The organism is Streptomyces sp. NPDC107575 (assembly GCF_055657265.1).
This window is the reverse complement of record NZ_JBVKBG010000005.1, coordinates 168,129-395,057: the sequence shown is the minus strand read 5'-3', so window position 1 is coordinate 395,057 and position 226,929 is coordinate 168,129. Positions and strand designations below refer to the sequence as shown.

Here is a 226,929-nt window from a genome sequence, read left to right as displayed (position 1 = left end):
GGCGTGGAAGACATCGACACCCGCCGCGGAGAGCGGGGCGAGGATGGCCTCCAGCTCCTCCGGGGTCTCGGCGAGCCGCGCGTCGTACGCCTCCTGCTTCCACTGCGAATAGCGGAAGATGACCGGGAACTCGGCGGAGACCCGCTCGCGGATCGCGGCCACGATCTCGGCGGCGAACTTCGTACGGGCCACGGCGTCACCGCCGTAGGCGTCGCTGCGGCGGTTCGTGCCCGACCACAGGAACTGGTCGAGGAGATAGCCGTGCGCGCCGTGCACCTCGACGCCGTCCAGACCGATCCGCTCCGCGTCGGCGGCGGCCTGCGCGAAGGCGCCGATGACATCGTCCAGGTCGGACCGCGTCATCGCCCGGCCCTCGCCCTCGGTGCCGTCGACGCGGACACCGGACGGGCCGACGGGCTCGGCGTCGGCGAAGGGCGGCCGCCCCGCCTTGCGCACCATGCCGATGTGCCACAGCTGCGGAACGATGGTGCCGCCCGCCGCGTGCACGTCCTCGGCGACCTTCGCCCACCCGGCCAGCTGCTCCTCGCCGTGGAACCGCGGCACCCGGTCGCTGTCACCGGCCGAGTCGTGGCCCACGTACGTGCCCTCGGTGATGATCAGGCCCACGCCCGCGGCGGCCCGCCGCGCGTAGTACGAGCGCACGTCCTCACCGGGAATGCCGTTCGGCGAGAACATGCGGGTCATCGGCGCCATCGCGATGCGGTTCGGCACGGTCAGGCCGTTCAGCGCGACGGGGCGGGAGAGTATCTCGGCGGCGCGGGACGTGGGGTCGGCCACGGGGGCTCCTCAGAAGTACGGGCATACGGGATATCGGAATCGGTCGCCTGTGCGGCGCTGCACAAACGACGATCTTCGGAGGCAACCGCTCCACCTGCTGCGCGCATTCCGCGGGCCGCCCGCGCCCCTCTGTGATCCCCGACACGGTCGCGCAGGTGTGCACGGCAGCGCTCATGAGCCGACCCCGTCCCGCCGCTCAGAAGCCCACCTTGTCCCGCCCCTTCAGCCGGAGGATCTCGCGGGCCTCGTCGGGCGTGGCGACCTCCAGATTGAGGGCCTCCAGGACGGTGCGGATCCGGGACACCTGCTCGGCGTTGGTCCTCGCCAGTTCGCCCGGGCCGATCCACAGCGAGTCCTCCAGACCCACCCGTACGTGGGAGCCCTGGGCGGCGCCGATGGTGGCCAGCGGGAGCTGGTGGCGGCCCGCGCCCAGGATCGACCACTCGTAGCCGTCGCCGAGGAGCCGGTCCGCGGTGCGCCGCATGTGCGCGAGGTCCTCGGGGTGCGCGCCGATCCCGCCGAGGAGACCGAAGACCGACTGCACGAACAGCGGCCCGTTCGCGAGGCCGCGCGAGCGGAAGTGCGCCAGGTTGTTCAGGTGCGAGATGTCGTAGCACTCGAACTCGAAGCGGGTGCCGTTCTCGGCGCCGATCCCCAGGATCTTCTCGATGTCCGCGAAGGTGTTCTTGAAGACGAGGTCCCGGCTGCGCTCCAGGTGCTCGCGCTCCCAGTCGTGCGCGAACTCCTTGAAGCGGTCGAGCATCGGGTAGAGCCCGAAGTTCATCGATCCCATGTTGAGGGAGGCCAGTTCGGGCCTGAACTCGGTGGCGGGCCGCATCCGCTCCTCGACGCTCATGTGCGGGGAGCCGCCCGTGGTGATGTTGATGACGGCGTCGGAGTGCGCGCTCACCTCGGTGAGGATCGGCGCGAAGTGGTCCGGGTCCTGCGACGGGCGGCCGTCCTTCGGATCGCGGGTGTGCAGATGGACGATCGCCGCTCCGGCCTCGGCGGCCCCCAGGGCGGCCTCGGCGATCTCGCCGGGCGAGGCAGGAAGGTGCTCCGACATCGACGGGGTGTGAATGCCGCCGGTCACCGCGCAGGTGATGATGACCTTGTCGCGGGCGGAGTGCGGGTGTGCGCTGGTCATACGGGGTCCCTCCGGGAGCGCCTAGTAGAGCTTTTCCGTGTTGCCGTCGACCGCCATCGCCTGCCCGTTGACGCTGCGCGCCGCGGGGCCCGCGAGGAAGACCGCCATGTCGGCGATGTCGTCGGCGCTGACCATGCGGCGCATCGACGACTGGTCGTTGTAGAGCGCCGCGATCTCGTCGACGGGGCGGTCCAGCATCCGGGCCTTCGCCTCGATGACGGAGCGGATGCGGGGACCGTCCACCGCGCCCGGGCAGATCGCGTTCGTCCGGATGCCCTCGGGCCCGAGCTCGATCGCGAGCGTCTTGGTGAAGCCCACGACCGCCCACTTGGAGGCCGAGTACGCGCTGCGCCCGGCCATGCCGAGCCGCCCGGCCGCCGACGACAGGTTGACGATCGCGGGGTCGGTGCCCCGGCGCAGCAGCGGCACGGCGTGCTTCACGCAGTAGAACTGGCTGTGGATGTTGACGTCGAACGTCCTGGTCCAGTCGGCCGCGTCCACGCTCTCCACGGGCCCGGTCGGCCCCGCGATGCCCGCGTTGTTCACCAGGACGTCCAGGCCGCCGAGTTCGCGCTCCACGGTCGACATCAGCGACCGCACCTGCGCCTCGTCCGAGGCGTCGGAGACCTGGGCGGCGAGCCCGGCCTCCCGCGCCGCGCGGACGGCCGGCTCGGCGACGTCGGTCACCAGGACCCGGGCGCCGAGTTCCGCGAACCGGTCGGAGATGGCGCGGCCGATGCCCGCGGCGCCCGCCGTGACGAGGACACGCTTGCCGGTCATTTCCACGATCTGTCTCCTCAAGTGTGGTGGTGTGTGCGGCCCGGTCAGGCGGCGGTGGCCTCGTCGCCGCGCCGCAGGAACAGCGACAGGACCGTGCCGACGGCGGCCACCGCCACCACGAACCACAGGCCGGACAGCTTGTCGCCGGTCAGGTCCTCCATGGCCCCCATCACGTACGGGCCGATGAACCCGCCGAACAGGCCGATGGTGTTGACGAACGCGAGCCCGCCGGCCAGCGCCGCCCCGCTCAGCCGGGACGCCGGGAAGGTGAACAGGATCGCCTGCATCGCGAAGCAGGAGAACGCGCCGAGACAAAAGCCGAGGAGCCCGACGACGGGCCCGGACAGGGCGCCGAGCGCGAAGCCGACGGCGATGCCAGCGGCCGTGATGTTCACCAGGCGCCGGGACGTGGTGCCGTTCGTAGCGCGCAGCGGAACCAGATACGCGCCGAGGCCCGCGAACAGCCAGGGGATCGCGGTCAACAGGCCGATCTGCAGAGGCGACAGCGTCCCGTACGTGCCGATGATCGACGGCAGGAAGTACGACATCGCGTACACGGCGATCTGCTCGGCGAGATAGACGCCGACGACCAGCAGGATCTGCGGATTGCGCCAGACCTGGCCCATGCGGTGCGTGCCCGAGGCCGCGGCGCCCGCCTCCTCCTCGGCGGCGATCCGCCGTTGCAGGTCGACGGCCTCGGCGCGGGTCAGGAACGTGGCCTGCTCGGGGCGGTCGGGCAGCAGCTTCCACACCGCAAGCGCGAACACGCAGGCGGGCAGCCCCTCAACGAGGAACATCCACTGCCATCCGTGCAGTCCGCCGAGCCCGTCGAGCCCGAGCAGCAGCCCGCCGATCGGCGGGCCCACGACGCTCGCGGTGCACACACCGAGCAGGAAGATCCCGTTCGCCTTGGCACGGTCGGCCCGGGTGAACCACTGCGTGAGGAAGTACATGACACCGGGGAACAGGCCCGCCTCGGCGGCGCCCAGCAGCAGCCGCATCGCGTAGAAGGACCACTCACCCTGCACGAAGGCCATGCCCGCGGATATGAGCCCCCACGTGACCATGATGCGGGTGATCCAGAAACGCGCGCCGACCCGGTGCAGGACCAGGTTCGAGGGGATCTCCACCAGCGCGTACGTGATGAAGAACAGGCCCGCGCCGATCCCGTACGCCGTGGCCGAGATCCCGAGGTCGATCTCCAGGCGCTCCTTGGCGATCCCGATGTTCGTCCGGTCCAGGAAGCTGATCACGTAGGCGGCGACCAGCAGCGGCATCAGGTGCCGCAGGATGACCCGGTTCAGCTCGGCCGGGGAGCGCAGCGCCGTGGTGGCGGTCGCGTCAGTCGTCATGGGCAGGACCTTCGTCTTCGTCGACAGAGGTGACGCGGCTGCGTCGGTGCGGTGAAGCTAGGCGCGGCCGTGAACGTTAAGCAACGTTCAGCAGGTGGACGGCCGTTGCCGGGCGGCCGGGAGCTGCGTACCTTCACGCGACAGGTCAGGCGACACTCGGCAGCCGGGAGCGATCAGTGGAGACAGTCGAGCCACGGCGGGCCTCGCGGGCCGGGCGGCCCACGCGGGTCTCCGCCGCCGCGGTGGCCCGGGCCGCCGGGGTCTCCACGGCCACCGTCTCGTACGTGATGAACGGCAAGGTGGGTGTGTCCGCCGAGACCAGGACACATGTGCTCGCGGTGGCCCGTGAACTCGGCTTCACACCACGCAGGGGCGAGGCCGTCGACCCCGGCCGCAGCCGGGTCATCGCCCTGGTGCAGCCGAACATCGTCAACCCGACGTATCCGCGCTTCGCCCAGGCGATCATCACCGCGGGCGCCGCGGCGGGCTACCAGGTGTTCATCGCCACCACGCAGGACCAGCGGCCCGCGCTGGAGCACATCACCGCGACCCTGGTGAACCGGGAGGTCGACGGCGTGATCCTGTCGGCCGCCTTCCGCGACGACGCGAGTGCGCTGCGCACCCTGCGGGCGGCGCGCATCCCGTACGTCTATCTGTCGCGGCGCTCGCTGTTCCTGGAGGGGGACTTCGCCGGGGTCGACGACGCGGCGGCGGCCGGGGAACTCATGGACCACGTCCTGGGACACGGACACTCGGAGGTGGCCACGGTCGTCGGCCCGCGTTTCTCCTCCGCGTCCTCGGTCCGGGAGGAGGCCTTCGTCCGCACGGCGGCCCGGCACGGGGTACGGATCAGCGGCGCACGCAAGATCAGCACGGAACTGGACAACAACGGCGGACGCCGCGCCGCCCAACGCCTCTTCGCGCTGGACACGCCACCCCGGGCGGTGGTGTGCGGCAGCGACGAAATGGCCATCGGTGTCATGGAGTTCGCCGTCGAGCACGGCATCCGGATACCCGAGGACGTGGCGGTCACCGGCTGCGACGGCACGCCCCACTACACCGCCGGACTGATCAACCTCACCACCGTCGTCCAGCCCCACGAGGAGATGGCCGCCGCCGCGTTCGGCATGCTGATGCGCCGCATCGAGCGGCCGGCACTGCCCCGCCAGGAACGGATCCTGCCGCACCGGCTGCATCTGGGCCGCACGTGCGGGTGCGCTGCGATGGGGGTGTGACCAGCGGGGACCTGCCGCACACCCGCCTCGACCACTCCCGTAACGTGCGCTGACGACGGGGCCGGCATCCCCCCTCCCGGCCCCGCGGAGGGAGTGAGATCTGGTGCGTACGCTCGACACGAGTGTGGTCGTCGTCGGAGCCGGCCCGGCGGGGCTGACCCTTGGTGTGCTGTTGCGGCGACGTGGCATCGACTGCGTGGTGGTCGACAAGTTCACACGGGAGCAGCTGCTGGCGCGTTCGCGCGCCGGGTTCCTGGAGCGGCGCACGGTCCAGCTGCTCGACCGGCACGGCCTGTCCGCCCGGCTGCGCGCCGAGGGCCTCGCGCACACGCGCTGCGAGATACACGCCGAGGGCGAGCGGGTCACCGTGGACTACGAGGCGTGGTGCGGCGACGCGCCCAGCTATGTGTACCCCCAACAGGACGTCGTGGCCGACCTGTTGGACGCGTACGCCGGTGAGGGCGGCACCCTGCTGCTCGGCAGCCCGATCACCGAGGTCGTACCGGACGAGGCACCCCGGGTGGTGTGCGCTGACGGCACCGTCATCCGCGCGGACCTCGTCGCGGGCGCCGACGGATGGCACGGACCGACGCGCGCGGCACTGCCGGAATCGGCCCTCACCCACTACGACGTCCCGCACGACGCCCGCCTCCTGGGCGCGCTCGTCCAGGCACCGCCGTCCGCCGGGCACACCGTGTACGCGCAGCACCCCGACGGCTTCGCGGGACACATGCTGCGCTCCCGCGACGTAACCCGCATGTACCTCCAGATACCCGCAGGTGACACCCTCGACCAGTGGCCGGACGAACGGATCTGGAAAGAGCTGCACATGCGGCTCGACCTGCCGGACTGGACGCTCAACGAGGGACCGGTCCTCGAGCGGGCCGTCGTCGACATGCACACCAAGGTGGTGGAACCCATGCACCACGGCCGGGTGGCGCTGCTCGGCGACGCCGCACACATCGTGCCGCCCTCGGGCGGCAAGGGCATGAACCTCGCGGTGGCCGACGCAGCCGACCTCGCGGCCTGCCTTCCGGACCACTTCGCGGACTCGCAGCCCCTGGAGGGGGTGCTGGCCGCGTACTCCCGGCGGCGCCTGGCCGACGTGTGGAAGGTGCAGGAGTTCAGCCACGCCATGCTGGAACTCCTGCACGCCGACGAGCCCGGCACCCCGCACGCCACCTACCGCGAACGCCTGCGGCGCGCCCGGTGGCAGCGACTGCGCGACGACCCCGCGTACGTACGGTCCTTCGCGGAGCAGTACATGGGGCCTTCGCTCGTGGAGTAGGCGGGTTCCGCGCCGGTCATCCGGTCAGGGGCCGAGAAGGCCCGATCGGGGCGCGCCCTTGCCCGGGATCGCCGCGATCAGTTCGCGGGTGTACGGGTGTTGCGGGTTGTCGAAGATCTCGGTGGGGGTGCCCTGTTCGACCACGCGGCCCTCGCGCATCACCAGGACGTGGTGCGAGACCAGGCGGACCACGTCCAGGTCGTGGCTGATGAACAGGTAGCCGAGGCCCAGGTCGCGTTGGAGTTCCACCATGAGGTCGAGGATCTGGTCCTGGACCAGGACGTCGAGCGCGGACACCGCCTCGTCCAGCACGATCAGCCGGGGGCCGAGCGCGAGGGCGCGGGCGATGGCCACGCGTTGGCGTTGGCCGCCGGAGAGTTCGTGGGGGTAGCGGTCCATGCAGGCCGAGGGGAGCGCCACCTGGTCGAGGACGTCGGCGGCCCGCGCGCGGTGGTCGGCGCGGCTGGAGCCGATGCCGTGCACCCGAAGTGGCTCGGCGACGATCCGGCCGACGGTGTGACGCGGGTCGAGGGATGCGTACGGGTTCTGGAACACCGGCTGGACCGCGCGGCGGAACGGCAGGAGGCGGCGGCCGTGGCTCCTGGTGACGTCCGTGTCCTCGAAGTGTGTCGTGCCCGCGTCCTGGTCCTCCAGGCGCAGGGCGATGCGCGCTGTGGTGGATTTGCCGGAGCCCGATTCGCCGACCAGGGAGACCGTGCGGCCGGGGCGGACCGTGAGGCTGAGGTCGTCCACCGCGCGCAGGGGCTCGCGGCGACCTCGTAGGCGGTACATCTTGGTGATCCCGCGGAGTTCGAGGAGGGGGAGTGGGGTTTGCCCGATCGGGGGCGGGGTCACCTTGGTGCGTGCGATGCCGGGCGCGGCCGACAACAGGCGGCGTGTGTACGGGTGGTGGGCCCCGGCGACGATCTCGGGCGCGGGGCCCGACTCCACGACGCGGCCCTCGTGCATCACGACCACCCGGTCCGAGCGCTCGGCCGCAAGGGCCAGGTCGTGGGTGATGAGGAGTACCGAGGTGCCCAAGTCGCGGGTGAGTGCCGCCATTTGGTCCAGGACCAGGCGTTGCACCGTGACATCGAGCGCCGACGTCGGTTCGTCCGCGATCAGGACGTCGGGGCGGCAGGCCAACGCCATGGCGATCAGGGCGCGTTGGCGCATGCCGCCGGAGAACTCGTGCGGGTACTGGGAGAAGCGGGCCGCCGCGTCCGCGATGCCCGCGCGTTCGAGCAGCTCCACCGCCTCGTCGCGGGCCCGCTCGCCCCGCGCGATGCCGTGCACCCGGAGCGCCTCGGTGATCTGCGAGCCGATCGTGGCGACCGGGTCGAGGTTCGTCATGGGGTCCTGCGGCACCATCCCGATCCGCGCCCCGCGCACCTGGCGCAGCACCTTGGCGGACGCGGAGGTGAGGTCCAGGTCGTCGAGGTGGACCGAGCCGCGCGTGATCCGCCCGTTGTCGGCGAGGAGCCGGTTGATGCTCGCCGCGAGCGTCGACTTGCCCGAGCCCGAGGCCCCGACCACCGCCACCGTCTCGCCCGCCGCGAGATCGAGGTCGACCCGGTCGACGGCGGTGACATCGCGGCCAGCGGTCGCGTACGCCACCGAGAGGCCGCGGATGCGCAGCGTGGCGCCTCGGCGCGGGGTGGCGCCGTCGCGCGGATCGGCCTCGGCCGGAACGGGGGCGGTCATGGCGACTCCAGGGTGGTGTGTCTGGTGTGTCCGGATCGGCCCACGGGTTCGCCTTGTTCCGTGCGGCCGGGTGAGCGGCGCGGAGGGAAGGCGCCCGCCGCCTCAAGCGCCCGTACGGTTCCGCGGTGTGCTGCGGCGGACAAGCGGGCGACCGGCACCAGGTCCTCGCGGTCCGCGCTCGTGCCGTGCAGGCGCGTGGCCGCGAGGGCCAGGGCGAGCGGACGGTCGGCGGCTACCCCGACATGCGTTCCGGTGAAGCCGTCGTGGCCGACCATCGGGACCGGGCCGTGCGGCGTGTCCAGCGTGAACCGGCGGAATCCCAGGCCCTGTTCGGGGTCGCGCGGGTCCGCCGCCGCGAGGAACCGGGCGCGTACGGCCGCCGGGACGAAGGACGCGTCGTGCACGAGGGCCGAGGCCAGCCGGAGCAGCTCGTCCAGCGGGGCGAACAGTCCCGCGTGCCCGCCGACACCCGCCAGGGCGTGCGCGGCGTTGCAGTCGGCCGCCGCGCCACGGACGGGCCCGGTGCGCCAGCCGGTGAAGTCGGCCGTCGCGCAGGGCACGGGGTAGGGGCGTCCGGTCTCCACCATCCGCGCCTCGATCCCGTCGCCGTCGCTGCTCACGGCGGTGGTGTCCGGCGGCACGGGCCCGTAGCGGGTGCGGGTCAGGGCGAGCGGCTCGGCCACCCACTGGTGGAACGCGGTGGCCAGGCCCGTGCCCGTGACCCGTTCGACGAGACGGCCGAGCAGCATGAAACCCACGTCCGAGTACGTGCGCCGGGCGCCGGGCGGGGTGTCCAGCGGGAGCCGTTCCGCCAGGTCGAGCGCCGTCTCGCGGTCCGTGGTCCGGCAGTACAGGGGCCACCACGGCGGCAGGCCGGAGCGGTGGGCGAGCAGATGGGCGGCTGTGGCCCGGGCCCTGTCGTGCCCGATCCGGAACCCCGCCAAGTACCGCCCCACCGGAGCGTCAAGGTCCAGCCGTCCCGCCGCGACCAGCCGCATGATGACGGCCGTCGTGGCCGCCACTTTCGTCACCGACGCCAGGTCGAAGACCGTCCCGGTGGTCATCGGCTCGCCCGGCACCGGGCCTTCGGGGCGCCGCGCCCAGCCCGCCGCCGCCAGTACGGCGCCCGTGGCAGGGGTGGCCACGCCCAGACACACCCCGGCGGGGCGCCGGCCAGGGCCACCCGTGCCCAGCACCTCCGCCGCGGCCCCGGTCAGGTCGACCTTCATGCCACCCCGCCGGTGACCACCAGCCGTTCGGGCCGCACCGGCGGAGTGCCGGGGGCCGTCAACCCCGATGCCCCCAAGGTGAGTTGACCGAGTACCCGGTCGCCCGAGGCCCCCGTGCACGCCACCACATTGCCCGGCAGTCCGTGCAGGCTGTGCCAGCCGATGAGGGCGAAGGCGAGGGCCTCCTTGGCGTCGGACGGGACGCCCAGCGCGTCGCTCGGCCGCACGGTGAGCCCGTCGAGCCGGTCCGTGATCGCGGCCATCAGCGCGGGATTGCGCAGCCCGCCCCCGGACACGTACAGCACATCGAGACGTGCCTCGCGGACGGTGCGCGCGACGGTCTCCGCGGTGAGCGCGGTCAGGGTGGCGACCAGGTCGTTGAGTTCGGTGACGGGAGGGCGGCCGGAGCGGCCCGCCGCCTTGTCCACGTACCCGGACACGTACAGCGCGTCGAAGAGTTCCTTGCCGCAGCTCTTGGGCGGGGCGAGCGCGTAGTACGGCTCGGTGAGCAGTTCGGCGAGCAGGGCCTCGTCGACCGTGCCCGACGCGGCGAGGCGGCCGTCGCGGTCGAAGCCGTCGGGTGTGTCGGGGGAGTCGGCCACGACGGCGTCGATGAGCGCGTTGGCGGGGCCGATGTCCCATGCCACCGGCTCGGAGCCCGGGGCCGCGACGGTGAGGTTGGCGATGCCGCCGAGGTTGAGCGCACCCGCGCGTGAACCCCGCTCCACGTCGGGCGCGAGCAGCATCCGGTCCAGCAGGGGCACCAACGGGGCGCCCTGGCCGCCCGCGGCGACGTCGGCGGTCCGCAGATCGCCGACCACGGGCAGGCCGGTGGCCTGCGCGATCCAGGCCGGCTGCCCGATCTGGAGCGTGCCGCGGACCGTGGTGCCCTCGACCCAGTGGTACAGGGTCTGGCCGTGGCTGCACACCGCGTCGGCGGGCGCCTCGGCGAGCGCGGCTCGGGCCGCCTCCCCGAAGGCCTGCCCGATGCGGGTGTCCAGGGCGCAGACGTCCTCCGCCGTGATCCGCCGCGGCGGCAGCGCGGCCACGAGATCGGCGCGCAGCCGGGGCGTGTACGGCGTCGAGCCGTGATGAACGAGGTGGCCGCGCAACGTCGTGCCGTCCTGCGCGAAGTCGACGACGGCGACGTCGATGCCGTCGTGCGAGGTACCGGAGATCATGCCGAGCACGCGCATCGGGATCTCCTCCTTTCCATAGTGGCGGCGGCGCGGGTGGTGGTCATCGTCGGCCTCCTGCCCGCGGATCCAGCACATCCCGCAGTCCCGCGCCGAGCAGGTTGAGCCCGAACACGAAGACGATGAGCGCGACGCCCGGCCCGGCGAGCAGCCACGGCGCGACGCTGGACAGGGTGCGCGCGTCGAACACCATCACGCCGAGCGACGCGGCGGGCGGCGGCGTGCCGAAGCCGAGGAAGCTGAGCGAGGCCTCCGTGAGCACCGCCCAGGAGAGGCTGAGCGTGACCTGGACCAGCACGATGCCGCGCATATTGGGCAGTACGTGGGTGAACAGCGTGGCAAGACGCCGCTGGCCGACGGCGGTGGCGGCGATGACGTAGTCCGCGCCGCGCAGCGTCAGCACGGGACCCCGCGCGACCCGCACGAAGATCGGCGCGTACACCACCGCGATGGCGAGGGCGACCGTGACTCGGGTGCGGGAGAGCGTGGCGGCCAGGGCGAGCGCCAGCAGCAGCGAGGGGAACGCGAACAGCACATTGGTCAGCACCCCGACGACCCGGTCGAGCACCCCGCCGAAGTAGCCGGCCAGGACACCGAGGACGACGCCCACGGCCCCGGACACGGCGACGGCCCCGCCCGCCACGAGCAGCGAACTGCCCATCCCCGCAGCGACCCGCGAGAACACGTCCCGGCCGAACTGGTCGGTGCCCAGCCAGTGTTCACCGCTCGGCGCCGTCAGGGCCGCGGACACGTCCTGCGCGGCCGGGTCGTACGGCAGCGTCCCGAGCAGGCCCGCGGCGGCGGTGACCACGACGACGAGGGTGAGCACGGCCCCGATGAGACCGGTCCGGCTGCGGAGGAGCCCCCGCAGGAGGGAGTTCCGGCGGGCCGGCGGCGCGGCCGAGGCGAAGGGGCGGGGACGCTGCGTCGGCAGGACGCTCAACGTGACCACACCCTCGGGTCGACCATCCGGTAGACGAGGTCCGTCGCCAGGTTGACCAGCACGAACAGCACCGCGATCACAAGCACCGTGCTCTGCACCACCGCGTACTCCTTCTGCCCCATGCCGAGCAGCACCTGCCGCCCGATCCCCGGCAGCGAGAAGACCTGCTCGACGACGACGGCCCCGCCCAGCAGGAATCCGAACTGCAGGCCGCTCATGGTGACGACGGGGATCAGCGCGTTGCGCAGCACGTGCCGCACCTGGAGCGCCCGTTCGGGCACACCCTTGGCGCGTGCCGTGTTGATGAAGTCCTCACCGCGGATGTCGAGGATCGCCGTCCGCGTGGTCTGCGCGATCGGCGAGGCGATGCTCACGCCGAGCACCAGCGCGGGCAACACCATCTGCTGGAGGTTGAGGGTCGGGTCCGCGGTCAGCGCCGCGTACGTCCGGCCGTTGGGGTTCCAGCCGAAGGAGTCGGCGAGCACGCGCGCGAGGACGGTGCCGGTGAGGAAGACCGGCGCGGACAGCGCGAGCAGGGACGCCGTCTGCGTCGCGCCGTCCCGCAGCGCGCCGGGCCGGGAAGCCGCGAGCAGCCCGCCGGACACACCGAGGACGAGGGCCAACGCGATGGCGAGCACCGCGAGTTCGAGGGTCACGGGCAGGGCGTGGGCGGTCAGCCGCGCGACGCTCTGGCCCGCGTTCGACGAGAACCCCAGGTTGCCGGTGAGGATGCCGCCGAGCCAGGACAGGTACTGCCCGGCCAGCGGCTGGTCCAGGCCGTAGTACGCCCGGAGCTGGGCGCGCTGGGCGCCCGTGAGATCGCCCGCTTCGGTGCCGTACGCGGCGGTGATCTGGTCGCCGGGCAGCACCCGCAGCACCACGAACGTCAGCACGGACACACCCACCAGGGTGAGCACGGCCTCGGCGACCCGGCGCGCGACCGGGTGCGTGGCGAGCCGGCCGAGCCGCCCCCACGACGACAGCTGCACGGATGCCGTCATGCGAGCTTCGTCTCCCACAGGCTCTGCAGACCCGCGTCGATCACCGGCCGGAACCCGTGCACGCGCGTGTTGGTGGCGATGTAGCTGCGCCCGCTGTAGAGCCAGATCCACGCCGCGTTGTCCTCGAGGTTCCGCGAGATCTTGGCGTAGATCTCCTTGCGGGCGCCCATGTCGTCGGTCGCGATGCCCTCGGCGAACAGCTTGTCCAGGGTGGCCGAGTGGTATCCGGCGACCTTGTTGAAGTTGCCGTCGCTGGTGAAATAGCGGGCGTACGCGGGGGCGGGGTCGGCCACCGCGCCGTTCAGGGCGATCGCGGCGTCGAACTTTCCGGCGAGCCAACGGTCCACGTAGGCGCTGGAGTCCAGCGTCTCGATCTTCATCTTGATGCCGACGTCGCCGAGTTGGGCCTGGATGTTCTGCGCCTCGTCGGTGGCGGTGGAGTACAGGCCCTGCGGGACGAGCGCGGTGAACGCGAAGCCCGTGGGCTGCCCCGCGTCCGCCAGGTGCTTCTTGGCGGCCTTGACGTCGCGCTTCGGGCAGGGGCGGGCGTCGGGATCGGAGGCGAAGGCGGGTGAGGTGAACGGGCCCACGACCTTGCCCTGGCCGAGCGCCGCGGTCTTGACGACCTGTTTGCGGTCGATGGCGCACTGCACGGCGAGCCGCGTGTCCAGCTTGCGGAAGGTGGCGGAGTCGGCGCGCAACTGCAAGGCGTGATAGTCGAGTTGGTCGACCGCGTGGATCGCGACGGACCCGGACTTCGCGGTCTTCGCGGTGACCGAGTCGTCGAAGATCGCCATGTCGACGGTGCCGGAACGCAGCGCCGACGCCAGCGAGTTCTTGTCCTGGATGATGCGGAACTCCAGGGAGCGCAGGCCCGGCCGGCCCCGGAAGTAGTCGGCGTTGCGGACCAGGGTGACGGACTGGTTGGCGGTGCGGTTCTTGAACGCGTACGGGCCGGAGCCGACCGGCTTGCGCTTGAGGCCGGACAGCGGCTTGTCGGACGGCAGGACGACCGTGTTGACGCTGGTCAGCGCGGTGAGGAGGGAGGCGTCCGGTGCCTTGAGCGTGAGGACGACGTGCGTCTTGTCGGGGGCGGTCACCTTCCGCACCGCGGCGAGCGAACTGCGCGCCACGGCCTTGGTGCCGGGATCGAGGATCCGCTCCAGGCTGTACTTGACATCGGCGGAGTCGAGCGCGGACCCGTCGGAGAACGTGACGCCGGACTTCAGCGTGAAGGTGTACGTGCGGCCGTCCTTCGAGATCTCGGGCAGCTTGGCGAGCCCGGCGACCGGGGCGAGATTGTCGTCCTGGTCGAGGAGCGAGCTGTAGACTTGGCCGAGGACCTGCTGGGACTGGACGGCGGTGGCCGTCCACGGCAGGAGCTGCGTCGCGTCCGCGGTGATCCCGAAGACCAGGGGGCCACCCGCGCCCTTCGACGACGCGCTGTCGGATCCGGAACATGCGGCCACGGTGGCGAGGGCGATGGCGGCCGCGCCGGCGGCCGACAGTCGCCGCGTCGTGCGGCGGTTTCGTCTGAGCACGTGCGTTCTCGCTTTCTCCGGTGGACCTGGAGCGGCGCGGTGCGGCCGCCTGCGGGCGCGTACGGATGGTGCCGAGAGAACTCAGGCGCAAGGATTTCCAGAAACCGCCGTTTCCATGTGTGTTCCGGGCCGGGTAAAGGGCCGAGTGGAGGACGGAGCCGCCCTCCGGGGGAGATGCTGCGCTCATGGAATTCCTCTGCTACCACCGCGACCGCAAGAACTCCCTGGCGCTGCGCCACGAACTGGTGGAGAAGCACTGGTCCTACATGGACCGGTTCGCGAAGGAGATGATCGCCCGCGGCCCGACGTTCCTGGACGACGGCGAGACCCTGACCGGGAGCGTGCACATCCTCGACCTGCCCGACGCCGCGGCGGCCCGCGCGTTCGCCTTCGACGAGCCGGGCTACCAGGCAGGTGCCTACCGGGACGTGCTGCTGAGACGGTGGCGCAATGCGCTGGGGCGCACCATGTGGGACTTCCCCGGCGGCCGCACCGGAGGCAACCGGTACCTCGTGCTCGGCCTCGGAGACCACTCTGCCGCCGACCTCGACCGCGACGAACCCTCTGGCGCACACGAACTGATCGCTTACGGGCCGCTGTTGTCCGACGACGGCACCGCCTGGCTGGGCACGGCGGCGCTCCTGCGTGCGCCGGACGCGGACGCGGCCCGCACCGTTCTCGCCCAGGAGCGGTACGCCGACATCGAGGTGCACAACTGGGAGTTCGGCGGGCGACCGTGACGCGGTCTTCCCCCGCGCCCGACTAAAGCGCTAAAGTCGCGGCGCGCCCAGGTCCCGCCCAAGGGCCGCACCCAGGGGGCTGGTTGGGATCCGACCGGACGGGCCCCGCCCTCGTCACCCGGAACGGAGCTCCATGCCCGCACGCCCGCGCCGCCTGACCCTGCGCGACATCGCCAAGCTCGCCGGGGTGTCCGAGACGGCGGCCTCGTTCGCGCTCAACGGCAAGCCCGGTGTGTCGGACGAGACGCGGCGGCGCATTCTTGCCGTGGCCGACGAACACGGCTGGGTTCCGCACCACGCCGCCAAGGTGCTCACCGGCGCCAGGTCGGGGACCGTCGGCCTGGTCATCGCCCGCAGCGCGCGGGACGTCGGCTCCGAGTCGTTCTTCCTGCGGTTCATGACGGGCCTGCAAAGCGTGCTCAGCGAACGGCGGCAGGCGCTGCTGCTGCAGGTCGTCGACTCCGTCGAGGCGGAGATCGAGACGTACCGGATGTGGCAGGTCGCGGGCCGGGTCGACGCCGTCGTCCTCGTCGACCTGCGCGTCGACGACCCGCGGCCCGACGCGCTCGCCGACCTCGGGCTGCCCGCCCTGATCGCCGGCGGCCCCGACCCGCGCCGCAGGCTGCCCGCCGTCGCCATCGACGACCGGGAGCCGATGCGCCGCATCGTCACGCACCTGCACGAGACGGGGCACGACTCCATCGCCTACGTGTGCGGTGAGGGCGAGATGCTGCACATCGCCCGCCGCGTCGACGCCTTCCACAGCGGCGCACGGGCGCTCGGGATGTCCGGGCACATGGTGATGTCCACCGACTTCTCCTCGTCGTCGGCCGCGAAGGCGACCCGCCTGCTCCTGTCCTCCGAGGACCGGCCCACCGCGCTCGTCTACGACAACGAGATCCTCGCCGTCGCCGGGGTCGGCGAGATCCGCCGGCTCGGGCTCGCGACACCCGCCGACGTGTGCGTCGTCGTCTGGGAGGACACCCCCATCGCCAGCGCCATGGAGCCGCCGCTCACCGCCCTGAGCCGCGACGCCTTCGCGTTCGGCTCCGACGTCGCCACCCGCCTCATCGCCATCCTCGACGGCACCGACGACGCCACCGCCGACACCGTGGAGAGCGTCCCCGAACTCATCGAGCGCACCAGCTCCCGCTGCGGCCGCACCCCGGCGGACGGGCGGGCCACCTGAGAACACCGAGCAGGCCGCGTGAGGAGACCGGCCGAGCAGGCCACGTGAGAAGTACGCGAGAAAGGCGACGCCCGTGTCCGCACCGAACATCGTCCTCATCTGCGTCGACCAGTGGCGCGGCGACTGCCTCTCCGCCGCGGGACACCCCCACGTACGCACCCCGCACCTCGACCAGCTCGCCGCCTCCGGCACCCGCTTCACCTCCGCCTACTCCGCCACCCCCACCTGCATCCCCGCCCGCGCCGCCCTGTTCACCGGCCAGTCCCAGGAGCGCCACGGCCGCGTCGGATACGTCGAGGGAGTGCCCTTCGAGACCGCCCACCCGGTCACCCTCGCGGACGAGCTGCGGCGCGGCGGCTACCAGACGCAGGCCATCGGCAAGATGCACGTATGGCCCGAGCGGGCCCGCGCCGGGTTCGACGACGTGATCCTGCACGACGGCTTCCTGCACCACGCCCGCCGCGAGCACCGCCGCGACTTCGCCTTCTTCGACGACTACGTGCCCTGGCTGCGCCGCCAGCCCGGCATGAGCCCCGACGCCGAGTACGGCGATCACGGCGCGGGCTGCAACTCCGTCGTCGCCCGCCCCTGGGACAAGCCGGAACACCTCCACCCGACGAACTGGATCGCCTCCCAGACCACCGAGTGGCTGTACCGGCGCGACCCCTCACGGCCGTTCTTCCTGTACCTGTCCTTCCACCGACCGCACCCGCCGTACGATCCGCCGCAGTGGGCCTTCGACGAGTACCTCCAACTCCCGTCGTACGAACCGGTGGTGGGGGACTGGGCGGACGACTTCGCCGCGCACCGCAAGGACGGCGACCACGAGGCCTTCGCCGGCCGGACGGACGCCAGGACCCTGCACCGCGCGCGGGCCGGCTACTACGGACACATGGCCCACATCGACCTCCAGATCCACCGGATCCGCACGGCCCTGGAGGACTTCGGCCTGCGCGACGACACGGTCATCGCGTTCGCGTCGGACCACGGCGAGATGCTCGGCGAACACCACCTGCTGCGCAAGGGATACGGCTACGAGGGCTCGGCCCGCGTCCCCCTGCTGTTCGGCGCACTGCCCGACGGGTACGCCGCCGGGAACGTCGCCGACGAGGTGGTCGAGCTGCGCGACGTCATGCCGACCCTCCTCGACCTGGCCGGGCTTCCCGTCCCCGACGCCTGCGACGGACGCAGCCTCGCACCGCTGCTGCGCGGCGAAGAGCCGGAGGACTGGCGACCGGTGCTGCACGGCGAGCACGTCCTGCTCGACCAGTCCCTGCAGTGGGTGACCGACGGACGCACCAAGTACCTGTGGATGTCGGGCGAAGGCCACGAGCAGCTCTTCGACCTCGCCACCGACCCGCACGAACAGCACAACCTGGTGGACGACCCGGCGGCGCAGGACCTGCTGCACACCTGGCGCGGACACCTGATCCGGGCGCTGACCGGACGGGAGGAGGGTTTCGTCGAGGACGGCCGACTCGTCACCGGACGCCCGGTGGTGGCCGTCCTGCGCCCCACCCGAGAACGCCTGGAGGCCGCGGACGCCGCCGCACCGCGCACAGCACGGACGACATGATCTGGCTCGGCCGGGTCACCGCGGACTGCTACTGCATCCCGGTCGCCCCCAACGGGCGTGCCACGGTGGCCGATTCGGCGGCCGTGGAGCTGTCCTTCGGGTAGTCGGAGCCCTCGCCCGGATTCGGTCCGCCCGATTCCTTCGCAGCCTGTTGACCCCCTAGCTAAAGCGCCTTAGTTTTCCTTTCGAGCCACCGTTGGCCGAACTGGCCCGGGTCCGGGCGGACTTCACAGCACGTCACGTCAACCGCGTGCCCCATCAACTGCACGTTCCCTCAGCACAGCTGTTCCGGAGATGGAGAGATGACGATGAGATACGTCCGGCGACTGGCCCTGACCACAGGTGTCACGGCGTCCCTGGTGCTCACCGGCTGCGGCGTGGGCGGAGGCGGTGGAGCCGAGGACGGCAAGGCCCAGGGCGCGGCCAAGGGGAAGATCAGCGGCTCCATCAGCTTCCAGACGTGGAACCTCAAGGCCGGCTTCAAGGACTACTTCGAGGATCTCGTCGCCGCCTTCGAGAAGAAGCACCCCGGCACGAAGGTCAAGTGGATCGACCAGCCCGCCGAGGGATACGCCGACAAACTCTCCGCCGACGCCGCAGGTGACACCCTCCCCGACGTCATCAACCTCGACCGCAGCACCGCCGCCCCGCTCGCCAAGGCCAAGCTCCTGCTCAATCTCGACGAGGCCGACCCCGGCGCGAGCAAGGACTACCTGGCCGGCGCGTGGAAGAGCAACGACTGGAAGGACGCGGGCGGGCACTTCGCCTACCCCTGGTACCTCAACACCGGCCCGACGCTCTACAACACCGGCCTGTTCAAGAAGGCCGGGATGGACACCAAGAAGCTCCCGACGACGTACGACGAGTACTTCGACCAGGCCATGGAGATGGCCAAGAAGTCGAAGAAGCAGTACGCCATGATCGGCCAGCTGCCCGGCACCGACATGATGGCCAAGTACGGCATCAAGGTCATGAACGACGCCCAGACCAAGTACGTCTTCAACAGCCCCGAGGGCGTCGCGTTCATCAAGAAGTACGTGGAGCTGTACAAGGCCGGAGCGATCGTCCCGGAGGCCCTCAGCCAGGACTACGTCAACGAGGGCAAGAACTTCCAGGCCGGACGCCTCGCCTCCATCGGAGGAAGCTCGTACACCGTGCAGGACCTCAAGAAGAACGCCCCGAGCGTCTACAAGAACCTTGCCTACCGGCCGCAGATCACCAACGACGCGCCCGGCATGTACATCCAGTCGGTGGGTGTCTCCGCGCACACCAAGAACTCCGCGACGGCCATCGCCTTCGCCCGCTTCGTCACCAACGCCGAGAACCAGATGGCCTTCGCCAAGAAGGCCGATGTGTTCCCCTCCGGCAGCGACGGCGCCGACGCGAAGTACTTCCACACCGACGACGGGAGCGACGCCGCCAAGGTCCGCGTCCTCTCCGCCGACCAGCTCGACAAGGCCGTCGAGTACACCTGGCCCGGCACCTCGGAGGCCCAGAAGACCGACCTGCGCGAGCAGATCGCCCTCGCCGTGAGCGGCAAGAAGCCGGTCAAGAAGGCCCTCGACGACGCCGTCGCCTTCGCCAACAAGTCGGCCCGGGCCGAGAAGTGACCACCCCCACCAAGACGTTGGATGCCGCCCGCCGCGCGCCGCAGGAGCGCACCGCGGACCAGGGCCGGGGCCGGGGCCGGGCGGCGCCGGCCGGGCACGCGGCCCGGCACGGCAGGCTCACCCCCTGGCTGTTCCTCGCCGTCGCACTGCTCAGCGAGGGGATCTTCACGGTCTTCCCGTTCCTCAACACCATCGTGCTGGCCTTCACCGACGCCACCCGCCTCAAGGGCGGCGCGTTCGTCGGGCTCGACAACTTCACCCGCATGATCCACGACGACCGGTTCTGGACGGCGCTGCAGAACTCCGCGCTGTACATGGTGATCGTCGTGCCCTGCATGGTGTTCCTGCCCCTGCTGCTCGCCATGCTGGTGCACACCAGGCTGCCGGGCGCCGGGTTCTTCCGGACCGCGTACTACATCCCGGTGGTGTCCTCGACCGTCGCCGTCGGCATCATGTGGTCCTGGATGCTCGACAGCCAGGGCCTGGTCAACCAGACGCTCAAGGCGCTCGGTGTCATCACCGAACCCGTCCCGTTCCTGACCGAGCGATGGCTGCTGATGGGCAGCGCCATGTTCGTCACCATCTGGACGGGCCTCGGCTGGTACATGGTCATCTACCTCGCCGCCCTGACCAACGTCAGCAAGGACCTGTACGACGCCGCCGCCATGGACGGCGCGGGATGGTGGCGCCGCTTCGTCTCGGTCACCGTCCCCGGGGTGCGCAACACGATGGTGCTGATCGCGGCGCTGTCCTCGGTCGCCGCCTTCCGGGTGTTCACCGAGATCTACGTCCTGTCGGGCAACACCGCGGGACCCGGCGGCTCCGCGATGACGATCATCATGCTGATCCAGCGGGTCGGCACGGGACTCGACGCCGAGGTCGGCTACGCCTCCGCGCTCTCCCTCGTCGTCTTCGTCATCACCATCGGCCTGATGATCGCCGTCCTCAGGATGCAGACCCGGGAGAACGAGAAGTGACCGCCACCCACGCGCCCCTCGCCCCGAGCCCCGCCCACCGCCGCGCCCGCAGGCGCCGCCTGACGGGCCACGCCGCGCGCTACGCGGCACTGACGGCCGTGGCGATCCTCTGCGTCGGCCCGCTGCTGTGGCAGGTGTCCACCTCCCTCAAGGGCAACGGCGTGGACATCTACTCCTCGCCCCCGCAGCTGCTGCCGGAGAAGCCCACCCTCGGCGCGTACTCCAAGGTCGCCGACATCGTCCCGATCTGGCACTACGCGATGAACTCGCTGCTCGTCGCGGTGGCCGTGGTGTGCACCAACGTCATCGGTGCCACGTGTGCGGGCTATGCCCTCGCGAAGATGGACTTCCGGGGCAAGAAGCTGGCCTTCGCCGTCTTCCTGACCGCGATGCTGGTGCCCGGCGAGGTCGTGCTCATCGCGAAGTACATGCTCGCCCTGTCCATGGGCATCAACAACTCGCTGCTCGGCGTGATCCTTCCGTCCGCGGTCGGCGCACTCAACGTCCTCCTCATGCGCAACGCGATGTCCGGCATCCCGAACGAGCTGGAGGAGGCCGGGATCATCGACGGGGCGAACGCGTGGCAGCGCTTCCGGCGCATCGCCGTCCCGTCGGTGCGCGGCACCATCGCCGTCGTCGCGATCTTCGCGTTCGTCGGCTCGTGGGACAACTTCCTGTGGCCGCTGATCGTGCTCTCCGACCAGAGCCAGTACACGCTCACCGTCGGCCTGAACTACCTCCAGGGCACCTTCGTCAAGGACCCCCGCATCATCGCCGCCGGCACGGTCATCGCGATCCTCCCGCTGGTGGTCTTCTTCTTCGCGCTCCAGCGGTACTTCTTCCGGGGCGTGGGCGAGGGAGCGGTCAAGGGATGACATCCGCAGCACGCATCCGTACCACGAACAGGAGTTGACGCAGTGCCGCGCAGGCCCAACATCCTCCTCGTCCTCACCGACGACCACGCCGCACCGGCCATCAGCGCCTACGGCTCCCGGATGAACACCACCCCGAACATCGACAAGATCGCCTTCGCGGGTATGCGCTTCGACCGGGCCCTGGTCCACAACTCGCTGTGCACCCCGGCCCGCGCCGCCGTCCTCACCGGCACGTACAGCCACGTCAACGGCGTCACCACGCTCGCCACCCCCATCGACGCGAGCCAGCCCACCTTCGTCTCCGAACTCAAGGCGGCCGGCTACCGCACCGCCATGTTCGGCAAATGGCACCTCGGCCACGGCGAGGGCCACGACCCGCAGGGCTTCGACCACTGGGAGATCCTCGACGACCAGGGCACCTACCACGACCCGGTGTTCCTGACCGCCGACGGCAAGGTGCAGCGCGAGGGCTACGTCACCGACATCCTCACCGACCGGGCCACGGCCTGGCTCGACGAGCAGCCCGCCGACCAGCCCTGGTGCGCCCTCGTGTGGCACAAGGCCCCGCACCGCCCATGGATCCCGCACGAGCGCCACAAGGACCTGTTCACCGAGCCGATCCCGCTCCCGGAGACCTTCGACGACGACTACCGCGGCCGTGCGACACCGGCCCACCGCGCGACGATGCGCATCGCCGACGACCTCGCCGACGTCGACCTCAAGGAGGACCCGCCCGAGGGCCTGGACTACGAGGCGATGGGCCGCTGGAAGTACCAGCGCTACCTCGCCGACTACCTGCGCTGCGTGGCCGCCATCGACGAGAACGTGGGCCGCCTCACCGACCACGTCGAGGCACGCGGCGAACAGGACGACACCCTCACCGTCTACACCGCCGACCACGGCTTCTTCCTCGGTGAACACGGCTGGTTCGACAAGAGGTTCATGTACGAACCCTCCCTGCGCATCCCGCTGGTGATGAGCTACCCGCGCAAGGTGCCGGCCGGGCAGAGCAGCGACGCCCTCGTCGCCAACGTCGACCTCGCGCAGACCATCCTCGACGCGGCCGGAGTCCCCGCCCACCCGCGTATGCAGGGCATGAGCCTGCTGCCACTGCTGACCGGCGACCCGCGGGCGGAGCGCCGCGAGACGTTCTACTACCGCTTCTACGAGCACGACGACCACATGCACCACGTGTGGGCGCACTACGGCATCCGTACCGAGCGCCACAAGCTCATCCACTACTACGCGGACGGCCTCGGCCTGCCCAACACCAACAACGTCACGTACCCGCCGGAGTGGGAGCTGTTCGACCTGGTGACCGACCCGCACGAGCTGCGCTCCGTCTACCACGACCCCGAACACCGGGAGATCCGCGAGCAGTTGACGCGCGAACTGGCCCGCGTGCAGGAGGAGCTCGGCGACGCCCCGTACGAGCGTCCCGGCCCCGCGGAACGGGCCGCCGCACTCGGCCGCCTCTGAACCGGCACCACCCCCCACTTGACCCGAAGGAACCCCGCACGATGAGCCACCACGCGCGCCGCGGCCTGCGCTTCGGCGCCAACTACACCCCGTCCCAGACGTGGATGTTCTCCTGGATGCAGCTCGACCTCGACGAGGTGCGCCGCGACTTCGAGGGACTGGCCGGACTCGGCCTCGACCATGTGCGCCTGATGCCGCTGTGGCCGCAGCTCCAGCCCAACCGCACCTGGGTGCGCCCGCAGGCCGTCGAGGACGTCCGTGCCGTGGTCGGCGCGGCGGCCGAGTTCGGCCTCGACGCATCCGTCGACGCGCTCCAGGGACACCTGTCCAGCTTCGACTTCGTGCCCGCCTGGCTCGACACCTGGCACCGCCGCAACATGTTCACCGACCCGGACGCCATCGAGGGCCAGGCACTGCTCGTGCGCAGCCTCGCCGAAGCGCTCGCCGACCGGCCGAACTTCCTCGGCCTGACCCTCGGCAACGAACTCAACCAGTTCTCCGGCGACCCGCACCCGAGCCCCATGCGCGCCGACGCCCGCCAGGTCACCTCCTGGCTCGACACCCTCCTCGACGCCGCCAAGGCGGCCGCCCCCGGCAAGGAACACCTGCACAGCGCCTACGACGCCGTCTGGTATCTCGACGGCCACCCCTTCACCCCGGCCCACGCCGCCCGCGCCGGCGCCCTCACCTCGATCCACTCCTGGGTGTTCAACGGCACCGCGCAGCGCTACGGCGGCCGCTCCTTCGAGACCGACCACCACGCCGAGTACCTGATCGAGCTGTCCCGCGCCTTCGCCACCGACCGGGACCGGCCGATCTGGCTCCAGGAAGTGGGAGCGCCCCTCAACTGCATGACCGCCGACGAGGCCCCCGGCTTCCTGGAGGCCACCGTCCGCTCCGCCGCCACGACCGCGAACCTGTGGGGTGTCACCTGGTGGTGCTCGCACGACGTGCCGCGCCGCTTCGGCGACTTCCCCGAACTCGAGTACACGCTCGGCCTGGTCGACTCCCGGCGCCGCCCGAAGCCGACCGGTCGCCGCTTCGCGGAGGTCGTCGCCGACCTGCGGAACTCGCCCCCGGCCGTACCCGAGCGCCCGGCGGCCGTCGTGATCGACGTCGATGACGAGGACACACCGGTGGCACGTGGATCCCTCGGGCCCGGGGGAGCCGTCTTCGACGCGTGGATGCGGCTCGCGAGCACCGGCGCCCGGCCCACGCTCGTCCTGTCGTCCGCCACCGACCCGGCCGCACTGGCGGCGCGCGGCATCACCGAACTGCACCGCGTGCCCGTGGACGGGCCGCGCGCCGTCTACCAGGCCGTGAACACGGTCGTCCCGGAGGCCACCGCATGACCACCTCCCGCACCCCCGACCGGCCCGACATCGTCGTCATCTACGCCGACGACCTCGGCTTCGGCGACGTCGGCTGCTTCGGGTCCGAGGACATCCGCACCCCGCACCTCGACCAACTGGCCGCCGACGGCGCCCGATTGACGCACTGGTACTCCAACTCCCCGGTCTGCTCGCCGTCCCGCGCCGCGCTGCTCACCGGGAAGTATCCGGTGCGCGCCGGGGTCCAGGAGATCCTCGGGGGCAAGCGCGGCACCCTGGGCCTTCCCGAACAGCCCACCCTCGCCTCCCGGTTGCACGACGAGGGCTACCGCACCGGCATCTTCGGCAAGTGGCACCTGGGCACCGCGACCGGCTACGGCCCGCTGGACCGCGGCTTCGACACGCACACCGGATTCCTCGCCGGATGCGTCGACTACTACTCGCACATCTTCTACTGGGGCCCGGGCAACCCGGTCCACGACCTGTGGCAGGACGGCGAGGAGATCTACGACAACGGCCGCTACCTCACCGAGGTCATCGCGGAGCGAGCCGCGGACTTCATCACGGAGACGGCAGGGCAGCGGGACACCCCGTACCTCTGCTACGTGCCGTTCAACGCCCCGCACTATCCGATGCACGCCCCGCGTGAATACGTCGACCGCTTCCCCGATCTCGACCCAGAACGCCGCATCATGGCCGCGATGGTCTCCGCGCTCGACGACGGCGTCGGCCACATCCTGGCCGCCGTCGACGCGGCGGGCCGGCGGGAGAACACCATCGTGTTCTTCTCCTCCGACAACGGCCCGTCCACCGAGACCCGCAACTGGCTGAACGGCGAGGAGATCGACTACCAGGGCGGCTCCACCGGCGGCTTCCGCGGGGCGAAGGGCTCGCTGTTCGAGGGCGGCATCCGCGAGCCCACCATCGTGCGCTGGCCGGGCGTCGCCGACTCCGGCCAGGAGATCGCCGAGCCCGGCCTGATGATGGACCTGCTGCCCGCGCTGCTCGGCGCGGCGGGTGTCACCGTGCCGGACGACATCGACGGGGTGGTCCCGGGGTGGGCGGGCGGACCGGGCGACGGCGAGCGCGAGCTGTTCTGGGAGTACGGTCCCCAACTCGCGGCCCGCCGGGGCCGGTACAAGCTCGTTCGTTCCCCGCGCGAGGCCCTCGGCGGCCCGTTCGTCCTCGACGAGATACTGGTCGACCTGGAGGCCGACCCCGCCGAGACGACCGATCTGCGCGGGAGCGAACCGGGGCTCACCGCCTCGCTCGGCGCGGCGCTCGACACCTGGGCCGAGTCCTTCGGCTGGGACCCGAGTCCCTGGCTGCCGGACGCCGACACCTCGCCCGTATAGGGAGGTTCGACGCGGCGATCACCCCGCTCGGCGCCGCCCCCGCACCTCCCGCGGGGACGCGCCGAGCTCCCTGCGGCACGCCTTGTTGAACGCTTGCAGGTCCGGGATGCCCACCGTGGCCGCGACCGCGGTGATCGCGAGCGTGGAGGACTGCAGCAGGTGTCGGGCGCGCTCCATCCGGCGCCTGCGGATCCAGGCCACCACGGTGTCTCCCGTGTCGGCGCGGAACAGTCGCGTCAGATGACCGGGGGAGACACCCGCCGCCGCGGCGATCCCCGGCACCGTGAGGGGTGTCGCGAGCGACCTCTCGATGTACTCCGTCGCCGCCGCGAGCGCCGGATGGGGGCGCCCTGCCCGTTCCGGCGGGCCCAGTTGGGTGGTGTGCCACAGCACCGTCCACACCTCGGCGGAGGCCCGCGCCCGCGCCGTCGGCATGGCCGCCACGGCGCTCCCGAGCAACGTACCGAGCAGCGCCGCCTGCGCCCCGGCGTCCTGCATCACCGGCACCCGGCGCAGCGCCCGCGGATCCCGGCCCGGCAGCCGGAAGTGCGCGTACAGATGCTCGCTGCGCCGCGACGCGTACCGGAAGTGTGCCTCGGTGTCCGGCCGGATCAGGCTGATGTGTCCCGGCCTGATCGGGTGGCGGTGCCCGTCGACCGTCAGCTCGCCCGCGTAACTGTAGAGGTGCAGCTGCCACAGGTCGGGCAGCCGGAAGGACTCGTGAAGGCCCTGCCCGCCGTGGATGCCGACGCCCGCGCTGACCACGTGGGGCGGCTGGTCCAGCGGCAGGGCGACGCTCTCGGTCATGCCGGGAAATTACCAGTAGAGGCCCGATACAGCCCACGACGCGGGGGCATCGGCTGTCTACGTTTGCCTCATGCCAACCAGTGAGCAGCTGCTGAGCTCCGTACAGATGGCGCGCTTCGTCGCCCACGGTTCGCTCCGCCTCGACGCGGTCGTGCCACCGGAGTTGAACCGACAGGCCGTCGACGTCTTCGAGGCCGGAATCCCCGCCGCGCCGTACGGCACCCCCGTCCCGAAGGCCTACCCGGACGGCTCCTTCGCCCGCCGGCTCCTCGAACTGCCCGTGGTGGCAGGTGCGTTGAAGAGCCTCGTCGGTCCGGACCCGGAGGTCGACCACCACGCCGTGCATGTGCGCGAGGCCCGCGAGGGCACCGCGCAGCCGCTGCACGGCGACGCGATCATCGATGTGCGCCCCGACGCCTTCGACGTCCAGCTCATGTACTACCCGCAGGACGTCACCCTCGACATGGGCGGCACCCTGAGCGTGCCGGGCAGCCATCTGCGGCACACCAACGAGACCGACACAGGGCGCTACCAGAACCTCCGCGGCCAGAACCGGCTGACCTGCCCGGCCGGCACCGTCCTCCTGATGCACCACGGCATCTGGCACGGCGGACGCCGCAACGACAGTGACATCCGGCGCTACATGTTCAAGATCCGGTTCAATCCGACCGTGCCCCAGGTGCGCCTGTGGGACACCACCGACCTCGACGACCCGGCGGTCGGCGACGAACTCCGCCACGTCTTCCCCTGGTACGAGCCCGCCACCGGCCGCCTGGAGATCCACAACCGGATCCGGCTGTGGCGCGCCCTGACCGGCGACGACACCTTCGACCTGGACCACTGGGTGACCCGGGTCTCCAACCGACCCACCCTCGGGAGCCACGCATGAGACAGCAGGTACTCGTCCTCTACCTCGCCAACTCGGCGCTCGACGCGAAGGTGGTCGGCTGGGCCCGCTACGACGGCACCGGGACCACCGACCACACCACCGGCGACAGCGACGAACCGCCGTACGAGACGGGCCTCGAAGCCCTTCTCGACGGCTGGCGGCTCTTCCAGGCCGCGCAACTGCTCCCGCCGTATCCGGGCCACGAGTACGACACGTCGTACCTGAAGCACGAGTTCTTCTTCGAGAAGCTGCAACCGACGCCCTGAGGCGAGGGGTTACGCCTTCGGTGACTCCTGCCCCGGCTCTCGCGGGGGCGGGGTCACCGTCTCGCCCCGGATGACGCGCGGAGGTGCTTGGTGTTCGTCGTCCTGTTCCTTCAGGGCGCGCGCCTCGGCCTTGAGGATGCGGGCCGACTTGCCCGCGCTGCGGGTCAGCTCCGGCAGTTTCTTCACGCCGATCACGACCGCGATCACGATCAGCACGATGGCGATCTCGCTGAGTCCGAACATGGTCAGTCCTCGCCGCCCTCGTCGTCGCCTTGGTCATCGCCCTCGAAGAAGTCCCCGACCTCGTCGACGACTTCGGCGGCCACCATGCCGCCCACCACACCGACCGCGAGCCCGGCCGCGCCGACCGCCACGGCCGTTCCCACACCGGGCCCGGAGCGGTGCCCGCCATCATGCCCGTACGAGGTTCCCGCCCCGTGGCCGGAGTGGTGCTCGACCAGCTCCCGCACCCAGCCGTCGACGACCGCGTTCCAGTCCTGGCGTCCGGCGTCCTCGTGCGCCACGGTGAAGCGGGTGAGCGCGTCGTGGCCGTCGGAGAGGGGGCCGCCGCGCTTGTCGGCTTCGAGGACCACCTCCATGCCGCCAGGCGTGGCGAGGAAGGTCAGTTCGATCTCCTTGACGGCGTGCGCGTACTGCGGCGAGGGCGCCAGCTCGATCTCCTGGTAGAAGGGGAGCCGCTGCCCGGTGCCGCCGATGTGGCCGTACTCCAGGTCCGCGGACGTGAAGCCGAAGCCGAGCTGCCCGAACGCCTCGAGGATCGCCTCCTGTACGGGCAGCGGTCCGACGGCGAGCCGGTCGAGGTCGCCCTTGTCCTTGGCGCCGGCGACCGAGAGTTCGGTGCGTACGCCGAGGGCGATGCCGAGCGCCTGACCGTACAGCTCGGTGATCGGCGTCTCCCACGGCAGCGTCACCGTGAACGGCACGCTGTGCTCGGCGCCCGCGACGAGCCGGAAGCCGCCGCCGACCACGAACCGGTCGAACGCCACGGTGCCGTGGCTCTCGCCCTCGTCGTGCTCCGCCTCGACGTGGGCGACGAGTTCCAGGGTGATGTGCTCGATCTCGAAGTCGCCGCTGCCGCCCTTGAGGTGGACCTGTCCGGAGACGGTGCCGCCGGGGGCGGTGGTCCAGTCGGGCAGGACCGTGTCGACGGTGGGCCCGCCCACGCCGAGCGAGCCGAGCAGTCGTTTGAACACCATCGAGGGGTGAACTCCCTTGTGAGCGCAGGACATGTTCTACAGGCGTGTAGAAGTATAGGGGTGGGGCGGAACTTTCCCGGTGTTTCGCCAGTTTCTACAGTGCTGTAGAAGTATGAGCGCGCGAACAGCGCCGTACGAGTTCACGATCTGAGGAGCACCCGTGGCCCTGTGGGACCGCATCAAGGAATCCGCGTCGACCATGCAGACGCAGTTGGTGGCGAAGAAGAACGACCTGAAGTCCGGGGCCTTCCGGGACGCCTCCATGGCCATGTGCGCGCTGGTCGCGGCCGCCGACGGCACCATCGACGCCTCGGAGCGGCGCCGCGTCGCGCAGCTCATCATGAGTAACGAGGTGCTCCAGAACTTCGACGCCACGGACCTCCAGAAGCGCTTCGAGGCCAACCTCGACAAGCTGACGGCCGACTTCGACTTCGGCAAGGTCAGCGTGTTGCAGGAGGTCGCCAAGGCGAAGAAGAAGGAGGCCGAGGCGCGCGCCGTGATCCAGATCGGCATCGTCATCGGCGGCGCGGACGGCGACTTCGACCAGACCGAGCGGGGTGTTGTGCGCGAGGCGTGCCAGATGCTCGGCCTGGCCCCGACCGAGTTCGACCTCTAGTTCAGCCGGGTCGATGAGCCTGTCAGAGCGGGGTCGCCGCGTGCAGCGTGGCCGCCAGGGTGAGCGCGGAGTTGGCGGACGACATGGCGGAGGCCGCCGTGCCGAATCCCGCCGTCCACGTGGCGAGCCCTACGGACGTGAACGCCGTGGCCCGGCCCTGTCCACCGGGCGGCGGCGCGAGCAGCGCGGCGACGCGGCGGGGAAGCGGGCCGGGAGCGGCGAACGCCGCGAAGAGCGGCTCGCGCGCCCCGCCGGGCGACAGGGCCGCCTTGCCGATGGCGCGCGCGACCACCTTGCGGTTGCCGACCAGCGCGGCCGCCTCTTCGTCGGCCCACCGCTCGGCCGTGTACGCGACGGCCGAACTCAGTGGGCGCAGGAACGGGTTGGCGCGGGCGGCCAGGCGCACGGTGAGCAGCAGGCGGTGGTGGCGGGCCGTCAGATGGGCCCGCTCGTGGGCGAACAGGGCCCGCCGCTCCGCGGGCGCGAGCCGGTCGAGCAGCGCGGTGCTGACGACGACCCGGCCGCGACCACCACCGGGCAGGGCGTAGGCGTACGCCTGCGGGTCCGGCAGCACCGCGACCTGTGTGGCGGGCAGTCCCGTGAGCGCGGCGTGGGCGCGGCGGCGCAGCGTGAAGTGGCGCCAGAGCGTGCGGGCGCAGGCGGCGAGGACGGCGATCAGCGCCGGGATGGCCGCCTTGCCCGCGATCTCGTCCTGCGGCACGGCGGCCCGCACCTCGGGGTCCGACCAGCCGTCCGGCAGTGGATTGCCCGGCAGCTGTGCGGTGCCGACGACCATCAGCAGGGCGAGGCACACCGTGCTGCACACCGCCATCACGGCGGCCACGCAGGTCAGGAGCCGGGTCGCGGTGCGCGGATGCAGCCGGTGCGTGGCTAGCCGGGCCACCGGCCAGGCCGTCAGCGGCAGCACGAGGGGCAGGAAGACGAAGATGCCCACGGCTCAGCCCGTGCCTTCCTCGTCGCCGGCCGCCGCGCCCTCGTCCGCCGCACCGTCCGCCTCCGCGCGCCGCAGCAGGTCCCGCAGCAGTTGCTCGTCGCCCTCGGGCAGCGAGGTGACGAAGCTGGCCAGGACGGCCTCCCGGTCCGCCTCGCCGTCCAGCACCTTGCGCATCTTGAACGCGGCGAGCCCGGCCTCGTCGGCCACGGGAGTCCACACGAACGAGCGTCCCTCGCGGCGCCGGGTGACCGCGTCCTTGGCCTGCAGGCGGGCCAGGATCGTCACCACGGTGGTGTACGCGAGGCCGCCGTCCATCCGGTCGCGCACCCAGCCGGCGCTCACCGGGGCATCGGCCGTGCGCAACGCGGCAAGGACCTGGGCCTCCAGCTCACCCTGGGCGCGTCGTGGGGTGCTGTGGCGGGACGTCGTCACCGGCTCCTCCTGGTGGCTGGGCGTGCGGGCCAGTCCATCATCCCTGCTCGGCCCCGGGGACCCGATGGGAGGTGCGGTGGCGCCGCGTACGGGCCCGACGGAGAGTGGTCGGGAACAACGGCGCCGGGCCGGGCGTTGTCGCAGTGAAGGCAAAGAGAAAGCAAAAAGAGAAAGTACAGTGCGAAGGAGCAGCCGGTTGTCCGCCAGACCGACGGACCCAGCGGGGCACAGTCCCCGACCACCCCGCCCCATGAACGGTGAGCACGGCACGCGGCGAGGTGGTGGCACATGCTGAGTGCCGTGCTCGGCCTCCTCGCGGTCCTTGTGCTGACCGCGGGGACCGGCTACTTCGTGGCCCAGGAATTCGCGTACGTCGCGGCGGACCGGCTCGCGCTGGCCCGCGACGCCGAGGCGGGCGACAGGCGGGCCGCCAAGGCCCTCAAGGTCCTCGAGCGGCTGTCCTTCATGCTGTCCGGCGCCCAGCTCGGCATCACGGTCACCGGCCTGGTCGTCGGCTTCCTCGCCGAACCGTCCGTGTCGACGCTGCTGCGCCCGGCCCTGGAAGGGATCGGCATCCCGGACGCCGCGGTGACCGGCATCTCGGTGGTCCTGGCGTTCGTCCTTGCCACGGTCGTGCAGATGGTCCTCGGCGAGCTGGCGCCGAAGAACCTCGCGCTCGCCGTCCCCGAACGCCTGGCGAAGTCCCTCGCCGGGTCCACGCTCGGCTATCTGAAGGTCGTCGGCCCCGTCGTGCACCTCTTCGACAGTGCCGCGAACAAACTGCTGCGCAAGGTCGGCATCGAACCCGTCGAGGAACTGCACCACGGCGCCACCCTGGAGGAGCTCAGCCACCTCATCGGCGAGTCCCATCAGCAGGGCGAGCTGCCCCGCGAGACCGCCACGCTCCTCGACCACGCCCTGGAGTTCAACGAGCGGACCCTGGACCAGGTGATGGTGCCGCGCGCCGACGCGATCTTCGTCCGCAAGGAGGCCACGGCCGCCGACGCGATCGAGCTGATCGCCAAGCACGGCCACTCGAACTACCCGGTCATGGGCGACCACCCCGACGACGTCACGGGCGTCCTCGGTGTGCGCGACCTGACGCGGCTCCAGCAGTCCGCTTACGAGAGCACCACGGCCGGAGCCCTGGCCCGCCGTCCCCTCCTGCTGCCGGACACGCTCCAGCTCCCCGCCGCCGTCGACCGGATGCGGGAGGCCGACGACGAGTTCGCGGTCGTCCTCGACGAGCACGGCGGCGTCGCGGGCGTCGTCACGTACGAGGACATCGCCGAGGAGCTGGTCGGTGACATCGCGGACGAGACCGACCGCGAGACGCAGCTTGCGGTCCGGGACCCGGACGGCACCGGCTGGGTGGTCGACGCGGGGCGCCGGATCGACGAGATCGCCGAGGCCACGGGCGTCGAGCTGCCCGAGGAGGAGGGCTACGACACGGTGGCGGGCCTGATCGTGGACCGCCTCGGCCGCTTCCCGGCGATCGGCGACCGGATCACGGTCGACCTGGCGGACGACGGCGAGCACGCCGTCATCGACGTCCGCACCCTCGACCGCCATGTCCCCGAACTCGTCCACCTGACCCGCGAGACCGCCGCAGCCGATACCGAGGAGGAGCCGCGCTCATGAGCTTCCCGATGGCCCTCTTCATCACGCTCCTCCTGCTGATCGGCAGCGGATTCTTCGTGGCCGCCGAGTTCGCGCTCGTCGCGGCCAAGCGGCACCGCATGGAACAGGCGGTCGCCTCCGGCGCCCGCGGCGCCAAGGCGGCGCTCGCCGGCATGCGCGAACTGTCGCTGATGCTCGCGGGCGCCCAGCTCGGCATCACCATCTGCACGCTGGGCCTCGGCTCGATCTCCAAGCCCGCGATCTCGCACGAGCTGGACCCGCTGCTGCACAGCTGGGGCCTGCCCAGCGGACTCAGCTACGGCGTCTCCTTCGCCTTCGCGATGATCGTCGTGGTGTTCCTGCACATGGTCGTCGGCGAGATGGCGCCCAAGTCCTGGGCGATCGCCCACCCCGAGCGCTCGGCGATGCTCCTCGCCCCGCCGTTCCGCGGAGTGGTCAAGGTCGTCCGCCCGCTGATCTGGGTCCTCAACAAGGTCAGCAACGCGCTGGTGCGGATGTGCCGGGTCACCCCGCGCGACGAACTCGCCGAGGTGCACAACCGGGAGCAGCTCACGCACCTCGTCGTGGAGTCCGAGCGGCTCGGCCTGATCAGCAAGGACGACTCGGAGCTGATCACCAGCTCGCTGGTCGAACCGCTCACGCCCGTCGGCGACCTCCAGACGCCCGCGGCGCGGATCACCTCCGTCGCGGCGGACGCGGACCTCGACGCGATCCTCGCCACGGCGGCGGAGCGCGACCGCAGCCGCCTTCTCGTCCGGGCGGGGGACCGGATCGTCGGCTCCGTGCACGCCCGCGACGCACTCATCGCCCGCAGCCGGGGGCGCGCCACCACCGCGGGTGAACTGGCACGCCCGGTACCGGAGTTGCTGGCCACCGACACGGTGGGCCAGGCCATCGAACAGCTCCGCCACCGCCGGGCCTCGCTCGCCGTGGTCCACGACGACACCGGTCGCCTGACCGGCCTCGTCGCCCTCGACGACCTCCTGGCCCGGCTCACCCACCCGCAGGCGGCTGCCTGACCCTGCTCTGTCACCCGAGCGACTTCCAGAAGGCGCCGTGGTGCTCCTTGGCGAAATCGACGGGCCGGATGCCGCCCGGCCCCGAGGCGAGAGCTTGGGCGTTGAGCGCGGAGGTGGTGGTGGGCTTCCACGGGGCCCTGCCGGTGCGGGCGAAGTCCGTCCAGATGTCGATCATCGCGTCGGACAGCGCCCGCTGCCGCACGTCGAGCGGCCGATGGGCGGAGAGCTCGAAGAGACAGGGGAGGTCGAAGGTGTGCATGGCGCCGGCGGGGAACGACGGCTCGGTGTAGGCCGGGTCGCTGTACCAGGGCGTGGGCTCGTCGGCGAACTCGTAGGTGTACGTGGGCGCATGACGGGACAGGGCCTGCCCGGTGGTGACCGTGGCACGCCCGTGGTCGGCGTCGGTGAGCGCCGCGCCGAGGGCGAGCGCGGGGGAGCCGCCGTGGGCGGCGACGGGATACTCGGCCGCGACCGCCCGCGCCTTGTCCTCGCCGAAGGTGGCTTCGAGCTGGGCGCGGCAGTCGTTCTCGTCGAGGGTGGCGGCCGGGTCGCCGGTGGCCTGCCGCTTGGCGAGTTCCATGCCGTAGACGGCGCCGAGGTTCTCGTCGCGGGTGCTGCCCTGCAGGACGGGCACCGTGTTGAACCGGCCTTCGGCGAAGGCTTGTCGAGGGGTGCGGGGCAACAGCGTGCCGCCGTACACGGGGCCGTAGTGCGGACCGGTGCCGAAGGGGTGCACCAGTTGTGCGGGGGACGCGGTGTGCCAGTCGTCGAGGTGATGCGTCTCCTCGACGTCCTTCGCGGTCGCCTCGCCCTGCCGCAGCGCGTCGGACCGTGTCGTCGTCGCGTCGTCCCGTGTACAGGCGCCGCTCTGCAGGATCGCCCGGTCGAAGAGTCCGGCCGAGCTGGGCGCGACGAGGTGGGCGCAGGTGCTGGTGGCTCCCGCGGACTGGCCGAAGAGGGTGACGTTGTCGGGGTCGCCGCCGAACGACGCGGCGTTGCGCTGCACCCACCGCAGGGCCGCCTGCTGGTCGAGAAACCCGTAGTTGCCGGACTCGCCGCCCTTCTTCTCCAGCTCGGGGTGAGCGAGATAACCGAGCGCGCCGAGCCGGTAGTTGACCGTCACGACGACGACATCCCCCTGGGCGGCGAGCCGCGCGGCGCCGTTCATCGCGCCCTCTCCGTCGGTGTGGTCGCCGCCGTGCAGATAGACCATGACGGGCCGTGGCCGCTGCGAACTTCCCTTGGGTGTGGTCACGTTGACGGTCAGACAGTCCTCCGTGTCCGAGCGTGGCCCCACGGGCGGCACGAGACCGGTCTGCGGGCAGGCGTGGCCCGGTCGGGTGGCGTCCCGGACGCCGCGCCACCGGGAGGCGGGAGCAGGCGGCGCCCATCTGTGCTCACCCACGGGCGGGGCGGCGTACGGAATCCCCTCGAAGGTGCGCACGGAGGCGTCGGCCGCGCCGCGCACGAGTCCCTTGTCGGTCCGCACGGTCGTGCCGGCGCCGGCGGCGGTGCTGTTCGTCGTCGCCGTGGCCACCATGGCTCCCGAGGCGAGAGCGACGGCGATGGCTGCGTGTGCTGTCCGCTTCAACATGCCGCCGAAGCCACGGAGTTGAGATCGCCCCCGGGAGCCGGGCAGCCCCCGCTCCCGAGCTGGGGCCGGCACCACCCTCGACTCTCAACCCTCGGCGGCGGGACTGCGTCCCCCATGCCGGGGAACACGTACAGCGACATTCGACAGCTGTGTCGAAACGTCGAAGTGTCGGATCGAGGAGAGGCAGACAGGCATGGAGATCTCCGGCATCTTCACCGCGATCGTCATCGGCATCGTGATCGGCGTGCTCGGCCGCCTGGCGATCCCGGGCCGCCAGCGCATCGGCATCCTGTGGAAGCTCCTGGTCGGCATCGTCGCGGCGCTCGTCGGAACCGCCCTCGCCGGCGCCTTCGACGTCGCCGAGACCGACGGAGTCGACTGGATCGAACTCGCCATGCAGATCGGCCTCGCCGCCGTCGGCGTGGCGGGCGTGGAGCGGATCAAGGGGAGGCGCTGAGGGGCCATGTGGTCCACCGGTCAAGCTCTACGAAAGCCGGACGCTCCGCCGTCGTTCCGTAGCGGAACTCGGCTACGCTGGGGCGACACCCAGCGAAGGAGCCCGGATTGTCCAGGCCGACCGGATCGGGGAGCGCGCGCTCCCTTCTGCTCACCGTGCTCGGTGAGTACGTGCTGCCGCGGGACGCCCCCGTGTGGACCTCGGCGCTGTTGCGCGTGCTCGACGGGCTCGGTGTCGAGGAGAAGGCGGCCCGCCAGGCGCTGAACCGGCTGTCGGCGAGCGGCCTCGTCACCGCCGAGCGGTCCGGGCGGCGGGTGCGCTGGGCGCTGACCGAGCACGGCAGCACGCTGCTGAGCGAGGGCGCCGAGCGCATCTACTCCTTCGGGCAGGCGCGGGCGCGCTGGGACGGCCGCTGGCTGGTGCTGCTCGTCAGCGTCCCGGAGTCGCGGCGCGAACTGCGCCACCGGCTGCGCACCCGGCTGACCTGGGTGGGCCTCGGCAGCCCCGCGCCCGGACTGTGGGTGGGCCCGCACACCTCCCGCGAGGCGGAGGCCAAGCAGGTGGTGGAGGAGCTGGGCCTCGGGCCCGAGGTGTCCTCGTTCTGCGGGCCCTTCGCGGGCATCGGCTCCGAGCGGGACATGGTGGAACAGGCGTGGCGGCTCGGCGATCTGGCCACGGAGTACGCGGGGTTCGTCCACGCCTTCGCCGGGATGCGGGTCGAGTCCGGCGAGGACACCCTGCTCGCCCAGGTCCGGCTCGTCGACGCATGGCGGCGCTTCCCGGCCCTCGACCCGCAGTTGCCCCTGGAGCTGCTGCCCCCGCACTGGATCGGGGTGCGGGCCGCGAATCTCTTCACCGAGCTGCACGAGCGGTGGCACGGCGCCGCGCAGGAGGAGTGGGACCGGATCTCGGGCGAGGTCACTCCGGCGGCTTGAGCCGGTACACCTGCGCCGCGTTGCCCGCCAGGACCAGGCCCGTGGTGGTCTCGTCCGGGCACAGGGCCGCCACCGCGCGGGCGTTCCTCGCGATGCCGGGGACGCCCGGCCAGTCCGTGCCGAAGATCATGCGGCGGGTGAGGCGCGCCCAGTCGTGCTTGCCGTAGTACGTGCGAAGGCGGGACGGCGGCAGGCCCGAGAGCTCGATCCACACCCGTTCGTTGGACAGGGCCATGAAGGCCGCCGCGTCGTACCACCAGCCGCGCCCGCCGTGCGCGAGGGCCACGTCCAGGTGCCGGAAGTCGCGCAGCACGTCGTCCAGGAACAGGGGGTCGGCGTACTTGTTGAGGGCGCCCGGAAACGTGCTCGTGCCGCAGTGCACGACGAGCGGGACGCCCGCCGACTGGCACAGCTCGTACGCCGGGTAGAGGCGCCGGTCGTTGGCGGCGACACCCGCGTGCACCGGGTGGAGTTTGCAGGCGATCGCGCCCAGGTCGAGCTGGCGCTGGAGCTCCTCCTCGATGGGGTAGTGCAGATGCGGGTTGATGTTGGCGATCGGCTTCGCCCTCGACGGGTCGTAGGACGTGATCGGCAGCAGGTCCTCGATCGGCTGGATGCCGGTCGTCCGAGGGCTGTACTCCGAGAGCAGGAGCGCGATGTCGACGCCCTCGGAGACGAGATGGCGGTGGAACGCCTCCGGGGACACCGTGTCGCCGTCGTAGACACGAGCCAGGAGATCGTGGTCGGCGACTCCCTGGGTCCACTCCTGGTACGTGGGTTTCAGCGTGGACAGGCGCGCCGGGTGCAGGTGGACGTCGATCAGCGGGTGGCCGTCCAGCATCAGGTCTCCTCGTGCCGTTCCGGGGGAGGGGAAGCGGTCAGGTCGCCGGCCGCGCGGGCCCTCAGCTCCACGCGGCGGATCTTGCCGGTGGCGGTCGTCGGCAGCGCCTCGGTGAACAGGACGCGCCGGGGCCGCTTGAACGAGGGCAGCCCCGTGCGGCAGTACGCGATGAGCTCCGCCGCGGTGGCGTCCTGCCCCGGCGTGGTGACGACGTACGCGACCGGCTTCTCCAGGCCGTCCGTGTCCGTCGCCGCGACGACCGCCGCCTGCGCGACGGCGGGGTGTTCGAGCAGCCGCGCCTCGACCTCGGCGGGGGACACCCAGATGCCACCGGCCTTGAGCATGTCGCCGGTGCGGCCGAGACAGGTGAAGTATCCGTCCTCGTCGCGGACGTAGGTGTCTCCGGTGCGCAGCCACTCGCCGCGGAACACCTGGCGGGACGCGTCGTAGCGGGACCAGTAGCCGGTGGCGACGGAGCGGCCGCGGACGTGCAGGGTGCCCGGTGTGCCGGTCGGTGTCTCGCGGTCCTCCTCGTCGAGGACGCGCAGTTCGTAGCCGGGGACCGGGCGGCCGGTCGTGCCCGGGCGGATCGAACCGGGAGCGTTCGACAGGAAGATGTGCAGCGTCTCGGTCATGCCGATGCCGTCGATGATGTCCACGCCGAAACGCTCGCTCCAGCGGTGCTGCAGCGCGGCGGGCAGCGGCTCGCCCGCGGAGGCCGCGAGCCTGACACCGGCGAGTGCGTCGGCGGGCAGGTCGGCGCGGAGCATGTGGGCGAAGAACGTCGGCCCGGCGAAGAACAGCGTCGCGCCGAACTCCCGGGCCCGGCCGGCCAGCAACTCCGGGCGGGACGGCTCCGGTTCGAGCACGGCCGTCGCCCCCACCGCCAGCGGGAACAGCAGCGAGTTGCCGAGACCGTACGCGAAGAACGCCTTGGCCGCCGACAGGCACCGGTCGTCCGGCCGGATGCCGAGAACCCGGGCCGCGTACGTCTCGCAGACCTCGGCGACCGCGCCGTGCCGGTGCATCGCGGCCTTGGGTGAGCCGGTGGTGCCGGAGGTGTAGAGCCAGAAGCCGGGGGAGTCGGCGTCGGTGGCGTACGCGTCGGTGGCCGGGGCAGCAGCCGCCAACTCCCGCAGGGAGTGGACCGGCAGACCGCTCGTGAAGGTGGCATCCTCCCCGGCGAGCAGCCCCCGCAGCTCCGGCGCGTCCGGCACCGCCTTGTCCGCCACCGCCGCGTACGAGGAGCTCACGGCCAGGAACGCCGCCCGCGCGTCGCGCAGCAGCTCGGCGAGGTCGCCCGCGTGCAGCATCGTCGACACCGGCACCGGGATCGCACCGATCCGCAGCGCGGCGAGGAAGACGGTGACGAAGTCGGGGGAGTCGGCCATGAACAGCATCACGCGCTGCTCGGGCCGCAGGCCGACCGCGCGCAGGCCGTTCGCCGTACGGCACACCCGGTCGTGCAGTTCGGCGTAGCTGAGGTCGCCCGCGGGGCCGGTCAGTGCGAGGCGTGCGCCGTCCCCGTGGTCGAGCCGGCGGTCGAGCAGATAGCGGCACGCGTTGAAGGGTTCGCTCATCGTCGGCTCCCCGGTCGTCGGCTTCGGACGTCTTCAGGTGAGGTGCACGTACTCGTAGTCGAACGGCTTGCCGTTGATGCCCTGGCGCGGCGGGGCGATCCAGGAGGCGATCCGGCCGGGCTCGTGCACGGGCCGCATCAGCGAGCGGATGTACGTCTTGTCGACCTCGGTCGGCAGCCAGGCACCCTTGGCGTCGTCCCAGTCGTCGGCGGTGAGGACCGTGCCGTCGGGCGCCGTCTCGACCGCGGCGAAGGCACCGACCTTCCGGTTGAACGCGATGTGCGGCAGATACAGCCGCCGGTCGATCCCGGCCTCCTCCAGGAGGTGGTTCCAGCGGTTCAGGCCGCTGTGGCAGTCGCGGATGTACTCGCGGCGCAGATCGGTGTTGAGGCCCACGAGCGCCGCGACCTCCCGCTGCCCGATCGCGCCCTCGATCAGCGCGTCGACCAGGAACGAGTCGTCGGTCAGGGTGTGGTCGTCCTTGCGGCGCTCCTCGCCCCAGCGGCCCTTGAGGCCCGAGGTGTAGTAGTTGGCGACGTTCGTCGACGTCTCCGAGCCGAACAGGTCGAGCGAGACCGAGTAGTGGAAGTTGATGTACTTCTGGATGACGTCCAGCGGGATGCCACCGGAGGCCGTCACGTCGTCGGTGTCGTGCTCGCGCATCAGCTCGGCCGTGCGCAGCACCACCCGGTCGATGCCGGTGGTGCCGACGAACATGTGGTGCGCCTCTTCCTTCAGCATGAACTCGCACGTGCGCGACAGCGGGTCGAAGGCCGACTCCTTGAGCGTGCCCAGCTGGTACTTGCCGTCGCGGTCGGTGAAGTACGTGAACATGAAGAACGACAGCCAGTCGGGCGTCTCCTCGTTGAACGCGCCCAGGATGCGCGGCGATTCGTCGCTGCCGGAGTTGCGGTGCAGCAGCTCCTCGGCCTCCTCGCGGCCCTCCCGGCCGAAGTAGGCGTGCAGCAGATACACCATCGCCCACAGATGCCGGCCCTCCTCCACGTTCACCTGGAAGAGATTGCGCAGGTCGTAGAGGCTGGGTGCGGTGGCCCCCAGATTGCGCTGCTGCTCGACGCTGGCAGGTTCGGTGTCGCCCTGGATGACGATGAGGCGCTGCAGATCGGCCCGGTACTCGCCGGGCACCTGCTGCCAGGCGGGCTCGCCGCGGTGCGCGCCGAACGCGATCCGGCGGTCGGGCTTCGGCTCGGCGAGGAACACACCCCAGCGGTAGTCGCGCATCGCGACGTGCCCGAACTGCGCCCAGCCGTCCCGCCCGACGTCGACCGCCGTGCGCAGATACACGTCGTCGGTGGGCAGGGTGGGGCCCATGGAGTCCCACCAGGTGAGGAAGTTGGGCTGCCAGGACTCCAGGGCCCGCTGGAGCCGGCGGTCCTCGTGCAGGTCCACGTTGTTGGGGATCTTGTCGGTGTAGTCGGCGGTGAGCGCCATCGTCACACCCGCTTCCGGTCGAATTCGGCGCGCTGTCCGGTGCCGTACCTGCGCAGGGCTCCTTCGGGGCCCGAGGCGTTGGGACGGTTGAAGATCCAGTTCTGCCAGGCGGTGAGGCGGCCGAAGATCTTGGTCTCGAGGGTCTCGGGGCCCGCGAAGCGCAGGTTCGCCTCCAGGCCGGTGAGGGCGTCAGGACTGAATCCGGCCCGCTCCTCCAGCGAGATCCGCACCTCCTCGTCCCAGTCGATGTCGTCGGGGGCGAAGGTGACAAGTCCGAGCCGCTCGGCCTCCTCGGCGTCGAGCGGCCGGCCCTCGGCGGCCCGCGCCCGCGACAGGGACTCCGCGTCGCCGAGGAACCGGGTCTCCAGGCGGCTCAGCCCATTGCTCATCGGGAGTGGGCCGAGGTTCATCGGGCCGATGACGAGCGCGGCCGGTTCGGCGTCCGGGTCGATCTCCTCGAACACACCGGCCAGTTGGAAGGACCGGTCGGCCGCCAGCACGGTCTCCAGGAGCGTCCCGGCGAAACAACTCCCGGGCTCGATCAGGGCGATGAGGCTGCGGCTGCTCAGGTCCAGGCGCTTCAGCGTGCGCTTCATATAGAGGGTGATCTCGCGGGCGAGCCAGTCGTCGCCGTGGGCGAGCAGCAGGGCGTCGTGGTCGAGAACGCGGGAGGCGTCGCCCCGGCTGCGGACGACCCAAGTGCCCAACTCCGGTTCGTTCGTGCGCAGATCGAGCACGAGGTCGTCCAGCTCGCGGGCCAGGGCGAGCGGCCAGCACGCGTCGCCCTGCCGGTGCAGGGCGGCGAGGTCGGCCGGCGCTTCGGCCTGCGGGCCTTCGAGTGTGATGTCCACGGTGCGTCGGGCGTGGTCGAGGGTCGCGTGCACATACCGGTACGCGATCCGGTCCTCGGTCCGGGTCTTCTCCAGCGAGGTGAGGCGGATGCCCTGGGGTGTGCCCGACGGGCGGTCGGACTGGGCGGCGGCCTCGGCCGCGCGGGCGGCGACGGTGTGCTCCCACTCCCTGCGCGGCACCGTCTCGTCGACCAGGCGCCACTGCGCGGCCCGCCTGCCGCCCACGCCCTCCGGCTTCGTCGCGAAGTAGTCGGCCCGGTCGCGGCGCACGTGCCGCTTGTCGACGAGCCGGGTCAGACCGCCGGTGCCCGGAAGCACACCGAGCAGCGGCAGCTCCGGCAGTGACACCGTCGAGGACCGGTCGTCGACGAGCAGGATCCGCTCGCAGGCGAGCGCCAGCTCGTAACCGCCCCCGGACGCCGTGCCGTTGAGGGCGGCCAGGTAGGTCTGGCCGGAGTGCGCGGAGGCGTCCTCGATCGCGCCGCGGGTCTCGTTCGTGAACTTGCAGAAGTTCACCTTCCAGGCGTGGTCCGACGCCGCCAGCATCCGGATGTTCGCCCCGGCGCAGAACACCTTCTCCTTGCCGCTCGTCACCACCACCGCACGCACCTCGGGGTGCTCGAAGCGCAGCCGCTGCACGGCGTCGTACAGCTCGATGTCGACGCCCAGGTCGTAGGAGTTGAGCTTGAGTTCGTAGCCCGGCACGAGTCCTGCCTGCTCCGCCACGTCCATGGTGAGTGTGGCGACGGCCTCGTCGACCTTCAGCGACCAGTGGCGGTAGTGCGTCGGGGCGGTCCGGAACTCGACGCGCATGGCGGTCCCCTTGTCCTCGGATGACTCAACACTCCACGCTCGACTGCAGGAGCGTCAATATCCCGTAGTACGTTTCCTGAGGGGTGGGCGGGGTCTGGACGGGCGGCGGGAGGCAAAAGGTATGGTCGCGGCCATGACGGCCTACAAAACGGTGAACCCCGCGACCGGCGAGACCCTCAAGGAATTCCCCGAGGCGACCGCGAAGCAGATCGAGACCGCGCTGGCGGACTCCCATGAGGCCTACCAGAGTTGGCGCACCTCGCCCGTCGAGACCCGCTCCGCGGTGCTGCGTCGCGTCGGCGAGATCTACCAGGAGCGCAAGGACGAGCTCGCCCGCATCATCAGCCTGGAGATGGGCAAGCCTCTCGCCCAGGCCAAGGGCGAGGTCGACATCGTCACCAGCATCTACGAGTACTACGCCACGCAGGGCCCCGGCTTCCTCGCCGACGAGGAGCTCTCGGTCAGCGGCGGCGGCACCGCCACCGTGCGCACCGCCCCGCTCGGCTCGCTGCTCGGGATCATGCCGTGGAACTACCCGTACTACCAGGTGGCCCGGTTCGCCGCGCCGAACCTGATGCTCGGCAACACGATCCTGCTCAAGCACGCCCCCAGCTGTCCGCAGGCGGCCCTCGCGATGGAGCAGATCTTCGCGGACGCCGGCCTGCCGACCGGCGCGTACATCAACGTCTTCGCCACCAACGACCAGGTCGCCGACATCATCGCCGACCCGCGCAACCAGGGTGTCTCGCTCACTGGCAGCGAGCGGGCCGGTTCGGCCGTCGCCGAGATCGCGGGCCGCAACCTCAAGAAGTGCGTCCTGGAGCTGGGCGGCTCCGACGCGTTCATCCTCCTGGACACCGAGGACGTCGCGAAGACCGCCCGCAAGGCGGCGGGCGGCCGGCTCGGCAACGCGGGGCAGGCCTGCAATTCGCCGAAGCGCTTCCTCGTCCAGGAGGGCCTGTACGAGGACTTCGTGCGCGAGCTGACCGCGAACGTCGCGCGGGTGGAGGCCGGCGACCCGCTGGAGCCGGACACCAAGTTCGGCCCGCTGTCCTCGCGCGCGGCCGCCGACCAACTGCTCGAGCAGATCAAGGACGCCGTCGACAAGGGCGCCACGCTGCACACCGGCGGCGCCCGCGGCGAGGGTCCGGGCGCGTACGTCCAGCCCACCGTCCTGACCGGCATCACGCCCGAGATGCGCGCCTACACCGAGGAGCTGTTCGGCCCCGTCGCCGTGGTCTACCCGGTGGCCGACGAGGACGCCGCCGTCGAGCTGGCCAACAGTTCGCCGTACGGGCTCGGCGGCGCCGTGTGGAGCGGCGACGTCGAGCGCGCCAAGCGGGTCGCCGACCAGCTCGACACCGGCATGGTGTGGATCAACGGCTTCGCCGGCACCCAGGCCGACCTGCCCTTCGGCGGCGTCAAGCGCTCCGGCATCGGCCGTGAGCTGGGCAAGTACGGCATGGCGGAGTTCGCGAACAAGAAGCTGATCCGCGTCCAGGGCTGATCAGACGACGGCCGGCCCGCCCTTGCGTGTCAGGGGCGGGCGTACGGCCGGGTCATGATCTCCATGTTGTGGCCGTCCGGGTCGTCGAAGTAGGCGCCCCGGCCACCGAACAGGTCGTTGACCCGGCCGGGCTCGGTGTGTGACGGGTCGGCGTAGTACGTCACGCCGACCCGTTCCAGACGGTCGACCATCGCGTCGAACTCCTCCTCGGGCACGAGGAAGGCGTAGTGCTGCGACTGGATCGGCTCGTCCCGCTTCTCGTAGTAGTCGAGGGTGACGCCGTTGCCGAGATCGACGGGCAGGAACGGCCCGAACGGGGCGCCCACCTTCAGGCCGAGGATCGCGGCGAGGAACTCGGCGGACAGGTGCCGGTCGCTCGCGTAGACGGCGGTGTGGTTCAGCTGGACATGCATCAGTGGTGTGTCTCCGGTCTCAAGATCCGCTACGGGAATCCGGCGCCGCGCACGGGCGCCGGGGGAAGAAACGCGGAGAAGAACGGCGGGCCTCTCGCCCGCCCCGTGCTCACGCCGGGGCCGGGAACCTCACTCGTGCATGGCCCAAGGCCGACCCGGTCGTCACATCGGTGACCCTAAGGCCCGGTCACGCGCGGCGGCAACGCTATTTCCGGCGCCGGAGGAACAGCCACACCCGGGCGACCATCAGGCCGAGGATCACCACGCCCGCCGTGATCTGCAGCCAGCGCGGGACCGCGTCCAGTTCCGGCAGGAATACGGCGAGCGTCGTCACCGGCACCATGCCTCCTCGTATGCGGCACATCGGCCCCCATGCGGCGAATGTACCAAGCCCCCGCGGCGGCCGTCAGATCACCTTGCGGCGCACCAGCGCGGCCAGTACCAGGGCGCCGGGCAGCAGCGGCCCCCAGACCGTGAGCAGCCGGAAGCCCACGACCGCACCCGTCGCCTCGACGACCGGCGACCCCGCGCCCACGAGCGCGATGACAAGAGCCGCCTCGACCGACCCGATCCCGCCCGGCGTCGGCACCACCCCGGCCACCGCCGACGCCGCCAGATACGCGAGGGCGATGTCGAGGGACGGCACCGGCACCTGAAGGGAGCGCGCCACCGCGACCATGACGGTGGCCTGCAGCGCGGGAAACCCGACCGCCCCGCACCACAGGGCGAGCGCACGGGCGGGCCTGGCGTGCAGGGCCCGCACATCGGTCAGCGCGGTCGTCAGGAACTCGCGGACGGCCCCGCGCAGCGGCCGCACCCACCACAGCGCCCCCGCCGCGACGGCCACCACGGCGACGAGCAGGAGCACCGCCAGGCCACCCCGCTCGGCCGGCATGAGCCCGCCCAGCGGCAGCGCGTCCGGCGAGGCCGCCATCAGCGCGATCAACAGCGCGTACCGGCCGATGGGCTGCGCCAGCGAGTACAGCGCGAGCGCGGCGCAGGCACGGGTCGCCGGGATCCCGCACGAGCGCATGAAGCGCAGCGTCACCACGTGCGCGCCGAGCCCCGCGGGCAGCAGGTGGTTCGCTGACCCCGCGGCGACCTGCGAGGCGAACAGCCGCCCCGCGGGCAGCGGTTCGAGCACCGCGCCCTGCCGCAGCAGGCACACCGGCACCCAGCACGCGACCGTGACCACGGCGGCGGCCAGCAGCCAGCCGGGGTCCGCGCCGCGCAACTGCGCGAGCCCCGAGACGAACACGGGCCAGTTCCAGGCCACCCAGCCGGCGATCAGGGCGAGCGGAACGAGCGCAATCCATTTCCGTACGGGACGTCGACGTCGCGGGGCGGGCCGCAGGACAGGGGCCGGGGGAACCACAGGGGGAATGGCCACGCTTGAGCCGTCCTTTCGGGGCGCGCACAGCGCAGGGCGAGGGGAGGGAGCGGGATGGGGCCACTACGGTTCTGCCCGCTTTGGCGACGCCGTAGTGACGTGCGCCGGTCAATCCGCGAAACGGCACGCCGCGAGGTAGGATTTTCGCGGCGGTGTTCGCGATCACCGCGCGGCGGTGGGGCCCGCCGTCCTCCAACCGCGGCACGGTCGCCGCCAACGGTCCCTACTTGCGACGACGCACACCCGTAACGTGTGTGCCCGGCGAGTAGGAGACGTACGTGGGAGAGGCCCGCACCCCAATGCTGAACGAACCCGTCGACCCGGACGTGGACCTGCGCGCTCCCGTCCCGCGCGCGTCCGCCCGGCGGGGGCAGGGGCCCGTGATCGCCGCGGTCTCGCTGGGCGGCGCGGTCGGCGCGAGCGCCCGCTACGGCGCCACCCTGCTGTGGCCCACCGCGACCGGCGCCTTCCCCTGGACGACCCTCGTCGTCAACGCCGTCGGCTGCGCCGTCATCGGCGTCTTCATGGTCGTCATCAGCGAGGTCTGGGCTGCCCACCGCCTCGTCCGGCCGTTCTTCGGCACCGGAGTCCTCGGCGGCTTCACGACCTTCTCCACGTACGCCGTGGACATCGGCAACCTGATCGACGCAGGCCACCCGCGCACCGCCCTCGGCTACCTGGCCCTGACGGTGTGCGTGGCGCTCGCGTCGGTGTGGACCGCGGCGCACCTGACCCGCCGCGCCATCGAACGGAGGAAGCGGTGACATCCGACAACCCGGTCCGGCTCACCGGCACCGCCCTGCGCGTCTCGATCTTCATCGGCGAGAACGACACCTGGCACCACAAGCCCGTCTACGCCGAGATCGTGCACCGCGCGCACGCCGCGGGGCTCGCCGGTGCCTCCGTCTTCCGCGGCATCGAGGGCTTCGGCGCCTCCTCGCTCATCCACACCAGCAGGCTGCTCTCGATGAGCGAGGACCTGCCGGTGCTCATCGTGATCGTCGACACCGACGAACGGATCCGCGCCTTCCTGCCGCGGATCGACGAGCTCGTCACCGAGGGCCTGGTGATCCTCGACGACTGCGAGGTCATCCGCTACGTGGGGCGCGAGGCGAAGGACGGGGGCGAGGCGTGAACTGGCTGCTGGTGATCGTGGGCGCGATGGTCGGCGCCCCGCTGCGCTACCTCACCGACCGCACCGTGCAGTCCCGCCACGACACGGTGTTCCCCTGGGGCACGTTCGCCGTCAATGTGACCGGCTCCCTGATCCTCGGCCTGGTCACCGGAGCCGTCGCGGCGGGCGGCGCCTCCTCCCAGGTGCAACTGCTGCTCGGCACCGGCCTGTGCGGGGCGCTGACGACGTACTCCACGTTCTCGTACGAGACCCTGCGCCTCGCCGAGGGCGGGGCGCGCTTCTACGCGGCGGTCAACGTCGTCGGCAGCGTCGCGGCCGGACTCGGCGCGGCGTTCACGGGCGCGGCACTCGCGGCGGCCGTCTGGGCGTGAGGGCGGGGATACGAGCGGTGCGGGGCCACGACGCCACCGTCCGGCCGCAGCTCCCCGGTGTCGTCGAAGACGATCGTGCCGTCGCAGCGCAGGCTCCAGCCCTGCTCGGGGTGGGCGGCGACGACGTGCTCGGGGTTCGGGCACGCGGGGTGGTGGAAACACATGGCGAACCTCCGGTTCGGCCGGTGGGCGGCCCTTGAGGGCTGCCCCCATGTGTCGACGATGCGCCCGACGGGCCCCGCGAACCAGGGCCCGGATCCGAATGTGACAGCTCCCGGACACTCCCGGAACCGTTCCACGACCGCCGCCCGCCACCCCGCGCCGTAAGAGACACGTCAAGGGCGCACGCGGCGCCGTATGGGAGCCGTCAACGGATCGCGAAACCGGCCCTGACCGGGGGTTTCCTCTGAGTGTCAGTTCCAAGCCAAGTACTTCACCTAGGGAGCTCACGATGGCCGACGTGGCCTTCGTCGTCACCACGATCGCGGTCTTCGCGCTGGTGGCACTCGTCGCCAAGGGGGTGACCAAGCTGTGACCGCCGAGAACATCGTCGGCCTCGTCGTGGCCGTCGCCCTCCTGGGCTATCTCGTCCTCGCCCTCATCTATCCGGAGAGGTTCTGAGCACAGATATGAGCCCCGAACTCGCCGGAGTGCTCCAGCTGCTCGCGCTCATAGCGGCGCTGGCACTGGCGTACCGCCCCCTCGGCGACTACATGGCCCGGATGTACTCCTCCACCAAGCACCTGCGGGTGGAGAAGTGGATCTACAAGGGCATCGGCGCCAACCCCGACACCGAGATGCGCTGGACCGCCTACCTGCGCGGCGTTCTCGCCTTCTCGGCCATGAGCGTCCTGTTCCTCTACCTTCTGCAGCGGCTCCAGGGCAGCCTTCCCGGATCGCTCGGCTTCGCCTCGATCGACCCCGACCAGGCGTTCAACACGGCGGCGTCCTTCGTCGCCAACACCAACTGGCAGTCGTACTACGGCGAGCAGGCCATGGGCCACGTCGTACAGACCGCCGGACTCGCCGTGCAGAACTTTGTCTCGGCGGCCGTGGGGATCGCCGTGGCGGTCGCCCTCGTCCGCGGCTTCGCCCGCGCGCGCACCGGTGAGCTGGGCAACTTCTGGGCCGACCTGGTGCGCGGTGTCATCCGGATCCTCGTCCCGATCGCCGTCATCGGCGCGCTCGTCCTCGTCGCCTGCGGTGCCATCCAGAACTTCTCCGGGATCCACTCCGTCGGCCAGTTCATGGGCGGCAGCCAGGAGTGGAACGGCGGCGCCGTCGCCTCCCAGGAGGTCATCAAGGAGCTGGGGACGAATGGTGGCGGCTACTTCAACGCCAACTCCGCGCACCCCTTCGAGAACCCCACCGCGTTCTCGAACCTCTTCGAGGTCTTCCTGATCCTGGTCATCCCGTTCGCGCTGACCCGCACCTTCGGCACCATGGTCGGCTCGGTCAAGCAGGGCTACGCGATCCTCGCCACGATGGCCACCATCTGGGTCGGCTTCATCGCGCTGATGATGTGGACCGAGTTCGCCCACCACGGCCCGGCCTTCCAGGCGGCGGGCGGCGCGATGGAGGGCAAGGAGACCCGCTTCGGCATCGCCGGCTCGGCGATCTTCTCGATCTCCACGACGCTCACCTCGACCGGCGCGGTGAACTCCTTCCACTCGTCCAACACCGGTCTCGGCGGTGGCCTCAACCTGCTCGGCATGCAGCTCGGCGAGATCGCGCCCGGCGGCACCGGATCCGGCCTCTACGGCATGCTGATCATGGCGATCATCGCGGTGTTCATCGCCGGACTGATGGTGGGCCGCACGCCCGAGTACCTCGGCAAGAAGATCGGCACCCGCGAGATCAAGTTCGCGGCCTGCTACATCCTCATCACGCCGGCCCTGGTGCTGATCTTCACCGCCCTCGCGATGGCCCTGCCGACGCCGCCGAACTCCATGCTCAACCCCGGAGCGCACGGCTTCTCCGAGATCCTCTACGCGTACACGTCCGGCGCCAACAACAACGGCTCCGCCTTCGCCGGGCTGTCCGCCGACACCCAGTGGTTCAACACCACCATCGGCCTCGCGATGCTGCTCGGCCGCTTCCTGCCGATGGTGTTCGTGCTCGCGCTCGCCGGCTCGCTCGCCGAGCAGCGGCCGATCCCGGCCACGGCGGGCACGCTGCGCACCAACAAGCCGCTCTTCACCGGCCTGCTGGTCGGCACCCTCCTGATCATCACCGGCCTGACGTACTTCCCGGCGCTCGCGCTCGGCCCGCTCGCGGAAGGGCTCGCGTCATGACCGTACGTACCGAACGTTCCCAGAATTCCGAGGACACGATGTCCACTGCCACACCCACCAGGGCGCCCCACCCGGACGTGCCCACCGGGCACAAGCCCGGCGGCGGCAAGGTCGGCGGGGGCCTGTTCGACCCCGGGCAGCTGCTGAGGTCGCTGCCCGACGCCTGCCGCAAGCTCGACCCGCGCGTCATGGTCAAGTCGCCCGTGATGTTCGTGGTGCTGATCGGGTCCGTCCTGACAACGGTGTTCTCGTGCCTGCACCCCACCGACTGGTTCGGCTGGACGATCAGTGTCTGGCTGTGGCTGACGGTCGTCTTCGCGAACCTGGCGGAGGCCGTCGCCGAGGGACGCGGCAAGGCGCAGGCCGACACCCTGCGCAAGGCGAAGACCGACACCGTCGCGCGGCGCCTGACGGGGGAGCGCGAAGAGCGGGTACCCGGCACGGAGCTGCGGATCGGTGACCTCGTCGTCTGCGAGGCGGGCGACATCATCCCCGGCGACGGTGACGTCGTCGAGGGCGTCGCCTCCGTCGACGAGTCGGCCATCACCGGCGAGTCCGCCCCGGTCATCCGCGAATCCGGCGGCGACCGGTGCGCGGTCACCGGCGGTACGAAGGTGCTGTCCGACCGCATCGTCGTCAAGGTCACGACGAAGCCGGGGGAGACGTTCATCGACCGCATGATCAACCTGGTCGAGGGCGCCGCCCGGCAGAAGACACCCAACGAGATCGCGCTCAACATCCTGCTGGCCTCGCTGACCGTCGTGTTCCTGCTCGCGGTCGCCACACTGCCGCCGTTCGCCGACTACGCGGGCACCCACCTCACCATGGTCGTGCTCGTGGCCCTCCTGGTGTGTCTGATCCCGACCACCATCGGCGCGCTGCTCTCCGCCATCGGCATCGCGGGCATGGACCGGCTGGTCCAGCGCAACGTACTCGCCATGTCGGGGCGGGCCGTGGAAGCCGCCGGGGATGTGTCCACCCTGCTGCTCGACAAGACCGGCACCATCACCCTCGGCAACCGGCAGGCCGCCGAGTTCCTGCCGGTGCGCGGCACCACGGAGGCCGAGGTCGCCGACGCCGCACAGCTCTCCTCGCTGTCCGACGAGACGCCCGAGGGGCGCTCCGTCGTGGTCCTCGCCAAGGAGAAGTACGGGCTGCGCGAGCGGCACCAGGGCGAGCTGACCGGCGCCGAGTGGATCGAGTTCACCGCCCAGACCCGTATGTCGGGTGTGGACGTCGACGGACGCAAGATCCGCAAGGGCGCGACCGGCTCCGTCATCGCCTGGGTCAAGGAGCGTGGGGGTGAGGTCGCCGAGGACGCCCAGGAGCTCAACGACCGCATTTCGCAGGCTGGTGGCACGCCGCTGCTGGTGGCTGTGGAGGACACTGACGGGGTTCGCGTCCTGGGAGTGATCCACCTCAAGGACGTCGTCAAGGACGGCATGCGCGAGCGGTTCGTCGAGCTGCGCCGCATGGGTATCAAGACCGTGATGATCACGGGTGACAACCCGCTGACGGCCAAGGCGATCGCCGAGGAGGCGGGCGTAGACGACTTCCTCGCCGAGGCCACGCCCGAGGACAAGATGGCCCTCATCAAGCGCGAGCAGGCGGGCGGCAAGCTCGTCGCGATGACCGGCGACGGCACCAACGACGCGCCCGCGCTCGCGCAGGCGGACGTGGGGGTCGCGATGAACACCGGCACGTCGGCCGCGAAGGAGGCCGGCAACATGGTCGACCTCGACTCGAACCCGACCAAGCTCATCGAGATCGTCGAGATCGGCAAGCAACTCCTCATCACCCGGGGCGCGTTGACGACCTTCTCGATCGCCAACGACGTCGCGAAGTACTTCGCGATCATCCCCGCGCTGTTCGCGGCCGTCTACCCCGGCCTGGACAAGCTCAACATCATGCGGCTGTCCAGCCCCGACTCCGCGATCCTCTCCGCGGTCGTCTTCAACGCGATCATCATCATCGCCCTTGTGCCGCTCGCCCTGAAGGGTGTCCAGTACCGGCCGGTGAGCGCCGACAAGCTGCTCCGCCGCAACCTCGGGATCTACGGCCTGGGCGGGCTCGTCGCGCCGTTCATCGGCATCAAGCTCATCGACCTCCTCATCTCCCTCATCCCCGGAATCGGTTAAGGCCATGAACAACTCCGTAGGAAACACCGGTCGGTTGCTGTGGGCCGGGCTGCGCGCCCTGATCGTCCTGACGATCGTGTGCGGCGTCGTCTACCCGCTCGCGGTCACCGGCATCGCGCAGGTGGCCTTCCACGACAAGGCCAACGGTTCGGAGATCACGTCCGAGGGCAAGGTCGTCGGCTCCTCCCTCATCGGCCAGACGTACCTCACCAAGGACGGCAAGCCGGACCTGAAGTGGTTCCAGCCCCGGCCGTCCAACGGCCTGGGCGAGAACAGCGTCAACACCCAGTACAAGCTGATCCTCTCCGGCGCCACCAACCTCGCCGGTGACAACAAGGAGCTGGTCGAGCAGGTCGAGTCCGCCAAGGCCGCCGTCGTCGAGGACAACTCCACGGCGACGTACAAGGTGCGGGCCTCGGACGTCCCGGCCGACGCCGTCACCTCCTCGGGATCGGGCCTCGACCCGGCGATATCGCCCGAGTACGCCGACCTCCAGGTGCACCGGATCGCGGAGCGCAACCACCTCTCCGTCGCACGGGTCCAGAAGCTCGTCGACGCGCACAAGGACGGCCGGGACCTCGGGTTCATGGGGGAGCCGCGGGTCAACGTCCTCGAACTCAACGTCGCCCTGCGGCAGTTGACCCGCTGAACGGTCCCGGCCGCCGCGCCGTCACAACTGGCCGGGGATGACGAGGATGACCCAGGTCGCGAGCGGGGCGATCAGGGTCATGCTCAGGCCCCATGCCATCAGCCGTCGGAAGACGGTGTCCCGCATCTCCTCCGGCGCACTGGCCACGGTCAGCGCGCCGCTGGTGGAGAACGGTGAGGAGTCCACCACGGACGACGAGATGGCCAGCGCGCTGATCATGCCGATCGCACCGATCTCGCCCCCGGCGAGGAACGGGACGGCCAGCGGGATCAGGGCGCCGAGGATGCCGGTCGTCGAGGCGAACGCGGACACCACGCCGCCGATCACGCAGATGAGCAGCGCGGACACCAAGGGTGTGCCGAGGTCGCTGACGCTCTCGCCGGCCCACTTGATGGTGCCCATCTTGTCCATCAGGCTGACGTACATCACGATGCCGCAGACCAGCAGGACCGTCGGCCAGGCGCAGCGCTCGACGGCTCCCTTCGCGGAGGCGGGGGAGACGAGGCACAGGACGGCCGAGACGACGAAGGCCATCAGGCCCACGTCGAGGTCGAAGGCGAGCGAGCCGACGGCCAGGCTGATGACTCCGAGCACGGTGAGTGCGCGCACGGGGGTGAGGCGGTGGATCTCCTCGGTGTCGGTGTCGGTGGCGGACGGCCGGGGTTTCGGCGGGGCGGCCGTGGGCGCCGCCACCTGCCCGCCCGCGGGGGCCGACGCCGGTACACGCTCGCCGGTCGGGGTCGGGGTCGGGGCCTGCGCCGGGATCGACGCGGCAGGTGTGCCACCGCCCGCCGATGTCTCCGCCCGCCGGCCGAGCAGCCCCCGGCCACCGAACAGGAAGAAGACGATCACGCTCAGCGCCAGGTTGAAGAGGAACGAGGTCAGGAAGAGCATGCCCTCGCTGCCGGGCAGGTCCTCCCGCTGCACCACGCCGTTGGTGATGGTGCCGAAGATGCTGATCGGCGAGAAGCCGCCCGCACTGGCGCCGTTGATGATGAGCAGGCCCATCAGGACCGGATTGATCTTGTGGCGTACGGCGAATCCCATGCCGATGGGCGCCATGATGCCCACCGCGCCGGGGACGACCGCACCGGAGGCCGTCAGTGCCCCGGTGATCAGGAACATCACCCACGGGATGAGGGCGATTCTGCCGCGCACGGCACGGGTCGAGGCCTGGACGAGCCAGTCCACGGTGCCATTGTTCTTGGCGATCGCGAACAGCAGCGTGACGCCGACGAGCACCACGAACAGATCGCCGGGAAAGCCGGCGAAAATCTCGTCGGCCGACTCACCGGCGACGGCCGTGCCGACGATGAACGCGGCGACGATGGCGATCACGCCCATGTGCACCTTGGAAAAGGTTGCGATGAGGAACACGAGCACAAGGCCGATGATGGAGATGACTTGATCTGACACGAGGCTTCCTCGCCTTCGGTCGGTGGTCACCACACATTCAGGACGTTCCGGAATCCGGAATCTGCGTTTCGGGTTGGGGCGAGAGTATGGAAGGCGTCTGATGGCACGTCAAGACACCTTGCGCATCAGGAGATTCGGGCGCTGATGTGTCGCGCCGCCTCCTGCACCAGGTCACCGAAGGTGGCGGCCGCCTCGTCGGTCATCCGGCTCGTCGGCACATTGACGCTGACGCTGGCCACCGGCAGGCCCTGCGCGCCGAGCACGGCGGAGGCGACGGCCGAGACGTCCGCGCGCCACTCGCCCGAGTTCGTCGCGTAGCCCCGTGCCCTGATCTCCCGTACCTCCGCGAGGAGTTGCTCCCGGTCGGTGACGGTGGTGCCCGTGTAGCGCGGGAGCCCCTCGTCGAGGTAACGCTCGACCGCGTCGTCGGGGTCGGCGGCGAGCACCGCCTTGCCGTTGGCCGAGGCGTGCATCGGCAGGTCCTGGCCGAGCGGCAGGATGATGCGCACCGCCTTGCTGGTCTGCAGCCGCTCGACCAGCAGCACCTTCCCGCCCTCACGGACCGCCAGGTGGACCGTCTCGTCCGTGCGTCGGCGAAGGTCCTCCATCACCGGAAGCGCCGCGTCGCGCAGCCCCAGTTCGTCCGTGGCGTGCCGACCGACGTGCAGCGCCTTGGTGGTCACCACCCAGCGGGTGGGGGTGCCTCCGGCCGGGCGGATCCAGCCCGTGGTGTGCAGCGTGACGAGGGAGCGCTGCACCGAGCTCTTCGGTAGATCGAGGGCCCTGGCCAGGTCGGCGACGCCGACGGGCTGCCGGGCGGCCACTTCCTCCAGGGCCCGCAGGGTGTTGGCCACGTTCTGCATCATCGCGAGTCCTCACGCATCCGTTGATCCCAACCAGTGCCCTGTACGGGGCCGTTGACGCGTCGGCCACGGGAAGCCTACGCTCCACGTGCCGCTCAACGGTACGGCGTGCCGCCTCACGGCACAACACCCTTGAGGAGTCGACCGCATGACGCTCCGCACCGGCCGCCACTTCCTGCAGATCCCCGGCCCCACCAACGTCCCCGACCGGGTCCTGCGCGCCATGGCGGCGCCCACCATCGACCACCGCGGCCCGGAGTTCGCCGAGCTGACGAAGCGTCTGCTCGCCTCCCTTAAACCGGTGTTCGGCACGGACGGGCCCGTCGTCGTCTACCCCGCCTCGGGCACCGGCGCCTGGGAGGCCGCACTGGTCAACACCCTCAGCCCCGGCGACCGGGTGCTGTCCTTCGAGACCGGGCACTTCGCCGTCCTCTGGCGCGAGATGGCCCGCGGCCTCGGCCTCGACGCCGATACCGACGCGATCCCCGGCGACTGGCGGCACGGCGCGGACCCGGAGGCGCTCGCCGAGCGGCTCGCCGCGGACACCGAGCACCGCATCAAGGCGGTCTGCGTCGTCCACAACGAGACCTCGACCGGTGTCACCAGCCGCATCCCCGAACTGCGTGCGGCGATCGACGCCGCGGGACACCCAGCGCTGCTGCTCGTCGACACCATCTCCTCGCTCGGCTCCATCGACTACCGGCACGACGAGTGGGGTGTCGATGTCACCGTCGCCGGCTCGCAGAAGGGGCTGATGCTGCCGCCTGGGCTCAGCTTCAACGCCGTGAGCGAGAAGGCCCTCGCCGCCTCCCGGACCGCCGAGCTCCCCGGCTCCTTCTGGCGCTGGCAGCCGGTCATCGACGCCAACGCCAAGGGCGCCTTCCCGTACACCCCGGCCACCAACCTCCTCTACGGCCTCGACGAGGCGCTGCGCATGCTGGAGGAGGAGGGCCTGGCGAACGTGTTCGCCCGGCACACCCGGCATGCCGCCGCCACCCGCGCCGCGGTGCGGGGCTGGGGCCTTGAGGTGCTGTGCGCCGACGAGCGCGAGCACTCCGGCTCGCTCACCGCCGTCCTGATGCCGGAAGGACACGACGCCGACAAGCTCCGGAAGATCATCCTGGAGCGCTTCGACATGTCACTCGGCTCCGGACTCGGAAAACTCGCCGGCCGTGTCTTCCGCATCGGCCACCTCGGCCACTTCAACGACCTGACCCTCGCGGGCACGCTCGCCGGAGTGCAGATGGGCCTCGAACTGGCGGGTGTCCCGATCCAACGGGGCGGCCTCGAAGCGGCGTTGGACGTGCTGCGATGACGGCCCCCAGCGAGGTCCCCAGCGAAGTACGCGCCGCCGCCCGCGACCTGGAGGCGGCGCTGCGCCGGGACCTCGACGGCGAGGTCGCCTTCGACGACTACACCCGGCACCTGTTCTCCCGCGACGCCAGCATGTACGCGATCGAACCGCAGGGCGTCGTCTTCCCCCGCCATGCCGACGACGTACGGGCCGCGGTCGCGGCCGCCGCCGAGCACGGTGTGCCGGTGGTGCCCAGGGGCGCCGGAACCAGCCTGGCCGGGCAGACCGTCGGCCCCGGCCTCGTCCTCGACCTCTCCCGGCACATGCACCGCATCCTCGAACTCGACCCCGACGCGCGCACCGCACTCGTCGAACCCGGCGTCGTCCAGGACCAGTTGAACCGGGCCGCGGCAGCGCACGGCCTGATGTTCGGCCCGGACACCTCCACCAGCAACCGCGCCACCATCGGCGGCATGACCGGCAACAACTCCGCGGGCAGCGGGTCGATCCGCTACGGCATGACCATCGACCACGTACGGGAGCTGGACGTCGTCCTCTCGGACGGCAGCACGGCACGGCTCGCCCCCGTCGACGAGGCGGAGCGCGCCCGCCGTGCAGGGCTCGACACCCTGGAGGGGCGGCTCTACCGCGAGCTCCCCAGGATCGTGGACGCGCACGCCGCCTCGATCGCCACGGACTTCCCCGACTACTGGCGACGCTCCGGCGGCTACCGCCTGGACCGGCTCGCCGACGCCGGCGGCGACGCCCCCTTCGACCTCGCGAAGTTCGTCGTCGGCTCGGAGGGCACCCTCGTCGTCGCCACCCGCGCCCTGGTCGACCTCGTGCCCAAGCCCGCCCGCACGGTCATCGCCGTCGGCCACTTCACCTCCGTCGCCGGAGCCATCGAGGCCACCGAGGACGCTCTCGGCCTCGATCCGTCCGCCGTCGAGATGATGGACCGGACGATCCTCGACCTCTCCAGGCAGAAGATCGAGTACGCCTCGCTCGGCAACATCCTCGAAGGAGACCCGGAGGCCCTGCTCTTCGTCAGCTTCACCGGCGACGACGAGGCCGAACTCGCCGGCCGCCTCCAGGAGTTGACGGGCCTGTGGAAGCGGCACGGGCACGGCTACCACACCCTCCAGGCCGTCACCCCCGCCCAGCAGTCCGGACTGCTCAAGGTCCGCAAGTCCAGCCTCGGACTGCTGATGGCCGCGAGCGAGGGCACCCGCCGTCCGCTGGCCTTCATCGAGGACACGGCGGTCGACCCGCGACACCTCGGCGCATACACCAGCCGCTTCAAGCAGGTCCTGGACCGGCACGGCCTCGACGCCGGGTTCTACGGCCACTGTTCGGTCGGCTGCCTGCACATCAGGCCCTTCGTCGACGTCGCCGACCCCGCCCAGGTCACGACGATGCGCGCGGTCGCCGAGGAGATCAAGGAACTGGTCCGCGAGTACGGCGGCGTCAACTCCAGCGAGCACGGCGACGGACTGGCCCGCAGCGAGTTCAACCGCGAGCTCTACGGCGACGACCTGTACGAGGCGATGCGCGAGGTCAAGGGCCTCTTCGACCCGGAGAACCGGCTGAACCCCGGGAAGATCGTCGACGCCCCGGCGATGACCGAACACCTCCGCGACGCGGCGCTGCCGCCCGCGCCACCCCTGCGCACCCACCTCGACTTCGAGGTCGTCGGCGGCGCCGACATGCGCGGCGCCGCCGACCGGTGCATGAACATCGGCCTGTGCCGCAAGAGCGACGCGGGCGCCATGTGCCCCTCGTACATGGTCACCAAGCATGAGCACGACTCCACGCGCGGCCGAGCGAACGCACTTGTCAAGGCGCTCTCCGAGCCCGACCCCAAGGCGGCGCTCGGCGACGAGGGGCTGCACGAGGTCCTCGACCTGTGCCTGATGTGCAAGGCGTGCAAGAGCGAGTGCCCCCTCGGCGTCGACATGGCGACCCTCAAGGCCGAGACCCTGGCCCACCACCACGAGCAGCACGGGACGCCGCTGCGTTCCCGGGTGTTCGGAGCCATCCGCCGCCTCAACCGACTGGGCTCGGCGACCGCCCCGATCTCCAATCTGCCGCTCCCCAGACGGCTGTTGGAGCGCGGACTCGGCATCGCCCGCGCCCGGCCGCTGCCCGTGTTCGCCCGCCGCAACCTCGTGACCTGGTTCAGGCGCAGGCCGGGAACCGTGGCGGGCAGCCAGGGCACCGTCACCCTCCTCGCCGACTCCTTCACCACCTACACCGACCCGGACGTCGGCCGCGCCGCCGTCGAACTCCTCGAACGGGCGGGCTGGCACGTGGAGTTGGAGAGCGGTGGCTGCTGCGGCCGCGCCGCCTTCTCCAAGGGCCTGCTCGACCAGGCGAAGGCGCAGGCCGGCGATCTCGTGCACCGCCTCGCGGACTCGGGGGACGGCCCCATCGTCGGCTGCGAGCCCTCCTGCCTGCTGTCCCTGCGCGACGAACACCGTGCCCTGCTCCCCGGTGACCCGGCCGTCGCCGACGTGTCCGGGCGGGTGAAGCAGCTGGAGGAGCTGCTCACCGAGGCCATCGACGACGGCAGGCTCCAGCTCCGGGACGACACAGGACCCGCGGGCCGCCGCATCCTCTTCCACGGCCACTGCCACCAGAAGGCCGAGGTCGGCACCGCCGCCACCGTCGCGCTCCTCCAGCGCATCCCCGGCGCCGAGGTCGTCGAGCTCGACGCCGGATGCTGCGGGATGGCGGGCTCCTTCGGCTTCGAGGCCGAGCACTACGACACCTCGATGGCGGTCGGCGAGGACCGTCTCTTCCCGGCTGTGCGGGCCGAGGCGGACGACACCATCGTCGCCGCCACCGGTGTCTCCTGCCGCCAGCAGATCCACCACGGCACGGAGCGCACGGCGGTGCACCCGCTCCAGCTAATCCGGGAGGCGTTGCGATGACCGGCACCGCAGGTGCGCTGGACGGCGTCCGCATCCTCGATCTCACGCAGGTCATGGCGGGTCCGTACTGCACGATGCTGCTCGCCGACCTCGGCGCCGACGTCATCAAGGTCGAGTCACCCGACGGCGGCGACCAGACCCGCACATCCATGGGCACACCACGCCCCGGCAGCGACACCCCCGCCTTCCACGCCCTCAACCGCAACAAGCGCAGTGTCACCCTCAACCTGCGCACCGACGCCGACCGCGCCGAGTTCCTCCGGCTCGCCGCCGACGCGGACGTCGTCGTGGAGAACTTCAGGCCCGGTGTCACCGACCGCCTCGGTGTCGGCTACGAAGCGGTCCGCGCGGTCCGGCCCGACATCATCTACGCGTCCATCTCCGGCTTCGGCCAGTACGGCCCGTACGCCGACCGGCCCGGTTACGACCTCATCGCGCAGGGCATGGCGGGCGCCGTCAGCGTCACCGGCGACCCGGACGGGCCGCCGGTCAAGTGCGGACTGCCGGTGGGCGACCTCGGCGCGGGCATGCTCTGCGCGCTGAGCATCGCCGCCGCGCACGTGCACCGGCTGCGCACGGGGGAGGGCCAGTACCTCGAAACGTCGCTCTACGAAGCGGTGTTGGCGATGTCGGTGTGGGAGTCGGTCGAGTACTTCGCCGGTGGTGAACCGCCGCAGCGCCTCGGCTCCGCGCATCGCATGTCCGCGCCCTACCAGGTGGTCCGCACCAAGGACGGCCACGCCACCATCGCCGCCAACAACCAGCGGCTGTGGCTGCGGCTGTGCGAGGCCCTCGACCTCCAACACCTCGCGGACGACGAGCGGTTCGCCACCAACACCGACCGGATGGGCCACCGTGCCGAACTCATCGCGCTCCTCGAAGGCCGCCTCGCGGCGACCAGCACCGAGGACTGCGTGGCCCGGCTCCTCGACGCGGGCGTCCCCGCGGGGCCGATCCTCGACTACGGGCAGATCCTCGACCACGACCCGCACGCGCGGGCCCGCGGCATGGTCGAGGAGTACGACCACCCGGTCGACGGCCGCAGCCGCGTCGTCGGCTTCCCGGTGAAACTCGCCCGCACCCCGGCGACGTTGCGCCGTCACCCACCGGTGCTCGGCGAGCACAACGAGGAACTCATCGGAAAGGAGCCGGAGTTGACGCCGGACGACGACGCGGAGGGCGGCTCCGTCACCTGGACCCGCCACGCGGTCCCCGGAACCGACGCGTACGCCGCCCACCTCACCCTGGCCAACCCGGACCGGCGCAACGCCCTGACCCTGCGCATGTACGACCAACTGGAACGCGCCTGCCGGGAGATCGACGCCGACCCCGACATCCGGCTGACCGTGCTCCGCGGAGCGGGCGGGCGCGCCTTCGCGGCCGGCACCGACATCCGCGAGTTCCGCGACTTCACGAGCGGCGAGGACGGCGTGGCGTACGAGCGTCGTGTCGGCCTCGCCGTCGACCGGCTCGCCGGGATGCGGATGCCCCTCGTCGCCGCGGTCGAAGGCCCGGCCGTCGGCGCGGGCAGCGCGCTCGCGAGCTGCTGCGACGTGGTGCTGTGCACCCCGGACGCGGTCTTCGGCGCGCCCATCGGCCGCACTCTCGGCAACTGCCTCTCGCCCGCCATGATGTCCCGCCTGTACGCGGGCCTCGGCCGCGCCCGCGTACTGCGGGCCCTTCTCGCCGGACGTCTGATCACGGCGGCGGAGGCGCACGAATCCGGTTTCGTGGCGGACATCGTCGACCCTGCCGACCTGGACACACACCTCGCGGAGCTCACCGCGGACATCGCGCGCTGCGCCCCGCTCACCCTGGCGGCCCTGAAGGAGGCGGACCGCCGCGTCCTGGCGGTTTCGGCCCCCGGTCACGCCGAGGCCTTGTACGCCCGCGTCTACGGCAGCCGCGACTTCAAGGAGGGCGTCACGGCATTCCTGGAGAAACGGAAACCGGAGTGGGAGGGGCGATAGGCCCCGACTCCGAGGTGCCTGGGGACCGGCCCGCCCCCGCCCGTCGTCACGTCACGGGCGGCATGGTCTCCCGGTCGAAGTCCTGCGTGTTCAGGGGCAGTCGCCATATATTGCGGCGGTGTGCCTGCGCGAGGGCGGCCTCCAGCATGGGCGGCGGGACGGTGAGGACCGGGCAGGCGGCGTGGGCAAGGCAGTAGCGGCTCACGGAAGGGCGGAGCACCCGGTGGAGCCGGCCGCGGTGTCCCGCGCCGAGCACCAGGAGATCGTCCTCCCGGTCGGCGGTCCCGGCCAGGGCCCTGCCTGGTGTGCCGCGGGCCAGGACGGCTCGCAGGGGTACGCCCGGGCCGTCGGGGAACACCTCGCGGACGGCGGTGACGAGCGTTGTACGGGCGAGGTTCTCCCAGTCGGCGCCCGCGATCGGCACGACGGGGGCCCGCCTCGTGTGGAGTTCGCCGCCGGGCGGCTGCCAGGCGAGTACCGCCCAGAGCACGGCCTGCCGGTGGCGGGCCTCGTCCGCGGCCCGGCGCAGGGCGGCGCGGCTGCCAGGGCTCCCGTTCACCCCCACCACGACACGGGCGGCGGGCAGGGCCGGGGTCGCATCGGAACCGGGCATCGCTTCACGCTCCGTCAACTGCCGCCGCGGGGCGCCCCGTCGGCGGACCTCTCCATGACACCAGTTCCATCGGACCCTCACGATGTGCCCCGCGACCAGTCCCTCCGTCGTTTCTTGGCGCACTTCTGACGGCTGCCGGCCGCCATCGGGGCAGCGCACGTCACCAGCGCGTCAGCATCGCGGCGATCGTCGTCAGCGTCGCGTCAGGACAGGTCGGGGGCGGGGGAGAGCGGGCATAGCGTCCTCGTCGAGCCACCATCACCGCACTTTCCAGGAGTGACCCCATGGCACAACCCGTGAGTGACGAAGACCCGGAACCCTCCGAACCCCTCCCGGCCGGTCCCCTCTACGTTCCGGTCCGGCCGGGCCCGCTCGGGTGCGCCGCCCGGCTGTTCCGCACGCCGCTCGGTGACCGCACGGCCGTCGGCTTCACCTCCGAGCGTGCGCTGACCGCCACCCTCGGCGCGGGCCAGCCGTGGATCAGGCTGGCCGAGCCCGTCCTGCGCGACATGACCGCGCCGCTCGGCGCCGCCCGCGTCACGGTGGACCCGCAACTCTTCGCTCCCGCCCCGCGCCCTCGTACGCGAAGCGCGCACACGGCCGGCGCGCTTCGGGGCGCCGGGGTCGCCGCCCTCGTCATGGCGCTGTCGTACTGCATCGGCTGAGGAAGGGCGAGGACACGATGACCACCATTCACGAACCTGTCACCACCACCGGCGCGCCCGAGGACCTGTCGGTGTGGCCGGACTCCACCGCCGAACCGCACCCCGGCGGGGCGACCGTCGCAGGTGTGTCGCTCGCCGAGGTCGCGGGCCGCTACGGCACCCCCGTGTACGTCCTCGACGAGGGCGAGGTCCGCCGCCGCTGCCGTACCTACCGCGACACCTTCCCCGAGGCCGAAGTGCATTACGCGGCCAAGGCGTTCCTGTGCCGGGCCATGGCGCACTGGGTGTCGGACGAGGGCCTCGGGCTCGACGTGTGCTCCGCAGGCGAGCTGGAACTCGCCGTCGCCGCGGGTTTCCCCGCCGACCGGATCGTCCTGCACGGCAACGCCAAGACGCCGCACGACCTGCAGCGCGCCCTGTGGTACGGAGTGGGCCGCATCGTCATCGACAGCCCCTCCGAGATCGCCCGGATCGCCGCCGCGGTCGGCCCCGAAGGACACCAGAGGGTGATGGTCCGCGTCGTCCCCGGCATCAGCGCGGGCGGCCACGACAAGATCCGTACCGGCACCGACGACCAGAAGTTCGGCCTGTCGATCAGCGACGGCTACGCCCAGCACGCCATCGCCCGCATCCTCGATCAGCCGCAACTCGAACTCACCGGCCTGCACTGTCACTTGGGCTCGCAGATCACCGACGTCAAGCCGTACCTGTCCGCGGTGCGCCGCATGGTCGGCCTGATGGCCCGCCTCCACGAACAACACGGCTTGGTCCTGCGGGAGTTGGACCTCGGCGGCGGCCACGGCATCGCCTACCGGCCTGGCGAGCCCGCCATGGACCTCGCCCGTCTCGCGCGCAAGGTCCGCGCCGAGCTGACCGAGGCGTGCGCGGCGGCCGGGCTCACCGTGCCGCGCCTGATCATCGAGCCGGGCCGGGCCGTCGTGGGGCCCGCCGGAGTCGCCCTGTACCGCGTCGTGTCCGTGAAACGCACCGGTGGGCGCACCTTCGTCGCCGTCGACGGCGGCATGAGCGACAACCCGCGGCCCGCGCTGTACGGGGTGCGCTACGCGCCGCGCCTGGTCGGCCGCCGGGGGAGCGCCGGCACGGCCCCGGTCACGGTCGTCGGCCGGCACTGCGAGGCCGGTGACGTGCTGGCGCCGGATGCCCGGCTCCCCGATGACGTACGGGCGGGCGACCTGGTCGCCGTGCCGGTGGCCGGCGCGTACCACCTGTCGATGGCCTCCGGCTACAACGCGGTCGGCCGCCCGCCGGTGGTAGCCGTCCGCGACGGCCGCGCCCGACTCCTCGTACGCCGCGAGTCGTTGGAGGACATCCGCAGCCGCGACGTCGGCCTGTAGCGGCCGGCCCTCACGCCTCCTCGGCGCCCACGTTCGCGGCGAGGTGCCGCAGCAGTCGGCTCAACTCGGTGCGGTCGGCGTCCGAGAGTCCGGCGTTGAGCGCGCGGTCGAAGGCGGTCGCCGCCTTTCGCATGCGCGTGAAGGCCTCCTCGCCGGCCTCCGTCAGTTCCACCACGTGGATGCGGCGGTTCGCGGTGTCGCGCCGCCGGGTGATCAGTCCGCGCTTGTCCATCGCGTTGAGGTGGTGCGTGAGGGTCGCGTCCCGGACACCGACCGCTTCGGCCAGCCGGCGCTGGTTGGCCGGGCGTCCGGTCTTCAGGTTCAGCAGGATCAGCCACACCGGCAGTGAGCCGTCGGCCTCCTCCAGCGCGTCTTCGAAGGCCCGGCCGACGGTGCGCGCGGCTTGGCTGAGCTGGAGACCGAGGGGCGGGGAGGAGGGCTGCTGCATGCCACAACATTAGCAGCGATGTCGAAACGTTTGATGTCTAATCATTCGGTGTCTATCCTTGACGAGGGAGAGGGGGCGTCACAGCACACCCGTCGGAGAAGAAGAGGTCCCACCATGTCCACCAGGAACTATCTGCGCCCGCCCTGGGCGGCGCGCGTCATCGGCGGGCGGATGGCCCGTCTGGTCAAGCCCAAGGTGGTCAGCCTGCTGTCGGTCCCCGGGCGCACCACCGGAGCCTGGCGCTCCACGCCCGTGGCCGTCCTGGACCACGAGGGTGCGGAGTACCTGCTGGCGGCCTACGGCGACACCGAATGGTCCCGCAATCTGCGCGCGAGCAAGTCGGGCCGTCTCACTCGGCGCGGGCGCGTCGAGCAGTTCACGGCGGTCGAGGTGGAACCGTCCGAACTCCCCGCGCTCATGGAGGCGTATCTGCGGGAGTTCGGGAAGCTTCCGAACGTGTCCAAGACCTTCGAGGCGCTGCCCGACCCGGCCGACCACCCCGCCTTCCGCATCACGGTGACCGGCGGCGAGCGCGCGTAGGCCTTGTCCGGGCAGTCCGGCTCAGTCCTCCCAGTGCTTGCGCGGGGCCGCCGCGGGCCCCGTCACCAGTGTGTTCGGCGGTACGTCCTTGGTGACCACGCAGCCGGCGCCGACCACGGCACCGTGGCCGATCGTGACACCGGGCAGCACCGTCACCGCCGCGCCGAGCCACGCGTTGTCCCCGATCGTGATGGGTGCCCGCGTGAAGAACTCGGGGCGCTCGGACGCGCGGATCGGATGGTTGGCGGAGATCAGGTTGGTCTTCGGCCCGATCAACACGCCGTCGCCCAGGGTGATCCCGCCCTGGTCGAGGAATGTGCAGCTCTGGTTCACGAAGACGTGCTCGCCGAACTCGGTGCGAAGTCCGTAGTCCGTGTGGAAGGGCGGATAGAGGGTGGCGGATTCGGGCATCGGCCTCCCGAAGATGTCCGACAGCAGCGCCGCGCGTGCGGCCTTGTCGTCGAAGGGCAGAACGTTCAGCCGTGATGTCAGCGTGGTGACGTACTCGATGCGCTCGGCCACGCGCGCGAACTCGGGTGTGCGGACGTAGAGGCGGTCCTGTTCGGGCATGACCGTCATCCAAGCCGTCGCCAGGCGCGCGGATCAAACAACGAACACGGCGCAGCGGCACAACCATTGGTTGTGCGGTACTGGCGAAGAGTGCGCGTCGTGCCATGCAATTGGGGCACAAAGGTGTGAATCTGTCGATATGACTTCGACGCCCGACGCCTCGCCCGCCACCTCGCCCAACGCCGCGCAGCCGTCCATCACCGAACAGCAGGCGGGGCTGCGCGCCCGCCTCCCCTTCGGTGACACGCAGGACTTCGAGGACGTCGCGCGGGGGCTCGTCGGCAGGCGGGTGCCGAGCGCGGTCACGGCCGCGGACGGCCGGGTCGTCTGGGACAACGACACCTACGACTTCCTCAAGGGCGAGGCTCCCGACACCGTCAACCCGAGCCTGTGGCGGCAGTCCCAACTCGTCGCGGAACAGGGCCTGTTCGAGGTCGTCGAGGGCATCTACCAAGTGCGCGGGCTCGACCTGTCGAACGTCACGTTCATCGAGGGCGCCACGGGTGTGATCGTCATCGATCCGCTGATCTCGACCGAGACCGCCGCGGCGGCCCTCGCCCTGTACCGCGAGCACCGCGGCGAGCGCCCCGTCACCGGCGTCCTCTACACGCACTCGCACGTCGACCACTTCGGTGGTGTCAAGGGTGTCACCACACAGGAGGACGTCGACTCCGGGCGCGTACCCGTGATCGCGCCGGAGGGCTTCACCGAGCACGCGGTCGCCGAGAACGTGTACGCGGGCACCGCCATGGGCCGCCGCGCCGCCTACATGTACGGGGCCGCGCTCGCCCGCGGACCGCAGGGGCAGGTCGGCGCCGGGCTCGGCCAGACGACCTCCACCGGCACCGTGACCCTCATTCCGCCGACCCTGATCGTCACCACGACGGGCCAGGAGGAGACCGTCGACGGCGTGCGCATGGTCTTCCAGATGGCGCCCAACACCGAGGCCCCGGCCGAACTCCTCATCCACTTCCCGGACTTCAGGGCCCTGTGCACGGCGGAGGACGCCACGCACACCCTGCACAACCTGCTGACCCTGCGCGGCGCGGTCGTCCGCGACCCGCACGTCTGGTCGCACGCGATCACCGAGACCATCGACCTGTTCGGCGAGAACACGGACGTCGTGTTCGCCTCCCACCACTGGCCGACCTGGGGCCAGGAACGCGCCATCGCCTTCCTGGAGACCCAGCGCGACCTGTACGGCTACCTCCACGACCAGTCCCTGCGCCTGATCAACAAGGGCTGGACCGGAATCGAGATCGCCGAACACCTCGAACTGCCCCCGGCCCTCGAGAACGCCTGGAACACCCACGGCTACTACGGCTCCGTCAGCCACAACCTCAAGGCCATCTACCAGCGCTACATGGGCTGGTTCGACGGCAACCCGGCCCATCTGTGGCAGCACCCGCCCGTCGAGGCGGGCAAGCGCTACGTCGAGTTCATGGGCGGCGCGGACTCCGTCGTGACCAAGGCGCGCGGCTCCTTCGACGCGGGCGACTACCGCTGGGCGGCCGAGGTGCTCAGCCACGTCGTCTTCGCCGAGCCCGAGCACTCCGGGGCCCGCTCCCTGCTCGCCGACACCCTCGAACAGCTCGGCTACGGCGCGGAGAACGGCACCTGGCGCAACTTCTTCCTCTCCGGCGCCACCGAACTGCGCGACGGCACGTTCGGCACGCCCACGGTCACCGCGGCGCCGGACATCATCGCGAACCTCTCCCCGACGATGCTGTTCGACGCCCTCGCCATCCAGGTCGACGGCCCGAAGGCCTGGGACGAGAAGCTCACCGTCGACGTCCAGCTCACCGATGTCGACGAGCGCTACCGCGTCCGCCTCGCCAACGGAGTGCTCACCTACAGCCCGGCTCCCCAGAAGACCGCCGCCGACGTCACCCTCACCAGCAGCGTCCCGGCCCTGGCGCACCTCGCCGTCACCGGCCTGACCCCGCAGGGCCTGGAGCAGGCGGGTGTCCAGGTGGAGGGCGACACGTCGGCGCTCGGCCGGCTCATCGCGGTGCTCGACCCCGGCGACCGGGACTTCTCGATCGTCACACCGTGATGTTCACCGGGTAAAAAATGTAACTCGGTTACGTTATGATGGCTGCCGTGACGATCGATGACACGTACCAGACGGGCAACGGGCGGGACGGCGGAACGCGCCCCGTCCTCGTGACAGGAGCCACCGGACGCATCGGGCGGGCGGTGGTCGACGAACTGCTGGCCGCGGGCGTGCCCGTGCGGGCGCTCACACGCGATCCCGCGGCCGCGCGGCTCCCGGACGGCGTCGAGGTGGTGCCGGGCGACTTCACCGACCCCGCCTCGCTCGACCCCGCGCTGCGCGGCGTGCGCTCGGTGTTCCTCCTGTGGACCGCACCGCCCGCCACGGTCGAGGCCGTCGTCGAGCGGATCGCGGCCCACACCCGGCGGATCGTCTTCCTCTCCTCGCCGCACCAGACACCGCACCCGTTCTTCCAGCAGCCCAACCCGATGGCCGACCTGCACGCCCGGATCGAGCGCGTGATCGCGGCCTCGGGGCTCGACTCCACGATCCTCAGGCCCGGCATGTTCGCCTCGAACGTCCGCCTGTGGTGGGAGCCCGCGATCAACGCCGGTGAACCGGTCCGATGGCCCTACGCCGACGTCGAGACCGCCCCGATCGACGAGCGCGACCTCGCTGCCGTGGCGGCCCGCACCCTGTACGAGGACGGACACACCGGCGGCGACTACGTCCTCACCGGCCCCGAGGCGATCGGCCACGCCGAGCAGGTGCGACTGATCGGCGACGTCATCGGCCGCCCGATCCCGTTCGAGGAGCTCACCCCGGACGAGTTCCGGCGCGCGACCGAGGGTGTCTGGCCGCGGCCTGTCGTCGACATGCTGCTCGACGCATGGGGTGCGTCCGACGGGCACCCGGCGTACGTGACGTCGACGGTGGCCGATGTCCTCGGGGTGCCTGCGCGGACCTTCCGCGAGTGGGCCACCGATCAGTGGAAGACGCCGCTGTAGGCGTTGAGCGCCGGCTGCCCGCCCAGGTGTGCGTACAGCACGTTCGAGTCCTTGGGGATGTCGCCGTCGCGCACGAGGTCGATGAGCCCGGCCATCGACTTGCCCTCGTACACCGGGTCGAGGAGGACACCCTCCAGCTCGCCGGTCAGCCGGATGGCGTCCACCGTGGACTCGACCGGGATGCCGTAGCGGTCACCGGCCCAGCCCTCCAGGACGGTGATCTCGTCCTCGCGCAACTCCCTGCCGAGGTCGATGAGTTCGGCGGTGGCGCGGGCGATCTTCGCCACCTGGGCGCGGGTCTCCTCGATCTTCGCCGAGGCGTCGATGCCGATCACCCGGCGCGGCCGGTCCTGGCCCGCGAACCCGGCGATCATGCCCGCGTGGGTGCTGCCGGTGACGCTGCACACCACGACCGTGTCGAAGAAGACGCCCAACTCGCGCTCCTGCCGCTCCACTTCGTACGCCCAGTTCGCGAAGCCGAGGCCGCCGAGCCGGTGGTCGGATGCCCCGGCCGGGATCGCGTACGGGGTGCCGCCCGAAGCGCGCACGTCCTCCAGGGCCTGCTGCCAACTGTCCTTGAAGCCGATGCCGAACCCGGCCTCGACCAGGCGCACGTCGGCCCCCATGATCCGGGACAGCAGGATGTTGCCGACCTTGTCGTTGACCGCGTCCGGCCAGTCCACCCAGCTCTCCTGCACGAGCACGGCCTTCAGGCCCAACTTCGCGGCGACCGCGGCCACTTGCCGGGTGTGGTTGGACTGCACGCCGCCGATGCTGACGAGCGTGTCCGCGCCCTGGGCGAGCGCGTCGGGGATGAGGTACTCCAGCTTGCGGGTCTTGTTGCCGCCGAAGGCGAGACCGGAGTTGCAGTCCTCGCGCTTGGCCCAGATCCGCGGTCCGCCGAGGTGTTTGCTGAGCCTGTCGAGGGGGTGCACGGGGCTGGGGCCGAACAGGAGGGGGTGGCGCTCGAAGTCGTTCAGGGGCATGGGGACTCCTTGCGTGGGCGGGCCCGTCGGGCGCGGGTCATCGGGGGTGCAGGGGGCGGCGGCGCAGCACGAACAGGCTGGTCAGACTCGCCACGGCGGCGAACGCCACCCAGTAGGCGGGGGCCGCGGACTGCCCGGTGGTGTCGAGCAGCCAGGCCGCGATCATCGGGGTGAAGCCGCCGAAGACGGTGACACCGATGTTGTAGCCCACCGCCATCCCCGTCGCGCGGGTCTCGGCCGGGAAGATGCCTGCCATGAGTGCGCCCATGGGTCCGTAATAGCAGCCCTTGAAGAGTGCCATCACCATGACGACGCCGATCAGCAGGGCCAGCGACGGCTCGGCCACGAGGAGCGCGAACATCGGGTAGATCAGCAGCAGGACCGCGCCCGCCGCCGGAATCATGATCGCGATCTGGCCCACGCGGTCGGAGAAGTGCCCCGCCACACTCGTCACCGCGAGCAGTACCAGGCCGCCGGCGAGCGCCGCGACGAAACCTGTGGAGTCCGGGAGGCCCAGGGTCTTCGTCGCGTACGTCGGGATGTACGTGATCAGGTAGTTGAGGCACGTCGTGACCGCCAGCAGGCCGATGGTGAGCAGCACGCCGGCCTTGTGCTCGCGCAGCATGGTGCGGACCGGCGCGGGGGAGGCCTCGGGCGCCCGTGCCGTGGCGGGTGGCTCGGGCACGTTGCGGCGGATGTAGAGGCCCACGGGCGCCACGAGCAGCCCGATGAGGAACGGGATCCGGAAGCCCCAGGAGGTGAGCTGGTCCTCGCTGAGCGTCGAGGTGAGCACGGTGCCGAGGAGGGCGGCGAGGAGGGTGCTGGCGGCCTGGCTGGTGAACTGCCAACTGGCCGCGAAACCACGCCGGTTCGGCATGAACTCGACCATCAGGGCCGTCGCGCTGCCGAACTCGCCGCCCGCCGCGAAGCCCTGGATCAGCCGGGCGAGCAGGATCCCGACCGGCGCGACCGCGCCGATCGCCGCGTACGAGGGCATCACGCAGATCAGCAGCGTGCCGAGGGCCATCAGCCCGATCGACCAGGTCAGCGCGGCCTTCCGGCCCGCCCGGTCGGCGTACGAACCGAGCACGAGGGCGCCCACCGGGCGGATCAGGAAGGAGACGCCGAAGGTGCCCAGGGTGAGGAGCAGGGCCAGCGCCGGGTCGTCATCGGCGAAGAAGACCTTCGACAGGTACGTCGCGAAGTAGCTGTAGACCGCGATGTCGTACCACTCCAGGGCGTTGCCGACGCACGCCGCGGTGATGATCTTCCCCGGGCTCGGCGTGGTGGTCGACCGTGCCGTGGTTCTCGCCGGTGGCGCGCTCATGGGGCGTTCCCGTCGGTGGCAGGGGCGGCCGGAGGCCAGGTGCCGTGCTCGGCGAGGTCGGCGAGATCCCAGAAGAGCCCGGCCATCACCTGGAGCGACTCGCGTACGAGCGGGGCGGGCAGATGCTCGTCGGGGGCGTGCTGCGAGCAGCCGGGGTAGGAGTGCGGGACCCACACGGTGGGCAGGCCGAGGCCGCGGGAGAAGGCGGAGTTGGGCAGCGAGCCCGCCAGATTGGGCAGGAGCGCGGGCGTCGTGCCGGTCGTGCGCTCCAGCGAGTCGAGCGTCCAGGCGACCCAGGGGTTGCCCGGGTCGAGCCGGGTCGCCTCCATGCCGTAGTCGGCGGTGACCTCGACCATGTCGAAGCCGTGCTCGTCGAGATGCTTGCGCACCGCCCGCTCCACGTCGGACGACTCCAGGCCGACGACGAAGCGGAGCTGGCAGTGCGCGCGGGCTGAGCCGGGGATGGCGTTGGTCGGGTTGTCCGGCTGACCCGTGGTCATCGCGAGGACCTCGATGGTGTTCCACGCGAAGAGGCGCTCGTTCGGGGTGAGCCCCGGCTCGCCCCAGCCGGGATCGGGTGCGGGCCCGTCCGTGCCCGCGGGGATGTCCGCGAGGGCGCGGCGCACCTCGTCGGGGATTCCGGCGGGGCGCAGGCCCTCGACGCGGATGCTGCCGCGCTCGTCGACGAGGCAGGCGATCGCGTTGGCCAGGACGGTGCCGGGGTTGCGCAGGATCCCGCCCAGGTTGCCCGAGTGGTGGGAGCCCTCGCGCAGGTCGAGGCCGAGTGTGAAGTTCACGGCGCCGCGGGAGCCGAGGAAGACGGTGGGCCGGTCGGTCGCGACGCGCGGCCCGTCGGACCCGATGAGCAGGTCCGCGGCCAGCAGGCCGTTGCGCTGCTGCTCGCAGAACTCGGCGAGGCCGGGGGACCCGAACTCCTCCCCGGTCTCCAGCAGGAACACCACGTTGTGCCCGAGCGCGCCCTGCCGCTGCTCGATGACCTGCTCCAGGGCGACGAGATTGACCAGGTGCTGACCCTTGTTGTCGGCGACGCCGCGCCCGTACCAGCGCTCGCCCTCGACGGTCAGCCGCCAGGGATCGAGCCCGGCGCGCCAGCGGTCGGGGTGGCCCGGCTGCACGTCCGCGTGTCCGTACGTGAGGAGCGTGGGCAGGCCCTCGGCCTCGGTGCGGCGGGCCACCAGGAACGGGTGGCGGGCGGAGACGGGATTGTCCGCGATCTCGACGTCGAACCCCATGCGGTGCAGGCGCGGCGCGATCTCCTCGCTCAAGTAGCGGTGGAGCGCGGGCTCCTGGTCCGGGTCGTGGCTCTCGGTCGGGACCGCGACGAGTCGGGTGAGTTCCTCCAGGAACGTTCCGGAGTCGAAGTGGTGTGCGGCGCTGTCGATCGCGTCCTGTCTGCTCATGGGCCACGACGGTGGCACCGCAGGGGAGACGCCAACAAGGGGCGGTGGGACGTCCGGCGGTGACAATATGGGAACGCGTGCGTTGCCGTAACGGCAACGCACGGCCCATGGCGAAGACGCAGGGGAGGGCACATCGGATGCCACTGGTCGACCCGGCCCTGAAGTACTTCATCGCCGTCTTCGAGACGGGCTCGGTGAACGCGGCGGCGCGCCGCCTCTTCGTCGCGGGCTCCGCCGTGAGCCGCCAACTCGCCCGTCTCGAAAGGGAGGTGGGTGCCCCGCTCTTCGACCGGCAGCCGAGCGGGGTGACTGCGACCCCGGCCGGGCGGGCGTTCGCGGGCTTCGCGCGGCGGGCGATCCAGGACGCCGAGGCGTTCACGGAAGAGGTGCACCAGCGCCGCACGACACGGGCGGTCATCACGGTCGCCGCCACCATCGGCGTCACCCACCACCTGCTGCCCGACGTCGCGGCGGGCTTCCACGCGGCCCACCCGGAGGCCCGTGTCATCCTGCACGTGGCGCGGCCGACGGAGGCGACGCAGATGGTGGCGGAAGGCATCGCCGACCTCGGCGTCACCTTCAACATCGCGCTTCCGGCCGGTGTCTCGATCCGCTACACGCAGGAGGCGCCGCTCTGCGCGATCGTCCGCAGGGGCCACCCGCTCGCCGACAAAGCGGCGGTCTCGGTGCGCGACCTCGTCCAGCACCCGGTGGCCCTGCCCTCGACCGACACCACGAGCCGCCTCCTCCTGGAGGCCTCGGCGGCGGCCCACCAGCTCACGGTGGAGGGCGTCTTCGAGTGCACCACGGTGGACGCGCTCCTGCGCTTCGTCCGCGCCAGCAGCGCGGTCACCCTGGCCAGTCGCGTCACCCTGGGCCCGTCGGACCGCCGCGCCCTGGTGGCCGTCCCCCTGGAGGAGAAGGAGTTCCGGCAGCGCACCCTCCAGGTCCAGTGTCGGGCGGGCCGCGAACTTCCGCCCGCGGCGGCGGGCTTCATGGACAGGGTGATCGATGCGCTGGGGCATCGGGCGGTGTGACTGGTGCCGGTCATCGGTGACCAGTAGGTTCACCGCAACAACGTGCGAGGGGCACGGAGTTCCGGTGGGCGAGGGCGAGGGCGGGGGAGCGGGGATGCGTGTGCCGAGGACGTGGCAGAGGGTCGGGGGCCTGCTGCTGGGGGTGGTGCTGGTCGTCAGTGGGTGCGATGTCGTCAAGGGGACGGGTGACGCGCGCCCGGAGCCCCGGCGGTCCCAGGCCAAGGCGTCGAACCCGCCGGCAGGACTGCCCTCCGAGTTCACCGCGGGGCAGCGGCTTCGGTGGGCGAAGTGTTCAACGCCTGGGGGATACGAGTGCGCCACCATGAAGGCGCCGCTGGACTACCGGCGGCCGGGGCGGGACACCATCGACGTCGCGCTCATACGGAAGCGGGCCACCGGACCGGAGCGCGAGCGGATCGGCTCCCTGCTGCTCAACTTCGGTGGACCCGGGGTGTCCGGTGTCTCGGGGCTGCCCAGGTACGCGAATCAGTACGAGCCCCTGGGCGAGCGCTACGACCTGGTCAGCTTCGATCCGCGCGGGGTGGGCCGGACCATTCTCGTCACCTGCGCGGCGAGGCGATTTGAGGGCGGCGACGCCTGTCCGAAGGGTTCCGGGAAGGTGCTCCCGTACATCGGGACCTCGCAGACCGCGCGGGATCTGGACCTGATGCGATTTCTGCTTGGCGACGAGCGGCTGCACTACTTCGGTGTGTCCTACGGAACCCAACTGGGCGGCGTCTACGCCCACTTGTTCCCGAAGAACGTCGGGCGTCTCGTGCTCGAGGCCCCCGTCGACCCGACGCGGGACCGGGTGGAAGGTGACATCGCTCAGGTCAGGGCCGTGCAGCGGGCCTTCGACCGCTTCGCGCGGCACTGTGCGAGCGCCTACGACGACTGCCCGCTCGGCCGGGACCCCGAGCAGCGTGTCGTCGCGCTCCTGCGCAAGCTGGAGAAGACCCCCGCTCACGCACGGGGCAAGGAGAAGCTCGACGGGGCCGACGCCGCCTACGCCATCTCCGACTACCTGGACCGCGGCGAGGAGGGCTGGCGGCCGCTCGCCACGGCGCTCGACGACGCCCTGACTCGGGGCGACGCCCGCAAACTGATGGACGCGGACGAGCACAAGCCCGGCGCCCGCGACACCGACCCGTCCGAAGACGACGACAACACCTCCGCCCTCGTCGCCATCACCTGCGCCGACTCCGACGTGCGCCCCGAATTCGACCGGGCCGACGCCCTGGCCGCGAGGATCAAGGCCGCCTCACCCGTCTTCGGCGAGGCATGGTCGAGCAGCGTGTACCTCTGCTACGAGTGGCCCTTCGACGGCGAGCGCGCCGACCCCGACGTCGGCGCGAAGGGCGCCCGCCCGATCCTCGTCGTCGCGGGCACCGGCGACCCGACGACCCCGTACGAGGGCGGCGGGCACATGGCCGCCGAGCTGGGCAAGGGCGTCGGTGTGCTGCTGAGCGTGCGGGCCGAGGGCCACGGCACGTACCCGCAGAACGCGTGCGCGACCCGGGCCGTGGACACGTACCTCCTCGACGGCAGGACCCCGAGGAGCGGCACCGTGTGCGGATAGCGGAACGCCGCGGGCGGGGCAGAGGACTGCCCCGCCCGCGGCGGTGTGTTCCGGCGACCGGCAGGGGCCGTCAGTCCCCGTGGCCGAGGGCGACGTCGAGGTCGCCCGGGTTCCCGCTGCCCGCCACCGTGACCGGCTTCGACACCGGCGGGTAGCCGCTGGCGATCACCGTGTACGTGGCGCCGGACAGACCGGCGAAGGCGTACGCGCCGTCGTCACCGGTGGTGTGCACCGCGACCACGTTGCCCGCCTGGTCGAGGAGGGTGACGCGGGCGTCGTTCACCGGGGAGCCGTCGGTGCCGCGGACCGTGCCGGTCAGTGTCGCGGCGGATTGCAGCACGGCGTCCTGCCGGGTGGCGGTGCCGCCCGCGACCTGGGCCTGACCCGCGAACGGCTGGAAGCCCTCCGCGCTGGCCGTGAACGTGTACGCGCCGGGCGGCAGCTGCGGCAGCGAGTAGCCGCCGTCGGTGTCGGTGAGCGCCGAGCCGACGGTCTCGCCGCGCTCGTCGGTGGTGATGACGAGCGCGCCGATCACCGGCGCCGAGTCCGCCTCGGACCGCACGGTGCCGTAGAGGCCGCCGTCGCCGCTGAGGACGAGGTCGAAGCTGACCGGGCCGTCCGCGCGGAGCGCGAGCGTGGCGACCCGCGGGTCACGGCCGGGCGCCGAGCCGACGAGGACGTAGCCGTCACCGTCGCCGGACGGGGCCGACACCGCGTAGCTGCCGTCGGCTGCCGCGGCGCCCCGCCCGATCTGCGCGCCGCCCCGGTCGATGAGGGTGACCACGGCGCCGGACAAGGGAGCGCCCTGCCCGTCGAGGATCCGGCCGTGCACGCCCGGGCCCTCCACCGCGGGGGCGGTGGCGACGGGAGCGGCGGGCGCGGCGGCGGCCACGGCCTCGCCCGCGGCCTCGACGGTCTCGGCCGCCTCGGACGCGGACTCGACCTTCTGCTGCGCGTGCGCGAGCGGACGGCCCGCGCGGTACATCAGGACCGACACGACGAGACCGGCCACGAAGAAGCCGGCGGCCCACCAGTACGCGGTCGCGTAGCTGTGCACGGCGGCCTCGGCCTGGGCGGCCTTCGAGGCACCGTGGTCGGCGATGTAGTTCGAGGCGGCCGTCGCGGCCATGGTGCTGAAGAGGGCGGTACCGATCGAACCGCCGACCTGCTGCATCGTGTTCACGGTCGCGGCGGCGACGCCCTGGTCCTTCGGGGCGACCCCGAGGGTGGCGAGGCTCATCGCGGGCGGCATCACGAGACCGATACCGACACCGATCATGATCAGCGGCGGCAGCACGTGCGAGGCGTAGCTGCTGGTCACGTCGAGCGCGGTGAGCCAGACAAGGCCGCCCGCGGTGAGACCCATGCCGACCGGGACGACCGGCTTCGGGCCGAGCTTCGGGATCAGCGCCATCGTGGCGATCTGAGCCGTCACCATCAGCGACAGGATCATCGGCAGGAACGCGACGCCCGTCTCCATGGGGCTCTTGCCGAGGATGAGCTGCAGGTAGTACGTCAGGAACAGGAAGATCCCGAACATGCCGGCGCCGGTGATGAACACGCTGACGTAGGACGCGGCACGGTTGCGGTCGGCGAGGACGCGCAGCGGCAGCAGCGGGTGCTTGGCCCGGGTCTGCCAGAAGATGAACAGCGCGAGCAGGACGACACCGGCGGCCAGGAAGACCCAGCACATCCAGTTGCCCCAGCTGTGCGTCTCGGCGTTGGAGAAGCCGAAGACGATGCTGAAGAGGCCCGCCGCGACGAGCAGCGTGCCCAGCAGGTCGAGCTTGGGACGCGGGCCGGGCGCGGGCTTGCGGATGAAGAGGAGCGCGCCGACGACGGCGAACGCGGCGATGACCAGGTTGACGTAGAGCGTCCAGCGCCAGTCGAGGTGCTCGGTGAGGAAGCCGCCGAGCAGCATGCCGATGGCACCGCCGGAACCGGCGATCGCACCGAAGATGCCGAACGCGCGGGCGCGCTCCTTCGGCTCGGTGAAGGTCGTCGTGAGCAGCGCCATCGCGGTCGGCGCGAGGATCGCGCCGAACACACCCTGCAGGGCGCGGCCCGCGACGAGCATGGAGAAGCCGGTGGCGGCGCCGGCGAGGGCGGACGAGCCGGCGAACCCTATGAGGCCGATGATCAGCGTGTTCTTGCGTCCGAACAGGTCGGAGAGCTTGCCGCCGAGCAGCAGGAGGCTGCCGAAGGCGAGCGAGTACGCGGTGACGACCCACTGGCGGCCGTCGTCGGAGAAGCCGAGGTCCGCCTGGGCGGACGGCAGGGCGATGTTCACGATGGTGGCGTCGAGCACCACCATCAGCTGGGCGAGGCCGATGACGGCCAGGACCCACCAGCGGTGGGGCACGTGGTGCGCGGCCGGGGCGCCCGGCGGCTGTGCGGACGAGGCCGCGGCCGGACGCTCGCGCGCGTCGAGCGGGGTGGGCATTGCGTGGTCCTTCGAGGTCTGTCGGGAGCCGGAGGCCGGGAGGGGCCGGAGGCGGTCAGGCGTGCAGCAGCAAGGGGAGGACGACGGTGTCCACGTAGCGCTGGAGATATTCGGTGTCGGCCGCCCGCCGCTCGAGGAGCGGCCGGGAGAAGACGGAGCCGACGAACATGTGCGGAAGGAAACCGCAGGCGGGTGCGGAGCGGTCGATCTCGCCGCGCTCCGCGGCCCGCGCCAGCATCGCCTCGAACAGGTCGAGCTCGGGCTGGACGAGCGCCTCGTGCACGGCGTCCGCGAGTTCCGCGTCCTTGCGGATGGCCAGCGAGATGCCGCGTACCAGGTCGAGGTCCTTGCGGGCCTCGCCGATCCGCTGCGCGAGCGCGTGCAGATCGCCCCGCAGGGACCCGGTGTCGAGGTCCTCGAGGGAGAACGGGCGCATCTCGCGCAGCGCCTCGGACACCAGGCGTGGCTTGCTGCCCCACTGCCGGTAGAGCGTGGCCTTGCTGCACCGCGACTGCGCGGCGACGGCGTCGAGCGTCATCGTCTCGTAGCCGACGTCGCGCACGAGGTCGAGAGTGCGTCCGAAGAGCTCGCGCTCCCGCTCGGGGGTGAGCCGGGTGCGCCGCTTTCTGCGCGTGAGGGGTTCGGGCAGCCCCATGGGTTCCTTGCCTGACGGTGGTGCGCGGATCCGCTCGCGGTGTGTCGTGCACGGATCAGCGAACCGAAACGGTTTCGTACCGTTAGAAGGTACGCCCACTCATCATCGAAACGCAAACGTTTCGCTCCCTGTGTGTCCCCGGTGAAGATCTCCTGACGATGCTCAACGGGCATCGCAAGATGCGAAATCGGTGTTGGACGTGCATCAGCGGCAGCTCATAGCGTCACGCCAGACCAGTGACGCGGGCCATACGGGAGTCGGCCCGCCTCCGGTACGTCTGTCGCACACCTCAGTTCGGGAGCACCGCCGCTATGACCGCCTACACCCCTGCCGACCTCGGTCGACGCCTCGGCTCGGGCCTGTTGTCCTTCCCCGTGACCCACTTCCGGGGCGCGGACCACCCCTCCTCCTTCGACTTCGACGAGGAGGCCTACCGCGAACACGTCGGCCGCCTCGGGGCGTACGAGGTCGCCGGGCTCTTCGCGGCCGGCGGCACCGGCGAGTTCTTCTCGCTGACCGTGGCCGAGGTCGAGCGCGTCGTCGCCGCCGCCGTGGCCGCCGCCCCCGAGGGCACCCCGATCCTGGCCCCGGCCGGATACGGCACCGCCACCGCCGTCGAGATGGCCCGGGCGGCCGAGCGCGCGGGCGCCGACGGCATCCTGCTCTTCCCGCCCTACCTCACCGAGGCCCCGCAGGACGGACTCGCCGCACACGTCGAGGCGGTCTGCGCGGCGACGAACCTCGGTGTCATCATCTACAGCCGCGCCAACGCCGTGTACAGCGCCGACACCGTGGCCCGCGTCGCCGAGTCCTGCCCGAACCTGATCGGCTACAAGGACGGCGTCGGTGACATCGACGCCATGACGCGCATCTACACGAAGCTCGGCGACCGGCTCACCTACATCGGCGGCCTGCCCACCGCCGAGATGTTCGCCCTGCCGTACCTCGAACTCGGTGTCACCACCTACTCGTCGGCCATCTTCAACTTCGTCCCCGAGTTCGCGCTCTCCTTCTACGCGGACGTCCGCGCCCGCCGCCACGACGAAGTGCTGCGCAAGCTCGACGAGTTCGTCCTGCCGTACACGGAGATCCGCAACCGCAAGAGCGGCTACGCGGTCAGCATCGTCAAGGCGGGACTCACCGCCACCGGCCACCACGCGGGCCCGGTCCGGCCGCCGCTGACCGACCTGGAACCGGCGGAGCTGGACGCGCTCTCCGCACTGATCAAGGGCATCGACCGCTGAGCACGCTCGGCGCACACCCCATGCACCACCCCCTTCCGTAGGTCCCCTCATCCGCCTGCGAGCCGCACGCGAAAGGTGTCACCGTCCATGAGCACCAAGGCCGTTCCCCCCGCCGCCACCCCCGTGGTCGCCTCGATGCGGGTCGTCCCGGTCGCAGGCCAGGACAGCATGCTGCTGAACCTGAGCGGCGCCCACGCCCCGTACTTCACCCGCAACCTGGTGATCCTCACCGACTCCGACGGCCGCACCGGCGTGGGCGAGGTCCCCGGCGGCGAGCCCATCCGCACCACCCTCGAAGAGGCGAGCGACCTGGTCGTCGGCCGCCCCGTCGGCGACCCGCAGGCCGTCCTGCGCGCGATCCGTGAGCGCTTCGGCGACCGCGACGCGGGCGGGCGCGGCGCGCAGACCTTCGACCTGCGTGTCACGGTGCACGCGGTCACCGCCGTCGAGGCCGCGCTGCTCGACCTGCTCGGCCAGTACCTGAACGTCCCGGTCGCGGCGCTCCTCGGCGAGGGCGTGCAGCGCACCTCGGTCCCCGTCCTCGGCTACCTCTTCTACGTGGGCGACCGCCGCCGCACCGACCTCCCGTACCGCGACGAGTCCGACGCGAAGGACGCCTGGGAGCGGCTGCGCAGCGAGGAGGCGCTCACGCCCGAGGCGGTCGTCGCGCTCGCCGAGGCGGCCCAGGAGCGGTACGGGTTCCAGGACTTCAAGCTCAAGGGCGGCGTCCTCGACGGGCGCGCCGAGGCCGAGGCCGTCACCGCGCTCGCCGAGCGGTTCCCCGAGGCCCGCATCACCCTCGACCCCAACGGCGGCTGGCTCCTCGACGACGCCATCGAGATCGGCCGCTCGCTGCGTGATGTGCTCGCGTACGCCGAGGACCCCTGCGGCGCCGAGGGCGGCTACTCCGGCCGCGAGGTGATGGCCGAGTTCCGCCGCGCCACCGGCCTCAAGACCGCCACCAACATGATCGCCACGGACTGGCGGCAGCTGGGCCATGCCATCAAGGCCGACGCCGTCGACATCCCCCTCGCGGACCCGCACTTCTGGACCATGAACGGTTCGGTGCGCGTCGCCCAGCTCTGCGACGCCTGGGGCCTGACCTGGGGCTCGCACTCCAACAACCACTTCGATGTGTCGCTCGCGATGTTCACGCACGTCGCCGCCGCGGCGCCCGGTGACATCACCGCCATCGACACCCACTGGATCTGGCAGGACGGCCAGCGGCTGACCCACGAGCCGCTGCCCATCGAGGGCGGCGCCATCGCGCTGCCCGAACGCCCCGGCCTGGGCGTCGAGTTGGACATGGAACAGGTCGAGGCGGCCCACCAGCGCTACCTCTCCCTCGGCCTCGGCAGCCGGGACGACGCCGCCGGCATGCAGTACCTGGTCCCCGGCTGGACCTTCGACGCCAAGCGCCCCGCGCTGGTGCGCTGACCGCCTTCTCGTCCAACCGCCGTTGCGGCGTCGTGGCCCGCTCGCACGACGCCGCACCGAGCCCTCGCATGCCCTGACTTCCGAACGTGCACCTCCGTCACTTCGAAGGAGAAGTGATCATGCCAATGCTCGTCGTTGCGCTCAGTGTTGTGGCGCTGCTGTTCCTGATGACCAAGGTGAGGCTCAACGGCTTCATCGCCCTGCTGCTCGTCGCGGTCGTCGTCGCGATGGTCCAGGGCATCAGCCTGCCGGAGATCTCCGATGTCCTGGAGACCGGTATCGGTGACCAACTCTCCGGCACCCTGCCGGTGATCGGCCTCGGGGCCATGGTCGGCCGCGTGATGGGTGACGCGGGAGCCGCCCAACGCATCGCCACCAAGCTGACCAAGGCCTTCGGCGACCGCTGGGTGCAGGTGGCGATGGTCGTCACCGCGATGCTCATCGGTGTCACCATGTTCTACGAGGTGGCCTTCGTCATCATCGTCCCGGTGGCCTTCACCCTGGTCCGCGTCACCCGGCAGAACCTGCTGTGGATCGGCCTGCCGATGTCCATCGCGCTCTCCACGATGCACAGCTTCCTGCCGCCGCACCCCGGCCCGACCGCCGTGGCCGAGATGTTCGACGCCTCCGTCGGTCAGACGCTCTTCGTCGGCCTGTTCATCGCCGTCCCGGCCGGCGCCCTCATCGCCCTGGTCTGGCCCCGGCTGCCGTTCGTCCGCCGGATGAACCCCTCGATACCCACCGGCCTCGTCACCGAGCGCGTCTTCGAAGAGGACGAGATGCCGGCCCTCGGCTGGTCGCTCGCCGTCGCCCTGCTCCCGGTGGTCCTCATCGCCGGTGCGGCCATCGCCGAGATGTCCCTCGACGACCACGCCCCGGGCATGGGTGTCATCAAGTTCATCGGTTCCCCCGAGTTCGCGCTGCTGCTGACCCTGCTGCTCGCCATCTACGTCTTCGGCCCGCGCATCGGCCGCTCCCTGAAGGACATCGCCACCTCCTGCGGCGACGCCGCCAAGTCCATGGCCATGATCATGCTGGTGATCGCGGCGGGCGGCGCGTACAAGAACGTCCTCGTCGAGGGCGGCATCTCGGACTACATCAAGGACACCACCGAGCACTGGTCGATCTCGCCGCTGCTCCTCGCCTGGCTGATCGCGGCGATCCTGCGCATCGCCCTCGGCTCGGCCACGGTCGCCGTGTCCACGGCCGCGGGCATCGTGGCGCCGATGGTGGCCGGGAGCGGTTCGTCGCCCGAGCTGATGGTGCTCGCCGTCTCCTGCGGCTCGATCGCCTTCTCCCACGTCAACGACCCGGGCTTCTGGATGTTCAAGGAGTACTTCAACCTGTCGGTCCTCGACGCGATCAAGGCGCGGACCACCTATACGACGGTCCTTGCGGTCTTGGGTCTCGGCGGGGTCATGGCGCTCAACGCCGTGATGTGAGGATCCGACAGACGTTTGTAACAGCCATGTAGGAGTGCGTGGTCGACAGGAACGGTTCACCCGTGGGTCGGGTCTCACTGAGCAGTAACGCTCGCCCCCACCGAGCGGACGGCACCACCGACCACGGAGGAACCGAAACCATGCGCGCTCAGAAGACCGCCCTCGCCGCCCTGGCCCTCGTCGCGGGCCTCTCGCTCACGGCCTGTCAGGGCAACGAGGACTCCGCCGCGGGCAGCGACGACGCCGGTTCCTCCTCCTCGTCCGCCGCCGCCTCCGCATCGGACGGCGGCGGCGACGCGCGGCAGGGCGGGGACGACAAGGCCACGAACACCGGGGACGACACCGCCACCACCGGTTCGGCCGACGCCGACGAGGGCAGCGGCGGCGGGCAGATCAACACCGGCCCCTGCAAGACGGCGAACCTCGCGTTCAGCACCGCCCACGGCATGGGCGAGGGCGACCTGATGGTCACCCTGAAGAACACCAGCGACGCCTGCTCCCTCAAGGGCTTCCCGGGCGTCGACCTCAAGGCCGACAACGGCCCCGGCGGCATCAGCGCCAAGCGCAGCGACCGCACCGCCCCGGCCGTCGTCCTCAAGAACGGCGAGGAGACCCGCTTCACGCTGCACACCCCGCGCAACGACACGGGTGGCTCGGGTCTCGACATCGTGAGCATCGTCGTCACCCCGCCGAACGAGACCCACTCCAAGACCCTGCCGGTCTCCCTCAATCTGCCGGTGAGCGACTCCACGGACGCCAACGTGACGGTGGACCCGGTCGGCTCCGGCAAGCAGTGACCGGCAGGGGCCCGCATACCGAGGTAAACCGGAACCCGGGTTTCCCTTTACTCTTTCTTTGCTGATAGAAAACTCCGGATCACCCCGCTCGTCCCGCACTGACTGAGGTGCCTGCCCCACCCCGGAGTCCCCGTTGTCCTACTCACCCTGGTCGTTGCTCAGCGACGCCGGCCTGATAGCCGCGCTGCTGCTCGTCGGCACCCTGCTGCGGGCCCATGTCCGGCTGTTCCAGCGGCTGATGCTGCCCTCCAGCGTCATGGCGGGCTTCCTCGGCCTCGCGCTCGGGCCCGAAGGGGCGGGCCTGCTGCCGTTCTCCGACCAGCTCGGCACCTACGCGTCCGTGCTCATCGTCGTCGTGTTCGCCTGCCTCGCCCTCACCGACGGCCTCGGCCTCAAGGGCTTCGGCAAGGCGGCGGGATCCTTCGGCTCGTACGGTGTCGCCGCCTACGCGCTGCAGGTGGGCCTCGGTGTCGTGCTCGGCCTGGTGCTGCTGCAGCCGGTGTGGGACGTGCCCGACGCCTTCGGTTCCCTGCTCTTCGCGGGCTGGGCCGGCGGCTTCGGCACGGCGGCCGCGCTCGGCACGGCCTTCGAGGCGAACGGCTGGGAGGGCGCCAGCTCGCTCGGCTTCACCTCGGCCACCGTGGGCATGCTCGTCGGCGTCGTCGGCGGCATCATCCTGTGCAACTGGGGCGCGCGGCGCGGCCACACCAGCAGCGTCGGCCGCTTCGAGACGCTCCCCGAGGAGCTGCGCACCGGCCTCGTGCGCAAGGACGAGGAGCGCCACCCCACCGGCCGCGCGACCACCTCGCCCGCCTCCATCGAACCGCTCGGCTTCCAGATCGCGGTGATCGCCGCGCTCGCCGCCGCCGCGTACGGTGTCTCCGAGTGGATCACCGGGATGTTCCCCTCGCTGATGCTCCCGGTCTTCGCGCTGGCCTTCATCATCGGTCTCATCCTGCGCGCCGTCGTGGCCCGCACCAAGGCGTGGAACTACGTCGACGGGGAATCGCTCAAGTCGCTCTCCGGCACCGCCACCGACGTCCTCATCACCTGCGGCATCGCGTCCATCGTGCCCAGCTTCGTCGCCGACTACTGGCTGCCGCTGGCGCTGATGTTCGCGGTCGGCCTCGCCCTCGTGCTCTTCCTGTTCCTGGTCGTCGCGCCGCGCCTCTTCGACGGGAACTGGTTCGAGAAGGGGCTCGTGACGTGGGGCTGGACGACCGGCGCCGCCGCGACCGCGATCGCCCTGCTGCGCATGGTCGACCCGAAGCTGAAGAGCGGCACGCTGGAGGAGTTCGGCGTCGCGTACATCCCCGTCGCGCCCGTCGAGACGGCCACCGTGACCTTCGTGCCGGTCCTGCTGTCGGCCGGTGCCGCCTGGGCCGTCGGCGGGGCCTGGGCCGCCCTCGGCGTGCTCGCGCTCGTCCTGCCGTGGCTGGCCGGATGGGCGCCGCGCGGCAAGGCGAAGGCGGGTGCGGCGCAGGCCACGGAGAGCGCCGGAGTCTGAGACACCACGCAGCGAGAACGCCCCGGGCCACCAGGTCCGGGGCGTTCTTCGTGCGCACCCTCTGGACGATCTCCGTGAATCATCCGATGATTGCGGGGCATCGCAAAGCGCTCCCCTTCCGCCCCAACGGCCTCCGGAGACGCCCCAGATGACCGAGACCGGAAACTCCCCCTCCCCAGCGCCCGCCCCCTTCCCCCTGCGCACCAAGCTCCTCCCGCCACCCGCCGTACGGGAACTGCCCGCACCGCCCGCGAAGACCTGGCGCATCATCGGGCCCGGCATCGTGGCCGCCGGGGTCGGCGTGTCCTCCGGCGAGTTCATCCTCTGGCCCTACATCGCCACCCAGGCCGGACTGGTGTTCCTGTGGGGCGCCGTGGTGGGTGTCGTCACGCAGTGGTTCCTCAACATGGAGATCGAGCGGTACACCCTCGCCACCGGCGAGACCGCGGTGACCGGCTTCAACCGCTACTGGCGGCACTGGGGCCTGGTCATGGTGGTGTTCACCTACGCGGCCAACCTCTGGCCGGGCTGGGCCACCAGCTCGGCCACCATGCTCAGTTATGTGTTCGGCGGCAGACCCGCCTACATCGGCATCGGGCTCCTGGTCCTCATCGGCCTGATCCTCACCCTCGCGCCCGTCGTCTACAACGCGCTGGAGAAGCTGCTCGGCGTAAAGATCCTCGTCATCGGCGGCTTCTTCGTCCTCGCCCTGATCCTCGCGGTCACCGCCACCACGGTGGGCGATCTGCCGAAGGCCGTCACCGACGCGACGTTCCCCTCCGAGCTCGGCGTGGCCGTCCTCATGGGCGCCCTCGCCTACGCGGGCGCGGGCGGCGGGCAGAACCTCGTGCAGAGCAACTGGATCCGCGACAAGGGCTTCGGCATGGGCCACTACGTGCCCCGCCTGGTCAGCCCGGTCACCGGCAAGGAGGAGGCCGCGGGCCCCGTCGTCGGCTACGTCTTCGAGCTCAACGAGACGAACATGGCCCGCTGGCGCCGCTGGTGGCGCTTCGCCAACGTCGAGCAGGCCCTCACCTTCGTCCTCGTCACCGTCGTGACGATCGTGATGTCCTCGCTGCTGGCGCACTCGACGCTGTTCGGGACCGGCGGGCTCGAGAACAACGTCGCCTTCATCCAGAAGGAGGGTCAGGTCCTCCAGGAGCGCGTCGGGGACTGGTTCGGCGTGTTCTTCTGGCTGGTCGGCGCGTTCTCCCTGTTCAGTGCGGCCACCGGCATCATCGACTACACCAGCAGGATGGCCGCCGACGTCCTCAAGTCGACGTATCTGCGCGGGAGTCGGGTCAGCGAGTCGCGGATGTACGCGCGCCTGGTGTGGGCGGTCGTCGCCGTCGGCGCGATCGTGCTGCTCTCCGGGCTCGACCAGCCGCTCGTGCTGCTCGTCATCTCGGCGTGCGTGTCCGGGCTGATGATGTTCGTGTACTCGATCCTGCTCCTCGTCATGAACCGCACCGCATTGCCCAACCCCCTGAAGGTGCGCGGTGTTCGCGTGGCTGCCCTGGTGTGGGCGGTGGTGCTCTTCGGTGTGCTGTCCGTGCTCACGGTGCGACAGCAGCTCACCGACCTTTTCGGCTGAACAACCCGGCTACGTACAGGAGTGGAACCATATGACGGATGGTCACGCGGCCCGCCGCAGTCAGGCCTGGTTCGGTGCCGCCGGACGCGGCGGCATGGTGTACCGGTCGTGGATGCGCAACCAGGGCTTCGGGCCCGAGGTGTTCGACGGGCGGCCGGTCATCGGCATCGCCGTGTCCGCCTCCGAACTCGCCCCCTGCAATGCCCACTTGACGCGCGTCGCCGAGGCCGTGAAGCGCGGGGTGTGGCAGGCGGGCGGCTTCCCGCTGGAGTTCCCCACCATGGCCACCGGCGAGACACTGATGCGGCCCACGGCGATGCTGTACCGCAACCTCATGGCCATGGAGGTCGAGGAGCTGATCCGCGCCAACCCGCTCGACGGTGTGGTCCTCCTCTCTGGCTGCGACAAGACGACACCCGCCATGCTCATGGGCGCCGCGAGCGTCGACCTTCCGGCCGTGATGGTGACCGGCGGGCCCATGCTCAACGGCAAGTTCCAGGGCCGCGACGTCGGTTCCGGCACGGCGGTGTGGCAGATGGAGGCCGAGGTCAAGGCCGGGCGGATGACCGAGGAGGAGTGCTTCTTCGCCGAGGGGTGCATGGCCCGCTCCAACGGCCACTGCATGACGATGGGCACGGCCTCCACCATGGCGTGCATGGCGGAGACCCTCGGCATGCAGCTGCCGGGCTCCGCGACCTGGCCCGCGGTCGACATGCGCCGCTACGAGACCGGGCAGGCGGCCGGCCGCCGCATCGTGGACATGGTGGACGAGGACCTGCGCCCGTCCCGCATCCTCACCCGCGAGGCCTTCGAGAACGCGATCCGCACGAACGCGGCGATCGGCGGCTCCACCAACGCCATCATCCACCTGACGGCGCTCGCGGGCCGCGTCGGCGTACGCCTCGACACCGAGGACTTCGACCAACTGGCCCGCGACGTACCGACGTTGCTCAATCTCATGCCGTCCGGAAAGTACCTCATGGAGGACTTCTGCTACGCGGGCGGCCTGCCCGCCGTCCACCACGAACTGGTGCGGGCCGGACTCCTCGACGGCGAGCAGCTCACGGTCACCGGGCGCAGCATCGCCGAGAACGTGGCGGACGCGGAGCGCATCGGCGACGAGGTGATAACGGGCGTGGTCGACCCGTTCCAGCCCGCCGGCACCGGGACGGCCGTCCTGCGCGGCAACCTCTGCCCCGACGGCGCGGTCATCAAGCAGTCCGCGGCCTCGCCCCACCTGCTCACACACACCGGCACCGCCCGCGTCTTCGACTCCCCGGAGGCGTACCACGCGGTGTGCGACGACCCGGACCTGGACGTCGACGAGGACACGGTGCTCGTCATCCGCGGCGCGGGCCCGAAGGGCTATCCCGGCATGCCCGAGGTGTCGAACGTGCCACTGCCCACCAAGCTGCTGAAGGCCGGGGTCACCGACATGGTGCGCGTCTGCGACGGCAGGATGAGCGGCACGGGGTACGGCACGGTCGTCCTGCACGTGGCACCGGAAGCGGCGGTCGGCGGCCCGCTGGCCCTCGTGCGTGACGGGGACACCATCGCCCTTGACGTCCCGAAGCGCTCGCTGCACCTGGAGGTCGACGAGGCCGAACTGGCACGCCGCCGCGCAGCCTGGGAGCCGCCCGAGCCGCGCCACACCAGCGGCTACGCCTGGCTCTACACGCACCATGTCGAGGGCGCCGACCGGGGCGCGGACTTCGACTTCCTGCGGGGGTGCCGCGGCAGCGCCGTGCCGCGCGACTCGCACTGAGGCGCGTGTGGGTAGCCTCGGAGGCATGGCCAACATCAATTTCAGTTCTCGTGTCGGCGTCTGGTGGACCAGTGACCGGTGGCCGATCAACGACGTCGTCGCCCGAGCCCGTGAGATCGAGAACCTCGGCTATGCCTCGCTGTTCTACGGCGAGGCCGGAGGCAAGGAGACCTTCACGCAGGCCGCCGCCCTGCTCGGCGGCACCGAACGCCTGGTGGTCGGCACCGGCATCGCCAACATCCACGCCCGCAGCGCCCCGGCGAGCGAAGCGGGCGCCCGTACGCTCGGCGCGCTGCACCCGGGCCGGTTCGTGCTCGGCCTCGGTGTCAGCCACGCCCCGCTGGTGGAGCACAGCTACGCCGGTTCCTACAGCAAGCCGCTGGCCACCATGCGGGAGTACCTGCGGACCATGGACGCGGTGCCGGACGCGGTGGAGCCGGACGGGCAGCGCCCCGCTCGGCTCCTCGCCGCCCTGGGCCCGAAGATGATCGAGCTGTCCGGCAAGGCCGCCGACGGGGCACACCCGTACCTGGTGACGCCGGAGCAGACCGCGTCCACCCGCGAGCAGTTGGGCCCCGACAAGTGGGTCGTCAGCGAGCAGGGCGTCGCGCTCACCACGGACCGGGAGACCGGCCTGCGGCGGGCGCACCAGCATCTGCACATGTACTCGCAGCTGCCCAACTACCGCAATTCCTGGCTGCGTCAGGGATTCGAGGAGTCCGACGTGGTCGTCGGAGGCTCGGACAAGCTGGCCGAGGCGATGGTGGCCATGGGCGACGCGGAGACGGTCGCCGCGCGCGTACGGGCACAGCTGGACGCGGGCGCCGACCAGGTCGTCGTGCAGGTCCTCGGCGACGACCCCTCCGACGACCCGCTGCCCGCGCTGCGCGAACTCGCCCCGGCCCTCGGCCTGCCCAGCGCCTGAGCGGCGGGGGGTCGCTCCACCCGGTCTGAGAGCCGAGCAACATTGCGCGCCACGCATTATTGCGTGGCGCGCAATGTTTGCTACTGTGGTGCCATGAGCGGACTGAGAGAGCGCAAGAAGGAAGCCACGAGGGTGGCTCTGAGCTGGGCCGCGATCAGGCTCACCGTGGAACGCGGGCTCGACGACGTCCGGGTCGAGGACATCGCCGGAGCGGTCGGTGTCTCGCCGCGCACGTTCAACAACTACTTCTCCAGCAAGGCGGAGGCGATCGCCTTCCGTCACCTCCGGCGCTCCCTGCGGGTGGCCGAGGAGGTCCGGTCCGCGCCGGAGGGCGAGCCGCTGTGGGAGGTCATCACCCAGGCGGTGCTCCGGCAGCTGGAACCGGGTCCTGAAGTGCGCGACATGCCGCCGCAGGAACCGGCCGACTGGGCGGCGGGGCTGCGGGTGATGGTGGCGGAGCCCGCGCTGCAGTCCGAGATGCTGCGCGCGGGCAAGATCGCCGAAAGCGAGCTGGCCGCCGCGATCGCCGACCGCACGGGCACCTCCGTCGACCTCGACCTCTACCCCCGCCTCGTGGCCGCGAGCGTGACCGCCGCCAACAGTGCCGCACTCGACCTGTTCCTGCACGGCGATGCGGAACAGCCGATGGAGCCACTGCTGCGCTCGGCCCTCACGATGCTGGCCGCCGGGCTCCCGACCCCTTAGTGCCTCGAGGAGGCATGTCATGTTCGACGTGATCATCGCGGGTGGCGGCCCCAACGGGCTGATGCTGGCCGCTGAACTGGCACTGGCCGGGGTCCGCCCGGTCGTCATCGAGAAACTCACCGGGCCCAAGACCGAACCCCGGGCGAACGGCCTGGTGGGCCAGGTCGTACGGATGCTGGACCGGCGCGGTCTGTACGCCCGGATCAGCGGCAGCGACGAACCCGTCAGGCCCGCGCCCCGCTACATGTTCGGCGCGTTCCCTCTCGAACTCCACCGGCTCGAGGACAACCCGGTCGGTATCCTCCCCGCGCCACAGGCCCGGATCGAGGAGGTCCTCGCCGAGCGGGCCACCGAACTCGGGGTCGACCTGCGCAGGGGTCAGGAGGTCACCGATGTCCGACAGGACGCCGACTCGGTACGGGTGACCCTGGCGAGCGGGGAGTCCCTTGTCACCCGTTACCTGGTGGCGGCCGACGGCGGACGCAGCACCGTGCGCCGCCTGACCGGCATCGGCTTTCCCGGAGTCACCAACGACGACTTCGTGTCCCGCTCCGCGACCGTGTCCGCATCGGACGAACATGTGGGCCCGCAGGGCGAGTTGATTGTCCCGGGTTACGGGACGCTGCCGCCCACCATGTACATACGCACCGAGCGCGGAACCATCGTCTGGGCCAGGCTGCCCGGCCGCCCCGCCGGCATCCACACCACGGAGGTCGAGTCACCGGACGACGACCGGGCCGCGCCGATGACCTTCCAGGAACTGCTCGACAGCGCCGAGCGCGTCCTCGGTGCACCCCTGCCGGTCCTCCCGCCCGAGGGCGAGGGGCCGCACCTGCTGCGCCGTCTCGTCGGAGGCAACACACGGCTCGCGGACCGCTACCGGGAAGGGCGGATCCTGCTGCTCGGGGACGCGGCCCACGTGCACTCCGCGATCGGCGGCCCCGGCCTCAACCTCGGACTTCAGGACGCCGTCAACCTCGGCTGGAAACTGGCCGCGACGGTGCGCGGGTGGGCGCCCGAGGGTCTGCTCGACACCTACGACGAGGAGCGCCGCCCCGTCGCCGAACGCGTCGTGGACTCGACCCTGGCCCAGTCGGCGCTGCTGCGCCCCGGCCCGGAGGTCACCGCCCTGCGGACCGTCTTCGGTGAACTCCTGGACACACTCGCGGGCACGGAACGCATCGCCCACCTCGTCGCCGGCACCACCGAGGGCTTCGCCCCCGACCTCGTCGTGCGCACCGCCGCCGGAACCCACCGGCTCGCCGAACTGACCGCCACCGCACGCCCGTTGCTCCTCGACCTCGGCGGCGACTTCGCCGACGTGGCGAAGCCCTGGCGCGACCGGGTCGACGTCGTCACCGGCACAGCGGACGGCACCGACGCGACGGGCATGCTCCTGCGACCCGACACCCATGTCGCCTGGACCGGCCACGGGCCGGATGATGCGGCCGGCCTCGAGGCGGCGCTGAACCGGTGGTTCGGTCCGGCGTAGGCGCGACACGGAGCGTTGCCGCGTGGTCGGCGCCCGTGCGTCTCAGTTCCGGGCCGGGCCGCTCGTCGACTCCCGGACCTGGAGCGACGTGCGCAGCACCACCGTCTGCAGCGGCTTCGCGGTCCCCGCGATGCGCTCCTGCAACAGCTGGGCGGCCGCGAACCCCAGCTCGTAGGAGGGGAGTTGGACCGAGCTGAGTGAGGGCGTGACCAGCTCCGGCCAGGGCACGTCGCCGAACGAGAGGAGCCCGGTCTCCGGCGGCGCCAGCCCGGCCTCGCGCAGGGCCGCGAGCGCGCCCACCGTCATGAGGTTGTTCGCCACGAACACGGCGTCCGGCGGTTCCGGCAGGGCCAGCAGCCTCTCCATCGCGGCGCGCCCGCCGTCCACCCGGAAGTCCCCGTGCACGACGTACTCGGCGGGCGGCTCGGTCGACTGTCCGGCACCGGTGTCGCCCAAGTGGTCGCGCAGCACCGCCCGGTACCCCGCGAGTCGCTCGTCGGACGTGGAGGCGCCCTCGGGGCCCGCGATGCAGGCGATGCGCCGGTACCCGCGCGCCAGCAGATGCTCGGTGGCCTCCTCGCCGCCGTGCCGGTTGTCCATCATCACGGCGTCCACCGAGGCGCCGCGCGGACGCCGGTCGACCGCGACCACCGGGGTGCCCCGGTCCACGAGCGCGGACAGGTCGGTGCGGTGCCGGGAGGCCGCGGCGACGATCACGCCGGCCATCTGCTCGGCCGCGGCCACCTCCAGATAGCGGTGCTCCTTGTCCACGTCCTCGTCCGTGTTGCACAGCACCACCGACAGGTTGGTCTCCTGCGCCGCGTCCTCGACGCCGCGGGCAAGCGCGGTGAAGAACGGGTTTCCGATGTCCGGGATGATCAGGCCGATCACGGAGGCGCGCTGCATCCGCAGGGAGCGGGCGACCCGGTTGGGCGCGAAGCCGAGCACGGCCGCGGCGGCGCGCACGGTCGCCGCGCGCTCCGCGGTGACCCGGCCGCCGTTGAAGACCCGCGACACGGTGGCGGGGGAGACCCCGGCCTCGCGCGCCACGTCGTAGATCGTCGCCACAGACCCCTCACTCAACCCCTCGTCCAGGCGGGGCAGTTCGCCCCGCGATCCGGCCGTGCCCGGTGCTGCCGTCATTGTCCGCCTCGGCAACTCCGGTTCCCACGCGAACTCTTGACAGCGTCTGGCGGGAAACCTACGTTCCCGTGAAACGGATTTCAAGACGTTCCGCCGCGACCCGCAACGGGTGCGGACTTCTCAGCTCGGCATTCCAGACATTGACGGAGAGAACCTCCGCGATGTCGTGCGAAATCGATTTCAGACGACGACTCACAACGACGGTTCAAACGACGGAGCTTCGATGAGCATCGCCCCCGGACTGACCGGCCTCGCCCGCACCACCAGCGCGGTCACCCGCTCGATCAGCGCGGAGAACTTCACGGGCGCCAAGGGCGCAGGCGGCATGGCGACCGAGGGCACGGGCGCGGCCGCCGCGAGCCGGCTCGGCCGCGGCTGGAAGATCTCGCCGAGCATCGACATCGCCGCCGGGGAGACGGTCGTCCTCGCCGACATCGACGGGCCCGGCACGATCACCCACATCTGGTGCACGACGGCCCCGCACGCCGCCTGGCGCCAGACGCTGCTGCGCTTCTACTGGGAGGGCGAGGACACCCCGGCCGTCGAGGTCCCGCTCGGCGACTTCTTCTGCAACGGCTGGAACGTGTTCAGCCAGGTCAGCTCGATCCCCGTGGCGGCGAACCCGAACGGCGGGCTCAACGCGTACTGGCCGATGCCGTTCCGCCGCAAGGCCCGGATCACGCTGGAGAACCTGGCCCCCGAACAGCTCACGCTCTACTACCAGATCGACTACGAGCTGGACGAAGTCGCCGACGACGCCGCCTACTTCCACGCCCAGTGGCGACGCAGCAACCCGGTCACGGCCGGCACCGACCACACCCTCCTCGAAGGCGTCGAGGGCAAGGGCCAGTACGTCGGCACCTACCTCGCCTGGGCCGTGAACAGCCCCGGCTGGTGGGGCGAGGGCGAGCTGAAGTTCTTCCTCGACGGCGACGACGCGTGGCCCACCATCTGCGGCACCGGCACCGAGGACTACTTCGGCGGCGCCTGGAACTTCGACGTCCCCGGCCAGGGCTACACCGCGTTCACCACCCCGTACCTCGGCCTCAACCAGATCCTGAAGCCGGACGGCCTGTACGACAGCCAGCAGCGGTTCGGGATGTACCGCTGGCACGTCCTCGACCCGATCCGCTTCCAGGACGACCTGCGGGTGACGGTGCAGTGCCTCGGCATCGGCCGCGGCCAGGGCAACGGCCTGCGGCACCGCTACCGCGCCAACCACGACGACATCGCGTCGACGTCCCTCTTCTACCTGGACCGCCCCGCCGGCGTGGGCCTGCCGCCCGCCCCGGACCTGCTCGACCTCGAGGTCGACACGCACATGTAGCCGTATCCGCGTATCCACACCCACCAAGAGAGACGGGAGCACGCCATGCTCCGACACGGCAAGGACGCCGTGACGCCGTCCCGCCGCCGCGTCCTCGGCGCCGCCGCGGGCCTCGCGGCGGCCGGCGCTACCGCACCGCTGCTGAGCGACTGCGGGGGGCCGGCCAGGGCCGAGGGCAGGACGTTGAAGTTCTGGTACTTCTACGATGCCCACTCGCCCGAACCGGCGGACCGGGCGCGCGCGAAGTGGTTCCAGGACCTCGTCAAGGACTGGAACGCCGACCACGACGTCAAGATCGAGCTGTACTACGTGCCCGGGGACAGCTACCAGGGCTCGAAGATGGTCACCGCCTTCGCCTCCGAGGCGGGCCCGGACATCTTCCTGCTCAGCCCCGGCGACTTCCTGCGCTACTACAACGGCGGCATCCTCGCCGACCTCACCCCGCACCTGGACAAGGGTGTCGTCGAGGACTACGGCAACAGCCTCGACAGCCGCATGGTCGACGGCAAGGTCTACGCCCTGCCCATGGAGGTCGAGCCGCTGGCCATGTACTACAACGTCCCCGTCTGGGAGAAGGCGGGACTGTCCGAGGGCGACATCCCGACGACGTGGGACGCGATGCTGGACGCCGGTGACAAGCTGCGCACCAAGGCAGGTGCGGGCCTCGTCTTCCAGACGGACCCCGGCTACTACCAGAACTTCACCTGGTACCCGTGGCTGTGGCAGGGCGGCGGTGAGGTCGTCGACGAACAGGGGCGGGTCGGCTTCGACTCCAAGGCCGCACGGCAGGCGCTCGCGCTGTGGCAGGACGCGGTCCGGGCGGGGATCGCGCCGCGCACGATGCCCGCCGCCGACGACCCGATCACCGCCTTCACCTCCAACCTCGCGGGGATGTGGCAGAGCGGCATCTGGGAGATCTCCGGGTTCCGGAACTCCGCTCCCAAGCAGAAGTACGGCGTCTTCAAGCTGCCGGTGCCCAGCGGCGGCAAGTACGCCACCGTCCTCGGCGGTTGGTCGTTCTGCGCCAGCACCCAGGGCAGCAACCCCGAGGTCGCGGCGGAGTTCTGTGCCTGGGCCCTCGGCGGGATGAACGACGAGTCGATCGGGCGGACCGTCGACTGGTGCACCGGCTCCAAGTCCGACATCTCGCCCCGCACCTCGGCCCTGGAACGGGCGGCCGCCAAGGGCGGCTACGACTTCTGGGCGATGAAGAAGTTCAAGGAAGAGATCTTCCCCGGCGGCCGCGCCGAACCCCGCTACCCGCCCGTGGTCTACAAGGCGGTGTCCGACGCCATCCAGGCGACGATGCTCGCCGGCAAGGGCGTGGCGGGCGAGACGGACCGGGCCGCCCAGAGCATCGAGGCCTTCATGCAGAGCTACCAGGGGGCGAGCCTGATATGACGAGCGTCGCGTCACAGACGTCGCAGCCGACAGGTGGGCCGCCTGTGCCGGCCGCCGCCGAGACCGCACCTCCCGCGGGCCGTGGCATGTCCCGGACCCGCAGGGAGTGGCTGGCCGCCGCGCTCTTCCTGTTGCCCGACGGCATCGGGCTCGGGATCTTCGTCGTCCTGCCCATGTTCCTGTCGATCGCCCTGAGCTTCTTCCAGGTCTCGGGCTTCGGCAGCTACGAATGGGTGGGCCTCGGCAACTACGAGCGGATGCTGCACGATCCGTACTTCTGGTCCTCGATCGGGGTGACCGCGAAGTACGTGGTGATCCTCGTGCCCACCCTCTTCTGCGTCAGCCTCGCGCTCGGCGTGCTGATGAAGCAGAAGCTGCCGGGCATGGCCGCCTACCGCACGGCGTTCTTCCTGCCCCACATGCTCAGTCTGGTCGTCGTCGGCCTGCTGTGGAAGTTCATGCTCGACGAACAGACGGGCGTGGTGAACAAGGCGGGCAGCGCCCTCGGCATGAACCCGCTGTCCTGGCTGGGCGACCCCGACCTCGCGCTGTACGCCGTCATCGCCGTGACCGTCTGGTACATGATGGGCTACTACATGATCATTTTCCTGGCGGGTCTCAACGAGATCCCCCAGGAGCTGTACGAGGCCGCGAGGCTCGACGGCGCGGGAGCCTGGACGGCCTTCCGCCGCATCACCTGGCCGCTGCTGCGGCCGACCAGCTTCTTCGTGCTGATCATGACCACCGTCGCGGCCATCACCGGAACCTTCGACCTGGTCTTCGTACTGACCTCCGGCGGCCCGGCCAACGGGACCGCGGTGGCGATGTTCTACATCTACCAACAGGCCTTCGTGTTCGGTGAGTACGGCTATGCCGCGGCCCTCGGCTCCTTCCTGGTGCTGATCATGGTCGCCCTGTCCGGACTGATCTTCAAGGTGACCAAGGGCGGGAGGTTCGACGATGAGCAGTGACACCGCGACCCTGATGAGGCCGGTGCACGCGGCGCCCGGAACCTCCCGGCGGCGCCGCTTCGGCCCCCGTGCCGGACTGGTCGCCCTGGCGATCGTGCTGGCCGCCGTCAGCATCTTCCCGGTGCTGTGGATGCTCACCGCGTCCGTCAAGACCCGTGCCACGGTCACCGACGGCAAGCTCCTTCCCACGGACCTCACCTGGGACAACTTCGCCTACGTTTTCACCGAAGTGCCCTTCGCGCGCTGGCTGTTCAACAGCTTCATCACGGCCGCGGTGATCACGGCGGTGGCCCTGCTCTTCCACTCGATGGCCGCCTACGCGCTCGCCCGACTCAAGTTCCCGGGCCGGGACGGCATCTTCGTGGTCATCTTCTCGACGCTGCTGATCACCGCGCCCGTCATCCTGATCCCGCTGTTCGTCGTCGTCCGCACGCTGGGAATGCTGGACAGCTACGCGGCACTGATCGTCCCACCGCTGTTCAACGCCTTCGGGATCTTCCTGCTCCGCCAGTTCTACCTCGGCATCCCGAAGGAACTGGAGGAGGCGGCGATCGTCGACGGCTGCGGCTACTGGCGCGTGTACTGGAACGTCATCCTGCCGCTGTCCCGGCCCATCCTCTCCGCGCTCTCGGTGTTCTTCTTCCTCGCGAACTGGAACGCCTTCGCCTGGCCCCTGGTCGCCACCAACAGCGCGTCCCTGACGGTCACCCAGGTGGGCATCGCCTCGTTCAGCACGCAGTACGGCGCGAACTGGAACTACGTGCTGGCCGCCGCGGTGGTGGCGGTGATTCCCATGCTCGCCCTCTTCCTCGTCTTCCAGCGCCAGATGGTCGAATCAATCAAGACCTCCGGCCTGAAGTAGCGCCAGAGAAGCAGCGACAGAAAGGGTGGCCACCACCATGCCCCAGTCCGCAGTCATCGGCGTCGACATCGGCACCTCCAGCAGCAAGGGCATCCTCGTCGCCCTCGACGGCACCGTCCTGCACACCGCCGTCCGCGAGCACACCGTCGACCGCCCCGCCCCCGGGCACGTGGAGATGTCGGGGGAGGTGTGGTGGGACGAGTTCGTCTCGCTCGCCCGAGAGCTGACGGCCGCCCAGGACACGGACGTGGTCGCCGTCGGCGTCAGCGGCATGGGGCCCTGCGTACTGCTCGCCGACGCCGACGACACGCCGCTGCGGCCCGCGATCCTGTACGGCGTCGACACCCGCTCCGTCGCCCAGATCGAGCGCCTGGAGGGGGAGTTGGGGGCCGACGAGATCACCCACCGGTGCGGCTCGCGGCTCACCTCGCAGGCGGCCGGCGCCAAGGTGGCCTGGGTCGCCGACGAGGAACCGGGGCTGTTCGCCCGGGCCCGCCGCCTCTACATGCCCAGTTCGTGGCTGGCCCGCAAGCTCACCGGCGCCTACGTCCTCGACCACCACTCCGCCAGCCAGTGCACCCCGCTCTACGACACCCTGGCCCGCGACTGGTACGCGCCGTGGGCCGAGCGGATCGCACCCGGCATCGAACTCCCGCCGCTGCGCTGGTCCGGCGAGGCCGCCGGCGCGGTCACCGCCGAGGCCGCCCGCGCCACGGGGCTGCCCGAAGGCATCCCGGTCACCACCGGCACCATCGACGCCTGGGCCGAGGCGCTCAGCGTCGGCGCGCACGGCGTCGGCGACCTGATGCTCATGTACGGCACGACCATGTTCCTCGTGCACACCGTGCCAGACCTGCTGCGCGACCCCGCGCTGTGGAGCACGGTCGGCGCCCTGCCCGGCACCCGCAACCTCGCGGGCGGCATGGCCACCTCCGGCGCCGTCACCGGCTGGCTGCGCGACCTGTTCGGCGACGTCGACTACCCCGAACTCCTGGGCCTCGCCGAGAAGTCGGGGCCCGGCGCGAACGGCCTGCTGATGCTGCCGTACTTCGCCGGGGAGCGCACCCCTGTCGACGACCCGCGCGCCCGTGGTGTCATCGCCGGGCTCACCCTCGGCCACACCCGCGGCGACCTGTACCGGGCCGCCCTGGAGGCCACCGCCTTCGGTGTCCGGCACAACATCGAGGCACTGGAGGCGGCCGGGGGCGACATCCGCCGCGTCGTCGCCGTCGGCGGCGGCACGCAGGGGCGGCTGTGGACCCAGATCGTCTCCGACGTCACCGGCCGCACGCAGGAGGTGCGGACCACGTCCGTCGGAGCCTCCTACGGAGGGGCCCTGCTGGCCGCGCAGCTCGTCACCGACGGCGCCCGGATCGACGACTGGAACCCCGTCGCCGAACGGATCGCCCCGCGCCCCGAGGTGACCGCCCGCTACGACCAGCTGTACGCGCTGTACCGCGAGCTCTACCCCGCGTCGGCGGACGTGGCACACGCCCTGGCCGACCTCCAGACCCGCTGACACCCCAACTCGTACCGCACGCATTGGAGTCACCGCATGACGTACGCCCTGCCCCAGCCCCTCACGCCGCCCGCCGCAGAGCCGGGTGTCGTCCACACCGTCGCCAGCGGTGACCTGCGGCCCTCCGCGAACCTCGCCGGGTGGCCCTCGCAGCAGAAGCTGGAGGCGGACCTGGCCGCCGCGCTTACCGACCTCGGCCGGAGCGTGCGCCGCGGTCACCCCGTCGACGAGGTCAAGGGGCACGGCTTCATCGACAGTCAGCGTGCCGGCATCGAGGTGTTCAAGACCCTGCCGCCGGACGCCCCGCTCATCGTCGTCGAGGGTGTCTGGCAGTACAGCCACCATGTCCTCGCCGGACTGCGGACGCACCGCGGACCGATCCTCGTCGTCGCCAACTGGAGCGGCGAATTCCCGGGCTTGGTCGGCCTGTTGAACCTCACCGCCAGCCTCACCAAGGCGGGCGTCGCCCACTCCGTGCTGTGGAGCGAGGACTTCACCGACGACTGGGCCCGCGAAGGACTGCGCACCTGGCTGGAGACCGGCACGCTCACCCACGACACCAGCCACGTACGGGAACTGCCCGCGCTCCCGGCCGACGCGGAGACCGAACTCGGCACCGCCCTCGCCCGTCAACTCCGGGAGGAGAAGGCCGTCATCGGCGTCTTCGACGAGGGCTGCATGGGCATGTACAACGCCATCATCGACGACGAGCTGCTGAACGCCCTCGGCGTCTACAAGGAGCGCCTGTCGCAGAGCGCGCTCGTCGTCGAGATGAACAAGGTGACCGACGCGGAGGCGCAGGCCGTCCGCGACTGGCTGGACGCGGCCGGCATGACCTTCCACACCGGCACCGACGAGGCCACCGAACTCACCGACGCCCAGCTGCTCAGCCAGTTCAAGATGTACATCGCCGCGCTGCGCCTGTCCGACGACTTCGGCCTGGACGCGGTCGGCATCCAGTACCAGCAGGGCCTCAAGGACACCGTCCCGGCGAGCGACCTGGCGGAGGGGCTGCTCAACAACGTCGAGCGTCCCGCGGTGCTGTCCCGCGACGGCTCCCGCGAGCTGTACGCGGGCGCGCCGCTGCCGCACTTCAACGAGGTCGACGAGGGCGTGGCCGTCGACTCCCTGGCCACCAACCGGATCTGGACCGCGATGGGCCTCGACCCGGCGACGACGCTGCACGACATCCGCTGGGGCGAGGAGTACGACGGGCGGTTCGTCTGGGTCTTCGAGATCTCCGGCTCGGTGCCCGCATCCCACCACGGCGGCTACGACAAGTCGTACTCCAAGCGGCAGCCGGCCATGTTCTTCCCGCTCGGCGGCGGCACGCTCAGTGGTGTCTCCAAGCCCGGCGAGATCGTCTGGTCCCGCGTCTTCATCATGGACGGCGCACTGCACGCGGACCTCGGCCGGGCGAGCGTCGTCGAACTGCCCGAGGAGGAGACCCGGCGCCGCCTCGACGCCACCAACCCCGAGTGGCCCATCATGCACGCCGTCCTGCACGGCGTGACCCGCGACCAGTTCATGGCCCGCCACAAGGCCAACCACCTCAACGTCGCCTACGCCCCCGACGCGGCCACCGCGGACAAGGCGCTGTGCGCCAAGGCCACGATGTTCCGGGAACTGGGACTGCGGGTCCACCTGTGCGGGGACGTGCGCGTCTAGCCGGTCAGAGCGCGCCCGCCGTCTCCTCCTCCCGCTCCGCCCCGTCCCGCAGCGCCGACCTGCGCCGGCCGAATGCCAGGTACAGGACCGCCGCCAGGGCCAGCCAACCGAGGAACAACGTCCAGGTCAGGCCCGGCAGTTGGTACGCCAGGTAGACGCAGGCGGCGGCGGTGAGGATCGGGACCACCGGGTACAGCGGCACCCGGAAGGGGCGGGGCGCGTCCGGGGCGATGCGGCGCAGCACCATCACCGCCGCGGCCACCGCCACGAAGGCGATCAGCGTGCCCATGCTGGTCAGGTCGGCCAGCTCCTGGAGCGGGACGAACCCGGCGAGGGCCGCGACCGCGACGCCCACGATCCAGGAGTTCGCCGCCGGGGTGTGCCGCTTGCGGTCCACCCGGCGGAAGACCTGCGGGACCAGGCCGTCCCGTGCCATCGAGAACAGGATGCGGGTCTGCCCGTAGAGGGTGACGAGGACGACGCTGAAGATGGAGACGACCGCGCCCGCGGACAGGACGAGGGCGGCCGTGCCCGAGCCCGTGACGTGCGTGAGGATCGACGCGAGCACCGCCTCGCCTGCCGCCTCCTGGCGGGCGAACGCCCCCTCCGGCTGCGCGCCGATACCGGCCACCGCGACCAGGATGTAGAGGGCCGTCACCACGAGGAGGGTGAGGAGCAGGGCCAGCGGGATGGTGCGGCGCGGGTTGCGGACCTCCTCGCCCGCCGTGGACACCGCGTCGAACCCGACGTACGAGAAGAACACCGCGGAGGCGGCCGCCGTGATGCCGCCCATGCCGTGCGGGGCGAAGTCGGTGAAGCGGTCGGCCTGGAAGGCGGTCAGCGCCACCACCGCGAACATCACGAGGACGCCCAGCTTCACGCACACCAGGATCGAGTTCACCAGGATGGACTCGCGGGTGCCGCGGGCGAGCAGCGCCGTGCACGCGAGGACCACCACGATGGCCGGGATGTTCACCAGGCCGCCCGCGCCCGGCGGCTGGCTGATCGCGTCGGGCAGCGTGACACCGAAGAGGGCGTCGGAGACCTCGTTGAGGTACTGGCCCCAGCTGACCGCGACGGTGGACACCGCCACTCCGTACTCCAGCACGAGACACCAGGCGACGAGGTACGCGATGCCCTCGCCGAGCGAGGCGTACGCGTACGAGTAGGTGCTGCCCGCCACCGGGATCGCCCCCGCCAGCTCCACGTAGCAGAGCGCCGCGAGGGCGGCGACGGTGCCCGCGATGACGAACGACAGGACGACACCGGGCCCGGCCGTGGGCACGCTCGTGCCGAGGACGAAGAAGATGCCGGTGCCGAGCACCGAGCTGATCCCGAGCAGTGTCAGCCGCCCGAGCCCCATGGTGCGCTGCAGGCGGGGGCCGTCGTGCGCCGTGCCCTCGGCATCCGCGACGATGCTGTCCAGAGGTTTGCGGCGGCACAGCTGAGTGGCCACAGGGCCCATGGGTCCTCCTGTACGACGTGTGTCGGTGAGGGTGCGGATCCTTCGGGACCGGCGGGCCCCGCACATTGGCCGATCGGCACAAGTGCGACGTGGGGTGTTGGCCGATGTCACAACCCGTGGCCGGCGGTGTCGTCCGAGCATGGTGGGCGCACCCCCGCGGACACCCCGCGCCGCAGACGTGAAGGAGATCAGCCGTGCCCCTCGACCTCGCCGCCGACGTCGTCGCACTCACCGGGGCACTGGTCGACATGCCCTCCGAGAGCGGCGCCGAGGGCCCGCTCGCCGACACCGTGGAGGAGGCGCTGCGCGCGCTGCCGGGCCTCGAGGTGGAGCGCGTCGGCAACTCCGTCGTCGCCCGCACCGACCTCGGCCACCCCGAGCGCGTCGTCCTCGCCGGACACCTCGACACCGTCCCGGAGGCCGGCAACCTCCCGGCGCGCCGCGACGGCGAGCGGCTGTACGGGCTCGGCGCCTGCGACATGAAGGGCGGCGTGGCCGTCGCGCTGAAGCTGGCCGCCGCGGCGTCCGGCGCGCGCGGATCGCTGACCCGCGACGTGACCTTCGCGTTCTACGAGTGCGAGGAGACCGTCGGCGACCGCAACGGCCTCGCCGTGATCGCCGCGCGCAGGCCCGAACTCCTCGACGGCGACCTGGCGTTGCTCCTCGAACCCTCCGACGGCGGCGTGGAGGCGGGCTGCCAGGGCTTCCTGCTCGCCGACATCGTCGTACCGGGGCGGCGGGCGCACACCGCGCGCGCCTGGATGGGCAGCAACGCCGCACACCTCGCGGGCGACGTCCTCACCCGGCTGCACGCGCACGTCCCGGAGCGGATCACGATCGACGGCCTGGAGTACCGCGAGGGCCTCAACGCCGTCGCCGTACGCGCCGGTGTGTCGTCCAACGTCGTGCCCGACGAGTGCGTGGTCACGGTCAACCTCCGCTTCGCGCCCAGCCGTTCGCCCGAGCAGGCGGAGGCGTACCTGCGCGGACTCTTCCCCGAGTGCGCGCTGCGGATCACGGAGGTCGAGCCGGGCGCGCTGCCGGGGCTCGACCGGCCCCTGGCGGCCGATCTGGTCAAGGCGCTGGGCGTCGAGCCGCGGCCGAAGCTCGGCTGGACCGACGTGGCCCGCTTCTCGACCCTCGGTGTCCCGGCGCTCAACTGTGGCCCCGGCGACCCTCAACTGGCCCACACGCCGGGGGAGTTCGTTCCGGTGGCGGAGGTGCGGGCGTGCGAGGAGCGGCTGCGCGGGTGGCTGCTGTCCGGGGATTCAGCCGCGTAGCCCCGCGAGCGTCCGCAACTGCACCCACAGCACGAGCCGCTCGTCCGGGTCGTCGAGGTCGATGCCGAGCTGCCGCTGCACCTTGCGCAGCCGGTAGCGGCAGGTATTCGGGTGAACGACGAGGCGCTCCGCCGCGCGTCCGGCGTCGCAGCCCGCGTCCAGCCAGCAGATGAGGGTGCGGGCGTACTCGGTGCCGTGCTCGGCGTCGTGCGCCAGGACGTCCCGCCAGGGCCCGGCCGCCTGGTCCCTGCGGTCCGCCAGGAACTCGCCGAGCACGAGCAGCGAGGTCCTCGCCCGCACCTGCCCGGCGTCCGCGACCTGCCCCGCCCCGAGCACCCGCAGCACCAGATCGGCGTCGTCGCGCGAGTCCCGCGCTCCGGCGATCCCCGGCACCGCGTGCCCGAGCCCGGCCCGCACGGAGATCCGCAGCGCCTCCTCCGCGCGCCGCACGATGTCCTCCGCGATCCGCAGATGCCGGTCGGCCGCGTGGTCGGCGGCACCGACCACCGGCAGCAGCGCGTACACCACACCGTCGAGCAGGACGCAGGCGTGCTGCCCGTAGCGGGTCTGGCACTGGAGGCGTACGAGGTCGAGCAGGCGCAGCGCCGCCTGCCCGCCGTCCTGCGCGGTCGCCGCGCCCGCGAGCGCGAACGCCGCGACCCGCACTGGGGCGTCGGGCGCGAGGCCGAGGCGGTGCGCGGCCGCGGCCGGTTCGATGGAGCCGTCGAGCAGGCGGCGCAGCAGGTCGCTGCTCAGATGCCGGGCCAGCTCGTCGGCGGCCCGCGCCCGCAGCAGCAGCATCGCGGCGGCCGAGGCGCCCTGGCGCAGCGCGTCCTCGGCGTCGGCGGCCAGGCTGCCGGTGTCCACGGCCCATATCGAGCCGAGCAGTTCGCCTCCGGCACGCACCGTGGTGGCGAGGCGCGGCAGCTCGTCGGCGGTCACCCCGGGCAGTGTCAGCGGGCCCTCGGCGGCGTACAGGAGGCGGTAGTCCTCGTCGTTCTCCGGGCTGCCGGGGACCTGGCGGCCGAGGATGCCCTGCCGCCTGGTCTCGTCGACCGGCTGTCCCGGGACGGTCGAGTACGCGAGGATCTGGCGGCCGAGGTCCTCGATGGCGATCGCCCCGCCGACCGCTGCCGCGACCGCGTTGGCCAGTGCGAACAGATCGCCCGGCAGTGCGTCCTCGCCCAGCGGCGCGGTGCGCGCACCGTGTGCCCCGACGACGGACGACAGCAGCTGGAACACCTGGTGCCAGGCGGCGTCCCGGTCCGTGCCGAGCAGCGCGGCACCCGCCGCCTCGGCATCGGGCACCGCGCCGGCCCCGTCGCCGCGCACCACGACGCCCGCCATCCCGGCCCGCCCGGCGTCGCGCACCAGCGGCCCCGCCTCGCCCGGGCGCACGCCGACGGCGAGCAGCAGCGCGCCCGGAGCCCGCTCCGGCAGCGGGGCGTGCGGATCGTGCAGCAGCACCTCGGTGACCGGGACGGTCAGCCCGTGCGGGGCGCTGAGCAGGCGCAGCGTGGAGCCGCCGAGCGCGTCGAGGAGGTTTCCCAGCGTGCAGGTGTCCATGGGTGAACCTTTCGCCGACGGCGTGAACGGGGGATTGGCCGATCGCAACAGGCTAGACGCCGATGATTGGCCGCCTCCACAAGCCCCTCCCCGGCGTCCGCGCCGAGACTCGTGCCATGAACGATCTGACGACCTCGACCGTCGACGACGTGGCAGGCCTGCGGGCGGTGGCCGACTTCCTCGCCGACGTGTGGCAGATGCCCCGCGACGCGCCGCCCTTCCACACCGATGTGCTGCACAGCGTCGCCCACGCCGGTGGCGCCGTGCACGCGGCCCGGTCGGGCGAAGCCGTGGTCGGTGCGTCGGTCGCGGTGTTCGGCCCGCCCGCCGAGCGGGACGTGTACTCGCTCGCCGCCGCCGCGGCCGTCTCCGACCGTGGCACGGGCCACGCCGTCAAGCAGGCCCAGCGCGTCTGGGCCCTGGAGCGCGGCGCCCGCACTATGCGCTGGACCTTCGACCCGCTCGTCGCCAGGAACGCCCGCTTCAACCTGGTGAAGCTCGGCGCGGTCGCCAGCGAGTACCAGGTCGACTTCTACGGGCCGATGGACGACGGCATCAACAACGGCGACGAGACCGACCGCCTCACCGCCCTGTGGGACCTGACGGCCGACGCCCCGCACGCCCCGGACCCGGTCGAGGGCCGCGCCGCCGCCGCGGTGACCGCCAAGGCGCCCGACGGCGGACCGCTCGCCGCCCGCGACGCGACCCGGCTGTGGTGCCGCGTCCCCGAGGACATCGTCGCGCTGCGCGCCAGCGACCCGGACACCGCGCTGCGCTGGCGGCACGCCGTGCGCGACGTCTTCACCTCGGCGTACGCGGAGGGCCTGCGGGCGACCGCGATGTCCCGCGACGGCTGGTACCTGCTCACTCACCTCTCCGCTTCCACCGCCCAGGAGGACCAGGCATGAAGATCGAACGCGTGGAGCTGCTGCACATCGCGATTCCGCTGGTCAAGCCGTTCCGTACCTCGTTCGGAAGCGTCGACAGCAAGGACGCCTTCCTGCTGCACGTGATCACCGACGAGGCCGAGGGCTGGTCGGAGTTCGCGGGCGACCCCGACCCGCTGTACTGCTCCGAGTTCATCGCGGGCGCCGAGATCGTCATCCGCGACTTCCTGCTGCCGCGCGTCAAGGCGCTGCCCGAGCCGCGCGCGGCCGCCGCCGGGCGGGCCATGGAGCCGGTCAAGGGCAACGAACTGGCGAAGGCGGCCCTGGAGACGGCGCTGCTCGACGCCGAACTGCGCGCGTACGGCATGCCGCTGGCCACCCATCTCGGCTCGGACACCGGGCAGCGGGTGCCCGCGGGTGTCTCCGTCGGCATCAAGAACTCCATCCCGGAGCTGCTCGACGATGTTGAGGAGTATCTCGCCGAGGGCTATGTCCGCATCAAGCTGAAGATCGAGCCCGGCTGGGACCTGGAGCCGCTGCGCGCCGTGCGCGAGCGCTTCGGCGACGCGCTGCCGCTCCAGGTCGACGCCAACACCGCGTACACGCTCGCCGACGCCGAACACCTGCGAAAGCTCGACGAGTTCGGGCTGCTGCTCATCGAGGAGCCGCTCACCGAGAACGACCTGCGAGCCCACGCCCGCCTCCAGGAACGCATCAACACCCCCGTCTGCCTCGACGAGTCGATCCACAGCGCGCGCGACGCCGCCACGGCCATCGCCATGGAGGCCTGCCGGATCATCAACGTCAAGCCGGCTCGCGTCGGCGGCTACCTGGAGGCCCGCCGCATCCACGACGTGGCGGTCGCCAACGGTGTGCCGGTGTGGTGCGGCGGCATGCTGGAGACGGGCATCGGCCGCGCCCCCAACCTGGCCCTCGCCGCACTGCCCGGCTTCACCCTGCCCGGCGACACCTCGGCCTCCAGCCGCTACTACGCGGAGGACATCACCGAGCCGTTCGTGCTCGACAAGGACGGCTGTCTCACGGTGCCCTCGGGCCCCGGCATCGGCATCGACCCGCTGCCGGACACCCTGGCGCGCTTCACCACCGCCACTCATCTGCTGTAACCGGCCGGTCGACACCCGGTCATGTTCGGATCCGGCCTTTCCGGGTAGCGGCGTGACGGTCCCCCCCCCGGGGCGGGTCGAAACGTGCCCGCCGGGGGCGTGAACCGTCCGACGACAAGGGAGACTTGGGTGTCACAGAGCCAGGACCGGATCAAGCGGGCGCACGGTCTGGACGGCGTTGCCGACCGTATCGACTCGTACTACGGAGAATGGGCGGCCTCGTACGACGAGGATCTGCGCACCACCGACTACCGGGGCCCCGAAGAGATCGGCGAGCTGTTCGACGCCATGGCGGGCGACCATCCGGGTGCGATCGGCGCCGATTCCGTCGTCCTCGACGCGGGCTGCGGAACGGGCCTGGTCGGGGGCGTGCTCGAGCGGCGCGGTGTCACCGTCATCGACGGCTTCGACCTCAGCGAGGGCATGGTCACCGAGGCCCGCAGGACGGGCGTCTACCGCTCGCTGACCGCGGGCGTGGACATGAACCGGGGGCTGGTGGAGTTCGCGGACGACAGCTACGACGTGAGCGTGTGCTGCGGTGTGTTCACGCTGGGGCACGTGCCGCCGACCGGGGTGCAGGGACTGCTGCGCGTCACGAGGCCCGGCGGCCTCGTCCTGCTGAGCACCTTCTCGAAGTACCTCGCGGGTTCGGACTTCGTCGCCTACGTGCAGGGGCAGGCGGACGACGGCGCCCTCAAGGTCGTCGAGCGGCGCCGCGACGTGCCGTACACGGCCGAAGGGCCCGCGGACTACTGGGCGTTCGAGGTGCTGCGCTGACGGATCCACCCACCAGTGGGACCGCTGTCGGCGCGCTGTCGGCGGCGGTCGGTGGCCTGTAGGCGATTTGTCGCCGGGCGCAGGGAGATTGTGGTCATGACCTTCTCGACGACACCTTCCGCGCCCACCTCCGTCACGATCATCGGCGCCGGCCTCGGCGGCCTCACCCTCGCCCGCGTCCTGCACCTGCACGGCATACCGGCGACCGTCTACGAGGCGGAGTCCTCGCCGTCCGCACGGGCGCAGGGCGGGCTGCTCGACATCCACGACTACAACGGTCAGCACGCCGTCCGGGCGGCCGGCCTCATGGACGAGTTCCGCGCGATCGTCCTGGAGGGCCATCAGGCCATGCGGGTCCTCGACCCGGACGGCACCCTCCTGTTCGAGGAGGACGACGACGGCACGGGCGGCCGCCCCGAGGTCTACCGCGGAGAACTGCGACAGATCCTGCTCGACTCCCTCCCGGCCGGCACGGTCCGCTGGGGGCACAAGGTCACCGGCGTCCGCTCCCTCGGCGCGGGCCGCCACGAGGTGACCTTCGCCGACGGCCCCACGACCGTCACCGGCCTGCTGGTCGGCGCGGACGGTGCCTGGTCACGGGTCCGCCCGCTGCTCTCCGCCGCCACCCCCGCGTACACCGGCAAGTCCGTCGTCGAGACCTACCTGTACGACTCCGACACCCGGCACCCGGCCACCGCGAAGGCCGTCGGCGGCGGGATGATGATCTCGCTCAAGCCGGGCCGGGAGATCTTCGCCCACCGGGAGCGGGCCGGCACCCTGCACGCCTACGTGGGTCTCGAGGAGCCGCGGGAGTGGTTCGACGCCATCGACCTGACCGACGCCTCCGCCCCCGAGCGGCTCGCGAAGGAGTTCACCGACTGGGTGCCCGAGCTCACCGCGCTGATCACCGAGGCCGACAACGTGCCGACGCTGCGCCACCTGTACGCGCTGCCGACCGGGCACCGGTGGGAGCGGAGGCCGGGCGTCACCCTGCTGGGGGATGCCGCCCATCTCGCGCCCCCGAACGGCGAGGGTGCCAATCTGGCCATGGTCGACGGGGCCGAACTGGCCCAGGCCGTCGCCGCTCACCCCGGCGACGTGGAGGCCGCGCTCACCGCGTACGAGCAGGCCATGTTCGTCCGCACCGCCGAGACCCACGGCGCCGACGAGGACGGGCACTCGCTGCAGGACCTGATGGCCGAGCTTCACCGTGCGCGGGCGGAGTCGGCGCCGAATAATGCGGAAGTCCGGAGCACTCACTCGTAGCACCCACACGTGCACCCGCGAAAGGAACCCGCTGTGGCTTCTCGCCTCAACCCGTACATCGCCTTCGACGGGGACGCCCGCCAGGCCATGGAGTTCTACCAGGGGGTGTTCGGTGGCGAGCTCACCCTGAACACCTTCGGCTCCGCCGGAGGCGGCGGGGCGCCCGCCGGCTTCGCCGACAAGATCATGCACGCCCTCCTGGAGACACCCGCCGGGTTCACGATCATGGGATCGGACACCCCGCCCGGCATGGACCGCACCGTCGGCACCAACATCTCGGTCAGCGTCAGCGGCGACGACTCGGTGGCCCTGCACGGCTACTGGGACAAGCTGGCCGCCAACGGCACGGTCGCCATGCCGCTGGAGAAGCAGATGTGGGGCGACGAGTTCGGCATGTGCACCGACAGCTTCGGCATCAACTGGATGGTCGACATCAGCGACCAGTAGCCGGCCCGGGACGGGCCCGCCCGGCACGGTCCAGGGGGCGCTGGACCGTGCCGGGCAGTCTGGGGGCGTCGTCAGGCCGTGGTGCGCCGCCTGCGCCGCAGGGTGAGGTACGTGCCGGTGGCTCCGGTGGCGAGCAGCGCGGCGACGCCGAGGCTCACCGGGAGCACCGGGAGGCCGTCGCTCGTCGCAGCCGTGTTCTCCATCGGTGGGCCCGGCGTGATGTGCGTGGTGATTGGGGTGATGTGCTGGACCGGTCCTTCGGACTTCACCGAACCGTCCTCGTTCAGCAGCAGCTGTCTGTTGTTCGGGTGCTTGAAGTCGAACATCCCGGACAGCGGTCCCGCGGTGGCGTCGAAGGAGTGGTCGCCGATCCGGCCGGTGTGCCAGTTGTCCTCGATGAACCGGATGATGGACGCCTGGTCGGTCAGGGTGTGGTCGACCTTGTTGACCCTGCTGTACGGGGAGATCACGAGCAGCGGCTGCCGGGTGCCGGGTCCGCAGCGGTCCTGGTAGCCACCGGCCGCCGCCGGGCCGTTCTGGCAGGCGGGGGAGTCGGCGGCCTTGCCGTTGGAGCCGACCGTGTTGTCCTTCGAGCCGTTGCGCGGCGGGATGTAGGCGTGGTCGTACCAGCCGTCGGAGTCGTCGTACGCGACGACGATCGCGGTCGACCTCCACTGCGGCGAGCTCTGCACCGCGTTGATCTGGTTCACCAGGAAGTGCTGCTCGTCGATCGGGTCGGAGTAGCCGGCGTGCCCGTCCTGGTAGGCGCTCGCCTTCACGAAGCTGACGGCCGGCAGGTGGCCCGCCTTCGCCGCGGCGGAGAAGTCGGTGAGGTCGTAATTGTGGTTGGCGGGACCCGCGTGCCCGATCTCCGCGACGCTCTTCGGCGCCAGGTGGTGGGGGTTCGCCGTCGACCTGTAGTAGGCGAACGGGTTGTGGTGCGGGCTGTAGTCGAGCGTCGAGGCGCCGCCGACATTGGCGTGCGCGTCCTCGCACCTGGCGTACGAGCCGTCCTCGCCGTTCCACGCGCTGCTCGGCCGGAAGCCGCCCTGGAACCAACCCCAGGACACCTTGCGGGTGTTGAGCAGGTCGCCGATGTTCCTGCCCTTCATGGTGGCGAGCGCGTTGGCGGCGGTGTGGTTCTTGTCGGAGCAGTCGTCGAACGACGGGTCAGGGTCGTTGATCATCGTGCCGACGCCGTCCGCGTCGGGCGACTGGACCGCGGTCTTGTCCGGCGTATCGGTCTGCTTCGGGTTCTCGGTGCCGGACGCCGGGTCGGTGGAGATGACCCCATGGGTGTTCCCTGAGGCCAGGTTGATGGCGCCGGGTGTGGACGGGCCGTAGTTCGAGCCGTAGGAGCGGTCGCTGAGGGAGTAGTGCTGGGCGTAGTTCCACAGCGCGGTGACGGTGTTGCCGTCGAAGTAGTCCATCACCAGGCCCGGCTCGCCGAAGAGCCCGCCGCTGCACTTGTCGACCTCGGTGTTCTGCACGAACTTGTCGGCCCTGCCGCCGTTGTACGCGTACTGCTCGGGCCCGTAGGAATGGTTCTGGTCGCAGGTCACCGCGTGGTCCGGGGTGAGCCGCTTGGGGGTGTACTGGTTGGGGTTCTTCCTCAGCAGGCCCGCGTGCGCGAGGGTGTCGATCTTCTTCGGCGTGCCCTTGGCCGGAGTGAACCTCGTGCCGTCGGTGTTCGCGGCCTTCGGGTACGTCGCGAAGTAGTGGTCGAAGGAGTTGTTCTCGTCGAAGAGCACCACCACGTGCTTGATGGGGGTGGCGGTGCCGGACGTGTCAGCCGTGGGCGCTGCGGCCCAGGTGGGCGAGGCGCCGCCGAGCACGGTGAGCGCGGCGGCCCCCGCGAGCGCGCCCAGGCCCCGGATCACTGATCTCCCGGTCGCTGATCCGGGTCTACTTGCCTTGCTGGCCATGGATGTTCGTCCTCCGACCCATGTCGACGGCGTGCATGCGCAAGTACGGTGACACTTGAGTGAACCCTGCATCTATTACCACGGGGCAGATCTTGACCACCTGTTGACCGCTTGTGAGCGGAAGCTTTCCGCAGTGGTGAGATCCGCTTGGGAGTTGCCCCGTGGTAGCGGTGCGCGTCAGGACAGCAGCGCGCGGCCGAACCAGTCGTCGGCGTCGCGCACACCCGGCAGCGCGAAGAAGTAGCCGCCGCCGAACGGGGAGACGTAGTCGGTCAGCGGCTCGCCCGCGAGCCGCTTCTGCACGGACTCGAACTGCCGATGCGGGTCCTGCTGGTAGCAGCAGAACAGCAGCCCCATGTCGAGATTGCCGTTGGCGTCCGTGCCCCGGTCGTAGTTGTACGCGCGGCGCAGGATCCGCTGGGTCGCGGTGTCCGGGGTGCGGGGGTTGGCGAGCCGGATGTGTGCGTCCAGTGGGATGACATCACCCTTGGGATCGTCGACGAACCTCGGCGCGTCGTGCTCCGCGTCGCCGTCGAGGGGCGCGCCCGACGCGCGGGACCGCCCGAACATCCGCTCCTGCTCGCTGAGCGACACCCGGTCCCAGAACTCCACCAACATCCGTATGAGTCGCACCACTTGATAGCTGCCGCCCACCGCCCACTCCGGTTCGCCGCTGCCCTTGCCCACCCACACCAGGCGGTCCATCGCACGGGTGTCGGCGGTGTCCGGGTTGGCTGTGCCGTCCTTGAACCCCAGCAGATTGCGCGGCGTCCCCGAGGGGCGCGGCGGGCTGGTGAACCCGTCCATGCGCCAGCGCACCTGCAGCGCGCCGCGCGTGTGCCGGGCGATGTCGCGCAGCGCGTGCAGCAGTGTGTCCCGGTCGTCGGCGTGCAGTTGCAGGCTCAGGTCGCCGTGACACCAGTCGGCGTCGAGGTCGTCGTCAGGGAAGGCCGGCATCGCGGCGAGCCGGCGCGGCCCGCGCCGGCCGAGCCCGAACCGCTCGTCGAACAGCGACGCCCCGACGCCCACGGTCACCGCGAGCGCCCCGCCCGGCACCCGCTCCCCGAGGACCCCCGAGTCGGCGGGCGGCGCCGTGATCCCGGCGGGCTCCGGGGTCCCGCCCGAGGCGAGGAACCGGCAGCGATCGGTCAACGTACGCAGCGCGTCCGCCAGTTCGGCCCGGCCGTCGGCGGTGACATCGAGGGAGACGAAGGCGGTCGCCCGGCGCTGCGGCGCGACGACGGACGCCTGCCGGGCGCCGTGGAACGCCGCGACGGGCGCGAGGGGGACACCGACCGGCGGCGCCCCGACCGGGGCCGCCGCCCCGCTCGCGGTGAGCCCGACCCCGGCGAGCGCGGCACCCCGCAGCAGCCCGCGCCGACCGACACCACCCGCCGCGCTCACACCGTCCTCCGCGGATCGCACAGCGTCGCCACCGGGGCGAGACGCTCGACGAGATCGCCGAACAGGGCGTCGACGCGCTCGCGCCGCGTGCGGCTCAGCTTCTCCAGCGGCGGCCAGCGACCGTCGTGGCGCAGCTCGTCGAGGACCGTACCCGCCCGCTTCACATCCCTCTCCAGCGCGGGGAGGTGGGCGTAGCGGCGGGCCAGGATCGGGTGCAGACGGGAGAGGACCTCGCGGGTGCCGTCGACGTTGGCGCGGGCCGTGGCCAGATTGCTGCCGCTGCCGAAGTCCGTACGCCCGGTCAGCTCGAACTGCACCGTGTTCTCCAGGATCTCGTGCGCCCGCAGGCCCAGTTGCGCCGGGTCCATCCGGGCCTGCGCCCAGTCCTCGCGCAGCGTGGTGACCGCCTTCAGCAACGCGGCGGCCGGGGCGCGCAGTTCGTGGGCGGACCGGCCGTGCCACAGCCCGTGCTCGACGCGGTGGAAGCCGGTGAAGTCCTTGTCGTCGGTGCCGCCCGGCAGGCCCGCGTCCGTGCCGTTGATCCGTCCGTCGGCGTCGCCGAACGCGTCGTAGGCCGCGCCCATCCGCTCGTACTGGAGGTGGGCGGGCAGCCACGCCTCACGGGCGGCGTCGAGGTCGCCCCGGTCGACGGCGTCGCGCAGGGTCCGCGTCAGGCGGACCACCTTGCCGAGCCCTTCGCCGACCCACTTCTGGTAGGCGATCGCCGGCGGGATCAGGTCGTGCGTGGTGACCGGTGCGGCGGCGGGGCCCGAACGCCCCTCGTGGATACGGACGGTGGGCCCGGTGACGGCGTCCGCGTCCTCGGGCAGGCACTTGAAGGCGTACGCGCCCCTGCCGAGCCGCACCGTCAACTCCCGTGTCGTACCGGGGCCGATGTCCTCCACCTCGCCGTACACGACATGACTGCGCGGATCCTGAAGGAACACCTCGGCGGAGGCCGCGGAGGTGTTGTGCAGCGCGAAGACCTGCAGCCCGGGCGAGGGTTCGTCCCAGCCCGCGCCGCAGCGGCTCCCGGAGACCTCGACGAGCGTGCGCCGCAGCCCGTCGGAGGAGCGGGGGCCCTCGTGCGCGTGCCGGGTGAGCGCGACGACATTGACCATCAGCAGACACAGCAGCGCGACGAGCACCCCCGTGATCAGCCATCGTTGTCCGCGCCGCCACCGGGGGCCGGGCATCGACATCCGGGCCTCCCAGTCCGATCCGTCAGGAGGACCCTAGGCGGCGAGATCCGCACGAACAGCAGTCCACCGAAAATCATGACCAAGAGTTGACGGGAGCTGGTACACGCGCTCGCCCGCACGGAGCATGTCGACGGAGCTTTGCGCACGCCATGGCGCCTGTCGCGGCGTGTGATTGACTGGCTCGCATGGCCCCGCCCCTGTCTCTGTCCCCGCACTCGTCCGCCCGGTCATGACCACGGAGCCGATGCCGGCCACGCGTCCCCGCAACCGCAGGCAGCTGATCGTCGAGGCGGCCGGGCGACTCTTCAGCGAGCGCGGCTACCACGCGGCGTCCATGGAGGACATCGCCTCGGGCGTGGGCATCACCGCGGCGGCCCTGTACCGGCACTTCCCGAACAAGTACGCGCTGTTCTCCGAGTGCGCGCACGCCATGGTGGACGGGCTCGTCGCCACGCTCGACGAGCTGCCGCCCGAGGCGGACACGGCGGAGCTGCTCACGGCCCTGATCCGGATCACCGTGAAGCGCCGCGCGGAGGGCGGTGTGTACCGCTGGGAGGCCAGGTACCTCGACCGCGACGACCGCCGGCTGCTGCGGGGGAAGTTCGCCCGTGTCGTCGGCCGGGTGACCGAGGCGGTGCGCAGGGAGTACCCCGGCGAGCGCGCGGAGCTGCGGGTCGTGGCGGCGCTCGGCGCGATCGGCTCGATCACCATGCACCGTACGTCGATCGCCCAGCGGCGGGCCGAGGAGCTGCTGCTGACGTGTGCGCTGCGGCTGGTCGCGACGGATGCCCTCCGGCCCGCCGAGGAGGGCGCTCGGCCCGTCGAGCTCCCGGCTCTCCCGGTGGCGCGCTCGCGGCGCGCGGAGATCCTCTCGGCCGCCGTCCCGCTGTTCGCGCGCGACGGGTTCGCCAATGTCACGAACGGCCAGATCGCGGAGGCGGTGGGCCTCGCCCCGTCCGCGCTCTACCGCCACTACCCGGGCAAGGTCGACATCCTCGCGGCGGCCTGCCTGCAGGCGGCGGGGCTGCTCGCCCAGGCGGTGGACCAGAACCTGGAGGGGACGGCAGGACCGCACGAGGCGGTGGCGGCGCTGGCGGCGACGTACGTGGCGTACAGCTTCGAGCACACCGCGCTGACGAGCGTCGCGGAGGCCGAGTTCGGCGGGCTGCCTGCCGAGGCGCAGCGCCCCCTGACACTGGCGCAGCGCGAACACATCGCCGTATGGGAACAGCAGTTGCGGCTCGCCCGCCCCGAACTCGATCCGCGGCAGGCCCGCGTTCTGGTGCATGCCGGGTTCGGCGTCGTGGTCGAGGCCGGGCGGAGCATGCGGTGGCGGGACGGCGCGGAGCAGCGGGCGACGGTGGCGGGACTCGTGGTGCGGGCGCTGGGGCTCTGAGCGGTGAGCCCCGGCGCCCGCGTGGGGGAGGGGTGTCAGTCCTGCCGGTTGTGCGTCGGGATCACGATGGGTGTCGTCTGCCCGGACGCGCCCTTGTTCAGGAACCCCATGGCCAGCGCGCGCACGAACTGGTCGAACATGTAGAACGCGCTGGGCGCGATCGGGTTCAGCCCCTCACGGAAGAGGATGAACGCCGGCCACACGGTGCGGATCAGGGTCGCCGAGGCGTAGTCGCGCTTGAGCCCCAGCCAGTCGCCGACCTCGTTGCTGAGGACGTAGCGCACGAACTCGTTGAGGAACCCGCGTGTGACACCGAGGTCGATCTGCGCGGTCAACCCCAGCAGGTCCTCGGCCAGTTCGATGCCCTCGGTGGTGGGGGAGAGGATCGGCGTGAGGACCTGGGCCGACTGCTTGTCCGCCTCGTCCCACGACTTCGGGATGTACTCCGTGCGCACACCGAGCAGGTGCAGGGCGACCTGCCAGCTGTGCAGGAAGGCCTCCTGGTCCTCCGCATTGAACGGGACCTTCCACTCCAGTAGCTTCCTGCGCACGAACGTGCCGAGGCTGTGGAAGGTGACCAGGATGTCGGCGTTGCTGATCGGGATCTTCTGGTCCGCGACGGCCGACCAGTGCGGTGACTGCGGCAGCATGTGCCGCACCGCGGCGTGCACCATGCGCGTCTTGTTGGCCGTGACGATGAACTGGCCCTCGGGCTCGAGGCCCTTCAGCTGGGCCAGGTCGTAGCCGAACGTGAACGTCTTGGCGGCACGGTCCTGCATGTCGGCGCCGCCCGCGGACCAGTAGACGCTCTTCGCCTCGCGCGGGATGACGGTGCTCATGATCCCGCTGCCGAGCCCGTAGAGCAGGAAGAGATAGGTGTCCTTGCGCCGGTTGAAGTCGGCGGCACGGGCCAGCTTCTTCGGGTCGGCCCAGGACGGGAGCTTGTTGACCCCCTGCAGATACGTGTGGAGCTCGGCCGGCAGGCCGCTGGGCAGCGGGTCGTTGTTGTTCACCCACGGTTCCATCGCCTTGTTCACGGCCGGAACCTGGCCGTTGGTGATGATCTTCGCCATCAGCGGGTCGATGGCGTCGTCCCACACGTACTCGGGGTCGGTGCCCGCTCCGGAGCCCGCGATCGAGCCCGTCGGCGACCAGGCCCATGCGTTGGTGGCGGTACCCGTCGCGCCCACGAGTCCCAGCGCGGCACCGAGCGACAGGATGTTTCTGCGGCTCAGATTTGTCATTGACTTACTCGCTTCCCTGGTTGGCCAGGCGGTTCAACAAGCCCGGATGTGCTGGGCGTTGAGCTCTCCGCCACGCTTCAAATCTTGTTCCAGGATGTGATTTCTGATTAACATAGCGAGGCGCGCAGTCATCGACAAGAGAGTCGGCAAGAGTGCCGACAGGGCATCGAAGTGACCGGTGCGAACCGGAGCACCCGTCCCGTACGAGCGAGGAGCCCGCATGAGCACGGATCAGGCCCGCCCCGCGTGGGTGACCGACGAGTCGATCGCGCGATGGTGCGACGGGGTGCGCCGCGACGCGAAACGCGAAGAGGGCGAGGAGCCCGAGCCGCTGGCCGCGGTCGCGCCGTTCGATCTGTCGCCGACCGCGGCCGTTCCCACGTGCACCCCGGAGGACGTGGCGCAGGCGGTGACAGGCGCCCGAGCCGCCCAGACGGCATGGGCGCGTACGTCGGCCAAGCGCCGCTCCGACGTCGTACTCGCCTTCCACGACCTGCTGTTGAAGCGGCAGGACCAGGCGCTCGACCTGATCCAGTGGGAGACCGGCAAGGCGCGCTACCACGCGTGGATGGAGGTGGCCCAGGTCGCGACGATCGCCCGGCACTACGCGCGGCGCGCCCGGCACTACCTGGCGCCGCGCCGCGTCCGCGGAATGATCCCCGGCGCGACCAGGGTCCAGGAGGTACGGGTGCCGAAGGGTGTCGTCGGCATCATCTCGCCCTGGAACTACCCCCTTTACCTCGGCGTCGGCGACGTACTGCCCGCCCTCCTCGCCGGCAATGCCGTGGTCTCCAAGGCGGATTCGCAGACAGCCCTGACCCTGCTGTGGACGCGGGCACTGATGGCGGAGGCCGGACTGCCCGCCGACCTCTGGCAGATCGTGACCGGCCGCGGCTCCGTGGTCGGCACCGCCCTCATCGAGGCCGCCGACTACGTGTGCTTCACCGGGTCGACCGCCACCGGACGCGCCGTCGGGGAGCGCGCCGCACGCCGCCTGATCGGTGCATCCCTCGAACTCGGCGGCAAGAACCCGCTGATCGTGCGCGCCGACGCCGACGTGAAGGCGGCGGCGGCCGGGGCGGTGACGGCGGCCTTCGCCAACACCGGGCAGATGTGCATCCACATCGAGCGCGTCTACGTGCACGAGACGGTCTACGACATCTTCCGCGACGAACTCGTCCGCGCGACCCTGGCGTTGCGCCTCGGCCGGACCTACGACTACGCGGCGGACCTCGGCTCCCTCACGTCGAAGGCGCAGCTCACGGCCGTCGAGTCCCATGTCGACGGGGCGGTGTCCCAGGGCGCGACGGTGCTCGCGGGCGGCAAGGTCCGCCCCGACATCGGCCCGCTCTTCTACGAACCCACGATCCTCGAAGGTGTCACGCCGGAGATGGCCGTGTGCGGCGAGGAGACCTTCGGCCCGGTCGTCTCGCTGTATCCCTACGCCTCGGACGACGAGGCGGTCGACCTCGCCAACCAGGGCAGTTACGGACTCTCGGCGTCGATCTGGTCCAAGGACACCCGCGAGGCCGCCCGACTCGCACGCCGGATCCGTTCCGGCTCGGTCAACATCAACGACGGCGCCGCCGCGGCCGCGGGCAGCATCGAGGCGGGCATGGGCGGCATGGGAGACAGCGGTCTCGGCAGGCGCCACGGCGCCGAGGGCATCCGCAAGTACACCGAGAGCCAGACGCTCGCCACCCAGCGCCTGCTCCCTCTCGGCCCGACGAAACCAGAGGAGAGCTCGGTGACATCCTTCATCCGCCGGACGAACGGCCAACTGGCCCTGCTGCGCAGGCTGGGGGTCCGATGAGCGGCGTGCATGAACGCTGGAAGGCCCTGCGCGCGGTGGAGGGCCTGGTGGACCCGGCCGAACTCGACGCCCTGTGGGCGGACCTGGAGCCGGTCGACGCGTCCGCGCTCCTCGGCCCCTGGCGCGGCTTCGCCTTCCTGACGGGACACCCCATCGAGAAGGTGCTGGAGGCCAGCCGCTGGCACGGCAAGCGGTTCGACGCCCTCGACGACGCGAAGCCGCTGATCTGCCGCGCCGAGGACGGCGGCCTCTACTCCGACACCAAGGCGGGCCGCGGCGAGGCCAGCCTGTGGAACGTCGAGTTCCGGGGCGAGGTGACCGCCACGATGGTGTACGACGGGATGCCCGTGTTCGACCACTTCAAGCGGGTCGACGACACCACGCTGATGGGCGTGATGAACGGCAAGCCCGGCGTCGTGCTCGCGGAAGGTCGGCACTTCTACTTCGGCCTGGAACGCGACACCCCGGACCGTCCATGAAGGCGTCGGTACTCACATGAAGGCACTGGTGCTGACATGAAGACTTCGGTACTGCTCTCGCGGGGCAGCGCCCCCAGCGCACTCGTCGACGCCGAACTCGACGATCCGCGCCCGCACGAGGTGCTCGTCCGGATCGAGGCGGTCGGCGTCTGCCACACCGACCTCGCCACCCGGAAGGCGCTCGGCGACCGCCCGGCGGTGCTCGGACACGAGGGCTGCGGCGTCGTGGAGCGCCTCGGATCCGAGGTTGCGGGCCTGGCGGTGGGGGAGCGGGTGGTGCTGTCGTTCGCGCACTGCGGCCGCTGCGGCCAGTGCCGGGCGGGCCATCCGGCGTACTGCGACCTCGCGGCCACCCTCAACAACTCGGGACGCCGCGCGGACGGCACACCCACCATCCGCGTCGGCGGCGACCCGGTGTTCGGCTCCTTCTTCGGCCAGTCGTCCTTCGCCACCGCCGCGCTCGTCGACGCCCGTTCCTGCGTGCCGGTCGGCGACGTACCGCCGTGGGTCGCCGCGCCGCTGGGCTGCGGATTCCTGACGGGGGCGGGCGCGGTCCTCAGCGTCCTGCGGCCGGGGCCCGGGGACCGGCTCCTGGTGGTCGGCGCGGGGGCGGTCGGCAGCGCGGCCGTGCTGACGGCGCTGTCCGAGGAGGTGGAGGTCGTGGTCGCCGAACCGGTCGCCGCGCGCCGCGATCTGGCAGCCCGCTTCGGAGCCCTGGCGGTCGCCTCCCTGGACGACCCGCTCCCCTCGGTGACGCATGCCCTCGACACCACGGGCCGCCCGGAGCTGGTGGCCCGGGCGCTCTCGCTGCTCCAGCCACGCGGCACGCTCGCCGTGGTCGGCCTCGGCCCGGCGAGAGCCGAGATCGACGTGCGCGACCTCATGCTGCGCGGGCTCCAACTGCGGGGCTGCGTCGAGGGGGACGCGGAACCCGCGCAGCTCGTGCCGGAGCTGATCGGGCGTTACGAGAAGGGGCGGCTGCCGCTGGACGAGCTGGTGACGACGTACGAACTGGGGGAGTTCGACCGGGCGGTGGCGGAACAGCGGGAGGGGAAGGCGCTGAAGGCGGTGCTGCTGCCGGGCAGTTGAGAGCTGAGGGTTGTGGGCCGGGCTCAGGCGTGGTGGTCCATCGGGACGTGTCCCCGGGCACGTCCGTCGTCGTCGAGCAGTCGCCCCATCCGCTTGGCGGTAAGGAGGGTGACATCACGGCGCAGGACGCGGGCGCCGGGGAGCCGGGAGCCGAGGCGGACCTCGAAACCGGCGGCGTCGCTCAGTGAGCGCGCCCACGTCGACACCAGCAGATTGGCCTCGCCGGTCACCGCCATGCACAGCCGGACCCCGGGCAGCGCCGCCGCCAGGTGCCCCGCGGCGTCCAGTTCGGCGGAGGGCACGGCGACCCGGTACGTGCCGATGACCGGGCGGCCCGCCGCCAGATGGGACACGTCGCAGCGGATCCTGACCTGGCCGGAGGCGAGCATCCGGGCGAGGCGGCGGCGGACCGTCGCCTCGCTCGTGCCGGTGTCCCGGGCGAGCTCGCTGTAGGGGCGGCGGGCGTCGCAGGACAGGGCGCGGAGTAGCGCACGGTCGGCGTCGCCGTGCTGCGGGGCCGCCGCGTGCCCCGCCACGGCGGACGCCAGCCGGGAGCGCTGGCCGCGGTCGAGGGCGTGCACCTTCCAGTCCGCGCCTTCCCGGTAACTGTGCAGCACCACGGAGAGTTGGACGTCCCGCGCGCCCGGCAGCGCGGCGAGCGGGCCGTCGGCGAAGCGCGTCAGGGCCGCCGTACCGGAGCAGGCCAGGGTGAGGAACAGGGCGCCGTCGGACCCGGCGGTGCCGCCCCCGGTGGTGCGTTCGACACTGGCCACGCGCGGGTCGGCGCACGCGGCCTCCGTGGCGGCGGCCAGATGCCCCGGGGCCACGGCCACATCGGCGAAGGCCATGCACAGGCGCTGGCCCCGCGCGTGCCGCTCCCATGTCTCGTACGCGGTGCTCCAGGCGAGCCCGGAGGCGCGCAGCCGGTCCCAACGGCGGGCGGCGGTGGTGGCGTCGATGCCGAGGACCGCGCCGATCCGCGACCAGGGGGCGCGGGGGCTGGTCTGCAGGGCGTCGACGAGCGCCATGTCCGTCTCGTCGAGGTCGTGCGTGTCGGGCGGCGCGGCGTGCGTGTCGGCGGGCGCGGCGTGCGGGTGGCGGCCGTGTACGTCAGGGGTGTCGGAATCCTGCGTCCCAAGGGGGATGGATTCCGGCATCGGTGCGGGGGCGGGCGGCATGGCGACCATTGTGGGGCCACTCGCACCTGCCCGTGCGGCGGCCCCCGGCACAGGGGCGGACGCCCGCCGCACGGATGTGCGCGCCTGCCCGGACGCGGACCCGTCCACGGGCCCAGGCGTGCGCGCCCACCCCCAGTCGCGACACACACCGTGGAGCCGCCGTGAGCGCCACCGACACACCAACCGCCGCGAACCCCGCGCCACCCGAGGGCCGGGTCCGGCTCGACCGGGCCGCGAAGACGACCGTGGGCCTGCTGTTCCTGGCCTGGATCGTCGACTACATCGACCGGCTCGTCATCAACCTCGCCCTGCCGCACATCGGCACCGAGTTCGGCATCGACCGCACTCAGCAGGGCATGGTCCTCTCCGCGTTCTTCCTCGCCTACGCGGCCTGCCAGATCCCCGGCGGCCTGCTCGCCGACCGGTTCGGGTCCAAGCGGATCCTGCTGTGGGCGATGCTGATCTGGTCGCTGTTCACGGCGCTGACCGGGACCGCCTGGTCGTTCGCCGCGCTCGTCGTGATCCGGGTGCTGTTCGGCGCCGGGCAGGGCATCTTCCCCGCCGCCGCGATGAAGGCCGTCGCCGAACGCACAGGAACGCGCGAGCGGATGACGGCGAGCGGCTGGATCTCCTCGTCCAACTCCTTCGGCGCGGTCGTCGCCCCGCTGATCGCCGGACCCGTCATCGCCCTGTGGGGCTGGCGCATGTCGTTCTACGCCGTCGCCGGACTCGGCGTCGCGACCTTCGTCCTCGTCCAGCTCCTGCTGCCCCCGGCGCGGCCTGCCGCACGGACCGAGGCCGCCGAGGGCGGCGGCGGAACGCGTGCGCTGCTCGCCACCCCCGCCATGTGGCTGTACGTGGGCATGCTGTTCGGCTACGGCATGCTCGCGTGGGGCCTCAACTCCTGGGTGCCCTCGTATCTGCAGACCGAGCGCGGGCTCTCGCTGGAGAGTTCCGGCCTGCTCACCGCGCTGCCCGCGCTGTTCGGAGGCCTGGCCATGATTCTCAGCGGCTGGTGCGCGGACAGGCTGAAGGGCCGGCCCGCGCTGCTGGTCGCGCCGTCCATGACCGTCGCCGGTGTCGCGGTGCTCGCGATGACGCAGGCCGAGGGTCTCGTCGCGTTCGAGACGCTGCTGTGTCTCGCCTTCGCCGCCTGCACGTTCTGCTTCACACCGATCTTCGCGGTGCCGCTGCGGACGCTGTCGACCCGGCTGAGCGGGGCCGCCTCCGGAATGATCAACTTCGGCGGCCAGTCCGCGGGCATCCTGGTGCCGATGCTGATGGGATATCTCGCGGACACCTACTCGTTCACCGTCGCCTTCGCCGTCCTCGCCCTCGGGGCGGCGCTCACCGCCGTCCTCGCACTGATCACCCCGCAGACCTCCGATGCCCTGCGCTCCCGGCTCGGCCCCGCCGTCCGGGACTGACCACCGGCCCTCCCCAACTCAGCGAAGGAGCTTCGCCGCATGACCATCTCCACGCCCCCCGCCTGTCCGGTCGACCCCGCCCGGCTCACGCTGCCCGCCGGCACCCCCGCCGACGAGGGCCTTCCGCAGCTGCTGCCCGCGCTCGGCGAGCTCTACCGGGACCTGCACGCCCACCCCGAGCTGTCGATGCACGAGACCCGCACCGCCGGAATCATCGCGACCGTGCTGCGCGCCCAGGGCTGGGAGGTCACGGAGCACGTCGGCAGCACCGGCGTCGTCGGCGTACTCACGAACGGCGAGGGCCCCACGGTCCTGCTCCGCGCCGACACCGACGGGCTCCCGCTGGCCGAGGACACGGGCCTGCCCTACGCGTCGACCGACACCGCGACGGGCCCCGACGGCCACGAGGTCCCCGTGATGCACGGCTGCGGCCACGACCACCACGTCACCGCGCTGCTCGGCGCCGCCGCCCTGTACGCGGCCGACCGCACGACCTGGCGCGGCACGCTGCTCGCCGTCTTCCAGCCCGGCGAGGAGATCGCGGCGGGCGCGCAGGCCATGGTCGACGACGGTTTCGCCGACCGCTTCCCGCGCCCCGATGTCTGCCTCGGCCAGCACGTCAGCCCGCTGCCCACCGGCACGGTGGCGCTGCGCCCCGGCACGACCATGTCCGCCGCCGACAGCTTCCGCATCCGGCTGTTCGGCTCCGGCGGACACGGCTCGCAGCCCGAGCTGACGGTCGACCCGATCGTGCTCGGCGCCCACGTAGTGACCCGGCTGCAGACGGTGGTCTCCCGGGAGATCGCCGCCCAGGACGCGGCCGTGGTGACGGTCGGATCGTTCCGGGCCGGCCACAAGGAGAACATCATCCCGGACAGCGCCGAACTCAAGGTCAACGTCCGGACCTTCGACCCGAAGGTCCGCGAGCGGGTCCTCGCCGCCATCGAACGCATCGTCCGCGGCGAGGCCGAGACCGCGGGCGCCCCACGCGAGCCGGAGTTCGAGCCGCTCAACGCCTTCCCGCTCACCGTCAACGACGACGACGCGACCGAGCGCGTCCGCACCGCCCTGCTGTCCGTCTACGGCGAGGAGGGCGTCCAGCACATGGCGCGCCCGCTCTCCGGCAGCGAGGACTTCGGTGTCTTCGGCACGACCCTCGACTGCCCGTCGGTGTTCTGGATGTGGGGCAGCCTCGACCCGAAGCTCTACGAGGGCGAGGACCCGACACAGCCGCGCCCGGGCATCCCCGGCAACCACTCGCCGCGCTTCGGCCCGCAGGCGGAGCCGGTCATCGAGTACGGGGTGCGGGGGCTGCGCGCGGTGGCCGCGGAGTTCAACGGCCCCGTGGCCTGACCGCACCGCCGCCCTGATGTGTCAGGGCTCGATCATCTCCAGGTCCTCGAGCAGGCCCGGGTGGGTCGGCTGCCAGCCGAGGGCGGCGCGGGTGTGCGCGCTGCTCGCCGGCTGGTCGGTCGCGAAGATCGGGCCGAGCGGGCCGAAGCTCTCCTCCGGCACGGACTCCGCCGGGATCCCGAGCCGCCGCCCGATGACCGCGGTGATGTCCCGTACGGCATCGCCCTCGTCGGCGACGGCGTGCCACGCGGTGCCGGCGGGAGCCTTCTCCAGGGCGAGCCGGAACAGGACGGCGGCGTCGAGCGCGTGGACGGCGGGCCAGCGCTGCGTGCCGTCGCCCGGGTAGCCGGCGACGCCGGTCCGGCGGGCGATCTGGGTGAGCAGTCCGGCGAAGCCGCCGTCGCCCTCGTTGTGCACGGTGCGCGGCAGCCGGATCGCCGAGCTGCGCACGCCGCGCGAGGCGAGGCCGAGCGCGCGCTGCACCGACACACTGCGCCCGCCGACGGGCCCGTCCGTGGGCAGCGGATCCTCCTCGGTGGAGGCCCGCCCTGCCGCATGGGGCGTGCCCGACACGGTGACCAGCGGCCGGTCGGTGCCGACGAGGGCATCGCCCAGCGCCTCGAGCGCGGCGCCCTCCTCGGCCACCGACCGCGCGAGCGCCTCCGGCGAGCTGAAGTCGTTGCTGAAGGCGAGATGGACGACGCCGTCCGCCTGCTGCGCGCCGGTGCGCAGCACGTCGAGGTCGGTAAGCCCGCCCCGGACCACGTCCGCGCCGGCGGCCCTGGCCTTCTCGGCGGAGGCGTCGGAACGGGCCAGTGCGGTGACCGCGTGACCCGCCGCGAGCAGTTCGGCGACGACGGCAGAGCCGATCAGGCCCGTGCCGCCGGTGATGAAGACGCGCATGGCGGACTCCAAGGTGCGAGGAATTGGTGATGCGACACATGTCGCATCACTCGCTACGCTACACCCACTGATGCGACACGTGTCGCATCACTTAGGATGGCCGTATGCCGAGATGGAAGCCGGATGCCCGGCAGCGCCTGGTCGTGGCGGCGCTGAGCCTGTTCGCGGAGCAGGGCTACGACGACACGACGGTCGCCCAGATCGCCGAGCGCGCGGGACTCACCCGCAGCACCTTCCACCGGCACTTTGTCGACAAGCGGGAGATCCTCACCGCGGGCCAGAAGACCCTCAGCCGCCTCCTGGTCGAGGGCATCACCGAAGCCCCCGCCGACGCGACCCCGATCGCCGCCGTCGCCGCGGGCCTCGAGCGCGCCTCGGGCGAGATGACCTCCTTCAACCGCGAACTGAGCCCGCTCCTGCACGCGGCGATCGAGGCGAACGAGGAACTGCAGGAGCGCAACGCGCTGAAGAGCATCGGGATGGCGGCGGCCATGGTCGGTGCCCTGAAGGGGCGCGGTGTCCCCGAGGCGACTGCCCAGGTCGCCGCCGAACTGGGCGTCGTGGCCTTCAAGTTGGGCTTCACCCGCTGGGCGGACCCGTCCCGCGACGACGACCCGGGCGAACTGGCCGCCCTGACGCTGGCGGCGCTCGAAGAACTCCGCGAGGCGGCGCGGAAGTTGGACTGACCGCGGTCAGTCGTCGTCGGCATCGAGCTGATGCTCGGCCCACACGTAACTCTCCGGCAGCAGGCTGCGGATGGGCACACTGCGCCTGCGCCCGCCGTTGCCCACGACGACCTCGACCTCCGGAAAGTAGTCGAGCAGCGCCTGCCGACACCGCCCGCACGGCGCGATCACCCCGCGCTCCCGGTCACCGGCGGCGACGACGGTGCGCAACTCGTAGATCCCCTGAGCGGCCGCCGCCCCGAGCAGCGCCAACTCGGCGCAGGGTCCTCCGGTGAAGTGGTACGCGTTCATGGCGACAACGACCCGCCCGTCGCTCCCGCGCCCGGCGGCGGCCACGGTGTGGTTGTCGCCACGGGCCCGCTCGCGCACGGTCCGCAAGGCAATGTCAACGAGGTCGTGGTCGAGGTCGCTCGTGTGCCGGCTGTGCTCCATGGGGCCAGTAAATCGCGCACCGGCTTGGCCCACTAGCGGCCCGCGACGGCCTCCAGTACCAGCCGCGTGAACTCCTTCGTCATCGCCGTTCCGCCCAGGTCCGCCGTTCGCGCGTCCGTCGTCGCGCTGCCGACGGCGCTGCTCACCGTCCTCGTCTTCTCGGTCGCCCTGCGCTGGACGAAGGGGGCCCCGGAGAGCGACGAGATCGCGGAGGACGCGGGCCTTGAGTCGGACGCGCTGAACCCCGCCCGGCCTCCTACGGCGACGGGGGAGTGACCGACACGATGTACTCGACGGGACCGTCCCCCGCGCCCCGGTAGAGGTGCGGCTGGCGGGCGTCGAAGGTGATGGACTCCTGCGTGCTCACCTCGTGGGTGACACCCGCGATCTCCACGGTCAGCGTGCCGTCGATGACGTAGGCGCACTCCGTCGAGGGGTGCGCCCACGGCTCGTCGCTGGTGGCCGCGCCGGGCGGGAGGATCGCGCGGAGCACCTCCAGACGGCCGTTGCTCCCGGCCAGGCGCTCGTACTGGACGAGGCCGCGCGGGCCGCTGATGGTGGAGCGCTCGCCGGGCCGGCTGATGTGGACCGCCGGGACGTCCTCCTCGTCGAAGAGGGCGACCACCGAGGCGCCGAACACGTCCGCGAGCCGCCGCAGCGTGGCCAGGCTCGGCTCCGTGACACCCCGCTCGACCTGGCTCAGGAGCGTCGCCGAGAGACCGGCCTGGTGGGCGAGGGCACGCAGGCTCATGCCCCGCTCCGTGCGCAGCGCCCGCAGGCGAGTGCCGATCATGATCCTCCGTACAGGCTGGGTGCACATCTCGATCTGTGAACCTGCGTTGACGATTGCGTTGCAGGAGCTTAGCGTCTCGGATCGCCCTCCCGTGTGCAGCCAGACTGCACGCGGGAGGTGCTCAATTCCAGTCCCGACCCGATCCGACACGTAGGGGATGCGATGGCATCGACGGTACCGAGGCCTCCCACGGCCCACCGCTGGCTGCTCGTCCTCCCGTTCGTCTGGCAGGTCGCGCTCGTGCCCGTGGTCAACGGGGTGCGTCTCGCGCCGCTGAACATCCCCTTCCCGATGCTGTGGCAGATGCTCGGCGTCCTCGCCTCGACCGCCGTCATCGCCCTCGTCTTCCGCCTCGACCGCAGGGCGGGCGTGGACGCGGAGGAGGCCCGGTTCCTCGAACTCACCGAACCGGCGCGGGCCGAGAACACGAAGTCCGACGGTGAGGCCTCGTGACACTCGCACTCGTCCTCGCGATCGTCGTGGGCACCGTCGTCGGCGCGATCGGCTTCGGCCGCCGCGCGAGCAGCGGAGCCCCGGCCACCACCCTGTCGGGCTGGGCCGTCGGCGGACGCCGCTTCGGCACCGTCCTGTTCTGGTTCATGAACGCCGGCGAGGTCTACACGACCTTCGCGGTCCTCGGCATCTCCGGCTACGCCTGGGCGATGGGCGCCCCCGCCTATCTCGCCTTCACCTCGGTCTCCCTGAGCTACGCCATCGGCTACTGGCTCATGCCGAAGATCTGGCGGGCCGGGCGCAAGCACGCGCTGATCACGCAGGCCGACTTCTTCGCCGCCCGCTTCGGCGCGCCCTGGCTGGGCGTCGTCACCGCACTCGTCGGCATCGCGGCCCTCGTCGTCTACGTACAGATCCAGCTGGTCAGCCTCAGTCTCATCGTGCGGCTCACGCTGGGCGGTTCGGTGTCGTCGGACGCGGCCGTCCTCATCGGGGCGCTGGTCATGCTGGCGTTCGTCTTCCTCGCGGGGCTGCGCTCGGCCGCCTTCTCCGCGGGGGTCAAGGACATCCTGATGGTCGTGGTCGTCGTGCTGCTGACGGTCACGGTGGCGGGCAAGGTCGGCGCGTCCTCGCTGTTCGACATCTTCCGGCTCGCCGAGGAACAGCACCCGGGCATCGGGAAGTTCCCCGGCATCGACCCCGCGTCCCCGACCACCTCGACGTGGCTGATGACCTCCGCGCTCAACGTGGCACTCGGCAACTGGGTGTTCCCGCACCTGTTCCAGGTCTCCTACTCGGCCGCGTCGGGCACCGCGATCCGCCGCAACGCCATCTGGCAGCCGCTGTACTCGCTCGCGTACTTCTTCGTCATCCTGCTCGGCTTCGCGGCCCTCGTCGCGGGGACGAAACCGGCGGGCGGCGACCTCAACGCGGCGCTGCTGCAGTTCGTCTCGGACAGCTACCCGGCCTGGATCGTCGGGCTTGTCGCCGGCACCGGCTTCCTGCTCGCGCTCGCGCCCGGCTCCGTGCTGCTGCTGACGTCCGGCGTCCTGTTCGCGCGCAACGTGGTCGGCCCCGTGGCGCGCCGCGGCCTTTCCGACCGCACCACGCTGCTCGTCTCCCGCCTCTCGATGATCGGCTTCGCCGCGGTCGCCGTGTGGCTGACCATCGGCCGCAGCCAGTCCCTCGTCGACATCCTGCTCAACGCCTATTCGGCCATCGGCATGCTCGCACCGGCCGTCGTCCTCGTCTTCCTGTGGCGCCGGACGTCCGCGATCGGTGTGCTGCTCGGCCTCGTCGCCGGGTTCACCGCGCTGCTCGCGCCCTTCGCCAAGGACTACTGGGCCGCCCACCTGCCCGAATGGGAACCGGGCCTCATCGCCATGGCGATCAACGCGGTGGTGGTCCTGGCCGTCAGCCTGGTCACGCCGAGACCGAAGGAGGACGCCGTGCGGGTGGGCCTGGCCCTCTCGGCGGCGGACTGCGAGCCACCGACAGAAAGCACGAGGACGGGAGTCGCATGAGCGACAACGACGCAGAGAACGACGCCGGGGAACTGGTCACCGAGCTGTACGACCTGAGGGTCACCGTCGACCGCATCGAGGGCCGCTCCGTGTGCGGCATGGAGGTCGGCGACTACTTCGAACTCGTCGACAGCGCCCACCTGCGCATCCCCGAGGGACGCCACTTCTGCGTGTACGCGCTGCAGGCGGTGCTCCCGCTCCTGCCGGCCAAACAGCGCGCGCTGCCCGCGGGCGACTGGCTCGAACGGGACACCCTCGTGTGCTGCCCCGACCCCGAAGAACGACTCATCATGCGCATCGACCGCACGGCGCGGTGTCGCCTGAACACGGAGGACCTGACGTGACGGACGCGCCCCACCCGGCCACGGACCGCAAGGTCGAGATCGGGCTCGGCCTGCAGAGCGACAAGCGTCCCGAGGACTACGCCCGGCTCGCCGCCCGCGCCGAGGACCACGGCTTCGACGTGCTCTCCGTCTTCGGCGACCTCATGTACCAGCCGCCGATCTTCCCGCTCCTGGAGATGGCCCGCGCGACGCGCCGCGTACGGCTCGGCGCCGCCTGCTGGAACCCGTACTCGATGCACCCCTACGAGATCGCGGGCCAGGTCGCCGCCCTCGACCTCGCCTCGTCCGGGCGCGCCTACGTCGGTCTCGCGCGCGGTACGTGGCTGGGCGACGTCGGCATCGGCCAGCCGCGGCCGCTGGCGCACATCCGGGACGCGGTGGGGCTGATCCGCGCGCTGCTCTCCGGCTCGGCGGACGGGTACGAGGGCGAGGTGTTCCGGCTGGCCCCGGGGACGCGGCTGCGCTACCGCCCGGAGCGCCCGGACGTTCCCGTGCTGATCGGCACGTGGGGCGCCCGCACGGCGGCCCTTGCCGGGCGCGTCGCGGGCGAGCTGAAGATCGGCGGTTCGGCGAACCCCGCGATGGTCGACGTGATGCGCCGCCGGATCGCGGGCGGCCCCGAGGCCGAACCGGCGGACCACGTGGGCATCGTGGTCGGCGCCGTCACGGTCGTCGACGAGGACGGCGCGCGGGCGCGGGCCCACGCCCGGACCGAGGTCGCGATGTACCTCGCGGTGGTGGCCGAGCTCGACCCGACCGTCGACGTGCCCGCCGAACTCCTCGCGGGCGTCAAGGAGCGGCTGGCCCGCGGCGACTCCGCCGGCGCCGGGAGGCTGATCCCCGACGACCTCCTCGACCTGTTCGCCTTCTCCGGCACGCCGGAACAGGTCGCGGCGCAGGCGCAGTCGCTCATCGACGCGGGCGCGTCCCGCGTCGAGTTCGGGACACCGCACGGCCTCACGGACGACGGGGGCGTCGAGCTTCTCGGCTCCCGGGTGCTGCCGCTCCTGGACCGCTGACGGTACGTCAATCGCCGGACGGGCTCGATGCGGTCCGGAGCGCGTCGAACGTCGCGATGCCCCGCTCGCCGCTCCCGCCGTTCACCGCGCTCATGAACACGCCCACGTCCTGCCCGCCCGCCGCGACCCCCGCGGGGGCCGCCGTGCCGACCGTCGTCCACGTCCTGTCGTCCGTGCTGAACTCGCCCTTGTACGTGGTGCCTTGGCGGGTCAGCCGCAGGTGAACGGGTGCGGTCACCGAGCCGCCCGCCGTCGCGACGGTGTCGAGGCGGCCGTTGCCGTCGGCGTCCCAGGACAGCGCGCAGCCGTTGGACGGGGTAACCGCGAGGTTGACGTACCCGGAACTCCCCTTCGCGCTCAGGTCGTTGCGCACGATCAGGCCCGCGCGGGCCCATCCACCCGTACGGTCCTGGGACGTGACCCGGACGGAGGCGGAGGCTCCGTCGGTCAGGGGGCCGGGGCGGTATACCGCGCCGAACTCGTCCGTCCCGCCCCACAGATCGGCGCCGCCGCCCTCGATGGCGAAGGCCTCGCCGGACTGCCCGAACACCGCGTCGTTGAACGACACCGTCCGGTACGGGTCCTCGACCCCGGTGCCTGCCAGGAGCCGGACCGCGTCGACCGCCGCGCCCCGCGCCGTGCCCATCCGGTACGCGGCATCCGTACGCACCTGGAGCACCAGCTCCTCCACCGCGCCCGTGAGCGACACCGTGAAGCGGCCGGTGAACTCCCCGCCGGGAGCCACCTCGGCCGCGGTGACCGGACCCTGCGCGCGGGCGGTCAGCCCGTCGGGCACGTCGAGGGTGAGGGTGACATCGCGCGCGGGCGCGAGGCCGTTGCGGTTGGCGAACGTGACCTCGACGGTGACCGGCTCTTCCGCGGAGACGGCGGCGTGCGCGACGGAGGCGGTCAGTGTGGCCTGGTGTGCGGCGCCCGCGAGGGTGTCGTGGATCCGGCGCGCGAGCCGCTCGATCGACCCCGAGGGGCGCCGCGGGTACGTCTCGTGCCCGTGCGCCCACTCGTCGTCCATCGCGAACCAGTCGATCCCGGCGGGCTCGCGCTTCTCGGCGAGCGCCTTCGACACCTCGGCGAAGTACCTGCGCCAGCGCGGCAGATAGAGGCCCGAGACCAGGCCCGACCACTCCCGGTTGGCGTAGTCGCGCAGCCCCGCGTCGCTGCCCTCCCGGTCGCCCCAGGTCGTGACGATCGACCGGGCGTCGTACTCGAGGCGGTCCTGTTCCGCCGGATCGGCTCCCCAGGCGCGGGCCTCGGCGAGCCACCGGCCGAGCAGATGCTGCTCCGAGGTGGCGAGCGCGTCGTCGAGGAGCTTCATCCAGTCGAGCCACGTCCGCGTGAGCTGCCCGAACAGCGTCGCGTCCCGGACCTCGTACGCCGCCCTGATCTGCGGCAGCAGCACCCGGCTGCGGTTGGCGAGGACCTGCCGGGCGACGTCGAGCAGGTCGTGCCGGTAGGCGGAGCTGTTCCGCAACCCCTCGTCCACGTCGAGGAGTTCGGTCAGGGCGCGGTCGAACGCCGCGGTGTCGTAGCGCTCGGACTGCGGGCTCCACGCGGCGGCCGACTTCACGTTCAGCGCGGGCCTGGCCCCGAAGAGCCCGTCGGGCGGCTCGCTCCAGGAGTCGGTGCGGCGCATCCCGTACGCCGTCTCGCGCAGCACCCGCCAGGCGGCGGCCGCGTGCCGGTCGGCGCCGCCGTAGCGGGCCGCCGCCCACCGCCCGAACCAGTCGTCCAGATCGACCCTGCCCGCCGTCCACGCCAGGTCCCCGAGCAGTGCGAGCGCCGCGGGGTTGTTGTCGGCCCCCTCCGGCATCGCGGCGATCCCGGACAGCCTGCTGCCGTCCTTGTCCCGCCAGCGCGGATAACTCTCCACCCAGTCCGGGGTATTGGCGCCGAGCGCGGTGTGCCCGCCGAAGTTCCAGATGCTGCCGTACGCGTACGGGGTGTCGCCCCAGTCGCTCTCCCGGTCGGTCACCGTGGCGTACCGGTCGGACAGGCCGTCGACGATCAGCATCCGGTCGCGGTCGACGGCGTCGAGGATCTCGCGGCGCGGATTGCTCTGCCAGCCGAGGATCGCCCACACGGCACCGGGGTGTGCCGTGCGCAGGGCCGTCTCGACGGCCCGCGCGGCCTCTCCGACCGGCACGTCGCCGGGGCGGCCGCCCTCGTGCAGCAGGTCCATCTTGTACATCGAGGTGCCGCCGAGCCGGGCGTCGAGCCGGGTGTAGAACTCGGCGCCCACGTCGGCGAAGGCCTTGGTGCGAGGGTCGAGCCAGTCGGGGCGCTGGAACCCGCTCCAGGTGCCCTGCGGGACGACCTCCGCTCCGTCGACCCGTTCGGGGAAGCCGTCGGGCACGGTGCCGAACCAGCCCGGGAGCACCGGCGTCATGCCCAACTCCCGTACGCGGTCGGCGATTTTGCGCCCGAGGTCGGCGCGCCGTTCAAGAAGGCGGCGGCTGATCGGGCCACCGAAGCCCGACATGTTCTGCAGCAGCCACCACGGCTGGTGTGCGGGGGCGGGGATCCACGCCAGCAACTCGGCCTCGGAGTAACCGAACCGTCGGAACGTGTCGAAGTGGGCGGCCTCCACGCCGGTCGTCACCAGGACCTCGTTGAAGCCGTGCAGCGCGAGTACGTCCAGCTCCCGCTGCCAGGCGTCCCAGTCACGGTAGGGGCCGGTGTAGCCGTCGTTGGTGTCGTTGAGGGCGAACCGGTGGGAGACGTTCGCCGAAGCCGCCAACCCCTCCGTGGGGGCGGGCAGTTGCTTCGGAAGGTCGAGCTGCTCGCCGTTCCAGGTGACGGAGGCGTGGGCGACATCGCGCAGATAGCGGTGCAGACCGGCGAGGAGGGTGGCCGGGGTCGTGCCCTCGACGACGATGTGCCCGCGCGTGCCGGAGACCCGGAACCGGTCGCCCTTGCCCCCACCCTTCGACGGGCGGAAGGTGACCTGGTCGTGGTGGCGCGGGAGCAGCCGGCGCAGCGCCGCGTCGGCGGGTCCGGTGTCGAAGCCCTCGCCGCCGGTGGCCGCGAAGGCGGGCGCGCCCGGCGCGGGCAGGGCGGCCGTGGCGCCGAGCACGAGCGCCGTGCTCGACAACAGCCGTCTGCGGCTGAGCCGGGGGCGGTCCGGGTGCTGCGGGGTGGATCCGGTCACGAGGTCAACTCCCGAATGACGGCCGCTCTGGCCCGCTCGATGTCGGTGACGTCCTTGGTGCGGCCGTCGAGGTTCCTGGTGGCGAGGTCGAGGGCGGCCTTCAGCGCGTCGCTGTCACCGCCGCCGCCCGTGTCCGCGAGCTTGTCCCGCAACTGCGCGATCAGCTCGAAGTCCTCGATGCCCTCCTTGAGTTGCTCCCACCGGATGCTCGACATCGGACCGTCGTCCCCCGGGTAGACGAGATACTCGTCGCCCTGGGTGAAGAGGTGCACCGGCTCCTCGAACGGGTCGGAGGTCCAGCTGTTCCACGACCAGCGCAGCAGCCCGTCGAGCTGGCGCCGGGCCGAGATCCACGGCAGCATCCGGGCCTCGATCGCGGGCGAGCAGGAGAAGGTGTTGGGGTGGTCCGGCACCCCGTACACGTAGAACGTCGTGATCCTGCCCGCCTTGCGGCGCTCCGCGATCTTCTCGGATGTCATCTTGTCGATGCCGCCCCAGTCGACGGAGAGGTTCGAGGCGATCGGCTCCGTGCTGATGGACCCGGCGACCGAGATGCGCCGGTCGAAGGCGGGCGCGACCTCGTGCACGAAGTCCCGTACGACCTTCATGGTCTCGACGGGCCGCTCGTCGAAGGACAGCCACGTGCGGTCGAGGCGCTTCGTGTCCCGCAGATGGTCCTCGAACGCCCGCAGGAAGGCGCCCCACGCCTCGCGCCAGCGCTCGCCGCCCAACTCGACGTTCTCGTACACCTTCTCGCCGGTGCGGGAGTCGACGTAGGTCAGGTGCTCCTTGCCCTGGAAGGCCAGCATGGAGAACGCGCCGATGTCCGGGCCGAGCCCGGCTCGTTCGGCGGCGGCGACGTACGTGTCCCAGCGGTCGAAGTCGAAGCGGAACCGGTCGCCGTCCCAACTCCAGCCGACCATGCTGGAGTACGGGGTCGCCGTCTGCGACTTCGGCCCGCCCAGCGGCCACGGGTAGTGCCACGGGTTGTCGACGACGGTGGTGTTGACGACCTTCTGCCCGCGGCTCGCCAGGTCCCGGTTGTACGTGTCGATGAGCTCCCAGTGCTTCGCCGACCACGGCGCGACGTGGTGCGCCTCGGCGATGGTGTCCGGCTGCGCCCAGACGTCCAGGAAGAACCGGTAGTCGGCCGGATCGGGCAGCGTCACGTCCGCGACCTCGATGGTCAGGGGGTAGGCGGCATGGGTCTTCCCGTTCGCGGTGACGGTGACCGTGCCCTGGTACGTGCCGGCCGGCGTGTCCGTGGGGATGCGGAAGGTGAACCACAACGGCTGTGCGGCGTACGCGGGGACGTCGACGGCGGACCGCTCTTCCAGCGCGTCGCCCACGACATCCGGGTTGCGGTCGCCTGACACCTCGGTGGAGGAGGTCACCTGGTCGATGGTGGCGGACCACTCCAGCTCCGAATTGGAGCGCTGCACGGGCACGTACTTCACGAACCGCACCTGGGCGCGCCGGGCCGGGTCCCCGCCGAGCCGGACGCCGTTCGGCCCGGTCACTTCGCCGACGTGGGCCGATACGCCGCGCAGTGGTGTGCCCGAGGCGATGGCGAGTTGCGCGGAGACCTGCTCGCCGCGCACCGCCGACAGTGTCAGCTCTCTGGTGTCCTTGCCCTCGATCGCCGTCATCGGATACCTCGGTACCCGCACCTCCGCGGAGTTCGCGAACGCCCCGGTGGGCACCCACGTGATGGTGTCCCGGGTGCCCATCGCCTCGGCGACCTTCGCGGTGAGCCAGGGGGTGTCGCCACTTCGGGGTGAAGCGTGCACGTTTCATGTCCTTTGTTCGTATGGAACCCGGACCGAGTGCTGCCACTATGCAAGAGCATGCTTGATTTGCCCCATGTTTGAGCACGAAACGTCAACGTGTCAACGCCGTGCGCAGCGCCTCCCGGCACGCCAGGACGGCGGGGTGCCGGCGGCGGCCCTGGCGTACGACGGTGAAGACGCGGCGGGCGCGCTGCCCGCGGGGGAGGGGGCGCAGCGCGACCGTCGGGGTCCGGCCGTTCCACACCAGATCCGGGAGGAGCGCGGCGGCGTGGTCCTGCTCGACGAGGCGGAGGTGGAGCAACAGGTCCGTGGTCTCGAAGCGCACGTCGGGCTCGAAGCCCGCGTCGCGGCAGAGCGTCATCGCCCAGTGCCGTGCGGCCGTTCCCTCCGGCTCCAGGACCCACGGGTGGTCGGCCAGGGCGCGCAGTGCCGCGGTCGGTCCCTCGCCGGTGTGCGCGGACGCGATCGCGTGCGGCAGTGCCAGGTGCAGCGGGTCGTCGAGCAGGTCCTCCTGGTCGAGCTCGGCGGGGCGGGGGCTCGGCGCGCCGGGGTACTCCTCGGCCAGGACCAGGTCGAAGTCACGGGCCTGCAGGGCGGGGAGTGCCCTCTCCGGCTCCAACTGCGTCACGTGGACGCGCAGTTGCGGATGGTGGTCGCGGAGCAGCCCGAGCGCCGCCGGCACCAGGGCGAGCGCGGCCGTCTGGAACGAGGCGATGCGCAGCGTGCCGGTCAGATCGGTGAGGGAGGCCGCGATGTCGGCCTCCGCGCGCTCCAGCCGTTCGAGGACCGCCTCCGTGTGGGCCACGAGGATCTCGGCCTGCTCCGTCAGCCGCACCCGCCGCCCGACCGGCTCCAGGAGCGGTACGCCGACCTCCGCCTCCAGCTGCGAGAGCTGCTGCGAGACGGAGGAGGGCGCGTAGGACAGGGCGGAGGCGACGGCGGCCAGGGTGCCGCGGTGCTTGAGCTCGCGCAGCAGGCGCAGTCGGTGCAGGTCGAACATGCGGGGCCCGTCTCCCTCTTCGGTGCGCCGGCCCGGCCGCTGCACCGAATGGTCGGCAGTGCCGATGAGTACCGGTCGAAAACATTCGCTGGACCGATTGTAGGAGAAGACCGCACGCTGATCTTGTGAGCGAGAATCCCGACCTCCCCCGTGTCCCGCTGCCGTGGATCGTCCGGCCCGGCGCCCGTGCCTGGCGCTGCGCGCCCGCACCCGCAGACGTACGCGCATTCCACACCGCGCTGCCCGACTACGCGCCGACGCCGCTGACCGAACTCCCCGAACTGGCCGAGGAGATGGGGCTCGGGCGGCTCCTCGTCAAGGACGAGTCGAGCCGACTCGGGCTGCCCGCCTTCAAGGCGCTCGGCGCGTCCTGGGCCGTCCACCGCGCGCTCGCCGAAACGCGGGGCCCGGTCACCCTGGTGACCGCCACCGACGGCAACCACGGCCGGGCCGTCGCCCGCACGGCCCGGCTGCTCGGGCACCGCGCCCACGTGTACGTTCCGCGGGGCGTGCACCCGGGGGCGGTGGCGGCCGTCGCCGCGGAGGGCGCGGAGGTCACCGAGGTGCAGGGGACGTACGACGAAGCGGTGCGCCGGGCGGCGGAGGCGGCCGAGGCACCCGGCGCGATCCTGGTCCAGGACACCGCGTGGCCCGGCTACGAGCGGATCCCGGGGTGGATCGTCGAGGGCTACTCCACGCTCTGCGCCGAGGTGGACGAGCAACTGGGCACCCAGGAACCGGACCTCGTCGTGGTGCCCGTGGGTGTCGGATCGCTGGCCCAGGCCGTGGTGACCCACTACCGCAGCCGTCCCTCCGGACACGCGCCCGCGCTGCTCTCCGTGGAGCCGGAGTCCGCGGCCTGCGTCCTCGAAAGCCTCACCCGCGGCGGGCCCACCAGCGTCACCACGGGAGACACCAGCATGGCCGGCCTCAACTGCGGCACACCCTCCACGCTCGCCTGGCCGTACCTGGACGCGGGCCTCGACGCGGCGGTCGCGGTCCGTGACACCGACAGCGCCCGCGCGGCCGCCCGCCTCGCGGACCTCGGTGTGTCCTCGGGGCCCTGCGGCGCCGCGCCCCTCGCGGGGCTGCGCGCGGCACTCACGGGGCCGGGCGCCGAGGAACGGCGCGCGGCGCTGGGACTCGGCCCCGCATCGGTCGTCGTCCTGCTGAGCACGGAGGGCAGCGCCGCGAACCCCCACGCGACCACCGGCGCGCCGATCTCGCCGGCGACCACCGACGGCACGGCATGCTGACCCACCTCCTCGCCGCCGTCGGAGTCCTCGGCCTGCTGACCGTCGCGCCGGGCCCCGACATGGCCCTGGTCACCCGGCGCGGCGTCGACGCCGGAACCCGGGACGCGCTGCTGACGGTCGGCGGGATCGCCTCGGGGCTGCTGCTGTGGGGAGCGCTGAGCGTGCTGGGCCTGGCCGCCGTGCTCGCCGCCTCCGCGACCGCCTACCTGGTCGTGAAGCTGCTCGGCGCCGCGTACCTGCTGTTCCTCGGCGGCCAGGCGCTGTGGCAGCACCGCCCCTCCGCGCGCCTCGCCCCGGCGACGGCCGGGCCCACCGGCGCGGGACACCCCTGGCGGACCGGCCTCGGCTGCAACCTGCTCAACCCGAAGATCGCCGTGTCGTACACGGGACTGCTCCCCACGCTGGCACCGCCGGAACTCTCCCGCGCCACGGGCATGACCGTCCTCGTGCTGTGCCACGCCGCGCTGACCGTCCTCTGGCTCGCCGGGTACGCGCTGCTGCTCTCGCGGGCCGGGCCGCTGTTCCGGCGGCCGAGGGTGCGCCGGGCGATCGGGCGGACCACGGGCGTCGTACTGATCGGCTTCGGCCTCGCGGTCGCGACGGGCACCGCCTGACCCCTCGTGAACCGCCCGCGCCGGGGAGACGTACGTTGCAGGGGACGGGCATACGCCTCCAGGGACGTACGCCCGCCGTACGAGACACCGGACTTGAGTCACCACGTAAGGACACACGAGTCATGAGCAGCACCCCCGAGGTCACCCTCAACAACGGCGTCACCATGCCGCAGCTCGGCTTCGGCGTCTTCCAGGTACCCGACGACGAGGCGCACGCCGCGGTCACGGGCGCCCTGGAGGCCGGCTACCGCAGCATCGACACGGCGGCCCTGTACGAGAACGAGAAGGGCACCGGCCAGGCCATCGCCGACTCCGGGCTCGCCCGCGAGGACGTCTTCGTCACGACCAAGCTGTGGAACACCGAGCAGGGCCGGGACACCGCGCTGCGTGCGTTCGACGCCTCGCTCGACCGCCTCGGCATGGACTACGTCGACCTGTACCTGATCCACTGGCCCGTGCCGTCGCGCGACAAGTACGTCGAGACGTGGCAGGCGTTCGAGGAGATCCTCGCCAGTGGCCGGGCCCGCGCCATCGGTGTCTCCAACTTCCTGCCCGAGCACCTCGACCGGCTCGCCGCCGAGACCTCCGTCGTCCCGGCGCTCAACCAGATCGAGCTGCACCCGCGCCTGCAGCAGAGCGAGCTGCGCGCATACGACGCGAAGCACGGCATCGCGACGGAGGCCTGGTCCCCGCTGGGCCGCGGCAACGGCGTCCTGGACGACGAGATCGTCACCGCGCTCGCCCGCAAGCACGACCGCAGCCCCGCGCAGATCGTGCTGCGCTGGCACCTGCAGCTCGGCAACGTCGTCATCCCGAAGTCGGTGACCCCGTCCCGCATCCGCGAGAACATCGCCGTCTTCGACTTCGAGCTGGGCGCGGACGACATGGCGGCGCTCGCCGGACTGGAGACGGGCGAGCGCGTGGGCCCGGACCCGGCCGTCCTCGGTTCCTGAGGAAACCGGGCCCGGAGGGGCGGTTCACCCGCTCACTGCCCGAGCGGTCGCCCCTCCCACAGCTCGAGCTCCCAGCCCTCCTCCGGCGAACCGGAGAGGGTGACGATGCCGGTGTTCGGCAGCGGGCGGGCGGCGACGAACGCGACGTCGACGTTGCCCGCCCGCGCGGCCGCCCACGTCCGGATGACGGCGCCGTGGCTGACCATCGCCACGGTGTCCGCTCCGGTCCCGGCCGCCTCGGAGACCACCGAGTCGAAGCGGCCGAGCGTCTCCTCGCCGGTCTCACCGCCGGGCATCCGGATCGAGGTGTCGCCGGACGACCAGGAGAACGCGGTGTTGAGGTACTTCTGCGCGGACTCGTCGTCGCCGCGCATCTCCAGGTCCCCGGCCGCGATCTCCCGGATCCCGTCCCGGATCACGACGTCGAGGCCGGTCGCCTCGGACAGGGGCGCGGCGGTGAGCTGCGTGCGCACGAGCGTGGAGGCGTACAGGGCGTCGATCCGCTCGTCGGCCAGTGTCCGCGGCAGCGCCGCCGCCTGCTCAAGCCCGAGCGGCGTCAGGCCGGGGCCCGGCGCCGCCGAGTCGAGCAGGCGCTTCAGGTTGGACGGGGTCTGGCCGTGACGTATGAGCAGCAGACGCATGCGGGGGGAACCTCCACGAGACGAACGGAACGCTTGCGTCCACTGTGACATCCGCGGAGGAGATCGGTGGTCAGGGCAGCTTTTTCAGCAGCTCGGCCGCGAGCGGAGCGGCGGAGGCCGGGTTCTGCCCGGTGACCAGATTGCGGTCGACGACCACGTGCGGCGCCCACGGCTCGCCGACCTGGACATTCACGCCGGCCTCCGTGAGCCGGTCCTGGAGCAGCCAGCGCGCCTTGTCGGCGAAGCCGGCCTGGGCCTCCTCGACGTTGGTGAACGCGGCGACGTCGTATCCCGCGAAGGCGTTTGAGCCGTCGGACCTCGTGGCGGCCAGGAGAGCTGCTGGCGCGTGGCAGACCACGCCGAGCGGCTTCCCGGAGTCCAGGGCACGGGTGAGCAGGGCGCCGGATGCGGCGTCCGAGGACAGGTCCTCCATCGGGCCGTGACCGCCGGGGTAGAAGACGGCCGCGTAGTCGTCCAGGTTCACCTCCTGCAGCTTGACGGGGGAGCGCAGTTCGGCGTTGTCGGACACGGCGGCGGCCATCCGGGCGGCGTTCTCCTGCCCGTCGTTGAACTCGGGCGCGAGGCTGCCCGCGTCGACGGTGGGGACCACGCCGCCCGGCGTCGCCACGACGATCTCGTGCCCCGCCGCCTTGAAGGCGTCGTACGGGGCGATGGCCTCCTCGGCCCAGAAGCCCGTGGGGTGGAGGGTGCCGTCGGCCAGGGTCCAGTGGTCGGCGCCGGTCATCACGAAAAGGATCTTCGACATGGGGTGCTCATTTCCGCGGGAAACGTCGGTCCGGTGATGTCTTGACGTCTACGAAGGTAGGGCCGGGGGCCGCCTCCGACCAACGGTGGGCTACCGTGCCCGCGTGGCAGAGCGGATCCAGTCGGTGGAGCGGGCGGCGCTCGTCCTTCGGCTGCTCGCGTCCGGGCCCCGGCCGTTCGGGGTGACGGAGCTGGCCCGCGCGATGGGACTGCCCAAGGAGTCCCTGGACGGCATCCTCGCCACGCTGGTCGCGGCGGGCCTGGTGGCACAGGACCCGGCCACCGGCAAGTACCGGATCGGTGCCTCGCTGCTCCATCTGAGCAACGGCGACCTCGACACGAACGAGCTGCGCGCCCGCTCCCTGCACAGCGCCGACACCCTCGCCGCGCGCAGCGGCGAATCCGTCTGGATCGCCACCCCGCACGAGGGCGGGGCCCTCGTCGTCCACCATGTCTTCCGGCCCGACGACAGCACCCAAGTCCTGCGCATGGGCGCCCACTTGCCGCTCCACGTCTCGGCCGTGGGCAAGACCCTGCTCGCCTTCGACCACGACCTGGACGTCCCCGAGGAACTGCCGGCCTTCACCGACCGCAGCCTCACCGAACATGCCGCCCTGGCCGCCGAGTTGTACGAGATACGCCGCCGGGGCTGGGCCGCCGCCGTCGACGAGCACGCGGACGGCCGAGCCGCGATCGGCGCCCCGCTGCGCGACGCCTCGGGCCGGACCGTCGGCGCCATCAGCATCGCGGGCGCCACCCACCGCCTGGCCGAGGCCGGCCACCCCCGGGCGGACCTCGCGGCCCAGGTCACCGACGCGGCGGAGGAGATCGGCAGAGCGCTGGCGCGCTGAACCACGGACCCTCGTCAGGGCACGAGCACGATCCGGCCGAAGGTCTCACCGGACTCCATCAACTGGTGCGCCCGTACGGCCTCGTCCAGCGGGAGCACGGCGTGCACCACCGGTTCCAGGGCGAGCGCACCCGCGAACAGCTCGGTGCGCACGGCGCGTTGGGCGGCCTCGGGCACGGTGTCGGCGCTGAACGTCGCGAACGACATCGACTTCCGGAAATCCGCCGTCATGTGCGCGGCGAGATCCCCGGGCGGTGGCCCCGCGACCATGCCGATCGCCACCAGGCGGCCGTTGGGGTTCAGCCGGTCGAGGAACGCGGGCATGTCAGGTCCGGCGATGATGTCGATGACGACGTCGTAGCCCTCGGGGGCGTCGCCGTCGCCGTCGACGGCGGCGCCGGCGCGGTCCAGGACGTGGGTCGCGCCCAGCTTGCGCAGGCGTTCGCCGCGCTCGACGGACGAGGTCGTGACCGCCACGGCGCTCGCCCCGCCGCGCGCCGCGAGCTGCACGGCCGGAATCCCGAGGCTGCCGGCCGCGCCCCGCACCAGTACGGACTCGCCGGGGGCGAAGTGGGCGTGGCGCAGGGCGAAGTGCGCGACCACGCCGGAGGTGCCGAGCGTCACCGCGTCGGCGGCGGACAGGTCCGCGGGCAGGGGGAGGACCGCGTCGACGGGGGCGACGGCCTGTTCGACGTAACCGCCGCCCGTGCCGGTGAACGCCCATACGCGCCGGCCGACCCACGAGCCGTCCACACCGGCACCGACGGCGGTCACGGTGCCCGCCACCTCGCTGCCCGGCACATGTCCCTCCTCGAACAGTCCGTACGCGGCGAGGGCGCCGCTGCGGATCAGGGCGTCGACCCCGCCGACACCGATCGCCTCGGTGGCGATCAGCACCTGCCCTGCGGCGGGGGACGGGGCCGGAAGGTCGACGACCGCCATGCCCTCGGGGCGTCCGAATGCCCGGATCTCGATGGCCTTCAAGATGACTCCTCAGGTGTCTCGGGGTGGGGCTTTCGGACGCTAACGGACGCCCCCGTCCGTTTGAGTAAAGTGAGAGAGGTGACCGAACGTTTGCCTCACACGCTGCGCTCCGACGCCCTCGACAACCGCGAGCGCATCCTCGACGCGGCCCGCGCCGTGTTCGCCGCCGACGGCCTGAACGTGCCGATGCGGGAGATCGCCCGCCGCGCCGGGGTCGGCCCCGCCACCCTCTACCGCCGCTTCCCGACCAAGCAGGACCTGGTCACGGAGGCCTTCGCCGAGGAGATGCGGGTGTGCCGCGGGCTCGTCGACGAAGGGCTCGCCGACCCGGATCCCTGGCACGGGTTCTGCCACGTGATCGAGGAGACCTGCGAGATGCACGCCCGCGACCGCGGCTTCACCGAGGCGTTCATGTCCGCCTTCCCCCAGGCCGTGGACTTCGCCGAGAACCGCGCGTACACGCTGAAGGCCATCGCCGAGATCGCCCGTCGCGCCAAGGGCACCGGCCGTCTGCGCCCCGACTTCGTCCTGGACGACCTGATCCTGATGCTCATGGCCAACCGGGGCATCCAGGCCGGCTCACCCGCCGCCCGCGTCGCGGCCTCCCGCCGCTTCGCCGCTTTCGTGATCCAGGCCTTCGAGACGTCCCCGACCGAACGCGGCGAACTGCCGCCGGTGGCGCGGCTGGCTCCGTTGCTGTCGGTGTAGGCGCGATGGCCATGCGGGCTCGGTCGCGGGTTTCTGTGATGACCGACCGGGATTGCTCTCTTTCGGGTGAACCAGCGATGGCGGAAGACGCGATGGCGCGGCTTCTGACCTGTGACGCAGGTGGATCGGGCGGCCGGATGTCATTTGGCGGCAGCCGAGTCGGTGCGGCGGGTTCCGTCCTTGCGGCTGCAAACGTGGCCGTATGGCTAGCGTGTACAGAACCCTGCTCAACAACGTCGCGCGGACCGGCACTCAGGTCGTGAATCTGGCTCCCGGAGCCGCGGTCCTTGCGCGGAGCCGGCGGAAGTGGACCGGGGCCCGCCTGGAGGACGGGGCGCACCTCGTCACCAGTCGCGGGAAGTGGACCGGAACGCGCCTGGGGGACGGGGCGCACCTCGTCACCAACGGCGGGAAGTGGGCCGCCAGCGCGCTCGCCGAAGGGGCCCGGCTGATTGTCGACGAGCGGAAGTCGCGTGACCAGGAGCACGGATTCCAGAAGGCGGCGGCCGACTACCTCGGCGCTCGTCACGTGGCCGCCATGCTCGAGTCCTACGGCGTGAACTGCGTATTCGACGTCGGGGCCAACGTCGGCCAGTACGGAACGCGGCTGCGGGAGTTCGGGTACACGGGGCGGATCGTTTCGTTCGAGCCGGTTCCGCGGTTTCTGGGAAAGCTGCGGAAACGCGCCGAAGCCGACCCGGACTGGCATGTCGTCCCCTGCGGTCTCGGCCGGGTGAACACCGTGCAGCCCATGCACGTGGAATGGCAGACCATGAGTTCACTCCTGCCGCCCAGCGACTATGGGAACACCCGTTACAAGCGATTCGTCAAAGGCGGCACCGAGGACATCCAGGTCTGCCGACTCGACGAACTCATGGACAAGGCGCTCATCGGGATCGACAATCCGCAGCCCTATCTCAAGATGGACACCCAGGGCTATGACCTCGAGGTGTTCGCCGGGGCGGGGGAGCGCATCTCCGAATTCGTGGGAATGCAGTCGGAGGTCGCGCTCCTGCAAATCTACGAGGGCAGCCCGCGGATGTCCGAGGCGCTCGCCGCGTACGAGCAGGAGGGCTTCGAGGTCACCGGCATGTATCCGGTGACCCGGGAGATCAGCACCGGCCGGGTGCTCGAGTTCGACTGCGTGCTGATGCGCGCGAGCGAGACGCCGGTCCCGCTCCCGCGCAGGCAGCACGCCGCTCAGCAGTCCTAGGCGTCTGGCCCCAGCCGGCGCGGACCGACGTGGTCAGCGCTCGGCCGGTGCGAACTCCGGCTGGTCCAGGAAGCGGAGCCAGCTGCCGTCCGGCTGGCGGCGGACGACCTGGGCGCGGGCGCCGGTGCCGTCCTTCGGTGGTGTCGAGGTCAGCGCGATGTCGCCGTTGACCAGCGTCGGCAGCGGCTGTTCCGGTTGGAAGTGGGGGCGGTTCGCCAGCACCTTCTCCCAGAGGGCGCGGATCGCCTCCCGGCCGACCGTCTCCTGGCCGGGCGGGTAGGCAAGCACCGCGTCCTCCTCGTAGAGCGCGGCGACGCCGGCCGCGTCGCCCGCGTTGGAGCGCTCGACGAACAGGCGGGTGATGTCCTCGGGGCGCATGGCCTTCTCGTACGCGGACTCGTGCATGGGTTCCTCCCGGCGCGCTTCGCTGATTGTCGTGCTTTCAGCGTCGTCGCCCGTCGAGCAGAAGTCCAACAGATGGTTTCGCTGGAAACTAGAATCTGGGGTCATGGACCTGAGGCAGCTCGAATACTTCGTCGCCGTCGCCGAGGAGCGGAACTTCACGCGCGCCGCGGAGCGCGTGCACATCAGCCAGTCCGGTGTCAGCGCGCAGATCCGGCAGCTGGAGCGGGAGCTCGGGGCGGAGCTGTTCGACCGCTCCTCCCGCACCGTCACGCTCACCGTCGCGGGCAAGGCCGCGCTCGAACACGCCCGTGCCACCCTCGCCGCGGCCGGGACGATCGGCCGGGCGGTGGCCGAGGTGTCCGAACTGATCAGGGGCAGGCTCACCGTCGGCATGGTCATCGGCTGCACCATCACGCCGCTGTTCGACGCGCTCGCCGCGTTCCACGACGCGCATCCCGGCGTCGAGCTCTCCCTGCTGGAGGACGGCTCCGACCGGCTCGTCGAGGGTGTGCGCGCGGGCGACATCGACCTGGCGCTCATCGGCGCCGCGCACTCCACCCCCGACGGGCTCGACTCCCTGACCCTCATCGACGAACGGCTCGTCGTGGCGGTCCCGGCCGGGCACCCGCTGGCGACACAGCGGCGCGTCCAACTGCGGGAGCTGGTGGCCCACCCGATCGTCTGCATGCCGCCCGGCACCGGCCTGCGCACCGTCCTCGACCGCGCCTGCGCGGCCCAGGGCCTCCACCCCACGATCGCGCTGGAGGCGAGCGCGGCGGACTCGATCGCCGCGCTCGCCGACCGCGGCCTCGGCGTCGCCGTCCTGAGCGAGTCGATGGCCGCCGCTTATGGCGACCGGCTCACCGCCCTCGCCATCGACGACGTCGACACACCGGCGCTGCTGGCCCTCGTCTGGAAGCGGGCACACAACCCGGCGCTGCGCGAACTGCTGGGGCACGCGCGGCGGGCGTTCGCCCCGGCGTGACCCCGCCGCGCGTCACAGCTCGCCGTACTCGCCCACCCGCTTCCCCGCGACCCACGTCTGCAGCACCTTCGTCTGCCACACCGCCCGGCCGGACGGCAGGTCGAACGGGTCGGTGTCCGTGAGGACGAAGTCGCCCCACTTGCCCGGCTCCAGCGTGCCGAGGACGTGCTCCTGGTGCGCGGCGTGCGCGGGCTCCAGCGTGAACGAGCGCAGCGCCTCCACCGGCGTCATGGCCTGCTCCGGGTGCCAGCCGCCGGCCGGCTTGCCGTCCCGGTCGGTGCGGGTGACGGCCGCGTGCAGACCGTCGAAGGGGTTCTCGGACGACACGGGGAAGTCCGACCCTGACGGCAGGTGCGTGCCCTGGTCGATCAACGTGCGCCAGGCGTACGCGCCCTTGATGCGCTCCGGCCCGATCCGGTCCTCGGCCATGTTCATGTCGTCGGTGGCGTGCACCGGCTGCATCGACGCGATGATCCCGAGCCTGCGCAGCCGCGGGATGTCCTCGGGCGCCAGCACCTGTACGTGCTCGATCCGGTGCCGCATCCCGGCGTCACCGACCCGCCGGAACGTCTGCTCGTACGCGTCCAGGACGACGCGGTTGCCGCGGTCGCCGATGGCGTGCACCGCCGACTGGTAGCCGCCGCGCACCACTTGCTCCACGCGGCGCTGCAGCTCCTCCGGCTCCACCTGGAGCAGCCCGCTGGTGTCCGGATCGTCGGCGTATGGGGCGAGAAGCGCGGCGCCGTGGCTGCCGAGCGCGCCGTCGATGTACTGCTTGACGGTGCGGATGCGGACCATGTCGTCGGCGTAGGAGTCGGTGCGGGCGTCCGCGCCGATGTCGGTGAACGCCTTGTACGACAGGAAGGCGTTCACGCGGACCGTCAGCGCGCCCTCGTCCGCGAGCTGCCGCAGCACGACGACGCCACTCGCGTCCGTGCCCGCCTCCGACACGGACGTCATGCCGACGCTGCCGAGCTGCTTCTGCGCGGCGAGCGCACGCGCGCGTACGTCGTCGAGCGTGGGCTCGGGCAGCTTGTCCTCCACCAGGGACTGCGCCGCGTCGATGAGGACCCCGGTCGGATTGCCCGCGCCGTCGCGCACGATCCGGCCGCCGTCGGGGTCGGGGGTGTCCGCGGTGACGCCCACGGCCTTCAGCGCCGCCGTGTTGGCGACACCCGCGTGCCCGTCCACCCGGCCGAGCCACACAGGGCGGTCGTCGACGACCGCGTCCAGGTCGGCCGCGTTGGGCAGCCGGCCGAGCCCCCACACGACCTCGTTCCACCCGCGGCCCAGGATCCACGCGTCGTCGGGGTGCGCGGTGTCGTACGCGGCGAGCCGGTCCATCGCCTCCTTCAGGGAACGCGTCCCGACGAGGTTCAGCTCGACGGCGAGGGCGCCGAGCCCCCACAAATGTCCGTGCGCGTCGTGCAGTCCGGGCAGCAGCACACGCCCGCGGCCGTCGAGCCGGCGTATGCCCTTGGGGGCCGCGCCGACGTCGAGCGCGGCGACCCGGCCCTCGGGGGTGAGCAGCATCCGGGAGAATCTGCGCAGCTTGCCGCGCGAGAGCGTGTAGCCGCGCACGTTGTCGACGAGCAGGGGACCAGGCCTCTCGGGCTTCGTCGGCCGGGAAGCGGCGGCGGCAGACCCGGCGAAGGTGCCGGACACGGCGACCGCGGCGGCCCCCGCACCCGCCAGCTGCAGGAACTGCGCGCGGCTCATCCGCGGCGTACGGGGCGTGGGACAGCAGGACTTACACATTCGACGTCTCCCTACAACAAGGTGTGCGGCCGGGGGAGTTGGCCACAAGATGATCGAATCGAATCACTGACCGAAGCTAAGCAGTCACTGCCTGGTGGTCAAGATCCCCTACGCTCCCGATGGGACGGCCTTGGAGAGCCGGTCCTCACGAGAACGGGAGCAGCACATGAAGTTCCGGACCTACGTCGAACCCCCGGAGCCGATGCACGGCCTGGAGGTGCCCGCGGAGCTCGTGGACGGACTCGGCGGCGGAAAACGGCCGCCCGTGGTCATCACGGTCAACGGACACACCTGGCGCAGCCGCGTCGCCATCATGCGCGGCCGCTGCCTGCTGGGTCTGAGCAAGGCCAACCGGGAGGCAGCGGGCATCGAGACGGGGGACGAGGTCGAGGTCGACCTGCGGCTCGACACCGAACCCCGCACCGTGACCGAGCCCGAGGACTTCGCCCGCGCCCTCGACGCGGACCCGGCCGCCCGCGCCGCCTACGACCGCCTCTCCCACACCCGCAGGCGGCAGCACGTCCTCGCCATCGAGGCCGCGAAGAAGCCCGAGACCCGGGCACGCCGCATCGAGAAGGCGCTGGAGTCGCTCCGCGCCACCTGACGGGGTGCCGGCGGGGCTCACCACGGCCGGATCGGACGCACCCCGACACGGCGACCTGCCTCGTCGAGCAGGTGCCCCATGCGCTTGACCGTGCGCAGGCCCACGATCCGGTCGGTGAACTCCAGCGTCGGCAGACGTGCCCCCAGAGCCGTCTCGCGGCGCTGGATGTCGCCGAGGTCGCGCACCCACAGGGTGGCGAAGATGTTCGTCCTCCCGGTGACCGCGGCGACGAGCCGGCACTCGGGCAGCGCGGCGAGAGCGCGGTGCACGGCGGCGATGTCACGGGCCGGGACGCGGCCGAGCAGCGAGACCGGCAGCGGCCGCCCCGCGAGTGCGTCCGCCATGTCGCAGCGCAGGGTCAGGACACCCGAGTCGGTGAGCCGGTGCAGGCGGCGGCGGACGGTGGCCGGACTGGTGCCGGTGTGGTCGGCGAGCGCCGCGAGGCCCAGGCGGCCGTCGCCGACCAGGGAGTCGAGCAACCCCCTGTCCACCGCGTCGAGTTCGAGCGTCGCCGCGGGCTCGGGCGGACGCTCGCCCGCCCGGCTCAGGACGCTCAGCTGCGACGGGTCCAGCGAACGGAGCCGCCAGCGGCTGCCCTCCACGTACAGCGACGTGGCGAAGAGGCAGTCCACGGCCGTGACACCGGGCAGCGTTTCGAGGTGTGTCGTCACGAACCGGGTCAGCGCCGGCAGGTCGGGGGCCAGGACGTCGATGAGCAGGTCGGCGCTGCCCGGCCCGGTGAGCTCGATGGTGACGGCCTCGGGCCGCTCGCACAGCTCTTCAGCGATCCGTGAACGGGTGCCGGGCCGGCAGCGCACCAGGACGAACGCCGTGCAGCGCGTGCGCGAGAACTCCCGTCCCGGCGCCGCGTACACCCAGGCGAGTCCCTCTTCGGTCAGCCGCTCCCAGCGGCGGGCGAGGGTGCTCGCGGTGACACCGAGCGGCGGCGCGAGTTCGGTCCACGAGGCGCGCGGACGCAGCTGGAGGGCGTTGACGAGCGCCAGATCCAGCTCGCTCACGGCGACCGTTTCTCGCATGGCGAAGCCCCTCGCTGCTCGTTTCCGACGATTCCTCGGGCCAGTACGACCGCAGCCCGCACAGTAGCCACCGCATTCGATTCCTGCCAGAAGGGACGTCCTCGATGGGCGCAGACATGGGCACAGGCGGATCGGCGGTCGGAACCGGCCGCGGCATGCTCGGTGCGATGGCGGTGGTCGTCGTCTTCAGTGGCGTCGTCCAGGGCTATCTCACCCCGCTGCTCCCTGAGCTGGGGCAGCGGCTCGGCATCGGGGGAGTGGCCCAGAACAATCTCTATCTGCTGTCGCAGTGCGCGTTCGCCGTGCTCACACCACTGCTCTCGCGCCTCGGCGACCTGTACGGCCACCGCCGGCTGCTGCGCGTGGCACTCGCCATGGTCGCGGCCGGTTCGCTGCTGATGGCCCTGTGGCCGACCGTGGTGACACTGGCCGTGGGCATGGTCCTGCAAGGCGCGGTGGTCGGGTTCTTCCCGCTGCTCGCCGGAATCCTGCGCTCCCGCGCCCCCGAACGCGGCCGCACCGGGATGTCGCTGCTCGTCGGCGCCCTGCTGATCGCCATCGGTGTGGGCGGCCTCGTGGCCGGAGCCCTCAGCGAGCGGCACGCCGAGGCCGGGCTGTGGGCGGCGGTGCCGGTGGCGGTGCTCGCCCTGGCCGCCGGCCTCGTACTGCCGGACAGTGACGGGGAGTTCGGCGGCCGGTTCCACTACGGGGCGGCGGCGCTGCTCACCGTCGGACTCGTGGCGCTGGTCCTGCTGCTCGCGCAGGGCGGCACGTGGGGGTGGGGCTCGGCCCGCTCCCTGGGCACGGGCGCCCTCGCGGTGGCGGTGTTCGTCGCCTGGGTGACGGTGGAGTGCCGGGCGGACCAGCCACTGGTGAGTGTGCGCATGCTGAGCGACCGGCGGCTCGCGGCGGTCAGTGCGCACACGTTCTGCGCCGCCTTCGGATGCATCGGCTTCCTCGGCGCCAACGCGCTGTTCCTCGGGGCCGACCCGGACGCCGTCGGCTACGGCATGGGCCTCGGCCCGCAGTCCATCGCGACGGTGTCCCTGGCCATGGTCGTCCTGGGCTTCCTCGGCTCCACGGCCACACCACGCCTCGCCCGCCGCATCGGCGACCGCGCCGTCCTGGCCACCGGCGGAGCCCTCGTCGGGCTCGGCTTCCTGGGCATGATCCTCTTCCACGCCACGCTCCCGCAGTACGTCGCCTCGACGCTGGTCGTCGGCCTCGCCACCGGTGTCTTCGAATCGATCACGCGAACCCTGTCGGCGGAGATCGTGCCCGAGCGGCAGACCGCGCTGGCCGTGGGCATCAACGAACTCGCGCTGTCGCTGGGCGCGGCGATCGGCGCCGCCGTGATCGGCGCACTGTTCTCGGCACACCAGATCGGCGGCGGAGGCGGCCACATCGCGCTGTCCGGCTACGTCTGGGCCTGGGGCACGTGCGCCGCGGTCGCGCTCATCGGCGGGGCGCTCGCGCTGCTGTACGGCGGCGGTGGCACGGCCCCCGCCGCCGCGGACCGTGCCGAACCCACCGAAGCGAAGGAGAGCCTCGCATGACGACCTCGCAGTCCGTTTCCGTGCACGACGAGGTGACCGGCGCGGTCCACGCCTGGAGCGAGCGGCTCATCGCGCTCAGCCACAGCCTGCACGCCGAACCCGAGACCGCCCTCCAGGAGCACCGCTCGGCCACGAAGATCGCCGAGCTTCTCGACGCGGCCGGCTTCACGGTCGCCCGCCCCCTCGACTCGCTGCCCACCGCGCTCGACGCGACGTACGGCAGCGGCGAGCTGGTGCTCGCCTTCTGCGCCGAGTACGACGCGCTGCCCGGCATCGGCCACGCCTGCGGGCACAACGTGAACGGCGCGGCGGCGGTCGGCGCCGCGCTCGGCCTCGCGGCCGTCGCGGACCGGCTCGGCGTCACCGTACGGCTCATCGGCACCCCCGCCGAGGAGGACATCGGCGGCAAGGTGCTGCTCATCGACGCGGGTGTCTTCGACGACGTGGCCGCGGCGCTGATGGCGCACGCCGGCCAGGAGGACACCGTCGGCGCCTCCTCCCTCGCGATCGGCGCCTGGGACATCACCTACCGGGGCCGTCCGGCCCACGCGGCACTCGCGCCCTGGGAGGGTGTCAACGCGCTCGACGCGCTGACCGTCGCCCAGACCGCGATCGGCGTGCTGCGCCAACAGCTGCCGCCGGGCTCCCTGGTGCACGGCATCGTCACCGACGGGGGCCGGGCCCCGAACGTCATCCCCGACACCGCCTGCGCCCGCTACGAGGTGCGCGCACCCACGGTCGAGCAGCTCACGGCGGTCCAGCGTCGGGTCCGCGCCTGCTTCGAGGCGGGCGCCCTCGCCACCGGCGCCGAACTCGAACTCGTCCCGCACGGACGGGACTTCGCGGACCTGCGCCAGGATCCGTTCCTGACCGAGGCCTACGCGGCCGCCGCCCGCTCCCTCGGCCGCACCCCGCTGTCCCGGCACGGCGACACCACCGCGTCCACCGACATGGGCAACGTCTCCCGCCTCCTTCCCTCGATCCACCCCACCATCGGCTACGACACCGCGGGCGCGAGCCAGCACACCGTCGAGTTCGCGGCACACGGCACCACCCCCGGCGCGGACCGCGCCGTCACCGACGCGGCGGCGGCACTCGCCCTGGCCGCCGCGGCCGCGGCGACGGACGAGGAGCAGCGGAGCCGTCTCCTCGCCGGTGTCGAACGGCGCAGGACCCAGCAGTAGAACGACGCCGCCCCGCCCTGAGCGGGGCGGCGTACACACGCACGACACACTGCCGCAACACGCGGCCCCCGAGAGGCACTTGAGTGCCGTCCGACATACGAGCGCGGCTTGACGAAACGGCCCCTCGGACGGCTCAATTGGTCCATGACTGCCCAGCACTTGGTCTCGCGCGACCACATCGACTTCGGTCGGGTGTGGTCCGCGGCGTGTTGCGCCTGAAGCGGCAGCGGGCCCTCTGACCGGCCCATCTCTTTCCCGGCGACGTCCTCGGTGCCCCCTTCGCAGGCCGGGTTCTGACGCCTCGCGCGCGCTGCCGCCGCGCCCCCTTCCACGACGCCCCGCGTCGTCGCATCCGTAGCGACCCGTCTCCGTGACGCGTCGTCAATTCCGTCTGCGCGCACGGCTGTTCCGGCCTGCCCGCAGGCGGATCTCGCCGCCTCCGAAAGGCCCACCCCATGCCCGTGGAATTCCTCGGCATCGCCGCCACCAACGACGGCTCCGAGACCACCGCCCGTTCCGGCGCCGCCTTCGACAAGGAGTACACACTCCGGCTCGCCCGCGCCCATGAGGACCACGACTGGGACCGGGTGCTGTTCGCGTACGGCTCAGGATCGCCCGACCCGGCACCGGCCGCCGCCTACATCGCGAGCCGCCTCGACCGCCTGCAGATCCTGCTCGCCCACCGGCCCAACGTCTCGTACCCCACCTTCGCCGCCAAGACCTTCGCCACCCTCGACCAGATCAGCGGGGGCCGGCTCACCGTCCACTTCATCACCGGCGGCAACGACCACGAGCAGGGCCGCGAGGGCGACACCCTCACCAAGGACGAGCGCTACACCCGCACCCGCGAGTACATCCAGCTCGTCAAGAAGATCTGGACCACCCACGAGCCCTTCGACCACGAGGGCGAGCACTACCGCTTCCACGACTTCGTCAGCGATGTCTTCCCCGTCCAACAGCCCCGCCCGGGTGTCTCGTTCGGAGGCTCTTCCGCCGCCGCGTACGCCGCCGGGGGAGCGGAGGCCGACATCTACTGCCTGTGGGGCGAGCCGCTGGCGAAGACCGCCGAGCAGATCGAGACCGTGAAGGCCGCCGCGCGGGCCGCGGGCCGCACCGACGTCCCGCGCATCCAGGTCGCCTTCCGCCCGATCATCGCACCGACCGAGGAACTGGCCTGGGAGAAGGCCCACCGCACGGTCGGCGCCATCAAGGCCCGCAAGGAGCGGGGCGAGCGCATCGGCAGGCGCCACCACGGACAGTCCGAGCCTCAAAACACCGGCTCGCAGCGGCTCATCGCCATCGCCGAGGCGGGCGAGCGCTACGACCGCGCCCTGTGGACCCCGACGGCCGCAGCGACCGGCGGCGCGGGCAACTCCAACGCCCTCGTCGGCACCCCGGAGACCGTCGCCCAGGCCCTGCTCGACTATTACGACCTCGGCGTCGACATCCTCTCCGCGCGCGGCTACGACCTCCTGGACGACGCCATCGACTTCGGCCGGTACGTGATCCCGATCGTGCGCGAGGAGGTCGCCAAGCGCGACGCCGAGCGCGCGGCCCACGGGACCGGGGCGCCCGCGGCGGTGGGCGCATGACCTCCCTCGCCCAACCACCGGCGCCGTCCGAGGACTTGACGGTCGTGCACGTACCCGTCTCCGACCCGCGGGTCGAACCCCTGCTGCGCGAGCTCGGCGACGAGTACTCGACCCGCTACGGCAAGGACGCCCACGCCGAGATCGCCCGGTACCCCGACGAGGAGTTCACGCCCGCGCACGGCGGGCTGCTGCTCCTCGTCCTCGAGAACGGCGAACCCGTCGCGGGCGGCGCCTTCCGCCGCTACGACACCGACACCGCCGAGCTGAAGCGGATCTGGACCCACTCCGCCCACCGTCGGCGCGGGCTCGCCCGCCGCGTCGTCGACGAACTGGAACGCGAGGCCGGCGAGCGCGGCTACCGGCGGATCCACCTCACCACCGGCCCGCGCCAGCCCGAGGCCCGCGGCCTGTACCTCGCCACCGGGTACACGCCGCTGTTCGACACCGAGGCCGACCCCGAGTCCATCGGCCCGCTGCCCTTCGAGAAGCACCTCCCCGGCGCCGAGCCGACCGCACCGGACAACCCGGCCTCCCTCAAAGTGGTCCCGATCCGCCACTACGCCCGCTGGGTCGCGGCCGTCGCCGTGCTCGTCCTGGTCGCCCAGTTCGCGCACGGACTGCTGACCAACCCCGTCTGGGAATGGAACGTCTTCCGCGACTACGTGCTGTCCGAGACGATCGTGCAGGCAGTCTGGGTGACACTCCAACTCACCGTCTACGCGACCGTGTTGGGATTCCTGCTCGGCACGGTGCTGGCCTTCATGCGGCTCTCGCAGAGCCCGGTGCTGCAGACCGTGGCCTGGACGTACATCTGGATCTTCCGGTCCATCCCGATGATCGTCCAGCTCGTCTTCTGGTTCAATCTCAGCGCGCTCTACAAGGAGTTGGGCCTCGGCATCCCCTTCGGCCCGGTGTTCTGGTCCGTCGACAGCAACAGCCTCATCGGCACCATCGGGGCCGCCGTCATCGGCCTCACCCTGCACCAGGCCGCGTACGCCGCGGAGATCGTCCGCGGGGGAGTCATCTCCGTCGACCGGGGCCAGCTGGAGGCCGCCGCGGCCCTCGGCATCCCGCGCCTTCGGCAGGTCCGCCGCATCGTGCTGCCGCAGGCCATGCGCGCCATCCTGCCTACGGCGGGCAACGAGATCATCGGCCTGCTCAAGGGCACCTCCGTGGTCTACGTGATGTCCATCGGCGAGCTCTTCTACCAGGCCCAGGTCATCTATGGCCGCAACGGCCGGGTCATCCCGCTGCTCCTCGTAGCCACCGCCTGGTACGTGGTCCTGACCTCGCTCCTGTCCATCGCCCAGCACTACGTGGAACGCCGATACGCCCGGGGCACCACCGCCCCCAAGACACTCCGAGCCCTGGGAGCCCGACGATGAACAAGCCGATGGTGGACATCCAGGACGTCCACAAGAGTTTCGGCCCGCTGGAGGTGCTGCGCGGCGTCGACCTGCGCGTGCACGCCGGAGAGGTCACCGTGATCCTCGGCCCGTCCGGCTCGGGCAAGTCCACACTGCTGCGCACCATCAACCACCTGGAGAAGGTGAACAGCGGCTGGATCAGCATCGACGGCGAACTCATCGGCTACCGCCGCGCCGGCAACAAGCTGCACGAACTGCGCGAGAAGGACGTCCTGAAGCAGCGCACCCACATCGGGTTCGTGTTCCAGGACTTCAACCTCTTCCCGCACCTGACCGTCCTGGACAACCTGATCGAGGCCCCCGTCTCCGCTTTGCGCCGCCCGCGCAAGGAGGCCGAGGACACCGCCCGGAAACTGCTCGACCGCGTCGGACTCGGCGACCGGGCCGACGCCTACCCGCGCCAGCTCTCCGGCGGCCAGCAGCAGCGCGTCGCCATCGCCCGCGCGCTCGCCCTCGAACCCAAGGTGCTGCTCTTCGACGAGCCCACCTCCGCGCTCGACCCGGAACTGGTGGGCGAAGTCCTCGATGTCATCAAGGACCTGGCGAGCACCGGCACCACCATGATCGTCGTCACCCACGAGATCGGCTTCGCCCGCGAGGTCGCCGACACCGTCGTGTTCATGGACGGCGGCGTCGTCGTGGAGCAGGGGACACCCGCGGCCGTCCTCGACGCCCCGCGCCACGAACGCACCCGCGCCTTCCTCTCCAAGGTCCTGTGACCGGCCGCCCCCACCCCGCTTCGTACGCAAGGAGAACCACCACCGTGACCACCACCCTCGCCCGTCGCCGGACGACCGCCGCGGCCGCCCTCTCGCTCGCCACCGCCCTCCTCCTCGCCGCCTGCAGCAACCCCTCCGACGGCGGCACCACCGAGGTCGCGGACGGCTCGGGCGCCAAGGCGAAGATCAACCTCAGCCCCGAGCAGCACCGTGTCACCACCGGCAAGGTCGACTCCATAGCCGACGAGGTGCCCGAGCGGATCCGCAGACGAGGAACCCTCGAGGTCATCGGCTCCTCCAGCTCCGCCGCGCCGCTCGGCTTCCACGCCACCGACAACAAGACCGTCATCGGCGTCGAGCCCGACCTCGCCCACCTCGTCGCCGACGTCCTGGGACTCAAGGTGCGCCGCACCACCGCCTCCTGGGAGAACATCTTCGTCGGCCTCGACAGCGGCAAGTACGACGTGGGCCTGAGCAACATCACGGTCACCGAGGACCGCAAGGAGAAGTACGACTTCGCCACCTACCGCAAGGACAACCTCGGCTTCGAGGCCAAGAAGGGCAGCGGCCTGAAGGTCACCGGGCCGGAGGACGTGGCGGGGAAGACGGTCGCCGTGGGCAGCGGCACCAACCAGGAGAAGCTGCTCATCGAGTGGAGCAAGGCGAACGTGAAGGCGGGCCGCAAGCCGGTCGACATCAAGTACTACCAGAACGACAGCGACACCTACCTCGCCCTGCAGTCCGGCCGCATCGACATCTACCTGGGCCCCAACCCGACCGCCGCCTACCACGCGGCCAGCACCGGGAAGACCGAGGTCGTCGGCACGTACTCGGGCGCGGGCGCGAAGCTCCAGGGCCTCATCGCGGCCACCACCAAGAAGGACAGCGGGCTCGTGAAGCCGCTTGCCGACGCGCTCGACCACGTCATCGACAACGGCAGCTACGCGAAGGTCCTCAAGCGCTGGGGCCTGTCCGACGAGGCGGTCACCAAATCGAGGATCAACCCGCCCGGGCTCCCCAAGACCGGCAAGTAGCCACGCCCGTCAGCATCCCTGTCGGCTGTTCACGAAAGGCACCTTCGTGTCTCCATCGCCCTCTGACTCCCTGCACCTCGCCGTCGCCCTCGACGGCACCGGGTGGCACCCCGCCTCCTGGCGCGAGCCCGTGTCCCGGCCGCGCGAGCTGTTCACCGCCGCGTACTGGGCCGAACTCGTCGCCGAGGCCGAGCGCGGCCTGCTCGACTTCGTCACCATCGAGGACGGGCTCGGCCCGCAGTCGAGCCACTTCCTCGAACCGGACGAGCGCACCGACCAGGTCCGCGGCCGCCTCGACGCCGTACTGATCGCCTCGCGGATCGCCCCGCTGACCCGGCACATCGGCCTGGTCCCCACGGCCGTGGTCACGCACACCGAGCCGTTCCACCTCTCCAAGGCCATCGCCACCCTCGACTACGTCAGCGAGGGCCGCGCCGGGCTCCGCGTCCAGGTCACCGCCCGCCCGAACGAGGCCGCCCACTTCGGCCGCCGCACCATCGACCCCATCGACGCCTACGACAGCCCGGTCGCGCGGGAGTTGGTGACCGACCTCTTCGACGAGGCCGCCGACTACGTGGAGGTCGTGCGGCGGCTGTGGGACAGCTGGGAGGACGGCGCCGAGATCCGCGACGCCGCGACGGGCCGCTTCATCGACCGGGACAAGCTGCACTACATCGACTTCCAGGGCAGCCGCTTCAGCGTCCGCGGTCCTTCGATCACCCCCCGCCCGCCGCAGGGGCAGCCGCTCGTCACCGCCCTCGCCCATGACACCGTCCCGTACCGCCTGGTGGCCCGCGCCGCCGACGTCGGGTACATCACCCCGCACGACGCCGAGCAGGCCCGCGGCATCGTGGGCCGGATCCGCGCCGAGCAGGACACGGCCGGACGCGCCGACGAGCCCCTGCACGTCTTCGGCGACCTCGTGGTGTTCCTCGACGAGGACCCCGCCGCCGCGACGGCCCGCCGGGAACGGCTGGACGCGCTCGACGGAGCGCCGTACGAGAGCGACGCCCCGGTCTTCGCGGGCACCCCCGCTCAACTCGCCGACCGGCTCCAGGAGTTGCAGGCGGCAGGGCTCACCGGGTTCCGGCTGCGGCCCGCCGTCGTGGGACACGACCTCCCGGCCATCACCCGGGGCCTCGTCCCCGAGCTCCAGCGCCGCGGCCTCTTCCGCCGCGCGTACGAGGCCGACACCCTGCGCGGACTCCTCGGCCTCGACCGCCCCGCCAACCGCTACGCCGCCGCGTGAGCCGGAGGGAACTCCCATGACCAAGCCACTGAAGCAGATCCATCTGGCCGCCCACTTCCCCGGCGTCAACAACACCACCGTGTGGAGCGACCCGCGGGCCGGCAGTCACATCGAGTTCAGCTCCTTCGCCCACTTCGCGCGGACCGCCGAACGCGCCAAGTTCGACTTCCTGTTCCTCGCCGAGGGTCTTCGCCTGCGCGAACAGGGCGGCGAGATCTACGACTTGGACGTCGTCGGCCGCCCCGACACCTTCACCGTCCTCGCCGCGCTCGCCGCCGTCACCGAGCGCATCGGGCTCACCGGCACCATCAACTCCACCTTCAACGAGCCCTACGAGGTGGCCCGCCAGTTCGCGAGCCTCGACCACCTCTCCGGCGGCCGCTCCGCCTGGAACGTCGTCACCTCCTGGGACGCCTTCACCGGCGAGAACTTCCGCCGCGGCGGCTTCCTCCCGCAGCGCGAACGCTACTCGCGCGCCCGGGAGTTCCTCGCCACCGCGAACGAACTCTTCGACTCCTGGCACGACGACGAGATCCTCGCCGACCAGGAGACCGGCGCCTTCCTGCGCGACGCCAAGGCCGGCTCCTTCGCACACACCGGAGCGCACTTCGACATCCACGGCCGGTTCAACGTCCCGCGCTCCCCGCAGGGCCGCCCGGTCGTCTTCCAGGCAGGCGACTCCGACGAGGGCCGCGAGTTCGCCGCCGCCGAGTCCGACGCCATCTTCAGCCGACACGGCACCCTCGACGCGGGCCGCGACTTCTACGCGGACGTGAAGTCCCGCCTCGCCAAGTACGGCCGCGGGGAAGACCAGTTGCTCATCCTGCCCGCCGCCACCTTCGCGCTCGCCGACACCGACGCGGAGGCCGAGGAACTCGCCCGCGAGGTGCGCCGCCACCAGGTCAGCGGGGCCACCGCCCTCAAGCACCTGGAGTTCGTCTGGAACCGGGACCTCTCCTCGTACGACCCGGAGGGACCGCTGCCCGACATCGACCCGGACGTCGGCGACACCCACATCGCCGAGGGCCGCGCCCAGGTCCGCATGTACCGGGACCCCCTCGCCACCGCCCGCGAGTGGCGCGAGCTCGCCGCCGCCAACAAGTGGTCCATCCGCGACCTCGTCATCCACACCGGCAACCGGCAGAACTTCGTCGGCTCCCCGGCCACCATCGCCAACACCATCAACGAGTACGTGCAGGCCGACGCCGCCGACGGCTTCATCCTCGTCCCGCACATCACCCCGGGCGGCCTCGACGAATTCGCCGACAAGGTGGTCCCGCTCCTCCAGGAACAGGGCGTGTTCCGCACGGAGTACGAGGGCACGACCCTGCGCGAGCACCTCGGCCTCGCCCACCCCGACGACGCCCCCGCGACCACCGAGGAGCTCTCCCGTGTCTGACATCCCCCTCGCCGTCCTCGACCTGGTCCCGGTCCCGTCCGGCTCGACCGCGGGCGACGCCCTGCGCAACTCCATCGACCTCGCCCAGCAGGCCGAGCGGTTCGGCTACGCCCGCTACTGGTTCGCCGAGCACCATCTCAATCCCGGCGTCGCCGGCACCTCGCCCGCCGTCGTTCTCGCCCTGACGGCGTCCGCCACCGACACCATCCGGCTCGGCTCCGGCGCCGTACAGCTCGGCCACCGCACCGCGCTGTCCACGGTGGAGGAGTTCGGGCTTCTCGACGCCCTGCACCCTGGCCGCATCGACCTCGGCCTCGGCCGATCCGGCGGCCGCCCGCCCGCGCAGCCGACGGCTCCGAAGCCGACCGCGACCCCCGTCGTCGACGGCGCCGCCCCCAACGGCCTCGTCATCCCGCCCCGCTTCTCCTTCGAGCACCTCCTCGGCTCACCCCGCGTCGCGCTGCAGCGCAAGCTGCTCCAGCAGCCGGGCGCGCAGGCGCAGGACTACGCCGAACAGATCGACGACATCCTCGCCCTGTTCGCCGGCGCCTACATATCGCCGGACGGCGTCGAGGCACACGTCGTACCGGGGGAAGGGGCCGACGTCGACGTGTGGATCCTGGGCAGCAGCGGCGGCGAGAGCGCCGAGGTGGCCGGCGCGCGCGGACTGCCGTTCGCCGCGAACTACCACGTCAGCCCCGCCACGGTCCTGGAGGCGGTGGAGGGGTACCGGTCCTTCTTCCGGCCCTCCGACACCCTCGACAAGCCGTACGTCAGTGTCTCCGCGGACGTCGTCGTCGCCGAGGACGACGCCACCGCCCGCGAACTCGCCACCGGCTACGGCCTGTGGGTGCGCAGCATCCGCAACGCCGAGGGTGCCATCGACTTCCCGACGCCGGAGGAGGCCCGCAAGCACGCGTGGACCGACGCCGACCGGGCGCTCGTGCAGGACCGCCTCGACACCCAGTTCGTCGGCTCGCCGACCACCGTGGCCCGCCGTCTGGCCCAGCTCCAAGAGGCCACCGGGGCCGACGAACTGCTCATCACGACCATCACCCACGACCACGCCGACCGGGTCCGCTCCTACGAGCTGCTGGCCGAGGAGTGGAAGCGCTCTTGACGCGGAGTCGACACGGCCACACACTCCCCTAAGGGAATCCTAGTGAAACGGTAGGGAATGATGGACGGTGCGGCGCGGGACACCGGCAGCCCGGCTGTCCGCGCCGCCGTCGGGGCACTGCCCCGGCTCACGTCCCGCCGTCACATCGACCTCGCGCGGGTGTGCAGCGCGGCGAGTTCTCCCCACGGCGGCGGCCGAGTCGCCGCCCACGCCTGACACTTCCGTACGCCTGCCCGTACGCCCGTGATCGAGCACCCCTCAGGGAGACGCATGTCCGCCACAGCGCCCACCGCCGTGCCGTCCTTCCGGAGCCGTATCGGCTGCGACGCGCGCAGCGGCTACTACGCCGCGCCGCACCGCTTCCGCCTCCACCTGTCGCCCGCCTGCCCGCACTGTCTGCAGATCGCCGTCACCCACAGCCTGCTCGGCCTCGACGACACCCTCCCGGTGACCCTGCTGCCCGCGGTCCCGGACGCACCCGGCGGCGGGCACCTGGCGCTGGTCCCGCTGTACGAGGCGACGTCGCACCAGCACCCGGGCCCTGCGGTGGCACCGGTGCTCAGCGACGACTGGACCGGCCGCATCGTCAGCACGCACACCGGTGACATCCTGCACGACCTGGCCCGGCACTTCGGCGGCCACGGCCCCGACCTTCTCCCGCGCGGAGCGGAGGACTCGGTCGAGGCGGTGGGCCGGCTGTGCGAGCGCGGCATCAGCGTCTCCGCGCACGCCACGTTGGTGCGGGCGCTCGACGTCCTGGAGCGGCGGCTCTGCGGCCGCGAGCACATCCTCGGCGGCGAACTCACCCTCGCGGACGTCCGGTTGTGGGCCACCCTGGTGCAATTGGACGCCACCACCCCGATCATCGGCCGCCCCCGGCTCGCCGCGTACCTGCGCCGCCTCTCCGAGCACCCCGCGTTCGCGCCCCACCTCGCGCGTTACTCCTTCGCGCTCGCCTGACGCGAGTTGAACTCCTCGACGTTCTTCTTCTGCTCCTCGTAGCTGTCGGTGAACCGGGTGTCCCCGGGGCCGACCGTCACGAAGTACAGCCAGTCGCCCTCGGGCGGGGCGATGGCCGCGTCGATGGCGTCCTCGCCCGGATTCCCGATGGGCGTGGGCGGCAGGCCCTTGTGCTCGTACGTGTTGTACGGGCTGTCGGTCTTCGTATCCGCGTGGCTGGTGTCGAGGGTCGAGCGGTCCAGGGCGTAGTTGATGGTGGAGTCCATCTGGAGCTTCATGCCCTGGTCGAGCCGGTTGTAGATGACCCGGGCGACCTTCCCCATGTCCTCGTGGGTGTCGGCCTCCGCCTGCACGATGCTGGCGATGACCACGGTCTCGTAGACGGAGACGCCGTTGGTGTCGGCCCCCTTGGTGATGTGGTCGGCCTTGAGCCGCTGGTCGGCGGTGTTGGTCATGTACGAGAGCAGCGACGTCGGGGTGGTGTTCTTGTCGACGGGATACGTGGCCGGGAACAGGTAGCCCTCGGGGTTGCCGTCCGCGTCGCCCGGCAGGGTGAGGTGTGCCTTGGAGGCGGCCTTCTTGGTGGTTCCTTCGTCGACGTCAAGGGCCTTGTCCACGTCCTCGTACACCTGGCTCGCGCGGTACCCCTCCGGGATCACCACCTTCTCGGCCCGCCCTGGCTCCTTCCCGCCGAACACCACCACCAGCGGCACGACGATCGCCGCGGCGACGGCGAAGGCCACGACAACCAGCACGATCAACTTGCCGCGACGGCTGAGTCGGCTCACTTTTCCTGTCTTGTCCTCAGGCACAGGGGAACGCTAGCCGATCAAGCCCCTGCGGCGACCCGGTCACCTCACCCGCAACGCCACCGCCAACAGCGCTGCATCCGCCGGCCTGCGCAGATCACGGCCAGTGAGTTCGTGGAACCGGTTGAACCGGTGCTGCACCGTGTTGCGGTGGCAGTACAGCTCGTCGGCCGTGTCGGCGATGGAGCCCGAGCCCGCCAAGTGGACCCGCACCGTGTGCAGCAGCCGGTCCGCCTCGCCGCGCGTGACACCGGGCCCGTGCAGCGCGCCCAGCACATCGGCCGCCAGATCGCGGCCGAAGTCACCCGCCCGGTGGGCCAGCACATCGAGCCAGCTGTCCTCCAGGAGCCGCGGGGAGCGCGTGTCCGCGGGCAGCACCTGCGCCGTCGCCACCGCGAGCACCGTGGCCCGCGGCACCGCGGCGAGCCCGGCCGCCTGCGGTGCCACCCCGCACGGCGAGTCGTGCAACTGGTCGAGGATGTACGGGCGGGTGATCCGGCCACTGAGCTGCACCACCAGGACCGCGTCCCCGCCGACCATCTGCTGCTGCACCGCGGCGCCCGCCCCGCGCAGCGCGAGGCCCGCCCGGTGCAGCCCTGGCCCGGCCGCCGCGGACGACGCCGCGCACAGGAACCGGCCGTCGTCAGCGAGCCCCAGGGCGCGGCCCGCGTCCCGTACGACGGTCGGATTGCGGCCCTCGGTCTCCAGGAGCCGGGCGAACCACATGCGCCGCTCGTCCTCCTCGCGGCGCCCCATCTCCAGGACCGTGCGCTGGTACGCCGTCATGATCCCGGTGACATGCCGCTCGACCGCCTCCCACACGTGGTACGCCGAGCCCGCCAGATCGGCCATGTCCTCGGGGCGCGCCCGGTTCACGAGCGCCTGCCACACCACCCGGAAGTCGAGGCGGGCCGCCTCCAGGAGCGCGTCGAGCGGGACGCCCTGCCGGGCCCGGTCCTCGCCCACCCGCCGCGAGACGTCCGCGATGTGCGGCGGCACCGGGAGCCGGGCCACCGTGCGCAGCAGCAATTCGAAGGCCTGCCAGGCCGAATCCCGGAACTGGATGTCCGGCACCTGGGTCTCGTACGAGGTGCGCACCGGGCCGACCATCTCCAGCCAGTCACCGATCAGGTCCTCCACATTGTCCAGGCACTGACCGGCGAGTTCGGCGATGCGCGGAGACGTCGGGGGCAGCCCGGGACGGCCCCGGCCTTCGGAATTGTGCATGTGACCAATTCTCGGTGGCACGGGGGCGATGTTTCAACGTTGGTTCGGTGGCCGTGACCCAGGATCCTGGTGCGATCCCTGGGCGGAGCGTCCGGGGCCCGCCGACCAGGAGGGCCATCCGACCGTGCACTTGACCCCTCGTGAACAGGAACGGCTCCAGCTGTTCACCGTCGCCGAACTCGCGCGCCGTCGCCGCGCGCGCGGCCGCCGACTGAACGCCCCCGAGGCGATCGCCCTGATCTGCGACGAGATCCTGGAGGCCGCCTGGGACGGGCTGAGCCTCGACGAGGTGATCGAGGCGGCGGAGCGGGTGCTCACCGTCGACGACGTGCTGGACGGCGTCGCCGACATCGTGACGACCGTGCAGGTGGAGGCACTGTTCCCGAGCGGCACGTCACTCGTCGCCGTCGACCGGCCGATCGGCCCCGCCAGTGCCGAGGGCCCGGGCGCCGTGCGCACCGCCGACGCACCGCCCGTCGAGATCAACGTGGGCCGCCCGCGCACCGCCCTCACCATCCGCAACACCGGCGACCGCGTCGTCTACATCTCCTCGCACTACCCGCTGCACGAGGCCAACCAGGCGCTCGAACTCGACCGCGAGAGGGCCCGCGGGCTGCGGCTCGACATCGCCGCCGGCACCGCCCTCGCCTTCGAACCCGGCGAGAAGCGCGAAGTCGCCGTCATCCCCGCAAGCCACAAGGCCCGTACGACCCAGGAGCGCGCATGACCAGCGTCGACCGCCGCACGTACCACGCCCTGTACGGGCCCACGACCGGCGACCGGATCCGGCTCGGCGACACCTGCCTGTGGGTGGAGGTCGAGGCCGACGACGGCACCCCGGGCGACGAACTCCTCGGCGGCTGCGGCAAGACGGTCCGCGACGGCCTGCTCGCCTCGCCGCGCTCCGACCGCGACTCCGCCCTCGACATGGTGGTCGCCGGTGTCGTCCTCATGGACCCGGTGCTCGGTGTGCGCAAGACCGACATCGGCATCAAGGACGGCCGGATCGTCTCCGTCGGAAGCGTCGGCAACCCGGACGTGATGGACGTCGAGTACGCCATCGACTCGCACACCTCGGTGGTGCCGGGGGAGGGGCTCATCGCGACGCCCGGCGTCGTCGACAGCCACGTCCACCTGTCCTCGCCCGAGGTCGCCCCGGCCGCGCTGTCCGCCGGAGTCACCACGCTCGTCGGCATGGGCCTCGGTGGTGTGTGGGAGATCGGCTGCAACCCGACGCACAACCTGCACACCCTGATGAGTTCCTGGCAGGGCACCCCGCTGAACATCGCCTTCCTGGCCCGCGGTTCGTCCAGTTCACGTGCTCTTCTCGACGAGATCACCCTCGCGGGGGCGGGTGGCTTCAAGATCCACGAGGACTTCGGGGCGACCCCGCGCATCATCGACACCTGCCTCGACACCGCCGAACAGGCCGACCTGCCGGTCGCGCTGCACACCGACTCCATGAACGAGTCGGGGTATCTGCGGGACACCCTCGGCGCCACGCGCGGCCGCACCGTGCACGCGTACCACGTGGAGGGCGGCGGCGGTCACCCCGACCTCCTGGAGATCCTCTCCGAGCCGAACATCCTGCCCTCGTCGACGACGCCCACCGTGCCGTACACCCCGAACACGGTCGGCGAGCTGTTCCCGATGACGATGACCGTGCACCGGCAGAACCACGCCTCCTCGAGCGATGTCGCCATCTCCAAGGGCCGGATCCGCGAGCACGCCATCGCCGCCGAGAACGCCCTGCACGACCTCGGCGCCATCTCCATCGTCAACTCCGACTCCATGGGCATGGGCCGGATCGCCGAGACCGTGCGCAGGACATGGCAGCTCGCCCACGTCCAGGCGCTCGCGAACGGGGGCGGGGGAGTGGAGCACCCGGACAACACAAGGGTGTTGCGCTACCTCGCGAAGATCACCCTCAACCCGGCGCTCGCGCACGGCCTCTCCCACGAGGTCGGCACCGTGCAGGCCGGACGGATGGCGGACCTGGTGCTGTGGGACCCCAAGTGGTTCGGCAGCAAGCCGGAGCTGGTCATCAAGTCCGGGTTCGTGGCCTGGGGCAACACGGGCTCCGGTTCCGGATCGACCCGGCTGACCCAACCCCGTTCCTACAAGCCCTACTTCGGATCGCTGGGTGCCGCGCCCGGCCGACTCGCCAAGGTCTTCGTCGCGGAGGCCGCGCTCAACGACCGCGCCGCGCGGGCCGCGCTGCCGGGCGGACTCACCTACGCCCCGATCCGCGACAGCCGCGGCCTGACCCGCTCCGACATGCTGCACAACACGGCGACGCCGCGGGTGGTGGTGCCGCGCGAACCCGCGCCCGTCCTCGTCGACGGGGTCGAGACGGGGACGCCGCCCGCGACAGAGGTACCGCTCGCGCAACTGCACCACTTCGCCTGAGCCCGAGGGGGACCTCGCTTCCATGCAGCTCGATCTGCTCGTCCGCAACGCCCGTATCCGCACCCTCGACCCCGAACGGCCCACCGCCGCAACCCTCGGCGTCCTCAACGGAGTCGTGGTCGGCCTCGACGAGGACGTGGCCGGACTCGGCGCGCGTCAGGTGCTCGACGCGGGCGGCGCCACCGTCGTGCCCGGCTTCAACGACGCGCACTGCCACACCGCCTGGTTCGGCCTCAACCTCACCCAGCTCGACGTCTCCACGGCCCGTTCCGCGGACGACGTGTACGCCGCCGTGGCCAGGCACGCGGAGGGCCTCGCCCCGGACGCCTGGGTGCTCGGCGCCGGGCTCGACCACAACAACCTCGGCGGCGTCTGGCCGCACCGCGACGCCCTCGACCGCGCGGCGGGCGGCCGGCCCGTCTGGATCAAGCACACGTCCGGGCACGCCTGCGTCGTCAACACACCCGTGCTGCACGCGGCCGGGGCGCTGGAGGACGGCTTCCGGGACCCGGACGGCGGTGTCGTGTCGCGCGACGAACACGGCCGTCCCGACGGCCTGTTGGAGGAGACCGCCCAGAGTCTCGCGCAGCGCCAGGTGCTGCCGTACCCGGTGGAGACCGTCGCCGACGCCGTCGACGCGGCGACCCGGCACTACCTCACCGAAGGTGTCACCAGCTTCACCGAGGCCGGGATCGGCGGCGGCTGGATCGGCCAGACACCGGTCGAGCTGGCGGCTTACCAACTCGCCCGCGAAAGCGGCCGATTGCACACCCGCGCCCAACTGATGGCCGCGTCCGACGTGCTGCACCCGCTGACCGCGCACACCGACGACGACATCACGCTCGGCCTCGACCTCGGTATGCGCACCGGTTTCGGCGACGACACGCTCTCCCTCGGCCCCGTCAAGATCTTCCTGGACGGCTCGCTCCTCGGGCGTACGGCGGCCGTCACCGAACCCTTCTGCGGCTGCCCGCACAACGAGGAGCGGCCCACCGGCTACTTCCAGGGCGACGCGGGCTCCATGACGGACCTCGTCGTCGCCGCGCACCGCTCCGGCTGGACGGTCGCCGCGCACGCCATCGGCGACCGCGCCGTCGACCTGGCCCTCGACGCCTTCGAACGCGCACACAAGGAACGGCCGCGCCCCAGCGTCCACCACCGTATCGAGCACGCCGGAATCGTCCGCCCCGAGCAGCTCGCCCGCTTCGCCGAACTCGGCGTCGTGCCCGTCCCGCAGCACAACTTCCTGCACACCTTCGGCGACGCCATGGCCGCCGCGCTCGGCCCCGAACGCACCGGCTGGTCGTACCGCATGCGCTCCTTCCTCGACCTCGGGCTGCCCGTCCCCGGCAGCTCCGACCGGCCCGTGGCGCCGGGCGCGCCGCTGCCCGCGATCCAGTCGATGGTCGTGCGCCTGACCGAAACAAAGGTCCCGTACGGCCTTGACGAAGGTGTTCCGGCCCTCGCCGCGCTGCGCGCCTGGACCGAGGGCTCGGCCCTCGCCACCGGATTCGGCGGACGCAAGGGGCGGCTCGCCCCCGGGTATCTGGCCGACCTCACCGTCCTGGACGGCGACCCCGTCCGCACGGACCCCGACCGCATCGGCGCGATCGGCGTCCTCGCCACCGTCGTGGACGGCGACCCTGCCCACGATCCGCACCACCTCACCCGCACACCCGCACGCCACGGTCCCCCTTCCGCTCCGGCCACCCAGGCCGCCCCTCCCCAGGAGACCCCGTGAGCACCACAGCGAAGCCCCCGATCAAGGACATCAGAAGGCTGTTGTTCGGCGCGTTCAGCGGCACCGCCCTGGAGTGGTACGACTACTTCCTCTACGGCACCGCCGCCGCGCTCGTCTTCAACAAGCTGTTCTTCACCGACCTCAGCGCGGCGGCCGGCACCCTCGCCTCCTTCGGCACGTTCGCCGTCGGCTTCGTCGCCCGGCCCATCGGCGCCGCGGTCTTCGGCCACATCGGCGACCGCTACGGGCGCAAGGTGTCCCTCATCATCACCGTCGTCATGATGGGAGCCACCACCGGCTGCATCGGCCTGCTGCCCTCGTACGACACCATCGGGATCTGGGCGCCGGCCCTGCTCACCGTCCTGCGCTTCGTCCAGGGCATCTCCGTCGGCGGCGAGTGGTCCGGGGCGATGCTGCTCACCCTGGAACACACCCCGAAGGAGAAGCACGGCAGCTACTCCTCCGTGCCCCAACTCGGCTCGCCCGTCGGCACGTTGATGTCCAGCGGCGCCTTCGCCCTCGTCGGCATGCTGCCCGACGACGCCTTCTACTCCTGGGGCTGGCGGCTGCCGTTCCTCGCCGCGTTCCCGCTGCTCGGCTTCGCGCTCTACCTGCGCGTACGCATCGAGGAGTCCCCGGTCTTCCGTGCCATGCAGGACGACGCCGAGCGCAACGGGCCGCCGCCCGCGCCGCTCGTCGAGGCGTTCCGCCGCACCTGGGGCCGCATGATCGTCGGCGTCGGGGCCGCGCTCCTGGGCGTCGGCGGCTTCTTCCTCATGACCACGTTCATCATCAGCTACGGCACCGGTGAACTCGGCATCGACAAACAGACGATGCTCAACGCCACCGTGGTCGGGGCCGTCGTCGAGATCGGTGTCATCATCGCCGGCGGACGGCTCGCGGACCGCATCGGCTCGTGGAAGGTGTGTGCCATCGGCGCCGCCGTCACCATGCTCGCCGCGTTCCCCGCCTTCTGGCTCGTCGACACCAAGCAGACGCCGCTGGTGTACCTCGGCGTCGCGCTCGGCATCGGCGCGCTGTCCATCCCGTACGGCCCGATCGGCGCTGTCGTCGCCTCGCCCTTCCCCGAGGAGTTCCGCTACAGCGCCGTCGCCATGTCGTACAACCTCGCCGGGGTGCTCGGCGGCTTCATCCCGCTCATCGCGGCCTCGGTCACCGGTGCGGCGGGCGGCGCCTCCTGGGGCGCCGCGCTGCTCCTCGTCGGCGTGGCCGCCTGCACCGTCGCCGGGTCCGTCGCGGCCGGCACGGTGCTGCGCAGGCACGGCTCCCTTCCCTCCAGCGACACACTGAACGCAAAGGTTCCCGCATGACCCCGCACCGCCTTGCCCGCACCGGCGGCCAGGTCCTCGTCGACCAGCTCCGGGCCCACGACGTCGACACCGTCTACGGTGTGCCCGGCGAGAGCTACCTCGCCGTCCTCGACGCGCTGCACGACTCCCCGGTCCGGATGGTGGTGTGCCGCCACGAGGGCGGCGCCGGATACATGGCGGAGGCCTCCGGAAAGCTCACCGGGCGCCCCGGCGTGTGCTTCACGACCCGGGGGCCGGGCGCCACCAACGCGCTGGTCGCCCTGCACACCGCCCACCAGGACGCCACCCCGCTCGTCCTGTTCATCGGCCTCGTGCCGCGCGGGCACACCGACCGGCACGCGTTCCAGGAGCTCGACCTGCGCGGCACGTTCGGCACCCATGCCAAGCTCGTCGAGACCATCGACGACGCGGCCCGCATCCCCGAGTACGTGGCCCGCGCCTTCGCCGTCGCGAGCAGCGGACGGCCGGGGCCCGTGGTCCTCGGGCTCCCGGAGGACATGCTGACGGACGTCGTCGAGGTCGCCGACGCCAGGCCGCTGCCGGTGCCGAAGGGTGGCGTGTCCGCCGAGGAACTCGCCGTACTGGAAGGCCTGTTGACCCGCGCTGAACGGCCAATGGTGCTGCTCGGCGGCAGCCGCTGGACGGATCAGGCCCGCGCCGATGTCCGCGCGTGGGCCGAGGCATGGTCCTTGCCGGTCGCCGTGGACTTCCGCTGCCAGGACCTGCTGGACAACGAGGCCGAGGTCTACGTCGGCAACCTCGGCTACGGGCGAGCCAGGGCGCTCTCCGATCGGGTGCGCGAGGCGGACCTGCTGGTGAGCGTCGGCGCGGCGCCCGGAGACGTCACGACGGACGGCTACCGGTCACTGCCCACGGTCGGCGACGACACGGCGGGCCCGCTCCTGGTGCAGGTGCTCCCCGAGGCGCAGCCGCCCGGCGTCGTTCACCGCGCCGAACTCACCCTGCTCGCCGCCCCCGAGGCCTTCGGTACCGCGATACGTGGCCTGCGTCCCGCCTCGCCCGTGCCCTGGGCAGAGCGCACCAAGGAGGCGCGGGCCGCACACCTGGCCGTCCGCACACCGGAGCCGGACGGCGATCCGCTCGACCTCGGGGAGGTCTTCGCACACCTCGACACCCGGCTCCCGGAGGACACCATCGTCACCTTCGGCGCGGGCAACCACGCCATCTGGGCGCAGCGCTTCCTGACGTACCGCGACGGCATGCGCCAACTCGGCCCGCGCAACGGCTCGATGGGCTACGGCGTGCCCGCCGCAGTGTCGGCCGCCATCGCCCACCCGGACCGCCGGGTGGTCTCCGTCGCGGGCGACGGCTGCTTCCTGATGAACGGGCAGGAGCTCGCCACCGCCGTGGCCGAGGGCGCGGCCCCGCTGATCCTCGTTCTGGACAACTCCCAGTACGGCACGATCCGCGCACACCAGGAGCGCGAGTACCCGGGCCGGGTCAGCGGCACGGCCCTCGGCAACCCGGACTTCGCCGCGTACGCCCAGGCCTTCGGCGCCCACGGCGAAACGGTCACGACGACCGAGGAGTTCGCCCCGGCCCTGGAGCGCGCGCTCACCTGTGGCCGCGCGGCGATCATCCAGCTCAAGGTGACGGAGGGCCGGCTGTCCCCGGGCGTCACCGTCACCTCCCTGCGCGAGAGGGGCCGCGCCAACCCCTGACCCCTACGAACGCAACCGGATCAGGCCCGCCTCGGTGGGCCTGAATCCGCATGCCTGGAAGTAGAAGTCGCGGAGTTCGGGCTCGAAGTCGACATGGAGCCACTCGCAGCCCGACTCCCGCGCACGGGCCGCCGCGAGGCGGACCACTGCCGTGGCGATACCGCGCCGCTGGTGTGTGCCCCGGGTCTTGGTGTCCCCCAGGAAGGCGTGGTCGCCGCGGGAGCGTACGAGGTCGACCATCTCCTCGTCGGAGACGGGATCACGCCATGCGCAGGGGAAGAATTCGCTCATGGAGCTTCACCTTTGCACACGGCGTGACCCGGGCCACGTACGAAACGGTTTCGTTTCATCGCGGGGGCGGGTTAGTCTGCCGTCGTACGAAACCGTTTCGTTCGGCACAGCCGTGAGGGGGAGCAGCGCGTGAGTGGGACCGGCACGACCGTGCGGCGCAGACGCATGACGGCCGAGCGCGAGGCGGAGTTGTACGACGCCGTGCTCGGGCTGCTGCGTGAAGTCGGTTACGACGCGCTGACCATGGACGCCGTCGCGGCCCGCACCCGGTCCAGCAAGGCCACGCTCTACCGCCAGTGGGGCGGCAAGGCCGCGCTCGTCGTCAAGGCGATGCGGCACCACAAGCCGGTCGACATCGCCGAGATCGACACCGGCACCCTCCGCGGTGACCTCCACACGCTCGCCCACCGGCACGACGACTGCTCCGTCGAGGAGTCGACTGCCCTGATGCGGGGACTCGCCATGGCGATGCACAGCGATCCGGATCTGCTGCGCGCGTTCCGGGAGTTGCTGATCGAACCGGAGCTGGAGGAGTTGGACCAGGTCCTCCAGAGAGCCGTCGCCCGGGGCGAGATCCGCGAGAGCAACCCGGCGATGGACTACACGCTGCACATGATGGTCGGCGCGATGGCGACCCGCGGCGTGATCGACGAACTGCCGCCCACCCAGGAGTACCTCATCTCATACATCGACGCAGTGGTCCTCCCCGCCCTCTGCGCCTGATTCCCCCCCCGTACACAACAGTTCCCCCCACACGCACCTGACGCCACCGCTCACCGTCGTCGGGCCGAAGTCCCCTGCCCAGCACCAAAAACGACCTGACCGGGAGTACGCCCTCGTGGCTCGATTCCTCTACAAAATGGGCCGATTCGCCTTCAGGCGACGGTACTTCGTCGCCCTCTTCTGGGTGGTGGTCCTCGCCGCGGTGGGCGTGGGCGCCTCCCAGGCCCCCACGGCCGCATCCTCCTCCTTCTCGATCCCGGGCACCGAGGCCCAGAAGGCCTTCGACCTGCTGGAGGACCGCTTCCCCGGCGCCAGCGCCGACGGCGCCACCGCGCGCGTCGTGTTCCAGGCCCCGGACGGCGAGAAGATCACCTCCGCCGCCAACCAGCGCGTCGTGCGCGACACCGTCAAGGAACTCGGCGGCGGCTCCGAGGTCCAAAGTGCGACGGACCCGTACAAGGCCAAGTCGGTCAGCCGCGACGGCACCATCGCGTACGCGCAGGTGTCGTACAAGGTCTCCGGCATGGAGCTGGAGGACTCCTCGCGCGACGCGCTCAAGGACGCCGCACAGGACGCCCGTGACGAGGGCCTGACCGTCGAGGTCGGCGGCGACGCGCTGCAGGCCGTGCCCGAGACCGGCTCGACCGAGGTCATCGGCGTCGTGGTCGCCGCCGTCGTCCTCGTCATCACCCTCGGCTCGCTGATCGCGGCCGGACTGCCGCTGGTCTCCGCGCTGTTCGGCGTCGGCATCGGCGTCTCCGCCATCACCGCGCTCGCCAAGCCCCTCGACCTGGACTCGACGACGTCCACGCTCGCGATGATGATCGGCCTCGCGGTCGGCATCGACTACGCGCTGTTCATCGTGTCCCGGTATCGAGCCGAACTGGCCGAGGGCCGCGAGCGCGAAGAGGCCGCGGGCCGGGCAGCCGGCACCGCGGGGTCCGCCGTCGTCTTCGCCGGACTGACCGTCGTCATCGCCCTCGTCGGCCTTGCGGTCGTGAACATCCCGATGCTGACGAAGATGGGCTTCGCGGCCGCCGGCACCGTCGTCATCGCCGTACTCGTCGCACTGACCCTGATCCCCGCCCTGCTCGGCATCGCCCGGCGCCGCGTGCGTCCCGCGGGCGCCAAGAGCAAGCGCAAGCAGCGCAAGGCCGAGAGCAGGGCCCAGGAACAGGGCCACGCCCACGGGGAGCACGCCGAGCCCAAGGCAGCCCTTGGCACCCGCTGGGCGCGCCTCGTCGTCAAGCACCCGGTCGCCGTGCTGCTGCTCGGTGTGATTGCCCTGGGCACGGCCGCCGTCCCGGCGATGGACCTCGAACTCGGCCTGCCCGACGACGGTTCGCAGCCCACCGACACCACGCAGCGCAAGGCGTACGACCTGCTCTCCGAGGGCTTCGGCCCCGGCTTCAACGGGCCGCTGATGGTCGTCGTCGACGCCAAGGACAGTGACGCGCCGAAGTCCGCCGTCGCCGACGTCACCAAGACCGTCAAGGGTCTCGACGACGTCGCCGTGGTGACCCCGCCGACGTTCAACAAGTCCGGTGACACCGCGATGCTCAGCGTCGTCCCGAAGTCGAAGCCGACCTCGACGGACACCGAGGACCTGGTGCAGAACATCCGCGACGCGGGTGACGGCATCAAGGCCGACTCGGGCGCCGAGCTGATGGTCACCGGCACCACCGCGATGAACATCGACGTGTCGCAGAAGCTCAATGACGCGCTGCTTCCCTATCTCGCGCTCGTCGTCGGCCTCGCCTTCCTGCTCCTGATCGTCGTCTTCCGCTCGATCCTGGTGCCGCTGAAGGCCGCGCTCGGCTTCCTGCTGTCCGTCCTGGCCGCGCTCGGCGCCGTCGTCGCCGTCTTCCAGTGGGGCTGGCTCGCCGACCTCATGGGCGTCGAGGAGACCGGGCCCGTGATGTCGATGATGCCGATCTTCATGGTGGGTGTCGTCTTCGGACTCGCGATGGACTACGAGGTGTTCCTCGTGACGCGGATGCGCGAGGCATACGTCCACGGGGAGACGGCCAAGGAAGCCATCGTCACCGGGTTCCGGTACAGCGCCCGCGTGGTCACGGCGGCCGCGGTCATCATGATGGCCGTGTTCGCGGGCTTCATCGGCTCGACCGAATCCATGATCAAGATGATCGGCTTCGGGCTCGCCGTCGCCGTCTTCTTCGACGCGTTCATCGTGCGCATGGCCATCGTCCCGGCGGTTCTCGCGCTCATCGGGCGCGGCGCCTGGTGGCTGCCCAAGTGGCTCGACCGCGCGCTGCCCAACGTCGACGTCGAGGGCGAGGGCCTGCGCGAACTCGACGAGGCCCGCGCGGCGAGCCCCGCCGACGAGGTGCCCGAGGGCGCCGTCCCGCACCCCGCCGAGCCGCAGCGCGAGCTCGTCACGGCCTCCGTCGGCGCGCAGGGCGCGGCCCAGCCGCAGAAGCACCTGGTCACCGCGTCCACCGCGGAGGCCGACGGAGCCCGCTCGTTCACCCCGAGCGGCAACGGCATCCTCGGCACGGTCCGCACCGGCGGCGGCGAGGTCGTGGCACGCGCCGCGATCACGCTGATCTCGACGGGCGGCCGGCAGATCAGCCGCTCCGTCACCGACTCCGGCGGCTCCTACAGCCTCGACGTCCCCGGCGCGGGCACCTACGTGCTGATCGTCGCGGCCGACGGGCACCAGCCGCAGGCCTCGACGGTCACCGTGGACGGGGAACTCCTCTCCCACGACATCCTGCTCACCGGCACCGGCGGACTCGCCGGCCTGGTGCGGGAGTCCGGCGGCCGTCCGGTGCCCGAGGCACTGGTCGTCGTGACCGACGTCCGCGGCGAGGTCGTGGCCACGGCGCGCACCGGACTGCACGGCGACTTCGCCTGCGGCGGCCTGGTGAACGGCCTGTTCACGCTCGCCGTGAACGCGCCGGGCTTCCGGCCGACCGCCCAGCAGGTGGAGACGGGCGCGCAGGGCGTGACCCGGGTCGAGCTCGTGCTCGGGGTCGGCAAGCGGGTGCAGGGTGTGGTCCGCGCGGGCGCTGAGGACGGCCCGTTGGCCGACGCACGGGTCACCCTGGTCGACGCGGCAGGCAATGTCATCGCCACGACGACCACCGGCGCGGACGGCGCGTACGCCTTCACCGACCTCGACGCGGGCGACTACTCGGTCATCGCGACGGGGTACCCGCCGGCCGCGCAGACGCTGCGGGTGGGCGACGCGGAGCCGGGCGACCTGGACATCAGGCTGAGCCACCCGGAGGCGTAGCGACATCCCGCGACCGCCCGCAGGGGCGGCACCCGCCATGGCCGGCGGGTGCCGCCCCTATGATCTTTCTTCGGCCTCCCCACAAGAGAGAGCACGCTACCGATGGACCTGGACACCCGCCGCAGGCGGACGGCACTGTTCCTCTTCTTTCTCATACCCGGCCTGTCGATGTCGTCGTGGGTGACGCGCACCCCCGACGTCCGCGACCAACTGGGCGCGTCGACCGCGCAGATGGGGCTCATTCTCTTCGGGCTCTCGGTCGGCTCGATGATCGGCATCCTGTGCTCCGGCACCCTCGTCGCCCGGTTCGGCTCGCGGCCCGTCATGGGCGTGGCGACCGTGCTGATCACCTTCAGCATGGCCGTCATCGGCCTCGGCGCGATGGCCGCCTCCGCGCCCCTCGTCACCGCGGGGCTGCTCCTCTTCGGCGCCGGAATGGGCGGGGGAGAGGTCGCCATCAACATCGACGGCGCGGAGGTGGAACGGATCACCGCGCGCACCATCCTGCCGACGCTGCACGGCTTCTTCAGCCTGGGCACGGTCGTGGGAGCGGCGGTCGGCATCCTGTGCACGGCCGTCGACTTCCCCGTGCAGTGGCACCTCATCGCCGTCGCCGTCGTCACCACCGCGATGTTCGGGTACGCGATCCGATCCATCCCCAGCGGCGTGGGCAAGGCCGCGGACGGTTCGAAGAATGCGGACGCCGCACAGGGCCCGTCGAAGGCGAAGGTGTGGCGGGACCGCCAGCTGCTCCTCCTCGGCGGCATCATCCTCGCCATGGCGCTCGCCGAGGGCGCCGCGAACGACTGGCTGCCGCTGCTCATGGTCGACGGCCACGACATGGACCCCGCGCTCGGCTCGGCCGTCTACACCGGCTTCGCCGCCGCCATGACCATCGGCCGGTTCGTCGGTGGGTACTTCATCGGGCGGCTCGGCCGCAAGCCCGTCGTACGGGCCAGCGCCGTGTCGGCGACGGTCGGCATCGCGCTGGTCGTCTTCTCCGACTCCGCGGCCCTCGCCAGCGCGGCCGTGCTGTTCTGGGGGCTCGGCGCCTCGCTCGGCTTCCCCGTCGCGCTCTCCGCGGCCGGTGACTCGGGCGAGAACCCGGCGGCGCGGGTGAGCCTGGTGGCGATGCTCGGCTACGTCGCGTTCCTCGTCGGACCGCCGTGCCTCGGCTTCCTCGGCGACCACTACGGGCTGCGGACGGCCATGGTGGTCGTCCTCGCGTTCACCACGCTGGCCGTCTTCCTCGCGCCCGCGGTCGGGTCGCGCTCCTCGGCGACGGTGGCCTCGCAGAGCGACGGCGAACGCTCGCGGGAGCACTGCGAGTGAGCACGGTGGGCCCCGCCCGCGCAGGCGGGGCCCAGTGCGGCGGCTACGGCAGGGTGTGCCCGGCCGCGGTGAACAGCCGGTACCACTCCTCGCGCGTGAGCGGGATGTCCGAGCCCGCCGCGGAGTCGGCGACCCGGCCCGGGTTGGTGGTGCCGAGCACGACCTGCATGTCGGCCGGGTGCCGGGTGATCCAGGCGACCGCGATGCCGGTCGGGGTCACGTCGTACTTCGCGGCCAGCTCGTCGAGCGCGGTGTTGAGCTCCGCGTAGTTCTCACGGTCGCCGACGAAGACACCGTCGAAGAAGCCCTTCTGGAAAGGCGACCATGCCTGCAGGGTCATCTTGTTGAGCCGCGAGTAGTCGAGCAGCCCGTTGTCACGGCTCACCGACTGGTCGAGCCCCGCCATGTTCGCGGCGATCCCCGAGGCGATCAACGGCGCGTGCGTGATGCTCAGTTGGACCTGGTTGGCGACCAGCGGCTGGTTCACCACCGACTTCAGCAGCTCGACCTGTCCCGGTGTGTGGTTGGAGACACCGAAGTTCACGACCTTGCCCGACGCGTGCAGCTCGTCGAAGGCCGCCGCGACCTCCTCCGGCTCGACGAGGGTGTCGGGGCGGTGCAGCAGGAGCATGTCGAGGTAGTCGGTGCGCAGCGCCGCCAGCGACTCGTCGACGGTGGCCAGGATGTGCTCGCGTGAGAAGTCGAAGTAGCCGGGCCTGATGCCGACCTTGCTCTGGATGACGATCGACTCGCGCTCCGCGGCGCTCAGCGTGACCGCCTGCCCGAAGCGCTCCTCGCAGGCGTGCCGCGTCGGCCCGTAGATGTCGGCGTGGTCGAAGCTGTTGATTCCGGCGTCGCGGGCGCTGTCGTAGAGGCCGCGGACGGCCTTGTCGTCGAGCTCCGCGATGCGCATCAGGCCCAGGACGACGTTGGAGGACGGCGCCTTGGCACCGGGGAAAGAGATCGATTTCATGGGGCCATCCTCGCAGAGCCGGTCAGGAAGCGTCGGGATCCGAAAGCGCGTACAGCTTCGGCAGGTTGACCACGATGGCCTCCTGCGTGCTGCGGGCGATGACGACCACGGCCTCGTCGGACGGGTCGGGGTTCTCCTCGCGGTGCGGCACGTAGGGCGGAACGAAGATGTAGTCGCCGGGGGAGGTGCGCAGCCTGACCTCCTCCTCGCCGCTGCCCGAGTCGTCGAGGAACACGAACTCCGGGTGCCCGCTCACCACGTAGATCGCGGTCTCGGACTCGCCGTGGTGGTGGTCGGAGGACGCGGTCGACGGGGCGACATGGGTCTGGCCCATCCACAGCTTCTCGGACCCCACCGTGTTCCCGCTGACGGCGGCGAAGCGCCGCATGCCGCCGCTCTGCGCGGTGTCGCCGTCCAGGGCGTCGGCGCGGATGTGGTGCAGCCGCGAACGCAGCGGAGCGGAAGGGGAGTTCGGGGCGTCGTGGAGATGAGGGTGGAAGCCCTCACCGGGCGTGGTCAACGGCTCGCTCATGAGGGGACGCTAGAGCGGCTCCGGAAAAGATGTCAAGAGGTGTCCATTGCCTCTCACCTGCGGCAATGTTCCCGCAATGTTCGGCCGGACGGGCCGCGGACCTTGCCCCGCGGCGCTCTTCGGGCATCATGTGGCCATGCATATCTCCGCGAAGGCGGACTACGCCACGCGCGCGCTCCTCGAGCTTGCCCGCGCCCCCGAACAGCCGCTCACCTGCGAGGCCATCGCCGACGCCCAGGGGATTCCGTTCCGGTTCCTCAAGTCGGTGGTGGGCGAGCTGCGCAAGGCCGGGCTCGTACGCAGTCAGCGCGGATGCGTGGGCGGCTACTGGCTGGGCGTGCCGGCCGACGCCATCACACTGCTCGATGTCACCCGCGCCGTCGACGGTGAACTGCTCACCCTGCGCGGCGAGCCGCTCTCCGGCCTCGGCTACACCGGAGCCGCCCGAGGGCTGCCGGAGGTGTGGCGCCGGATCGAGGCGGACGCCGCCGCCGTCCTCGGCGGGGTGACCGTGGCGGCGCTCCTCGCGGAGGGCGAGGCGGTGCCGGTGGTTTCCCAGGAGGTCGCGTGAGCGGCGACCCGGTGACCGGAACACTCGAAGTCGTCGAGTACACCGACCCGTTGTGCCCCTGGGCCTGGGGCTCCGAGCCGACCTTCCGCAGGCTGCGGCAGGCGCTGGCCGGGCGGGCCCGATGGCGGCGCGTGTACTGCATCCTCTTCGACGACGACGATGACCCGGCACCCGACCCCGCGGCGGAGACCGCCTGGTACGCGCGGTACATCGAGGAGATCGGCGCGCACACCCGCGCTCCGTACGCCGCCCGTCTGAGCCGGGTCGCGGCGAGTTCGTGGCCGTCGTCCCTGGTCGCGAAGGCGGCCGAGGCCCAGGGGGAGGAGCCGGCCGCGCGGGCGCTGCGACGCCTGCGCGAGACGGTCTTCGTCCTGGGGGAGCCCGCCGACACGCTCGACCTCGCCCTGGCCGCCGTCCGCGACGTCCCCGGGCTCGATGCCGACCGCCTGTGCATTGACACCACATCAGAATCCGTACGGCAGAAGGTCCTTGCCGACCGTGCCGAGGCCCGCCGCCCGGTTCCCGAGGTGCTCGCGCCGCTGCCCGGTGACTCGCCGCATCCCGGCGCGGCCAAGGAGACGGACGACGGGGCGGGCCTGCGGTACGCGCTGCCGACGGTCCTCGTGCGCGGGGAGGCGGGGCATCGGGTGGTGCCGGGGTGGCGGCCGTACGACGAGTACCTCGCGGCGGTGCGTGAGTTGAGCCCCGGTCCGGTGGCAGCACCGGCCGAGCCGCTGCCCGCCGCCGAGGCGCTGCGCCGCCACCGCACCCTGACCGAACCCGAACGGAAGGCCCTGGCGAGCGGTCCCTGGCCGCCCCCGGAGGCGGTCCGCGCGGACACCGCGAACGGCCCGCTGTGGCTGTGCCCGAGCGAGGCCGCGGTGCATCCGGCCACGCGTCCCCACGGCAAGTCCGGCCCCCTGGCACCGCGTTGACCAGCGACGTCGAGCCGTCCCGCGTGATGAGACACCAATTGGTGTCCATTGACAGCCGGGGACCGGGCGGGTCAGGATGTGCAGCATGCTGACGACGCACCCCGGCGTGGTGTGCCGCTACGTGGACCTGCGGCGCACGTGCAGCGCACTCTGTCGCTGACACTCTTCCCCTCCGCGTAGCTCCCCGCGCGCCTGAACCCTCTCCCCGGGACTGCCCGGGAACTCAGGACGCCTCGGACGCTCTTTCATGACGGCCGGCTCTTCGAGCCCCTCGCCCGTCATGCCTCCTTCACCGCGTTCCGCCCTGCCCACCGGTGTGCCCCTGCGCACGTCGCGGGATGGCTGCGCGTGCCTTGTCCTTCGCTCCTTCGCGCTGCCCTCGAAGCGCGGGAGCCGTCGCAGAGAGACACTCATGTCCGGACGCCCCATGCCCAGAACGCGCCGACGCACCCTGAAGGCCGCCGCCCCGGCCGCCGGGACCGCCCTCCTTCTCGTGTCCGCCCTCACCGGCTGCGGCGGCGACAACGCCTCGGCGGCCGGCGGGGGCGCCACCCTGAAGTGGACCTCCACCTACTTCCCGACCCACTGGGACCCGGTGGTCGGCGGCAGTGGCGCCCAGTTCCGTGAACTCTCCATGGTCTACGCCTCGTTGACGCGCACCGACGAGAAGGGGAACGCGGTCCCCGACCTCGCCAAGAGCTGGGACTACAACAAGCGCGGCGACCGGATCACCTTCCATCTGCGCCCGGGGCAGAAGTTCAGCGACGGTGAACCCGTCGACGGCGCCGCCGTCAAGGCGGCCATCGAGCGCGCCAAGAAGCAGAAGAACTCCGCTCTCTTCGGAGACCTCACGTCGATCGAATCGGTGCGCGCGAAGGGACTCGACGCGATCGTCGACCTCAAACAAGTCGACTACCAGATACCGCAGTTGCTCGGGCAGCGCGTCCTCCAGATCGCCAGCCCCAAGGCGGCGAAGTCGCCCGCGAAGCTCGACCAGCGGCCCGTCGGCGCCGGACCGTTCACCGTCACCCAGCTCATCCCCGGCACCAAGGCCGTCCTGAAGAAGAACCCGGACTACTGGGACGCCAAGAACATCCACATCGACCAGGTCGAACTGACCTCGGCACCCGACGCCTCCACCGTCGTCTCCGGACTGCAGACCGGTGTCTACAACTTCGCCGACATCGAGCCCAGCCAGGCCGACGCCGCGAAGAAGGCCGGACTCGACGTCTTCGTACAGCCCGGCTTCAACGCCTCCAACCTCAGCCTGAACGTCAACAAGAAGCCGTTCGACAACGACAAGGTCGTCGACGCGGTCCGCCACGCCATGAACCGTCAGGAGTTCGTCGACAAGCTGACGTTCGGGTACGGAGAGGCCACCGACCAGCCGTTCCCCAAGGGGTACACGGCCTACGACCCCAAGTCGGCGAACGCCTACCCCTACGACCCGGCGAAGTCGAAGAAGCTGCTCGCCCAGGCCGGATACAAGGCGGGTGACATCAAGCTCGACCTCGTCATCCCGGAGGAGCAGCCCGAGGCCGAGATCGTCCAGTCGCAGCTCGCCAAGGTCGGCATCAAGGTCGACATCAGGATCGACAAGAACTGGGCGACACCGTTCTTCGCCAAGGACCTGACGTTCTCCCTGTACTCGACGACCGGACGCGACTCCGCCGCGCAGACCCTCACCGCGCACTTCGGCCCCGACGGACCGCTCAACCTCAGCACCCCCTACGAGCCGAAGGGCTTCGAGGACGCCATCGCGAAGGTCCGCGAGACCCGCATCGACGACCCCGACTACCCGAAGGTCCTCCAGGCCGCGACCCGCGCGGGGCTGGACAGCAGGGCGCTGGTCTTCACGTACTCCCAGCCGAACCTCATCGCCAAGAGCAAGAACGTCTCCGACCTCCCGAAGAACCCGGCCCACATCGACTGGACCGGCGTCACCATCAAGCCCGGGGCGTGAGCGGCATGCCCCGCACCAGGAACAGCACCGCGCACCTCCTCGGCCGTGTCCTCGCCACCCTCGGACGTTCCGTCGCGATCTTCGTCCCGGTCTTCGTGGTGGCGACGTTCGTGACGTTCGCGCTGCGCTCGATGAGCGGACTCAGCCCGGCCCGCATCCAGTTGGGGGAGAAGGCGACCCCGGAGGCCATCGCCCGCGTCGAGGCGCAATGGGGACTCGACCGGCCCTTCCTCGCCCAGTACGGCGACTGGTTCAACGGCGTCCTGCACGGCCGACTGGGCACCAGCTGGACCAACGGCTCCGACATCTCCACCCTCATCGGGACCGGCCTCGGCGTGAGCCTGTCCGTGGCGGGCGCCGCGCTCGTCATCGGCGTGGTACTCGGCTTCGTCCTCGGCACGGTGGCCGCGCTGCGCCGCACCACCTGGATCGACCGGGCGGTCACCGGCTTCGTCACCGTGATCTCGGTGATGCCCGCGTTCGTCGTCGGGATCGTCCTGGTCACCGTGTTCGCCGTCGGCCTCGGCTGGTTCCCGTCCGCCGGATACGTGCCGCTCGCGCAGGGCTTCGGCCCCTGGTCGCTGCACATCCTGCTGCCCGCGCTCGCGCTCAGCTGCGACGTCGTCGCCGACGTGGCACGCCAGTTGCGGACGAGTCTGATCGCGGCGTCGCGCGAGAACTACGTCACCGGGGCCGTGGTCCGTGGCCTGAGCTCGCGCCGCGTCTTCCTCGGGCACGTCCTGCGCAACGCCCTGGGCCCGACGCTCGCCACCCTCGGCCTCAAGTTCCCCGCCCTCGTGGGCGCCTCCGTCGTCACCGAATGGATCTTCGGCCTGCAGGGCTTCGGCCGGTTCGCCAACGACGCCGCGCAGGCCGGCGACGTACCCGCCGTACAGGGAGTGCTCGTGGTGTCGATCGTCCTCGTCGTCGGCTTCAACCTGATCGTCAACCTGGTCCTGGCGCGTGTCACGCCGGCCGCCCAGCGGGGGGTGTGAGCCGCCATGACCCGCCGCATCCTCGTCCTCACCACGGGCCGCATCGCCGTCGTCATCCTCGGCGTCGTCGCCCTGCTCGCGCTCCTCGGCCCGCTGCTCGCCCCGCAGGACCCCCTCGCCACGAGCGGTGACACCCTCGCCGCCGCGTCGTGGGAGCACTGGCTGGGCACCGACTACCTCGGCCGCGACGTGCTCAGCCGGCTCCTCGACGGCTCCCGGGTCAGCGTCCTCGGCTCCCTCGAAGTCGCCCTGACCGCACTGGTCGTGGGGTCGATCCCGGGCATCCTGTCGGTGTACCTCGGCCGGGTCTTCGAATGGCTGACACTGCGGCTCGCCGACACCCTCGTCGCGCTGCCGTTCCTGCTGTTCGCGGTCGCGGTGATCGCGCTGCTCGGCAACGGCATCACCCAGGCGATGCTCGTGACCGGCGCCCTGGTGTCCCCGCTGTTCTACCGGGTGTCCCGCGCCGCCACATTGGCCGTGGCCCGATCCCCGTACGTGGAGGCCGCGCTGATCTCCGGTGCCTCGATCGGCTGGATCGTCCGACGCCATGTCTGGGCGAAGGTGCTGCCGCCGCTCGCGGTCGCCCTCGCGCAGACCGTCGGCACCGGCTTCGTGATCGTGTCGAGCCTGACGTTCCTCGGCATCGGCGTCCAGCCGCCCGAACCCACCTGGGGCGGGCTGCTCGCCTCCGACCTCGGCTACCTCGGCCAGCAGCCCTGGGCCCCCCTCCCGCCCGCCCTCCTCGTCATGGCGACGGTGTGGGCCGCGAACCTCCTCGCCGACGCGATCCGCGACGTGTCGGGCACGGCCGGTCGGGCCCCCGTCGGCGCCGGACGGAACCGCCTCGACGAGACCGCCCCCGCCGGAGGTACGACATGACCACAGCGCCCACCGACCTCGCCCGCGACCAGAGGCACGACGACGGCCCCCGGGCAGCCCCCGTGCTCTCCCTGCGGGACGTACGGATCGCCGACACGGCCACCGACCGGGAGATCGTGCACGGCGTCGGCTTCGACCTCGGACCCGGCACGACGATCGGCATCGTCGGCGAGTCCGGCAGCGGTAAGACCCTCACCTGCCGCGCCGCGCTCGGCATCCTGCCGGAGCACTTCGAGATCACCGGCGGACACGTCGAACTCGACGGCACCGACACCGCCCCCCTGGCCCCGAAGCAGTGGACCCGGCTGCGTGGCAGTACCATCGCCGCCGTCTTCCAGGACCCGGCCTCCTACCTCAACCCCTCGATCCGCGTCGGCACACAGCTCGCCGAGGTGCTCCGCGTGAAGAAGGGCCTCAAGAGGCGCGAGGCACGGGAACGCGCCGTCGAACTGCTCCGCACCGTGCATCTGCGCGACCCGGAACTCAGCTACGGCCAGTACCCCCACGAACTCTCCGGCGGCATGCTGCAACGCGTCCTGATCGCCACCGCGATCGCCGCGGAGCCCCGCGTCCTCATCGCCGACGAGGCCACGACGGCACTCGACGTCACGGTCCAGGCGGAGATCCTCGACCTCCTGGCGGACCTGCGCGACCGCACGGGCCTGGCCCTCGTCGTCGTCTCCCACGACCTCGCCGTGGTGGCCCAGCTGTGCGACGAGGTGCTGGTCATGAAGGAGGGCACCGTCGTCGAACAGGGCCCCACGAGCCAGGTGCTGCACGCGCCGCGCCACGAGTACACCCGGCTGCTCATCGCCGAGCACGAGCTGTACGGCCTCGAAAGGTTCCGCACCGGGACCCCGGCGGCCCCGGTCAAGGAGGACGCATGAGCGACCACACCCCGCGTGCCGTGCTCGCGATCGACGCGCTCGACGTCCACTACGGCCCCCGACGGCGCCGCCGCCGAGCCCTGCACGGGGTCTCGCTCACCGTCGCGCCCGGCGAGACGCTCGGGCTCATCGGCGAGACCGGCTCCGGCAAGTCCACCCTCGCGCGCGCCGTCCTCGGCCTCGTCCCCGCCACGTCCGGCACGATCACCGTCGGGGGAGCGGACGTCACCGCCCACAGTCGCCGCCAATGGCGCGAACTGCGCCGCCGAGGCGTGATCCAGTACGTCTTCCAGGACCCGCTGCGCAGCCTCGACCCGGACCTGACCATCGAGGAGTCCCTGAGCGAGCCCCTGCGCGTCGGCGGCGTGCCGCGCGCGGAGGCCGCCGAGCGGATCCGCGACCATCTCGAACGGGTGCGGCTGGGCGAGGGGTTGCTCCGTCGCCTTCCCGGCGAGCTGTCCGGTGGGCAGCGCCAACGCGTCGCCGTGGCACGGGCGTTGGTGAACCGCCCACGGCTCGTCATCCTCGACGAACCCGTCAGCGCCCTCGACTCCGCCAACCGCGTCCAGATCCTGGAGATCCTCAAGGAACTGCGCGCGGACGGCACGGCGCTGGTGTTCATCTCCCACGACCTCGGCTCCGTCGCCGGCGTCGCCGACCGGATCGCCGTCCTGTACCGCGGCGAACTCGTCGAGACCGGAGCGACGGACACCGTCGTCAACGACCCCCAGCACCCCTACACACGCCTCCTCCTCGGCTCCGCACCCACCCTGCACGGCGCCCCGGCCGACCCGGCCGAACGCGCGGCACTGCGCGCCCTGCTGCCCGCCTGAGCCACCCGCCCTCACAGAAGGAACCACCCATGCCCCGCAAGAAGATCCACCTCGCGCTGCATCCCTACGGAGTCGGCGGCCCCGGCCAGCACGGCCTGTGGAAGGACCCGCGCGTCGCCGACAACGCCAGCATCGACATCAACTACTACATACGGCAGGCCAAGGCGGCCGAACACGCCCTGTTCGACGCCCTGTTCATCGTCGACAGCCAGTTCATCAACGCCACCTACCCCTCCCACTACCTCAACCGGCTCGAACCCCTCACCCTGCTCTCCGCCGTGGCCACGCACACCCGCCACCTCGGCCTCGTGGGCACGGCCAGCTCGACGTACAACTCGCCGTTCAACCTGGCCCGCCGCTTCGCCTCCCTGGACCACATCAGCGGTGGCCGGGCCGGCTGGAACGTCGTCACCAGCTTCGACACCGGGACCTCCCGCAACTACGGGTTCGAGGAGCACCTCGACTACGCCACCCGCTACGGCAGGGCCCTGGAGTTCGTCGAGGTCGCCCGCGGCCTGTGGGACTCCTACGAGGACGACGCGTTCCCCGCCGACGTCGAGCGCAACGTGTTCCTCGACCCGGCCAAGCTGCACGAACTCAACCACGTGGGCGAGCACTTCAGGGTCGCGGGCCCGCTCAACCTCTCGCGCTCCCCGCAGGGCCAGCCCGTCATCTTCCAGGCCGGTGTCTCCGAGGAGGGCCGCGACCTCGCCGCCCGCGTCGCCGAGGGCATCTACGCGCCCGGCGGCTCCCTCCAGCAGGCGCAGGAGTACTACGCCGACATCAAGCGCCGCACCGCCGCCCACGGCCGCGACCCCGAACACATCAAGATCTTCATCCACGGCGGCCCGGTCGTCGCCGCCACCGACGAGGCCGCCCGCCGCCGCGAGCGCGAGATCTTCGAGGAGGACAACGACTTCGACCGCCACCTCGCCCTGCTCGGCCGCTCCTTCGGCGCCTACGACTTCAGCGTCCACGACCTCGACGCGCCCTTCCCGGACGTGGCCCATCTCGCCGAGAAGGGCGGCAGGACTGGGGCCACGAAAATCATCGAGCGGGCGCGGACCGAGAAGCTCACCCTGCGCCAAGTCGCCCAGTCCCTCGCCGAGTTCCGCCGCTCGCCGTTCGTCGGCGCGCCGGAGACGGTCGCCGACCGGATCGAGGAGTGGTTCGACGCCGGCACCTTCGACGGCATCAACTTCGCCTTCCGCACGGAGGAGGAACTCGCCCTCTTCGTCGACGGCGTCGTCCCGATCCTCCAGAAGCGCGACCTGTTCCGCACGGCGTACGAGGCCGACACCCTGCGCGGCCACCTCGGCCTGCCGATCCCCGCCAACCGGCACACCACCGACAACGCCCCCTTGGGAGCCCTGCGATGACCAGCCAGTACACCGAACACCTCGCCCCCGAGGGCCTCCTCACCCGCGGCACCGTCCTCGTGATCCCCGGACGCGGCGAGACACGCGCCGTGTACGAGCGGTTCGGCAGGCGGCTCGCCGCGGACGCCTACCGTGTACGGGTCGTGGACACCCCGGACCTGGGCGGCGACGACCTCGACGCCGCCCTCGACACCCTCGTGGAACGGCTCGCGGAGGCGGCCGACGGCACGGCTGCCGCCCCGCTCGTCCTGGTCGGCGCGGACAGCGGCGCCGCCGCGGTCGCCGCCCTCGTCGCCGACCCGGCCCGGGCGCACCGGCTGCGGGCCGACGGTGTGGTGCTCGCGGGACTCCCGGGCCGCGCGGCCGCCGCCACGGAGGCATGGGACGAGGAACTCGACGTCCGCACGTCGTGCCCCACCCACCGGGGCGTGCTCACGGACGACACCCGCGTACGCCGCGGAGCGCTGAACACACCCGTGCCGGAACCGGTGTTGGAGCTGGCCCACGACAGCGCGGCGGACCTCCCGCAGCTGCTTCTCGTCGGTGACGCCGACCCGCTCGCCGACCGCGAAGCCCTCGCGCTGACGGCGCAGAAGTTCGCCTCGGCCCGCCTGGCCGTCGTCCACGGCGCCCACCACGACGTGCTCAACGACAAGCAGCACCGCTCGGTGGCCGCGGAGATCGTGACGTTCCTCGAAGCACTCCGCGAAGACCTGACCCCCGCGGTCACGGTCGTGTCGAGCGCCTGGTGAACCCCGCCGCCCGCTAGCCCGTCCCTCGCCTCCTCCTCCCCTCACGAAAGGTCCCACCATGGCCACCATCCTTTCCGTGTCCGGCAGCCCCTCCGCCACGTCCCGCACCGCGCGACTCCTGGAGCATCTCGACGAACGGCTGCGCGGCCAGGGACACGAGGTGACCTCGCTGCAGGTGCGCACCCTGCCCGCGGACGCCCTGCTGGGCGCCCAGTTCGGCCACCCGGCGATCGTCGACGCCATCGCCCGGTTCGAGCGCGCCGACGGCATCGTCATCGGCACCCCCGTCTACAAGGCCGCCTACTCGGGCCTGCTGAAGTCGCTCCTCGACCTGCTGCCGCAGTACGCGCTCGCCGGAAAGACCGTGCTGCCCCTGGCCACGGGCGGCAGCACGGCACACGTCCTGGCCCTCGACTACGCCCTGCGCCCCGTCCTGAACTCGATGGGCCCGCACCACATCCTCCCCGGCTGGTTCACCCTCGACCGCGACGTCACGGTCGGCGAGAACGGGAAGGTGGCCGTCGCGCAGCCGGCCGCCGAGGCCCTCGCGGAGGTCACGGACCGGTTCTCCGCGGCGCTCGGTGGACGTACGGTGGCGCTGGCACAAGCAGGGTGATCAACACATGCTGGGAGACACATCTCGTGACCGACGCCGCGCAGCCCGACAACCCGCGTACCCGAATCGACACGAGCAGGCCGCACACCGCCCGGATCTGGAACTACTGGCTGGGCGGCAAGGACTTCTACCCCGTCGACGAGGCCGCGGGCGAGCAGATCCGCGCACTCCACCCGGGCATCGCAGACTACGCCCGTGCGGACCGCGCGTTCCTGGGCCGGGCCGTCGAGCACCTGACCCAGGACGTGGGCATACGCCAGTTCCTCGACATCGGCACCGGGCTGCCCACCGTCGACAACACCCATGAGGTGGCCCAGCGCATCGCCCCGGACGCCCGGGTCGTCTACGTCGACAACGACCCGATCGTCCTGCGCCACGCCCAGGCCCTGCTGAACAGCACGCCGGAGGGCCGCACCGAGTATCTGGACGCCGACCTGCGCGACGTCGACCAGATTCTCGAACAGGCAGCCAAGACCCTCGACATGAGCCGGCCGGTCGGGCTGATGCTGCTCGGCGTCGTCATCTTCGTCGCCGACGAGGAGGACCCGTACGGCTTCGTGCGGCGCCTCCTCGACGCGCTCCCCGTGGGCAGCCACCTCGTGCTCTCGCACACCATCACCAGTCCGGCCATGCCGGACGTCGACGAGGCGGTGGCCTTCTGGAACGCGAACGGCACACCACGGCTGAACCAGCGCACCCCGGAGCAGATCACCCGGTTCTTCGACGGTCTCCGGCTGCTGGAGCCGGGTGTCGTCTCCTGCACGCGCTGGCGTCCGAGGACGGGCGACCCCGCCGGCCTCGCGGAGGTCGCGATGTTCGGCGGGGTCGGGCGAAAGGTCGGATAGCCGGGCTCAGTTCGGCAGGTCGCGGAGGTACGTGCCGAACTTCTCCAGGCCGTCGATGTTGCGGGGCCCGGAGATGCCCTCGTTGTAGTCGAGGACGAAGAACCGGTCGTTCTTGACGGCGGGCAGCCCGCGCGTGTGCGGGGAGCGCTTCAGGAAGTCGATCTTCTCCTTGGCGGGCTTGTCGCCGTAGTCGAGGATCATGATCACCTCAGGCCGGGCCTCGGCGACGGACTCCCAGTTCACCTCGGTCCAGCGCTCGTCGAGGCCGGCGAAGACGTTCCGCCCTCCGGCCTTGGCGATGATCTCGTCGGGCGGTACCTGGTTGCCCGCCGTGAACGGCTTGTCGGTGCCGGAGTCGTAGAGGAACACCGGCACGTCCTTGCCCCGCGGCGCCTTCTCGGTGACGGCCGCCGCGCGCTTCTTGAGACCGGCGACGACCTGGTCGGCCTTCTTCTCCACGTGGAAGATCTCACCGAGCCGTTCGAGGTCCGTGTAGAGCGCCTCGAACGGGGCCGCTCTCTGCGGGTACTTGGGATAGTTGAAGCAGCTCTCGGTGTGCATGAAGCTCTGGATGTGGAGCTTGTCGAGGATCTCCGGGGTGATGCCCCGGTCGTCGGCGAAGCCCGAGCCCCAGCCCGCGACCACGAAGTCCGACTTGGCGTCCACGACGATCTCCTTGTTGAGGAGGTCGTCGCTGAGCATCCTGACCTTCTTGTACTCGGAGGCCCACGGCGACTCGCTGACCGGCGGGTTGGCCGGAGGCATCACGTAGCCGTGCACATGGTCGGTCAGGCCGAGCGCGAACAGCTTGTCCGCGCTGCCGGCCTCGTAGGCGACGGCACGCTGCGGAACGGTGTACTCGACCTTCTGCCCGCAGCGGTTGACGGTGGACTTCCGCGCCGCCTTGGGATCGTCGGAGGCGACATCGGCTCCGCACGCGGTGGTGACGAGCGCGGTGGCGGCGAGGGCGCAGCCGAGGACGGTGTGTCGGGTCACGGGCATGGCTGGGGGCTTCCTTCTGGGGCCGGGGTCAGGGTGTAGAGCAACTGCGGGTCGCCGGTCAGCGGGTGGGGCACGACGCTGGCGCCGACACCGAAGACGTCCTCGACGAGCTCCGGTGTGAGCACGTCCTTGGGCGTGCCGGAGGTGACCAGGCGTCCCCGGCTCAGGACGCCGAGGCGGTCGCAGGCCGCCGCGGCCAGGTTGAGGTCGTGCAGGACGACGAGGACGGTCAGGCCGGAGTCGCGCAGCAGGGAGAGCAGTTCGACCTGGTGGCGGATGTCCAGATGGTTCGTCGGCTCGTCGAGGACGAGAATCTCCGGTTCCTGGACGAGGGCGCGGGCCACGAGGACGCGCTGCCGCTCCCCGCCGGACAGGGTGAGGACGCCGCGCCGGGCGAGGTGGCCGATGCCGAGCCGGTCCATGGTCCGCTCGCACAACTCGCGTTCGTGTGAGCTGAGTTGCTGATTGCCCTTCAGGTGCGGGGTGCGGCCCAGGGCGACGACCTCGGAGACGGTGAAGTCGAGGTCGACGGTGCCGTCCTGGGTGAGCGCGGCGACGGCACGGGCGCCGGCCCGCATGGTGAGCCGGCTCAGGTCGTCGCCGCCGACACGGACCGTGCCCGCGGTGGGCCGCAACGCGCGGTACACACAGCGCAGGGCGGTGGACTTGCCGCTGCCGTTCGGACCGACCAGGCCCACGACCCGGCCGTCCGGGACGTGCAGGGACAGCTCGCGCACCAGGGTGGCGCCGTCGGTGACGACGGTCAGGCCGTCGAGCTCCAGATCCATCTCAACGCCCTCCGAACATATAGGACTTGCGGCGCATCAGCGTGATGAAGACGGGCACTCCGATGAGCGCGGTGATGACACCGAGCGGCAGCTCGCGCGGGGCGACCAGCGTGCGCGACGCCAGGTCGACCCAGACCATGAACACCGCTCCGGCGAGCGGGGCCACCGCGAGCACGAGCCGGTGGGAGGCACCCACGGCCATCCGCACGAGATGCGGCATGACCAGACCCACGAAGCTGATGGCACCGCTGACCGCCACCAGCACGCCGGTCACCAGGGACACCAGGAGCAGCAGCGCCTTGCGGTGCCGGTCCGGGCCGATGCCGAGGCTCCCGGCGGTCTCGTCGCCGAGCGCGAGCACATCGAGGGTGCGGCTGCTGCGGTGCAGGACGAGGGCGCCCAGCAGGACGGCCGCCGCGACGACCGGCAGCACACCCCACGTCGCGGCGCCGAAGCTGCCCATCGTCCAGTACAGGACCGTCGACGTGGCCTCGCTGTCCGGCGCCAGATAGACGATGACGCTCATCACCGCCTGGAAACCGAGCGCCATCGCGACACCGGTCAGCACGAGCCGCAGCGGCGACAGCACGCCCCGCCGTGACGCGGCGGCGTACACCAGGACCGACGCGGCCACGGCGCCGAGGAAGGCCCCCGCCGACATCGCGTAGATACCGAGCGCGGCGAGCGCGCCGCTGACCTTGACGGCGACCGCGCCCACGGAGGCCCCCGAGGAGACCCCCAGGACGAACGGGTCGGCGAGCGCGTTGCGCACCAGCGCCTGAATGGCCACACCGACGGCGCTCAGACCGGCCCCGACGAGCGCGGCCAGCAGCACGCGCGGGGTGCGGATCTGCCAGACGATCTGGTACGTGCTCTCCTCCGCGGCCACGATCCGCCCGCCGCTCAGCGCGGCCCACAGATAGCGCCCGGTCTCGCCGGGCGTCACCGTCGCCGGGCCGAGCCCGATGGCGACGACGACGGACACGACGAGCACCCCGAACAGGGCGACGCAGACGAGCAACAGTCCGCTACGGGACTCGAGTCGACGCATCACGCCTCGTCCTTGACGGGACCGCGCCGCAGCACGAGCCACGCCGCGCCGAGCGCGACGGCGAGCAGCGCCCCGAACGCGGCGGCGATCCCCGGATACCCGGCCACCGCGAGCCCGGCCCCGCCGAGGGCGGCACCGGCGAACACACCGAGGCTCTGCCCCGCGGAGTTGAGGCTGAGCGCGGTGCCGCGCAGCGGACCGCAGCGCCGCACCAGCAGGCTGACGGCGCAGGCCGCCACCACCGCGTGCGCGGCGGCGTGCAGCGACGTGAGCGCCAGGGCGAGCGGCAGCCAGTGCGTGAACCAGAACCCGACGGCGCTGACCAGCGCGACCGCCACACCGAGAGCCAGGAGCCGCTCGGTCGCCACACGGGAGTTCTCCGCGTTGGTGACCCGCCCGGTGAGCAGATTGCTCACGAAGAACGAGGCACCGCTCAGCGTCCACACCAGGGAGAAGACCTCGGGGTGCAGGTCGAACCGGTCGTCGTAGTACGCCGCCAAGTAGGCGAGATAGCCCATGAACACGGAGGTGCGCAGCACCGACACCAGCAGCAGGGGCACCGCGCCGGGCACGGCGGCCAGCAACCTGAACGAGGCGAAGTAGCCGGGCCGTCGCTCCTCGGTGTCCTGCGTGGTCCGCGCCGAACCGTCGGCCCGGCCGCGGACCAGCAGCGCGCCGGCGAGCAGCACGGAGAGGCAGGCGACCGCGACGAGGTCGCCCTGCCAGCCCCACAGCATCGCGGGCAGCGCGATGAGCGGGGCGGCCAGCATGGCCGTCATCGATGTGGTGGCGGAGACGAGCGTGGCGGCCCGACCCGCCGCCCTGCCGTCGCCGAACCGGTCGGCGGCGGCAGCGGCGAGCGCCGGGTTGAGGACGGCGGTGGCGGCCCCGGTCAGCAGACAGAAGGCGGCCACCAGGAGGAAGTCCCCGCTCGCGCCGAGCGCCGCGGCGACGCCGAGCAGGGCGAGCCCCGCGGCCGCGGCCCGGGCCCTGGGCACCCGGTCGATCAGCGGGGCCAGGGCCATGCCCACGGCGAGCGCGGCGACACCGCCGAGCCCGCGCAGCCCGCCCACGGTGGCGACGTCCCGGCCGGCCCCGTCGGCGATGGGCACCAGGTACGTACTGAAGACGGTGAAGGGCAGCAGGCCGACCGCGGAGGCGAGCAGCAGCGGCCACAGCGCCCGCGTCATGGCCAGGTCGCCGGGGATCGGATCGTTGGGCGAGCGGTCGTGCGCCGCGACGGAGTTGGAGGTGTCGGCGCTCACGTGGCGGCCCCGGCGCGGTACCGGTACATCGGCGTCTCGTCCGCGCTGAACTGTGAGAACGTGAACGGCTCCGCGTTCAGCGCGGTGACCCCCGAGCCCAGGAACGCACGGGCCACGGCGCTCCCGCTCTGCGCGTACATCACCAGCGGGACCCCCTGGTCGCGGCAGTGCCCGAGGATGAGGTCGAAGGTGCCGTTGCTGAGCGTCATGCCGGTGGCGACCACCGCGTCGGCCTTCTCCAGGACCTCGGTCATGTCGTCGGTGACGGGGTCGCCCCACTGCGTGGTCTGCAGGTTGAGGTCACAGGGCAGACACTCGCCGCCGCGCTCGCGGATCGCCGCGACCAGGGGATTGACGACCCCGATCAGCGCCACCTTCGCGCCCGGTTCGATGTCGAGGAGCCCGGCGATGGCCGCGTCGCGCGCCTGCGCCCTGACCTCGGGCGTCCCCGCGGGCAGCACGACGGTCTCGGCCTTCGCCTCCCGGTGCGGCGCGGTCACCGCGAGATACGCGTCGAGCGCGGCGATCCGCACCGGTGTGGACTCGCTGCGGAGCAGGGTGCCGAGGGAGTGACCGGAGGCGTTCTCGCAGAAGTCCGGCGTCAGTTCGCCCGCTTCGAAGGAGCACGCGCCGAAGGCGGCGCCGGCCCGTAGCAGCAGGTAGTGGTTGTGGTACGTCACGGGCCCGCCGGCGAGGCGGGTCGTGTGGTAGAGCCAGAAGGCGCTGGTGACGTTCGTGCCGTCGGGGTCGGGGCCCATGGCTCCGGCCAGTACGGCATCGGTCAGTTCGGCCACCGTGTGCGGCGCCTGGTGAGACATGTCGGTTCTCTCTGATGGGTTCTGGTGGGTGTTCGGTGGGTGGTTCAGCGGCAGATGTGTCAGGCGGCCGCGGAGCCCGCGCCGCGCAGGTCGGCAGGCGCCGGAACCCGGGGCCAGGACATCGCCGACCACGGCAGGCTCAGCTCGTCGAGCGAGCCGATCTCGCGGGGCGCGAGCTCACTCAACGGGCGGGCCCGGCGGTGCTCGGCGTAGGCGCCCTCGACGTACCGGTGACCGGTGTCGGCGGCGATGAAGACGTGACTGGCCGCCCCGACCTGCCGTTCGCGCTCCCAGCGGGCGGCCAGGTACGCGGCGCCCGCGGAGAGCCCGGCGAAGATGCCGCTCGTCCGCAGCAGGTCGACCGCGCCGGACAGGGCGGAGTCGAAGTCGATCCAGTGGACGCGGTCGTAGAGCGCGTGCCGGACGTTGCGGAACTCGATGGCGCTGCCGATCCCGGCGATGATCATGTCAGGGTCCGAGACATGCTCCGAGCCGAACGTGACACTGCCGAAGGGCTGCACGCCGACCAGGTGTACCTCGCGCCCCGCTTCCCGCAGGTAGGTGGCCAGGGCGCCGGTGGACGCGCCGGATCCGACACCGCCGGTCAACGCCACGGGACCGGCGGGCAGTTCCTTGTCGAGCCTGGTGGCCACGTCGCGGTAGCCGTAGTAGTGGATCTCGTCGTGGTACTGGCGCATCCAGTGGAACGAGGGGTTGGCGTCGAGGATCTCCCCGACGCGGCGCACGCGCAGCTCCTGGTCGAGGCGGAGGTTCTGCGAGGGCCGTACCTGTTCGAGGGTCGCGCCCAGGATCTCCAACTGGACGCGCAGCGTGCGGTCCACGGTCGTCGAGCCGACGATGTGACACTTCAGCCCGTAGCGGTGACACGCGAGGGCCAGCGCATGGGCGTAGATGCCGCTGGAGCTGTCGATGAGTGTGTCGCCCGGCTCGATCCTCCCCTGCTCGAGGAGGTGGCGCACCGCGCCGAGCGCCGAGTAGATCTTCATGGACTCGAAGCGCAGACACGTGAAGTCCCGCTCCAGCCCTATGAGATGGGGCTCCTTGACCGCTTCCGCTATGTGTTCGTCCACAGTGAACCCTTCCCCTGGCTCTGCTTCGACAGGGGAGAGAGAAGCATTAAACGAAAACGATTGTCAATTGCGATAGTGTGACGTCCGTGAGTCCAGGGGAGAGGAACTGCGTGAAGTCGATCGATGAAGCAGGGGAGCGGTCACAGCTCTCCGTCCTGCCGGGCGCGGTGGGTGCCGGGACCGCGTTCGGAACCTTCGGGGAGCTGCTCCAGGGGCAACTGCCCGAAGCCGACGGCGACTTCCTCGTCACCCTGCCGGTGGCCCGCTGGACCCGGGTCGTCTTCCGCCCGGACCCGCGCCGCGCGGAGCCGCAGGTCCGGCCGGCGCACAAGACGAAGGCGCTGCGGCTGGTGCGGATGATCTGCGCGGACGCGGGACTCCCCGCGGGCGGGCAGCTCACCGTCCGCAGCGCGATCCCCGAGGGCAAGGGCCTGGCCAGCTCGTCGGCCGACCTCGTCGCGACGGCGCGGGCGGTGGGGCGGGCGCTGGGCCTCCCGATGCCGCCGCGCCGGATCGAGCGCTACCTGGCCCGTATCGAACCCACCGACGGGGTGCTGTACCCCGCGATCGTGGCCTATCACCACCGTACGGTGCGGCTGCGCGCCACGCTGGGGTCGCTGCCGCGGATGACCGTGGTGGGGGTCGACGAGGGCGGGGTCGTCGACACCGTGGACTTCAACCGGGCCCCGAAACCGTTCACGGCCGCGGACCGGGGCGCGTACGCGAGCCTCCTCGACCGGCTCACCACGGCGGTGCGGCAGGGCGACCTGGAGACGGTCGGTGACATCGCGACCCGCAGCGCGCTCCGCAATCAGGCGGTGAGTCCCAAGCGGTGGCTGGAGCCGATGCGGGACATCTGCCGCGACGTGGGCGGCCTCGGCGTCGTGGTCGGCCACAGCGGCACGACGCTGGGCATCCTGCTCGACGCCCGCGACCCCGCCTGCCCGCACCGCACGACGGCGGCGTCCCGGGCCTGTACGGAACTGGCCGGCGCCGCCACGCTCTACCGGACACTCAGCTTCTGCCGCGACGGGGGCGCCGTGCCTCAGGCCACCGTGGCACGCACCAGGTGGCCCGACCCCACCGAGTCCGTCACGGTCCTGTCCAGGTAGTGCGACAGGACCTCGGCTGCGGACCGGTCCTCGACCGCGGAGAAACCGGCGCCGATCAGCGCGGCACGCAACTCGTCGGCCGTGAACGCGGACAGCCACGGCTCACCGGCGGCCGCGACGCGCTTGGATCGCTCGTCCAGGGCCGCGGCCGCCGCACCGGCCACGGGGTGGAGGTAGTCCATCACCAGGACCGCGCCGCCGCCCTGCCCGGCCAGGAAGCGCCAGGTGGCGGTCAGCGAGGGCAGCGTCAGATACGCCGCGACGCCCAGCATGACGAACGTCGTCGCACGCGCCCGGTCGAAGCCCGCGGAGGCCAGCCCATCGGCGAGCGTCGCGGACTCGAAGTCGACCGGGACGAACGTCAGGGTGTCCGGCACCGCGATCCCGGCCTCGGTCAGCCGGTGCCGCTTCCAGCTCTGCGTATCGGGGTGATCGACCTCGAAGAACCGTACGTCGGGGCGGGTGTTGCGCAGGGCGGACGTGTCGAGCCCCGCGCCGAGGACCACCACCTGCCGACACCCCGAGGCGACGGCATCGGACACCGTGTCGTCGGCGAACCGGCTGCGCGCGGCGATCCACAGTCGCCGCCTGCGCAAGAAGTCCGGATCGAGCCCCTCGTCGAACTCCCCCTCGCCCAGGGCCGCTTCCCCCACGACACGGACGGCGAACGGGTCGGTGAACACCCGCGGCTCGTCGACCATCTGATGCTGCGCCCTGGCCCGCGCGACGGCGGTGGCGGTCCTGCTCGGCTTTCCGGTCTCCATGGCCGCCACCCTAGCCCCGCCGCGGCAGGTCCTAACTCTGGAGAGCCGCCCTGCGATGCCGCTCCGACAGCCGGGAGCCCGATTCGCGGCGGGCGGCGCGGCGCAGCAGGGGGATCGCGAGGAGGAAGCCGAGGACGGCCCAGGCGGTCAGGACCAGGGCGACCATGGGAAGCTCCCAGGAACCGGCCGGCTCGGCGGCGCGCGCCGCATCGGGCAGCAGCGCCGAACGCAGGCCCTGCGCCATCCACTTGAGCGGGAACACCGAGGCCACCTGTTGTACGGGAACGGGCAGCACGGTGATCGGGAACACCGCCCCGGAGGTGATCAGGAGGCCCATCACCGGCAGCATGATCAGTGCCAGCGCCTCGCGGGGGTTCGGCAGCACCGCGCCGATGGCGGCGCCGAGCGGCACGACGGCCAGCAGCCCGAGCGTCGTGACCCACGCCAGCGTCAGCCAGCCACCAGGACCCTGCGGCACAGGACCGTCGGCCAGCAGCGCGGCGGACGCCAGGAGCAACGCCAGGGTGGCGACCGAAACGGCCACGATCAGCAGACACTTGGCGACCAGGTACGCCGGAATCCCGCCGGGCGTGGCCCGCAGCCGCAGCAACGCACCCTCTTCCCGCTCCGTCACGAGGATCTGCGGGAGCGTGACGAGACCGACCTGGAAGAGGAGGTACGCGGCGAATCCCGCCACCACCAGGTGAGCCATGGGCGTGTCGGTGCCCGGCACGTCGCTGCTGATGTAGGCGGCGACGATCAGCGCGACGACCACGTTGGTCACGTGTCCGGACAGCTCCTTGCCGTTGCGCGCCAGGTGCCGCAGCTCGATACCGCCGCGCTGGAGCCCGGCACGCCAACTGGTCGCCAGGGGAGACCTCTTGGGTGATGTTGTTCTCATGCGGCCCGTGCCTCCTCGTCCCCGTCCGGCTCCGCGCCGATGTCCGTGCCGTCGGCCGCCAGGTTCACCATGTGCAGATACGTGTCCTCGAGCGTCGGCCGCCGGACCTCCAGATCGGCGATCGGTCCCGACGCGTGCCGGTGCAGGTCCCAGACGAGCTGCGAGGGATCCGCCGTGCGCTCGCGGCGTGGTGTGCCGTCGTCGGACGTCCAGCGGACCTCGGCGCGTGCGGCCGCCCGCCGGGCCAGTTCCGCGGGTGTGCCGCAGGCCCGGATCCGGCCGCCGACCAGCATGGCGATCCGGTCGGCCAGCCGCTCGGCCTCCGCGAGATCGTGCGTGGTCAGCAGGACGGTGACCCCCTCGTCGCGGGCCAGACGCTCGACCAGGGCATGGAACTCGTATCGCGCTTCAGGGTCGAAACCGGTCGTCGGTTCGTCCAGGAAGAGGAGTTCGGGCCGGCCGACGATGCCGAGCGCCACGTCGAGGCGCCGACGCTGGCCGCCGGACAGCCGGGACACCTGACGGTCTGCCTGCTCGGTGAGGCCGACCAGGGCCAGCAGCTCGGCCGGGTCGCGCGGGTCCGGGTAGTACGTGGCGAAGTGCCGCAGCAGCTCGCCGACCCGCCAGCGGCCGTGGTCGCGCCACGACTGCAGGACGAGCCCGATGCGGGCCCGCCACGCGTCGTCGCCGTGCTCCGGGTCCGTGCCGAGCACGCTCACGTCCCCCGCGGAACGGCGCCGGAAGCCCTCCAGGACCTCGACCGTGGTCGTCTTCCCCGCCCCGTTGGGGCCGAGCAGCGCGAAGACCTCGCCGCGCCGGATGTCCAGGTCCACGCCGTGCAGGACGTCGATGTCGCCGTACGTCATCGTGATGTCGCGGGCGCGGACGACGGTGTGTCCTGGTGTGTGCTCCGCGGTCATCGCTCCGCCCCCGTGGACATGGTGACCGCCGAACCGGCGCCCTCGACGATCGCCCGCAGGGCCGAGACATGTCCCTCGAAGGCCGTCCGCCCGCGGTCGGTCAGCCGCACGCGGGTGCGCCGGTTGCGGCCACCGCCCTCCTTGCGGAGCTCCAGGTAACCCGCCTCCTCAAGGGTGTGCAGCTGCTTGGAGAGCGCGGAGTCGCTGAGCGAGAGGCTGTCGCGGACGAAGGAGAACTCCGCCCACTCCGTCGCGGCGAGCAGGGACACCACCGAAAGGCGGGTGGCGGGATGGATCAGCTCGTCGAAGCCCGCGGGAACGCTCATCGGCCCGCCCCCATGTCCGTCGCCCGCGCCTCGTGAACCCGCGCGGACCTGGCGGCCCAGCGGCTCGTCGGCCCCACGAACAGCACGAACACCGCCGCCGACACCGTGGCCTGGATCAGGCTGCCGGTCAGCGGCTCCAGCGAGTCGACCAGGCGTCCGGAGACCAGGACCGTCGCACCGGTCACCACCGCGCCCGCCACGAACGTGGCGAACATCCGGGATGTGCAGCGGGTGTGGTGCAGACGCACCCGGCTGCGCCGCTGATGGCGCACGGCGAGCCCGCCCAGCACCACGACGTACGCCGCCATGACCAGGCCCACGCCCCACCCGGGCAGCTCGAGGCCCAGGCCGGCCAGGAACAGCCACATGATCACGGCCGTGCCCCAGGGGCTGCCCGAGCCGGCCGCCGCCGACCGCTCCACCTCGTCGTACACCCGCTCCTGCGGCACGCGGATGCGCTGCAGGTCTCTCCATGCCTGTTCGGCGTCCACCGGTGTGCTCACGTGTCTCGCCCTCCCGTCCACGCTCGACTTTCCCAGGAGGAAAGTTACGCATGACTTTCCCAGTGGGCAAGTAAACGGCCGTGCAGTAAAGAAAAAATTGATGGCAGCACAACCCATTGTTGTACCGGAAAAGGCTTGTTAGGTTCCGGCCATGGCGAACGATCACTCCGGCCCCCCGGCCGAGGTCGGCGCACGGCTGCGCCGTCGGCGGAAGGCACTGCATCTCACCCTGAAGGAAGTGGCCGAGCGGACGGGCCTCACCGAGGGGTACCTCTCGCAGGTCGAGCGCGATCAGGCGAACGCGAGCGTGCGCACGCTCCAACGGCTGTGCGAGGTACTGAAACTGACGGTGGGTGACCTGTTCGACCAGGCCGGAAGTGCGTCCGGGCCCGTCCTGCGGTTCCGTGACACCCACGGGATGGCGTTCGGCGAGGGTGCCACGAAGATCAAGCTCACGCCCGGGGCCTTCGACCACCTCGAAGTCCTCCTCGGCCACTTCGCGGCCGGTGGCTCCACGGGCGTCGAGCCCTACACCCACGGCAGTTCCGAGGAGTTGCTGCTCGTCCTGACCGGCGAGGTCGACGTGTGGGTGCGCGGCCAGCACCATCGGCTCTCCGCCCTCGACTCCATCCACTACCGCAGCAGCGACCCCCACCGCGTCGCCGAGGCCACGGGCACGGACGAGGCCAGGGTCCTGTGGGCGATGGCGCCACCCACCTACTGAGAGCGCCCGACAGCGTACGAAGGAGCCACCCGTGAAACCCGCGACCGCCCACCGCAACGGCGAGATATCGCACTGGATGAAGGCGTCCCGCATCGCGGGCACCCCTCCTGAACGCAATCAGCAACTGCCGGCAGCCACGCAGGACTTCGTCATCGTCGGCGGCGGGCTCACCGGCCTCTGGGCCGCGTACCACGCCGCCCTGCGGAACCCCACCGCGAAGATCACCGTCCTCGAGGCCGAAGAGGTCGGCTACGGCGCCTCGGGCCGCAACGGCGGCTGGCTCTCCCCGCTCATCCCCGGCAACCGCGCCGTCTACGCGAAGGCCGCACGCAAGCGGGGCCGGGACGGCGCCGCCGCCGTCGCCGACTTCCAGCGCGCGATGGACGGCGCCGTCGACGACGTCCTGCGCGTCCTCGACGACGAGGGCATCAGGGCGGACCAGCACCGCGGCGGACACCTGCGCGTCGCCACCACCCCCGCCGCGATGAAGCGCCTCGAACGCACCCACGCCGCCGACCTCGCGAGCGGCTACCGCGCCGACGACCTCGAACTCCTCGACGCCGAAGCCGTCAAGAAGCGCATCGCCATCGGCCCCGCGCTCGGCGGACTGCACACCCGCACCACGGCGCGCGTCGACCCCGCCAAGCTCGTCCACGGACTCGCCGACGTCGTGACCGCCAAGGGCGTACGCATCCTGGAACACACCCGCGCCACCCGCATCGCGCCCGGAGCCGTCACCACGCCACGCGGCACCGTGCGCGCCACGACCGTCCTGACGTGCCTGGAAGCGTATTCCGGACAGGTCGACAGCGATGTCCCCGCGCTCGGCGCCCGCGAGGTCATCCCGGTCAACTCCTCGATGATCGTGACCAATCGGCTCCCCGACGACGTGTGGGAGCGGATCGGCTGGCAGGGGCGGGAGTGCCTGGGCGACGCCGCCCACACCTTCGTCTACGCCCAGCGCACCGAGGACGGCCGCATCGCCATCGGCGGCCGCGGCACGCCCTACGCGTTCAACTCCGGCACACCCGGAGAGGGCCGCGTGGACGCCCGCACGGTGCGCACCCTGAGCGAGCGGATCCGGCTCTTCTTCCCCGACGTGCGGTTCACCGTCGACCACGCCTGGCGCGGCGCGATCGGTGTCACCCGCGACTGGTGTGCCGGTGTCACCTTCGACCCGGCCACCCGCATCGGTGTCGTCCGCGGCTTCGCCGGGCACGGTGTCACGGCCACCCAGCTCGCCGCCCGCACCCTCCTGGACCGCGCCGAGGGGCGGGACACCGACCTGACGCGGCTGCCGTGGAACGACCACGACTCGGGCCGCTGGGAACCCGAACCGCTGCGCTGGATCGGCGTCCACGCGATGTACCGGCTGTTCGGCGTCGCCGACCGCTGGGAGGAGAAGCGGCACTCCCACAGCACCTCGCTCATCGCCCGTGTCGGTTCGAGATTGGCAGGACTCAGCGAATGACCGGAACGCCCGCCCCGCACACGGCGGTTCACCAGGACACCCACCAGGAGCCGGGCGAGACGCCCACCCTGCGGCGCGGCCTGTGGAGCATGGCCTTCACCGAACTGTGGGAACGCTATTCGTTCTACGGCCTGCAGGGCATCCTCTCCTTCTACCTGCTGTACAAGGTGGCCGACGGCGGCCTCGCGCTCGACCCGGCCGTCGCCTCCGGCATCGTCGGCGCGTACGGCGGCGCGGTGTACCTCTCGCAGATCCTCGGCTCCTGGCTGGGCGACCGGCTCGTCAGCCCGCGGAACATGGTGCTGTACGGAGCCGTGGTCATCACCGCGGGACACGTGGTGCTCGCGTTCGCGCCTGGCCTCACCGGGCTCGCCACCGGTCTGGTGTGCATCGTGCTCGGCACCGGTGCCCTGAAGACGAACATCACCTCGATCGTGGGCTTCGTCCTCGACCAGCACCCCGACGAGCGCTACCGCGACGCCGGATTCACGTACTTCTACATGGCCATCAACATCGGCGCGGTGGTCGGCCCGCTCACCACGGGTCTCGCGCAGAACGAGCTCGGTTTCCACTACGGCTTCGGACTCGCGGCGATCGGGATGGCCGGCGCCCTTGTCCAGTACCTCGTGTCGATGAAGCACCTGCCCGCGCGGGCCCACACCGTCAACAACCCGCTCCCTGCGGGCCGTCGGCCGCTGGCCGCGCTCGTGGCGGTCGGCTTCCTGGCGGTGGTCGCCGGCGCGGTCGGCGCCGGGCTGCTGCGGGCGGAGAACCTCTCCACGGTGGTGACGGTGTCCGCGCTCGTGGCCGCCGCGGTCTACTTCCTGACCATGACCACCTCGAAGACGGTCAGCCGCGACGAGCGCCGCCGCGTGCTCGGCTATCTGCCGTTGTTCCTGGCCTCCGGGATCTACTTCGGCTTCCTCTTCCAGAAGTTCACCGCGATCTCGATCCTCATCACGGAACGCATCGACCTGCACATCGGCGGCTGGACCTTCCCCGTCGCCTGGATCACCACGGTCAGCCCGCTGGCGGCCGTGCTCATCACGCCGCTGATCGCGCGCCTGTGGACCAGGATGGGCGACCGCCAGCCCGGACCGGTGACCAAGGTCGCCATCGGTCTGACCCAGATCGGCTGCGCCTACCTGTTCCTGCTGATCCTGTCCGAGGCCACGGGGAACGCGGAGATCCCGCTGTTGCTCATCCTCGTGTTCATGGCGGCGGCCGGTTCCTCGGAGGTCTTCGTCGGCCCCATCGGGCTCTCCCTCGCCACCCGTATCGGCCCGTCGACCTTCCGCTCCCAGATGGTCGGCCTCAACTTCCTCACGCTCGCCCTGGGGTCCTCGCTCGCGGGCCTGCTCGGCCAACTGTTCACCGCGATCGACAACGCCTCGTACTTCACCATCACGGCCGTGTGCGGCATCGGGCTCGGCCTCGCGCTGATCGCCGCCCGCAAGCCGCTGGGACGGCTGCTGAACGCGGGTCTGGAGGGCTGAGCGGGGCGGCCTGCGCTCACGCCGGGCCTCCGGTGACGGCTCCTTCGCTGCGAAGCGCCCGGAAGCCTTACCCTCGGGGGGTATGTCATTCACCGTACATGACTACCCCCGGGGGTATGTTCGAGGTGTGAGTGGTGCCACCCTGGGTGGGGCGCGCTGGTGTCGCTACTGCTCGACCGGTGTCTCCGGTGTCGCCGCCCACGCCGCCAGCAACCGCAGCTTGTCCTGGTCGGGGGTGTTCGGGGCGCTGCTGTACGCGGTGAGGGTGAGGCCCGGCTGGGCGGGGAGCTCCATGGCGTCGAAGTCCAGGGTGAGCTCGCCGACGGCGGGGTGGCGGAAGGACTTGCGGCCGGTGCGGTGCAGGCGCACGTTGTGCTTGGCCCACGCCACGCGGAACTCGTCGCTGCGGGTGACGAGTTCACCGATCAGGCCGGTCAGCTCACTGTCGCCGGGAGCCCGCCCGGCCTCGGTGCGCAGCAGGGACACCGTGGTGTTCACCGACTCCTCCCACTCGGGGAAGAAGTCGCGCCCCGCCGGGTCGAGGAACTGGAAGCGGGCGATGTTGACCGGCTGCCGGGACACGTCGGCGTAGAGCGGGCCGTAGAGGGCGCGGCACAGCGGGTTGGCGGCGAGGATGTCCAGGCGGCCGTTGCGGATGAAGGCCGGGCAGTCGCTCATGGAGTTCAGCACACGCACCACGCTGTCCGGCAGGGGGCCGCGGCTGCGCCTGGAGCGGCGGGCGGGGCGCTTCGCGGCGGCGCGTGCCAGGTCGTACAGGTGCGCGCGCTCGGCGTCGTCGAGCTGGAGGGCGCGCGCGAGGGCGTCGAGGACCTCCTCGGAGGCGCCGGCCAGGTGCCCGCGCTCCAGCCGCACGTAGTAGTCGATGCTCACCCCCGCGAGCATCGCCACCTCCTCGCGGCGCAGCCCCGGCACCCGCCGATTCCCGCCGAACGCGGGCAGCCCCGCCTGCTGCGGGGTGATCTTGGCGCGTCGGGAGGCCAGGAACTCGCGGATGTCGCTCTCGGTGCTCACGTTTCCAGGCTAGGACGGCTCGGACACATGTGGGGGGTCCTGTCAGTACCCGTAACGACAGGACCTTCTCCACCCTCGTGACCTGCGGTTTCCTCGACATCGGCAGTCACGTCACCATATGGAGGAGAAGGAACATGCCCAAGCAGTCCGCCCCGCAGGAGCTCGCCGGGATCGCCCCGAAGCTCGTCGAGGTCACCAACGACGTCCTGTTCGGCGACGTCTGGGAGCGGCCGGGCCTCTCGCCCCGCGACCGCAGCCTGGTCACCGTCAGCGTGCTCGCGGCGCTCTACCGCGGCGAGCAGCTCGGCTACCACCTCGGCGTCGCCCTGGAGAACGGCCTGACCGTCGAGGAACTGTCCGAGGCCATCACCCACCTGGCGTTCTACGCGGGCTGGCCCAACGCCATGACCGCGATCAACCAGCTCAAGACGATCACTGAAACCGCGTGAACGGGTAGTGACGCGAACGGCGCCGCGGCCGAGGCCTACTCCATCTCGTTGACCAGCGCCTCGCCGCCCGCCCAGCGGCGTACCTGCTCGACGATCAGGCGCTCGGCGCGCGGCCGGAACGCCGCCGAGCCTCCGCCCACGTGCGGCGTGATGAGGACACCCGGCAGCGCGCGCAGCGGGTGGTCGGCGGGGAGCGGCTCGGGGGATGTGACGTCGAGGGCTGCGCGGAGCCGGCCGGTGCGGGCCTCGGCGAGCAGGGCGTCGGGGTCCAGGGTGCGGCCGCGGCCGATGTTGACGACGAGCGCGTCGTCCGGGAGCGCGGCGAGTTCGGCCGCGCCGAACAGGCCCACCGTGGAGGGATTCTCCGGCAGCACGAGCACCGCGATGTCCACCGTGGGCAGCAGCTCCGGAAGGTCCGTGACCGCGTGCACGTCGCTCTCCGGGCGGGCGCGGCGGGCCACGCGCACGACGGTCGCCTCGCACGCGAGCAGCCGCTGTTCGAGCGCCGCGCCGATGGACCCGTAGCCCACGATCGCCACCCGCGAGTCCGCGAGGGAACGCGTGAAGTGCGGCTCCCAGCGGCCCCCGTCCTGATCGCGCACCCACCGCGGCAGATCGCGCTGCGCGGCGAGCGTGAGCGCGAGGGCGTGCTCGGCGGCGCTCGCGTCGTGCAGCCCGCGCCCGTTGTGCAGCGCCACCCCCTCGGGAAGGAGTGGCCGCAGCTTCTCCACGCCGGCGCTCAACGACTGCACGGCGCGCAGCCCCGGGAGCTCAGGGAGCAGCTTCGTGGCCTCGGGCGTCGCGTACGGCATCACCCAGTAGCCGATCCGGGCGAGCTGCTCCGCGTCGAGCCCGACCGGAGACACCCCGTCCCACACATGCACGCGCACACCGTCCGGCCACGGGCCGTGCGCGCGGTCGAGTCCGGGCCAGGGCACCAGCACGTCCGGTGCCTCGGAACGGCCGCCGATGTGGGGGGACATGCGGGTGGAGTCATGGTTGGGCATACATGCACCTTTCCTGGCGGCATTGTCCGAAGCGCGGCAAATCACGGCTGCGTCAAGGCTGTTGACCTGACGACGTCCCGACCCTAACGTCTTTCCGTCCCACAGAACACTTTCCGCCCCACGGAAAAGTGTCTCGGAAAACCCTCACGGAAAACAGGAGGTGTGACGGATGACAGCGACGTCGTCCCGCGCCGCACGCGGCAGTGGATTCTGGTCGTCCACGCGGACCAAGCACATGATCCCGATCGCGTTCGTCACCTACTCGCTGGCGTATCTGGACCGCTCGAACTACTCGATCGGCTCGGCCGGCGGCATGGCCGATGACCTCCACATGTCCAGCGGCATGGACGCGCTGGTCGCCGCCTCCTTCTTCCTGGGCTACTTCTTCTTCCAGATCCCCGGCACCATCTACGCCGAACGCCGCAGCGCCCGCCGCCTCGTCGCGTACTCGACCATCGCCTGGGGACTGCTCGCCGCCGTCCAGGGCCTCCTGCACAGCCCGACACTCCTCGTCGCCGTCCGCTTCCTGCTGGGCGTGGTCGAGGGTGCCGTGATGCCGTCGATGGTGATGTTGCTCGGCCGCTGGTTCACCCAGCGCGAGCGCGGCCGCGCCAACACCTTCCTGATCCTGGGCAACCCCGTCACCGTGATGTGGCTCTCCGCCGTCTCCGGGCTGCTCATCGAGGCCACCAGCTGGCGCGAGATGTTCATCATCGAGGGCTTCCCTGCCGTGCTGTGGGGCCTGCTCTGCCTCAAGATGATCAAGGATCACCCCGAGGAGGCCGGATGGCTTGCCGAGAACGAACGGGCCGAGCTGGAAGCGGAGTTGGCCAAGGAGCCGACCGTCGCCGTGGCCCGCACCGCCGAGTACCGCAAGGTGCTCTCCTCGCGCCCCGTCCTCATCCTGGCCGCCCAGTACTTCTGCTGGTCGATCGGCGTGTACGGCTTCGTGTTCTGGCTGCCCTCCATCATCAAGGAGGCCTCGGGGCAGGGCATCGGCGCCACGGGGCTGCTCTCCGCGGTCCCGTACCTCTTCGCCTCGATCGCGATGCTCGTCAATTCCCAGCTCTCCGACCGCAGCGGCCGGCGCCGCGTGGCGATCTGGCCCTGGCTGGTGGTCGCGGCCGTCACGCTGTACGGCTCCTACCTCGCGCACTCCTCGTTCGCGATGTCCTTCGTGCTCCTGATCGTCGCCGGCCTGTGCCTGTACGCGCCCTACGGCCCCTACTTCGCGCTCGTCGCCGACCAGGCGCCCAAGAACGTCTCCGGCGCGGCCGTCGCCCTCGTCAACTCCTTCGGCGCCCTCGGCTCGTTCGTCGGCACGTACCTCGTCGGCTGGATCCGCGGCAGTTCCATGGGTGACATGGGGGCCTTCGCCGTCATGGCGATCGGCACGCTCGTCTCGGCCGCGCTGATGGCCTTCGTACGGCGGCCCAAGGCGCTCGAGGAAGCGGCTGCCAAGGTCGGCGAGACGCACGCCGCGTAAGCTTCGGCAGCGACCGGGCAACCGACTCGGCGACGAAACCACAGGTGGGGGAGGGCGTGAACGATGGCGGATGACATGCTCGGCCGGGGGCTCAGGCTGCTGACCACGCTCTCCCGGCACCCCGAGGGGCTCGGCGTCAGCGCCGCCGCGCGCGCCGCGGAGCTGCCGGTGAGCAGCGCCCACCGGCTGCTCGCCCGGATGACCGAAGAGGGCTTCGTCGTCCACGACCCCAGCGCCCGCACCTACGCGCTCGGACTGCGCGCCCTGGAGCTGGCGCACGGCTTCCACCGCACCCCGGCCGGGTACAACCATCTGCTCGGCCCCATGCGGCAGTTGGCCGAGCGCACCGGACTGGTCGTCATCGCGGGCATCCTCGACGGCGACCAGGTCCTCCTCGTCCGCTCCGTGCAGGGCAGCCAGCACCTGCAACTGCGCAGCGACGAGGGCACCCGCAACCCGTGGCACGCCACGTCGATGGGCAAGGCCCTCGTCGCCGCCAGGACCGAGGCCGACCGGGAGCGCCTGCTCGCGGGACCGCTGCCGCGCAGCGCGCCCAACACGATCAGTGACCCGGACGAGCTGCGGGCCGAACTGGACCGCGTCCGGAAGCTCGGCTGGGCGGAGGCCGAGGAAGAGAACGAGCGCGGGGTCCGCTCCATCGCCGTGTGCGTCCCCGCCACCGACCCGGACGGCGGGCCGCCCCAGCTCGCCCTCTCCCTCGGCGCCACCGTCGTCCTCACCGGCCGCGAGGAACTCCACGACATGGTGCCGCTGCTGCGGACGGCGGCGCGGGAGGCGGCGGCGTACGGCAGATGACCGTACGCACGCGTCACCGTTGGCGGCGCAGGTCCTTCAGCTGGGCCGACTGGGCCCGCAGTTTCCCGAGCATCCAGCCCTGGAACAGCCCGACGGCGAGGCCCGCGGCGACCGGGCCGTACTTGGCCAGGAGGGGCCCCGCGACGAGCGACAGGCCGTCGAGTTCGGCGGGTGCGGGCGCGGCGGTCGAGGTCTTGGACTGGGTGGCCGCGGCGGGGACCGCGCCGGTGGTGGGCTCCTGGCCGAGGAGCAGGTTCCCGAGGTTCTGCGCGAACTGCTGAAGGATCCGGTCCGAGACCGTGGCGATCGCGCCCTTGCCGAACTGGGCCAGCTTCCCGCGGATCAGCAGATCGGTGCTCAGCTGGAGGCGCGCACCCTCCGGCGCCTCCTCGATGTCCAGGACCACCTCGGCCTCGGCGTCACCGTTGCCGTGGGTGTCGGCGCCACTGGCGTGCACCCGCAGCCGGCGCTTCTCCGCGTCGACCTCCAGGAACCGCACCGTCCCCGCGTACGCGGCACCGATCGGGCCCACCTTGACCTTGACGGTGCCGCGCCAGGCATCGCCGTCCCGGCCGTCCAGCGTCGCGCCCGGCATGCAGGACGCCACCTTCTCCACGTCGCTGACGAGCGCGAACACCGCGTCCGGGGCGGCGTTGACGACGACGGTGTTGGTCAGCTGCATGCTGTCTCCTCGTTCGCGGTGCAGGTCTTGGCGCAGCCGGCGCGGCGGGCCGTGGCGCAGGAGCCGATGGCCTCGACGATGGTCTGGTAGCCGGTGCACCGGCACAGGTTGGCGGCCACGACCTCCCGGATCTCCTCCTTGGTCGCCTCCGGGCGTTCGGCGAGGAACCCGTCCGCGAGCATCAGGAAACCGGGTGTGCAGAAGCCGCACTGCAGGCCGTGGTGCTCGGTGAACGAGCGTTGCAGATCGCCCAGTTCACCGGTCGACGGGTCCGCGAGGGACTCGACCGTGCGGATCCGGGCGCCCTCGGCCTGCGCGGCGAACATCAGGCAGGCCCGCGCGGGCCGCTCGTCGACCAGGACCGTGCAGGCCCCGCAGATGCCGTGTTCGCAGCCGACATGGGTACCGGTCAGCCGCAGATCGTGGCGGAGCACGTCGACGAGCGTGCGGCGCGGCTCGGTGATCACCTCGTGCTCCTCGCCGTTGACGTTCAGCGTGAGCAGCAGCAGGTTGTCCGGGGTGGTGGTCATGCGGAGGGCTCCAGGTTCAGGGCGCGGTGCACGGTCTCCGGCGTCACGGGGGTGTGATCCAGTTCCACGCCGGTGGGGCGCAGCGCGTCGTTCACGGCGTTGAGGACCGCGGCGGGCGCGCCGATGGTGCCGCCCTCGCCCGCGCCCTTGGCACCGGTCTCGTTGAACGCGCACGGTGTTTCGAGGTGGTGGATGAGCACGTCGGGGATCTCGTGGGCGGTCGGCACCTTGTAGTCCATGAAGCTGGTCGCCGAGGGCTCGCCCTGCGCGTCGTACGTCACCTGCTCGAAGAGCGCGCCCGCGATGCCCTGGGCGATGCCGCCCCGGCACTGCCCCTCCACGACCTGCGGGTTGATGGCGACGCCGCAGTCCTCCACGCACACGTACCGCAGGATCTCCACCTGCCCGGTGCCTTGGTGGAGTTCGACGACGACCGCGTGGGTGGCGTTGGAGAAGGTGCCGTCGTTGAACACGTCGAAGGTGGCGGTGGCGCTCAGCCCCGGCTCGATGTCACGGGGGAGCAGGTGGGCGCGCAGGTACGCGATGTCGGCCAGCTCCTCGTACGTGAGGACGGTGCCGTCCGCGCGCCGCACACCTCCGCGCGTGATCTCCACCTCGCCGGCGCCGGTCTCCCAGAGTGCCGCCGCGATCCGGCGCAGCTTCTCGCCGAGCTTGGCCGCGGCGAGCCGCACCGCACTTCCGCCGATGGTGACGGAGCGGCTGGCGAAGGTGCCGTACCCGTACGTGATCCGGTCGGTGTCGCCCTGATGCAGCTTCACCTTGCCGAGTTCCAGGCCGAGTTCGTCCGCCGCGATCTGTGCGAGCGTCGTCTCGTGGCTCTGCCCGTGGCTCATCGTGCCGCTGGTGACGGTGACCGCCCCGCTGGTGTCCATCCGCACCTCGGAGATGTCGAAGCCGGGGACCACCTGCATCTTGCGCTGGGCGAAGGCCGTGGACCCGTAGCCGGTGCGCTCGCTGAAGCAGGAGTACCCGATGCCGAGGAACCGCCCCTCGGCCGCGGCGGCGGCCTGCTTCTCGTACCAGCCCTCGTCCTTGACGAGCCGCTCGCACAGGTTCAGCGACTCCAGGTAGGAGCCCGGGTCGTACGTGATGTTGTTGACGCCCGTGTACGGGAACTCGGTGATGACATTGCGGCGGCGCAGCTCGACCGCGTCGAGGCCCAACTCCCGGGCGGCGCGCTCGAAGAGACGCTCCATCACCATCACGTACTGCGGACGGCTCACCCCGCGGTACGGGGCGGTGGGCGCCTTGTTGGTGGTGACCGCCCGGCCGCGCACCCGGTAGGCGGGCACCTTGTAGACGCCGGGCATCTCCGCCGACGCCATCAGTGGCTCGATGCCGGCGGTGAACGGGTAGCAGGAGTACGCGCCCATGTCGCACACCACGTCCGCGTCGAGCCCCAGGATGCGTCCGTCGGCGTCGAAGGCGGCCCGCACGTCGTAGTGCTGCTCGCGGGCGAGGAACGAGGCGGACAGCGCGTCCTTGCGGTCCTCGATCCACTTCACCGGCCGGCGCAGCCGCAGCGCGGCGGCAGCGGCGGCGATCTCCTCGCGGCCCACCACGCATTTCTGGCCGAAGCCGCCGCCCATGTCGGGCACGACGACCCGCACCGCCCGCTCGTCCAGGCGCAGACAGCGCGAGGCCACCGTCCGCACCTGGTGCGGGACCTGGGTGCAGGTGTTGAGGACGAGCTGCTCCTCCCGGTCGTCCCAGTGGGCGACGGCGCCGCGTGTCTCCAGCGGCAGCGCGTTCTGCCGGCCGGTCCGGGACTCGACCCGCACGACACAGTCCGCGGTGTCGAAGACCTCGTCGATGCCGTCCGTGGCGAACAACGACACATCGACGAGGGTGTTGCGCGCGGCCTCCTCGTGGACGAGCGGGGCGCCGGGCTCCAGGGCCTCGTCCTCACAGGTCACGGGAGGCAGCGTCGTGTAGCGGACCTTGGCCGCCTCCAGGCCGTCCTCCGCCGCGTACGCGTCCCGAGCCACCACGATGGCGACGGGCTCGCCGACGTAGCGGACCCGGTCGCGGGCGAGCACCGGCATCGCGGTGGGCACGAACTCCGTGCGCGGGCGGCCGAGTTCGGCCGTGATGTCGGTGAGGTCCAGGTCCTCGGCCGTGTAGGCCGCGACCACGCCCGGCACCTCGCGCACCGCCGTCAGATCGACGGAGGCCAGCTCGCCGTGCGCGACCGTGCTGCGCACGAACTGGGCGTGCAGCATGCCGGGCAGCGCGATGTCGTCGACGAACCGGCCGCGCCCGGACAGCAGCCGCGGGTCCTCGCGGCGTGCCACCGACCGGCCGGTCAACTGCCCCGTGGTGTCTGCCGGATGTGTCATCGGCTCATCGCCTCCTCACAGGCACGCAGGACCAGCGTGCGGACGAGCTGCTTGCGGTAGTGCGTGCTGCCCGAGGCGTCCGACGGGGGCTCGACGGCGCCGGCCGCGGCCTCCGCGCAGTCGGCGAAGGTGCCGCCGCCCGTGAGTACCGCCTCCGCCTCCGGCACCCGGACCACCGAGGCAGCGACCCCGCCGAGTGCGACCCGGCCGCCGTGCGCCGAACCGCCCTCCACATCCAGGTCGACGGCCGCGGCGACCAGCGCGAAGTCGCCCTGGCGCTCGGCGAACTCGGTGAGCGCCGCGTGCGGGGCGGGGCGCGGGAAGACGATCTCGACGAGCAGTTCGTCGGGGTCGAGCACGCTGGTGTAGTAGCCGAGGAAGAAGTCCCCGGCCGCGATCCGGCGCTCGCCGCGCGGACCGCGGGCCACGAACTCCGCCCGCAGCGCGAGGGCGAGCAGACACCATTCGGCGGTCGCGTCGGCGTGCGCGATGCTGCCGCCGACGGTGCCCCGCGTACGGATGGGCAGGTGCCCGATCCACCGCATGGCCTCGCGCAGCACCGCGAACTCGTGACCGAGCACACCCTCCGGGTCGCTCTCCACCGTGTGATGGGTGGTGAGCGCCCCGATGTGCAGGGCGCCCGTGGCGTCACGGCGCATCCCGTGGAGTTCACGCAGTCCGGCGATGTCGACCAGGTGACCGGGCCGCGCGAGCCTGAAGTTCATCATGGCGACCAGGCTCTGGCCGCCGGCGATGACCTTCGCGTCGTCGCCGAGCTCGGCCAGGAGCCGCGTGGCGCCGTCGACGTCACGAGCCCTGTGATAGCCGAAGGGGGCTGGTTTCATGGTTCTCCTGGTCTCCCTGGTTTTCCTGTCGCGGTGTCGGTTGAGAGCCGTCCTGGTCCGTGTCGTCCAGCTCCCGGCCCTTCGTCTCCGGCGCCGCCACGGCCATCCAGCCGACGGCGAGGAGCACGGCCGCGCCGAGCACCGCGAACGTCAGCGGCAGGCCGAGCAGCGGCCACAGCACCGAGCCGAAGAGCAGCGGGGCGAAACCGGTGAGCGCCCGGCTGACCGAGGAGGCCCAGCCGAAGCCGCTGGCCCGCAGCTCCGTCGGGTACAGCTCGGAGACGTACGCGTACAGGGCGGGGATGGCGAGTTGGGCGAGGAAGCCGAACACACCGATGGTCACGACCGAGCCGGTCGGCATGTCCCGCACGATCGCGAAGATCACGAGGGCGAGCGAGGCGACGGGGGCCGAGACACCGATCAGCCACTTGCGGCCGACCAGATCGACCAGGGCCGTCGAGGCGAGCACACCGACGATGCCCACACCGCTCATCAGCGTCGTGCTCATGAACGCCGCGGTGTCACCCTGCCCCTCCTCCTTGAGGATCGAGGGCATCCAGCTCAGCGCCGCGTAGTACACGAGCATGATGGTGGCGAACAGCAGCCAGGCCGCCGAGGTGATGCGCGGGCTGAACGCCCAGATGTTGCGCAGCTGTTGGGCGGCCGCGGCCACCCCGCGCGGACCCTCGTCCGGGACCGGCTCGGGAATGACGTACGGCTCGACGGGCGCGCCCGTACGGGCCACCAGCTCGTCGATCACGGCCCGTGCCTCGGCCTCACGGCCCTTCTTGGTCAGGTAGATGGGTGACTCGGGGATGCCGCGGCGCGCCCAGAACAGCAGCAGCGCGGGCAGCACCATGGTGGCGAGCATCCACCGCCAGTTGCCGTCGAGGGTGAGCATGGCTGTGGACACGAGGCCGCACAAGGTGACACCCACCGGCCACCAGGCGTCGAGCGCGGTGAGGATCCGGCCCCGGTACTTGCGCGGCGAGAACTCGCCCACCAGCGCGTAGTCGACCGGGATGCAGCCACCGAGTCCGACGCCCGCGAGGAAGCGCAGCAGCAGGAATACGGGGTACGTGGGTGAGAGCGCGCCCAGGACCGAGAAGAGGGCGAATATCAGCAGGGTGACGCTGAACGCCTTCTTGCGGCCGATCCGGTCGGCGACCGCGCCCCAGGCGATGGCGCCGACGGCCATGCCCACCAGGTTGGCGGTGGCGACGAGCCCTCGGGCGCCGAGGGAGAGGTCGAAGTGCTGGCCCAGGAGCGGCATCAGGAAGCCGTTCAGGGCGATGTCGTACGCGTCGAAGAGGTAGCCGAGACCACCGATGATGAAGATCTTTCCCTGGACGTTCCATCTCCAGGGGAGATCCTGAACGATCTGATCGCCTGTTCTCACGTGCGCTCCACAGGGTCGTGTCGGGGACGAACTGCGACGGGAGGTGTGCGGGGCGGTGCGGTGGGACCGTCAGTGCGCGAACGATTCGGGGCCTGTTCGGCGCTGTCCGGGAATGAAGGTAATCCGAGCACGTACGATTGCCCTTGGCAAGGGGTCTCGCACGGAGTTAACGCGGTGGTTTCACGCGGCGTCCGGGCCGGCCAGCAGGCGGCCCGCGTCCGGCGCCACCGGCGGCAGGCCCAGCTCGGACAGGATCCGGAACGCCGTGGCGGTGGCAGCCGACAGAACCGGCAGCCCCAGCTCGTCCTCCACCGGCTGGATCGCCGGCAGGGACGGCATCTGGACGCACGCGGACAGCACCAGGGCCTCCGCGTCGCCGAGCTTCAGGCGCTTGTAGTGCTCGCGCAGGTCCTGCGGGTCGAGCCGGGCGACCGCCAGATTGTCCGGCACCTCGAGGCTCAGCGCGTCCACCACCTCGACGCCCGCGTCCTCGATGTAGTCGGCGACCTTGCGGGTCAGCGGCTTCATGTACGGGGTGACGATGGCGACCTTCTTCGCGCCGAGCGCGGCGATCCCGTCGAGCAGCGCGCCGGCGCTGGAGACCACGGGGACCAGAGCCTCCTGGCCGCGCAGCACATCCTTGATCTCGTCCTCGGCTGTGCAGTGGTGGCCTGGACCCTGCGCCATGATGGCGACGAGGCAGGCCGTGGCCACGACGTCGGGCCGGGCGTCGGCCAGCTCCAGGACGGCGCGCTCCGTCTGTGCGTTCATCGCCCGCAGCTCTTCGGGGGTGACGTGCTTCATGCGCATCCGGCTGCTGTGGAAGACGAAGCGGTCCTCGGGGGAGACGGCCTCGCGCGCCCGCATCAGGCGGGGGAGTTCGGTCTCCATCGTGAGGTTCGAGCTGGGGACGATCATCCCTATGTGGTGGTCCGGCATGTTTTGCTCCAAGTTTTGAGGCATGCCTGATGACGGCGGGTGCTCAGGTATCGGTGGTGTGAGGGGCGGTCAGTGCTCCTGGCCGAGCCGCTCCCAGTGGTCGGCGAGGACCGCGAGGTGCCGCAGGACGTCGGCGCGCTGCTCCGCCGGGATCGGCCGCAGCAGCTCCTCGTCGAGCTTGCGGGCCCGCAGGTTCGCGTCGTGCACGGTGGCGCGGCCCTCGTCGGTGAGGTTGAGGAGCTTGCGCCGGGCGTCGGCGGGGGAGGGGGTGCGGGACAGCAGGCCCCGGTTCTCCAGGCGGCGGGCGACGTCGGCCATCGTCGAGGTGTCGAGCGCGACCAGGTCGGCGATGGAACGCTGGTCGCAGCCGGGGTTCTCGCCGGTGATCTGCAGGACGGCGAACTGCGGCCCGGTCAGCGTCGCGTCGACGTCGTGCAGCCAGGCGGCGAGGTACGCCTGGTGCAGCCGGCGGGCCAGGAAGCCCGGGGCGTGGCTGAGTTCGTCGGGCGTGGCGACGTCGTCGGCCCGGTCGGGGGTGGAGGGCGAGGTCATGGCACCGCTGTCGTGTGGAGGGATCGAAGGGGCGTCCGGCTCCGGGGAGAGGGTCTGCCGCAGCGCGGTGCGCAGCAGGTCCAGGGCCGGTGCCGGGTTGTCCCAGAAGACCATATGTCCCGCGGCCGGGATGCGGACCGTGCGCGCCGCGGGGTTCGCGGCGGCGGCCTCCGCGGCGCCCTCGGCGGTGACGACCGGGCTGTTCTCCCCGTACAGCAGCGTGGTGGGAGCCGGTACCCGCGGCCACCAGTCGAAGAAGTCCTCGCTCTCGAAGCCCTGGTGGGCGCGCTCGATCGCCTCCAGGCCGCAGCTGGCGAGCCAGCGGGCCCGCAGTTCCAGCTCGCGGCGCGGCCAGGTCGGCCAGAAGGCGCCGACCTCGTCGGCGTCCGTGCCGCGCCGCGCCTGCGTCAGCTGGCGCGTGAAGGCGGCGAGCGTCGTCGGGTACGGTCCCCGGCCGGGGCCGCTCATCGGCGGGTCCACCAGCAGCGTGCCGCCGAGCGGGACCTGGCCCCGCACCGCGGTGGCGGCGGCGATCCGGGCGCCCATGGAGTGGCCGAACAGCACGGGGTCGGCCAGCTCCAACTGCTGGATCACGGCCTCCGTGTCGGCGGCGAGGGCGTCGAGGGAGTGGTCCTCCGCGTCGTCGCTGAGGCCGCGGCCGCGGATGTCGAGGACCAACGGCCGTGCCAGGTCCGTGAGTTCACGGGCGACGAAGTCCATGGTGACCGCCGGGCTGGTGATGCCGGGCAGGATCAGGAGGGGGACACCGTCGCCGCCGTAGTCCAGGACGTGCAGCCGCACGTCCCCGCTGCGGACCCAGCGGCCGGTGGCCGGGATGTCCGCGAGGTCGGCGAGCCCGGACTGTGTCACGAAACGCTCGGAGGGCGCGTCCATGATCTCAAACTCCCTTCGTCGTCAGGTACTTCACCATGTCCTCGTGGCCCACGACATCCCCGTACTTGGCCTGGATGTCGAAGAGCGCCGCCTCGTGCGGCCCCGCGGCCCGGTCGCCGCACGCCTCGGCGGGCACGAGCACCGGCCAGCCGTACTGCACCGCGTCCACCGCGGTCGCGCGCACGCAGCCGCTCGTCGTGGCGCCGCAGACGACCGCCGTGTCGCAGCCGAGACCGGTGAGCAGCGAGGCCAGCGCGGTGCCGAAGAACGCGGAGGCGCCCTTCTTCACGATGAACTGGTCCCCCTCCTCGTACGGCAGCCGGGGGTCGAGGGCGACGGCGTCACCGCCCTCGCGCAGGGCCCGCATACCGGGGGCCTTGGCGAGCCAGGTGACGGAGTCGCCCTCGGCCTCCGCGGCCGTGTAGGCGATGACCGTCCACACCACGGGTACGTTGCCGGCGCGGGCCGCGCGGACCAGTTCCGCCGTGGCCTCGACGGGGCCGGTCAGATCGCTGCCGGTGGCGAAACCCGGCTCGGTGAAACCGCGCGTCAGGTCGACCACGATCAGGGCGGGACGGTGGCCGCGGGCCACGGCGGCGCCGAATCCGGCGCGCTCGTAGACGCGGTCGGTGGCGGGGTCGTACGGGGTGGGCACGGGACCTCCAGGACGCGGGAACTGGCCGGGGCTTCGGCTCAGTGGTGGTGGCGGTAGGCGAAGGACTCGTCGTCGGACGTGTCCAGCGGGGTGCCGCGCCACAGCCACTCGTAGGAGACGTCGGACTCGCCGTCGTAGCGCTCGCCGAGCTTGGCGTCGCGGGCCTGCTGCTCGGGGCCGTCGGGGAAGCGGTAGAAGACCTGGTTGCGCAGTGAGGCCTGCTGCACCATCCCGGCGTGCCGGGCGCGGCGGTTGACGTAGCGCTGGAGCGCCCCGGCGATGCCCTCGCGGGTCACCGCGCCCAGCTCCTCGGCGAGCACGGCCCCGTCCTCCATGGCCTGGGACGCGCCCTGCGCCTGGTAGGGGAGCATCGCGTGGCAGGCGTCGCCGAGGAGGGCCACCCGGCCGTCGACCCAGTTCGGGTCGCGGCGGCGGTGGTAGAGCGGGAAGCAGGTGATGTCGCCCTTGGCCTTGGCGAGCATGGCCGGGGCGCGGTCGTCCCACTCCGCGTAGGCGTCGACGAGCATCTCGGTGCTGCCGGAGAAGGTCTTCTTCTCGCCGTACTCGTCCTTCCACGGGACGCAGCCGACGATGTTCAGCCACTCGCCGCCGCGGATCAGGTAGTGCACGAGGTGGCGTCCGGGGCCGTACCAGATGGTGCTCTGGTAGCGGTCGAACAGGAAGCGGGTGGCCGGGTCGGCCTGCAGCAGCTCGCCGGGGATCAGGGTGCGGAAAGCCATGTCGCCGGAGAACACCAGCGTGTCGTCGGCGCCGATCAGGTCGCGGACGCGGGAGTGGATGCCGTCGGCGCCCACCAGTACGTCGGCCTCGTGCCGGACGCCGTCGTCGGTGACCGCGACGGGACGGTCCGGGGACGTACGGTCCAGCTCCGCGACGCGCGCCCCGGTGACGATCTCGACGGCGGGCCCCGGACCCAGCGGGTCGGTGCACGCGTCGAGGATGGTGCGGTGCAGATCGGCGCGGTGGTAGTGCCAGTACGGGGCGTTGAACTCCTCCTGGACGCGGCGGCCCAGCGGGGTGAGTCCGATGATGCTGCCGTCCTGCCAGCGGCGGCGCACCTGGTCCTGCGGCTCGGTGCGGATGGCTTCCAGCTGCTTGCGCAGGCCGAGGCGCATCAGGACCCGGCTGGCGTTCGGCGCGGTCTGGATGCCGGCGCCCACCTCGCCGAGCTCGGGGGCCTGTTCGAGGACGGTGACGCGCAGTCCCTTGTGGCGCAGGGCCAGGGCGGCGGTGAGGCCGCCGAGACCGCCGCCGACGACGGTGACTTCGTAGGACTGGCTGAGAGGCAAGACTCCTCCAGGGATGCGGCGTTGGGGGATCGGGGGCGGATCTCAGCCTTCGACGAGGCGGCCGTCGGTGACGACGTCTGTGCCGTCAAGGCTGACCGTGCAGCCGCGCATCGCGATGTCGAGGTGGGCGTAGGAGTCGCGCTGGAGGTGCGGGTGCGGGCCCGTGGACCACAGGAAGTTGCCGGCGAAGGCGCGGGCGTCCATGCCCATCAGCTCGTCCTTGCCGTACATCGCGGTGGCGAACCAGTCGGCGGACTTCATCAGGCCCCAGCCCATGTGCGAGAGGCTGCGCGCCCACTTGTCGTGCGAGTCCTCGAAGAAGGTGTTCAGCAGCTTGGCCTCGGCGCCGCCGGTGACCTCTTGGATGTGGCCGCCCGAGACATGGAGCGTGACGGGCCGCTGCACGTACTCCTTGAACGGCAGCAGGATGTCCCCCTCGGCGAGCACGATCCGCCCGTCGGAGATCTCCGGCCAGCACAGCACCATCGTGCTCGGCCAGTGGTCCCAGCGGCCGGGGTCGTCGGCGAAGCCGGTCTGGAACTCGGGGTGGGAGTCGGCCAGTTGGACCGTCAGATCGGTGCCGGCCTCGGAGGTCACGCGCATGACGGACGAGGTGCGGACCCGGTCCACGCCCTCCTGGACGCGCACCTTGTCCTGCTCGGTCGGCAGGTTGCGGATGAGGACGTCGGGGGCGTCGCAGACGAAGATGATGCGGGTGCCGGTCTTGAGGATGTCCTGCTGCAGCGGGGCGTGGATGAAGCCCTCGCGGGTCAGGTCCACGACCAGGTCGGCCGCCTTCAACAGCTCCTGCGCGGCGGTGTCGTTGAGGACGGAGACGAGGCCGGGGCCCGCGCCGGTGTGCGTGCTGGGGAGCGGGGCGGGGCTGCCGCCGGGCACGGTGGCGGACACGACGTGCGCGCCGAGGCTCTTGGCGGCGCCGAACGCGGCGGCGACGTAGTCGCCACGGCTGCCGGGCTCGGAGAGCACGACGACGTGCTCTCCCTCGCGGACCTTGCACAGCTGCAGTTCACGGGTGAAGGCGTCGAGGACGTCGACGGACGAGAAGTCGAACATCGGGTGTTCCTCCGGGATACGAGCGCGGACGTACGGGGCACGTGCGGGTGGTGCGGAGGGTGCGAAGGCGTGCGGGATCGCCGCGGCGGACGCCGTACGGGGGCGTCGCCGGAGGTTCTCGCGAACCCGCCTGCCGAGATAATCCGAGCACGTACGATCTGGGAAATCAAGGGGTCGGGTGCCGGGGCGGGGTGACGAAGGGGATCCGGGGGAGCCGCGAGCCACTTGTGGCAACCCGACAATGTCTCGCCGGGGAATCGGTCGACTCCTTGCCTGATAACGCCACGGATCATTGACATGATCGCCGGGAGAGTGGATCGACAGCTATGTGGCATCTGAACAATGCGAGGAGGCTCAGGTGACCCGGAACGGTCATGTGCAGGTGACGGGGATCGGCGCGATGACGCCGCTGGGAGCCGATGCTCCGGCGACGTGGGCGGGGCTCCTCGACGGCAAGTCGGGGGTCCGGCTCCTGGAAGAGGAGTGGGCCGCGGAACTGCCCGTGCACGTCGCGGCCGGACTCGCGGTGGACCCGGCCTCGCTGCTGCCGCGCCCCGAGGCGAGGAAGCTGGACCGCGGTGAGCAGATGGCCCTCCTCAGCGCGCGCGAGGCATGGCAGGACGCGGGCGCCCCGCAGGTGGAGCCGGAGCGTCTCGCGGTCGTGATCGGCACCGGTACCGGAGGTGTGCTCACCACGCTCGGGCAGGACGACATCTTCGAACGCTCGGGAGCCCGCCGGCTCTCACCGTTCGCCGTCCCCATGCTCATGCCGAACGGCCCCGCGGCCTGGGTGAGCATGGACCTGGGCGCCAAGGGCGGCGCCAGGACGCCGGTGAGCGCGTGTGCGTCCGGCGCGGAGGCGCTCGCCATGGGGCAGGACCTCATCCGGGCCGGACGGGCGGACGTGGTGGTCGCCGGTGGTGTGGAGGCGTGCCTGCACCCCTTCACGCTCGCGGCGTTCGCCCAGATGAAGGCCCTGTCGACGCGGTCCGACGCCCCGGAGGCGGTGTCCCGCCCCTTCGACACCGGGCGGTCCGGGTTCGTCATGGGCGAGGGCGCGGGGATGGTGGTGCTCGAACGCCCCGAGTTCGCGCGGGCCCGCGGCGCACGCGCCCACGGCACGCTGGCCGGCAGCGCCGTGACGTCGAGCGCCGACCACATCACGGCGTCCGATGCGGACGGCCAGTCCTTCGCCATGAACCTGGCGCTGCGCGACGCGGATGTGACCCCGGCGGACATCGGGGTCGTACACGCCCATGCCACCTCCACGGAGTCCGGTGACGTGGCGGAGGCCGAGGCGATCGGCCGCGTGATCGGACGGCACGCCGCCGTCACCGCGACCAAGTCGATGACCGGTCACATGCTGGGCGCGTCCGGAACGGTGGGCGCCATGACTGCCCTCCTCGCCCTCAGGGACGGCACCGTCCCCGCCACACGCAACCTCGACACACTCGACCCGCGCGTGGACCTCGACGTGGTCCGCGGCGAGCCGCGTTCGGGGCAGTGGACGGCGGCGCTGGCCAACTCGTTCGGCTTCGGCGGGCACAACGTCAGCCTGGTGTTCACGGGCTGAGCGGCCCTACGTGGCGTGTGTGCGGGCCACGAACAGCGGCTGGAAGAAGCCGGATTCCTCCGGCGCACGCCACGCGCCGTCCACGAATCCGGCCTCCGCCGCGAGCCCGGCCAGCCGCTCCTGACCGAAGGCCCAGTAGGTGGCGCGACGCACCCGGACACACCAGTCGTCGCCTCCGTCCGGGAGGAGCTGAAAGTGTTCCAGGTCGTAGTGCTCGCCGTCCTCGTGCCAGTGCCAGAGCTGAAAGGTGACCGTCCGCCCGGCGTCGGCCCGCTCGTGGTGGACCTGCGGAGGGGGCTGAGGTCGGTCCCGGTGGCGTGATGCCCGCGCAGGGCGAGTCCGATGGACTGCGTGCCGATGCCGCAGGAACAGTCGAGCACCTCGGCGCCGCCCCGGCCGATCACGGAGTCCAGGGCCGCGCCCTGCCGCCGCAGACTCCCGTCCCAGTCCGGGTAGATCAGGTGGTAGTCGTCGGCCAGTTCGTCGTAGAAACGTGCCACGGGGGTCTTCTCGGGCATGGCCAGAGCGTAGCGGCGCCGCGCCTCAGCCGCGCCGCCGGAGCCACTGCCCGAACGACCGTCGCGGCGGACGTACCACCACGCTGCCGTGGGACTTGGAGCCGACGAGCTCGATGCGCAGGGTGACGGGCGCGTCCGGATCCACGCGCTGGTCCCGCCTCTTGAACTTGCAGTGGGCGAGCTGCAGGCCGTCGGTGTCGACCGTGATGCCTGGCCGCGTGACCAGCGTCAGCCGCTTCCCGACCATCGTCGAGTCGATGACCAGCGTGTCGTGGGTGACCACGGCCTCGGAGAAGTCGAGCGTCACCTCGCAGAAGGTCACCGCGAGTTCCAGCCTGCGCGGCACCACCCAGCGCCCCCGGCGTTCGACGGCGCCGCTGTGCGCCTGCTCGATCCGGACGACGTCCTTGGCCTCGGCCACGGGCCGCAAGTCGGCGGTGAGCGGCGCCAGTTCGCTCATGGTCCGCGCCGACAGGGCGACCTCGAGACGCTCGTCCAGCTCCTCAGCGGTCAGCATGCCGTCCCCCGCCGCGACGCGCAGCACGTCCACGACCCGGTCGCGGTCGGCATGCGAGGCCCGCAGTTCGGACGACGACGGCCCGGAACCAGGTTTGCCTCCGCTGGGCGAGATCTCTCCCGACATGTTCCCCTCCTGACGGCGGCCGTCGACAGGTTGCCGCACCTGCACCCGTGGCACCGTACCGTGACCCGGCCCTACGCCAGCTCCGGCTGCGGATCCGCCGTCCCCGCCTTCGACGGGCGCGGCGGTGGCGGAGGCGTGGCCTGCGGTCCCCACTGCCGCACCGTCCGTACGTAGAGGATGACCACGGAACCCGTCAGCAGGAGGAGCAGCGGACCGAACGCCCAGGGGTGTGCGGCCATGTGGGTCGGGAGGTAGCGGTAGGACACGAGGAGCAGGGTGAGGACGGCCGTCCCGTAGCTCACCATCAGCGTGGCGTGGCGGTCCCAGCCGCGGGCGAAGGCGCGCATCGCGGCCTCGATGGACAACGCGAAGACCGTGCCGGCGAGCAGGTCCACGCCGTAGTGGTAGCCGAAGCCCAGCGTCGCCGTGAGCGTGCCGACCAGCCAGAAGGTGCCCGCCCAGCGCATGGCGCGGGAGCCCTCGCGGGTGTGGATGAAGAGCGTGATGGCCCACGCGGTGTGCAGGCTCGGCATGCAGTTGCGCGGCGTGATCTCGTCGAACGGGAAGGGATGCGGCGCACCGATCGCCGGGAAGGTGTCCGGCCAGATGTTCGTCACCGCCCAGTGGCCGCCGTCGGGGCCGAAGGCGTAGAGCGGTCCGACGACCGGGAAGATCATGTAGATGGCCGGCCCGAGGAGACCGATGGCCAGGAAGGTGCGCACCAGATGGTGGGCGGGGAAGCGGCGTTCCGTCGCCACGTGGCGCAGCTGGTAGAGGCCGACGAGGGCGGCGGCCAGCGGCAGTTGGCCGTAGACGAGGTGGAGGAAGCCGCTGCTGAGCGGAGAGGTGGCTTCGACGAGCCGGCCGACCAGCCACGAAGGGTTGGCGAGCGCGTGATCGGCGGTGGCGACGTACTGGTCGAGGACCGTCGGACGGGTCTTGGACGTGATCAGCAGCCACGTGTCGCCCGTCTTGTGGCCGAAGACCAGCAGCAGTCCGAGCCCCGAGCCCTTGAGGAGGACCGATCTCTCCCGGCCCGTGCGGCGTACGAGGGCGAAGATCGCGACGCCCAGGATCACCCACAGCGCGCCGTTGCCGAAGCTCAGTTCGGCGCCGACGATCAGCCGCACGAGCAGGAAAACGATGTCGACGGCGATCGCCGTACACGCCGCGATCAGCCGCTGCCGCCAGGTGAGCACCACCATCGTGAGCGCCAGGCCGGCGTAGAGCAGCGGCCCCGAGTGCGGCGCGAAGATCACCTCCTGGGCCTCTACGGTGATCGGCCCCGGCTGCCCGTAGCGGCGCGCCACGAACTCCAGGGCGATGTGGAAGCCGAGCGTCGCCAGACCGGCCGCGATCCACAAAAGGGTGCGCGGCTGTCGCCAGGCGGGAGGCCGGGGCTCGGCGCCGCGCTGGTGCGGCACGGGTATGGGAGGTGGTGTGGTCTTCAATTGTCCGACTTGGTGGCTCGGTTCGGGCTGCGGGCAACTGCGACGATCTGGGTGATCGTCGCAGTTCGAACATGCTAACGGGGGGTGGCCCCGGTAGGTAGAGGCACGTCCGGGGCTACTCCGCGGGCAGCACCTTCGCCAGGGAGCGCAGCACCGGTTCCCTTCGGACGTCGATGTGTGCGTAGGTGAGCGCCTCGGCGAGCCGGGGGCGGCCGTCGCCGATCGCCCGGCAGATCTGCTCGTGCTCGGCGCGGTGCTGTTCGGCGCCGCGCTCGGTGGCCGTGATCCGGAACAGCCAGTGCATCAGGCCGAGCGAGCGCTGGAACGAGGACTGGAGCAGCCGGTTGCCCGTCATCGTGATCAGCTCGGCGTGGAAGGCCGTGTTCGCGGCCGCGATACCGGCCTGGTCCGCGCTCCGGGTCGCCGCCTCCGCCTCGGCCATCACGGTCCGCAGGCTGCCGTGGTCGCCCCCGTCCGCGACGAGCTCCGCCGAGCGGCGGGCCGCGAACACCTCCAGGCTCAGGCGCAGGTCGAAGAGTTCCTCGACGTCCCGGAGGGTCAGGCGGCGCACGCGGGCGCCGCGCCGCGGCTCCAGTTCGACGAGCCCCTCGGCCGCGAGCCGCATCAGCGCCTCGCGCACCGGAACCCGCGAGACACCGAGCGCCTCCGCCAGCTCGCGCTCCCGCAGCCGCGAGTCGGGCGGATGCGCGCCGGAGTGGATGCCGGCCCGGATCAGCTCCTCGGTGCGCTCCACCTGCGAGGCGGAACCGGGGGCTGGGCCGGCTCCGCTACCGGTCGCGGCTCGGGCGCGTTCCGCCGTGAGTGTCACGAGGACGGCCCGCTCTCGGGCGCGGCGGAGCCGGACGCCCGGAACGCGGGGAACGTCGGCGGGAAGAGCGTGCCGGTCGCACGGCGCTCGGTGTCGCGTTCGCTGTAGGCCGCGCGCATCTTCTCGAACAACACCTGCGCCTCGCGCGCCAGTCGCGGCAGATCCGTGCCGGGCAGCGCGCCGTCGACCAGGACCGGGTTGCCCGCGACGACCGAATTGGTGGCCTGCCGCGCCGTGCCGTTGAGCAGGAACGTACGGACCGGGTCGTCCATGACCCCGTCGCGGATGTCGTCCAGGGAGAAGGCGACCAGGTCCGCCTGCGCGCCGACGGCGATCCGGCCCAGGTCCTCGCGGCCCAGGGCGCGGGCGCCGCCCAGGGTGGCCGCCTCCACGTAGTGCTCGGCGGGCGCGGCGTCCGAACGCCCCTCGGCGATCTTCGCCAGGTGGACGCCGACGTCCATGCCGCGGATCAGGTCGGGCGGGAACGAGTCGGTGCCCAGGCACAGGTTGACGCCGGCCTCCCGGTAGGCGCGGAACGAGTGCAGCATCTCGCCGTAGCGCAGCGACGTCTGCGGGCAGTGGATCACCGAGATGCCGCCGGCGGCGAGCAGCGCCAGGTCCCCGCGGTCCTCGCCGTGCACGGACGGGTGCCGGTCGAGCAGCACCGTGTGCGGGATGAGCAGGTTCGCGCTCAACAGGCCGTGCTTGTCGAGGAGTTCGAGGGGCGTCAGGCCGTCGTGCCGACGCTGGATGATCTCGCGTTCGGCCAGACCCTGGAGCGCGTGCAGCCGGATCAGGGTCCCGCGCTCGCGCCCGATGCGGGCCGTCTCGCCGAGCAGTTCCTCGGTGAGTGTCTCGATGCGGCAGGGGAGCAGGACGCCGGTGAGCAGCGGGTCGTTCAGCTCGTCGAGGTGGTCCAGGAAGCGGACGGCGTCGCGCAGTCCCGCGCGGCCCTCCTCCTCGTCGAAGGCCACGTCGCGGGTGCCGTCGGGCAGCACGACGTTGACCCCGGAGCGGTAGGCCGGGCCGAGGTAGCCGCGCAGGCCGATGCGGCGCGCGGTCTCCGCCATGTCGACCAGCTCGTCGTAGGGCTCCGCCCAGCGGCTGTGCACCTCGGAGGCGATCGGCATGAAGGTGGTGATGCCGTGCAGGGCGAGCTGGGCGAGCGCGTACTCGCGGACGGTGGCTCGCTCCTGCGGCGTGAACACGTCGTGGCGGCGATGGGTGAAGTAGTCCAGGGACCACTGGAGCCCCTTGCCCCGCTCCGGCCCGGCCCAGGAGTCGAGGACGAGGTGGTCGATGTCGGTGAGCGCGTCGAGGTCGATGAGGCCGGGCATCACCAGGGACTCGCCCAGGTCGCGCTCCACGTCGACCTCGCCCTCGTAGCGGGGCCCGACGTAGATCACGGTGTCGTCCTGCCACACCACCTCGCCGTCCCGCAGCAGCGCGTGGCCGCCGTCCTGGTGGGCGAGGACGTGTCGGGCGCGCCAGCGGGTGCGCATAAGTGCCTCCTGGGGTGGCGGTGTTGTGGACGCGGCTGATCGTACGAGCTGGTATACCGGCTTGGGAAGAGGGGGCTGTGGAGGTGCCCGCCAGGTAACAGTGAACTGCTCGCGCGTAACGATATGTCCATCTGTGGGGCTTAGTTCAGGCGGCCGGTATACCAAATTGCCATTACCTCTATCGCTGCCCGACTCCGCTGGTATACCGTCCCGCCAACCTTCCCCCTTGCGCCGAATGGATCACGCGACGTGACGGATTCCCCAGTGCTGCCCGCTCGGCCGCCCTCCGGCGCCGACGGCGAAGCCGTGCCCAACTCGCCCTCGGTGGCGTCGACTTCGGGCCCGCCCGTGGTCGCCGCCCGCTCCCTGATCGGCACCGCCTGGCTGCGCATCCGCCGCAGCCGGGTCGCCCTCGCCGCGCTCGCCGTGGTCGTGCTCATGATCCTGTTCGCGGTGCTCGCCCCCGTGCTCACCGCGATCGAGGGCCAGGACGCGTACACCACGAGCACCAGCCCGGACGTCCTCGACGACTACGGCACGCCGGGCCTGCCGCTGCCGTACTACCGCTACCCCTCGGGCGACCACTGGCTCGGCCTCGAACCGGGCCTGGGCCGCGACATCTTCGCGCGCATGGCGCACGGCGCCCAGGTCTCGCTGGTCATCGCGCTGCTCGCGACCGTCGTCTCCGTCGTCCTCGGTACCGTGCTCGGCGCCGCCGCCGGCTACTTCGGCGGCAAGGTCGACATGGTCATCAGCCGGGTCATGGACCTGTTCCTGGCCTTCCCGCACCTGCTGCTCGTGCTCTCCCTGACGCCGATCCTGCAGTCCCGGCTCGGCGACACCGCGCTGGGGAACGGGAGCCTGCTGCCGATCGCCTCGCTCGTGATCATCCTCGGCTTCTTCGGCTGGGCCTATCTCGCCCGCGTCGTGCGCGGCCAGGTGCTGTCCATCAGGGAACAGGAGTTCGTCGAGGCCGCCCGCGCCTACGGCGCCTCGCACCGCTCGATCATCCTCAAGCAGATCGTGCCCAACGTCATGGGCGTCGTCCTCGTCTACGCCACGATGATGATCCCCACCAACATCACGGCCGAGGCCGCGCTCTCGTTCCTCGGCGTCGGCGTCAAGGACCCCACCCCCTCCTGGGGGCAGATGCTCAACGCCGCCCAGCAGGGCAACTGGTACCTCACCGACCCCTGGTTCCTCGCCGTACCCGCTGGCGCCCTGGTGATCACCGTCCTCGCCTTCAACCTGCTCGGCGACGCCGTCCGCGACGCCCTCGACCCCAAGTCCTCCCGTGGCTGACCGCGCACCGGAACAACAGGAGCAGCAGTGAATCGACGCACCGTGGCGGCTCTCGCCCTGACGGTGACCGCCGGGATGGCCCTCACCGCCTGCGGCGGCGCCAAGCCCGCGCCGGGCTCCGGCTCCCGCGCCCCCGCCGACGCCTTCGACCCCGTCAAGGTCGGCGACGGCGACACCACCAAGGGCGGCAACGTCAACGTCCTGATGTCCACCGACTTCCAGACCCTCGACCCCGGCAACAGCAACTACGTCCAGACCGCCAACGTGGGCCAGCTCTACTACCGCACGCTCACCATGGCCAAGGAGGAGGCCGGCAAGCCTCCGAAGGTGGTCCCCGACCTCGCCACCGACCTCGGCAAGGTCTCCAAGGACGGGCTCACCTGGACGTACACCCTGAAGAAGGGCCTGAAGTTCGAGGACGGAAAGCCCATCACGGCCAAGGACGTGAAGTACGGCGTCGAGCGCACCTACGCCCGCGACGTCTACACCCAGGCCCCGCAGGAACTGAACGCCGCCCTCTCCGACGACGGCTACAAGGGCCCCTACGCCAAGGGCGCGGCCCGCAACTTCAAGGGCATCGAGACACCCGACGACCGCACCGTCGTCTTCAAGCTCAAGCAGCCCTTCGCCGAGTTCCCCGCCCTCGTCTCCCGCTCCAACACCGCGCCCGTGCCGCGTGCCAAGGACACCAAGCTCGACTACACCAACCACCCGGTGTCCACGGGCCCGTACAAGATCGAGTCGTACCAGCGCGGGCGCGCCATGAAGCTCGTCCGCAACAAGCACTGGGATCCGGCCACCGACCCGAACCGCAGCGCCCTGCCGGACACCTTCACCTTCAGCCTGTCCACCGCGCAGTCCACGATCAGCCAGCAGCTCCTCGCGGACTCCGATCCGACGGCCATCACCCTCGACAGCGCGGGCGGGCTCCAGGCGTCGGACGCGGCCAAGCTCGACCAGCCGAGCGTCGCCCGGCGCACCGCCTCCGGGACCATCGGCTGCACCGACGTCCTCAACTTCAACACCGAGACCATCAAGGATCCGGTCGTCCGCAAGGCCCTCGCGCTCGCCATCGACCGCAAGGCCATCCACCTCCAGTACGGCGGCGCCCGCTTCGGCAAGCTCACGCAGTCGTACATCAACCCCCAACAGCGCGGCTACGTGCAGCAGCACACCGACCTCGACCCGACGGGCCAGCCCAAGCTCGACGAGGCCAAGAAGCTGCTCGAGGGACGCTCGTACCCGAAGAAGCTCGTCTACGGCTACGCGGACGCCACACCCCGCTACAAGAACATGGGCACCTCGCTCCAGGAGAACCTCCGGCAGCTCGGCATCGACCTCGAACTGCGGCCCATCCCCGCGGCGAACTACTTCACCACCCTCGCCGGCAAGGGCATGCCCGACCTCGCCCGCAGCGGCTGGTGCGGCGGCGCCGACAGCGGCTCGGTGCGCACCACCATCGACCCCAACCTGGGCCCGAGCGTCGACGGCAAGACCTTCGGCTTCTCCAACATCCCCCGCTTCCACGACCCGGAGATCTCCAAGGCCATGTACGCGCTGCGCGGTGAGAACGGCACGAGCGAGGAGCTGGGCCGCAAGTGGTCGAAGCTCTTCGACCGCGCCATGCAGGACTATCCGATGGTGCCGCTGATCAGGAACGTGACGCGCAGCGTCGTCGGCTCCGACGTGCGGGGCGCACAGGTCGGCTACTTCTTCGGCGCCATCGACCTGTCGACGGTCTCCGTCGCCTCCAGCCCGGGAAAGGGGTGACCCGACATGCTCGTCTTTCTGACGCGGCGCCTGGTCGCCACCGTCGTCCTGCTCGCCGTCATCAGCTTCGTCACCTTCACGCTCTTCCAGTTCGGGCCCGCCGACCCGGCGGCCGCCGCCTGCGGCCAGGAGTGCACCCCCGAACGCGTCGCCGAGGCGCGAGTCGCCCTCGGCATGGACAAGCCGTTCCTCACCCAGTACGTGAACTACATGTCGGGCCTGTTCCACGGCCGGACGATCGGCGCGCCCGGCGCCCAGACCCTCTGCGAGTGGCCCTGCCTCGGCAAGTCCTTCCAGACGAACGAGAACGTCGCCGCCGTCCTGGAGCGCGCCCTGCCGTACACGGTGTCGGTCGCCGTCGGCGCCATCGTGCTGTGGACCGTCGCCGGAGTCACCCTCGGCACGCTCGCCGCGCTGCGCAAGAACAAGCTCACCGACAAGCTGATCGTCGGAGCCGCGTCCATCGGTGTGTCGCTGCCGATCCCGGTCACCGGCCTGCTCCTGCTGCTCGTCTTCGTCTCGACCTTCGACGTGCTGCCGTTCACCACGAACGCCATCACCTCGCCCTTCGGTCCTGCCGGGTTCGACGGCTGGTTCCTCAACTACCTGCTGCCGTGGGTCGCGCTCGCGGTGCTGTTCAGTGCCCAGTACATCCGCGTCACCCGCAGCTCCATGCTGGAGACCTTCGGCGAGGACTTCATGCGCACCGCCCGCTCCAAGGGCCTGTCGAAGCCGGCCATGGTCGTACGGCACGGCGCCCGCGCCGGACTCACCCCCGTCGTCACCATGCTCGGCCTCGACATCGGGCTGCTGCTCGGCGGCGCCGTGCTCACCGAGCAGATCTTCTCCGTGCCCGGCATCGGCTTCACCGCCGTGCGCGCCGCCCAGGCCGGCGATCTGCCGGTGACCATGGCGATCACCCTGCTCGCCGCCTTCTTCATCATCGTCGCCAATGTCGTCGTCGACGCCGTCTACGCCGTCATCGACCCGCGAGTGAGGGCCGCCTGATGACCGATTCATGGAAAGAACCGCTGTTGCGGATCCGGGATCTGCACGTCGCCTTCCCCACCGACGACGGGCTCGTGCACGCCGTCAACGGCATGGACCTCAGCCTCGCCAAGGGCGAGACCGTCGGCCTCGTCG

General features: G+C 71.5%; 205 protein-coding genes and 3 pseudogenes (2 of these 208 running past the window's edge). 121 read left to right on the top strand and 87 right to left on the bottom strand.

Annotated features, from left to right (window positions below):
• From ACZ7L4_RS26590 to ACZ7L4_RS26575, 4 genes are all read right to left on the bottom strand, one after another.
• Positions 1-798: the 5' portion of an NADH:flavin oxidoreductase gene (locus ACZ7L4_RS26590; protein WP_472106326.1), read on the bottom strand. It extends 321 nt beyond the left edge of the window; the window shows 798 of its 1,119 coding nt (coding positions 1-798); the start codon lies at positions 796-798; its stop codon lies beyond the left edge, outside the window.
• A 196-nt stretch (positions 799-994) separates the two neighbouring features.
• Entirely contained in the window at positions 995-1,945 is a 951-nt protein-coding gene (gene kce / locus ACZ7L4_RS26585) for a 3,5-dioxohexanoate:acetyl-CoA acetone transferase (protein WP_472106324.1), read from the bottom strand.
• Positions 1,946-1,966: 21 nt separating this feature from the next.
• Positions 1,967-2,725 (bottom strand): SDR family oxidoreductase, encoded by a 759-nt coding sequence (locus ACZ7L4_RS26580; RefSeq protein WP_472106322.1) that lies wholly within the window; start codon positions 2,723-2,725, stop codon positions 1,967-1,969.
• Positions 2,726-2,769: 44 nt separating this feature from the next.
• Positions 2,770-4,077, bottom strand: coding sequence for an MFS transporter (locus ACZ7L4_RS26575; RefSeq protein ID WP_472106320.1), 1,308 nt, complete (start codon positions 4,075-4,077; stop codon positions 2,770-2,772).
• Between the two features lie 176 nt (positions 4,078-4,253).
• Between ACZ7L4_RS26575 and ACZ7L4_RS26570 the strand changes: the two genes are divergently transcribed.
• Positions 4,254-5,312 (top strand): LacI family DNA-binding transcriptional regulator, encoded by a 1,059-nt coding sequence (locus tag ACZ7L4_RS26570; RefSeq protein ID WP_472106318.1) that lies wholly within the window; start codon positions 4,254-4,256, stop codon positions 5,310-5,312.
• Between the two features lie 103 nt (positions 5,313-5,415).
• The gene (locus tag ACZ7L4_RS26565; protein WP_472106316.1) at positions 5,416-6,600 is read left to right on the top strand and encodes a 4-hydroxybenzoate 3-monooxygenase; all 1,185 of its coding nucleotides are present in this window, start codon (positions 5,416-5,418) and stop codon (positions 6,598-6,600) included.
• Between the two features lie 24 nt (positions 6,601-6,624).
• Here ACZ7L4_RS26565 and ACZ7L4_RS26560 read toward each other — a convergent pair whose 3' ends face one another.
• Genes ACZ7L4_RS26560 through ACZ7L4_RS26535 form a run of 6 tightly spaced genes read right to left on the bottom strand, consistent with a single transcriptional unit; the run spans position 6,625 to position 14,214 of the window.
• Positions 6,625-8,304, bottom strand: coding sequence for an ABC transporter ATP-binding protein (locus ACZ7L4_RS26560; RefSeq protein ID WP_472106314.1), 1,680 nt, complete (start codon positions 8,302-8,304; stop codon positions 6,625-6,627).
• Positions 8,301-9,533 carry a serine hydrolase domain-containing protein gene (locus tag ACZ7L4_RS26555; RefSeq protein WP_472106312.1) on the bottom strand — a complete coding sequence of 411 codons (1,233 nt, stop codon included), beginning with the start codon at positions 9,531-9,533 and terminating at the stop codon, positions 8,301-8,303. The genes ACZ7L4_RS26560 and ACZ7L4_RS26555 overlap by 4 nt, the downstream gene beginning before the upstream one ends.
• The gene (locus ACZ7L4_RS26550) at positions 9,530-10,729 is read right to left on the bottom strand and encodes an anhydro-N-acetylmuramic acid kinase (RefSeq protein WP_472107354.1); all 1,200 of its coding nucleotides are present in this window, start codon (positions 10,727-10,729) and stop codon (positions 9,530-9,532) included. Before ACZ7L4_RS26550 ends, ACZ7L4_RS26555 begins: the two co-directional genes overlap by 4 nt.
• A 43-nt stretch (positions 10,730-10,772) precedes the next feature.
• Positions 10,773-11,672: an ABC transporter permease gene (locus ACZ7L4_RS26545; RefSeq protein ID WP_472106311.1), complete on the bottom strand. Its 900-nt coding sequence runs from the start codon at positions 11,670-11,672 to the stop codon at positions 10,773-10,775.
• Positions 11,669-12,673: an ABC transporter permease gene (locus ACZ7L4_RS26540; RefSeq protein ID WP_472106309.1), complete on the bottom strand. Its 1,005-nt coding sequence runs from the start codon at positions 12,671-12,673 to the stop codon at positions 11,669-11,671. Before ACZ7L4_RS26540 ends, ACZ7L4_RS26545 begins: the two co-directional genes overlap by 4 nt.
• Entirely contained in the window at positions 12,670-14,214 is a 1,545-nt protein-coding gene (locus ACZ7L4_RS26535; RefSeq protein ID WP_472106307.1) for an ABC transporter substrate-binding protein, read from the bottom strand. Before ACZ7L4_RS26535 ends, ACZ7L4_RS26540 begins: the two co-directional genes overlap by 4 nt.
• A 185-nt stretch (positions 14,215-14,399) precedes the next feature.
• Between ACZ7L4_RS26535 and ACZ7L4_RS26530 the strand changes: the two genes are divergently transcribed.
• From ACZ7L4_RS26530 to ACZ7L4_RS26490, 9 genes are all read left to right on the top strand, one after another.
• On the top strand, positions 14,400-14,954 hold the full coding sequence (locus tag ACZ7L4_RS26530) for a YciI family protein (protein ID WP_472106305.1): 555 nt from the start codon (positions 14,400-14,402) through the stop codon (positions 14,952-14,954).
• Positions 14,955-15,087: 133 nt separating this feature from the next.
• A complete protein-coding gene (locus tag ACZ7L4_RS26525; protein WP_472106303.1) occupies positions 15,088-16,143 on the top strand; it encodes a LacI family DNA-binding transcriptional regulator in 1,056 nt (351 codons plus the stop codon).
• Positions 16,144-16,216: 73 nt separating this feature from the next.
• Complete coding sequence (locus ACZ7L4_RS26520; protein ID WP_472106301.1) at positions 16,217-17,719, top strand: arylsulfatase; 1,503 nt, start codon at positions 16,217-16,219, stop codon at positions 17,717-17,719.
• A 308-nt stretch (positions 17,720-18,027) separates the two neighbouring features.
• Positions 18,028-19,329 (top strand): extracellular solute-binding protein, encoded by a 1,302-nt coding sequence (locus tag ACZ7L4_RS26515; protein WP_472106299.1) that lies wholly within the window; start codon positions 18,028-18,030, stop codon positions 19,327-19,329.
• Positions 19,326-20,306, top strand: coding sequence for a carbohydrate ABC transporter permease (locus ACZ7L4_RS26510; RefSeq protein ID WP_472106297.1), 981 nt, complete (start codon positions 19,326-19,328; stop codon positions 20,304-20,306). The genes ACZ7L4_RS26515 and ACZ7L4_RS26510 overlap by 4 nt, the downstream gene beginning before the upstream one ends.
• Entirely contained in the window at positions 20,303-21,181 is an 879-nt protein-coding gene (locus ACZ7L4_RS26505) for a carbohydrate ABC transporter permease (protein WP_472106295.1), read from the top strand. The genes ACZ7L4_RS26510 and ACZ7L4_RS26505 overlap by 4 nt, the downstream gene beginning before the upstream one ends.
• Positions 21,182-21,223: 42 nt before the next feature.
• Positions 21,224-22,660, top strand: a complete 1,437-nt coding sequence (locus ACZ7L4_RS26500; RefSeq protein WP_472106293.1) for a sulfatase family protein — start codon at positions 21,224-21,226, stop codon at positions 22,658-22,660.
• A gap of 41 nt (positions 22,661-22,701) precedes the next feature.
• The gene (locus ACZ7L4_RS26495; protein ID WP_472106291.1) at positions 22,702-24,012 is read left to right on the top strand and encodes a glycoside hydrolase 5 family protein; all 1,311 of its coding nucleotides are present in this window, start codon (positions 22,702-22,704) and stop codon (positions 24,010-24,012) included.
• Positions 24,009-25,346: a sulfatase family protein gene (locus ACZ7L4_RS26490; RefSeq protein WP_472106289.1), complete on the top strand. Its 1,338-nt coding sequence runs from the start codon at positions 24,009-24,011 to the stop codon at positions 25,344-25,346. Before ACZ7L4_RS26495 ends, ACZ7L4_RS26490 begins: the two co-directional genes overlap by 4 nt.
• 18 nt (positions 25,347-25,364) lie before the next feature.
• Here ACZ7L4_RS26490 and ACZ7L4_RS26485 read toward each other — a convergent pair whose 3' ends face one another.
• Complete coding sequence (locus ACZ7L4_RS26485; protein ID WP_472106287.1) at positions 25,365-26,153, bottom strand: AraC family transcriptional regulator; 789 nt, start codon at positions 26,151-26,153, stop codon at positions 25,365-25,367.
• A gap of 70 nt (positions 26,154-26,223) precedes the next feature.
• Between ACZ7L4_RS26485 and ACZ7L4_RS26480 the strand changes: the two genes are divergently transcribed.
• Together ACZ7L4_RS26480 and ACZ7L4_RS26475 are read left to right on the top strand one after the other, a co-directional pair.
• Positions 26,224-27,042, top strand: coding sequence for a phytanoyl-CoA dioxygenase family protein (locus ACZ7L4_RS26480; protein ID WP_472106285.1), 819 nt, complete (start codon positions 26,224-26,226; stop codon positions 27,040-27,042).
• A complete protein-coding gene (locus ACZ7L4_RS26475) occupies positions 27,039-27,308 on the top strand; it encodes a hypothetical protein (RefSeq protein ID WP_266724393.1) in 270 nt (89 codons plus the stop codon). The genes ACZ7L4_RS26480 and ACZ7L4_RS26475 overlap by 4 nt, the downstream gene beginning before the upstream one ends.
• 9 nt (positions 27,309-27,317) lie before the next feature.
• Here ACZ7L4_RS26475 and ACZ7L4_RS26470 read toward each other — a convergent pair whose 3' ends face one another.
• Both ACZ7L4_RS26470 and ACZ7L4_RS26465 read right to left on the bottom strand, forming a co-directional pair.
• On the bottom strand, positions 27,318-27,551 hold the full coding sequence (locus ACZ7L4_RS26470; protein ID WP_472106283.1) for a twin-arginine translocase TatA/TatE family subunit: 234 nt from the start codon (positions 27,549-27,551) through the stop codon (positions 27,318-27,320).
• Between the two features lie 2 nt (positions 27,552-27,553).
• On the bottom strand, positions 27,554-28,525 hold the full coding sequence (locus tag ACZ7L4_RS26465) for a sporulation protein (RefSeq protein ID WP_472106282.1): 972 nt from the start codon (positions 28,523-28,525) through the stop codon (positions 27,554-27,556).
• Positions 28,526-28,685: 160 nt separating this feature from the next.
• On the opposite strand from ACZ7L4_RS26465, the gene ACZ7L4_RS26460 reads away from it, so the two are divergent.
• Positions 28,686-29,141, top strand: a complete 456-nt coding sequence (locus ACZ7L4_RS26460) for a tellurite resistance TerB family protein (protein WP_450817997.1) — start codon at positions 28,686-28,688, stop codon at positions 29,139-29,141.
• 22 nt (positions 29,142-29,163) lie between these two features.
• Here ACZ7L4_RS26460 and ACZ7L4_RS26455 read toward each other — a convergent pair whose 3' ends face one another.
• Together ACZ7L4_RS26455 and ACZ7L4_RS26450 are read right to left on the bottom strand one after the other, a co-directional pair.
• Positions 29,164-30,096 carry a M56 family metallopeptidase gene (locus ACZ7L4_RS26455; RefSeq protein WP_472106280.1) on the bottom strand — a complete coding sequence of 311 codons (933 nt, stop codon included), beginning with the start codon at positions 30,094-30,096 and terminating at the stop codon, positions 29,164-29,166.
• 3 nt (positions 30,097-30,099) lie between these two features.
• The gene (locus ACZ7L4_RS26450) at positions 30,100-30,528 is read right to left on the bottom strand and encodes a BlaI/MecI/CopY family transcriptional regulator (RefSeq protein WP_472106278.1); all 429 of its coding nucleotides are present in this window, start codon (positions 30,526-30,528) and stop codon (positions 30,100-30,102) included.
• A gap of 288 nt (positions 30,529-30,816) precedes the next feature.
• On the opposite strand from ACZ7L4_RS26450, the gene ACZ7L4_RS26445 reads away from it, so the two are divergent.
• Positions 30,817-32,169: a hemolysin family protein gene (locus ACZ7L4_RS26445; protein WP_472106276.1), complete on the top strand. Its 1,353-nt coding sequence runs from the start codon at positions 30,817-30,819 to the stop codon at positions 32,167-32,169.
• Complete coding sequence (locus ACZ7L4_RS26440) at positions 32,166-33,188, top strand: hemolysin family protein (RefSeq protein ID WP_472106274.1); 1,023 nt, start codon at positions 32,166-32,168, stop codon at positions 33,186-33,188. The genes ACZ7L4_RS26445 and ACZ7L4_RS26440 overlap by 4 nt, the downstream gene beginning before the upstream one ends.
• A 10-nt stretch (positions 33,189-33,198) precedes the next feature.
• Here the strand turns inward: ACZ7L4_RS26440 and ACZ7L4_RS26435 are convergent, their stop codons facing one another.
• A complete protein-coding gene (locus ACZ7L4_RS26435; protein ID WP_472106272.1) occupies positions 33,199-34,782 on the bottom strand; it encodes a carboxylesterase/lipase family protein in 1,584 nt (527 codons plus the stop codon).
• Positions 34,783-34,975: 193 nt separating this feature from the next.
• On the opposite strand from ACZ7L4_RS26435, the gene ACZ7L4_RS26430 reads away from it, so the two are divergent.
• Positions 34,976-35,239 (top strand): GlsB/YeaQ/YmgE family stress response membrane protein, encoded by a 264-nt coding sequence (locus ACZ7L4_RS26430; RefSeq protein WP_472106270.1) that lies wholly within the window; start codon positions 34,976-34,978, stop codon positions 35,237-35,239.
• A 107-nt stretch (positions 35,240-35,346) separates the two neighbouring features.
• Positions 35,347-36,174 carry a PaaX family transcriptional regulator gene (locus ACZ7L4_RS26425; protein WP_472106268.1) on the top strand — a complete coding sequence of 276 codons (828 nt, stop codon included), beginning with the start codon at positions 35,347-35,349 and terminating at the stop codon, positions 36,172-36,174.
• On the opposite strand, the gene ACZ7L4_RS26420 is transcribed toward ACZ7L4_RS26425, so the two are convergent.
• The 4 genes from ACZ7L4_RS26420 to boxC are packed head-to-tail and all read right to left on the bottom strand — an operon-like array spanning position 36,158 to position 41,711.
• Entirely contained in the window at positions 36,158-37,015 is an 858-nt protein-coding gene (locus tag ACZ7L4_RS26420; RefSeq protein WP_472106266.1) for an amidohydrolase family protein, read from the bottom strand. The genes ACZ7L4_RS26425 and ACZ7L4_RS26420 overlap by 17 nt on opposite strands.
• Entirely contained in the window at positions 37,015-38,595 is a 1,581-nt protein-coding gene (locus ACZ7L4_RS26415; protein ID WP_472106264.1) for a benzoate-CoA ligase family protein, read from the bottom strand. Before ACZ7L4_RS26415 ends, ACZ7L4_RS26420 begins: the two co-directional genes overlap by 1 nt.
• Positions 38,596-38,628: 33 nt before the next feature.
• A complete protein-coding gene (gene boxB / locus ACZ7L4_RS26410; RefSeq protein ID WP_472106262.1) occupies positions 38,629-40,047 on the bottom strand; it encodes a benzoyl-CoA 2,3-epoxidase subunit BoxB in 1,419 nt (472 codons plus the stop codon).
• Between the two features lie 2 nt (positions 40,048-40,049).
• The gene (gene boxC, locus ACZ7L4_RS26405) at positions 40,050-41,711 is read right to left on the bottom strand and encodes a 2,3-epoxybenzoyl-CoA dihydrolase (RefSeq protein ID WP_472106260.1); all 1,662 of its coding nucleotides are present in this window, start codon (positions 41,709-41,711) and stop codon (positions 40,050-40,052) included.
• Between the two features lie 133 nt (positions 41,712-41,844).
• Here boxC and ACZ7L4_RS26400 point away from each other — a divergent pair, with 133 nt between their 5' ends.
• A complete protein-coding gene (locus tag ACZ7L4_RS26400; protein WP_472106258.1) occupies positions 41,845-43,218 on the top strand; it encodes an NAD-dependent succinate-semialdehyde dehydrogenase in 1,374 nt (457 codons plus the stop codon).
• Between the two features lie 29 nt (positions 43,219-43,247).
• Here the strand turns inward: ACZ7L4_RS26400 and ACZ7L4_RS26395 are convergent, their stop codons facing one another.
• The 3 genes from ACZ7L4_RS26395 to ACZ7L4_RS26385 form a co-directional block, all read right to left on the bottom strand.
• On the bottom strand, positions 43,248-43,631 hold the full coding sequence (locus ACZ7L4_RS26395) for a VOC family protein (RefSeq protein WP_472106256.1): 384 nt from the start codon (positions 43,629-43,631) through the stop codon (positions 43,248-43,250).
• A gap of 205 nt (positions 43,632-43,836) precedes the next feature.
• Entirely contained in the window at positions 43,837-43,965 is a 129-nt protein-coding gene (locus tag ACZ7L4_RS26390; protein ID WP_472106254.1) for a hypothetical protein, read from the bottom strand.
• A gap of 72 nt (positions 43,966-44,037) precedes the next feature.
• Complete coding sequence (locus tag ACZ7L4_RS26385; RefSeq protein WP_472107352.1) at positions 44,038-45,015, bottom strand: lysylphosphatidylglycerol synthase transmembrane domain-containing protein; 978 nt, start codon at positions 45,013-45,015, stop codon at positions 44,038-44,040.
• A 305-nt stretch (positions 45,016-45,320) separates the two neighbouring features.
• Here ACZ7L4_RS26385 and crcB (ACZ7L4_RS26380) point away from each other — a divergent pair, with 305 nt between their 5' ends.
• Genes crcB (ACZ7L4_RS26380) through crcB (ACZ7L4_RS26370) form a run of 3 tightly spaced genes read left to right on the top strand, consistent with a single transcriptional unit; the run spans position 45,321 to position 46,527 of the window.
• On the top strand, positions 45,321-45,785 hold the full coding sequence (crcB, locus tag ACZ7L4_RS26380; protein WP_472106252.1) for a fluoride efflux transporter CrcB: 465 nt from the start codon (positions 45,321-45,323) through the stop codon (positions 45,783-45,785).
• On the top strand, positions 45,782-46,156 hold the full coding sequence (locus ACZ7L4_RS26375) for a DUF190 domain-containing protein (RefSeq protein WP_472106250.1): 375 nt from the start codon (positions 45,782-45,784) through the stop codon (positions 46,154-46,156). Before crcB (ACZ7L4_RS26380) ends, ACZ7L4_RS26375 begins: the two co-directional genes overlap by 4 nt.
• Positions 46,153-46,527, top strand: coding sequence for a fluoride efflux transporter CrcB (gene crcB / locus ACZ7L4_RS26370; protein WP_472106248.1), 375 nt, complete (start codon positions 46,153-46,155; stop codon positions 46,525-46,527). The genes ACZ7L4_RS26375 and crcB (ACZ7L4_RS26370) overlap by 4 nt, the downstream gene beginning before the upstream one ends.
• A gap of 14 nt (positions 46,528-46,541) precedes the next feature.
• On the opposite strand, the pseudogene ACZ7L4_RS26365 reads toward crcB (ACZ7L4_RS26370), so the two are convergent.
• Positions 46,542-46,691, bottom strand: a pseudogene (locus ACZ7L4_RS26365) (DUF5999 family protein); the annotation flags it as partial.
• 367 nt (positions 46,692-47,058) lie between these two features.
• Between ACZ7L4_RS26365 and kdpF the strand changes: the two are divergent.
• Genes kdpF through ACZ7L4_RS26345 form a run of 4 tightly spaced genes read left to right on the top strand, consistent with a single transcriptional unit; the run spans position 47,059 to position 51,608 of the window.
• Positions 47,059-47,148, top strand: a complete 90-nt coding sequence (gene kdpF, locus ACZ7L4_RS26360) for a K(+)-transporting ATPase subunit F (protein WP_018533641.1) — start codon at positions 47,059-47,061, stop codon at positions 47,146-47,148.
• Between the two features lie 8 nt (positions 47,149-47,156).
• A complete protein-coding gene (kdpA, locus tag ACZ7L4_RS26355) occupies positions 47,157-48,821 on the top strand; it encodes a potassium-transporting ATPase subunit KdpA (RefSeq protein ID WP_472106246.1) in 1,665 nt (554 codons plus the stop codon).
• A 38-nt stretch (positions 48,822-48,859) separates the two neighbouring features.
• Positions 48,860-50,959: a potassium-transporting ATPase subunit KdpB gene (kdpB, locus tag ACZ7L4_RS26350; RefSeq protein ID WP_472107350.1), complete on the top strand. Its 2,100-nt coding sequence runs from the start codon at positions 48,860-48,862 to the stop codon at positions 50,957-50,959.
• A 4-nt stretch (positions 50,960-50,963) separates the two neighbouring features.
• Positions 50,964-51,608: a potassium-transporting ATPase subunit C gene (locus ACZ7L4_RS26345; protein WP_472106244.1), complete on the top strand. Its 645-nt coding sequence runs from the start codon at positions 50,964-50,966 to the stop codon at positions 51,606-51,608.
• A 21-nt stretch (positions 51,609-51,629) separates the two neighbouring features.
• On the opposite strand, the gene ACZ7L4_RS26340 is transcribed toward ACZ7L4_RS26345, so the two are convergent.
• Both ACZ7L4_RS26340 and ACZ7L4_RS26335 read right to left on the bottom strand, forming a co-directional pair.
• Positions 51,630-53,024, bottom strand: a complete 1,395-nt coding sequence (locus ACZ7L4_RS26340) for an SLC13 family permease (RefSeq protein WP_472106242.1) — start codon at positions 53,022-53,024, stop codon at positions 51,630-51,632.
• 125 nt (positions 53,025-53,149) lie between these two features.
• On the bottom strand, positions 53,150-53,890 hold the full coding sequence (locus ACZ7L4_RS26335; RefSeq protein WP_472106240.1) for an IclR family transcriptional regulator: 741 nt from the start codon (positions 53,888-53,890) through the stop codon (positions 53,150-53,152).
• A 145-nt stretch (positions 53,891-54,035) separates the two neighbouring features.
• On the opposite strand from ACZ7L4_RS26335, the gene ACZ7L4_RS26330 reads away from it, so the two are divergent.
• The 3 genes from ACZ7L4_RS26330 to ACZ7L4_RS26320 are packed head-to-tail and all read left to right on the top strand — an operon-like array spanning position 54,036 to position 60,084.
• A complete protein-coding gene (locus ACZ7L4_RS26330) occupies positions 54,036-55,202 on the top strand; it encodes a pyridoxal-phosphate-dependent aminotransferase family protein (RefSeq protein WP_472106238.1) in 1,167 nt (388 codons plus the stop codon).
• On the top strand, positions 55,199-58,114 hold the full coding sequence (locus ACZ7L4_RS26325) for an FAD-binding and (Fe-S)-binding domain-containing protein (protein WP_472106236.1): 2,916 nt from the start codon (positions 55,199-55,201) through the stop codon (positions 58,112-58,114). Before ACZ7L4_RS26330 ends, ACZ7L4_RS26325 begins: the two co-directional genes overlap by 4 nt.
• Entirely contained in the window at positions 58,111-60,084 is a 1,974-nt protein-coding gene (locus ACZ7L4_RS26320) for an enoyl-CoA hydratase (RefSeq protein WP_472106234.1), read from the top strand. The genes ACZ7L4_RS26325 and ACZ7L4_RS26320 overlap by 4 nt, the downstream gene beginning before the upstream one ends.
• Positions 60,085-60,130: 46 nt before the next feature.
• Here the strand turns inward: ACZ7L4_RS26320 and ACZ7L4_RS26315 are convergent, their stop codons facing one another.
• Entirely contained in the window at positions 60,131-60,697 is a 567-nt protein-coding gene (locus tag ACZ7L4_RS26315; protein ID WP_472106232.1) for a universal stress protein, read from the bottom strand.
• Between the two features lie 284 nt (positions 60,698-60,981).
• Here ACZ7L4_RS26315 and ACZ7L4_RS26310 point away from each other — a divergent pair, with 284 nt between their 5' ends.
• The gene (locus ACZ7L4_RS26310; protein ID WP_472106230.1) at positions 60,982-61,362 is read left to right on the top strand and encodes an SAV_915 family protein; all 381 of its coding nucleotides are present in this window, start codon (positions 60,982-60,984) and stop codon (positions 61,360-61,362) included.
• A 17-nt stretch (positions 61,363-61,379) separates the two neighbouring features.
• Positions 61,380-62,717, top strand: coding sequence for a diaminopimelate decarboxylase (lysA, locus tag ACZ7L4_RS26305; RefSeq protein WP_472106228.1), 1,338 nt, complete (start codon positions 61,380-61,382; stop codon positions 62,715-62,717).
• A 10-nt stretch (positions 62,718-62,727) separates the two neighbouring features.
• Here the strand turns inward: lysA and ACZ7L4_RS26300 are convergent, their stop codons facing one another.
• Positions 62,728-63,165, bottom strand: coding sequence for a MarR family winged helix-turn-helix transcriptional regulator (locus ACZ7L4_RS26300; protein ID WP_472106226.1), 438 nt, complete (start codon positions 63,163-63,165; stop codon positions 62,728-62,730).
• A 114-nt stretch (positions 63,166-63,279) separates the two neighbouring features.
• On the opposite strand from ACZ7L4_RS26300, the gene ACZ7L4_RS26295 reads away from it, so the two are divergent.
• Complete coding sequence (locus tag ACZ7L4_RS26295; RefSeq protein ID WP_472106224.1) at positions 63,280-63,705, top strand: nitroreductase/quinone reductase family protein; 426 nt, start codon at positions 63,280-63,282, stop codon at positions 63,703-63,705.
• Between the two features lie 21 nt (positions 63,706-63,726).
• Here ACZ7L4_RS26295 and ACZ7L4_RS26290 read toward each other — a convergent pair whose 3' ends face one another.
• A complete protein-coding gene (locus ACZ7L4_RS26290; RefSeq protein WP_472106222.1) occupies positions 63,727-64,275 on the bottom strand; it encodes a sugar O-acetyltransferase in 549 nt (182 codons plus the stop codon).
• Positions 64,276-64,414: 139 nt separating this feature from the next.
• Here ACZ7L4_RS26290 and ACZ7L4_RS26285 point away from each other — a divergent pair, with 139 nt between their 5' ends.
• Both ACZ7L4_RS26285 and ACZ7L4_RS26280 read left to right on the top strand, forming a co-directional pair.
• Entirely contained in the window at positions 64,415-66,331 is a 1,917-nt protein-coding gene (locus tag ACZ7L4_RS26285; protein WP_472106221.1) for an alkyl/aryl-sulfatase, read from the top strand.
• A gap of 47 nt (positions 66,332-66,378) precedes the next feature.
• Positions 66,379-67,278 (top strand): NAD(P)H-binding protein, encoded by a 900-nt coding sequence (locus ACZ7L4_RS26280; RefSeq protein ID WP_472106220.1) that lies wholly within the window; start codon positions 66,379-66,381, stop codon positions 67,276-67,278.
• Here the strand turns inward: ACZ7L4_RS26280 and ACZ7L4_RS26275 are convergent.
• The 3 genes from ACZ7L4_RS26275 to ACZ7L4_RS26265 are packed head-to-tail and all read right to left on the bottom strand — an operon-like array spanning position 67,257 to position 71,012.
• Positions 67,257-68,264 (bottom strand): 1-aminocyclopropane-1-carboxylate deaminase, encoded by a 1,008-nt coding sequence (locus tag ACZ7L4_RS26275; protein ID WP_472106219.1) that lies wholly within the window; start codon positions 68,262-68,264, stop codon positions 67,257-67,259. The genes ACZ7L4_RS26280 and ACZ7L4_RS26275 overlap by 22 nt on opposite strands.
• A 37-nt stretch (positions 68,265-68,301) precedes the next feature.
• Positions 68,302-69,591 (bottom strand): MFS transporter, encoded by a 1,290-nt coding sequence (locus tag ACZ7L4_RS26270; RefSeq protein WP_472106217.1) that lies wholly within the window; start codon positions 69,589-69,591, stop codon positions 68,302-68,304.
• Entirely contained in the window at positions 69,588-71,012 is a 1,425-nt protein-coding gene (locus ACZ7L4_RS26265; protein WP_472106215.1) for a M20 family metallopeptidase, read from the bottom strand. Before ACZ7L4_RS26265 ends, ACZ7L4_RS26270 begins: the two co-directional genes overlap by 4 nt.
• Before the next feature lie 137 nt (positions 71,013-71,149).
• On the opposite strand from ACZ7L4_RS26265, the gene ACZ7L4_RS26260 reads away from it, so the two are divergent.
• Together ACZ7L4_RS26260 and ACZ7L4_RS26255 are read left to right on the top strand one after the other, a co-directional pair.
• Complete coding sequence (locus tag ACZ7L4_RS26260) at positions 71,150-72,049, top strand: LysR family transcriptional regulator (protein ID WP_472106213.1); 900 nt, start codon at positions 71,150-71,152, stop codon at positions 72,047-72,049.
• A gap of 322 nt (positions 72,050-72,371) precedes the next feature.
• Complete coding sequence (locus ACZ7L4_RS26255) at positions 72,372-73,628, top strand: alpha/beta hydrolase (protein ID WP_472106211.1); 1,257 nt, start codon at positions 72,372-72,374, stop codon at positions 73,626-73,628.
• 70 nt (positions 73,629-73,698) lie between these two features.
• Here the strand turns inward: ACZ7L4_RS26255 and ACZ7L4_RS26250 are convergent, their stop codons facing one another.
• Complete coding sequence (locus ACZ7L4_RS26250; protein WP_472106209.1) at positions 73,699-76,071, bottom strand: MFS transporter; 2,373 nt, start codon at positions 76,069-76,071, stop codon at positions 73,699-73,701.
• 55 nt (positions 76,072-76,126) lie between these two features.
• Complete coding sequence (locus ACZ7L4_RS26245) at positions 76,127-76,726, bottom strand: TetR/AcrR family transcriptional regulator (RefSeq protein ID WP_472106207.1); 600 nt, start codon at positions 76,724-76,726, stop codon at positions 76,127-76,129.
• Between the two features lie 311 nt (positions 76,727-77,037).
• Here ACZ7L4_RS26245 and kdgD point away from each other — a divergent pair, with 311 nt between their 5' ends.
• The 10 genes from kdgD to ACZ7L4_RS26195 all read left to right on the top strand — a co-directional run bounded on the left by kdgD (position 77,038) and on the right by ACZ7L4_RS26195 (position 89,634).
• Complete coding sequence (gene kdgD, locus ACZ7L4_RS26240) at positions 77,038-77,970, top strand: 5-dehydro-4-deoxyglucarate dehydratase (RefSeq protein WP_472106205.1); 933 nt, start codon at positions 77,038-77,040, stop codon at positions 77,968-77,970.
• Positions 77,971-78,057: 87 nt separating this feature from the next.
• Positions 78,058-79,407: a glucarate dehydratase gene (gene gudD / locus ACZ7L4_RS26235; RefSeq protein ID WP_472106203.1), complete on the top strand. Its 1,350-nt coding sequence runs from the start codon at positions 78,058-78,060 to the stop codon at positions 79,405-79,407.
• 119 nt (positions 79,408-79,526) lie between these two features.
• Positions 79,527-80,849, top strand: a complete 1,323-nt coding sequence (locus ACZ7L4_RS26230; protein WP_472106201.1) for a gluconate:H+ symporter — start codon at positions 79,527-79,529, stop codon at positions 80,847-80,849.
• A 140-nt stretch (positions 80,850-80,989) separates the two neighbouring features.
• Positions 80,990-81,646 (top strand): DUF4232 domain-containing protein, encoded by a 657-nt coding sequence (locus tag ACZ7L4_RS26225; RefSeq protein WP_472106199.1) that lies wholly within the window; start codon positions 80,990-80,992, stop codon positions 81,644-81,646.
• A 133-nt stretch (positions 81,647-81,779) separates the two neighbouring features.
• Positions 81,780-83,153 carry a sodium/glutamate symporter gene (locus ACZ7L4_RS26220; RefSeq protein ID WP_472106197.1) on the top strand — a complete coding sequence of 458 codons (1,374 nt, stop codon included), beginning with the start codon at positions 81,780-81,782 and terminating at the stop codon, positions 83,151-83,153.
• A 148-nt stretch (positions 83,154-83,301) separates the two neighbouring features.
• Entirely contained in the window at positions 83,302-84,747 is a 1,446-nt protein-coding gene (locus ACZ7L4_RS26215) for an Nramp family divalent metal transporter (protein ID WP_472106195.1), read from the top strand.
• Between the two features lie 31 nt (positions 84,748-84,778).
• Positions 84,779-86,512, top strand: coding sequence for an IlvD/Edd family dehydratase (locus ACZ7L4_RS26210; protein WP_472106193.1), 1,734 nt, complete (start codon positions 84,779-84,781; stop codon positions 86,510-86,512).
• A 25-nt stretch (positions 86,513-86,537) separates the two neighbouring features.
• Positions 86,538-87,437 (top strand): LLM class F420-dependent oxidoreductase, encoded by a 900-nt coding sequence (locus ACZ7L4_RS26205; RefSeq protein ID WP_472106191.1) that lies wholly within the window; start codon positions 86,538-86,540, stop codon positions 87,435-87,437.
• 93 nt (positions 87,438-87,530) lie between these two features.
• Entirely contained in the window at positions 87,531-88,142 is a 612-nt protein-coding gene (locus ACZ7L4_RS26200) for an acyl-CoA-like ligand-binding transcription factor (RefSeq protein ID WP_472106189.1), read from the top strand.
• A 19-nt stretch (positions 88,143-88,161) separates the two neighbouring features.
• On the top strand, positions 88,162-89,634 hold the full coding sequence (locus tag ACZ7L4_RS26195) for an FAD-dependent monooxygenase (RefSeq protein ID WP_472106187.1): 1,473 nt from the start codon (positions 88,162-88,164) through the stop codon (positions 89,632-89,634).
• Between the two features lie 42 nt (positions 89,635-89,676).
• Here ACZ7L4_RS26195 and ACZ7L4_RS26190 read toward each other — a convergent pair whose 3' ends face one another.
• Positions 89,677-90,702: a LacI family DNA-binding transcriptional regulator gene (locus ACZ7L4_RS26190; RefSeq protein ID WP_472107348.1), complete on the bottom strand. Its 1,026-nt coding sequence runs from the start codon at positions 90,700-90,702 to the stop codon at positions 89,677-89,679.
• A gap of 298 nt (positions 90,703-91,000) precedes the next feature.
• Between ACZ7L4_RS26190 and ACZ7L4_RS26185 the strand changes: the two genes are divergently transcribed.
• From ACZ7L4_RS26185 to ACZ7L4_RS26160, 6 genes are all read left to right on the top strand, one after another.
• Positions 91,001-92,104, top strand: a complete 1,104-nt coding sequence (locus ACZ7L4_RS26185; RefSeq protein ID WP_472106185.1) for a glycoside hydrolase family 172 protein — start codon at positions 91,001-91,003, stop codon at positions 92,102-92,104.
• Positions 92,105-92,149: 45 nt separating this feature from the next.
• The gene (locus ACZ7L4_RS26180) at positions 92,150-93,505 is read left to right on the top strand and encodes an ABC transporter substrate-binding protein (protein ID WP_472106183.1); all 1,356 of its coding nucleotides are present in this window, start codon (positions 92,150-92,152) and stop codon (positions 93,503-93,505) included.
• A gap of 86 nt (positions 93,506-93,591) precedes the next feature.
• Positions 93,592-94,476: a carbohydrate ABC transporter permease gene (locus tag ACZ7L4_RS26175; RefSeq protein WP_472106181.1), complete on the top strand. Its 885-nt coding sequence runs from the start codon at positions 93,592-93,594 to the stop codon at positions 94,474-94,476.
• Positions 94,466-95,338, top strand: a complete 873-nt coding sequence (locus ACZ7L4_RS26170) for a carbohydrate ABC transporter permease (RefSeq protein WP_472106179.1) — start codon at positions 94,466-94,468, stop codon at positions 95,336-95,338. The genes ACZ7L4_RS26175 and ACZ7L4_RS26170 overlap by 11 nt, the downstream gene beginning before the upstream one ends.
• 37 nt (positions 95,339-95,375) lie before the next feature.
• Complete coding sequence (locus tag ACZ7L4_RS26165; protein ID WP_472106177.1) at positions 95,376-96,857, top strand: FGGY-family carbohydrate kinase; 1,482 nt, start codon at positions 95,376-95,378, stop codon at positions 96,855-96,857.
• 36 nt (positions 96,858-96,893) lie between these two features.
• The gene (locus ACZ7L4_RS26160) at positions 96,894-98,525 is read left to right on the top strand and encodes a fucose isomerase (RefSeq protein ID WP_472106175.1); all 1,632 of its coding nucleotides are present in this window, start codon (positions 96,894-96,896) and stop codon (positions 98,523-98,525) included.
• Positions 98,526-98,529: 4 nt separating this feature from the next.
• Here the strand turns inward: ACZ7L4_RS26160 and ACZ7L4_RS26155 are convergent, their stop codons facing one another.
• Entirely contained in the window at positions 98,530-99,990 is a 1,461-nt protein-coding gene (locus ACZ7L4_RS26155) for an APC family permease (RefSeq protein WP_472106173.1), read from the bottom strand.
• Positions 99,991-100,184: 194 nt separating this feature from the next.
• Between ACZ7L4_RS26155 and dapE the strand changes: the two genes are divergently transcribed.
• A complete protein-coding gene (gene dapE, locus ACZ7L4_RS26150) occupies positions 100,185-101,270 on the top strand; it encodes a succinyl-diaminopimelate desuccinylase (RefSeq protein ID WP_472106171.1) in 1,086 nt (361 codons plus the stop codon).
• On the opposite strand, the gene ACZ7L4_RS26145 is transcribed toward dapE, so the two are convergent.
• Complete coding sequence (locus tag ACZ7L4_RS26145; protein ID WP_472106169.1) at positions 101,259-102,836, bottom strand: PucR family transcriptional regulator; 1,578 nt, start codon at positions 102,834-102,836, stop codon at positions 101,259-101,261. The two genes, dapE and ACZ7L4_RS26145, sit on opposite strands and share 12 nt — an antisense overlap.
• Before the next feature lie 116 nt (positions 102,837-102,952).
• Between ACZ7L4_RS26145 and ACZ7L4_RS26140 the strand changes: the two genes are divergently transcribed.
• From ACZ7L4_RS26140 to ACZ7L4_RS26120, 5 genes are all read left to right on the top strand, one after another.
• A complete protein-coding gene (locus ACZ7L4_RS26140; RefSeq protein WP_472106167.1) occupies positions 102,953-103,744 on the top strand; it encodes a chorismate synthase in 792 nt (263 codons plus the stop codon).
• Entirely contained in the window at positions 103,741-104,847 is a 1,107-nt protein-coding gene (gene menC / locus ACZ7L4_RS26135; RefSeq protein ID WP_472106165.1) for an o-succinylbenzoate synthase, read from the top strand. The genes ACZ7L4_RS26140 and menC overlap by 4 nt, the downstream gene beginning before the upstream one ends.
• Positions 104,848-104,976: 129 nt before the next feature.
• Positions 104,977-105,624, top strand: a complete 648-nt coding sequence (locus ACZ7L4_RS26130) for a class I SAM-dependent DNA methyltransferase (RefSeq protein ID WP_472106163.1) — start codon at positions 104,977-104,979, stop codon at positions 105,622-105,624.
• Positions 105,625-105,720: 96 nt separating this feature from the next.
• Positions 105,721-106,890, top strand: coding sequence for an FAD-dependent oxidoreductase (locus ACZ7L4_RS26125; RefSeq protein ID WP_472106161.1), 1,170 nt, complete (start codon positions 105,721-105,723; stop codon positions 106,888-106,890).
• 33 nt (positions 106,891-106,923) lie between these two features.
• Positions 106,924-107,337: a VOC family protein gene (locus ACZ7L4_RS26120; RefSeq protein ID WP_472106159.1), complete on the top strand. Its 414-nt coding sequence runs from the start codon at positions 106,924-106,926 to the stop codon at positions 107,335-107,337.
• 71 nt (positions 107,338-107,408) lie between these two features.
• On the opposite strand, the gene ACZ7L4_RS26115 is transcribed toward ACZ7L4_RS26120, so the two are convergent.
• The 3 genes from ACZ7L4_RS26115 to ACZ7L4_RS26105 form a co-directional block, all read right to left on the bottom strand.
• On the bottom strand, positions 107,409-109,262 hold the full coding sequence (locus tag ACZ7L4_RS26115) for a phospholipase C (protein WP_472106157.1): 1,854 nt from the start codon (positions 109,260-109,262) through the stop codon (positions 107,409-107,411).
• A 177-nt stretch (positions 109,263-109,439) separates the two neighbouring features.
• Positions 109,440-110,666, bottom strand: a complete 1,227-nt coding sequence (gene efeB, locus ACZ7L4_RS26110; RefSeq protein ID WP_472106155.1) for an iron uptake transporter deferrochelatase/peroxidase subunit — start codon at positions 110,664-110,666, stop codon at positions 109,440-109,442.
• Entirely contained in the window at positions 110,663-111,868 is a 1,206-nt protein-coding gene (locus tag ACZ7L4_RS26105) for an EfeM/EfeO family lipoprotein (RefSeq protein ID WP_472106153.1), read from the bottom strand. Before ACZ7L4_RS26105 ends, efeB begins: the two co-directional genes overlap by 4 nt.
• Positions 111,869-112,097: 229 nt before the next feature.
• Between ACZ7L4_RS26105 and ACZ7L4_RS26100 the strand changes: the two genes are divergently transcribed.
• Positions 112,098-113,264, top strand: a complete 1,167-nt coding sequence (locus ACZ7L4_RS26100) for a TetR/AcrR family transcriptional regulator (RefSeq protein WP_472106151.1) — start codon at positions 112,098-112,100, stop codon at positions 113,262-113,264.
• 35 nt (positions 113,265-113,299) lie between these two features.
• On the opposite strand, the gene ACZ7L4_RS26095 is transcribed toward ACZ7L4_RS26100, so the two are convergent.
• Positions 113,300-114,508, bottom strand: coding sequence for an oxygenase MpaB family protein (locus ACZ7L4_RS26095; RefSeq protein ID WP_472106149.1), 1,209 nt, complete (start codon positions 114,506-114,508; stop codon positions 113,300-113,302).
• Positions 114,509-114,728: 220 nt separating this feature from the next.
• Between ACZ7L4_RS26095 and ACZ7L4_RS26090 the strand changes: the two genes are divergently transcribed.
• Genes ACZ7L4_RS26090 through ACZ7L4_RS26080 form a run of 3 tightly spaced genes read left to right on the top strand, consistent with a single transcriptional unit; the run spans position 114,729 to position 117,889 of the window.
• Positions 114,729-116,321, top strand: coding sequence for a succinic semialdehyde dehydrogenase (locus tag ACZ7L4_RS26090; RefSeq protein WP_472106147.1), 1,593 nt, complete (start codon positions 114,729-114,731; stop codon positions 116,319-116,321).
• The gene (locus tag ACZ7L4_RS26085) at positions 116,318-116,800 is read left to right on the top strand and encodes a DUF4334 domain-containing protein (RefSeq protein ID WP_472106145.1); all 483 of its coding nucleotides are present in this window, start codon (positions 116,318-116,320) and stop codon (positions 116,798-116,800) included. Before ACZ7L4_RS26090 ends, ACZ7L4_RS26085 begins: the two co-directional genes overlap by 4 nt.
• A gap of 36 nt (positions 116,801-116,836) precedes the next feature.
• Complete coding sequence (locus tag ACZ7L4_RS26080; protein ID WP_472106143.1) at positions 116,837-117,889, top strand: alcohol dehydrogenase catalytic domain-containing protein; 1,053 nt, start codon at positions 116,837-116,839, stop codon at positions 117,887-117,889.
• Between the two features lie 23 nt (positions 117,890-117,912).
• On the opposite strand, the gene ACZ7L4_RS26075 is transcribed toward ACZ7L4_RS26080, so the two are convergent.
• The gene (locus tag ACZ7L4_RS26075) at positions 117,913-119,067 is read right to left on the bottom strand and encodes an Lrp/AsnC family transcriptional regulator (RefSeq protein ID WP_472106141.1); all 1,155 of its coding nucleotides are present in this window, start codon (positions 119,065-119,067) and stop codon (positions 117,913-117,915) included.
• Positions 119,068-119,228: 161 nt separating this feature from the next.
• On the opposite strand from ACZ7L4_RS26075, the gene ACZ7L4_RS26070 reads away from it, so the two are divergent.
• A complete protein-coding gene (locus ACZ7L4_RS26070; protein WP_472106139.1) occupies positions 119,229-120,494 on the top strand; it encodes an MFS transporter in 1,266 nt (421 codons plus the stop codon).
• Positions 120,495-120,533: 39 nt separating this feature from the next.
• Entirely contained in the window at positions 120,534-121,847 is a 1,314-nt protein-coding gene (locus ACZ7L4_RS26065; RefSeq protein WP_472106137.1) for an amidohydrolase, read from the top strand.
• Between the two features lie 21 nt (positions 121,848-121,868).
• Here ACZ7L4_RS26065 and ACZ7L4_RS26060 read toward each other — a convergent pair whose 3' ends face one another.
• Positions 121,869-122,750: an SDR family oxidoreductase gene (locus ACZ7L4_RS26060; RefSeq protein WP_472106135.1), complete on the bottom strand. Its 882-nt coding sequence runs from the start codon at positions 122,748-122,750 to the stop codon at positions 121,869-121,871.
• A 104-nt stretch (positions 122,751-122,854) separates the two neighbouring features.
• Here ACZ7L4_RS26060 and ACZ7L4_RS26055 point away from each other — a divergent pair, with 104 nt between their 5' ends.
• Positions 122,855-123,436 carry a TetR/AcrR family transcriptional regulator gene (locus tag ACZ7L4_RS26055; protein WP_472106133.1) on the top strand — a complete coding sequence of 194 codons (582 nt, stop codon included), beginning with the start codon at positions 122,855-122,857 and terminating at the stop codon, positions 123,434-123,436.
• Between the two features lie 6 nt (positions 123,437-123,442).
• Here the strand turns inward: ACZ7L4_RS26055 and ACZ7L4_RS26050 are convergent, their stop codons facing one another.
• Entirely contained in the window at positions 123,443-123,868 is a 426-nt protein-coding gene (locus ACZ7L4_RS26050) for a cytidine/deoxycytidylate deaminase family protein (RefSeq protein ID WP_472106131.1), read from the bottom strand.
• A gap of 66 nt (positions 123,869-123,934) precedes the next feature.
• On the opposite strand from ACZ7L4_RS26050, the gene ACZ7L4_RS26045 reads away from it, so the two are divergent.
• Entirely contained in the window at positions 123,935-124,144 is a 210-nt protein-coding gene (locus ACZ7L4_RS26045) for a hypothetical protein (RefSeq protein ID WP_472106129.1), read from the top strand.
• On the opposite strand, the gene ACZ7L4_RS26040 is transcribed toward ACZ7L4_RS26045, so the two are convergent.
• Positions 124,125-124,661: a helix-turn-helix domain-containing protein gene (locus tag ACZ7L4_RS26040; RefSeq protein WP_472106127.1), complete on the bottom strand. Its 537-nt coding sequence runs from the start codon at positions 124,659-124,661 to the stop codon at positions 124,125-124,127. The genes ACZ7L4_RS26045 and ACZ7L4_RS26040 overlap by 20 nt on opposite strands.
• Positions 124,662-124,823: 162 nt before the next feature.
• On the opposite strand from ACZ7L4_RS26040, the gene ACZ7L4_RS26035 reads away from it, so the two are divergent.
• Genes ACZ7L4_RS26035 through ACZ7L4_RS26020 form a run of 4 tightly spaced genes read left to right on the top strand, consistent with a single transcriptional unit; the run spans position 124,824 to position 128,000 of the window.
• Positions 124,824-125,114 carry a DUF3311 domain-containing protein gene (locus tag ACZ7L4_RS26035; RefSeq protein WP_472106125.1) on the top strand — a complete coding sequence of 97 codons (291 nt, stop codon included), beginning with the start codon at positions 124,824-124,826 and terminating at the stop codon, positions 125,112-125,114.
• Positions 125,111-126,637: a sodium:solute symporter family protein gene (locus tag ACZ7L4_RS26030; protein WP_472106123.1), complete on the top strand. Its 1,527-nt coding sequence runs from the start codon at positions 125,111-125,113 to the stop codon at positions 126,635-126,637. Before ACZ7L4_RS26035 ends, ACZ7L4_RS26030 begins: the two co-directional genes overlap by 4 nt.
• Positions 126,634-126,981 (top strand): TIGR04076 family protein, encoded by a 348-nt coding sequence (locus ACZ7L4_RS26025; RefSeq protein ID WP_472106121.1) that lies wholly within the window; start codon positions 126,634-126,636, stop codon positions 126,979-126,981. The genes ACZ7L4_RS26030 and ACZ7L4_RS26025 overlap by 4 nt, the downstream gene beginning before the upstream one ends.
• Positions 126,978-128,000, top strand: a complete 1,023-nt coding sequence (locus ACZ7L4_RS26020; protein WP_472106119.1) for an LLM class flavin-dependent oxidoreductase — start codon at positions 126,978-126,980, stop codon at positions 127,998-128,000. Before ACZ7L4_RS26025 ends, ACZ7L4_RS26020 begins: the two co-directional genes overlap by 4 nt.
• Before the next feature lie 7 nt (positions 128,001-128,007).
• On the opposite strand, the gene ACZ7L4_RS26015 is transcribed toward ACZ7L4_RS26020, so the two are convergent.
• The 3 genes from ACZ7L4_RS26015 to ACZ7L4_RS26005 all read right to left on the bottom strand — a co-directional run bounded on the left by ACZ7L4_RS26015 (position 128,008) and on the right by ACZ7L4_RS26005 (position 133,956).
• Positions 128,008-131,166: an alpha-N-acetylglucosaminidase TIM-barrel domain-containing protein gene (locus ACZ7L4_RS26015; RefSeq protein WP_472106117.1), complete on the bottom strand. Its 3,159-nt coding sequence runs from the start codon at positions 131,164-131,166 to the stop codon at positions 128,008-128,010.
• Positions 131,163-132,956 (bottom strand): DUF4091 domain-containing protein, encoded by a 1,794-nt coding sequence (locus ACZ7L4_RS26010; protein ID WP_472106115.1) that lies wholly within the window; start codon positions 132,954-132,956, stop codon positions 131,163-131,165. Before ACZ7L4_RS26010 ends, ACZ7L4_RS26015 begins: the two co-directional genes overlap by 4 nt.
• Before the next feature lie 91 nt (positions 132,957-133,047).
• Complete coding sequence (locus ACZ7L4_RS26005; protein ID WP_472106113.1) at positions 133,048-133,956, bottom strand: LysR family transcriptional regulator; 909 nt, start codon at positions 133,954-133,956, stop codon at positions 133,048-133,050.
• 125 nt (positions 133,957-134,081) lie between these two features.
• On the opposite strand from ACZ7L4_RS26005, the gene ACZ7L4_RS26000 reads away from it, so the two are divergent.
• From ACZ7L4_RS26000 to ACZ7L4_RS25990, 3 genes are all read left to right on the top strand, one after another.
• The gene (locus ACZ7L4_RS26000) at positions 134,082-135,212 is read left to right on the top strand and encodes a pyridoxal-phosphate dependent enzyme (RefSeq protein WP_472106111.1); all 1,131 of its coding nucleotides are present in this window, start codon (positions 134,082-134,084) and stop codon (positions 135,210-135,212) included.
• Positions 135,206-135,826, top strand: coding sequence for a LysE family translocator (locus tag ACZ7L4_RS25995; RefSeq protein WP_472106109.1), 621 nt, complete (start codon positions 135,206-135,208; stop codon positions 135,824-135,826). The genes ACZ7L4_RS26000 and ACZ7L4_RS25995 overlap by 7 nt, the downstream gene beginning before the upstream one ends.
• 122 nt (positions 135,827-135,948) lie before the next feature.
• Complete coding sequence (locus ACZ7L4_RS25990; RefSeq protein ID WP_472106107.1) at positions 135,949-136,779, top strand: aldo/keto reductase; 831 nt, start codon at positions 135,949-135,951, stop codon at positions 136,777-136,779.
• Between the two features lie 32 nt (positions 136,780-136,811).
• Here the strand turns inward: ACZ7L4_RS25990 and ACZ7L4_RS25985 are convergent, their stop codons facing one another.
• The gene (locus tag ACZ7L4_RS25985) at positions 136,812-137,420 is read right to left on the bottom strand and encodes a histidine phosphatase family protein (protein ID WP_472106106.1); all 609 of its coding nucleotides are present in this window, start codon (positions 137,418-137,420) and stop codon (positions 136,812-136,814) included.
• 70 nt (positions 137,421-137,490) lie between these two features.
• Positions 137,491-138,186 carry a type 1 glutamine amidotransferase domain-containing protein gene (locus ACZ7L4_RS25980; protein ID WP_472106104.1) on the bottom strand — a complete coding sequence of 232 codons (696 nt, stop codon included), beginning with the start codon at positions 138,184-138,186 and terminating at the stop codon, positions 137,491-137,493.
• A 103-nt stretch (positions 138,187-138,289) separates the two neighbouring features.
• Between ACZ7L4_RS25980 and ACZ7L4_RS25975 the strand changes: the two genes are divergently transcribed.
• Positions 138,290-139,036 carry an IclR family transcriptional regulator gene (locus ACZ7L4_RS25975; RefSeq protein WP_472106103.1) on the top strand — a complete coding sequence of 249 codons (747 nt, stop codon included), beginning with the start codon at positions 138,290-138,292 and terminating at the stop codon, positions 139,034-139,036.
• 14 nt (positions 139,037-139,050) lie between these two features.
• Here ACZ7L4_RS25975 and ACZ7L4_RS25970 read toward each other — a convergent pair whose 3' ends face one another.
• The gene (locus ACZ7L4_RS25970) at positions 139,051-140,019 is read right to left on the bottom strand and encodes a zinc-dependent alcohol dehydrogenase family protein (RefSeq protein WP_472106101.1); all 969 of its coding nucleotides are present in this window, start codon (positions 140,017-140,019) and stop codon (positions 139,051-139,053) included.
• A 78-nt stretch (positions 140,020-140,097) separates the two neighbouring features.
• On the opposite strand from ACZ7L4_RS25970, the gene ACZ7L4_RS25965 reads away from it, so the two are divergent.
• Together ACZ7L4_RS25965 and ACZ7L4_RS25960 are read left to right on the top strand one after the other, a co-directional pair.
• Positions 140,098-140,727 (top strand): TetR/AcrR family transcriptional regulator, encoded by a 630-nt coding sequence (locus ACZ7L4_RS25965; RefSeq protein ID WP_472106099.1) that lies wholly within the window; start codon positions 140,098-140,100, stop codon positions 140,725-140,727.
• Positions 140,728-140,929: 202 nt separating this feature from the next.
• Positions 140,930-141,940: an FkbM family methyltransferase gene (locus ACZ7L4_RS25960; RefSeq protein WP_472106097.1), complete on the top strand. Its 1,011-nt coding sequence runs from the start codon at positions 140,930-140,932 to the stop codon at positions 141,938-141,940.
• Between the two features lie 33 nt (positions 141,941-141,973).
• On the opposite strand, the gene ACZ7L4_RS25955 is transcribed toward ACZ7L4_RS25960, so the two are convergent.
• Complete coding sequence (locus ACZ7L4_RS25955) at positions 141,974-142,345, bottom strand: YybH family protein (RefSeq protein ID WP_472106095.1); 372 nt, start codon at positions 142,343-142,345, stop codon at positions 141,974-141,976.
• A 103-nt stretch (positions 142,346-142,448) separates the two neighbouring features.
• Here ACZ7L4_RS25955 and ACZ7L4_RS25950 point away from each other — a divergent pair, with 103 nt between their 5' ends.
• Positions 142,449-143,330: a LysR family transcriptional regulator gene (locus ACZ7L4_RS25950; RefSeq protein ID WP_472106093.1), complete on the top strand. Its 882-nt coding sequence runs from the start codon at positions 142,449-142,451 to the stop codon at positions 143,328-143,330.
• A gap of 12 nt (positions 143,331-143,342) precedes the next feature.
• Here ACZ7L4_RS25950 and ACZ7L4_RS25945 read toward each other — a convergent pair whose 3' ends face one another.
• Positions 143,343-145,049, bottom strand: a complete 1,707-nt coding sequence (locus tag ACZ7L4_RS25945) for an amidohydrolase (RefSeq protein ID WP_472106091.1) — start codon at positions 145,047-145,049, stop codon at positions 143,343-143,345.
• A 205-nt stretch (positions 145,050-145,254) separates the two neighbouring features.
• On the opposite strand from ACZ7L4_RS25945, the gene ACZ7L4_RS25940 reads away from it, so the two are divergent.
• Positions 145,255-145,692, top strand: coding sequence for a YdeI/OmpD-associated family protein (locus tag ACZ7L4_RS25940; protein WP_472106089.1), 438 nt, complete (start codon positions 145,255-145,257; stop codon positions 145,690-145,692).
• Positions 145,693-145,709: 17 nt separating this feature from the next.
• Here ACZ7L4_RS25940 and ACZ7L4_RS25935 read toward each other — a convergent pair whose 3' ends face one another.
• Entirely contained in the window at positions 145,710-146,729 is a 1,020-nt protein-coding gene (locus ACZ7L4_RS25935; protein ID WP_472106087.1) for an Lrp/AsnC family transcriptional regulator, read from the bottom strand.
• Positions 146,730-146,833: 104 nt separating this feature from the next.
• On the opposite strand from ACZ7L4_RS25935, the gene ACZ7L4_RS25930 reads away from it, so the two are divergent.
• The 11 genes and pseudogenes from ACZ7L4_RS25930 (at position 146,834) to ACZ7L4_RS25880 (ending at position 158,969) form a co-directional block, all read left to right on the top strand.
• A complete protein-coding gene (locus tag ACZ7L4_RS25930) occupies positions 146,834-148,285 on the top strand; it encodes an MFS transporter (protein ID WP_472106085.1) in 1,452 nt (483 codons plus the stop codon).
• A complete protein-coding gene (locus ACZ7L4_RS25925; RefSeq protein ID WP_472106083.1) occupies positions 148,282-149,469 on the top strand; it encodes a M20 family metallopeptidase in 1,188 nt (395 codons plus the stop codon). The genes ACZ7L4_RS25930 and ACZ7L4_RS25925 overlap by 4 nt, the downstream gene beginning before the upstream one ends.
• A 455-nt stretch (positions 149,470-149,924) precedes the next feature.
• Positions 149,925-151,061: an LLM class flavin-dependent oxidoreductase gene (locus tag ACZ7L4_RS25920; RefSeq protein ID WP_472106081.1), complete on the top strand. Its 1,137-nt coding sequence runs from the start codon at positions 149,925-149,927 to the stop codon at positions 151,059-151,061.
• Positions 151,058-151,447: pseudogene (locus tag ACZ7L4_RS25915) on the top strand (GNAT family N-acetyltransferase); the annotation flags it as partial. The gene ACZ7L4_RS25920 and the pseudogene ACZ7L4_RS25915, both read left to right, overlap by 4 nt.
• Before the next feature lie 87 nt (positions 151,448-151,534).
• Positions 151,535-152,446 (top strand): amino acid ABC transporter permease, encoded by a 912-nt coding sequence (locus tag ACZ7L4_RS25910; RefSeq protein ID WP_472107346.1) that lies wholly within the window; start codon positions 151,535-151,537, stop codon positions 152,444-152,446.
• Positions 152,443-153,207, top strand: a complete 765-nt coding sequence (locus tag ACZ7L4_RS25905; protein WP_472106079.1) for an amino acid ABC transporter ATP-binding protein — start codon at positions 152,443-152,445, stop codon at positions 153,205-153,207. The genes ACZ7L4_RS25910 and ACZ7L4_RS25905 overlap by 4 nt, the downstream gene beginning before the upstream one ends.
• Positions 153,208-153,251: 44 nt before the next feature.
• Positions 153,252-154,241, top strand: coding sequence for an ABC transporter substrate-binding protein (locus tag ACZ7L4_RS25900; RefSeq protein WP_472106077.1), 990 nt, complete (start codon positions 153,252-153,254; stop codon positions 154,239-154,241).
• A 46-nt stretch (positions 154,242-154,287) separates the two neighbouring features.
• On the top strand, positions 154,288-155,490 hold the full coding sequence (locus ACZ7L4_RS25895; RefSeq protein ID WP_472106075.1) for an LLM class flavin-dependent oxidoreductase: 1,203 nt from the start codon (positions 154,288-154,290) through the stop codon (positions 155,488-155,490).
• Between the two features lie 16 nt (positions 155,491-155,506).
• Positions 155,507-156,889 (top strand): NtaA/DmoA family FMN-dependent monooxygenase, encoded by a 1,383-nt coding sequence (locus ACZ7L4_RS25890; RefSeq protein WP_472106073.1) that lies wholly within the window; start codon positions 155,507-155,509, stop codon positions 156,887-156,889.
• Positions 156,882-158,009: an MsnO8 family LLM class oxidoreductase gene (locus ACZ7L4_RS25885; RefSeq protein ID WP_472106071.1), complete on the top strand. Its 1,128-nt coding sequence runs from the start codon at positions 156,882-156,884 to the stop codon at positions 158,007-158,009. The genes ACZ7L4_RS25890 and ACZ7L4_RS25885 overlap by 8 nt, the downstream gene beginning before the upstream one ends.
• A gap of 270 nt (positions 158,010-158,279) precedes the next feature.
• Entirely contained in the window at positions 158,280-158,969 is a 690-nt protein-coding gene (locus ACZ7L4_RS25880) for a glutathione S-transferase C-terminal domain-containing protein (protein ID WP_472106069.1), read from the top strand.
• On the opposite strand, the gene mltG is transcribed toward ACZ7L4_RS25880, so the two are convergent.
• Positions 158,948-159,757 (bottom strand): endolytic transglycosylase MltG, encoded by an 810-nt coding sequence (gene mltG / locus ACZ7L4_RS25875; protein WP_472106067.1) that lies wholly within the window; start codon positions 159,755-159,757, stop codon positions 158,948-158,950. The genes ACZ7L4_RS25880 and mltG overlap by 22 nt on opposite strands.
• Positions 159,758-159,820: 63 nt before the next feature.
• Positions 159,821-161,005, bottom strand: a complete 1,185-nt coding sequence (locus ACZ7L4_RS25870; protein ID WP_472106065.1) for a PucR family transcriptional regulator — start codon at positions 161,003-161,005, stop codon at positions 159,821-159,823.
• Between the two features lie 124 nt (positions 161,006-161,129).
• Here ACZ7L4_RS25870 and ureA point away from each other — a divergent pair, with 124 nt between their 5' ends.
• Genes ureA through ACZ7L4_RS25845 form a run of 5 tightly spaced genes read left to right on the top strand, consistent with a single transcriptional unit; the run spans position 161,130 to position 168,168 of the window.
• Positions 161,130-161,732, top strand: coding sequence for an urease subunit gamma (gene ureA / locus ACZ7L4_RS25865; protein WP_472106063.1), 603 nt, complete (start codon positions 161,130-161,132; stop codon positions 161,730-161,732).
• Positions 161,729-163,414, top strand: coding sequence for an urease subunit alpha (locus tag ACZ7L4_RS25860; protein WP_472106061.1), 1,686 nt, complete (start codon positions 161,729-161,731; stop codon positions 163,412-163,414). The genes ureA and ACZ7L4_RS25860 overlap by 4 nt, the downstream gene beginning before the upstream one ends.
• Positions 163,415-163,436: 22 nt before the next feature.
• Positions 163,437-165,155, top strand: a complete 1,719-nt coding sequence (locus tag ACZ7L4_RS25855; protein WP_472106059.1) for an amidohydrolase — start codon at positions 163,437-163,439, stop codon at positions 165,153-165,155.
• The gene (locus tag ACZ7L4_RS25850; RefSeq protein ID WP_472106057.1) at positions 165,152-166,486 is read left to right on the top strand and encodes an MFS transporter; all 1,335 of its coding nucleotides are present in this window, start codon (positions 165,152-165,154) and stop codon (positions 166,484-166,486) included. Before ACZ7L4_RS25855 ends, ACZ7L4_RS25850 begins: the two co-directional genes overlap by 4 nt.
• Positions 166,483-168,168 carry a thiamine pyrophosphate-dependent enzyme gene (locus tag ACZ7L4_RS25845; protein WP_472106055.1) on the top strand — a complete coding sequence of 562 codons (1,686 nt, stop codon included), beginning with the start codon at positions 166,483-166,485 and terminating at the stop codon, positions 168,166-168,168. The genes ACZ7L4_RS25850 and ACZ7L4_RS25845 overlap by 4 nt, the downstream gene beginning before the upstream one ends.
• A gap of 3 nt (positions 168,169-168,171) precedes the next feature.
• Here ACZ7L4_RS25845 and ACZ7L4_RS25840 read toward each other — a convergent pair whose 3' ends face one another.
• On the bottom strand, positions 168,172-168,459 hold the full coding sequence (locus ACZ7L4_RS25840; RefSeq protein WP_472106053.1) for a GNAT family N-acetyltransferase: 288 nt from the start codon (positions 168,457-168,459) through the stop codon (positions 168,172-168,174).
• A 165-nt stretch (positions 168,460-168,624) separates the two neighbouring features.
• Here ACZ7L4_RS25840 and ACZ7L4_RS25835 point away from each other — a divergent pair, with 165 nt between their 5' ends.
• The 4 genes and pseudogenes from ACZ7L4_RS25835 to ACZ7L4_RS25820 all read left to right on the top strand — a co-directional run bounded on the left by ACZ7L4_RS25835 (position 168,625) and on the right by ACZ7L4_RS25820 (position 173,773).
• Positions 168,625-169,182: a TetR/AcrR family transcriptional regulator gene (locus ACZ7L4_RS25835; RefSeq protein WP_472107344.1), complete on the top strand. Its 558-nt coding sequence runs from the start codon at positions 168,625-168,627 to the stop codon at positions 169,180-169,182.
• A 115-nt stretch (positions 169,183-169,297) separates the two neighbouring features.
• Positions 169,298-171,529: pseudogene (locus ACZ7L4_RS25830) on the top strand (MMPL family transporter); the annotation flags it as partial.
• Positions 171,530-172,441 carry an MSCRAMM family protein gene (locus ACZ7L4_RS25825; RefSeq protein WP_472107342.1) on the top strand — a complete coding sequence of 304 codons (912 nt, stop codon included), beginning with the start codon at positions 171,530-171,532 and terminating at the stop codon, positions 172,439-172,441.
• 102 nt (positions 172,442-172,543) lie between these two features.
• A complete protein-coding gene (locus tag ACZ7L4_RS25820) occupies positions 172,544-173,773 on the top strand; it encodes an MFS transporter (protein ID WP_472106051.1) in 1,230 nt (409 codons plus the stop codon).
• A 43-nt stretch (positions 173,774-173,816) separates the two neighbouring features.
• Here the strand turns inward: ACZ7L4_RS25820 and ACZ7L4_RS25815 are convergent, their stop codons facing one another.
• Positions 173,817-174,746, bottom strand: a complete 930-nt coding sequence (locus ACZ7L4_RS25815) for an aldo/keto reductase (RefSeq protein ID WP_472106049.1) — start codon at positions 174,744-174,746, stop codon at positions 173,817-173,819.
• A 22-nt stretch (positions 174,747-174,768) separates the two neighbouring features.
• On the bottom strand, positions 174,769-175,278 hold the full coding sequence (locus ACZ7L4_RS25810; RefSeq protein ID WP_472106047.1) for a cupin domain-containing protein: 510 nt from the start codon (positions 175,276-175,278) through the stop codon (positions 174,769-174,771).
• A gap of 136 nt (positions 175,279-175,414) precedes the next feature.
• Here ACZ7L4_RS25810 and ACZ7L4_RS25805 point away from each other — a divergent pair, with 136 nt between their 5' ends.
• The 11 genes from ACZ7L4_RS25805 (at position 175,415) to ACZ7L4_RS25755 (ending at position 185,936) form a co-directional block, all read left to right on the top strand.
• The gene (locus tag ACZ7L4_RS25805; protein ID WP_472106045.1) at positions 175,415-175,849 is read left to right on the top strand and encodes an RrF2 family transcriptional regulator; all 435 of its coding nucleotides are present in this window, start codon (positions 175,415-175,417) and stop codon (positions 175,847-175,849) included.
• Positions 175,846-176,784, top strand: a complete 939-nt coding sequence (locus tag ACZ7L4_RS25800; protein ID WP_472106043.1) for a DsbA family oxidoreductase — start codon at positions 175,846-175,848, stop codon at positions 176,782-176,784. The genes ACZ7L4_RS25805 and ACZ7L4_RS25800 overlap by 4 nt, the downstream gene beginning before the upstream one ends.
• 412 nt (positions 176,785-177,196) lie before the next feature.
• Positions 177,197-178,747, top strand: a complete 1,551-nt coding sequence (locus ACZ7L4_RS25795) for an ABC transporter substrate-binding protein (protein WP_472106041.1) — start codon at positions 177,197-177,199, stop codon at positions 178,745-178,747.
• A 5-nt stretch (positions 178,748-178,752) separates the two neighbouring features.
• Positions 178,753-179,742: an ABC transporter permease gene (locus ACZ7L4_RS25790; RefSeq protein ID WP_472106039.1), complete on the top strand. Its 990-nt coding sequence runs from the start codon at positions 178,753-178,755 to the stop codon at positions 179,740-179,742.
• A 6-nt stretch (positions 179,743-179,748) separates the two neighbouring features.
• On the top strand, positions 179,749-180,624 hold the full coding sequence (locus ACZ7L4_RS25785; RefSeq protein ID WP_472106037.1) for an ABC transporter permease: 876 nt from the start codon (positions 179,749-179,751) through the stop codon (positions 180,622-180,624).
• Positions 180,621-181,511, top strand: coding sequence for an ABC transporter ATP-binding protein (locus tag ACZ7L4_RS25780; RefSeq protein WP_472106035.1), 891 nt, complete (start codon positions 180,621-180,623; stop codon positions 181,509-181,511). The genes ACZ7L4_RS25785 and ACZ7L4_RS25780 overlap by 4 nt, the downstream gene beginning before the upstream one ends.
• Entirely contained in the window at positions 181,508-182,344 is an 837-nt protein-coding gene (locus tag ACZ7L4_RS25775; protein ID WP_472106033.1) for an ABC transporter ATP-binding protein, read from the top strand. Before ACZ7L4_RS25780 ends, ACZ7L4_RS25775 begins: the two co-directional genes overlap by 4 nt.
• Positions 182,345-182,373: 29 nt before the next feature.
• Positions 182,374-183,723: an NtaA/DmoA family FMN-dependent monooxygenase gene (locus tag ACZ7L4_RS25770; RefSeq protein WP_472106031.1), complete on the top strand. Its 1,350-nt coding sequence runs from the start codon at positions 182,374-182,376 to the stop codon at positions 183,721-183,723.
• The gene (locus ACZ7L4_RS25765) at positions 183,720-184,475 is read left to right on the top strand and encodes an alpha/beta hydrolase (protein WP_472106029.1); all 756 of its coding nucleotides are present in this window, start codon (positions 183,720-183,722) and stop codon (positions 184,473-184,475) included. The genes ACZ7L4_RS25770 and ACZ7L4_RS25765 overlap by 4 nt, the downstream gene beginning before the upstream one ends.
• A gap of 58 nt (positions 184,476-184,533) precedes the next feature.
• Positions 184,534-185,091 (top strand): NADPH-dependent FMN reductase, encoded by a 558-nt coding sequence (gene ssuE / locus ACZ7L4_RS25760; protein ID WP_472106028.1) that lies wholly within the window; start codon positions 184,534-184,536, stop codon positions 185,089-185,091.
• Between the two features lie 26 nt (positions 185,092-185,117).
• Entirely contained in the window at positions 185,118-185,936 is an 819-nt protein-coding gene (locus ACZ7L4_RS25755) for an SAM-dependent methyltransferase (protein WP_472106026.1), read from the top strand.
• A gap of 6 nt (positions 185,937-185,942) precedes the next feature.
• On the opposite strand, the gene ACZ7L4_RS25750 is transcribed toward ACZ7L4_RS25755, so the two are convergent.
• From ACZ7L4_RS25750 to ACZ7L4_RS25725, 6 genes are read right to left on the bottom strand one after another with little or no spacing between them, the layout of a single operon-like run.
• A complete protein-coding gene (locus ACZ7L4_RS25750) occupies positions 185,943-186,938 on the bottom strand; it encodes an ABC transporter substrate-binding protein (protein WP_472106024.1) in 996 nt (331 codons plus the stop codon).
• Positions 186,929-187,726, bottom strand: a complete 798-nt coding sequence (locus ACZ7L4_RS25745; protein WP_472106022.1) for an ABC transporter ATP-binding protein — start codon at positions 187,724-187,726, stop codon at positions 186,929-186,931. Before ACZ7L4_RS25745 ends, ACZ7L4_RS25750 begins: the two co-directional genes overlap by 10 nt.
• A 1-nt stretch (position 187,727) precedes the next feature.
• Positions 187,728-188,777 carry a FecCD family ABC transporter permease gene (locus ACZ7L4_RS25740; RefSeq protein ID WP_472106020.1) on the bottom strand — a complete coding sequence of 350 codons (1,050 nt, stop codon included), beginning with the start codon at positions 188,775-188,777 and terminating at the stop codon, positions 187,728-187,730.
• Positions 188,777-190,042 carry an MFS transporter gene (locus tag ACZ7L4_RS25735; protein ID WP_472106018.1) on the bottom strand — a complete coding sequence of 422 codons (1,266 nt, stop codon included), beginning with the start codon at positions 190,040-190,042 and terminating at the stop codon, positions 188,777-188,779. The genes ACZ7L4_RS25740 and ACZ7L4_RS25735 overlap by 1 nt, the downstream gene beginning before the upstream one ends.
• Positions 190,039-190,860, bottom strand: coding sequence for a Rossmann-like domain-containing protein (locus ACZ7L4_RS25730; RefSeq protein WP_472106016.1), 822 nt, complete (start codon positions 190,858-190,860; stop codon positions 190,039-190,041). Before ACZ7L4_RS25730 ends, ACZ7L4_RS25735 begins: the two co-directional genes overlap by 4 nt.
• A 59-nt stretch (positions 190,861-190,919) precedes the next feature.
• Entirely contained in the window at positions 190,920-191,951 is a 1,032-nt protein-coding gene (locus ACZ7L4_RS25725; RefSeq protein ID WP_472106014.1) for a pyridoxal-phosphate dependent enzyme, read from the bottom strand.
• A gap of 119 nt (positions 191,952-192,070) precedes the next feature.
• Here ACZ7L4_RS25725 and ACZ7L4_RS25720 point away from each other — a divergent pair, with 119 nt between their 5' ends.
• Positions 192,071-193,063 carry a GHMP family kinase ATP-binding protein gene (locus ACZ7L4_RS25720; protein ID WP_472107341.1) on the top strand — a complete coding sequence of 331 codons (993 nt, stop codon included), beginning with the start codon at positions 192,071-192,073 and terminating at the stop codon, positions 193,061-193,063.
• Here the strand turns inward: ACZ7L4_RS25720 and ACZ7L4_RS25715 are convergent.
• From ACZ7L4_RS25715 to ACZ7L4_RS25695, 5 genes are read right to left on the bottom strand one after another with little or no spacing between them, the layout of a single operon-like run.
• Positions 192,997-193,827: a class I SAM-dependent methyltransferase gene (locus tag ACZ7L4_RS25715; RefSeq protein WP_472106012.1), complete on the bottom strand. Its 831-nt coding sequence runs from the start codon at positions 193,825-193,827 to the stop codon at positions 192,997-192,999. The genes ACZ7L4_RS25720 and ACZ7L4_RS25715 overlap by 67 nt on opposite strands.
• A gap of 31 nt (positions 193,828-193,858) precedes the next feature.
• Positions 193,859-194,728 carry an ABC transporter permease gene (locus tag ACZ7L4_RS25710; RefSeq protein ID WP_472106010.1) on the bottom strand — a complete coding sequence of 290 codons (870 nt, stop codon included), beginning with the start codon at positions 194,726-194,728 and terminating at the stop codon, positions 193,859-193,861.
• Complete coding sequence (locus ACZ7L4_RS25705) at positions 194,725-195,648, bottom strand: ABC transporter ATP-binding protein (RefSeq protein ID WP_472106008.1); 924 nt, start codon at positions 195,646-195,648, stop codon at positions 194,725-194,727. Before ACZ7L4_RS25705 ends, ACZ7L4_RS25710 begins: the two co-directional genes overlap by 4 nt.
• Positions 195,645-195,974: a transcriptional regulator gene (locus ACZ7L4_RS25700; RefSeq protein ID WP_472106006.1), complete on the bottom strand. Its 330-nt coding sequence runs from the start codon at positions 195,972-195,974 to the stop codon at positions 195,645-195,647. The genes ACZ7L4_RS25705 and ACZ7L4_RS25700 overlap by 4 nt, the downstream gene beginning before the upstream one ends.
• On the bottom strand, positions 195,971-196,477 hold the full coding sequence (locus ACZ7L4_RS25695) for a hypothetical protein (protein WP_472106004.1): 507 nt from the start codon (positions 196,475-196,477) through the stop codon (positions 195,971-195,973). The genes ACZ7L4_RS25700 and ACZ7L4_RS25695 overlap by 4 nt, the downstream gene beginning before the upstream one ends.
• A 151-nt stretch (positions 196,478-196,628) precedes the next feature.
• Between ACZ7L4_RS25695 and ACZ7L4_RS25690 the strand changes: the two genes are divergently transcribed.
• The 3 genes from ACZ7L4_RS25690 to ACZ7L4_RS25680 are packed head-to-tail and all read left to right on the top strand — an operon-like array spanning position 196,629 to position 200,168.
• Positions 196,629-197,201, top strand: a complete 573-nt coding sequence (locus ACZ7L4_RS25690) for a helix-turn-helix domain-containing protein (RefSeq protein ID WP_472106002.1) — start codon at positions 196,629-196,631, stop codon at positions 197,199-197,201.
• Between the two features lie 31 nt (positions 197,202-197,232).
• The gene (locus tag ACZ7L4_RS25685; RefSeq protein ID WP_472106000.1) at positions 197,233-198,672 is read left to right on the top strand and encodes an NAD(P)/FAD-dependent oxidoreductase; all 1,440 of its coding nucleotides are present in this window, start codon (positions 197,233-197,235) and stop codon (positions 198,670-198,672) included.
• A complete protein-coding gene (locus ACZ7L4_RS25680) occupies positions 198,669-200,168 on the top strand; it encodes a peptide MFS transporter (RefSeq protein WP_472105998.1) in 1,500 nt (499 codons plus the stop codon). The genes ACZ7L4_RS25685 and ACZ7L4_RS25680 overlap by 4 nt, the downstream gene beginning before the upstream one ends.
• A 165-nt stretch (positions 200,169-200,333) precedes the next feature.
• Here ACZ7L4_RS25680 and ACZ7L4_RS25675 read toward each other — a convergent pair whose 3' ends face one another.
• Positions 200,334-201,200: a helix-turn-helix transcriptional regulator gene (locus ACZ7L4_RS25675; protein WP_472105996.1), complete on the bottom strand. Its 867-nt coding sequence runs from the start codon at positions 201,198-201,200 to the stop codon at positions 200,334-200,336.
• A gap of 134 nt (positions 201,201-201,334) precedes the next feature.
• Between ACZ7L4_RS25675 and ACZ7L4_RS25670 the strand changes: the two genes are divergently transcribed.
• A complete protein-coding gene (locus tag ACZ7L4_RS25670) occupies positions 201,335-201,649 on the top strand; it encodes a carboxymuconolactone decarboxylase family protein (protein ID WP_472105994.1) in 315 nt (104 codons plus the stop codon).
• A gap of 35 nt (positions 201,650-201,684) precedes the next feature.
• Here ACZ7L4_RS25670 and ACZ7L4_RS25665 read toward each other — a convergent pair whose 3' ends face one another.
• Positions 201,685-202,656, bottom strand: coding sequence for a 2-hydroxyacid dehydrogenase (locus ACZ7L4_RS25665; RefSeq protein ID WP_472105992.1), 972 nt, complete (start codon positions 202,654-202,656; stop codon positions 201,685-201,687).
• Positions 202,657-202,825: 169 nt separating this feature from the next.
• Here ACZ7L4_RS25665 and ACZ7L4_RS25660 point away from each other — a divergent pair, with 169 nt between their 5' ends.
• Both ACZ7L4_RS25660 and ACZ7L4_RS25655 read left to right on the top strand, forming a co-directional pair.
• Positions 202,826-204,142, top strand: coding sequence for an MFS transporter (locus ACZ7L4_RS25660; RefSeq protein WP_472105990.1), 1,317 nt, complete (start codon positions 202,826-202,828; stop codon positions 204,140-204,142).
• A gap of 63 nt (positions 204,143-204,205) precedes the next feature.
• Positions 204,206-204,958, top strand: coding sequence for an IclR family transcriptional regulator (locus ACZ7L4_RS25655; protein WP_472105988.1), 753 nt, complete (start codon positions 204,206-204,208; stop codon positions 204,956-204,958).
• 13 nt (positions 204,959-204,971) lie between these two features.
• On the opposite strand, the gene ACZ7L4_RS25650 is transcribed toward ACZ7L4_RS25655, so the two are convergent.
• From ACZ7L4_RS25650 to ACZ7L4_RS25605, 10 genes are all read right to left on the bottom strand, one after another.
• Positions 204,972-205,640, bottom strand: coding sequence for an SRPBCC family protein (locus tag ACZ7L4_RS25650; protein WP_472105986.1), 669 nt, complete (start codon positions 205,638-205,640; stop codon positions 204,972-204,974).
• Positions 205,631-206,170 (bottom strand): (2Fe-2S)-binding protein, encoded by a 540-nt coding sequence (locus ACZ7L4_RS25645; protein WP_472105984.1) that lies wholly within the window; start codon positions 206,168-206,170, stop codon positions 205,631-205,633. The genes ACZ7L4_RS25650 and ACZ7L4_RS25645 overlap by 10 nt, the downstream gene beginning before the upstream one ends.
• Positions 206,167-208,530, bottom strand: coding sequence for a xanthine dehydrogenase family protein molybdopterin-binding subunit (locus ACZ7L4_RS25640; protein WP_472105982.1), 2,364 nt, complete (start codon positions 208,528-208,530; stop codon positions 206,167-206,169). The genes ACZ7L4_RS25645 and ACZ7L4_RS25640 overlap by 4 nt, the downstream gene beginning before the upstream one ends.
• On the bottom strand, positions 208,527-209,375 hold the full coding sequence (locus ACZ7L4_RS25635; RefSeq protein ID WP_472105980.1) for an FAD binding domain-containing protein: 849 nt from the start codon (positions 209,373-209,375) through the stop codon (positions 208,527-208,529). The genes ACZ7L4_RS25640 and ACZ7L4_RS25635 overlap by 4 nt, the downstream gene beginning before the upstream one ends.
• Positions 209,338-210,774 carry an MFS transporter gene (locus tag ACZ7L4_RS25630; RefSeq protein WP_472105978.1) on the bottom strand — a complete coding sequence of 479 codons (1,437 nt, stop codon included), beginning with the start codon at positions 210,772-210,774 and terminating at the stop codon, positions 209,338-209,340. The genes ACZ7L4_RS25635 and ACZ7L4_RS25630 overlap by 38 nt, the downstream gene beginning before the upstream one ends.
• A 180-nt stretch (positions 210,775-210,954) precedes the next feature.
• Complete coding sequence (locus ACZ7L4_RS25625; protein ID WP_472105976.1) at positions 210,955-211,713, bottom strand: maleate cis-trans isomerase family protein; 759 nt, start codon at positions 211,711-211,713, stop codon at positions 210,955-210,957.
• Positions 211,714-211,782: 69 nt separating this feature from the next.
• The gene (locus tag ACZ7L4_RS25620; protein WP_472105974.1) at positions 211,783-213,159 is read right to left on the bottom strand and encodes an alpha/beta fold hydrolase; all 1,377 of its coding nucleotides are present in this window, start codon (positions 213,157-213,159) and stop codon (positions 211,783-211,785) included.
• Between the two features lie 4 nt (positions 213,160-213,163).
• Positions 213,164-213,814 carry an isochorismatase family protein gene (locus ACZ7L4_RS25615; RefSeq protein ID WP_472105972.1) on the bottom strand — a complete coding sequence of 217 codons (651 nt, stop codon included), beginning with the start codon at positions 213,812-213,814 and terminating at the stop codon, positions 213,164-213,166.
• A 38-nt stretch (positions 213,815-213,852) separates the two neighbouring features.
• Entirely contained in the window at positions 213,853-215,124 is a 1,272-nt protein-coding gene (locus tag ACZ7L4_RS25610; protein ID WP_472105970.1) for an FAD-dependent monooxygenase, read from the bottom strand.
• 42 nt (positions 215,125-215,166) lie between these two features.
• On the bottom strand, positions 215,167-216,198 hold the full coding sequence (locus ACZ7L4_RS25605) for a 2,5-dihydroxypyridine 5,6-dioxygenase NicX family protein (protein WP_385757250.1): 1,032 nt from the start codon (positions 216,196-216,198) through the stop codon (positions 215,167-215,169).
• Positions 216,199-216,556: 358 nt separating this feature from the next.
• Between ACZ7L4_RS25605 and ACZ7L4_RS25600 the strand changes: the two genes are divergently transcribed.
• Positions 216,557-217,771, top strand: coding sequence for a beta-ketoacyl-[acyl-carrier-protein] synthase family protein (locus tag ACZ7L4_RS25600; RefSeq protein ID WP_472105967.1), 1,215 nt, complete (start codon positions 216,557-216,559; stop codon positions 217,769-217,771).
• 6 nt (positions 217,772-217,777) lie between these two features.
• Here ACZ7L4_RS25600 and ACZ7L4_RS25595 read toward each other — a convergent pair whose 3' ends face one another.
• The 5 genes from ACZ7L4_RS25595 to ACZ7L4_RS25575 all read right to left on the bottom strand — a co-directional run bounded on the left by ACZ7L4_RS25595 (position 217,778) and on the right by ACZ7L4_RS25575 (position 222,714).
• Positions 217,778-217,924 carry a hypothetical protein gene (locus ACZ7L4_RS25595; protein WP_472105965.1) on the bottom strand — a complete coding sequence of 49 codons (147 nt, stop codon included), beginning with the start codon at positions 217,922-217,924 and terminating at the stop codon, positions 217,778-217,780.
• 390 nt (positions 217,925-218,314) lie between these two features.
• A complete protein-coding gene (locus tag ACZ7L4_RS25590; RefSeq protein WP_472105963.1) occupies positions 218,315-218,932 on the bottom strand; it encodes a DUF1707 SHOCT-like domain-containing protein in 618 nt (205 codons plus the stop codon).
• A 71-nt stretch (positions 218,933-219,003) separates the two neighbouring features.
• On the bottom strand, positions 219,004-220,356 hold the full coding sequence (locus ACZ7L4_RS25585) for a phosphatase PAP2 family protein (protein WP_472105961.1): 1,353 nt from the start codon (positions 220,354-220,356) through the stop codon (positions 219,004-219,006).
• A 142-nt stretch (positions 220,357-220,498) separates the two neighbouring features.
• Positions 220,499-221,137 (bottom strand): GntR family transcriptional regulator, encoded by a 639-nt coding sequence (locus ACZ7L4_RS25580; RefSeq protein WP_472105959.1) that lies wholly within the window; start codon positions 221,135-221,137, stop codon positions 220,499-220,501.
• 71 nt (positions 221,138-221,208) lie between these two features.
• Positions 221,209-222,714, bottom strand: a complete 1,506-nt coding sequence (locus ACZ7L4_RS25575; RefSeq protein WP_472105957.1) for a chlorohydrolase family protein — start codon at positions 222,712-222,714, stop codon at positions 221,209-221,211.
• A gap of 264 nt (positions 222,715-222,978) precedes the next feature.
• Here ACZ7L4_RS25575 and ACZ7L4_RS25570 point away from each other — a divergent pair, with 264 nt between their 5' ends.
• The 4 genes in view from ACZ7L4_RS25570 to ACZ7L4_RS25555 are tightly spaced (at most 27 nt apart) and all read left to right on the top strand, a layout consistent with a single transcriptional unit that may run on beyond the window.
• Positions 222,979-224,016 (top strand): ABC transporter permease, encoded by a 1,038-nt coding sequence (locus tag ACZ7L4_RS25570; RefSeq protein WP_472107339.1) that lies wholly within the window; start codon positions 222,979-222,981, stop codon positions 224,014-224,016.
• Between the two features lie 27 nt (positions 224,017-224,043).
• Positions 224,044-225,786: an ABC transporter substrate-binding protein gene (locus ACZ7L4_RS25565; RefSeq protein ID WP_472105955.1), complete on the top strand. Its 1,743-nt coding sequence runs from the start codon at positions 224,044-224,046 to the stop codon at positions 225,784-225,786.
• Positions 225,787-225,792: 6 nt separating this feature from the next.
• Positions 225,793-226,794, top strand: a complete 1,002-nt coding sequence (locus ACZ7L4_RS25560) for an ABC transporter permease (RefSeq protein WP_450809667.1) — start codon at positions 225,793-225,795, stop codon at positions 226,792-226,794.
• Positions 226,794-226,929: the beginning of an ABC transporter ATP-binding protein gene (locus ACZ7L4_RS25555; RefSeq protein WP_472105953.1), read on the top strand. Its footprint extends 884 nt past the window's final position; only the first 136 of its 1,020 coding nucleotides appear in the window; its start codon is at positions 226,794-226,796; its stop codon lies beyond the right edge, outside the window. The genes ACZ7L4_RS25560 and ACZ7L4_RS25555 overlap by 1 nt, the downstream gene beginning before the upstream one ends.

Bases quoted from the DNA above. Each gene is read 5' to 3' on its own strand.
- crcB (WP_472106252.1), top strand. From the start codon at position 45,321: ATGCTGAACGAACCCGTCGACCCGGACGTGGACCTGCGCGCTCCCGTC.
- ACZ7L4_RS25655 (WP_472105988.1), top strand. From the start codon at position 204,206: ATGGCGGATGACATGCTCGGCCGGGGGCTCAGGCTGCTGACCACGCTC.
- ACZ7L4_RS26555 (WP_472106312.1), bottom strand. From the start codon at position 9,533: ATGAAGGTCGACCTGACCGGGGCCGCGGCGGAGGTGCTGGGCACGGGT.
- ACZ7L4_RS25920 (WP_472106081.1), top strand. From the start codon at position 149,925: ATGCCCGTGGAATTCCTCGGCATCGCCGCCACCAACGACGGCTCCGAG.
- ACZ7L4_RS26145 (WP_472106169.1), bottom strand. From the start codon at position 102,836: ATGGACACCTGCACGCTGGGAAACCTCCTCGACGCGCTCGGCGGCTCC.
- ACZ7L4_RS25660 (WP_472105990.1), top strand. From the start codon at position 202,826: ATGACAGCGACGTCGTCCCGCGCCGCACGCGGCAGTGGATTCTGGTCG.
- ACZ7L4_RS25990 (WP_472106107.1), top strand. From the start codon at position 135,949: ATGAGCAGCACCCCCGAGGTCACCCTCAACAACGGCGTCACCATGCCG.
- ACZ7L4_RS25620 (WP_472105974.1), bottom strand. From the start codon at position 213,159: ATGGACGCGCCCTCCGAGCGTTTCGTGACACAGTCCGGGCTCGCCGAC.
- ACZ7L4_RS26265 (WP_472106215.1), bottom strand. From the start codon at position 71,012: ATGAGCAGACAGGACGCGATCGACAGCGCCGCACACCACTTCGACTCC.
- ACZ7L4_RS26530 (WP_472106305.1), top strand. From the start codon at position 14,400: ATGGAATTCCTCTGCTACCACCGCGACCGCAAGAACTCCCTGGCGCTG.
- gudD (WP_472106203.1), top strand. From the start codon at position 78,058: ATGAGCACCAAGGCCGTTCCCCCCGCCGCCACCCCCGTGGTCGCCTCG.
- ACZ7L4_RS26445 (WP_472106276.1), top strand. From the start codon at position 30,817: ATGCTGAGTGCCGTGCTCGGCCTCCTCGCGGTCCTTGTGCTGACCGCG.
- ACZ7L4_RS25985 (WP_472106106.1), bottom strand. From the start codon at position 137,420: ATGCGTCTGCTGCTCATACGTCACGGCCAGACCCCGTCCAACCTGAAG.
- ACZ7L4_RS25995 (WP_472106109.1), top strand. From the start codon at position 135,206: ATGCTGACCCACCTCCTCGCCGCCGTCGGAGTCCTCGGCCTGCTGACC.
- ACZ7L4_RS26060 (WP_472106135.1), bottom strand. From the start codon at position 122,750: ATGCGCGTCTTCATCACCGGCGGCACGGGCCTGATCGGCTCTGCCGTC.
- ACZ7L4_RS26105 (WP_472106153.1), bottom strand. From the start codon at position 111,868: ATGTCGATGCCCGGCCCCCGGTGGCGGCGCGGACAACGATGGCTGATC.
- ACZ7L4_RS26335 (WP_472106240.1), bottom strand. From the start codon at position 53,890: ATGATGCAGAACGTGGCCAACACCCTGCGGGCCCTGGAGGAAGTGGCC.
- ACZ7L4_RS25575 (WP_472105957.1), bottom strand. From the start codon at position 222,714: ATGCGCACCCGCTGGCGCGCCCGACACGTCCTCGCCCACCAGGACGGC.
- ACZ7L4_RS26055 (WP_472106133.1), top strand. From the start codon at position 122,855: ATGCCGAGATGGAAGCCGGATGCCCGGCAGCGCCTGGTCGTGGCGGCG.
- ACZ7L4_RS26230 (WP_472106201.1), top strand. From the start codon at position 79,527: ATGCCAATGCTCGTCGTTGCGCTCAGTGTTGTGGCGCTGCTGTTCCTG.
- ACZ7L4_RS26215 (WP_472106195.1), top strand. From the start codon at position 83,302: ATGACCGAGACCGGAAACTCCCCCTCCCCAGCGCCCGCCCCCTTCCCC.
- ACZ7L4_RS26580 (WP_472106322.1), bottom strand. From the start codon at position 2,725: ATGACCGGCAAGCGTGTCCTCGTCACGGCGGGCGCCGCGGGCATCGGC.
- ACZ7L4_RS26420 (WP_472106266.1), bottom strand. From the start codon at position 37,015: ATGCTGGACGGCCACCCGCTGATCGACGTCCACCTGCACCCGGCGCGC.
- ACZ7L4_RS25750 (WP_472106024.1), bottom strand. From the start codon at position 186,938: ATGCCCGTGACCCGACACACCGTCCTCGGCTGCGCCCTCGCCGCCACC.
- ACZ7L4_RS25815 (WP_472106049.1), bottom strand. From the start codon at position 174,746: ATGAAATCGATCTCTTTCCCCGGTGCCAAGGCGCCGTCCTCCAACGTC.
- ACZ7L4_RS25785 (WP_472106037.1), top strand. From the start codon at position 179,749: ATGACCCGCCGCATCCTCGTCCTCACCACGGGCCGCATCGCCGTCGTC.
- ACZ7L4_RS26155 (WP_472106173.1), bottom strand. From the start codon at position 99,990: ATGGGCCCTGTGGCCACTCAGCTGTGCCGCCGCAAACCTCTGGACAGC.
- ACZ7L4_RS25700 (WP_472106006.1), bottom strand. From the start codon at position 195,974: ATGAGCGTTCCCGCGGGCTTCGACGAGCTGATCCATCCCGCCACCCGC.
- ACZ7L4_RS26465 (WP_472106282.1), bottom strand. From the start codon at position 28,525: ATGGTGTTCAAACGACTGCTCGGCTCGCTCGGCGTGGGCGGGCCCACC.
- ACZ7L4_RS26285 (WP_472106221.1), top strand. From the start codon at position 64,415: ATGACTTCGACGCCCGACGCCTCGCCCGCCACCTCGCCCAACGCCGCG.
- ACZ7L4_RS26210 (WP_472106193.1), top strand. From the start codon at position 84,779: ATGACGGATGGTCACGCGGCCCGCCGCAGTCAGGCCTGGTTCGGTGCC.
- ACZ7L4_RS26325 (WP_472106236.1), top strand. From the start codon at position 55,199: ATGACGGCCCCCAGCGAGGTCCCCAGCGAAGTACGCGCCGCCGCCCGC.
- ACZ7L4_RS26320 (WP_472106234.1), top strand. From the start codon at position 58,111: ATGACCGGCACCGCAGGTGCGCTGGACGGCGTCCGCATCCTCGATCTC.
- ACZ7L4_RS25560 (WP_450809667.1), top strand. From the start codon at position 225,793: ATGCTCGTCTTTCTGACGCGGCGCCTGGTCGCCACCGTCGTCCTGCTC.
- ACZ7L4_RS26250 (WP_472106209.1), bottom strand. From the start codon at position 76,071: ATGCCCACCCCGCTCGACGCGCGCGAGCGTCCGGCCGCGGCCTCGTCC.
- ACZ7L4_RS25775 (WP_472106033.1), top strand. From the start codon at position 181,508: ATGAGCGACCACACCCCGCGTGCCGTGCTCGCGATCGACGCGCTCGAC.
- ACZ7L4_RS25955 (WP_472106095.1), bottom strand. From the start codon at position 142,345: ATGCACGAGTCCGCGTACGAGAAGGCCATGCGCCCCGAGGACATCACC.
- ACZ7L4_RS25780 (WP_472106035.1), top strand. From the start codon at position 180,621: ATGACCACAGCGCCCACCGACCTCGCCCGCGACCAGAGGCACGACGAC.
- ACZ7L4_RS26075 (WP_472106141.1), bottom strand. From the start codon at position 119,067: ATGCCGCCCGCCCCCGCACCGATGCCGGAATCCATCCCCCTTGGGACG.
- ACZ7L4_RS26125 (WP_472106161.1), top strand. From the start codon at position 105,721: ATGACCTTCTCGACGACACCTTCCGCGCCCACCTCCGTCACGATCATC.
- ACZ7L4_RS25840 (WP_472106053.1), bottom strand. From the start codon at position 168,459: ATGAGCGAATTCTTCCCCTGCGCATGGCGTGATCCCGTCTCCGACGAG.
- ACZ7L4_RS25980 (WP_472106104.1), bottom strand. From the start codon at position 138,186: ATGTCGAAGATCCTTTTCGTGATGACCGGCGCCGACCACTGGACCCTG.
- ACZ7L4_RS26485 (WP_472106287.1), bottom strand. From the start codon at position 26,153: ATGACCGAGAGCGTCGCCCTGCCGCTGGACCAGCCGCCCCACGTGGTC.
- ACZ7L4_RS26475 (WP_266724393.1), top strand. From the start codon at position 27,039: ATGAGACAGCAGGTACTCGTCCTCTACCTCGCCAACTCGGCGCTCGAC.
- ACZ7L4_RS25670 (WP_472105994.1), top strand. From the start codon at position 201,335: ATGCCCAAGCAGTCCGCCCCGCAGGAGCTCGCCGGGATCGCCCCGAAG.
- ACZ7L4_RS26490 (WP_472106289.1), top strand. From the start codon at position 24,009: ATGACCACCTCCCGCACCCCCGACCGGCCCGACATCGTCGTCATCTAC.
- ACZ7L4_RS26260 (WP_472106213.1), top strand. From the start codon at position 71,150: ATGCCACTGGTCGACCCGGCCCTGAAGTACTTCATCGCCGTCTTCGAG.
- ACZ7L4_RS25855 (WP_472106059.1), top strand. From the start codon at position 163,437: ATGCAGCTCGATCTGCTCGTCCGCAACGCCCGTATCCGCACCCTCGAC.
- ACZ7L4_RS26540 (WP_472106309.1), bottom strand. From the start codon at position 12,673: ATGACGGCATCCGTGCAGCTGTCGTCGTGGGGGCGGCTCGGCCGGCTC.
- ACZ7L4_RS25950 (WP_472106093.1), top strand. From the start codon at position 142,449: ATGGACCTGAGGCAGCTCGAATACTTCGTCGCCGTCGCCGAGGAGCGG.
- ACZ7L4_RS25665 (WP_472105992.1), bottom strand. From the start codon at position 202,656: ATGCCCAACCATGACTCCACCCGCATGTCCCCCCACATCGGCGGCCGT.
- ACZ7L4_RS26245 (WP_472106207.1), bottom strand. From the start codon at position 76,726: ATGGGGCTGCCCGAACCCCTCACGCGCAGAAAGCGGCGCACCCGGCTC.
- ACZ7L4_RS25650 (WP_472105986.1), bottom strand. From the start codon at position 205,640: ATGCAGCTGACCAACACCGTCGTCGTCAACGCCGCCCCGGACGCGGTG.
- ACZ7L4_RS26085 (WP_472106145.1), top strand. From the start codon at position 116,318: ATGAGCGGCGTGCATGAACGCTGGAAGGCCCTGCGCGCGGTGGAGGGC.
- ACZ7L4_RS26290 (WP_472106222.1), bottom strand. From the start codon at position 64,275: ATGCCCGAACAGGACCGCCTCTACGTCCGCACACCCGAGTTCGCGCGC.
- ACZ7L4_RS26435 (WP_472106272.1), bottom strand. From the start codon at position 34,782: ATGTTGAAGCGGACAGCACACGCAGCCATCGCCGTCGCTCTCGCCTCG.
- ACZ7L4_RS26415 (WP_472106264.1), bottom strand. From the start codon at position 38,595: ATGAGCGAACCCTTCAACGCGTGCCGCTATCTGCTCGACCGCCGGCTC.
- ACZ7L4_RS26270 (WP_472106217.1), bottom strand. From the start codon at position 69,591: ATGAGCGCGCCACCGGCGAGAACCACGGCACGGTCGACCACCACGCCG.
- kdgD (WP_472106205.1), top strand. From the start codon at position 77,038: ATGACCGCCTACACCCCTGCCGACCTCGGTCGACGCCTCGGCTCGGGC.
- ACZ7L4_RS25625 (WP_472105976.1), bottom strand. From the start codon at position 211,713: ATGCCGGACCACCACATAGGGATGATCGTCCCCAGCTCGAACCTCACG.
- ACZ7L4_RS26200 (WP_472106189.1), top strand. From the start codon at position 87,531: ATGAGCGGACTGAGAGAGCGCAAGAAGGAAGCCACGAGGGTGGCTCTG.
- ACZ7L4_RS26225 (WP_472106199.1), top strand. From the start codon at position 80,990: ATGCGCGCTCAGAAGACCGCCCTCGCCGCCCTGGCCCTCGTCGCGGGC.
- ACZ7L4_RS25835 (WP_472107344.1), top strand. From the start codon at position 168,625: ATGACGGCCGAGCGCGAGGCGGAGTTGTACGACGCCGTGCTCGGGCTG.
- ACZ7L4_RS25795 (WP_472106041.1), top strand. From the start codon at position 177,197: ATGTCCGGACGCCCCATGCCCAGAACGCGCCGACGCACCCTGAAGGCC.
- ACZ7L4_RS25590 (WP_472105963.1), bottom strand. From the start codon at position 218,932: ATGTCGGGAGAGATCTCGCCCAGCGGAGGCAAACCTGGTTCCGGGCCG.
- ACZ7L4_RS25680 (WP_472105998.1), top strand. From the start codon at position 198,669: ATGACCGGAACGCCCGCCCCGCACACGGCGGTTCACCAGGACACCCAC.
- ACZ7L4_RS25635 (WP_472105980.1), bottom strand. From the start codon at position 209,375: ATGAAACCAGCCCCCTTCGGCTATCACAGGGCTCGTGACGTCGACGGC.
- kdpA (WP_472106246.1), top strand. From the start codon at position 47,157: ATGAGCCCCGAACTCGCCGGAGTGCTCCAGCTGCTCGCGCTCATAGCG.
- ACZ7L4_RS26170 (WP_472106179.1), top strand. From the start codon at position 94,466: ATGAGCAGTGACACCGCGACCCTGATGAGGCCGGTGCACGCGGCGCCC.
- ACZ7L4_RS26165 (WP_472106177.1), top strand. From the start codon at position 95,376: ATGCCCCAGTCCGCAGTCATCGGCGTCGACATCGGCACCTCCAGCAGC.
- ACZ7L4_RS25925 (WP_472106083.1), top strand. From the start codon at position 148,282: ATGACGACCTCGCAGTCCGTTTCCGTGCACGACGAGGTGACCGGCGCG.
- ACZ7L4_RS26495 (WP_472106291.1), top strand. From the start codon at position 22,702: ATGAGCCACCACGCGCGCCGCGGCCTGCGCTTCGGCGCCAACTACACC.
- ACZ7L4_RS26195 (WP_472106187.1), top strand. From the start codon at position 88,162: ATGTTCGACGTGATCATCGCGGGTGGCGGCCCCAACGGGCTGATGCTG.
- ACZ7L4_RS25710 (WP_472106010.1), bottom strand. From the start codon at position 194,728: ATGAGAACAACATCACCCAAGAGGTCTCCCCTGGCGACCAGTTGGCGT.
- ACZ7L4_RS25880 (WP_472106069.1), top strand. From the start codon at position 158,280: ATGTCCGCCACAGCGCCCACCGCCGTGCCGTCCTTCCGGAGCCGTATC.
- ACZ7L4_RS25890 (WP_472106073.1), top strand. From the start codon at position 155,507: ATGACCAAGCCACTGAAGCAGATCCATCTGGCCGCCCACTTCCCCGGC.
- ACZ7L4_RS25715 (WP_472106012.1), bottom strand. From the start codon at position 193,827: ATGGAGACCGGAAAGCCGAGCAGGACCGCCACCGCCGTCGCGCGGGCC.
- ACZ7L4_RS25765 (WP_472106029.1), top strand. From the start codon at position 183,720: ATGACCAGCCAGTACACCGAACACCTCGCCCCCGAGGGCCTCCTCACC.
- ACZ7L4_RS25845 (WP_472106055.1), top strand. From the start codon at position 166,483: ATGACCCCGCACCGCCTTGCCCGCACCGGCGGCCAGGTCCTCGTCGAC.
- kdpB (WP_472107350.1), top strand. From the start codon at position 48,860: ATGTCCACTGCCACACCCACCAGGGCGCCCCACCCGGACGTGCCCACC.
- ACZ7L4_RS26115 (WP_472106157.1), bottom strand. From the start codon at position 109,262: ATGGCCAGCAAGGCAAGTAGACCCGGATCAGCGACCGGGAGATCAGTG.
- ACZ7L4_RS26005 (WP_472106113.1), bottom strand. From the start codon at position 133,956: ATGTTCGACCTGCACCGACTGCGCCTGCTGCGCGAGCTCAAGCACCGC.
- ACZ7L4_RS26470 (WP_472106283.1), bottom strand. From the start codon at position 27,551: ATGTTCGGACTCAGCGAGATCGCCATCGTGCTGATCGTGATCGCGGTC.
- ACZ7L4_RS26480 (WP_472106285.1), top strand. From the start codon at position 26,224: ATGCCAACCAGTGAGCAGCTGCTGAGCTCCGTACAGATGGCGCGCTTC.
- ACZ7L4_RS25705 (WP_472106008.1), bottom strand. From the start codon at position 195,648: ATGACCGCGGAGCACACACCAGGACACACCGTCGTCCGCGCCCGCGAC.
- ACZ7L4_RS25810 (WP_472106047.1), bottom strand. From the start codon at position 175,278: ATGAGCGAGCCGTTGACCACGCCCGGTGAGGGCTTCCACCCTCATCTC.
- ACZ7L4_RS25730 (WP_472106016.1), bottom strand. From the start codon at position 190,860: ATGTCTCACCAGGCGCCGCACACGGTGGCCGAACTGACCGATGCCGTA.
- ACZ7L4_RS26575 (WP_472106320.1), bottom strand. From the start codon at position 4,077: ATGACGACTGACGCGACCGCCACCACGGCGCTGCGCTCCCCGGCCGAG.
- ACZ7L4_RS25805 (WP_472106045.1), top strand. From the start codon at position 175,415: ATGCATATCTCCGCGAAGGCGGACTACGCCACGCGCGCGCTCCTCGAG.
- ACZ7L4_RS26440 (WP_472106274.1), top strand. From the start codon at position 32,166: ATGAGCTTCCCGATGGCCCTCTTCATCACGCTCCTCCTGCTGATCGGC.
- ACZ7L4_RS26025 (WP_472106121.1), top strand. From the start codon at position 126,634: ATGAGCGACAACGACGCAGAGAACGACGCCGGGGAACTGGTCACCGAG.
- ACZ7L4_RS26330 (WP_472106238.1), top strand. From the start codon at position 54,036: ATGACGCTCCGCACCGGCCGCCACTTCCTGCAGATCCCCGGCCCCACC.
- ACZ7L4_RS26550 (WP_472107354.1), bottom strand. From the start codon at position 10,729: ATGCGCGTGCTCGGCATGATCTCCGGTACCTCGCACGACGGCATCGAC.
- ACZ7L4_RS25905 (WP_472106079.1), top strand. From the start codon at position 152,443: ATGAACAAGCCGATGGTGGACATCCAGGACGTCCACAAGAGTTTCGGC.
- ACZ7L4_RS26095 (WP_472106149.1), bottom strand. From the start codon at position 114,508: ATGACAAATCTGAGCCGCAGAAACATCCTGTCGCTCGGTGCCGCGCTG.
- ssuE (WP_472106028.1), top strand. From the start codon at position 184,534: ATGGCCACCATCCTTTCCGTGTCCGGCAGCCCCTCCGCCACGTCCCGC.
- ACZ7L4_RS26310 (WP_472106230.1), top strand. From the start codon at position 60,982: ATGGCACAACCCGTGAGTGACGAAGACCCGGAACCCTCCGAACCCCTC.
- ACZ7L4_RS26090 (WP_472106147.1), top strand. From the start codon at position 114,729: ATGAGCACGGATCAGGCCCGCCCCGCGTGGGTGACCGACGAGTCGATC.
- ACZ7L4_RS26140 (WP_472106167.1), top strand. From the start codon at position 102,953: ATGAACGATCTGACGACCTCGACCGTCGACGACGTGGCAGGCCTGCGG.
- ACZ7L4_RS25740 (WP_472106020.1), bottom strand. From the start codon at position 188,777: ATGCGTCGACTCGAGTCCCGTAGCGGACTGTTGCTCGTCTGCGTCGCC.
- ACZ7L4_RS25790 (WP_472106039.1), top strand. From the start codon at position 178,753: ATGCCCCGCACCAGGAACAGCACCGCGCACCTCCTCGGCCGTGTCCTC.
- ACZ7L4_RS26315 (WP_472106232.1), bottom strand. From the start codon at position 60,697: ATGCCCGGTTCCGATGCGACCCCGGCCCTGCCCGCCGCCCGTGTCGTG.
- ACZ7L4_RS25945 (WP_472106091.1), bottom strand. From the start codon at position 145,049: ATGAGCCGCGCGCAGTTCCTGCAGCTGGCGGGTGCGGGGGCCGCCGCG.
- lysA (WP_472106228.1), top strand. From the start codon at position 61,380: ATGACCACCATTCACGAACCTGTCACCACCACCGGCGCGCCCGAGGAC.
- ACZ7L4_RS25860 (WP_472106061.1), top strand. From the start codon at position 161,729: ATGACCAGCGTCGACCGCCGCACGTACCACGCCCTGTACGGGCCCACG.
- ACZ7L4_RS26525 (WP_472106303.1), top strand. From the start codon at position 15,088: ATGCCCGCACGCCCGCGCCGCCTGACCCTGCGCGACATCGCCAAGCTC.
- ACZ7L4_RS26080 (WP_472106143.1), top strand. From the start codon at position 116,837: ATGAAGACTTCGGTACTGCTCTCGCGGGGCAGCGCCCCCAGCGCACTC.
- ACZ7L4_RS25940 (WP_472106089.1), top strand. From the start codon at position 145,255: ATGAAGTTCCGGACCTACGTCGAACCCCCGGAGCCGATGCACGGCCTG.
- ACZ7L4_RS25690 (WP_472106002.1), top strand. From the start codon at position 196,629: ATGGCGAACGATCACTCCGGCCCCCCGGCCGAGGTCGGCGCACGGCTG.
- ACZ7L4_RS26040 (WP_472106127.1), bottom strand. From the start codon at position 124,661: ATGATCGGCACTCGCCTGCGGGCGCTGCGCACGGAGCGGGGCATGAGC.
- ACZ7L4_RS25770 (WP_472106031.1), top strand. From the start codon at position 182,374: ATGCCCCGCAAGAAGATCCACCTCGCGCTGCATCCCTACGGAGTCGGC.
- ACZ7L4_RS26275 (WP_472106219.1), bottom strand. From the start codon at position 68,264: ATGCCCCTGAACGACTTCGAGCGCCACCCCCTCCTGTTCGGCCCCAGC.
- ACZ7L4_RS26180 (WP_472106183.1), top strand. From the start codon at position 92,150: ATGCTCCGACACGGCAAGGACGCCGTGACGCCGTCCCGCCGCCGCGTC.
- boxB (WP_472106262.1), bottom strand. From the start codon at position 40,047: ATGGCGCTCACCGCCGACTACACCGACAAGATCCCCAACAACGTGGAC.
- ACZ7L4_RS26205 (WP_472106191.1), top strand. From the start codon at position 86,538: ATGGCCAACATCAATTTCAGTTCTCGTGTCGGCGTCTGGTGGACCAGT.
- ACZ7L4_RS26400 (WP_472106258.1), top strand. From the start codon at position 41,845: ATGACGGCCTACAAAACGGTGAACCCCGCGACCGGCGAGACCCTCAAG.
- ACZ7L4_RS26515 (WP_472106299.1), top strand. From the start codon at position 18,028: ATGAGATACGTCCGGCGACTGGCCCTGACCACAGGTGTCACGGCGTCC.
- ACZ7L4_RS26175 (WP_472106181.1), top strand. From the start codon at position 93,592: ATGTCCCGGACCCGCAGGGAGTGGCTGGCCGCCGCGCTCTTCCTGTTG.
- ACZ7L4_RS26035 (WP_472106125.1), top strand. From the start codon at position 124,824: ATGGCATCGACGGTACCGAGGCCTCCCACGGCCCACCGCTGGCTGCTC.
- menC (WP_472106165.1), top strand. From the start codon at position 103,741: ATGAAGATCGAACGCGTGGAGCTGCTGCACATCGCGATTCCGCTGGTC.
- ACZ7L4_RS26300 (WP_472106226.1), bottom strand. From the start codon at position 63,165: ATGCAGCAGCCCTCCTCCCCGCCCCTCGGTCTCCAGCTCAGCCAAGCC.
- ACZ7L4_RS25640 (WP_472105982.1), bottom strand. From the start codon at position 208,530: ATGACACATCCGGCAGACACCACGGGGCAGTTGACCGGCCGGTCGGTG.
- ACZ7L4_RS26395 (WP_472106256.1), bottom strand. From the start codon at position 43,631: ATGCATGTCCAGCTGAACCACACCGCCGTCTACGCGAGCGACCGGCAC.
- ACZ7L4_RS25935 (WP_472106087.1), bottom strand. From the start codon at position 146,729: ATGCGAGAAACGGTCGCCGTGAGCGAGCTGGATCTGGCGCTCGTCAAC.
- ACZ7L4_RS26100 (WP_472106151.1), top strand. From the start codon at position 112,098: ATGACCACGGAGCCGATGCCGGCCACGCGTCCCCGCAACCGCAGGCAG.
- ACZ7L4_RS26295 (WP_472106224.1), top strand. From the start codon at position 63,280: ATGTCCACCAGGAACTATCTGCGCCCGCCCTGGGCGGCGCGCGTCATC.
- ACZ7L4_RS26345 (WP_472106244.1), top strand. From the start codon at position 50,964: ATGAACAACTCCGTAGGAAACACCGGTCGGTTGCTGTGGGCCGGGCTG.
- ACZ7L4_RS26050 (WP_472106131.1), bottom strand. From the start codon at position 123,868: ATGGAGCACAGCCGGCACACGAGCGACCTCGACCACGACCTCGTTGAC.
- boxC (WP_472106260.1), bottom strand. From the start codon at position 41,711: ATGCGCGTCGAGTTCCGGACCGCCCCGACGCACTACCGCCACTGGTCG.
- ACZ7L4_RS25745 (WP_472106022.1), bottom strand. From the start codon at position 187,726: ATGGATCTGGAGCTCGACGGCCTGACCGTCGTCACCGACGGCGCCACC.
- ACZ7L4_RS25645 (WP_472105984.1), bottom strand. From the start codon at position 206,170: ATGACCACCACCCCGGACAACCTGCTGCTGCTCACGCTGAACGTCAAC.
- ACZ7L4_RS26185 (WP_472106185.1), top strand. From the start codon at position 91,001: ATGAGCATCGCCCCCGGACTGACCGGCCTCGCCCGCACCACCAGCGCG.
- ACZ7L4_RS26065 (WP_472106137.1), top strand. From the start codon at position 120,534: ATGACCATCTCCACGCCCCCCGCCTGTCCGGTCGACCCCGCCCGGCTC.
- ACZ7L4_RS26430 (WP_472106270.1), top strand. From the start codon at position 34,976: ATGGAGATCTCCGGCATCTTCACCGCGATCGTCATCGGCATCGTGATC.
- ACZ7L4_RS25960 (WP_472106097.1), top strand. From the start codon at position 140,930: ATGGCTAGCGTGTACAGAACCCTGCTCAACAACGTCGCGCGGACCGGC.
- ACZ7L4_RS26255 (WP_472106211.1), top strand. From the start codon at position 72,372: ATGAAGGCGCCGCTGGACTACCGGCGGCCGGGGCGGGACACCATCGAC.
- ACZ7L4_RS25605 (WP_385757250.1), bottom strand. From the start codon at position 216,198: ATGTTCGACTTCTCGTCCGTCGACGTCCTCGACGCCTTCACCCGTGAA.
- ACZ7L4_RS25820 (WP_472106051.1), top strand. From the start codon at position 172,544: ATGGACCTGGACACCCGCCGCAGGCGGACGGCACTGTTCCTCTTCTTT.
- ACZ7L4_RS25870 (WP_472106065.1), bottom strand. From the start codon at position 161,005: ATGCACAATTCCGAAGGCCGGGGCCGTCCCGGGCTGCCCCCGACGTCT.
- ACZ7L4_RS26560 (WP_472106314.1), bottom strand. From the start codon at position 8,304: ATGACCGCCCCCGTTCCGGCCGAGGCCGATCCGCGCGACGGCGCCACC.
- kce (WP_472106324.1), bottom strand. From the start codon at position 1,945: ATGACCAGCGCACACCCGCACTCCGCCCGCGACAAGGTCATCATCACC.
- ACZ7L4_RS26160 (WP_472106175.1), top strand. From the start codon at position 96,894: ATGACGTACGCCCTGCCCCAGCCCCTCACGCCGCCCGCCGCAGAGCCG.
- ACZ7L4_RS25930 (WP_472106085.1), top strand. From the start codon at position 146,834: ATGGGCGCAGACATGGGCACAGGCGGATCGGCGGTCGGAACCGGCCGC.